Annotated in this window: 228 protein-coding genes, 6 pseudogenes and 2 riboswitches (2 of these 236 running past the window's edge); of the genes and pseudogenes, 135 read left to right on the top strand and 99 right to left on the bottom strand. The window is 54.4% G+C overall.

All coding sequences use genetic code 11. The features are described 5' to 3' along the window. The 10 genes and pseudogenes from PGR29_RS02285 to PGR29_RS02240 all read left to right on the top strand — a co-directional run. Positions 1-981 (top strand): annotated as a pseudogene (locus PGR29_RS02285) (NtaA/DmoA family FMN-dependent monooxygenase) (it extends 1283 nt beyond the left edge of the window). A gap of 11 nt (positions 982-992) precedes the next feature. After that, on the top strand, positions 993-1502 hold the full coding sequence (locus PGR29_RS02280) for a GNAT family N-acetyltransferase (protein WP_316423979.1): 510 nt from the start codon (positions 993-995) through the stop codon (positions 1500-1502). A gap of 9 nt (positions 1503-1511) precedes the next feature. Continuing rightward, a complete protein-coding gene (locus PGR29_RS02275) occupies positions 1512-2432 on the top strand; it encodes an amino acid ABC transporter permease (RefSeq protein ID WP_316423978.1) in 921 nt (306 codons plus the stop codon). Beyond that, positions 2416-3192 carry an amino acid ABC transporter ATP-binding protein gene (locus tag PGR29_RS02270; RefSeq protein ID WP_113373290.1) on the top strand — a complete coding sequence of 259 codons (777 nt, stop codon included), beginning with the start codon at positions 2416-2418 and terminating at the stop codon, positions 3190-3192. The genes PGR29_RS02275 and PGR29_RS02270 overlap by 17 nt, the downstream gene beginning before the upstream one ends. Positions 3193-3212: 20 nt before the next feature. Further along, positions 3213-4082, top strand: a complete 870-nt coding sequence (locus PGR29_RS02265; protein WP_113373291.1) for an ABC transporter substrate-binding protein — start codon at positions 3213-3215, stop codon at positions 4080-4082. 74 nt (positions 4083-4156) lie between these two features. Next, on the top strand, positions 4157-4855 hold the full coding sequence (locus tag PGR29_RS02260) for a YoaK family protein (protein WP_047080862.1): 699 nt from the start codon (positions 4157-4159) through the stop codon (positions 4853-4855). 35 nt (positions 4856-4890) lie between these two features. After that, a complete protein-coding gene (locus tag PGR29_RS02255) occupies positions 4891-5508 on the top strand; it encodes a glutathione S-transferase family protein (RefSeq protein WP_087859559.1) in 618 nt (205 codons plus the stop codon). 68 nt (positions 5509-5576) lie between these two features. Next, the gene (gene pptA / locus PGR29_RS02250) at positions 5577-5804 is read left to right on the top strand and encodes a tautomerase PptA (protein WP_015366439.1); all 228 of its coding nucleotides are present in this window, start codon (positions 5577-5579) and stop codon (positions 5802-5804) included. A 355-nt stretch (positions 5805-6159) separates the two neighbouring features. Then, entirely contained in the window at positions 6160-6594 is a 435-nt protein-coding gene (locus PGR29_RS02245; RefSeq protein ID WP_316423977.1) for a winged helix-turn-helix domain-containing protein, read from the top strand. A 66-nt stretch (positions 6595-6660) separates the two neighbouring features. Next, the gene (locus tag PGR29_RS02240; RefSeq protein ID WP_271032727.1) at positions 6661-7254 is read left to right on the top strand and encodes a helix-turn-helix transcriptional regulator; all 594 of its coding nucleotides are present in this window, start codon (positions 6661-6663) and stop codon (positions 7252-7254) included. Positions 7255-7296: 42 nt separating this feature from the next. Here PGR29_RS02240 and PGR29_RS02235 read toward each other — a convergent pair whose 3' ends face one another. Continuing rightward, positions 7297-7878: a flavin reductase family protein gene (locus PGR29_RS02235; protein WP_213316149.1), complete on the bottom strand. Its 582-nt coding sequence runs from the start codon at positions 7876-7878 to the stop codon at positions 7297-7299. Between the two features lie 174 nt (positions 7879-8052). On the opposite strand from PGR29_RS02235, the gene nhoA reads away from it, so the two are divergent. Beyond that, positions 8053-8898 carry an N-hydroxyarylamine O-acetyltransferase gene (gene nhoA, locus PGR29_RS02230; protein ID WP_213316148.1) on the top strand — a complete coding sequence of 282 codons (846 nt, stop codon included), beginning with the start codon at positions 8053-8055 and terminating at the stop codon, positions 8896-8898. Between the two features lie 278 nt (positions 8899-9176). Here the strand turns inward: nhoA and narI are convergent, their stop codons facing one another. From narI to PGR29_RS02200, 6 genes are all read right to left on the bottom strand, one after another. After that, the gene (narI, locus tag PGR29_RS02225) at positions 9177-9857 is read right to left on the bottom strand and encodes a respiratory nitrate reductase subunit gamma (RefSeq protein WP_015366445.1); all 681 of its coding nucleotides are present in this window, start codon (positions 9855-9857) and stop codon (positions 9177-9179) included. Further along, a complete protein-coding gene (narW, locus tag PGR29_RS02220; protein ID WP_316423976.1) occupies positions 9854-10549 on the bottom strand; it encodes a nitrate reductase molybdenum cofactor assembly chaperone in 696 nt (231 codons plus the stop codon). The genes narI and narW overlap by 4 nt, the downstream gene beginning before the upstream one ends. Further along, complete coding sequence (narH, locus tag PGR29_RS02215; RefSeq protein WP_316423975.1) at positions 10549-12093, bottom strand: nitrate reductase subunit beta; 1545 nt, start codon at positions 12091-12093, stop codon at positions 10549-10551. Before narH ends, narW begins: the two co-directional genes overlap by 1 nt. After that, positions 12090-15830: a nitrate reductase subunit alpha gene (locus PGR29_RS02210; protein WP_316423974.1), complete on the bottom strand. Its 3741-nt coding sequence runs from the start codon at positions 15828-15830 to the stop codon at positions 12090-12092. The genes narH and PGR29_RS02210 overlap by 4 nt, the downstream gene beginning before the upstream one ends. A 55-nt stretch (positions 15831-15885) precedes the next feature. Beyond that, positions 15886-17274 carry a NarK family nitrate/nitrite MFS transporter gene (locus PGR29_RS02205; protein WP_213793974.1) on the bottom strand — a complete coding sequence of 463 codons (1389 nt, stop codon included), beginning with the start codon at positions 17272-17274 and terminating at the stop codon, positions 15886-15888. Positions 17275-17454: 180 nt separating this feature from the next. Further along, entirely contained in the window at positions 17455-18036 is a 582-nt protein-coding gene (locus PGR29_RS02200; RefSeq protein ID WP_087859567.1) for a TetR family transcriptional regulator, read from the bottom strand. Between the two features lie 121 nt (positions 18037-18157). Between PGR29_RS02200 and PGR29_RS02195 the strand changes: the two genes are divergently transcribed. Next, positions 18158-19648, top strand: a complete 1491-nt coding sequence (locus PGR29_RS02195; protein WP_316423973.1) for an MFS transporter — start codon at positions 18158-18160, stop codon at positions 19646-19648. Between the two features lie 2 nt (positions 19649-19650). On the opposite strand, the gene PGR29_RS02190 is transcribed toward PGR29_RS02195, so the two are convergent. Beyond that, positions 19651-20487, bottom strand: coding sequence for an IclR family transcriptional regulator domain-containing protein (locus PGR29_RS02190; protein WP_271032587.1), 837 nt, complete (start codon positions 20485-20487; stop codon positions 19651-19653). Positions 20488-20657: 170 nt separating this feature from the next. On the opposite strand from PGR29_RS02190, the pseudogene PGR29_RS02185 reads away from it, so the two are divergent. From PGR29_RS02185 to PGR29_RS02155, 7 genes and pseudogenes are all read left to right on the top strand, one after another. Further along, positions 20658-21820 (top strand): annotated as a pseudogene (locus tag PGR29_RS02185) (muconate cycloisomerase family protein). Positions 21821-21832: 12 nt separating this feature from the next. Continuing rightward, on the top strand, positions 21833-22123 hold the full coding sequence (gene catC, locus PGR29_RS02180) for a muconolactone Delta-isomerase (protein WP_015366454.1): 291 nt from the start codon (positions 21833-21835) through the stop codon (positions 22121-22123). Between the two features lie 69 nt (positions 22124-22192). Then, on the top strand, positions 22193-23119 hold the full coding sequence (catA, locus tag PGR29_RS02175; RefSeq protein ID WP_087859571.1) for a catechol 1,2-dioxygenase: 927 nt from the start codon (positions 22193-22195) through the stop codon (positions 23117-23119). A 111-nt stretch (positions 23120-23230) separates the two neighbouring features. Continuing rightward, positions 23231-24613: a Rieske 2Fe-2S domain-containing protein gene (locus tag PGR29_RS02170; RefSeq protein WP_271032586.1), complete on the top strand. Its 1383-nt coding sequence runs from the start codon at positions 23231-23233 to the stop codon at positions 24611-24613. Next, entirely contained in the window at positions 24613-25098 is a 486-nt protein-coding gene (gene benB, locus PGR29_RS02165; RefSeq protein WP_087859573.1) for a benzoate 1,2-dioxygenase small subunit, read from the top strand. The genes PGR29_RS02170 and benB overlap by 1 nt, the downstream gene beginning before the upstream one ends. A gap of 9 nt (positions 25099-25107) precedes the next feature. After that, complete coding sequence (gene benC, locus PGR29_RS02160; RefSeq protein ID WP_271032585.1) at positions 25108-26124, top strand: benzoate 1,2-dioxygenase electron transfer component BenC; 1017 nt, start codon at positions 25108-25110, stop codon at positions 26122-26124. Between the two features lie 9 nt (positions 26125-26133). Next, entirely contained in the window at positions 26134-26907 is a 774-nt protein-coding gene (locus PGR29_RS02155; protein WP_271032596.1) for a 1,6-dihydroxycyclohexa-2,4-diene-1-carboxylate dehydrogenase, read from the top strand. Here the strand turns inward: PGR29_RS02155 and yddG are convergent. Further along, complete coding sequence (yddG, locus tag PGR29_RS02150) at positions 26904-27782, bottom strand: aromatic amino acid DMT transporter YddG (protein ID WP_271032584.1); 879 nt, start codon at positions 27780-27782, stop codon at positions 26904-26906. The two genes, PGR29_RS02155 and yddG, sit on opposite strands and share 4 nt — an antisense overlap. Before the next feature lie 224 nt (positions 27783-28006). Here yddG and fdnG point away from each other — a divergent pair, with 224 nt between their 5' ends. Genes fdnG through fdnI form a run of 3 tightly spaced genes read left to right on the top strand, consistent with a single transcriptional unit; the run spans position 28007 to position 32599 of the window. Next, on the top strand, positions 28007-31054 hold the full coding sequence (fdnG, locus tag PGR29_RS02145; RefSeq protein WP_316423972.1) for a formate dehydrogenase-N subunit alpha: 3048 nt from the start codon (positions 28007-28009) through the stop codon (positions 31052-31054). A gap of 11 nt (positions 31055-31065) precedes the next feature. Next, complete coding sequence (gene fdxH, locus PGR29_RS02140) at positions 31066-31950, top strand: formate dehydrogenase subunit beta (RefSeq protein ID WP_316423971.1); 885 nt, start codon at positions 31066-31068, stop codon at positions 31948-31950. Beyond that, positions 31943-32599 (top strand): formate dehydrogenase-N subunit gamma, encoded by a 657-nt coding sequence (fdnI, locus tag PGR29_RS02135; protein WP_316423970.1) that lies wholly within the window; start codon positions 31943-31945, stop codon positions 32597-32599. The genes fdxH and fdnI overlap by 8 nt, the downstream gene beginning before the upstream one ends. 51 nt (positions 32600-32650) lie before the next feature. Here fdnI and PGR29_RS02130 read toward each other — a convergent pair whose 3' ends face one another. The 3 genes from PGR29_RS02130 to ppk2 form a co-directional block, all read right to left on the bottom strand. Continuing rightward, positions 32651-32977, bottom strand: coding sequence for a CcdB family protein (locus PGR29_RS02130; protein WP_015705519.1), 327 nt, complete (start codon positions 32975-32977; stop codon positions 32651-32653). Further along, positions 32974-33159, bottom strand: a complete 186-nt coding sequence (locus PGR29_RS02125) for a hypothetical protein (RefSeq protein WP_113373308.1) — start codon at positions 33157-33159, stop codon at positions 32974-32976. Before PGR29_RS02125 ends, PGR29_RS02130 begins: the two co-directional genes overlap by 4 nt. Before the next feature lie 187 nt (positions 33160-33346). After that, positions 33347-34165, bottom strand: coding sequence for a polyphosphate kinase 2 (gene ppk2, locus PGR29_RS02120; RefSeq protein ID WP_213793986.1), 819 nt, complete (start codon positions 34163-34165; stop codon positions 33347-33349). Positions 34166-34358: 193 nt separating this feature from the next. Here ppk2 and PGR29_RS02115 point away from each other — a divergent pair, with 193 nt between their 5' ends. Next, positions 34359-34667 carry a monooxygenase gene (locus tag PGR29_RS02115; protein ID WP_308958442.1) on the top strand — a complete coding sequence of 103 codons (309 nt, stop codon included), beginning with the start codon at positions 34359-34361 and terminating at the stop codon, positions 34665-34667. A 13-nt stretch (positions 34668-34680) separates the two neighbouring features. Here PGR29_RS02115 and PGR29_RS02110 read toward each other — a convergent pair whose 3' ends face one another. Next, complete coding sequence (locus PGR29_RS02110; protein WP_045382390.1) at positions 34681-34866, bottom strand: hypothetical protein; 186 nt, start codon at positions 34864-34866, stop codon at positions 34681-34683. Between the two features lie 53 nt (positions 34867-34919). Then, positions 34920-35198, bottom strand: coding sequence for a hypothetical protein (locus tag PGR29_RS02105; protein WP_087859583.1), 279 nt, complete (start codon positions 35196-35198; stop codon positions 34920-34922). A 561-nt stretch (positions 35199-35759) separates the two neighbouring features. Between PGR29_RS02105 and PGR29_RS02100 the strand changes: the two genes are divergently transcribed. From PGR29_RS02100 to araJ, 6 genes are all read left to right on the top strand, one after another. Then, a complete protein-coding gene (locus PGR29_RS02100) occupies positions 35760-36875 on the top strand; it encodes a branched-chain amino acid ABC transporter substrate-binding protein (protein ID WP_015366474.1) in 1116 nt (371 codons plus the stop codon). A 111-nt stretch (positions 36876-36986) separates the two neighbouring features. After that, on the top strand, positions 36987-37901 hold the full coding sequence (locus PGR29_RS02095) for an ABC transporter permease subunit (RefSeq protein ID WP_032711708.1): 915 nt from the start codon (positions 36987-36989) through the stop codon (positions 37899-37901). A gap of 9 nt (positions 37902-37910) precedes the next feature. Beyond that, a complete protein-coding gene (gene livM, locus PGR29_RS02090; RefSeq protein WP_316423969.1) occupies positions 37911-39197 on the top strand; it encodes a high-affinity branched-chain amino acid ABC transporter permease LivM in 1287 nt (428 codons plus the stop codon). Further along, positions 39194-40066, top strand: a complete 873-nt coding sequence (locus PGR29_RS02085; protein ID WP_087859586.1) for an ABC transporter ATP-binding protein — start codon at positions 39194-39196, stop codon at positions 40064-40066. Before livM ends, PGR29_RS02085 begins: the two co-directional genes overlap by 4 nt. After that, positions 40066-40782, top strand: coding sequence for an ABC transporter ATP-binding protein (locus tag PGR29_RS02080; protein ID WP_087859587.1), 717 nt, complete (start codon positions 40066-40068; stop codon positions 40780-40782). Before PGR29_RS02085 ends, PGR29_RS02080 begins: the two co-directional genes overlap by 1 nt. A gap of 84 nt (positions 40783-40866) precedes the next feature. Beyond that, positions 40867-42048, top strand: a complete 1182-nt coding sequence (gene araJ, locus PGR29_RS02075) for an MFS transporter AraJ (protein ID WP_316423968.1) — start codon at positions 40867-40869, stop codon at positions 42046-42048. Here the strand turns inward: araJ and PGR29_RS02070 are convergent, their stop codons facing one another. The 7 genes from PGR29_RS02070 to adhP form a co-directional block, all read right to left on the bottom strand. Next, a complete protein-coding gene (locus PGR29_RS02070) occupies positions 42049-43140 on the bottom strand; it encodes an alkylhydroperoxidase domain protein (RefSeq protein WP_316423967.1) in 1092 nt (363 codons plus the stop codon). A 9-nt stretch (positions 43141-43149) separates the two neighbouring features. Continuing rightward, entirely contained in the window at positions 43150-44136 is a 987-nt protein-coding gene (locus tag PGR29_RS02065; RefSeq protein ID WP_183269077.1) for a putative FMN-dependent luciferase-like monooxygenase, read from the bottom strand. Then, positions 44136-45737 carry an ABC transporter ATP-binding protein gene (locus PGR29_RS02060; protein WP_316423966.1) on the bottom strand — a complete coding sequence of 534 codons (1602 nt, stop codon included), beginning with the start codon at positions 45735-45737 and terminating at the stop codon, positions 44136-44138. Before PGR29_RS02060 ends, PGR29_RS02065 begins: the two co-directional genes overlap by 1 nt. Further along, positions 45734-46585, bottom strand: a complete 852-nt coding sequence (locus PGR29_RS02055; RefSeq protein WP_113373316.1) for an ABC transporter permease — start codon at positions 46583-46585, stop codon at positions 45734-45736. The genes PGR29_RS02060 and PGR29_RS02055 overlap by 4 nt, the downstream gene beginning before the upstream one ends. Further along, a complete protein-coding gene (locus PGR29_RS02050) occupies positions 46582-47526 on the bottom strand; it encodes an ABC transporter permease (RefSeq protein ID WP_316423964.1) in 945 nt (314 codons plus the stop codon). The genes PGR29_RS02055 and PGR29_RS02050 overlap by 4 nt, the downstream gene beginning before the upstream one ends. A gap of 9 nt (positions 47527-47535) precedes the next feature. Continuing rightward, positions 47536-49158, bottom strand: a complete 1623-nt coding sequence (locus tag PGR29_RS02045) for a TIGR04028 family ABC transporter substrate-binding protein (protein WP_316423963.1) — start codon at positions 49156-49158, stop codon at positions 47536-47538. Between the two features lie 158 nt (positions 49159-49316). Further along, positions 49317-50327: an alcohol dehydrogenase AdhP gene (adhP, locus tag PGR29_RS02040; protein WP_015366486.1), complete on the bottom strand. Its 1011-nt coding sequence runs from the start codon at positions 50325-50327 to the stop codon at positions 49317-49319. A 254-nt stretch (positions 50328-50581) separates the two neighbouring features. On the opposite strand from adhP, the gene PGR29_RS02035 reads away from it, so the two are divergent. After that, entirely contained in the window at positions 50582-51523 is a 942-nt protein-coding gene (locus PGR29_RS02035; RefSeq protein WP_316423962.1) for a bifunctional helix-turn-helix transcriptional regulator/GNAT family N-acetyltransferase, read from the top strand. A gap of 45 nt (positions 51524-51568) precedes the next feature. On the opposite strand, the gene PGR29_RS02030 is transcribed toward PGR29_RS02035, so the two are convergent. The 20 genes from PGR29_RS02030 to PGR29_RS01935 form a co-directional block, all read right to left on the bottom strand. Continuing rightward, positions 51569-53272 carry an ABC-F family ATP-binding cassette domain-containing protein gene (locus tag PGR29_RS02030; protein WP_316423961.1) on the bottom strand — a complete coding sequence of 568 codons (1704 nt, stop codon included), beginning with the start codon at positions 53270-53272 and terminating at the stop codon, positions 51569-51571. Between the two features lie 322 nt (positions 53273-53594). Further along, positions 53595-54008, bottom strand: a complete 414-nt coding sequence (locus PGR29_RS02025) for an RbsD/FucU domain-containing protein (protein WP_316423960.1) — start codon at positions 54006-54008, stop codon at positions 53595-53597. 45 nt (positions 54009-54053) lie between these two features. Next, positions 54054-54818 carry an SDR family NAD(P)-dependent oxidoreductase gene (locus PGR29_RS02020; RefSeq protein ID WP_087859597.1) on the bottom strand — a complete coding sequence of 255 codons (765 nt, stop codon included), beginning with the start codon at positions 54816-54818 and terminating at the stop codon, positions 54054-54056. Positions 54819-54835: 17 nt separating this feature from the next. Then, complete coding sequence (locus tag PGR29_RS02015) at positions 54836-56143, bottom strand: MFS transporter (protein ID WP_015705501.1); 1308 nt, start codon at positions 56141-56143, stop codon at positions 54836-54838. A gap of 142 nt (positions 56144-56285) precedes the next feature. After that, positions 56286-57332, bottom strand: a complete 1047-nt coding sequence (locus PGR29_RS02010) for a LacI family DNA-binding transcriptional regulator (protein WP_316423959.1) — start codon at positions 57330-57332, stop codon at positions 56286-56288. Between the two features lie 238 nt (positions 57333-57570). Further along, positions 57571-59268 carry an NAD-dependent malic enzyme gene (locus tag PGR29_RS02005; RefSeq protein WP_015366493.1) on the bottom strand — a complete coding sequence of 566 codons (1698 nt, stop codon included), beginning with the start codon at positions 59266-59268 and terminating at the stop codon, positions 57571-57573. 260 nt (positions 59269-59528) lie between these two features. Then, positions 59529-59771 (bottom strand): helix-turn-helix domain-containing protein, encoded by a 243-nt coding sequence (locus PGR29_RS02000; protein ID WP_316423958.1) that lies wholly within the window; start codon positions 59769-59771, stop codon positions 59529-59531. Positions 59772-60740: 969 nt separating this feature from the next. Beyond that, the gene (locus tag PGR29_RS01995) at positions 60741-61016 is read right to left on the bottom strand and encodes a hypothetical protein (RefSeq protein ID WP_316423957.1); all 276 of its coding nucleotides are present in this window, start codon (positions 61014-61016) and stop codon (positions 60741-60743) included. Beyond that, entirely contained in the window at positions 60995-61387 is a 393-nt protein-coding gene (locus tag PGR29_RS01990) for a hypothetical protein (protein ID WP_316423956.1), read from the bottom strand. The genes PGR29_RS01995 and PGR29_RS01990 overlap by 22 nt, the downstream gene beginning before the upstream one ends. Next, positions 61387-61635: a hypothetical protein gene (locus tag PGR29_RS01985; RefSeq protein ID WP_316423955.1), complete on the bottom strand. Its 249-nt coding sequence runs from the start codon at positions 61633-61635 to the stop codon at positions 61387-61389. Before PGR29_RS01985 ends, PGR29_RS01990 begins: the two co-directional genes overlap by 1 nt. A gap of 2 nt (positions 61636-61637) precedes the next feature. After that, positions 61638-62099 carry a hypothetical protein gene (locus tag PGR29_RS01980; RefSeq protein ID WP_316423954.1) on the bottom strand — a complete coding sequence of 154 codons (462 nt, stop codon included), beginning with the start codon at positions 62097-62099 and terminating at the stop codon, positions 61638-61640. After that, positions 62096-62308: a hypothetical protein gene (locus tag PGR29_RS01975; RefSeq protein ID WP_316423953.1), complete on the bottom strand. Its 213-nt coding sequence runs from the start codon at positions 62306-62308 to the stop codon at positions 62096-62098. Before PGR29_RS01975 ends, PGR29_RS01980 begins: the two co-directional genes overlap by 4 nt. After that, a complete protein-coding gene (locus tag PGR29_RS01970) occupies positions 62305-62694 on the bottom strand; it encodes a hypothetical protein (protein WP_316423952.1) in 390 nt (129 codons plus the stop codon). The genes PGR29_RS01975 and PGR29_RS01970 overlap by 4 nt, the downstream gene beginning before the upstream one ends. Positions 62695-62771: 77 nt before the next feature. Then, on the bottom strand, positions 62772-63068 hold the full coding sequence (locus PGR29_RS01965; protein WP_316423951.1) for a hypothetical protein: 297 nt from the start codon (positions 63066-63068) through the stop codon (positions 62772-62774). Next, the gene (locus PGR29_RS01960; RefSeq protein ID WP_316423950.1) at positions 63068-63271 is read right to left on the bottom strand and encodes a hypothetical protein; all 204 of its coding nucleotides are present in this window, start codon (positions 63269-63271) and stop codon (positions 63068-63070) included. Before PGR29_RS01960 ends, PGR29_RS01965 begins: the two co-directional genes overlap by 1 nt. Positions 63272-63471: 200 nt before the next feature. Then, complete coding sequence (locus PGR29_RS01955; protein ID WP_316423949.1) at positions 63472-64242, bottom strand: hypothetical protein; 771 nt, start codon at positions 64240-64242, stop codon at positions 63472-63474. Positions 64243-64302: 60 nt separating this feature from the next. Continuing rightward, positions 64303-64902: a hypothetical protein gene (locus tag PGR29_RS01950; protein WP_316423948.1), complete on the bottom strand. Its 600-nt coding sequence runs from the start codon at positions 64900-64902 to the stop codon at positions 64303-64305. A gap of 620 nt (positions 64903-65522) precedes the next feature. After that, positions 65523-66296, bottom strand: coding sequence for a hypothetical protein (locus PGR29_RS01945; RefSeq protein WP_316423947.1), 774 nt, complete (start codon positions 66294-66296; stop codon positions 65523-65525). 206 nt (positions 66297-66502) lie between these two features. Beyond that, the gene (sra, locus tag PGR29_RS01940) at positions 66503-66643 is read right to left on the bottom strand and encodes a stationary-phase-induced ribosome-associated protein (protein ID WP_015366494.1); all 141 of its coding nucleotides are present in this window, start codon (positions 66641-66643) and stop codon (positions 66503-66505) included. A gap of 174 nt (positions 66644-66817) precedes the next feature. Beyond that, positions 66818-67669, bottom strand: a complete 852-nt coding sequence (locus PGR29_RS01935; RefSeq protein ID WP_087859600.1) for a Vmh family MBL fold metallo-hydrolase — start codon at positions 67667-67669, stop codon at positions 66818-66820. A gap of 112 nt (positions 67670-67781) precedes the next feature. On the opposite strand from PGR29_RS01935, the gene PGR29_RS01930 reads away from it, so the two are divergent. From PGR29_RS01930 to PGR29_RS01905, 6 genes are all read left to right on the top strand, one after another. Then, a complete protein-coding gene (locus PGR29_RS01930; protein ID WP_316423946.1) occupies positions 67782-68666 on the top strand; it encodes a LysR family transcriptional regulator in 885 nt (294 codons plus the stop codon). Positions 68667-68710: 44 nt separating this feature from the next. Further along, complete coding sequence (locus PGR29_RS01925) at positions 68711-69142, top strand: OsmC family protein (RefSeq protein ID WP_015366497.1); 432 nt, start codon at positions 68711-68713, stop codon at positions 69140-69142. A gap of 117 nt (positions 69143-69259) precedes the next feature. Then, on the top strand, positions 69260-70129 hold the full coding sequence (locus PGR29_RS01920; RefSeq protein ID WP_213316125.1) for an oxygenase MpaB family protein: 870 nt from the start codon (positions 69260-69262) through the stop codon (positions 70127-70129). Between the two features lie 166 nt (positions 70130-70295). Then, positions 70296-71222 (top strand): cation diffusion facilitator family transporter, encoded by a 927-nt coding sequence (locus tag PGR29_RS01915; RefSeq protein ID WP_316423945.1) that lies wholly within the window; start codon positions 70296-70298, stop codon positions 71220-71222. 70 nt (positions 71223-71292) lie between these two features. Next, a complete protein-coding gene (locus PGR29_RS01910) occupies positions 71293-72237 on the top strand; it encodes a Dyp-type peroxidase (RefSeq protein ID WP_015366501.1) in 945 nt (314 codons plus the stop codon). A gap of 458 nt (positions 72238-72695) precedes the next feature. Then, on the top strand, positions 72696-73613 hold the full coding sequence (locus PGR29_RS01905) for a bestrophin family protein (protein WP_113373325.1): 918 nt from the start codon (positions 72696-72698) through the stop codon (positions 73611-73613). Positions 73614-73651: 38 nt separating this feature from the next. Here the strand turns inward: PGR29_RS01905 and PGR29_RS01900 are convergent, their stop codons facing one another. Genes PGR29_RS01900 through PGR29_RS01890 form a run of 3 tightly spaced genes read right to left on the bottom strand, consistent with a single transcriptional unit; the run spans position 73652 to position 76234 of the window. Then, complete coding sequence (locus tag PGR29_RS01900) at positions 73652-73813, bottom strand: DUF2474 domain-containing protein (RefSeq protein ID WP_064568862.1); 162 nt, start codon at positions 73811-73813, stop codon at positions 73652-73654. Further along, on the bottom strand, positions 73813-74823 hold the full coding sequence (cydB, locus tag PGR29_RS01895; RefSeq protein ID WP_271032569.1) for a cytochrome d ubiquinol oxidase subunit II: 1011 nt from the start codon (positions 74821-74823) through the stop codon (positions 73813-73815). Before cydB ends, PGR29_RS01900 begins: the two co-directional genes overlap by 1 nt. A gap of 1 nt (position 74824) precedes the next feature. After that, positions 74825-76234, bottom strand: a complete 1410-nt coding sequence (locus PGR29_RS01890) for a cytochrome ubiquinol oxidase subunit I (protein ID WP_015366505.1) — start codon at positions 76232-76234, stop codon at positions 74825-74827. Between the two features lie 453 nt (positions 76235-76687). On the opposite strand from PGR29_RS01890, the gene PGR29_RS01885 reads away from it, so the two are divergent. Both PGR29_RS01885 and PGR29_RS01880 read left to right on the top strand, forming a co-directional pair. Continuing rightward, a complete protein-coding gene (locus PGR29_RS01885) occupies positions 76688-78988 on the top strand; it encodes an FdhF/YdeP family oxidoreductase (RefSeq protein ID WP_113373326.1) in 2301 nt (766 codons plus the stop codon). Between the two features lie 161 nt (positions 78989-79149). Beyond that, positions 79150-80046, top strand: a complete 897-nt coding sequence (locus PGR29_RS01880; protein ID WP_087859606.1) for a LysR family transcriptional regulator — start codon at positions 79150-79152, stop codon at positions 80044-80046. On the opposite strand, the pseudogene PGR29_RS01875 reads toward PGR29_RS01880, so the two are convergent. Continuing rightward, positions 80043-80670, bottom strand: a pseudogene (locus PGR29_RS01875) (substrate binding domain-containing protein); the annotation flags it as partial. The gene PGR29_RS01880 and the pseudogene PGR29_RS01875 overlap by 4 nt on opposite strands. On the opposite strand from PGR29_RS01875, the gene PGR29_RS01870 reads away from it, so the two are divergent. Further along, complete coding sequence (locus tag PGR29_RS01870; protein WP_316423944.1) at positions 80603-80803, top strand: hypothetical protein; 201 nt, start codon at positions 80603-80605, stop codon at positions 80801-80803. The pseudogene PGR29_RS01875 and the gene PGR29_RS01870 sit on opposite strands and share 68 nt — an antisense overlap. Here PGR29_RS01870 and PGR29_RS01865 read toward each other — a convergent pair. Next, the gene (locus PGR29_RS01865; RefSeq protein WP_316423943.1) at positions 80800-82206 is read right to left on the bottom strand and encodes an MFS transporter; all 1407 of its coding nucleotides are present in this window, start codon (positions 82204-82206) and stop codon (positions 80800-80802) included. The two genes, PGR29_RS01870 and PGR29_RS01865, sit on opposite strands and share 4 nt — an antisense overlap. Before the next feature lie 272 nt (positions 82207-82478). On the opposite strand from PGR29_RS01865, the gene PGR29_RS01860 reads away from it, so the two are divergent. Further along, a complete protein-coding gene (locus PGR29_RS01860) occupies positions 82479-83006 on the top strand; it encodes an anti-virulence regulator CigR family protein (RefSeq protein WP_316423942.1) in 528 nt (175 codons plus the stop codon). 39 nt (positions 83007-83045) lie between these two features. Here PGR29_RS01860 and PGR29_RS01855 read toward each other — a convergent pair whose 3' ends face one another. Beyond that, a complete protein-coding gene (locus PGR29_RS01855) occupies positions 83046-84167 on the bottom strand; it encodes a polysaccharide pyruvyl transferase family protein (RefSeq protein ID WP_316423941.1) in 1122 nt (373 codons plus the stop codon). Positions 84168-84853: 686 nt separating this feature from the next. Between PGR29_RS01855 and mgtA the strand changes: the two genes are divergently transcribed. From mgtA to mgtU, 3 genes are read left to right on the top strand one after another with little or no spacing between them, the layout of a single operon-like run. Next, positions 84854-87586 (top strand): magnesium-translocating P-type ATPase, encoded by a 2733-nt coding sequence (mgtA, locus tag PGR29_RS01850; protein ID WP_213794005.1) that lies wholly within the window; start codon positions 84854-84856, stop codon positions 87584-87586. Between the two features lie 21 nt (positions 87587-87607). Further along, on the top strand, positions 87608-87700 hold the full coding sequence (mgtR, locus tag PGR29_RS01845) for a protein MgtR (RefSeq protein WP_020078726.1): 93 nt from the start codon (positions 87608-87610) through the stop codon (positions 87698-87700). Between the two features lie 11 nt (positions 87701-87711). Next, positions 87712-87798 (top strand): magnesium transporter protection protein MgtU, encoded by an 87-nt coding sequence (gene mgtU / locus PGR29_RS01840; protein WP_257880777.1) that lies wholly within the window; start codon positions 87712-87714, stop codon positions 87796-87798. Positions 87799-87896: 98 nt separating this feature from the next. Here mgtU and PGR29_RS01835 read toward each other — a convergent pair whose 3' ends face one another. After that, the gene (locus PGR29_RS01835; RefSeq protein WP_316423940.1) at positions 87897-88766 is read right to left on the bottom strand and encodes an arginase family protein; all 870 of its coding nucleotides are present in this window, start codon (positions 88764-88766) and stop codon (positions 87897-87899) included. A 168-nt stretch (positions 88767-88934) separates the two neighbouring features. Between PGR29_RS01835 and PGR29_RS01830 the strand changes: the two genes are divergently transcribed. Both PGR29_RS01830 and zapE read left to right on the top strand, forming a co-directional pair. Next, on the top strand, positions 88935-89543 hold the full coding sequence (locus PGR29_RS01830) for a TetR/AcrR family transcriptional regulator (protein WP_087859612.1): 609 nt from the start codon (positions 88935-88937) through the stop codon (positions 89541-89543). Beyond that, positions 89527-90549, top strand: coding sequence for a cell division protein ZapE (gene zapE / locus PGR29_RS01825; RefSeq protein ID WP_213316118.1), 1023 nt, complete (start codon positions 89527-89529; stop codon positions 90547-90549). The genes PGR29_RS01830 and zapE overlap by 17 nt, the downstream gene beginning before the upstream one ends. A gap of 76 nt (positions 90550-90625) precedes the next feature. Here the strand turns inward: zapE and katG are convergent, their stop codons facing one another. Continuing rightward, the gene (katG, locus tag PGR29_RS01820) at positions 90626-92803 is read right to left on the bottom strand and encodes a catalase/peroxidase HPI (RefSeq protein ID WP_087859614.1); all 2178 of its coding nucleotides are present in this window, start codon (positions 92801-92803) and stop codon (positions 90626-90628) included. A 363-nt stretch (positions 92804-93166) separates the two neighbouring features. Then, positions 93167-93246, top strand: a riboswitch (ZMP/ZTP riboswitch). Positions 93247-93263: 17 nt separating this feature from the next. Between katG and PGR29_RS01815 the strand changes: the two genes are divergently transcribed. Together PGR29_RS01815 and mrdA are read left to right on the top strand one after the other, a co-directional pair. Further along, positions 93264-93896: a LysE family translocator gene (locus tag PGR29_RS01815; RefSeq protein ID WP_087859615.1), complete on the top strand. Its 633-nt coding sequence runs from the start codon at positions 93264-93266 to the stop codon at positions 93894-93896. A 186-nt stretch (positions 93897-94082) separates the two neighbouring features. Then, a pseudogene (mrdA, locus tag PGR29_RS01810) lies at positions 94083-96002 on the top strand (penicillin-binding protein 2). A 5-nt stretch (positions 96003-96007) separates the two neighbouring features. Here mrdA and pqqF read toward each other — a convergent pair. From pqqF to PGR29_RS01775, 7 genes are all read right to left on the bottom strand, one after another. After that, positions 96008-98305, bottom strand: a complete 2298-nt coding sequence (gene pqqF, locus PGR29_RS01805) for a pyrroloquinoline quinone biosynthesis protein PqqF (protein WP_316423939.1) — start codon at positions 98303-98305, stop codon at positions 96008-96010. Further along, positions 98305-99447, bottom strand: coding sequence for a pyrroloquinoline quinone biosynthesis protein PqqE (gene pqqE, locus PGR29_RS01800; RefSeq protein ID WP_020078732.1), 1143 nt, complete (start codon positions 99445-99447; stop codon positions 98305-98307). Before pqqE ends, pqqF begins: the two co-directional genes overlap by 1 nt. Then, entirely contained in the window at positions 99434-99712 is a 279-nt protein-coding gene (pqqD, locus tag PGR29_RS01795) for a pyrroloquinoline quinone biosynthesis peptide chaperone PqqD (protein ID WP_316423938.1), read from the bottom strand. The genes pqqE and pqqD overlap by 14 nt, the downstream gene beginning before the upstream one ends. Before the next feature lie 2 nt (positions 99713-99714). After that, positions 99715-100470 carry a pyrroloquinoline-quinone synthase PqqC gene (gene pqqC / locus PGR29_RS01790; protein WP_316423937.1) on the bottom strand — a complete coding sequence of 252 codons (756 nt, stop codon included), beginning with the start codon at positions 100468-100470 and terminating at the stop codon, positions 99715-99717. Positions 100471-100472: 2 nt separating this feature from the next. Next, a complete protein-coding gene (pqqB, locus tag PGR29_RS01785) occupies positions 100473-101390 on the bottom strand; it encodes a pyrroloquinoline quinone biosynthesis protein PqqB (RefSeq protein ID WP_213316115.1) in 918 nt (305 codons plus the stop codon). Positions 101391-101444: 54 nt separating this feature from the next. Next, complete coding sequence (gene pqqA / locus PGR29_RS01780; protein ID WP_002905689.1) at positions 101445-101516, bottom strand: pyrroloquinoline quinone precursor peptide PqqA; 72 nt, start codon at positions 101514-101516, stop codon at positions 101445-101447. A gap of 138 nt (positions 101517-101654) precedes the next feature. Beyond that, complete coding sequence (locus PGR29_RS01775) at positions 101655-102674, bottom strand: dipeptidase (RefSeq protein ID WP_316423936.1); 1020 nt, start codon at positions 102672-102674, stop codon at positions 101655-101657. 247 nt (positions 102675-102921) lie between these two features. Between PGR29_RS01775 and PGR29_RS01770 the strand changes: the two genes are divergently transcribed. The 4 genes from PGR29_RS01770 (at position 102922) to PGR29_RS01755 (ending at position 107369) form a co-directional block, all read left to right on the top strand. Further along, complete coding sequence (locus tag PGR29_RS01770) at positions 102922-103914, top strand: alpha/beta fold hydrolase (RefSeq protein ID WP_316423935.1); 993 nt, start codon at positions 102922-102924, stop codon at positions 103912-103914. Between the two features lie 86 nt (positions 103915-104000). Then, positions 104001-104738, top strand: a complete 738-nt coding sequence (locus tag PGR29_RS01765; protein ID WP_271032557.1) for a response regulator — start codon at positions 104001-104003, stop codon at positions 104736-104738. After that, complete coding sequence (locus PGR29_RS01760) at positions 104738-106090, top strand: ATP-binding protein (RefSeq protein ID WP_316423934.1); 1353 nt, start codon at positions 104738-104740, stop codon at positions 106088-106090. Before PGR29_RS01765 ends, PGR29_RS01760 begins: the two co-directional genes overlap by 1 nt. Before the next feature lie 88 nt (positions 106091-106178). Continuing rightward, positions 106179-107369, top strand: coding sequence for a cytochrome c biogenesis protein DipZ (locus tag PGR29_RS01755; protein WP_316423933.1), 1191 nt, complete (start codon positions 106179-106181; stop codon positions 107367-107369). Positions 107370-107436: 67 nt separating this feature from the next. Here the strand turns inward: PGR29_RS01755 and PGR29_RS01750 are convergent, their stop codons facing one another. The 6 genes from PGR29_RS01750 to PGR29_RS01725 form a co-directional block, all read right to left on the bottom strand. After that, positions 107437-108918, bottom strand: coding sequence for a pyridoxal phosphate-dependent decarboxylase family protein (locus tag PGR29_RS01750; RefSeq protein WP_271032554.1), 1482 nt, complete (start codon positions 108916-108918; stop codon positions 107437-107439). 9 nt (positions 108919-108927) lie between these two features. Continuing rightward, the gene (locus PGR29_RS01745) at positions 108928-110313 is read right to left on the bottom strand and encodes a diaminobutyrate--2-oxoglutarate transaminase (RefSeq protein ID WP_015366536.1); all 1386 of its coding nucleotides are present in this window, start codon (positions 110311-110313) and stop codon (positions 108928-108930) included. A 307-nt stretch (positions 110314-110620) separates the two neighbouring features. Continuing rightward, entirely contained in the window at positions 110621-111550 is a 930-nt protein-coding gene (locus PGR29_RS01740; RefSeq protein ID WP_316423932.1) for an ABC transporter substrate-binding protein, read from the bottom strand. 27 nt (positions 111551-111577) lie between these two features. Next, positions 111578-112318: an ABC transporter permease gene (locus tag PGR29_RS01735; RefSeq protein ID WP_316423931.1), complete on the bottom strand. Its 741-nt coding sequence runs from the start codon at positions 112316-112318 to the stop codon at positions 111578-111580. Continuing rightward, positions 112315-113040, bottom strand: coding sequence for an ABC transporter ATP-binding protein (locus PGR29_RS01730; RefSeq protein ID WP_316423930.1), 726 nt, complete (start codon positions 113038-113040; stop codon positions 112315-112317). Before PGR29_RS01730 ends, PGR29_RS01735 begins: the two co-directional genes overlap by 4 nt. Beyond that, entirely contained in the window at positions 113037-113732 is a 696-nt protein-coding gene (locus PGR29_RS01725; protein ID WP_316423929.1) for a TenA family protein, read from the bottom strand. Before PGR29_RS01725 ends, PGR29_RS01730 begins: the two co-directional genes overlap by 4 nt. 66 nt (positions 113733-113798) lie before the next feature. Then, positions 113799-113902, bottom strand: a riboswitch (TPP riboswitch). A 257-nt stretch (positions 113903-114159) separates the two neighbouring features. On the opposite strand from PGR29_RS01725, the gene PGR29_RS01720 reads away from it, so the two are divergent. The 6 genes from PGR29_RS01720 to PGR29_RS01695 all read left to right on the top strand — a co-directional run bounded on the left by PGR29_RS01720 (position 114160) and on the right by PGR29_RS01695 (position 119548). Next, entirely contained in the window at positions 114160-115284 is a 1125-nt protein-coding gene (locus tag PGR29_RS01720; protein ID WP_316423928.1) for a BamA/TamA family outer membrane protein, read from the top strand. A gap of 14 nt (positions 115285-115298) precedes the next feature. Then, a complete protein-coding gene (locus tag PGR29_RS01715; protein ID WP_045382251.1) occupies positions 115299-116252 on the top strand; it encodes a hypothetical protein in 954 nt (317 codons plus the stop codon). Between the two features lie 66 nt (positions 116253-116318). Further along, a complete protein-coding gene (locus PGR29_RS01710; RefSeq protein ID WP_059443892.1) occupies positions 116319-117425 on the top strand; it encodes a DUF4056 domain-containing protein in 1107 nt (368 codons plus the stop codon). 72 nt (positions 117426-117497) lie between these two features. Then, positions 117498-118451, top strand: coding sequence for a hypothetical protein (locus tag PGR29_RS01705; protein ID WP_316423927.1), 954 nt, complete (start codon positions 117498-117500; stop codon positions 118449-118451). Between the two features lie 108 nt (positions 118452-118559). Then, positions 118560-118982, top strand: coding sequence for a hypothetical protein (locus PGR29_RS01700; RefSeq protein WP_026612304.1), 423 nt, complete (start codon positions 118560-118562; stop codon positions 118980-118982). Between the two features lie 17 nt (positions 118983-118999). Beyond that, on the top strand, positions 119000-119548 hold the full coding sequence (locus PGR29_RS01695) for an RNA polymerase sigma factor (protein WP_015366547.1): 549 nt from the start codon (positions 119000-119002) through the stop codon (positions 119546-119548). A 47-nt stretch (positions 119549-119595) separates the two neighbouring features. On the opposite strand, the gene PGR29_RS01690 is transcribed toward PGR29_RS01695, so the two are convergent. Further along, on the bottom strand, positions 119596-120480 hold the full coding sequence (locus tag PGR29_RS01690; protein ID WP_316423926.1) for a LysR family transcriptional regulator: 885 nt from the start codon (positions 120478-120480) through the stop codon (positions 119596-119598). 162 nt (positions 120481-120642) lie between these two features. On the opposite strand from PGR29_RS01690, the gene PGR29_RS01685 reads away from it, so the two are divergent. After that, entirely contained in the window at positions 120643-121620 is a 978-nt protein-coding gene (locus PGR29_RS01685; protein ID WP_015705465.1) for an NAD(P)H-dependent flavin oxidoreductase, read from the top strand. Positions 121621-121694: 74 nt separating this feature from the next. On the opposite strand, the gene PGR29_RS01680 is transcribed toward PGR29_RS01685, so the two are convergent. Beyond that, complete coding sequence (locus PGR29_RS01680) at positions 121695-122978, bottom strand: glycoside hydrolase family 10 protein (protein ID WP_316424334.1); 1284 nt, start codon at positions 122976-122978, stop codon at positions 121695-121697. 280 nt (positions 122979-123258) lie between these two features. Between PGR29_RS01680 and PGR29_RS01675 the strand changes: the two genes are divergently transcribed. The 37 genes from PGR29_RS01675 (at position 123259) to PGR29_RS01495 (ending at position 160769) form a co-directional block, all read left to right on the top strand. After that, the gene (locus tag PGR29_RS01675) at positions 123259-123573 is read left to right on the top strand and encodes a DUF2502 domain-containing protein (RefSeq protein ID WP_087860815.1); all 315 of its coding nucleotides are present in this window, start codon (positions 123259-123261) and stop codon (positions 123571-123573) included. A 647-nt stretch (positions 123574-124220) separates the two neighbouring features. Further along, the gene (locus PGR29_RS01670) at positions 124221-124715 is read left to right on the top strand and encodes a hypothetical protein (RefSeq protein ID WP_015366552.1); all 495 of its coding nucleotides are present in this window, start codon (positions 124221-124223) and stop codon (positions 124713-124715) included. Between the two features lie 24 nt (positions 124716-124739). Then, entirely contained in the window at positions 124740-125246 is a 507-nt protein-coding gene (tssJ, locus tag PGR29_RS01665; RefSeq protein ID WP_101704605.1) for a type VI secretion system lipoprotein TssJ, read from the top strand. Between the two features lie 24 nt (positions 125247-125270). Continuing rightward, positions 125271-126614 carry a type VI secretion system baseplate subunit TssK gene (gene tssK, locus PGR29_RS01660; RefSeq protein ID WP_316423925.1) on the top strand — a complete coding sequence of 448 codons (1344 nt, stop codon included), beginning with the start codon at positions 125271-125273 and terminating at the stop codon, positions 126612-126614. Positions 126615-126628: 14 nt separating this feature from the next. Continuing rightward, positions 126629-127858 (top strand): DotU family type VI secretion system protein, encoded by a 1230-nt coding sequence (locus tag PGR29_RS01655; RefSeq protein WP_032714535.1) that lies wholly within the window; start codon positions 126629-126631, stop codon positions 127856-127858. A gap of 2 nt (positions 127859-127860) precedes the next feature. Then, positions 127861-131472 (top strand): type VI secretion system membrane subunit TssM, encoded by a 3612-nt coding sequence (tssM, locus tag PGR29_RS01650; RefSeq protein WP_316423924.1) that lies wholly within the window; start codon positions 127861-127863, stop codon positions 131470-131472. Between the two features lie 16 nt (positions 131473-131488). Continuing rightward, on the top strand, positions 131489-132196 hold the full coding sequence (gene tagF, locus PGR29_RS01645; RefSeq protein ID WP_015366557.1) for a type VI secretion system-associated protein TagF: 708 nt from the start codon (positions 131489-131491) through the stop codon (positions 132194-132196). Between the two features lie 11 nt (positions 132197-132207). Beyond that, positions 132208-133218 carry a type VI secretion system protein TssA gene (gene tssA / locus PGR29_RS01640; RefSeq protein ID WP_316423923.1) on the top strand — a complete coding sequence of 337 codons (1011 nt, stop codon included), beginning with the start codon at positions 132208-132210 and terminating at the stop codon, positions 133216-133218. 75 nt (positions 133219-133293) lie between these two features. Next, positions 133294-133818, top strand: coding sequence for a type VI secretion system contractile sheath small subunit (tssB, locus tag PGR29_RS01635; RefSeq protein ID WP_015366559.1), 525 nt, complete (start codon positions 133294-133296; stop codon positions 133816-133818). Between the two features lie 3 nt (positions 133819-133821). Next, positions 133822-135321, top strand: coding sequence for a type VI secretion system contractile sheath large subunit (gene tssC, locus PGR29_RS01630; protein ID WP_015705459.1), 1500 nt, complete (start codon positions 133822-133824; stop codon positions 135319-135321). 59 nt (positions 135322-135380) lie between these two features. After that, complete coding sequence (locus tag PGR29_RS01625; protein WP_228302251.1) at positions 135381-135767, top strand: Rap1a/Tai family immunity protein; 387 nt, start codon at positions 135381-135383, stop codon at positions 135765-135767. A gap of 16 nt (positions 135768-135783) precedes the next feature. Continuing rightward, on the top strand, positions 135784-136290 hold the full coding sequence (locus PGR29_RS01620; protein WP_182941316.1) for a type VI secretion system amidase effector protein Tae4: 507 nt from the start codon (positions 135784-135786) through the stop codon (positions 136288-136290). Further along, positions 136287-136709, top strand: coding sequence for a T6SS amidase immunity protein Tai4 family protein (locus PGR29_RS01615; RefSeq protein ID WP_113373351.1), 423 nt, complete (start codon positions 136287-136289; stop codon positions 136707-136709). Before PGR29_RS01620 ends, PGR29_RS01615 begins: the two co-directional genes overlap by 4 nt. 179 nt (positions 136710-136888) lie before the next feature. Next, on the top strand, positions 136889-137371 hold the full coding sequence (locus PGR29_RS01610) for an Hcp family type VI secretion system effector (protein ID WP_015366565.1): 483 nt from the start codon (positions 136889-136891) through the stop codon (positions 137369-137371). 55 nt (positions 137372-137426) lie between these two features. Continuing rightward, entirely contained in the window at positions 137427-137606 is a 180-nt protein-coding gene (locus PGR29_RS01605) for a hypothetical protein (protein ID WP_316423922.1), read from the top strand. A gap of 9 nt (positions 137607-137615) precedes the next feature. Then, positions 137616-138023, top strand: a complete 408-nt coding sequence (locus tag PGR29_RS01600) for a putative T6SS immunity periplasmic lipoprotein (RefSeq protein WP_213794026.1) — start codon at positions 137616-137618, stop codon at positions 138021-138023. Positions 138024-138103: 80 nt separating this feature from the next. Further along, positions 138104-139831, top strand: a complete 1728-nt coding sequence (gene tagH / locus PGR29_RS01595; protein ID WP_087860809.1) for a type VI secretion system-associated FHA domain protein TagH — start codon at positions 138104-138106, stop codon at positions 139829-139831. Beyond that, positions 139831-140625: a PP2C family protein-serine/threonine phosphatase gene (locus PGR29_RS01590; protein WP_015705455.1), complete on the top strand. Its 795-nt coding sequence runs from the start codon at positions 139831-139833 to the stop codon at positions 140623-140625. Before tagH ends, PGR29_RS01590 begins: the two co-directional genes overlap by 1 nt. A 21-nt stretch (positions 140626-140646) precedes the next feature. Beyond that, the gene (locus tag PGR29_RS01585; RefSeq protein WP_087860808.1) at positions 140647-141627 is read left to right on the top strand and encodes a hypothetical protein; all 981 of its coding nucleotides are present in this window, start codon (positions 140647-140649) and stop codon (positions 141625-141627) included. A 9-nt stretch (positions 141628-141636) separates the two neighbouring features. After that, a complete protein-coding gene (locus PGR29_RS01580) occupies positions 141637-142431 on the top strand; it encodes a type VI secretion system accessory protein TagJ (RefSeq protein ID WP_316423921.1) in 795 nt (264 codons plus the stop codon). Beyond that, complete coding sequence (gene tssE, locus PGR29_RS01575) at positions 142428-142991, top strand: type VI secretion system baseplate subunit TssE (RefSeq protein WP_015705452.1); 564 nt, start codon at positions 142428-142430, stop codon at positions 142989-142991. The genes PGR29_RS01580 and tssE overlap by 4 nt, the downstream gene beginning before the upstream one ends. A gap of 2 nt (positions 142992-142993) precedes the next feature. Then, positions 142994-144865, top strand: coding sequence for a type VI secretion system baseplate subunit TssF (gene tssF, locus PGR29_RS01570; RefSeq protein ID WP_015705451.1), 1872 nt, complete (start codon positions 142994-142996; stop codon positions 144863-144865). Further along, positions 144862-145905 carry a type VI secretion system baseplate subunit TssG gene (gene tssG, locus PGR29_RS01565; RefSeq protein ID WP_087860805.1) on the top strand — a complete coding sequence of 348 codons (1044 nt, stop codon included), beginning with the start codon at positions 144862-144864 and terminating at the stop codon, positions 145903-145905. Before tssF ends, tssG begins: the two co-directional genes overlap by 4 nt. A 49-nt stretch (positions 145906-145954) precedes the next feature. Continuing rightward, entirely contained in the window at positions 145955-148567 is a 2613-nt protein-coding gene (gene tssH / locus PGR29_RS01560; protein ID WP_271032537.1) for a type VI secretion system ATPase TssH, read from the top strand. A 24-nt stretch (positions 148568-148591) separates the two neighbouring features. Next, positions 148592-150016 (top strand): serine/threonine protein kinase, encoded by a 1425-nt coding sequence (locus PGR29_RS01555; RefSeq protein ID WP_316423920.1) that lies wholly within the window; start codon positions 148592-148594, stop codon positions 150014-150016. 94 nt (positions 150017-150110) lie between these two features. After that, positions 150111-150500 carry a hypothetical protein gene (locus PGR29_RS01550; RefSeq protein WP_020078763.1) on the top strand — a complete coding sequence of 130 codons (390 nt, stop codon included), beginning with the start codon at positions 150111-150113 and terminating at the stop codon, positions 150498-150500. Continuing rightward, complete coding sequence (locus tag PGR29_RS01545) at positions 150497-150871, top strand: DUF3592 domain-containing protein (RefSeq protein WP_045394304.1); 375 nt, start codon at positions 150497-150499, stop codon at positions 150869-150871. The genes PGR29_RS01550 and PGR29_RS01545 overlap by 4 nt, the downstream gene beginning before the upstream one ends. Before the next feature lie 38 nt (positions 150872-150909). Beyond that, a complete protein-coding gene (locus PGR29_RS01540) occupies positions 150910-153183 on the top strand; it encodes a type VI secretion system Vgr family protein (RefSeq protein ID WP_316423919.1) in 2274 nt (757 codons plus the stop codon). An 8-nt stretch (positions 153184-153191) separates the two neighbouring features. Continuing rightward, positions 153192-153566 (top strand): DUF3592 domain-containing protein, encoded by a 375-nt coding sequence (locus tag PGR29_RS01535; protein ID WP_045382186.1) that lies wholly within the window; start codon positions 153192-153194, stop codon positions 153564-153566. Between the two features lie 724 nt (positions 153567-154290). After that, the gene (locus PGR29_RS01530) at positions 154291-154668 is read left to right on the top strand and encodes a hypothetical protein (protein ID WP_316423918.1); all 378 of its coding nucleotides are present in this window, start codon (positions 154291-154293) and stop codon (positions 154666-154668) included. Positions 154669-154701: 33 nt separating this feature from the next. Continuing rightward, a complete protein-coding gene (locus PGR29_RS01525; protein ID WP_316423917.1) occupies positions 154702-155082 on the top strand; it encodes a DUF3592 domain-containing protein in 381 nt (126 codons plus the stop codon). A gap of 65 nt (positions 155083-155147) precedes the next feature. Further along, positions 155148-157688 carry a DUF2169 family type VI secretion system accessory protein gene (locus PGR29_RS01520; protein ID WP_316423916.1) on the top strand — a complete coding sequence of 847 codons (2541 nt, stop codon included), beginning with the start codon at positions 155148-155150 and terminating at the stop codon, positions 157686-157688. Then, the gene (locus tag PGR29_RS01515; protein ID WP_316423914.1) at positions 157685-158755 is read left to right on the top strand and encodes a pentapeptide repeat-containing protein; all 1071 of its coding nucleotides are present in this window, start codon (positions 157685-157687) and stop codon (positions 158753-158755) included. Before PGR29_RS01520 ends, PGR29_RS01515 begins: the two co-directional genes overlap by 4 nt. Positions 158756-158766: 11 nt before the next feature. Continuing rightward, entirely contained in the window at positions 158767-159372 is a 606-nt protein-coding gene (locus PGR29_RS01510; protein WP_316423913.1) for a DUF3540 domain-containing protein, read from the top strand. 10 nt (positions 159373-159382) lie between these two features. After that, positions 159383-159775, top strand: a complete 393-nt coding sequence (locus PGR29_RS01505) for a DUF4150 domain-containing protein (protein ID WP_015366584.1) — start codon at positions 159383-159385, stop codon at positions 159773-159775. Positions 159776-159849: 74 nt separating this feature from the next. Further along, positions 159850-160182: a thioredoxin family protein gene (locus PGR29_RS01500; RefSeq protein WP_045394330.1), complete on the top strand. Its 333-nt coding sequence runs from the start codon at positions 159850-159852 to the stop codon at positions 160180-160182. After that, on the top strand, positions 160182-160769 hold the full coding sequence (locus tag PGR29_RS01495; RefSeq protein WP_316423912.1) for a hypothetical protein: 588 nt from the start codon (positions 160182-160184) through the stop codon (positions 160767-160769). The genes PGR29_RS01500 and PGR29_RS01495 overlap by 1 nt, the downstream gene beginning before the upstream one ends. A gap of 57 nt (positions 160770-160826) precedes the next feature. Here PGR29_RS01495 and ivy read toward each other — a convergent pair whose 3' ends face one another. Then, positions 160827-161276: an Ivy family C-type lysozyme inhibitor gene (ivy, locus tag PGR29_RS01490; protein ID WP_316423911.1), complete on the bottom strand. Its 450-nt coding sequence runs from the start codon at positions 161274-161276 to the stop codon at positions 160827-160829. A gap of 224 nt (positions 161277-161500) precedes the next feature. On the opposite strand from ivy, the gene PGR29_RS01480 reads away from it, so the two are divergent. Both PGR29_RS01480 and PGR29_RS01475 read left to right on the top strand, forming a co-directional pair. Then, the gene (locus PGR29_RS01480; RefSeq protein ID WP_410477019.1) at positions 161501-162760 is read left to right on the top strand and encodes a mechanosensitive ion channel family protein; all 1260 of its coding nucleotides are present in this window, start codon (positions 161501-161503) and stop codon (positions 162758-162760) included. Positions 162761-162800: 40 nt separating this feature from the next. Beyond that, positions 162801-163406 carry a hypothetical protein gene (locus PGR29_RS01475; RefSeq protein ID WP_316423909.1) on the top strand — a complete coding sequence of 202 codons (606 nt, stop codon included), beginning with the start codon at positions 162801-162803 and terminating at the stop codon, positions 163404-163406. 39 nt (positions 163407-163445) lie between these two features. On the opposite strand, the gene PGR29_RS01470 is transcribed toward PGR29_RS01475, so the two are convergent. Together PGR29_RS01470 and hpxD are read right to left on the bottom strand one after the other, a co-directional pair. Further along, a complete protein-coding gene (locus PGR29_RS01470) occupies positions 163446-164414 on the bottom strand; it encodes a PDR/VanB family oxidoreductase (RefSeq protein ID WP_316423908.1) in 969 nt (322 codons plus the stop codon). 15 nt (positions 164415-164429) lie between these two features. Further along, positions 164430-165467 carry a molybdenum cofactor-independent xanthine hydroxylase subunit HpxD gene (gene hpxD, locus PGR29_RS01465; RefSeq protein WP_271032525.1) on the bottom strand — a complete coding sequence of 346 codons (1038 nt, stop codon included), beginning with the start codon at positions 165465-165467 and terminating at the stop codon, positions 164430-164432. Positions 165468-165592: 125 nt separating this feature from the next. Here hpxD and hpxR point away from each other — a divergent pair, with 125 nt between their 5' ends. Next, positions 165593-166528, top strand: a complete 936-nt coding sequence (hpxR, locus tag PGR29_RS01460; RefSeq protein ID WP_316423907.1) for a LysR family hpxDE operon transcriptional regulator HpxR — start codon at positions 165593-165595, stop codon at positions 166526-166528. Here hpxR and hpxO read toward each other — a convergent pair. After that, positions 166507-167661, bottom strand: coding sequence for an FAD-dependent urate hydroxylase HpxO (hpxO, locus tag PGR29_RS01455; protein ID WP_046883854.1), 1155 nt, complete (start codon positions 167659-167661; stop codon positions 166507-166509). The two genes, hpxR and hpxO, sit on opposite strands and share 22 nt — an antisense overlap. Before the next feature lie 359 nt (positions 167662-168020). Between hpxO and PGR29_RS01450 the strand changes: the two genes are divergently transcribed. Genes PGR29_RS01450 through uraH form a run of 3 tightly spaced genes read left to right on the top strand, consistent with a single transcriptional unit; the run spans position 168021 to position 170204 of the window. Continuing rightward, positions 168021-169403: a nucleobase:cation symporter-2 family protein gene (locus PGR29_RS01450; protein WP_316423906.1), complete on the top strand. Its 1383-nt coding sequence runs from the start codon at positions 168021-168023 to the stop codon at positions 169401-169403. Then, positions 169381-169881 carry a 2-oxo-4-hydroxy-4-carboxy-5-ureidoimidazoline decarboxylase gene (gene uraD / locus PGR29_RS01445; RefSeq protein ID WP_316423905.1) on the top strand — a complete coding sequence of 167 codons (501 nt, stop codon included), beginning with the start codon at positions 169381-169383 and terminating at the stop codon, positions 169879-169881. Before PGR29_RS01450 ends, uraD begins: the two co-directional genes overlap by 23 nt. After that, on the top strand, positions 169878-170204 hold the full coding sequence (uraH, locus tag PGR29_RS01440; protein WP_316423904.1) for a hydroxyisourate hydrolase: 327 nt from the start codon (positions 169878-169880) through the stop codon (positions 170202-170204). The genes uraD and uraH overlap by 4 nt, the downstream gene beginning before the upstream one ends. 43 nt (positions 170205-170247) lie before the next feature. Here uraH and guaD read toward each other — a convergent pair whose 3' ends face one another. Continuing rightward, positions 170248-171561, bottom strand: coding sequence for a guanine deaminase (gene guaD / locus PGR29_RS01435; protein ID WP_316423903.1), 1314 nt, complete (start codon positions 171559-171561; stop codon positions 170248-170250). 84 nt (positions 171562-171645) lie between these two features. Then, positions 171646-173142 carry an NCS1 family nucleobase:cation symporter-1 gene (locus PGR29_RS01430; protein WP_316423902.1) on the bottom strand — a complete coding sequence of 499 codons (1497 nt, stop codon included), beginning with the start codon at positions 173140-173142 and terminating at the stop codon, positions 171646-171648. A gap of 143 nt (positions 173143-173285) precedes the next feature. Between PGR29_RS01430 and PGR29_RS01425 the strand changes: the two genes are divergently transcribed. Genes PGR29_RS01425 through puuE form a run of 3 tightly spaced genes read left to right on the top strand, consistent with a single transcriptional unit; the run spans position 173286 to position 175690 of the window. After that, positions 173286-174002: a GntR family transcriptional regulator gene (locus PGR29_RS01425; protein WP_316423901.1), complete on the top strand. Its 717-nt coding sequence runs from the start codon at positions 173286-173288 to the stop codon at positions 174000-174002. Then, the gene (hpxA, locus tag PGR29_RS01420; protein WP_015705420.1) at positions 174002-174742 is read left to right on the top strand and encodes an allantoin racemase; all 741 of its coding nucleotides are present in this window, start codon (positions 174002-174004) and stop codon (positions 174740-174742) included. The genes PGR29_RS01425 and hpxA overlap by 1 nt, the downstream gene beginning before the upstream one ends. Positions 174743-174757: 15 nt before the next feature. Continuing rightward, the gene (puuE, locus tag PGR29_RS01415; RefSeq protein ID WP_316423900.1) at positions 174758-175690 is read left to right on the top strand and encodes an allantoinase PuuE; all 933 of its coding nucleotides are present in this window, start codon (positions 174758-174760) and stop codon (positions 175688-175690) included. 309 nt (positions 175691-175999) lie between these two features. Here the strand turns inward: puuE and hpxZ are convergent, their stop codons facing one another. The 4 genes from hpxZ to hpxW are packed head-to-tail and all read right to left on the bottom strand — an operon-like array spanning position 176000 to position 179562. Next, complete coding sequence (gene hpxZ / locus PGR29_RS01410) at positions 176000-176389, bottom strand: oxalurate catabolism protein HpxZ (protein WP_316423899.1); 390 nt, start codon at positions 176387-176389, stop codon at positions 176000-176002. Then, a complete protein-coding gene (locus PGR29_RS01405; protein ID WP_316423898.1) occupies positions 176386-177783 on the bottom strand; it encodes an AtzE family amidohydrolase in 1398 nt (465 codons plus the stop codon). Before PGR29_RS01405 ends, hpxZ begins: the two co-directional genes overlap by 4 nt. After that, positions 177780-177968, bottom strand: a complete 189-nt coding sequence (gene hpxX / locus PGR29_RS01400; RefSeq protein WP_015366605.1) for an oxalurate catabolism protein HpxX — start codon at positions 177966-177968, stop codon at positions 177780-177782. The genes PGR29_RS01405 and hpxX overlap by 4 nt, the downstream gene beginning before the upstream one ends. Positions 177969-177978: 10 nt before the next feature. Next, on the bottom strand, positions 177979-179562 hold the full coding sequence (hpxW, locus tag PGR29_RS01395; protein ID WP_316423897.1) for an oxamate amidohydrolase: 1584 nt from the start codon (positions 179560-179562) through the stop codon (positions 177979-177981). A gap of 162 nt (positions 179563-179724) precedes the next feature. Here hpxW and hpxU point away from each other — a divergent pair, with 162 nt between their 5' ends. The 7 genes from hpxU (at position 179725) to hpxK (ending at position 186090) form a co-directional block, all read left to right on the top strand. Continuing rightward, positions 179725-180564 carry a MurR/RpiR family transcriptional regulator HpxU gene (gene hpxU / locus PGR29_RS01390; protein WP_015366608.1) on the top strand — a complete coding sequence of 280 codons (840 nt, stop codon included), beginning with the start codon at positions 179725-179727 and terminating at the stop codon, positions 180562-180564. Between the two features lie 212 nt (positions 180565-180776). After that, a complete protein-coding gene (locus tag PGR29_RS01385; RefSeq protein WP_271032592.1) occupies positions 180777-181562 on the top strand; it encodes a transporter substrate-binding domain-containing protein in 786 nt (261 codons plus the stop codon). Positions 181563-181571: 9 nt separating this feature from the next. Next, positions 181572-182237 carry an amino acid ABC transporter permease gene (locus PGR29_RS01380; RefSeq protein WP_087860779.1) on the top strand — a complete coding sequence of 222 codons (666 nt, stop codon included), beginning with the start codon at positions 181572-181574 and terminating at the stop codon, positions 182235-182237. After that, the gene (locus PGR29_RS01375; RefSeq protein ID WP_162750154.1) at positions 182237-182893 is read left to right on the top strand and encodes an amino acid ABC transporter permease; all 657 of its coding nucleotides are present in this window, start codon (positions 182237-182239) and stop codon (positions 182891-182893) included. Before PGR29_RS01380 ends, PGR29_RS01375 begins: the two co-directional genes overlap by 1 nt. Further along, entirely contained in the window at positions 182874-183611 is a 738-nt protein-coding gene (locus PGR29_RS01370; RefSeq protein ID WP_015705410.1) for an amino acid ABC transporter ATP-binding protein, read from the top strand. The genes PGR29_RS01375 and PGR29_RS01370 overlap by 20 nt, the downstream gene beginning before the upstream one ends. 14 nt (positions 183612-183625) lie before the next feature. Beyond that, positions 183626-184867, top strand: coding sequence for a pyridoxal-phosphate-dependent aminotransferase family protein (locus PGR29_RS01365; protein WP_316423896.1), 1242 nt, complete (start codon positions 183626-183628; stop codon positions 184865-184867). Then, complete coding sequence (gene hpxK / locus PGR29_RS01360) at positions 184864-186090, top strand: allantoate amidohydrolase (protein ID WP_316423895.1); 1227 nt, start codon at positions 184864-184866, stop codon at positions 186088-186090. Before PGR29_RS01365 ends, hpxK begins: the two co-directional genes overlap by 4 nt. Positions 186091-186133: 43 nt before the next feature. Here the strand turns inward: hpxK and PGR29_RS01355 are convergent, their stop codons facing one another. After that, positions 186134-187522 (bottom strand): MFS transporter, encoded by a 1389-nt coding sequence (locus PGR29_RS01355; protein ID WP_316423894.1) that lies wholly within the window; start codon positions 187520-187522, stop codon positions 186134-186136. 130 nt (positions 187523-187652) lie between these two features. Here PGR29_RS01355 and PGR29_RS01350 point away from each other — a divergent pair, with 130 nt between their 5' ends. After that, a complete protein-coding gene (locus PGR29_RS01350) occupies positions 187653-188576 on the top strand; it encodes a LysR family transcriptional regulator (protein ID WP_316423893.1) in 924 nt (307 codons plus the stop codon). Here PGR29_RS01350 and PGR29_RS01345 read toward each other — a convergent pair. The 5 genes from PGR29_RS01345 to PGR29_RS01325 all read right to left on the bottom strand — a co-directional run bounded on the left by PGR29_RS01345 (position 188559) and on the right by PGR29_RS01325 (position 194404). After that, complete coding sequence (locus PGR29_RS01345) at positions 188559-189110, bottom strand: LuxR C-terminal-related transcriptional regulator (RefSeq protein ID WP_087860773.1); 552 nt, start codon at positions 189108-189110, stop codon at positions 188559-188561. The two genes, PGR29_RS01350 and PGR29_RS01345, sit on opposite strands and share 18 nt — an antisense overlap. Before the next feature lie 10 nt (positions 189111-189120). Further along, complete coding sequence (locus PGR29_RS01340; RefSeq protein ID WP_316423892.1) at positions 189121-190278, bottom strand: CfaE/CblD family pilus tip adhesin; 1158 nt, start codon at positions 190276-190278, stop codon at positions 189121-189123. Between the two features lies 1 nt (position 190279). After that, on the bottom strand, positions 190280-192997 hold the full coding sequence (locus PGR29_RS01335) for a TcfC E-set like domain-containing protein (RefSeq protein ID WP_316423891.1): 2718 nt from the start codon (positions 192995-192997) through the stop codon (positions 190280-190282). A gap of 74 nt (positions 192998-193071) precedes the next feature. Then, positions 193072-193578, bottom strand: a complete 507-nt coding sequence (locus PGR29_RS01330) for a CS1 type fimbrial major subunit (RefSeq protein WP_087860770.1) — start codon at positions 193576-193578, stop codon at positions 193072-193074. Positions 193579-193654: 76 nt separating this feature from the next. Next, positions 193655-194404 carry a fimbrial protein gene (locus tag PGR29_RS01325; protein ID WP_316423890.1) on the bottom strand — a complete coding sequence of 250 codons (750 nt, stop codon included), beginning with the start codon at positions 194402-194404 and terminating at the stop codon, positions 193655-193657. Positions 194405-194706: 302 nt separating this feature from the next. On the opposite strand from PGR29_RS01325, the gene PGR29_RS01320 reads away from it, so the two are divergent. Both PGR29_RS01320 and PGR29_RS01315 read left to right on the top strand, forming a co-directional pair. Next, entirely contained in the window at positions 194707-195462 is a 756-nt protein-coding gene (locus PGR29_RS01320; RefSeq protein WP_271032507.1) for a winged helix-turn-helix domain-containing protein, read from the top strand. Then, on the top strand, positions 195459-195935 hold the full coding sequence (locus tag PGR29_RS01315) for a hypothetical protein (RefSeq protein WP_271032506.1): 477 nt from the start codon (positions 195459-195461) through the stop codon (positions 195933-195935). The genes PGR29_RS01320 and PGR29_RS01315 overlap by 4 nt, the downstream gene beginning before the upstream one ends. 119 nt (positions 195936-196054) lie before the next feature. On the opposite strand, the gene PGR29_RS01310 is transcribed toward PGR29_RS01315, so the two are convergent. The 4 genes and pseudogenes from PGR29_RS01310 to PGR29_RS01300 all read right to left on the bottom strand — a co-directional run bounded on the left by PGR29_RS01310 (position 196055) and on the right by PGR29_RS01300 (position 199264). Further along, complete coding sequence (locus PGR29_RS01310) at positions 196055-196507, bottom strand: nuclear transport factor 2 family protein (protein ID WP_316424333.1); 453 nt, start codon at positions 196505-196507, stop codon at positions 196055-196057. A 48-nt stretch (positions 196508-196555) separates the two neighbouring features. Then, a pseudogene (locus tag PGR29_RS24890) lies at positions 196556-196672 on the bottom strand (hypothetical protein); the annotation flags it as partial. Positions 196673-197100: 428 nt separating this feature from the next. Continuing rightward, positions 197101-198408 (bottom strand): OprD family outer membrane porin, encoded by a 1308-nt coding sequence (locus PGR29_RS01305; RefSeq protein ID WP_316423888.1) that lies wholly within the window; start codon positions 198406-198408, stop codon positions 197101-197103. 61 nt (positions 198409-198469) lie between these two features. After that, complete coding sequence (locus PGR29_RS01300) at positions 198470-199264, bottom strand: histidine phosphatase family protein (RefSeq protein ID WP_316423887.1); 795 nt, start codon at positions 199262-199264, stop codon at positions 198470-198472. 362 nt (positions 199265-199626) lie between these two features. Here PGR29_RS01300 and surE point away from each other — a divergent pair, with 362 nt between their 5' ends. From surE to PGR29_RS01270, 6 genes are all read left to right on the top strand, one after another. Further along, positions 199627-200496, top strand: coding sequence for a 5'/3'-nucleotidase SurE (surE, locus tag PGR29_RS01295; RefSeq protein WP_316423886.1), 870 nt, complete (start codon positions 199627-199629; stop codon positions 200494-200496). A gap of 276 nt (positions 200497-200772) precedes the next feature. Further along, positions 200773-201726, top strand: coding sequence for a hypothetical protein (locus tag PGR29_RS01290; protein WP_087860752.1), 954 nt, complete (start codon positions 200773-200775; stop codon positions 201724-201726). A gap of 21 nt (positions 201727-201747) precedes the next feature. Beyond that, the gene (locus PGR29_RS01285; protein ID WP_316423885.1) at positions 201748-202335 is read left to right on the top strand and encodes a hypothetical protein; all 588 of its coding nucleotides are present in this window, start codon (positions 201748-201750) and stop codon (positions 202333-202335) included. Further along, positions 202332-203651, top strand: coding sequence for a sensor histidine kinase (locus tag PGR29_RS01280; RefSeq protein WP_316423884.1), 1320 nt, complete (start codon positions 202332-202334; stop codon positions 203649-203651). The genes PGR29_RS01285 and PGR29_RS01280 overlap by 4 nt, the downstream gene beginning before the upstream one ends. After that, entirely contained in the window at positions 203651-204268 is a 618-nt protein-coding gene (locus tag PGR29_RS01275) for a response regulator transcription factor (RefSeq protein ID WP_316423883.1), read from the top strand. The genes PGR29_RS01280 and PGR29_RS01275 overlap by 1 nt, the downstream gene beginning before the upstream one ends. 95 nt (positions 204269-204363) lie before the next feature. Further along, entirely contained in the window at positions 204364-204861 is a 498-nt protein-coding gene (locus PGR29_RS01270) for a GlcG/HbpS family heme-binding protein (RefSeq protein ID WP_087860748.1), read from the top strand. Positions 204862-204904: 43 nt separating this feature from the next. Here the strand turns inward: PGR29_RS01270 and PGR29_RS01265 are convergent, their stop codons facing one another. After that, a complete protein-coding gene (locus PGR29_RS01265; protein ID WP_047067471.1) occupies positions 204905-206140 on the bottom strand; it encodes an MFS transporter in 1236 nt (411 codons plus the stop codon). 272 nt (positions 206141-206412) lie between these two features. Between PGR29_RS01265 and PGR29_RS01260 the strand changes: the two genes are divergently transcribed. From PGR29_RS01260 to PGR29_RS01245, 4 genes are all read left to right on the top strand, one after another. After that, positions 206413-206679 (top strand): DUF1778 domain-containing protein, encoded by a 267-nt coding sequence (locus PGR29_RS01260; RefSeq protein WP_015705366.1) that lies wholly within the window; start codon positions 206413-206415, stop codon positions 206677-206679. Continuing rightward, positions 206667-207152 (top strand): GNAT family N-acetyltransferase, encoded by a 486-nt coding sequence (locus PGR29_RS01255; protein WP_087860747.1) that lies wholly within the window; start codon positions 206667-206669, stop codon positions 207150-207152. Before PGR29_RS01260 ends, PGR29_RS01255 begins: the two co-directional genes overlap by 13 nt. Positions 207153-207223: 71 nt before the next feature. Continuing rightward, positions 207224-208837, top strand: a complete 1614-nt coding sequence (locus PGR29_RS01250; RefSeq protein WP_316423882.1) for an FAD-NAD(P)-binding protein — start codon at positions 207224-207226, stop codon at positions 208835-208837. 118 nt (positions 208838-208955) lie between these two features. Further along, the gene (locus PGR29_RS01245) at positions 208956-210056 is read left to right on the top strand and encodes an NADH:flavin oxidoreductase/NADH oxidase (protein WP_316423881.1); all 1101 of its coding nucleotides are present in this window, start codon (positions 208956-208958) and stop codon (positions 210054-210056) included. Positions 210057-210110: 54 nt separating this feature from the next. Here PGR29_RS01245 and PGR29_RS01240 read toward each other — a convergent pair whose 3' ends face one another. Then, positions 210111-210269, bottom strand: coding sequence for a YqaE/Pmp3 family membrane protein (locus PGR29_RS01240; protein ID WP_002903230.1), 159 nt, complete (start codon positions 210267-210269; stop codon positions 210111-210113). Positions 210270-210531: 262 nt separating this feature from the next. On the opposite strand from PGR29_RS01240, the gene uxuA reads away from it, so the two are divergent. After that, on the top strand, positions 210532-211602 hold the full coding sequence (gene uxuA, locus PGR29_RS01235; RefSeq protein ID WP_316423880.1) for a mannonate dehydratase: 1071 nt from the start codon (positions 210532-210534) through the stop codon (positions 211600-211602). Positions 211603-211671: 69 nt separating this feature from the next. After that, positions 211672-213006: a gluconate:H+ symporter gene (locus PGR29_RS01230; protein ID WP_316423879.1), complete on the top strand. Its 1335-nt coding sequence runs from the start codon at positions 211672-211674 to the stop codon at positions 213004-213006. 49 nt (positions 213007-213055) lie between these two features. Here PGR29_RS01230 and PGR29_RS01225 read toward each other — a convergent pair whose 3' ends face one another. Both PGR29_RS01225 and PGR29_RS01220 read right to left on the bottom strand, forming a co-directional pair. Next, positions 213056-213541: a hypothetical protein gene (locus PGR29_RS01225; RefSeq protein ID WP_045366309.1), complete on the bottom strand. Its 486-nt coding sequence runs from the start codon at positions 213539-213541 to the stop codon at positions 213056-213058. Between the two features lie 83 nt (positions 213542-213624). Next, positions 213625-213798 (bottom strand): hypothetical protein, encoded by a 174-nt coding sequence (locus PGR29_RS01220; protein ID WP_113373404.1) that lies wholly within the window; start codon positions 213796-213798, stop codon positions 213625-213627. Between the two features lie 95 nt (positions 213799-213893). Here PGR29_RS01220 and PGR29_RS01215 point away from each other — a divergent pair, with 95 nt between their 5' ends. Then, complete coding sequence (locus tag PGR29_RS01215) at positions 213894-215270, top strand: pyridoxal-phosphate dependent enzyme (protein WP_213316044.1); 1377 nt, start codon at positions 213894-213896, stop codon at positions 215268-215270. A gap of 9 nt (positions 215271-215279) precedes the next feature. Next, entirely contained in the window at positions 215280-216425 is a 1146-nt protein-coding gene (locus PGR29_RS01210; RefSeq protein WP_316423878.1) for a trans-sulfuration enzyme family protein, read from the top strand. Positions 216426-216462: 37 nt separating this feature from the next. Here PGR29_RS01210 and PGR29_RS01205 read toward each other — a convergent pair whose 3' ends face one another. Continuing rightward, the gene (locus PGR29_RS01205; RefSeq protein WP_015705356.1) at positions 216463-216627 is read right to left on the bottom strand and encodes a hypothetical protein; all 165 of its coding nucleotides are present in this window, start codon (positions 216625-216627) and stop codon (positions 216463-216465) included. Positions 216628-216642: 15 nt separating this feature from the next. Next, on the bottom strand, positions 216643-217047 hold the full coding sequence (locus PGR29_RS01200) for a YdeI family stress tolerance OB fold protein (protein ID WP_087860740.1): 405 nt from the start codon (positions 217045-217047) through the stop codon (positions 216643-216645). A 144-nt stretch (positions 217048-217191) separates the two neighbouring features. Between PGR29_RS01200 and PGR29_RS01195 the strand changes: the two genes are divergently transcribed. Together PGR29_RS01195 and PGR29_RS01190 are read left to right on the top strand one after the other, a co-directional pair. Further along, positions 217192-217695 (top strand): hypothetical protein, encoded by a 504-nt coding sequence (locus PGR29_RS01195; protein WP_316423877.1) that lies wholly within the window; start codon positions 217192-217194, stop codon positions 217693-217695. Between the two features lie 11 nt (positions 217696-217706). Next, the gene (locus tag PGR29_RS01190) at positions 217707-218153 is read left to right on the top strand and encodes a DUF421 domain-containing protein (RefSeq protein WP_316423876.1); all 447 of its coding nucleotides are present in this window, start codon (positions 217707-217709) and stop codon (positions 218151-218153) included. Between the two features lie 5 nt (positions 218154-218158). On the opposite strand, the gene PGR29_RS01185 is transcribed toward PGR29_RS01190, so the two are convergent. The 6 genes and pseudogenes from PGR29_RS01185 to PGR29_RS01160 all read right to left on the bottom strand — a co-directional run bounded on the left by PGR29_RS01185 (position 218159) and on the right by PGR29_RS01160 (position 220595). Then, positions 218159-218398, bottom strand: a complete 240-nt coding sequence (locus PGR29_RS01185) for a hypothetical protein (RefSeq protein WP_316423875.1) — start codon at positions 218396-218398, stop codon at positions 218159-218161. Positions 218399-218455: 57 nt separating this feature from the next. Continuing rightward, a pseudogene (locus tag PGR29_RS01180) lies at positions 218456-218782 on the bottom strand (alpha-amylase family glycosyl hydrolase); the annotation flags it as partial. Between the two features lie 264 nt (positions 218783-219046). Further along, the gene (locus PGR29_RS01175; protein ID WP_015366679.1) at positions 219047-219553 is read right to left on the bottom strand and encodes a ferritin-like domain-containing protein; all 507 of its coding nucleotides are present in this window, start codon (positions 219551-219553) and stop codon (positions 219047-219049) included. Positions 219554-219577: 24 nt separating this feature from the next. Then, positions 219578-219793, bottom strand: coding sequence for a hypothetical protein (locus PGR29_RS01170; protein ID WP_032705768.1), 216 nt, complete (start codon positions 219791-219793; stop codon positions 219578-219580). A 26-nt stretch (positions 219794-219819) separates the two neighbouring features. Further along, positions 219820-220320 (bottom strand): ferritin-like domain-containing protein, encoded by a 501-nt coding sequence (locus PGR29_RS01165; protein ID WP_316423874.1) that lies wholly within the window; start codon positions 220318-220320, stop codon positions 219820-219822. Between the two features lie 89 nt (positions 220321-220409). Then, positions 220410-220595 (bottom strand): general stress protein, encoded by a 186-nt coding sequence (locus tag PGR29_RS01160; protein WP_004143718.1) that lies wholly within the window; start codon positions 220593-220595, stop codon positions 220410-220412. A gap of 458 nt (positions 220596-221053) precedes the next feature. Between PGR29_RS01160 and PGR29_RS01155 the strand changes: the two genes are divergently transcribed. After that, on the top strand, positions 221054-221938 hold the full coding sequence (locus PGR29_RS01155) for an SDR family oxidoreductase (RefSeq protein ID WP_015366683.1): 885 nt from the start codon (positions 221054-221056) through the stop codon (positions 221936-221938). Here PGR29_RS01155 and PGR29_RS01150 read toward each other — a convergent pair. Next, positions 221935-222849: a TIGR03571 family LLM class oxidoreductase gene (locus tag PGR29_RS01150; RefSeq protein ID WP_063443474.1), complete on the bottom strand. Its 915-nt coding sequence runs from the start codon at positions 222847-222849 to the stop codon at positions 221935-221937. The two genes, PGR29_RS01155 and PGR29_RS01150, sit on opposite strands and share 4 nt — an antisense overlap. Before the next feature lie 174 nt (positions 222850-223023). Between PGR29_RS01150 and PGR29_RS01145 the strand changes: the two genes are divergently transcribed. Both PGR29_RS01145 and PGR29_RS01140 read left to right on the top strand, forming a co-directional pair. Then, positions 223024-224007: a zinc-binding dehydrogenase gene (locus tag PGR29_RS01145; RefSeq protein WP_316423873.1), complete on the top strand. Its 984-nt coding sequence runs from the start codon at positions 223024-223026 to the stop codon at positions 224005-224007. A gap of 275 nt (positions 224008-224282) precedes the next feature. Then, positions 224283-224531: a hypothetical protein gene (locus tag PGR29_RS01140; protein ID WP_015366686.1), complete on the top strand. Its 249-nt coding sequence runs from the start codon at positions 224283-224285 to the stop codon at positions 224529-224531. 193 nt (positions 224532-224724) lie between these two features. Here PGR29_RS01140 and PGR29_RS01135 read toward each other — a convergent pair whose 3' ends face one another. Continuing rightward, complete coding sequence (locus PGR29_RS01135) at positions 224725-225924, bottom strand: MFS transporter (RefSeq protein WP_047079209.1); 1200 nt, start codon at positions 225922-225924, stop codon at positions 224725-224727. Positions 225925-226029: 105 nt separating this feature from the next. Here PGR29_RS01135 and PGR29_RS01130 point away from each other — a divergent pair, with 105 nt between their 5' ends. Continuing rightward, entirely contained in the window at positions 226030-226989 is a 960-nt protein-coding gene (locus tag PGR29_RS01130; protein WP_047048213.1) for an AraC family transcriptional regulator, read from the top strand. Between the two features lie 6 nt (positions 226990-226995). Here the strand turns inward: PGR29_RS01130 and PGR29_RS01125 are convergent, their stop codons facing one another. Further along, entirely contained in the window at positions 226996-227271 is a 276-nt protein-coding gene (locus tag PGR29_RS01125) for a VF530 family DNA-binding protein (RefSeq protein WP_047048980.1), read from the bottom strand. A gap of 296 nt (positions 227272-227567) precedes the next feature. On the opposite strand from PGR29_RS01125, the gene PGR29_RS01120 reads away from it, so the two are divergent. After that, positions 227568-228361, top strand: partial view of an isopenicillin N synthase family dioxygenase gene (locus tag PGR29_RS01120; protein WP_316423872.1) — the 5' portion only. The gene runs 235 nt beyond the window's last position; 794 of the gene's 1029 nt are visible here — the first part of the coding sequence; the start codon lies at positions 227568-227570; the stop codon falls past the right edge of the window.

Genomic DNA, 228361 nt, shown 5'->3' with positions numbered 1-228361 from the left:
GGATCTGCCCATTAACCAATTCGAAAAATAATAAAAGAGAATCGCGCTATGCAGAAACCAACATTATTGCTGGCCTTCGCGTTGGCATTTAGCGCCTCGTCGTGGGCGCAGGACGTCAATATCAATGGCACCGGGGTTAGCCTGGAAGCCAATAAAACCCCGATTCATACGGCAAAAAATCCGCAGGCAATTGCGCTGTTGCCGAAAGATCTGCACCTGGCGGTTCCCGGCAAATTCACCGTCGCGGTTGCGGCGCTGAACTCGCCGCCGCTGACGGTGTTTTCTGATGACAATAAAACGTTGCTAGGCAGCGAGGCGGATATTGCGCGGCTGGTGGCGGATAGCCTCGGCCTCGAAGTCAACGTTGTTCCAACCTCATGGGAAGACTGGCCGCTTGGCGTCGCCTCCGGCAAATATGATGCCGCGATCAGCAATATTACCGTCACCAAAGAGCGCAAAGAGAAGTTCGATTTCGCCACTTATCGTAAAGATTCGCTGGGTTTTTACGTTAAAAGCACCAGCCCACTGAACAAGATCGACCACGCGGAAGATATTGCCGGGCTGAAGATTATCGTCGGCTCCGGCACCAATCAGGAGGCAATCTTACTCGCATGGAATGCGGAAAACGTTAAGCGCGGGCTTAAACCGTTTATACCGGTCTATACCAAGGATGACGCCGCGCAGACCCTGGCTCTGCAAACGGGCCGCGCCGACGCGTTCTTCGGCCCTAACGTCATAGGCGCCTGGAAAGCGGCCCTTACTGGCAAAACCAAGCTGGTGGGCAGCGTGGACGGCGGGTGGCCGAAGGCGGCGCATATCGCGGTGACGCTCAAGAAAGGCAGCGGGCTGGTTAATGCCGTACAGGCGGCGCTCAACGGCGCTATCGCCAGCGGTGACTACGCCAAAGTGCTCAACCGCTGGGGTGAGGGAGTGGAGAGTATCCCACAATCGGAAATCAACCCCGCCGGGCTGGGCGATTAACAGGAGGCGCTATGAGCGAAGCATTTCGTGATATTTCTCCGGACGCGCCGGAACTACAGCCGATTATTAGCGGCCTGTTTGCCGAGTACGCCGCCCGTTACGGCGACTATTTTTCTCGTGATGCGGAAGTGGAATTAACCGAATGGTATCTGCCGCCGCAGGGGCTGTTTATTGTGCTGGAGCGTGACGGTGAAATCATCGCCACCGGCGCTTACAAGCCGAAAGATCCGCACACCGCGGAAATTAAGCGGATCTGGACGCATCGACGCCTGCGTCAACAGGGGCTGGCAGCAAGGGTTGTACAGGAACTCGAGCGCCGGGCGGTGCTGGCAGGCTATAGCCATATTTTTCTCACCACCGGTTTTCGCCAGCCGGAAGCGGTAAAGCTCTATTTAAGCCAGGGGTATGAGGCGCAGTTTGACCTCACTCGCGACCCGGAAGAGTACAGCCGCCCGCCCTATGATGGGCGGTTGCGGTTCAGTAAAGCGCTGGCGGTTAGCGCCCTCAGCCACAGCGCTTAAGGAGGCGTCATGCAATCATCTGAAACGATTAAAGTGGTTCCGGCTCGCTATCCGCTGCGCGTCGCCGGGGCGGTATTGGCCCTGTTGGTGCTGGCGGTCGTCGTGCAGTCGGTCGCGTTCAATCCGCGCTGGGAGTGGGGGGTGTTCGCACACTGGTTCTTCGACCCGGTGATCCTTGAGGGGTTGGGGCAAACGCTGCTGCTCACGCTACTTGGTACCTTTTTAAGCGTCATCTTCGGCGGCCTGTTAGCGCTGGCCCGCTTGTCGTCGTCGTGGCTGCTCAGCAGCCTGGCATGGGGGTATATCTGGCTGTTTCGTTCGCTGCCGCTAATCGTGGTGTTGATCATTCTGTATAACTTCTCTTATCTGTACGACAGCTTATCGCTGGGGATCCCCTTCACCGGCGTAACCTGGGCGAGCTACCAGACTATCAACGTACTGGGGCAGTTCTCCACGGCAGTGGTTGGCCTGACGCTGGTGCAGAGCGCCTATACCGCTGAAATTATCCGCGGAGGCTTTTTGGGCGTGGATCACGGGCAGTATGAGGCCGCCGCCGCGCTGGGACTCCCGGCCTGGCGACGCACGCTGCGGATCATTTTGCCGCAAGCGCTGCGCACCATTTTGCCTGCGGGGTTCAATGAAATCATCAGCCTGGCAAAAGGGACGGCGATGGTTTACGTGCTGGCGATGCCGGAATTGTTCTACACCATTCAGATGATCTATAACCGTACCCAGGAAGTGATCCCGCTACTGATGGTGGGCGCCGCGTGGTACCTCGTAATTACCAGCGTGCTCTCCGCAATTCAATACCTGGTAGAACGCGCGCTGGCGCGCAGTGAACGACGCTCGGCGGTAAATAGCGTGCGTAATAATCGCGTGACCCAGCCGGATCGTCAGCCGCAGGAGGCCGTCCATGCTCAACTCTCGTAATGGTCATATTTCGATAACCGGGGTCAGTAAATACTTTGGCCGTCATAAAGCGCTGGATGATGTTTCGCTGGAAATAGCGCCGGGGACGGTGACGGTTATCCTGGGGCCGTCCGGTTCGGGAAAATCGACATTGCTGCGCACAATTAACCATCTTGAACGGGTCGATGAAGGGTTTATCCAGATTGATGGCGACTATATCGGCTATCGCCGTAAAGGCGACAAGCTGTACGAGCTGAAAGAAAAAGAGATTCTCCGCCAGCGGGTCAACGTGGGCTACGTATTTCAGAACTTCAATTTGTTCCCGCATCTGACGGTGCTGGAGAATCTGATTGAAGCGCCGATTGCCCATAAACAGGCCAGTCGGAAAGAGGCGATTGCTCGTGCTTATGAATTGTTGGACATTGTCGGTTTGCGCAACAAAGCCGATGCCTGGTCGCGGCATCTTTCCGGCGGCCAGCAGCAGCGCATCGCCATCGCCCGCGCGCTGGCGCTCAATCCGCGCGTGATCTTGTTTGATGAACCCACTTCCGCGCTGGATCCGGAACTGGTTGGCGAAGTGCTTGATGTTATCAAGAAACTTGCCCGCTCCGGGACGACGCTTGTGGTGGTAACACACGAGATCGGCTTCGCCCGCGAGGTCGCCGACCAGGTGGTGTTTATGGTCGATGGCAAAATCGTTGAACAGGGCAGCAGCGATGAAGTTTTAAATAATCCGCAACATCAGCGCACCAGGCAATTTTTATCGCGGGTGCTGGCATGAGGAAATTAGCTGCAGCGCTCATGCTGCTCCTGAGCATCGGCGAGGCGCGCGCCGAACTCGATTTGCGCGCCAATGAACGGCCATTGCCGGTAACGCGAGATGATAACGCGGTGAGTAAAATCCCGCCGAACTACCGTTTTGTGGAGCCTGGTGTGCTAACGGTGGCGATTTCGGCGTTAAATTCTCCGCCGCTGGCGCTGTTGGCCAGCGACAACCGCACGCGTATCGGCAGCGACCCGGACATTGCCCGTTTGCTGGCGGGTAGTCTGGGGTTGAAACTGAAACTGGTGCCAACGGCCTGGGAGGACTGGCCTTTGGGGATCGCGTCAGGGCGTTACGATGTGGCGTTGATTAACATCGCGGTGACCGAGAAGCGTAAAGAAAAGTTCGATTTCGCCACCTACCGCGTTGACTCGCTGGCCTTCTCGGTGAAATCAACCAGTGAGATTACCCATATCGCTAATGCAGAGGATCTGTCAGGACGTAAAGTCATTGTCGGTTCTGGCACCAACCAGGAGCGGATCCTGCTGGGGTGGAATGCGGAAAACGAAGCCGCGGGAAGGCGACCGGCATTACCGGTATATCTTACCGACGATGCCTCCGGCAATTTGTATATTCAGTCGGGCAGGGCGGACGTCTTTTTTGGCCCGCAGTCGGTGGCCTCTTACAAGGCTGCATTAAACGGGAAAACCAAAGTTGTCGGGCTCGGTCCCAAAAAAGCCTGGGTGGCAACCACCACTAAAAAAGGCAATGGGCTGGTATACGCGCTGCAGGCGGCGCTGAATGGCGCGATCGCTCGCGGCGAATATCAGCAGGTGCTCGCGCGCTGGGGGGAACAGGGGGAGGAAGTCAGGCAATCGGAGGTCAATCCGCCGGGGATAACCTATTGATGCAATGATTATTCATAGCCAGAGATTGCTATACTCATGGCTACATCGTGTGTCTTTTTAATGGATTAATCACTGTGGCCGAAAACCAACTCTTACTGGAGCAACGCTGGCAGCATCATCGTGAGCCCGCGTTGCTCGCCGCTTCCGGCGGCGCTATCGACACCATCAGCTTCATCACCTTGTTTGGCCTGTTTACCGCCCACGTCACGGGAAACCTGGTGGTGGCGGGGGCGGCCCTGGCCACCAACAGCGAAGGTATTTTATCGAAACTGCTCGCCATACCTGTTTTTATGCTGGCGGTGGCGATCGTTACGCTGGTTATCAAACGTCGAAAAATTATCACGCCGCGCTTCCTTGGCGGCTTGTTCGTTGTCGAGATCCTGCTGTTGCTGCTTTTTGGCCTGTTGGGGCTGCTGTGGCAGCCCTTTGTCGGCGCGGATAGCGCGACCGCGTTAATTACCGGGATGGCAGGCGTAATGGCGATGGGGGTGAGGAATGCAACCACCCGTTTATTATTACCCACCACCAGCCCGAGTACGATGATGACCGGCAACGTTACGCAGTTAACCATCGATGTGGTGAACTGGTGTCAGGCGCCCAACCGCGAGAATAGAGAGAAAATCAAAAAATCGGGGGCTTCGGTGCTCGGTTTTTTGCTGGGCGCAGGGCTCGGAGCGCTGGGTTACATCCTGGCGGGCTTTTACTCGGTACTTATTCCGGTGGTACTGGTGGCCATCGTCGCCTGGCGTGAATTCAGCGCCGCGCGGAATTAGTGCTACGCTAAAAGTTTTCTGCCTGGGAGCTGACGATGATGAAATTGTATGGTGTGCCGGGGTGGGGCTCGGCAATAAGCGAGATGATGTTGACCTTGGCCAACATCCCTTATCAATTTATCAATGTCGATGGCTTTGACCAGCCAGGCGCGCAGCGAGAGAAACTGCTGGCTATCAACCCCTTGTGTCAGGTGCCTACTTTGCTGCTGGCTGATGGCAGCGTAATGACGGAGTCGGCGGCGATCGCGCTGATGATCCTTGACGAGCGCCCGGATCTGGCGCCGCCAGCCGGTACGCCACGGCGCCGGCAGTTTCAACGTTTGCTGATCTGGCTGGTGGCTAACGTTTATCCTACCTTCACCTATGCCGACTATCCCGAACGCTGGACAGCCTCAGCGCCTGACGAACTGCGTGAGAGCTGTCAGCAATACCGCAAATCACTCTATCTATGGCTGGAACAACAGCTGGCTGCCGAGCCATACGCCTTAGGCGGAGATATTACGTTGTTGGATTGCTATATTGCCGCGATGTACAGCTGGGGTCCGCGGCGCGAGTGGTTTGTAGCGCATACGCCAAAGTTTGCCGCTGTTGCCCAGGCGGTTTATCGCCGTACGGAACTGCAGCAGGTACTGCGTGACAACAATCTTCTTTAAAGCACTAATTGTGACTTGTATCAGGAAACCTGTGATAGTTTTAAATTCCCAATAATAAGGAGCCTGCTATGCCACATGTTGATATTAAATGTTTTCCCCGTGAACTGAGCGAAGAGCAAAAAAATGCGCTGGCTGCGGAAATCACTGAAGTTCTGATCCGCCATCTTAGTACAAAAGACAGTTCAGTTAGCGTTGCGCTCAATCAGGTGCAACAGAGCGACTGGCAGCAGGTATGGGATAATGAAATCGCGCCGCAGATGGATTCTTTGATTAAGAAACCGGGATACCGAATGTAAAAGACCGGCCGCCGTTAGCGCATTTTCGTCACGCTAAATAGACTACCATCGGCCGAGGTCAATTTTACTTGAGCGAAAGATATGCCACTTTATTGATCCAGATCAATAAAAGTGGCTTTTTTTTGATTTCCATACCTTTCATTAATTTACCTTTTGTAAAGTAATCGGCCATTTAAGAATAATCCTAATCAACATAAATAACTGATAATATTAAACTATATAGTGTATTGCGCTTTGTATGTATTTAAATGTAGTTTTATGTTTTGATTATTATGCATATCAAAATTGTTTAGGCGATTGCTGATTTGCCATGTAACCTGCCTTTGAAATGATGATTTTTATCATGGAGAGATGAATGATAATAGGTAGTGCGTTACTTGGTTACCAATTAGAGGATGATTTTTTTTACTTCTTGAAGTACCGGGAAATAGCTACTGTAAGTGGTAATAGAAAAAACATCCGTCTACGAAAAACGATGGCCTGTTTAATTGAGTATTTATTTGAACATGGTCTTGAAAGAATGGTTAGTGATGAAGAGTTGATGGTACATGTCTGGGAGAAAAATGATTTAAGGCCTTCATCACAACGTTTATGGCAAGTGATGCAAAATTTACGTCGGATCCTGAAGGATATCGGCATCGAACAAGATATTATATTACGCGTTAAGACTCAGGGTTATTATATCAATAGTCTTTACGTTACGAGTGTTTATTCGGTAAGAACTCATAAACCATTCTGCCAGAATAATGATGCGACCGTTCAGCTTTGTGAGCTATCCGAGCTAAATTAATAGCCATAGGGTCTGCCGTATTCAAGGTATGCCTGTCGTTTTCATGTTAAGGTTATAAAATTGAAGGTGATAATTAATAGTAAGGATATCTGGTTCCGACTGGGCGTGGAACACTGTCTGCAACAGATAGCTTCTGACGATAATGAGATCGATTACGCTGAGTTGGATTTTTGTAATCATTCTATACAGCAAGCGGATCTCATTATATTGCCGTTACATGGCTATCAAGATTACAAGCATATTTATGCGCTATCTCAATTTTATCAGGGCATGATTCTGGGTGTGAGCACCTCCAGAAACGTTCACTCACGGCGGCTTTTATTTCGCCAAAATATATTATGGGTAAGCAGTCGTGAAACCATAGACAATGTTCAAAAATTATTGTTAACGATCAAGCATCGGCAATTATATCATCATGATGGTCAACCGGATTTTAGTGTAATGAAGGCAAAAGATGGGGCTCCGCTCAGCGAAAGAGAAATGATGATTATTGATCATGTCGCCAAAGGCACTCCGGTGAACGCCATTGCCAGAGCGTTGGGACTGCGGGTAAAAACCATTTATGCGCATTTAGATAAAATTAAAGCAAACTTTAACCTTAAAGGTGGAAGTCACTTTCATCGCTTCATGATAAGCCCGCCGTCTTATCACTTGCTCTAAAAGATGGTGAAAGGGAATGACGGCAGAGTTGCCGTCGTTCTGTTAATTATGTGGCGTATTCGCCTGCACGTGACGGCCGCTGGCGACAAAATTGCCGGTACCGAGGTGGTGAATAGTGTTGAGTTTGTCATCATCAAACTGCCAGCGCCCGCTGGTGAAGGCTCGCTCATCGGCCGCGGCGGCAACCACTTCGCCAAACAGCGTATCGTATTGCTCTTGTGCCGCGGTGGCGGGGAGCAAACGGCATTCCATCCACGCCAGGCATTTCTCTTCAATTAACGGTAGCCCCAGTTCGGGCCCATTCACCACCGGGATACCGTAAGCATTGAACTTATCTTCATCACGCCCGCTCACGCTGCCGACCGCATAGACCCAACTGGCGGCGGCCACGCCAGGCACTACTATGCCAAAGGCGCCGTTACGCTCAATGATCTCGCGCGTCCAGGTACTTTTATCCACCACGATAGCCACTCGCGGCGGGGCAAATTCAACCGGCATCGACCAGGCGGCGGACATCACGTTGCGGCGTCCGGATTGCGCATCATAACTGGTGATCATAATGGTCGGGCCGTGGTTGAGCAGGCGGCTGGCGTACTGAAGTTCCACGTGGCGAAAACGGCTCATAAGCGTTCCTTGGTGAGTGGGCGAATGCCTGTAAGTAGTTTATTCACAATACAAAAGTAATCAATACGTCAACCGCGACGTAAATGAGATCTCAGCGGGCGCGATCGCACAAAATACGCCGTGGCGTGGCAAAAATACGCTATAAATGTCGGACACCAAAAGCTGGAGGCGTTGATGACCCCATTTTTAAGCGCGTATTTTACTCGTCTGGCCTGGACGGGAACCCCCGATGTTTCCATAGACACCCTGCGGGAGTTGCATAGCCATCACAATAGCGCGATCCCGTTTGAGAACCTGGATGTATTGTTGCCGCGTGAAATCCATCTTGATGATCGCGCGCTGGAAGAGAAGTTAATCACCGCCCGCCGCGGCGGCTACTGCTTTGAACAGAACGGGCTTTTGCAGCGGGCGTTAAGCGAGATCGGTTTTTCGGTTCGCAGCCTGCTGGGGCGCGTGGTGTTGGCTAATCCGCCGCAAATGCCGCCGCGTACCCATCGCTTGCTGCTGGTAGAGGTCGAAGGCGAACGCTGGATTGCCGACGTCGGCTTCGGCGGCCAGACGCTGACCGCGCCGATTAAGCTACTGGCCGATATTCCGCAGCATACACCGCATGGTGTATATCGACTGGTGCACGAAGGCGATGAGTGGACACTGCAGTTCAATCATCATGAACACTGGCAGTCGATGTACCATTTTGATCTGGGGCGGCAGTATGCTTCTGATTATGTGATGGGCAACTTCTGGTCGGCGCACTGGCCGCAGTCCCATTTTCGTCACCATCTGCTGATGTGTCGTCATCTGCCGGACGGCGGGAAAATGACGCTGACCAATTTCCATTTTACCCACTGGGACAAGAACCACGTGGTGGAGAAGGTGGATCTTGCGGACGTGTCGGCGCTGTATGAAGCGCTGCAAACCCGCTTCGGATTAGGTGTAGACGACCCAAAACACGGGTTCAGCGAAGCCGCGCTGGCAGCGGTAATGGCGGCATTCGATACCCATCCCGAAGCTGGGAAATAACGTTTATAACGGGACGAGGAAAGCGCATTGTCGTCGTAGGCCGGATAAGGCGTAGCCGCCATCCGGCGTAAAGGCTGGGGCCCTGGTCGATGAATATGACCCGGAGTCGGCGCAGGCGCCTCGTCCGGGCTACCCCGTAGGCAGCAGTCGTTGTAGGCCGGATAAGGCGTAGCCGCCATCCGGCATAAAGGCTGGAGCCGGACCGATGAATATGACCCGGAGTTGGCGCAGGCGCCTCGTCCGGGCTACCGGTAAACGGGCATGTCTGCCGCCAACTCTCAGCGCCGGGAGCGCACCACCTGGTAGCGGCGGGTGAAATACTCTATCGGTGCGCTCCAGACGTGAACAAGTCGAGTGAACGGGAAGATAAGGAAGATAGTCATTCCCAGCACCAGATGGACGCGATACACCCACGCGACGCCGTCCAGATGCGCCGATGCGCCGCCGTGGAAGGTGACTACCGCCTGCGCCCAATCCACCAGTTTCAGCATTTCGCTGCCGTCCGGATGCTGGGCGGAGAACGGGATGGTCGTCAGCCCCAGCGCGCACTGAATCAGCAGAATGCACAGGATCAGGATATCCGCAGTGGTGGAGGTGGCGCGAATGCGCGGGTTGGTCAGGCGGCGCGCCAGCAGGCCAATACCGCCGACCAGAGTCAGTACGCCGCAGACACCGCCCAGCACCATCGCCATCACCTGTTTCTGCGACATCGGCAGGAACCATGAATAGACCCAGTGCGGCGTCAGCATCCCGAAGAAGTGTCCGAAGAAAATGCCGAGGATGCCGATATGGAATAAGTTCGACCACAGCACCATGCCCCGTTTATCGAGCATCTGGCTGGATGACGCGCGCCAGGTATACTGCCCGTAATCGTAGCGCAGCCAACTGCCCACCAGGAACACGGTACCGCAGAGGTAAGGGTAGATATCGTAAAAGAAGACGTTTAAGTACTGTATCATTTCGGGCCTCCGGCGCGGATGTCGACGTACTGCGGCGCCACATCCTGGCTAAAGCGTCGTTGATAAGCTTGCATTGGCGAGCTATCGCAAGCGGTTGCATTATCTTCAATAAACTTCACCTGTTCCTCTTCCCACACCGCATCCAGCGCCTGGCGGGTGTCGTCACGCTTCTCACTCGCTACCTGCCTGGTGACACTGTCACTATTGAGTGGGCTATCCGCCAGCGCAAGAAGGGTGTCAAAGAGTTGATAGTAATCGCATTCGCGCTGCTTTAAGCGTCCACCAAGCAACGCCAGAATAGGCGCGACGTTCTGCAGTCCTTCACGGGCATCGGCCAATGGGAGAGTGCTGAGATATTCAAGATATAAAGGCAGGTGGTCTGGTAGTTCGCGACAATCGATCTGCAGGCCCGCCTGTTCATACTGGTTCATCAGATCGACCATCGCCTGGCCGCGGTCGCGCGATTCGGCGTGTACGTGTTCAAACAGAAGCAGCGAGGTGGCGCGACCACGCTCAAACACCTCACACCATTCGGCCTGACGGTCGAGCAGCGGCGCCGCCAGTAATCGCCTAACAAACGGCGTCAGGACGGGCGCATCGGCGCTGACCAGCGCCAGCGCCTCCTCGCGGTTATCCCACAGCGCGTCGTCGGGATACTCCAGCAACAGAGCAATGACTTTGAGGATCCGCATTACTCGCCCTCCCCATGTCGACGTACGTCTCCTACATCAATCGCGTCGATGCGCCGACTGTTGAACAGATTGAATTTAGTATCAGAACCATGGCAACCATCGGCAAAAGTAAAGCCGCAGCCGTTGCGTTCGGGGAAGGCGTCCTCCGCCAGTTCGCGGTGGCTGGTGGGAATCACGAAGCGGTCTTCGTAATTAGCGATCGCCAGGTAGCGATACATCTCTTCCACCTGCTCGACGCTAAGACCCACTTCTTCAATGGCGCGTGTATCGGTCACGCCTTCAACGCTTTGCGAGCGTTTGTAATGGCGCATCGCCATCATGCGTTTTAACGCTCGCAGGACCGGGCCGGTATCGCCGGCGCTCAGCAGGTTCGCCAGATACTGTACCGGTATACGCAGGCTTTCTACCGCCGGCAGAATGTTGCCGTTGCTCGGCAGGCCGCCGGCGTCCGCGACTGACTGAATCGGCGACAGCGGCGGCACGTACCAGACCATCGGTAAGGTGCGATATTCCGGGTGCAGAGGTAGCGCCAGCTTCCAGTCCATCGCCAGTTTATACACCGGTGATTTCTGCGCCGCTTCAATAACGTTATGCGGAATACCCTGTTTCAAGGCCTCTTCGATGACCGCCGGATCGTTCGGATTAAGGAACACATCGCACTGGCGCTCGTAGAGGTCGGTTTCATGCTCGGTGCTGGCCGCTTCTTCGATGCGGTCCGCATCGTACAGCAGCACGCCGAGATAGCGGATACGGCCGACGCAGGTTTCGGAGCACACCGTCGGTTGCCCGGACTCAATGCGCGGATAGCAGAAGATGCATTTTTCCGATTTGCCGCTCTTCCAGTTAAAGTAGATTTTTTTGTACGGACAACCGCTGATGCACATCCGCCAGCCGCGGCATTTATCCTGGTCGATCAGCACGATACCGTCTTCTTCGCGCTTGTAGATGGCGCCGCTTGGGCAGGTCGCCACGCAGCTCGGATTGAGGCAATGTTCGCAAAGACGCGGCAGATACATCATGAAGGTGTTTTCAAACTGGCCGTACATCTCCTTTTGCATCGCTTCGAAGTTACGGTCTTTGGCGCGTTTTTCAAACTCGCCGCCGAGTAACTCCTCCCAGTTTGGCCCCCAGGTGATCTTATCCATCCGTTCGCCGCTAATCAGCGAACGCGGGCGGGCGGTAGGCAAGTATTTGCCCTCCGGCGCGTTGTGCAGGTGCTGATAATCGTAGGTAAAGGGTTCGTAATAATCGTCAATCTGCGGCAGTACCGGGTTGGCGAAAATCTTCGACAACACGCTGACGCGGTTGCCCAGACGCGGAGTGAGCTTGCCGCTGATACCGCGGATCCAGCCGCCTTGCCACTCGTCCTGATCTTCCCAGTTTTTGGGGTAACCGATACCAGGCTTGGTTTCCACGTTGTTGAACCACGCATATTCCATCCCTTCGCGGCTGCTCCACACGTTTTTACAGGTGACGGAGCAGGTATGGCAGCCGATGCATTTATCCAGATTCAGCACCATTCCGACTTGTGAACGTATTTTCATTTCTTCGCCTCCTGTACCTGGTCGCGACCTTCGCCATCCAGCCAGTCAATGTTTTTCATTTTGCGGATCATAATGAACTCGTCGCGGTTGGAACCGACGGTGCCGTAGTAGTTAAAGCCGTAAGCCAGTTGGGCGTAGCCGCCAATCATATGCGTGGGTTTTGGACAGACGCGGGTGACGGAGTTGTGGATACCGCCGCGACGACCGGTCACTTCCGAACCTGGGATATTCATAATGCGTTCCTGGGCGTGATACATCATGGTCATGCCCGGCGGCACGCGCTGGCTTACCACCGCACGCGCGGTGAGGGCGCCGTTGGCGTTGAAGGCTTCAATCCAGTCGTTATCTTCAATCCCCAGTTCTTTTGCGTCGGTTTCGCTTAGCCAGACGATAGGCCCGCCGCGCGACAACGTCAGCATCAGCAGGTTTTCGCTATAGGTAGAGTGGATACCCCATTTCTGATGCGGGGTCAGGAAGTTGAGCGCTTTTTCCGGGAAGCCGTTTGGCGGCACTTCTTTCATCTGGCTGACGCTGCGCGTATCGATCGGTGGGCGATAGGCCACCAGACTTTCGCCGAAGGCGCGCATCCAGGGATGATCCTGATACAGCTGTTGCCGCCCGGAGAGGGTGCGCCACGGGATCAGTTCGTGAACGTTGGTATAACCGGCGTTATAGGAGACATGTTCGCTCTCCAGACCAGACCACGTTGGGCTAGAGATGATCTTGCGCGGCTGCGCTTGAATATCGCGGAAGCGGATTTTCTCATCCTCTTTATTCAGCGCCAGATGAGTGTGGTCGCGGCCGGTAAATTCTCCCAGCGCTTGCCAGGCTTTCACCGCCACCTGGCCGTTGGTTTCCGGCGCCAAACTTAAGATGACTTCACTGGCGTCGATAGCGCTGTCGATACGCGGACGACCTTTAGCCGGACCGTCGGGCTTGACATAGTTAAGTTTGCCGAGGAAGTCGACCTCGCTTTGCGTATTCCACGAAATGCCTTTACCGCCGTTGCCGAGCTTATCGAGTAATGGCCCCAGCGAGGTGAAGCGTTCCCAGGTGGCAGGGTAGTCACGTTCAACCAGCGCAATTGACGGCGCGGTTTTGCCTGGAATGAGATCGCATTCGCCCTTGCGCCAGTCGAGGACATCGAACGGCTGTGACAGCTCAGCCGGAGAGTCATGCTGCAGCGGCACCAGTACTACATCGGTCTCTTTATCAAGGTGGCCGATGCACACTTCAGAGAAACTTTTTGCAATGTCCTTATAGATTTCCCAATCGCTTTTCGCCTCCCAGGCCGGATCGACGGCGGCGGAAAGCGGGTGGATAAACGGGTGCATATCCGAGGTGTTCATATCGTCTTTTTCATACCAGGTAGCGGTCGGCAAGACGATATCGGAGAACAGGCAGGTACTGGACATACGGAAATCGAGGGTCACCAGCAGATCGAGCTTGCCCTCAATCGCCGCGGTCTGCCAGTCGACTTCCTCCGGCTTCACGTCAGAGGAGGAGCCAAACTCCTCGCCCTGAATACCGTTATCGGTACCGAGCAGATACTTGAGCATGTACTCATGGCCCTTACCGGACGATCCCAACAGGTTCGAACGCCAGATAAACAGGTTGCGCGGGTGGTTGTTGCCGCTATCCGGCTGCTCGGCGGCAAAGCGAATATCGCCTGTTTTTAACGACTGGACGGTGAAATCGGCCGGGGATAGCCCGGCGGCGTCGGCCTGCTGCTTGATGCTCAGCGGGTTAACGTTAAGCTGCGGCGCGGAGGGCAGCCATCCCATGCGTTCGGCGCGAACGTTGAAGTCAATCATATGGCCGCTGAATTTGCTGGTGTCGGCCAGCGGCGACAGCAGCTCCTGAGCGGTTAGTTTTTCGTAGCGCCACTGGCTGGCATGGTTGTAGAAATAGGAGGTACTGTTCATCTGCCGCGGCGGACGAGTCCAGTCCAGCGCGAACGCCAGCGGCAGCCAGCCGGTCTGCGGGCGCAGTTTCTCCTGGCCGACATAGTGCGACCAGCCGCCGCCGCTCTGGCCGACGCAGCCGCAGAACACCAGCATGTTGATCATCCCGCGGTAGTTCATATCCATGTGGTACCAGTGGTTCACACCGGCGCCGAGGATAATCATCGAACGGCCATGGGTTTTATGCGCCGTATCGGCGAACTCGCGGGCGATTTGTTCGATATGTTGACGCGGTACGTCGGTGATCTGCTCGGCCCATGCCGGGGTATAGGCTTTGACATCCGCGAAGTCACGCGCGGTGTTGGCATCGTCAAGGCCGCGATCCAGACCGTAGTTAGCCAGCACCAGGTCATACACGCTCACTACCAGAGCGTTTTCTCCACTGGCTAGCGGCAGTTGTTTAGCAGGCAGTTGATGAAGCGTTATCGGCTCCTGCTTCACGCTGCGGAAATGCGGGTTTTCGTTGCCGCCGAAATAGGGGAAGCCCACCGACACCACGCTATCGTGCATATCCAACAGCGATAGTTTTAATTCGACGTCCCGGCCGTTAGCCCGTTGTTCGAGATTCCATTTGCCTTTTTCGCCCCAACGAAAGCCGATGGAGCCGTTCGGCGCGACCAGTTCGCCGTCAGCGTTATAGGCGACGGTTTTCCATTCCGGGTTATTACTTTCTCCCAATCCGTCAAGCAGGTCGGCGGCGCGTAGCATACGGCCCGGCGCATAGCTGCCGTCATCTCGACGGTCGAGCATCACCAGCATCGGCATATCGGTATAGGTACGGCAGTAGTTGAGAAAGTAATCGCTCGGATTATCGAGATGGAAAGTTTTGAGGATGACGTGGCCCATCGCCATCGCCAGCGCGCTGTCGGTACCTTGCTTCGGCGCCAGCCACTGGTCGCAGAGCTTGGCGACTTCCGAATAATCCGGAGTAATGGCGATGGTTTTGGTGCCCTTGTAGCGCACTTCGGTGAAGAAGTGGGCGTCCGGGGTTCGGGTCTGCGGGACGTTCGACCCCCAGGCAATAATGTAGCTGGAGTTGTACCAGTCGGCGGATTCCGGCACGTCGGTCTGTTCACCCCAGGTCATCGGCGAAGCGGGCGGTAAATCGCAGTACCAGTCATAGAAGCTCAGGCAGGTACCGCCGATCAACGATAAATAGCGGGTACCCGCGGCGTAGGAAACCATCGACATCGCCGGGATCGGCGAAAAACCCGCGACGCGATCCGGACCGTAGTTTTTAATGGTCCAGACGTTGGCCGCGGCGATCAGTTGATTTAACTCTTTCCAACTGGAGCGAACAAAGCCGCCTTTACCGCGAATTTCTTTGTAGCTGCGGGTTTTCAGCGGGTCCTGCATGATGCTATCCCAGGCCAGTACCGGGTCGGGATGCTGCGCCAGGGCTTCGCGCCACAGCTCAATTAGCCGTTTACGCGCCAGCGGGTACTTAAGGCGGTTGGCGCTGTAGAGATACCAGGAGTAACTGGCGCCGCGCGGGCAGCCGCGCGGTTCGTGGTTTGGCAGGTCCGGCCGGGTGCGCGGATAATCGGTCTGCTGGGTTTCCCAGGTGACCAGGCCGTTTTTGACATAAATTTTCCAGCTGCAGGAGCCGGTACAGTTCACCCCATGCGTGGAGCGGACAATTTTGTCGAATTGCCAGCGTTGCCGGTAGCTATCTTCCCAGTCACGGTTATTGTCGTAGACCTGACCGTGGCCGTTGGCGAAGGTTTCGCGTTTCTGCTTAAAGTAGCGAAAGCGATCCAGTAATTTACTCATGACATTTCTCCTGCTCCGCTAATGTCCGGCATCGTGCCATCCGGTAAATAGGTCGTTATGGTTGTGCTGGTTTACGGCGGCCGTAGACCAGCCAGGTCACCAGCACGCAAACCACATAGAAGACAAAAAAGACTTTCATCGCGCCTACCGGCGAGCCGGTCATGGCCAGAGAGGTACCGAAGGCTTTTGGAATAAAGAAGCCGCCGATGGCGCCGATAGCGGCGATAAAACCGAGCGCGGCGGCGGTATCGGTCACCGCTTCGTGCTGGGCCTGTTCGTCGCTGCCGCCGCGCTTTTTCACACTGTCGATGGTGAGCTGGCGGAAGATCACGGCGATCATCTGGAAGGTGGATCCGCTACCGAGACCGGCGGTTAGGAACAGGCCCATAAACACCACGTAGAAAGCGAGGAAGCTGCCGGAACCGGAGCCCGGCAGGGTGAGGAAAAGCAGGCCGGTAAAGACCGCCATCAGAACGAAGTTGACCAGCGTCACCCGCACGCCGCCCAGACGGTCGGAAATGATGCCGCCGAAGGAGCGCGCCAGCGCGCCGATAAACGGGCCGAAGAAGGCCAGTTTCAGGATATCGACATCCGGAAACTGGGTTTTCGCCAGCATCGCGAAGCCGGCGGAGAAGCCAATAAACGAGCCGAAGGTGGCCAGATACAGCAGACTTAGCAGCCACATATGCGGGCGCTTCAACACCGGTAGCTGATCGCGAATCGAGGCTTTAGAACTGGCAATATCGTTCATGCCGAACCACGCGAAAACGGTGGCGATGACCAGTAGCGGCACCCAAAGCAGCGGTGAGTTGCCGAGCCACAGCATGGCGCCGCCCGGTTGCTCAACGCCGCGGACGCCCAGAAAGGTAAAAATCGGCAGAAAGATAAAAATGGGGGAGACCAGTTGCATCACGCTGACCCCGAGATTGCCGAGCCCGCCGTTAATCCCTAACGCGCTGCCTTGTTTGGCTTTGGGGAAGAAGAAGCTGATATTGCCCATACTGGAGGCGAAGTTAGCGCCGGCAAAACCGCAAAGTAACGAAATAGCGATAAATACCCAGTACGGGGTAGTTGGATTTTGTACTGCCAACCCCAGCCATAAACAGGGAATCACCAGAATAACCGTGCTAATAACCGTCCAGTAGCGCCCACCCATTATAGGTACCATAAAGGAGTAGGGTACGCGTAATATTGCGCCAGAAAGCGAAGGTAGCGCCGTTAATAAAAAAAGCTGGTCGGTAGTGAAATTAAAACCCACTTTATTGAGATTGACCGCAACCGCGCTAAATAACATCCAGACGCAGAAGGCGAGTAACAGACAAAATACGGAAATCCATAAGTTCCTGCGTGCAATGGCTTTCCCTTTATTTTCCCAGAAGGCGTCATTTTCTGGTCGCCAATCCTTTAAAAGATAATGATTCTTTTTATCACCTTCTATCGACATAACACCCTCACTAAAGCGTACGAGATCAAAAGGATAAATAAAAAAACAGCTGAAGCTGTGCAGGCTGGAATTAAGGCTCAGCTGTTTTTAATAATTGTATTGTTTGAGAATAGATAAGATTCGAGACGTGAAAGAATTCACACCGGCAATGAAGGGTGGTCAATTGTTACTAAATGTAACCTAAGCTTGAGGCAGCTCTAGCGCTATGTAATGTGTTAAATAACGAGTAAACGCTGCATCGTCAATCGCTTGCATCCCCAGCGCGTAAATGCCATCCAGCCCGCAAACCAGGGCAATCAGACGCCAGGCGATATTTTCTGCTGTATCCTGCGGCTTAAATTCACCGGCGTCGGCGCCGCGATTAATCGCCGTTACCGTTTCGTCATGCCACATGCTCATGGTAAGCAGATACGCGGCCTTAATTTCCTCATCGCTATCGGACAAAATCTGCGCTTCCCGCCACAAGCGGATATAGGGCTCTAGACGGCCATCTTCGCTGCCGAGTAATGAAAACAGGCGTTCGCTCCAGGAGGCGTCATCGGTCAACAACTGGATATCGAGCATTTCGCGGATCAAGCGGACAAAGGCCTGCGCTTTTAGCTCGCCGGTCGAGGCAAAATGATGATGTAACTGACCTGCGGCGACGCCGGCCTCGCTGGCTATCTGGCGCACGGTCATGGCGCTGAATCCGCCGTTTAGCGCCACCCGCATGGCGGCCTGCATGATAACTTCCCGACGCGCTTCCCGATTTAAGTAGTGCATAGCGACCCGTGACAAAAAGGTGATAGGGCGATGGTAACAAAAAGTTGGACAGACGTTCAACAATCCGGCAGGATCGCAATCCTGGACGCGTGTCCAATTTCGAAAATTGAGGAAAAGTAGTATGTCTCGGCAATGGTTAACGCTGATGGCGATTTTGCTGGTTTATATCCCGGTAGCAATTGACGCAACGGTGCTGCATGTGGCCGCCCCGACGCTCAGCGTCGCGCTTGGCACCAGCGGCAATGAGCTACTGTGGATCATTGATATCTATTCGTTGGTGATGGCCGGTATGGTGCTGCCGATGGGCGCATTAGGCGATAAAATCGGCTTTAAGCGCTTGCTGCTGCTCGGTAGCGCCATTTTCGGCATCGCTTCGCTGTGCGCCGCGCTGTCGCCGTCGGCGATAATGCTGATTATCTCCCGGGCGCTGCTGGCGGTTGGCGCGGCGATGATCGTGCCGGCGACGCTTGCCGGGATCCGCGGCACTTTCGCCGAAGCCAGCCAACGTAACATGGCGCTGGGATTATGGGCCGCCGTGGGCTCCGGCGGCGCGGCATTTGGCCCGCTGGTGGGCGGCATGCTGCTGGAACACTTCTATTGGGGATCTGTTTTCCTGATCAACGTGCCAATCGTGCTGCTGGTCATCGCCATCAACGCTAAGGTCGTGCCCCGTCAGCCCGCACGCCGCGAGCAGCCGCTGAATCTGCCGCAGGCGCTGATCCTGATTGCGGCCATTCTGATGCTGGTATTTAGCGCTAAGTCAGCGTTAAAGGGGCAACTGGCGCTGTGGTTGATTGCGCTGGTGGCCATCGGCGGCGCGGCTATGCTGACCTGGTTTGTCCGCAAGCAGCTGTCGATGCCCACGCCGATGGTGGATATGCGTCTCTTCACCCACCGCATTATTTTGAGCGGGGTGATGATGGCGATGACCGCGCTCATTACGCTGGTCGGTTTTGAATTGCTGATGGCGCAGGAGCTGCAGTTCGTACATCAGAAAACGCCGTTTGAGGCCGGGCTGTTTATGCTACCGGTGATGGTCGCCAGCGGCTTTAGCGGGCCGATTGCCGGAATGCTGGTGTCGAAACTGGGGCTGCGGCAGGTGGCGACCGGCGGTATGTTGCTGAGCGCGTTGAGTTTCCTGGGTCTGTCGATGACCGACTTCAGCACCCAACAGTGGCAGGCGTGGGGGTTAATGACGCTGCTGGGCTTTAGCGCCGCCAGCGCGCTGCTGGCGTCAACGTCGGCGATCATGGCGGCGGCGCCGAAAGAAAAGGCTTCGGCGGCAGGCGCCATTGAGACCATGGCCTATGAACTGGGCGCGGGGCTCGGTATTGCGCTGTTCGGCCTGATCCTGACCCGCAGCTACAGTTCGGCGATTGAACTGCCTGCCGGGATTGGCGGTGAAGCAGCGGTACAGGCCTCATCGTCCATCGGCGAGGCGATGAAGGTAGCGCAATCCCTACCTGCGATACCGGCGGATTCACTAATCGCGGCGGCGAAAACCGCATTCATCAGCGCTCACAGCATTTCTCTGGCAACGGCTGGCGTTCTGCTGTTGTTACTGGCGCTGGGGATCTGGCGCGGGCTGGCCAATACGCCGGCGCCACGGTAATGTCATAGCTGAAGAGAAAGCTCCATCGCCGCGCGACGCAGCGGCGCCAGGGCTTTCTCCTTCAGCGCCGCGGCGCTCATCGAAGAGGCGGGAACGCCAACGTTTAGCGCTGCCACCACCTGGCCGCTGCGCGACAGCAGCGGTACCGCGAGCGAGCATAATCCAACTTCAATTTGTCGGTCCGCCAGCGCATAGCCCTGCATGCGAACTTTGGCGATTTCCACGCGCAATGCCGTGGGGTCGCACAGGGTATACGGGGTATAGCGCATAAGATGTGCTCGTGACAGTGTCACTTCAAGTTGTTCTTCTGGCAGCGCGCTCAGCAATACCCGTCCCATTGAAGTCGTCCATGCCGGGAGGCGGCTGCCGCGCCCCAGATCGACGCTCAGTAAGTTATTGACCGCCGCGCGGGCGATATACAGCACGTTGTCGCCATCAAGGGTGGCGGCGGAGCAGCTTTCACCTAACGTCTTACCAAGATTGTCCAGCGCCGTCTGCGCCACCTTCGCCAGCGGGGTTCCCGCCAGATAGGCATGGCCCACTGCCAGCACGCGCGGCAGCAGTTCATAGCTGCGGCCGTCCGGGCTGTGCACCATCCCCAGCGCCGCCAGGGTATACAGGCAGCGGCGCACCGCCGCGCGGGAAATTTGCGTTTTTTGACTTAACTGCGAAATGGTCAGCCGCTGGCGCTGCGGAGTAAAAGCATTGAGCACTTCCAGCCCGCGGGCGAGAGACAGCATAAAATTGGGGTCGTGCTCGGCCTGCCTGGCGCTCAGCGTAGTGTGGGTATTGTCGCTCATTGCATCTTTCTCCGTTGCAACTAAAAGCTCACGGGGCATCACTATACCGCGCGCAAACCAGGGCGCGCCGAATTGTGCCTGTTTTACCACCTCGATCACATTATTAACCGCAATTTAACAAGCGTACCGATAATCGCACAACATTTCGATTATCGCCGTTGACCATCCGCCAGGCTGGACCCTATTGTCAAAGCACAGACATCCCCGTTATGGATGTGGGTACAAAAAGTTATGCATCTTTCAGGAACAAAAAATGACTGCGACCGTAGAACGCATTGAGAGCTGGTTAGTGGATGTACCGACTATCCGGCCACATAAATTATCGATGACCACCATGGGCTGCCAGACGCTGGTCATCGTGCGCATTACCCGTTCCGATGGCGTATGCGGTATCGGTGAAGCGACGACCATCGGCGGACTGAGCTACGGCGTCGAGAGCCCGGAGGCTATCTCATCGGCCTTGACCCACTATCTAACGCCGCTGCTGAAAGGGCAGCCGGCGGATAACCTGAATGCGCTTACGGCGCGGATGAATAGCGCCATTAAAGGCAATACCTTTGCAAAGTCTGCCATTGAAACCGCCCTCCTTGATGCCCAGGGCAAAGCTTTAGGGCTACCGGTTTCGGCGCTGCTCGGCGGCGCGTTGCAAACGTCGTTGCCGGTGTTGTGGACGTTAGCCAGCGGCGATACCGCAAAAGATATTGCCGAAGGGGAAAAGCTGTTAGCCGAGCGCCGTCATCAGGCATTCAAGCTGAAGATTGGCGCACGGGAATTAGCCACCGACCTCCGCCATACCCGCGCCATTGTCGAAGCCTTAGGCGATCGCGCCAGCATTCGCGTTGACGTTAACCAGGCCTGGGATGCCGCAACCGGCGCGAAAGGCTGCCGCGAGCTGGCGGCGATGGGGGTCGATCTCATCGAACAGCCGGTGAGCGCACAGGATAATGCCGCACTGGTGCGCCTGAGCCAGCAAATCGAGACCGCAATTCTGGCGGATGAAGCGGTCGCGACCGCTTACGATGGTTACCAACTGGCGCAGCAGGGCTTTACCGGCGCTTACGCGCTGAAAATCGCCAAGGCGGGCGGGCCGAATAGCGTGCTGGCGCTGGCCCGCGTCGCGCAGGCAGCGGGGGTTGGCCTGTATGGCGGCACGATGCTGGAAGGGACCGTGGGTACCGTTGCTTCTCTGCATGCCTGGTCGACATTGCCGCTGCAGTGGGGAACCGAGATGTTCGGCCCGCTGCTACTCAAAGACGATATCGTCAGCGTACCGCTGACCTTTGCCGACGGTCAGGTGGTGTTGCCGCAAACGCCAGGGCTAGGTGTGGAGCTGGATGAAGACAAGCTGCGCTTCTATTCCCGTAAAGCATAACAGGAGAAAATAATGCTATTTAAAGTTGATATGACCGTTAATATTCCGATCGGTTTTCCCGCCGCCGAGGCGGATGAAATTAAACAACGCGAAAAAGCTTATTCGCAACAATTACAACGTGAAGGCAAATGGCGACATATCTGGCGCGTCGCCGGTCTTTACGCCAATGTCAGCATTTTCGATGTAAAAGATGCCGAAGAGTTGCATCAAATTTTAATGGGATTGCCGTTATATCCATTTATGGATATTCGCGTAGAGGCGCTGTGCCGTCATCCCTCGTCTATTCGTGAAGACGATAGCTAATAATAATAACCCATGACCTCATGCCGGGGTCACCCGGCAAATATCCTACAACGATAAGAGAGAATAATTATGAGTAATGCTTTCGTACAACAAGAAGCCGTGCAGAAATTATTACGTGAAGGCGCGGGGTTAAATGTTCCTGGCGGCAACGAACGCTTTAAAGCCATTGTCCACCGTTTGCTGGAAAATATCTGCACGCTGATCGATGACTATAACGTCACAGAAGAAGAGTTCTGGCACGCGGTAAACTATTTGCACGAGCTGGGTGGGCGCCAGGAAGCGGCGCTGCTGGCGGCAGGGCTAGGCCTTGAGCATTTCCTCGACCTGCGTCAGGACGCTATCGACGCGGCGGCACATCGTGAAACCGGCACCCCGCGCACCATCGAAGGGCCGCTGTATGTAGCCAATGCGCCGCTGGCCGACAGCCATGCCCGCATGGATGATGGCACCGATGCCGGCGAAGTGATGTGGCTGCACGGCCAGGTTAAAGATAGCCAGGGCCAGCCGATCGCTAATGCCATCGTTGATATCTGGCATGCCAATACTCTGGGTAATTATTCGTTCTTCGATCAGAGTCAGAGCGATTACAACCTGCGTCGTCGTATCCGCACCGGTGCCGATGGCCGTTACAGCGTACGCAGCATCATGCCGTCAGGCTACGGTTGTCCGCCGGATGGACCGACGCAGAAACTGCTGGACCAACTGGGTCGCCACGGCAACCGTCCGGCGCATATTCACTTCTTCGTCTCCGCGCCGGGCCATAAACATCTGACCAGCCAGATCAACCTCAGCGGCGACAAATACCTGTGGGATGATTTTGCCTTTGCCACCCGCGATGGTCTGATTGCCGACCCGGTGAAAGTGAGCGACCGCCAGACGATTGCACAGCGTGAACTGGACGGAGAACACACCGAAGTGCGCTTTGATTTCACCCTCTGTAAAGCGCTGAGCCCCGACGAAGAGCACCGCGGCACCCGTCTGCGCGCCAAAGAGTAATCTGCTTTAGCGGCCCCGGCTACGCTGCTGGCCCGGGCCGCGCTCTGCACCCGATAGTCACCACATTCGCCAAATATCTTTAATCCTGAATCCTGCAGGAGGAGTTAACTCATGCAAAAAACGCTATCAGCGCTTAAAGACAAAATTAACAACGCGTTAATTGTCGACCGTGAAAATCATATTTACCGTTGCCACCGTTCTATATTTACCGATCAGCAGTTATTTGATTTTGAAATGAAACATATCTTCGAAGGTAATTGGGTTTTTCTTGCCCATGAAAGTCAAATTGCCGAACCGGGAGACTATTATACCCTGACGCTGGGACGGCAGCCGGTTATTATTACTCGCGATAAAAAGAATGAATTAAATGCATTAATTAATAGCTGTGCCCACCGCGGCGCCATGTTATGCCGACGCAAAACCGGGAATAAAAATTCGTTCACCTGTCCGTTCCACGGCTGGACCTTCAGCAATAACGGTAAATTATTAAAAGCCAAAGATGAGAACACCGGCGCCTATCCCGATACCTTCAAACATGAAGGGTCTCACGATTTGCAAAAACTGCCGCGTTTTCAGTCTTACCGCGGCTTCTTATTCGGTAGCCTCAATGCGGACGTGCAGCCGCTGGAGGAGTATCTCGGCGAAACCCGCAAAATCATCGATCTGATCGTCGATCAGGCGCCGGAAGGGCTGGAAGTGCTGAAGGGCTCGTCGAGCTATGTTTACGAAGGCAACTGGAAGCTGGGCGCGGAGAACGGCGCCGATGGTTATCATGTCAGCGTGGTGCACTGGAACTACGCCTCTACCATGTCACGCCGCAACTATGAAGCGGAAGGGACGCATGCGGTTGACGCCAACGGTTGGTCAAAGAGCGTCGGCGGCGGCTACGGTTTTGACAATGGTCACATGTTGCTGTGGACCCGGGCGCTGAACCCGGAAGTGCGCCCGGTCTATGCCCACCGCGAGCGTCTGCAGGCGGAGTTCGGTGAACTGCGCGCCGACCAGATGGTTAACGAAACCCGCAACCTGTGCCTTTATCCCAACGTCTACCTGATGGATCAGTTCTCTACCCAGATCCGCGTGATCCGCCCGATTGCGGTCGATAAAACCGAAGTCACTATCTGGTGTTTTGCGCCGAAAGGGGAATCCGACCAGGCGCGGGCGTTACGCATCCGCCAGTACGAGGATTTCTTTAACGTCAGCGGAATGGGGACGCCGGACGATCTGGAAGAGTTCAGCGCCTGTCAGCGCGGCTATCTTGGCGAAAATCTGCCATGGAGCGACCTCAGCCGCGGCGCGCTACGTTGGGTCGAGGGCCCGGATGAACACGCCAGGCACGCGGGCTTTACGCCGCGGCTAAGCGGGGTGAAATCGGAAGATGAAGCGCTGTATATCGCTCATCACCACCACTGGCAAACGGTCATGCTGGCGGCGCTGGAACAGGAACAGCAGCGTTACGACCAGTCCATTACCCAGCGCGTGGAGGTGGCCTGATGTTGAATATCGAACAAGTTCGCCAGTTTCTCTATTACGAAGCCCGTCTGTTAGATGACCGTCAGTGGGATGAGTGGCTGAGCTGTTACAGCCCGCAGGTGGTCTACTGGATGCCGGCATGGGGCGACGATGACCAGCTGACGCGCGACCCGCAAAAAGAGATTTCCCTTATCTACTACCCCAACCGGGAAGGACTGGAGGATCGTGTCTACCGTATTAAAACCGAACGTTCCGGCGCCAGCACACCGGAGCCGCGTACCACGCACATTATCAGCAATGTCGAGCTGATGGGCGAGAGCGATGAGGGGCTTGCGGTGCGCTACAACTGGGTCACCTGGAGCCATCGCTATCAACACACGGATGCCTATTTTGGCTCTACCTGCTGCACGCTAATTGAGCAGGACGGCAGGCCGCAGATCGTACGTAAAACGGTACGCCTGAATAACGACTATATCCGTCAGGTTATCGACGTGTACCACATTTAAGAGGCGCTTATGACTTTTAATATTGCTCTTAATTTTGAGGACGGCATTACCCGCTTTATTCAATGCAATGCTGGGGAGAAAGTACTGGATGCGGCCTATCGCCAGAAGGTAAACCTGCCGATGGACTGTTCGGACGGCGTTTGCGGCACCTGCAAATGCCATTGCGCCAGCGGTGAATACGATCTGGGTGAAGATTATCTCGACGAGGCGTTAAGCGATGACGAAGCGCAGGCTCGCCAGGTGCTGACCTGCCAGATGGTACCGACCAGCGATTGTGTGATCGATGTGCCGGTGGCCGCCGCGCAGTGTAAAACCGCGTTGACCAACACCGGGGCGCAGGTGCGACAGGTGAATTTACTGTCCGATACCGCCATCGAACTGGTGGTCGCGCTGGATGAGCCGCTGGCTTTTCTACCGGGGCAGTACATCAACATTCAGGTACCGGGCACGCCTCATGTGCGCGCCTACTCATTCAGCTCGCTACCGGGTTCTGTCGAAGGGCGCTTCCTGATCCGTAACGTGCCTGGCGGCATGATGAGCCAGTGGTTAACCCAGCAGGCGCAGCCCGGAGATCGTCTGACTCTCAGCGGCCCCATGGGCAGCTTCTATTTACGCAGCGGCGAACGCCCGCTGCTCATGCTGGCGGGCGGCACCGGGCTGGCGCCGCTGCTGTCCATGTTACACACCCTGCAGACACAGGGTAGCCCGCGTTCGGTGACATTACTGTACGGGGTGACCCGTGACGACGATCTGGTGAAAACCGACGCGCTGGATGCGTTTAACCAGCAACTGACGGGATATCGCTGGCTGCCGGTGGTGGCGGATGAAAGCAGTTCCTGCCCGCAGCGCGGCTTTGTGACTGAACATCTTGACGATGCCATGCTGAATAACGGCGACGTCGACATCTATCTTTGCGGACCGCCGCCGATGGTGAATGCGGTCGCCACGGCGCTGCGCGAAAGAGGAATTTCCCCGGCAGGGTTCTGGTATGAGAAATTTATCGCCAGCCAGAGCGCGGCGGCATAAGGAGGCATGATGCGTTTTACCGATAAAGTCGTCGCTATTACCGGCGCGGCGCAGGGCATTGGTCGCCAGACCGCGGAACAGGCGGCAACTGAAGGCGCCGCCCTATTGCTGATTGACCGCTCGCCTTACGTGCACGAACTGGCTGCCGTTTTAGCCCAGGCCGGAAGCCAGGTACTGGCGCTGGAGGCTGACCTTGAGCAGTGGCAGAGTACCGAACAGGCGTTTGCCGCCGGGGTCGCGCATTTCGGCCGGCTCGACGTGCTCATCAACAACGTCGGCGGCACCATCTGGGCGCGACCTTTCGCCGAGTATCAGCCAGAACAAATTGAGAAAGAGATCCGCCGTTCGCTGTTCCCTACCTTGTGGGGCTGCCGCGCGGCGCTCCCCTGGATGCTGAAGCAGGGGAAAGGCAGCATCGTCAATATCTCGTCGGTGGCGACGGCAGGGGTGAACCGGGTGCCATACTCGGCGGCGAAAGGCGGCGTTAACGCGCTGACCCGGTCGATTGCTATGGAGTACAGCGGCAGCGGCATTCGGATTAACGCCGTCGCGCCGGGCGGCACGGAGGCGCCGCCGCGCCTGACGCCGCGCAACGATGAGCAGCCGAGCGAGCAGGAAAAGGCGTGGTATCAGCAGGTTGTCGATCAGACGGTGGAGAGCAGCCTGATGCATCGTTACGGCACGCTGGCGGAACAGGCGAATGCGATCCTGTTTCTCGCCAGCGATGAGGCCAGCTATATCACCGGCGTAACGATACCGGTGGCGGGCGGCGATCTCGGCTAGCGGCGGGTGGCATACCAGCAGAGCAGGGAGCCGAGACACACCATCCCGGCTCCCTGCCAGAAGGACCATGAGAGCGTGGCGCTGAGCAGTACTGCCGCCAGTGCGGAGGAGAGTACCGGCGTGAAGTACGAGGCCGCCGCCAGCAGGCTGACGTTGCCGTGCAGGATGCCAACGTTCCACGCCGCGTAGGCCAGCCCCAGCGCCACGGAGACCGTAATCAGCTTAATGACTACCGGCCAGCTAAACTGCATCGGCGGCTGCGTGCTGGCCAAAAACTTCAGCCACAGGGTCAGCGCCGTTAATAAGACGAAGAGGGTAATGCCATTTTTGCCTTTGGCATACTTCGCGGTCACCGTGCAGTAGGCTGCCCAGATAAATGCGCCGATAAATGCCAGAAAGTAGCTCAGCGGGCTCGAAATGACGTTATTGATAATTTCACTGAGGTTGAGTCCGTGCTCGCCGCCGAGCACCCAGCTCACGCCGAACAGCGCCAGTAGTAAGCCGGGGATCACCAGCCAGCTGCTTTTCTGACCGTTAAAAAGAATGGCGAACAAAATGGTCAGGCTGGGCCACAGGTAGTTGACCATCCCCACTTCGATAGCCTGCTGGCGGGTGGCGGCGAAACCCAGCGACAGGGCGAGGCAGATCTCGTAGCTGACAAACAGCACGCTGCCGGCCAACAGATAGCGGCGCGGGATTTGGCGCAGGTTGGGAAAGCCGACGGTGAAAATGAGCAGCAGGCCGCTCAGGCTATAAATCATCGCCGCGCCGCCGACAGGGCCAAGCCCTTCGCTAACGCCGCGGATCAAACCGACCATCGTGCTCCATAAGATAATGGCGGCGAAGCCGATTGACGTCGCTCTCTTTTTTTCCATGTTTAACCTGATAATGACTCAAACGCAGCCGGAATTTATAACATCTTTTGCCTCCCGGCGGTCGAACTTTTCCGCTTCGCATAACTCTTTGGGGTTAGTCAAATTCGTCGCCACTGACTCTTAAGGGGGCGAGCGTTGGCGACCTTGATTTGACGCAATAAAAAAAGGGATATTGCTGTTAGTTTCCTCCGCGCGATGAACAAACATCCTGCATGGAGGAATCAATGGACGTCAGCCGCAGAAAGTTTTTTAAAATCTGCGCAGGCGGTATGGCCGGAACAACAGCTGCTGCACTGGGCTTTGCCCCTAAAATGGCGCTGGCTCAGGCACGCAATTTCAAATTGCTGCGCGCAAAAGAGATCCGCAACACCTGCACTTACTGCTCCGTGGGCTGCGGGCTATTAATGTATAGCCTGGGCGACGGCGCGAAAAACGCCAAAGAAGCGATTTATCATATCGAAGGGGATCCGGATCATCCGGTAAGCCGCGGCGCGCTGTGCCCGAAAGGCGCCGGTCTGCTGGACTACGTCCACAGCGAAAATCGCCTGCGTTATCCGCAATACCGCGCTCCGGGCTCGGATAAATGGCAGCGCATCTCCTGGGATGAAGCTTTTAACCGCATCGCCAAACTGATGAAAGCCGACCGCGACGCCAACTTTATTGAAAAGAACGAGCAGGGCGTGACGGTTAACCGCTGGCTTTCCACCGGGATGCTGTGCGCCTCGGCGGCGAGTAATGAGACCGGCATGCTGACGCAAAAATTTGTGCGCTCGCTCGGCATGCTGGCGGTAGACAACCAGGCGCGCGTCTGACACGGACCAACGGTAGCAAGTCTTGCTCCAACATTTGGTCGCGGTGCGATGACCAACCACTGGGTTGATATCAAAAACGCTAACGTCGTGATGGTGATGGGCGGCAACGCCGCGGAAGCGCATCCGGTGGGATTCCGCTGGGCGATGGAAGCGAAGAACAATAACGATGCCACGCTTATCGTTGTCGACCCACGCTTTACGCGTACCGCGTCGGTGGCCGATATCTATGCGCCGATTCGCTCCGGTACCGACATTACGTTCCTGTCGGGCGTGCTGCGCTACCTGATCGAAAATAATAAGATCAATGCCGAGTACGTAAAGCATTACACCAATGCCAGCCTGCTGGTACGGGATGATTTTACCTTCGAAGATGGCCTGTTCAGCGGCTACGATGCGGAAAAGCGCCAGTATGATAAATCGTCCTGGAACTACCAGTTCGATGAAAATGGCTACGCGAAACGCGATGAAACGCTCTCCCATCCGCGCTGCGTGTGGAATCTGCTCAAGCAGCACGTTTCCCGCTACACGCCGGAAGTGGTCGAAAATATCTGCGGTACGCCGAAAGAAGACTTCCTCAAAGTGTGCGAGGTACTGGCTTCAACCAGCGTCGCGGATCGCACCACCACCTTCCTGTATGCGCTCGGCTGGACGCAGCACACCGTCGGCGCGCAGAACATCCGCACCATGGCGATGATCCAGCTGCTGCTCGGCAATATGGGTATGGCAGGCGGCGGCGTCAACGCGCTGCGCGGACACTCCAATATTCAGGGGCTGACCGATTTGGGCCTGTTGTCGACCAGCCTGCCGGGTTATTTGACGCTGCCGTCCGATAAACAGAGCGATCTGCAAAGTTATCTTAGCGCCAACACGCCGAAAGCGACGCTGGCCGAACAGGTGAACTACTGGAGCAACTACCCGAAATTCTTCGTCAGCCTGATGAAATCGTTCTACGGCGATGCGGCGCAGAAAGAGAACGACTGGGGCTTCAACTGGTTGCCGAAATGGGATCAGGCTTACGACGTTATCAAGTACTTCAATATGATGGATAACGGCAAAGTCACCGGCTATATCTGCCAGGGCTTCAACCCGGTTGCGTCCTTCCCGGACAAAAACAAAGTGGTTCGTAGCCTCAGTAAGCTGAAATATATGGTGGTTATCGACCCGCTGGTGACCGAAACTTCGACCTTCTGGCAGAACCACGGCGAGTCCAATGATGTCGACCCGTCGGCTATTCAGACCGAAGTCTTCCGTCTGCCGTCGACCTGCTTTGCCGAAGAGGATGGCTCGATCGCCAACTCCGGTCGCTGGCTGCAGTGGCACTGGAAAGGCCAGGACGCGCCGGGCGAAGCACGCAACGATGGCGAAATTCTTGCCGGGATCTATCACCGTCTACGTGAGCTGTACCGTCGCGAAGGCGGTAAGGGCGCGGAACCGCTGCTGAAAATGAGCTGGAGCTATAAGCAGCCAGATCATCCGGAATCGGAAGAAGTAGCAAAAGAGAACAACGGCTACGCGCTGGCGGATCTCTACGATGGCAATGGGGTGCTGCTGGCGAAAAAAGGACAGTTGCTGAATAGCTTCGCGTTACTGCGCGATGACGGCAGCACCGCGTCATCTTGCTGGATCTACACCGGCTGCTGGACCGAGCAGGGTAACCAGATGGCGAATCGCGATAACGCCGATCCTTCTGGGCTTGGCAATACGCTGGGATGGGCCTGGGCCTGGCCGCTCAATCGCCGCGTGTTGTATAACCGCGCATCAGCTGACATTAACGGCAGGCCGTGGGATGCGAAGCGGATGCTGATCCAGTGGAACGGCAGTAAGTGGGTCGGTAATGATATTCCGGACTTCAATACCGCGCCGCCGGGGAGCAACACCGGGCCGTTTATTATGCAGCAAGAGGGGCTTGGGCGCCTGTTTGCGCTCGATAAACTGGCGGAAGGGCCGTTCCCGGAACACTACGAGCCGATGGAAACGCCGCTTGGCACCAACCCGCTGCACCCCAATGTGGTCTCAAGCCCGGTGGTGCGTTTGTATGAAGATGATGCCCTTCGCCTGGGTAAGAAGGATAAGTTCCCGTATGTCGGTACTACCTATCGTCTGACCGAACACTTCCATACCTGGACCAAACATGCGCTGCTTAACGCAATTGCGCAGCCGGAACAGTTTGTCGAAATCAGCGAAGGGTTGGCGAAAAGCAAAGGTATCGTTAACGGCGATTGGGTGAAAGTCAGCAGCAAGCGCGGGTTTATTCGCGCGGTTGCCGTGGTGACCCGCCGACTGCGCACGCTGAACGTCAACGGGCAGCAGGTAGAAACCGTCGGTATCCCGCTGCACTGGGGCTTTGAAGGCGTGGCCCGTAAAGGCTATATCGCCAACACCCTGACGCCTAATGTCGGCGATTCCAACTCGCAAACGCCGGAGTATAAGGCGTTTCTGGTCAACATCGAGAAAGCGTAAGGAGCGATTAAATGACGATGGAAACACAAGACATTATTAAACGCTCCGCGACCAACCCGATAACTCCCGCGCCACGCGCGCGGGACTATAAGGCGGAAGTCGCCAAGCTTATCGATGTCTCCTCCTGCGTAGGCTGTAAAGCCTGCCAGGTGGCCTGTTCCGAGTGGAATGACATTCGTGATGAAGTGGGGCACTGCGTCGGCGTGTACGACAACCCGGCGGACCTCAGCGCTAAATCCTGGACGGTAATGCGCTTTAGCGAGACCGAACAGAACGGCAAGCTGGAGTGGCTTATCCGCAAAGATGGCTGCATGCACTGCGAAGAGCCGGGCTGCCTGAAAGCCTGCCCGTCCGCCGGGGCGATCATTCAGTACGCCAACGGCATTGTCGATTTTCAGCAGGAAAACTGCATCGGCTGCGGTTACTGCATAGCAGGGTGCCCGTTTAATATCCCGCGCCTCAATAAAGAGGATAACCGGGTCTATAAATGCACGCTGTGCGTGGATCGGGTCAGCGTTGGTCAGGAACCGGCCTGCGTGAAAACCTGTCCTACCGGCGCTATCCACTTCGGCACGAAAAAAGAGATGCTGGAAGTGGCGCAGGAGCGGGTGGATAAGCTTAAAAAACGCGGTTATGCCAATGCCGGGATTTACAACCCGCAGGGCGTTGGCGGCACCCATGTGATGTACGTACTGCATCATGCCGACCAGCCGGAGCTGTATCATAAGCTGCCGAAGGAGCCGCAGATCGACACCAGTATCAATCTATGGAAGGGGGCGCTGAAACCGCTGTCGGCGGCGGGCTTTATCGCTACCTTTGCTGGGCTGATTTATCACTACATTGGTATCGGGCCGAACAAGGAAGTTGATGATGACGAGGAGGAACACGATGAGTAAATCGAAAATGATAGTGCGCACCAAATTCATCGACCGCGCCTGTCACTGGACGGTGGTTATCTGTTTCTTCCTGGTGGCGCTGTCGGGGATTTCGTTTTTCTTCCCGACGCTACAATGGTTGACGGAAACCTTCGGCACCCCGCAGATGGGGCGTATCCTGCATCCGTTTTTCGGCGTGCTGATTTTTGTCGCGCTGATGTTTATGTTTGTGCGTTTTGTCCACCACAATATCCCTGATAAACAGGATATCCCCTGGCTGAAAGGCATCGTGGAGGTTCTGAAAGGCAACGAACATAAGGTTGCGCGCGTCGGGAAATATAACGCCGGGCAGAAGATGATGTTCTGGACCATTATGAGCATGATTTTTGTGCTGCTGGTGACCGGGATGATTATCTGGCGCCCGTATTTTGCGGAATATTTTCCGATTCCGGTTATCCGTTACAGCCTGCTGATACACGCCACTTCGGCAATTATCCTGATCCATGCGATCCTCATCCATATGTATATGGCATTCTGGGTTAAAGGGTCGATTAAAGGCATGATTGAAGGTAAGGTCAGCCGCCGTTGGGCGAAGAAACATCACCCGCGTTGGTATCGCGATGTCGAACGTCTGGAAGCGCAAAAAGAGAGCCGTGAGGGAATGAAGTAAGCCTTTACGGGGGAAACCCGCTCCGAAGATATTGGGGCGGGCTCCCGGCATTCAGCAGTTAGTGATAAGTGTATCGATTGAATCAATGACCCCCTGACGTGCACAACTCAGATTACAGACGAAATCCTGTGGCTGGATTCGTTTATTATTTAAATTACTGATCATCGGCGTACAAAGTAAAAAGCTGTCAAACTCTATATTTATCCTTGGGGCGACATGCTGATGCCAACGAGGTAACTGTCGCGCCCGCATTAAAGGAATAATGACTCTAGTGGCCAGGTCAGCATAGTAATCATTCTGCACTATCATATAATACGGCAGGGTGTTATTTGTTTGTGCAGAACAATTTCGATAGACATTGAATTGTTCAAGCATCATAGCACCCTGAAAAATTCATCATCTGTGAGAGTACCTGCTTTTGCAATAAATTCATTCATTGCGGCAATGAATTCCTTATGCTGTTGCTGTTTATCGGCTTCACGTAAATCCTTTCCTGCCTGCGCTGACTCCTTCTGGGCTGGCACGTCAATACATCTTTTACGTAGCGTATTACTTTTCATCGTTGGCTCCTTACTGGTGGTTCAGTGATTATTCTCTTTACTCACATAAAAATAAACCTCAGCAGTAAGTTTAATATTTATTTTGCGAGCCGGATTCCAGCGCAACGCAACAGATGAAATATTAACGTTTGTTGTAATAACCCTTTGCGCAGGGGGAATACTGCGCAAAGGTGATAAAACCATTCCATTAAAATTTCTCAGGAATAAACCGGAAAGGAAAATGAGTCGGTTTCACTTTGCCAATTTTACGTTTCGGTAGGGTAATGTGTTCCGTTGGTAGCGACTCGTAGGGGATCTGCGAAAGCAGGTGGGTAATAATATTCAGGCGCACGCGTTTTTTATCTTCCGAGCGGGCGACAAACCACGGCGCCCATGCAGTATCGGTGGCGGCAAACATCGCATCGCGCGCTGCGGTGTAATCATCCCAGCGGTTGAAAGATTTAATATCCATCGGCGATAGTTTCCAGATTTTGCGTCCGTCATCAATACGGTCGCGCAGGCGCCGTTCTTGTTCCTGCGGCGTCACCTCCAGCCAGTATTTCAGTAAAATAATGCCGGAATCGACCATCCCACGCTCCACCATTGGCGCGCCGTCGAGGAATTTTTGCACCTCCTCCTCGGTACAAAATCCCATCACCCGTTCAACGCCGGCCCGGTTGTACCAGCTGCGATCGAAAATCACTATCTCCCCGGCGGCGGGAAGATGTTTGATATAACGCTGAAAATAGAGCTGGCTGCGTTCGCGCTCGGTTGGGGCGGGCAGGGCGACAACACGGAAAACCCGCGGGCTGACGCGTTCGGTTATCGCTTTGATGGTGCCGCCTTTGCCGGCGCCATCGCGTCCCTCGAATACGATGCATACCTTAAGCCCTTTATGCACGACCCACCGCTGTAGCTTGACCAACTCAACGTGCAGTTTACGCAATGCCTGCTGATATTCTTTCTCGCTTAACGGCTCCGTTTTGGCGGGTATGACGGGCGCAACGGCTTTCTTCTTGTTTCCCATGGCTGTCCTCATGCGTGGTGGCCTGAAAGGCAGGTCGCTGTTTAAAGTGTAATCAGAGCCAGACAAAGCGGCGGAAAACTTCTCATCTGCCTGAGAGAAAAGATAAGCATTAAGCGCGCCATCTCACTGCTGCTTAATCAGGAATCGGGTAGGATAGGCTGGTTAATTAACTGAAATCATTCAGGGAGAGAGTATGTCGAATAAACTTTTGCAAGTGCACTTTGCTTTTAGCGGCCCGTTTGGCGATGAAATGTCGACGCAATTAGCCGAACTCGCGCAATCTATTAACCACGAGCCCGGTTTTATCTGGAAGATCTGGACGGAGAATAGCGTTACGCAGGAAGCCGGTGGCATATATCTGTTTGAAGATGAACAAAGCGCGCAGGCTTATGCGAAAAAACACGCCGCCCGCCTGCGGCAATTTGGCGTGCAGGAGATGTTCTACAAAATTTTCGACGTCAATTTAGCGCTAAGCCAGATTAACCACGGGCCGCTCAATTAAAATGAGACCGTGGTTACATATAGCGTTCAAACTGCCAGGCCGCCACGGCTTCGAGGATAAACAGCCCGGATACCACGATTCCCGCCACGCGATGGCGGGAATAGAAAAGTATTCCCGCGACCACGGCTAACACCGGTAACGTAATGGGCCAGCAGGCGACAATAGTAATCCAGGCGATGATCAGATAATCCTTCATCATGGCGAATACTCCGTGGTCAATGTTTACCGGCGCGAACGCTGCGCCGGTATAAATCAGAATTCAACGACGCCGCCTTGTTCAATACGGTCAATATCATTGGTGACAGGATTCACCTTTTCGTTGTAATAGGTGTAGGCATTAACGTCGGGAGTCATCGTTAATTTTGGTTGTTCCGTTTTCGATTCAGGCGATTCTGTCTGTGGATTAGCGGCAAGGTCTGCCGGTTCCGGCGGCGTATAGTGTAACTGGTCGGCGAGACTGCCCGCCGCGAAGGCGCTAGCGTTAATAGAAAGCGCGCTGATGGCGATAATAATTAATTTTTTTAAAGTCATAAATTTCATCCATGAGACGAAACCCGCCACGGCGGCAGGTAAAAAGAGCAAGGTTTAAGATAATACGTAAAAGAAGTTAATGTTTCAAAGCGTAATCGCCCTCTGCTAGTATAAAGTTGCTACTCCTCGGTAATTCTTTATGGTAGCTACTTGTATTACCGAGCATTCCCCATGTCCTTGTCTTTAATTTCACATTAATGCAGCAAAATTTTCACTAGTTTTGATCATCTCCGCACTTTTGCACCAGCCCGGTGCGCAAGGTTGCTAAAGTCGTTCTATGTTTAGCTCACTGTCGGTATGGACACCAGCGTTCCCGGCAGGCCACGTGACGGCAACAGACCTCCTGACCTGTAAAGACTGGCGCATTGCCGGGTGGTACCGATTGCGGTCACGCTACGCGACTATTAGTAATCGATCTGGCGATACCTCTCTTCCTGGCGGGTTTTTTGCTTTATCTACCGAAGCCGCTACGGCTTATTCCAGCATTGGCACGTTACGCTGTAAGTGGTTTTTACTGCGCCAGTTTATGGCGTCTGTTCGATATCGCTGAGGACTATCCGAATGTCTTTAAAACTTAAAAAGTTGACTCTGCATTTTGCAATAGCAGGTTGTTTGAGCGCGGCATTTTACGCACAGGCGGATGTGAAGATTGGCGTGGCCGGCCCCTTTACCGGGCCGAATGCGACCTATGGCGCCCAATACTGGAAAGGGGCATCGCAGGCGGCGGCTGATATTAATGCCGCTGGGGGAATTAAAGGCGAAAAAATTGTGCTGGTGCAGGGCGATGATGCCTGTGAACCCAAGCAGGCGGTGGCGGTGGCTAACCGCCTGGTTGACGACTCCGGCGTCTCGGCGGTGGTAGGCCACTTCTGCTCTTCCTCGACAATGCCCGCCTCCGAGGTCTATGACGAAGCCGGGATCCTGACCATCACGCCGGGTTCCACCAATCCGCAAATCACCGAACGCGGAATGAAAGATATGTTCCGCATGTGCGGGCGCGATGACCAGCAAGGGGTGATTGCCGCCAACTACATGCTGGATGTGCTGAAGGCGAAGAAAATCGCCGTCATTCACGATAAAGACACCTACGGTCAGGGATTAGCCGACGCGACGCGCGCGGCGCTGGCTAAACGCGGGACGAAAGAGGTGTTGTATGAAGGCCTATCCCGCGGGGAAAAAGACTTTAATGCCCTGGTAACCAAAATCGGCGCCCTGAAACCGGATGTGGTTTATTTCGGCGGCTGCCATCCGGAAGCCGGCCCGCTGGTGCGCCAGATGCGCGAGCAGGGCGTCCAGGCTAAGTTCTTCTCCGGCGACTGCGTGGTGACCGAAGAGTTGGTTACCGCCGCGGGCGGGCCGCAGTTTACCAATGGCGTGTTAATGACCTTCGGTAAAGATCCGCGCACCATTCCTGAAGGTAAAGCGGTGATCGACAAATTCCGCGCCAGCGGTTTTGAACCGGAGGGCTATACCCTTTACGCCTATGCTTCAATCCAGGCTATCGCCGCGGCCTATAACGCTGCCGGTACCGATAATGCCAAAGCCAGCGAATGGTTGAAAAACCACAGCGTCGATACCGTGATGGGTAAAAAAGCCTGGGACGGCAAAGGCGACCTGAAAGTATCGGATTACGTGGTTTATCAATGGGATGATAAAGGCAAATATCATCAGCTGTAACCCAGGATTGTAGTGCGCATAACGCCCTCATCAGAGGGGCGTCGTACCACCGTAAGCAGCAGACGTTAAGGCCTCTGCGTCTGCTGCACCTTGACTGGCAGGATGGTTCCTATGGCGGCATTCTTTCTGCAACAACTGATCAATGGCTTAACGCTTGGCGCGGTATATGGGCTTATCGCCATTGGCTACACCATGGTTTATGGCATCATCGGTATGATTAACTTCGCCCACGGCGAGGTATATATGGTCTCAGCCTACCTGTGCGCTATCGGGCTGGCGCTGCTGGCCTACTTCGGTATTCACTCTTTCCCGCTGCTTATTTTCGGCACGCTGGTGTTTACGATTATCGTCACCGGGGTGTACGGCTGGGCCATCGAACGCATTGCTTATCGGCCGCTACGGAATTCAACGCGTCTGGCGCCGCTGATTTCGGCAATCGGCATGTCGCTGATTTTACAAAACTACGTGCAACTGAGTCAGGGCCCTAATCAACAGGGGATCCCGACGTTGATGCACGGCGTATTGCGGATTACGGTAGGTGATGGCGTGGTGCAAATCACCTGGACCAAAATCTTCATCCTGCTCGCCGCTTTCGTCGGCATGGTGGTGCTGAGCTGGATAATCAACCATACGCAGCTTGGGCGGGTATGCCGCGCGACCCAGCAGGACCGGCGGATGGCGGCCATTCTCGGCATTAACACCGATCGGGTGATCTCGCTGGTATTTATGATTGGCGCGGCCATGGCGGGACTCGCCGGGGTACTGGTGACCATGAATTACGGCACGTTTGATTTTTATATCGGTTTTATTATCGGCATTAAGGCCTTCACCGCCGCGGTACTGGGCGGGATCGGTTCGCTGCCGGGGGCGATGCTTGGCGGCCTGCTGCTGGGCGTCGCCGAGGCGCAGTTCGCCGGGTTAGTAAACTCGGATTATAAGGATGTCTTCTCGTTCGCATTGCTGGTGGCGATTCTGATTTTCCGTCCGCAAGGGCTGTTAGGCCGTCCTGTTGTGGCCAAGGTCTAAGGGGGGCATATGAACGATATTTCCCGTTTAGACGGCATCGACGTCAAGCGCAGCCTTATCGATAGCGTGCTGGCCGGTTTATGCGCGCTGATAGTCTTTGGCCCGATCGTGGGGATCGTGCTGAAGGGGTACAGTTTTACGCTTTCCCCGCAGCGTGTCATCGTGCTGGTAGCGGTGGTAATGGTGGGGCGTCTGCTGCTCAGCCTGCTTTTGCAAACCCGCAGGGGAAAGCGGTTTGTCGGACGTTTTGAAGGCAACGACCAGGGGGTATTCGTCCGCCCCCCTGGCTATCGTAGTCGGCTACGTTTTGTCCTGCCGCTGCTGGCGATTGCGGCTATCGCTTTCCCGTTAATGGCCAGTAAGTATCTGCTCACCGTGGCGATCCTCGGGCTTATCTACGTCCTGCTGGGGCTGGGATTAAACATCGTGGTGGGTCTCGCGGGGTTACTTGATTTGGGGTACGTCGCCTTTTACGCCATTGGCGCCTACGGTCTGGCGCTCGGCTATCAATACCTTGGCCTGGGGTTCTGGGCAATGCTGCCGCTGGGGGCGGTGATGGCGGCGCTGGCGGGGGCGTTATTGGGTTTTCCGGTTTTACGAATGCATGGCGACTACCTGGCTATTGTTACCCTCGGATTCGGCGAAATCATCCGTCTGGTGCTCAACAACTGGGTAAGTTTCACCGGCGGCCCCAACGGCGTTTCGGTGCCGTCGCCAACGCTCTTCGGCCTCGAGTTTGCCCGGCGAGCCAAAGAGGGCGGTACCCCGATTCATGAATTTCTGCATATTGCCTACAACCCCAACCTTAAATTTATTTTTATCTATGCCGTGTTGTTTATCGTGGTACTGATGGTGCTGCTGATAAAGCACCGCCTGACCCGAATGCCGATTGGACGTGCCTGGGAGGCGCTGCGGGAAGATGAAATCGCCTGCCGGGCGATGGGGCTGAATCACGTGCTGGTTAAGCTGTCCGCGTTTATGCTCGGCGCCTCGACGGCCGGCATCGCCGGGGTCTTTTTCGCCACTTATCAGGGCTTCGTGAACCCGACGTCGTTTACCTTTTTCGAGTCGGCGCTGATTCTCGCTATCGTGGTATTAGGCGGCATGGGCTCGACATTAGGTGTTGTGCTGGCGGCTTTCGTGCTGACTGTCACGCCGGAGCTGCTGCGTGGCTTTGACGAATACCGGGTTCTGCTCTTTGGCGTGCTGATGGTCCTGATGATGATCTGGCGGCCGCGCGGGCTGGTGCGTACCGGGCGTACCGGGGTGGAAATCCGCAAAGGAGTCGCGCCATGAGCGATGCAATATTGCAGGTCGAGCATCTGATGATGCATTTTGGCGGGATTAAAGCGCTGAATGATGTCAATCTCGAGGTTGAACGCGGATCGATCACCGCCCTGATTGGCCCGAACGGCGCGGGCAAGACCACGGTGTTCAATTGCCTGACCGGATTTTACCGCGCCAGCGGCGGCGCCATTCGTCTTAATGCCCGGCAACGAATAACCGATGTGATTCAGGTTCTCGGGCAGAAGCTGCATGCCGATGATTTTTTCCATCCCGCGCGCCTGGGACGGCGGATGTACTACAAAATGTTCGGCGGCGCGCATCTGGTCAACCGCGCCGGGCTGGCGCGTACCTTCCAGAACATCCGCTTGTTTCGCGAAATGACGGTGATTGAAAATCTGATGGTGGCCCAGCATATGCAGGTCAACCGCCATCTGATCGCCGGGATCCTGAATACCCGAGGCTATCGGCAGGCGGAGAACCGCGCATTAGAGCGGGCCTTTTACTGGCTGGAAGTGGTGGAGATGGTCGACTGCGCCAATCGACTGGCGGGAACGCTCTCTTATGGCCAGCAGCGGCGACTGGAGATCGCCCGCGCGATGTGTACCGGGCCGGAAATACTGTGTCTTGACGAACCCGCAGCCGGACTGAATCCGGCGGAAACGCGCGCCCTGAGCCGGATTATTCGTTTTCTGCGAGAACATCATGGCGTCACCATACTGCTGATCGAACATGATATGAGCATGGTGATGGAAATCTCCGATCGTGTGATTGTACTCGACCACGGCGATGTTATTGCTCATGGCACCCCGGCTGAGATCCAATCCAACCTGAGCGTGATCGCCGCATACCTTGGTACCGATGAACAGGAGATCGCATGATGAGCCAACCGTTGCTGGAATTTCGCGAGGTTAATGTTTTTTACGGGCAAATTCAGGCGCTGAAGTCGGTATCGCTAACGGTCAATGAAGGCGAAACGGTGGCGTTAATCGGCGCTAACGGCGCCGGAAAATCCACGCTGCTGATGTCCATTTTCGGCCAGCCGCGGATTACCGATGGCAGTATTATCTATCGCGGACATGATATTAGCCGCCAGTCGACGCACTATATCGCCACCAACGGTATTGCCCAGGCGCCGGAGGGACGGCGCATTTTTGCCGATATGACGGTGGAAGAGAACCTGCTGATGGGCACTATTCCCATTGGTAATCGTTATCAGAATGAAGATAAAGCGCGGATGTATCAGCTGTTTCCACGGCTGGAAGAGCGTCGCGCGCAGCGGGCGATGACGCTCTCCGGCGGCGAGCAGCAAATGCTGGCGATCGCCCGCGCGCTGATGAGTCGGCCAAAGCTATTACTATTAGATGAACCGAGCCTGGGTCTGGCGCCGCTGGTGGTGAAGCAGATTTTCAGCATCTTGCGCGAGTTGACCGCCCAGGGTATGACGCTGCTACTGGTGGAGCAAAATGCGTACCACGCGCTAAAACTGGCTAACCGCGCGTATGTGCTGGTCAACGGCGAAATACGTCTGAGCGGTAGCGGCGCAGAGTTGCTGGATAACCCGGAAGTCAGAAATGCTTACCTGGGGATGGGTTAAGTTTTCGTCAGTCGTAGGGGGAGAAAACAGGGTGTGAAATCGGTTACACTAACGTCGTGAATGCACATTAAAGTGACCGACTAGATGAAGAAAACGATTTTTTCCTTAGCGCTGGGAACCTTTGGCCTCGGAATGGCGGAGTTTGGCATCATGGGGGTATTGCCGGAAATTGCCCATGATGTCGGTATTACCATCCCCACGGCCGGCAACATGATCTCCTGGTACGCCTTTGGCGTGGTGTTTGGCGCGCCTGTCATGGCGTTGTTTTCCAGCCGTTTTTCGCTGAAATCGGTGATGCTGTTTCTGGTGGCGCTATGTGTGGCAGGCAACGCGTTATTTACCTGCTCCTCAAGTTATCCCATGCTGGCGCTCGGTCGCTTTATTTCAGGTTTTCCTCACGGCGCTTATTTTGGCGTCGGGGCGATTATTTTGTCGAAAATCGCCTCGCCGGGCAGGGTTACCGCGGCGGTCGCCGGGATGATAGCGGGAATGACGGTGGCAAACCTGCTTGGCGTACCGGCTGGCACCTGGCTTGGCCATCAGTTCAGCTGGCGCTATACCTTCACGGCCATCGCGCTATTTGATGTGCTGGTGCTATTGGCGATACTGCGCTGGGTGCCGACGCTATATGACAAATCCGCCTCCCGGCTCAGCGAACAATTCCATTTCCTTAAATCCCCGGCGCCGTGGTTTATTTTCGCCGCCACGATGTTCGGCAATGCCGGCGTTTTTGCCTGGTTTAGCTATATCAAGCCCTTCATGATGAATGTCTCCGGCTTTAGCGAGTCGGCGATGATGTTCATTATGATGCTGGTCGGATTGGGGATGGTTTTAGGTAATCTCTTTAGCGGCAGGATCTCTGGGCGCTACAGTCCGCTGCGTATTGCGGCGATGACCAACGGCGTCATTGTTGCGGCGTTACTGCTCATCTTTGCCTTTGGCATGCAACCGCTGGCTTCGCTGGCGCTGGCGTTTATCTGCTGTGCGGGGCTTTTCGCGCTAGCCGCGCCGCTGCAAATATTACTGCTACAAAATGCCAGAGGCGGCGAAATGCTCGGAGCGGCGGGCGGGCAGATAGCGTTTAACCTCGGTAGCGCGATTGGCGCCTACTGCGGCGGGATGATGATTACCTTTGGCGCGGGTTGGCGTTCGGTTGCGCTGCCGGCGGCAGCGCTGTCGTTTCTGGCGATGAGTTCATTGCTGCTGTATGCGCGATATCAGCGGCGGGTAACGCGTCATCGCGTTACTCAGGCAGAGCAGGCCTGATTAATCTCGCCACGGTTCGCCAAGGGTTAGCATCAGGCGGTTAGCCCAGGCGAAGAATGCCGCCGATTGCAGCAGGTCCAGCTGTTCGACGATATCCAGCCCTTGCTTCTCCAGCGCGCTGAGATGCGCTGGGGTTATCGCGGGCGGGGTAACGGAAAGCGCGGCGGCGGCGTCAATCTCCGCCTGCCAGCGCGGCCCTTGACCATCGCTGAGATTCTCCCCAGGCGTTACCGCCAGCAGGGTCTCCACCGCTCGCTCATCTTTGGACAACTGCGCCGCCTTGCGCGCGTGTACCGACGCGCAGTAGATGCAGCCGTTGATTTTGCTTGCCACCGTTGCCGCCAGTTCACGTTCGGCGCGCGGCAACCCCCCCGGCGTATAGAAGATCCCTTTATCGGTTAGCGTGCGCTGTTCAAGCACCGGTTGGTTGCGCGCCAGCAGGCGGAAGTAGGGGGAGTCACTGTGGCCGAACTGCGCCAGTAGCGCCTGCTCGACGGGATTAAATTCAGCGAGCGGCTTATCGGCAATCCACGGTTCCCAGTGTAATTCATCGCGCGTAAAGGCCACCGGCGCAGGTTTACCGCTGGCCGTCCTGGGATGAGTGTGCCAGTAGCCGGCAACCACCGGGGTCTCGGCTTCGGAAATTGATTTACCATTTAACAAACGCAAGCCGCTCAGTAATCGGCTTTGAAAACTGACAAACGCAATAAGCTGTGCCAGCGTCACAATGCCGCGCAGGCTCCAGCCCGCGTCGCTAAGCGTTTGTATCGCCGCTGGCGTCGCTTCCACCGGAGTAAAGGTCAGCAGGCGGGCAAATCCCAGCGCGGCGGCAAGCCGTGGGGTTGTCGGGTCGGCAAGGCCGAAACCGGCGTAATGCGCCGCCAGCGCATCTGCCTGATGAAGTCTGGCCACTTTTGCGGCGATGGCGAAACGTTCCTCGAGCGGAAAATCCTCATCCTGTTGGCTAAATAGCACCTCGTAACTTCCCTGGGCGTGGCGGGTCGCAGCGTCGCGCAACGCGCGGGCCTTGCCCAGCGGTGAATCGGCGGCGATCTCCGCCAGTTCAGCCAAAATATCCTGACTTAAGCTCATAGCGACTCCTTATCTGAATTGCGGGGCAATGTGTTTAGCGATGAGTTCGATAGAACGCAGCGTGTCCTGATGCGATGGCTCCACCGAATGGACCTGAAACGAAATGTCAGTCACGCGGGTTAGCACGCTATCTTTGGCAAGCGATGCAAGCACATGTGGCGCATCGCCAATATGGGCATCAAGCTGGCGAGCATAATCCGTGACGTTGTCACCAATGATCTCATGACCGGCAGCGCGATGGGCTGCCGCCTGTTTACTTAATCCTGGCTCCGCGGTCTGTAGCGCGTACGCCTGGCTGTCGGCAATAAACGCGGTACGGGAGGCCAGAATTCGCGGCGACACGCCGGCAGGCAGCGCGGCGAGGTAGGCATCGATAATCGGGTTCTGAATCGCATCCAGCGGCAGCTCGCTTTGACCTGGCGGGCGCGGCTGCGTGCGCGATAGCATCAACCCATGGCCGGATTTAGCGGCCCGAATAGCGCCTTCAATCGAAAAGGTGGCGATCCAAATTCGCTCCGCCAGCTGCGGCGCGGGCGGATAAAGATGATTGTCAGGATGAGCCAACGTATCGCCGCGCCAGGCGCTTTCAATCAAATGCAGATGATCGGCGAAGACCGCGCCGCGTTGTTCGCAGGCCAGGCCAAAGGGGAGAAAGGAGGTTGGCGTCCCGCCGGAACCAAAACCCACTTCCAGGCGACCATCAGCGAGTAAATCCAACACTGCCGCGTCTTCCGCGACGCGCAGTGGGTTTTCCATCGGCAGCGTAATGATGGCGGTACCGAGACGGATCCGTTGCGTATGGGCCGCCGCGTGGGCAAGAAACACCAGCGGCGACGGTAAACCGCCTTCATTTTCATGGAAATGGTGTTGCGCCACCCAGGCGCTATCAAAGCCCAGCCGTTCCGCGTGGCGGATCTGCTCTGTCGCCAGGCGATAGCGCTCTTGCGGCGTGGCGCGGTCAAGTAGGCGGGTGAAAAATCCGAGGCGTTTAGGCATCATGCAATCTCCGTGCTGGGTGCGTGATAATGAGGAATGGCGGCGAGCAGCTCGCGGGTATAGTCGTGCTGCGGCGCGGCGAACAACTGCTTAACCTCGCCCTGTTCGATGACTTGCCCGGTGCGTAGCACCGTCACGCTATGGGCGATGCGGCGTACCGTCGCCAGATCGTGGGTGATAAACAGATAGCTCAACCCGAGCTGTTGCTGTAATTGCAGCAACAGGGCGAGAATTTGCGCCTGCACCGTGACATCCAGCGCTGAGGTGGCCTCATCAAGCACCAGAATCGTGGGGTCGAGGATCAACGCCCTGGCGATAGCGACCCGCTGACGCTGGCCGCCGGAGAGCTCGCGAGCGGTTCGGTTGAGTAGCTCCGGCGCCAGCGCGACGCGGGCGGCGACGGACTCTACCCGTCGACGCCGCGCATCTTTGGTCAGGCGCTGAAAATTCTTCAACGGCTCTTCGATGATGTCGAACAGGGTCTGGCGGGGATCGAGAGAGGCGAAAGGGTTTTGATAAACAAACTGAATTTTGCGCCGCAGCTGGCGCTGGGCCTCGCGGCTCAATTGTCCGCTGGCAATACCATCGATGGTCACCTGTCCGCTATCGGCCTGCTCAAAACCAAGCAAGATGCGGGCGAGGGTGGTTTTTCCTGAACCCGATTCGCCGACCAGCGCATGGGTACTGCCACGCGGTAAAATAAAGCTTACGTTATCCAGCGCCTGGAGATGACTCCCCCCTAACGCAAAGCGTTTGCTCAGGCCTTCAACCCGTATTGCCGGCGTAACAAACGGGCGAATGTCGGTGGTTAAGTGCAGGTTCTGTCCCTGCAGATCGCACAGCAACTGGCGGGTATAGCCGTGCTGCGGGGTGCGAATCACATCACCCGTATTGCCCTGCTCCTGAATTTCACCGTGACGAAAGACTACCAGCCGGTCGGCACGCTGCGCCGCCAGCGCGAGGTCATGAGTGACAAATAGCACCGCGGTGCCGGATTCACGGCGCAAATGATCGAGCAGATCGAGGATTCTTTTTTGGACCGTCACGTCGAGCGCGCTGGTGGGTTCGTCGGCAATAATCAAATCCGGCTTCAGGGCGATGGCAATGGCGATCAGCACCCGCTGTTTCATACCGCCGGAGAGCTGGTGCGGATATTGGTCTACGCGCAGCTCAGGATGGCTTAAGCCGACTTTTTCCAGCAGGGCGATAACTTGCTGTCGACGCTCCGTTTTACTGCTTTTTTGATGCAGGCGGAGTATTTCGCCGACCTGTGCGCCAATGGTTTGCACCGGGTTCAGCGAGTTGCCGGGATCCTGCGGCACCAGGCTGATTCTGGCCCCGCGCAGGCTATCCAGCCGCTTGCCAGACCAGCGGCTAATCTCTTCACCGTTGAGGCGAACCGCCCCGGCATCGAGGCGGGCGTTTTCCGCCAGCAGGCCGATAATCGCCTGAGCGGTTGTCGTTTTACCCGAACCGGATTCGCCGACGAACGCCAGCATCTCGCCGCGTTTAACCTTAAAACTCACCCGATGAACCACTTCGCGCCACTGCCCGCCCGAACGGTAGCTGATGGTCAGATTTTCTACGTTAAGCACGTTCATCGGCGATCCCTATTGAGTTGTTGGCTGATACGATTGGCTGCCAGTACCACGGCAATGACCGCGATCCCTGGGAAAGTGGTGAGCCACCAGGCGGTGGAAAGATAGTTACGTCCCTCGGCGATGAGTAATCCCCATTCCGGAACCGGCGGCGGAGTGCCGTAGCCGAGGAAACTCAGGGTTGAAAGGGCGAGAATAGCCTGGCCGAATTGTAGGGTGGCGAAAGCCAGCACCGGCGAAAGCGAGTTAGGCAGAATATGCCGCCAGAATACGGCTAAAAAAGTGCCTCCACTTCCGTAGGCCGCTTCGACATAGTCGCTGTGACGAATGCGGACGACTTCGGCGCGCGACAGACGGGCGAAACTGGCGATAGCGGCAACCCCGACCGCCATGGCGGCGTTCAGGGTGCCAAAACCGAGCAGTATGATTACCGTTAGCGAAAGCAGGAGCGAGGGGATAGCCAGCAGAATATCGACAATCCGCATGACGACCGCTTCGACCCGTCCGCCCAACGCGCCGGCAACGGTGCCCAACGCGGTGCCGACAACCAGTCCCATGGCGACGGCGGCCAGGGCCGCGGAAAGCGAATGCCCAGCGCCGTAGACGATGCGGCTCCACACATCGCGCCCGAGCTGGTCGGTACCCAACCAGTGTCCGGCCTGCGGCGCCAGACGCTGAGCGCCGGCGATGCCGTCGAGCGGATTAAACGCGGTGAACCATTGCGGCGCGCAAGCCATTAGTACCGCAACCGTCATCACCGACCATGCCAGCCACAGCCCCGGCTGGAAGGAAAAACGGCGCCAGTTGACCGGACGGCGTCGCACCGCCGAGGCGTAATCGACCAGACTCATAGCGCACCTCCGCGCAGGGGTTTTAAGCGCGGGTCGAGCATCGGCATCAGCAGATCGACCAGCAGATTGATCGCGACAAAGCCCAGCGCTGAAATCATCACCACGGCCTGAAGAATGGCACTATCCTGATTATTCACCGCCTGTTGCGTCAGTTGGCCGAGCCCGCTGCGGCCAAAAACGGTTTCGGTAATTAAGGCCCCGGCGATCAGTTCTCCCAACAGCAGGCCGGCAATGTTTAATGTCGGCAACAGGGCATTACCGATGACATGCCGCCATAACACCCGCGTTTCGCTCATTCCCTTGGCACGAGCAACGGCAACGAAGGGTTGTGCGGCGCTGTGATCCATGGTGCGTAACAGAATTTGCGCCAGCGGCGCGGAAATCGGTATCGCCACCGCGATAACCGGCAGCACCAGCCCTTGCAGTGGTCCGGGATTGATAACCGGGACCCAGTGCAATTGGAATGAAAAGATCTGGATTAAGGCGATGCCGAGCCAAAAGGTCGGCAGTGAAATAAACAGCACCGGCAACGACTGTAGCAAATTGCTGATACCGCGTAGCCCCGGCAAACGCGAAGCGATAGCGATCGCAAAGGCCAGCAGAACCGCCAGCGCAAAGGCCGGCAACGCCAGCGCCAGCGTGTCGGGTAAATTGCTGGCAATCAGGGAACTGACAGGCAGTCCCGCTTGCAGTGAATAGCCGAAATCTCCCCGCAGCATGGCCAATAAAGTGTGGAAATATTGCCGCCACAGCGGACTGTCAGCACCATAGGCCACGCGCATTTCGGCGATCTGTTGCGGACTCAGCCCCAGATCGGGGTTCTGAAACTTAATCAAAATCGCGTCGCCGGGCAGGACCTGCAGCAGAAAAAAGGTCAGGGTGAAGGCCGCCCACAGCACCAGTACGCCTTGTGCCAACCGTCGCCAAAGATAGTGGCTCATGGCGCCCCCTTAGTGTTTATCCAGCCATGCGCCGTAAAACGACGGACGGCCCACGGCTTCAAAACGTACGCCTTTTACCCATGGCGCGCCGGCAAAGACCTGCGGTTCTTCAAAGATGGGAATGACGTAGGCGTTATCCAGCAGATAACGCTGCGCATCGCCAGTTAACTGCAGACGCTTTTGCGCATCCACTTCGGCAGAGATTGCGGTTAACAGGGCGTTGAGCTTATCGTCACGGAAGGTTTTTACTTTGTCGCTCGAACCGCCCTGTTGCAGTAGGGCATCGCGGTTGGCGGGGAAGAACATACTCTTCACCACATCCGGGTCGGCGCGGCCGACTTCAGAAACGGTCAATGGCGTTTTCAGCGGGTCGAGATTATCCAGTACCCGGCTGCCGGCGTCGCCGGCTTTCACGCTTAAGGCCACGCCAACCTGACGCCACTGCTGCGCGACCAGCTGTAGCACCTCTTTGTTCTGCGGCTGCGGTAGGGATTCATAGACGGTTAGCGCCAGCCGTTGTCCCGCTTTTTGTCGGATACCATCCGCGCCCGCTGTCCAGCCCGCCTCATCCAGCAGCTGTTTAGCTTTCTGCTGATCGAAGGCCAGTTTGTCGCTCAAATCGACGTATCCCGCCGCGGTGCGGGCGATAACGGAACTTGCCTGCGGATAGTTTGGCGAGAAAAGGGTCTCAACAATCTGTTTGGCGTTGGTCGCATGCAGTAATGCCTGGCGTACTCGCTGGTCGGCAACCAGCGGGTTATCCGGACGGAAGCTCAGGCTATCGTTAACGCCGCGCGTCGGCGCGGCATAAATATTAAAGCCCTGGTCGGTTGCCTGTTTTTCATCATAGGCCTGCACCTGGCGAATAAATCCGGCCTGTCCCGCCAGCAGCGCGCCAATACGTACGCTATCTTCCGGCGTTACGATATAGGTAATGCCGTCGAGGTTCGCCGGGCCTTGCTGAGCAAGATTTTTCGGCCCCCATTGATAATCTTTACGCGCCACCAGCGTTAATTCGCGTCCCGGTTTTTCATCTTTTACCGTAAAGGGGCCTGAACCGATGATATTGCGGGCATCGCCCAGCGCCTCAAAGCTCCGCGCCAGGGTGCTGAGGGAAACCAGCCCGGAGCCAATCGTTGCGGTCCCTTGCAGGAATCCCGGTGAGGGCTTTTTGAAATAGAATTTGACGGTCAACGGATCGATGACTTCACTACGATCGTAATTGTTGATCACTTCGGAAACCGGCAGGCGCAGTGCTTTATTGCCCAAACCGTAGGTATCAAAATTCTTTGCGACCGCATTGGCATCGAGCGGGGTACCGTCAGAGAAGGTGACCCCAGGCCGCAGCTTAAAGGTATATTCGGTCTTCTCGTCGTTGCTTCTCCAGCTTTCGGCGATCCACGGCTCGATAGCTAGCGTTTCCGGGTTTTGCCAGGTTAGCTTGTCGGTTATCTGATTGAGGATCCCGCCGTTAGGGTAAAAACCGCCGGCCGGCGGATAGAGATTGGTGTGCGGCTGTTGTTCCAGATAAATTAAGGTGCCGCCTTTGATCGGCGTTTGCGCAGCCGAAACCGAAAACGCGCCTGCGATAAAAAGGGCGGCAAGCGTAGGCAGGCGAAAGCGATTTTGCATGGTGAATTCCTTTGTTATCTATTGTCTTGCCATCATCGGGCGCGACGGAATACAAAGGAACCAACGATTTGCGCTAAGCATTTGCGAAATCTGACTATTCCCAAGATGCGGGAATAGTCAGCAGGTTAGACTTTTTCGTCTGGCAGAGTCAGACAGAATTAACGGCGGAAATCGATAACCATGCGGCCGCGGATTTGCCCCTGTTCCATCTCCTTAAAGATGGCGTTGATATCACCAAGCGGTCGCAGAGTGACTTTCGGCACCACTTTGCCTTCGGCGGCAAACTGGAAGGCTTCAATCAGATCCTGACGGGTACCTACCAGCGAACCTACTACTTCAATTCCGTCCAGCACCAGGCGCGGAATATCGAGGCTCATCGCTTCTGGCGGTAGGCCAACGGCGACGACGCGGCCACCGGCGCGAACCGCATCCACGGCGGAGTTAAATGCCGCTTTGGCAACGGCGGTAACCACGGCCGCGTGGGCGCCGCCGGTTTTCTCCTGAATGATTTTGGCGGCGTCTTCATTGCGTGAATTCACGGTCAGATCGGCGCCCATAGAGGCGGCAAGCTCCAACTGCCCGTCGTTGACATCAACGGCGATCACTTTGGCATTAAAGACGTTTTTGGCATACTGCAGCGCCAGGTTGCCCAGGCCGCCGAGGCCATAAATGGCAATCCACTGGCCGGGTTTGATATGCGAGACCTTCACCGCTTTATAAGTGGTAACGCCGGCGCAGGTGATGCTGCTGGCGGCGGCTGAATCCAGCCCATCCGGTACTTTGACCGCGTAATCAGCGGTGACGATGCACTCTTCGGCCATCCCGCCATCGACGGTATAACCGGCATTTTTCACCGAGCGGCACAGGGTTTCGTTGCCGCTATTACAGTATTCGCAGTGGCCGCAGCCTTCGAAGAACCAGGCCACGCTCGCGCGATCGCCCGGCTTCAGCGACGTCACGCCAGGGCCGACTTTTTCCACGATGCCGATGCCCTCATGGCCGAGAATGACGCCGGTTTTATCGCCGAAATCGCCGTTTTTCACGTGCAGGTCTGTGTGGCAGACCCCGCAGCATTCCATTTTCAGCAGCGCTTCGCCATGCTCCAGCGGGCGTAACTTTTTATCGGTTACATCAATCTGGTGGTCGTGGGTGACTACAGCAGCTTTCATGCGTTTCTCCTTGTTAATGATACGAAGGTGCTAGCAGCGAAAATAATACTCATTAAGGATTAGATCTTATGTCGCTAATTACAAGCGGTATGGTTGGGAATGGGGGGATTTGCCGCATATTTGGCACAATATTCATCCGTTTATACCAATTTTAGGGGGTTTGATCGGCATTGCTCTGCGTGCGTCAGATTTATTGACAGGGGGGAGTGAATGATGGTTGTATTGTGCAACTATCTTTATTCATGGATATCACCATGCCTGACACTTTACTTATCAATCAAATTCGTTCCGCATCACGATTGATGGTGCGCGAGCTCGGTTTTATGAACAGCACGCTGGCGGCGACCGACTATTCGCCTTCCGCGGTGCATGCGCTGCTGGAGATTTCTACTCATGGCGCGATGACCGCCGCGCAACTTGTGCAGGTATTGGGGCTGGACAAATCGAGCGTCAGCCGCATGCTTTCGCGCCTGCAGGCCGCTAACGAGATAGAGGAAAATGGTTGTGTTGATGACGGGCGTTTTAAACAACTGTCATTGACAACCAAAGGGCAGGCGACGGTCACCCGCATTCATGAGTACGGCGCCATGCGGGTGATTGAGGCGCTGGCGCATTTGGATAGCGCACAGCAGCAGATCGTTGCCGAGGGGTTGACGGCCTATTCGTGGGCGCTTGAGCGCTGTCGTCAGCAGCCGGTTACGAGCAGACCAAACGACATCACGATAGTTACCGGCTATCAGCCGGGAATGATTGGCCGCATTGCGCAAATGCACGGTGAGTATTATGCCCATCATTACGGTTTTGGCCATTTTTTTGAAGGTAAAGTCGCCAGCGGTCTGGCTGAGTTTTCTGGCCGTCTGAACAACCAACGTAACCAGATTTGGCTGGCTGTCAAAAATGGCGTCGTCGTCGGCTCTGTCGCCATTGATGGCGAAGATCTTGGTAATAATGAAGCGCATCTGCGCTGGTTTATTCTCGGCGATGGCTGTCGGGGCAGCGGCGTGGGGCGGCGCATGCTGACTGAAGCCATCAACTTTTGTGATGATCAGCGCTTCGATGCGGTTCAGCTATGGACATTTAGCGGCTTGCAGGCGGCGCGTAAATTATATGAATCCTTTGGGTTTACGCTGAGTAAAGAGTGGCAGGGCGATCAATGGGGGAAGACCATGCTTGAGCAGCAGTTTACCCGCCGCTAAAGCCGTCATGCCACCGGGGCGCTGACGCTCCGGTGGCATAGGCATTTAACTCAACTGTATATTTATCTCCTCAATCTCCTGACGCCACAGCGCCTGTAGCTGCGGCTTCTGATGTTTCGGCTTGCGCTGCAGGTCGTCCGCCAACAACTGCTCCAGCATCACCAGACGTTCCAGCAAATCCTCTTGCAGCTCGTCGACGGGCGGCGTTTGCGTCGCCGGGCTCGGAAGGCGCTCGTAGCCGCGCAGACGGGCGTACACCTCGTCGACGTCGTGCCACTCGCTTAACCCGTCTTCATCAATTAGCCAGAAGCGGTTACAGCTCTGGCTGATGAGCTGTCGATCGTGGCTAACCAGCAGCAGGCCGCCGGGATAATCCCGCAACGTCGCCGCCAGCGCCTCTTTACCCTCCATATCCAGATGGTTGGTGGGTTCATCGAGCAGCAGCAGGCTATAGCTCGCCAGCGACAGGCCGACAAATAGCAGCCGCGAACGTTCGCCGCCGCTGAGAGTGCTGACCTTCTGTCCATGTCGCGCCCAGCCGAAGCCGGCGGAAATCAGCGCGCGCTTGCGCGTTTCCGGCGAAGGCTCAAAGGGCTCCAGCGCCTCCAGCAGGCTGGCCTCATCCGCCAGTTGATGCAGGGTTTGATCGTAATAACCCGGATGTAGCCGCGGATGTAAACGCAGCCCGGCTTCGGTAGCCGGTTGCTGCATTTGCCGCCATAACAGGCGCAGCAGCGACGATTTCCCGCCGCCGTTGCGCCCCATTATCGCTACCCGGTCGCCGCTTTGCAGCCGCGCCAGACCGGTGGTGAACAGGGCGGGGAGACCGGGCGCCGGCGGCACGGGGAGATTTTCCATCTCCAGCAGACGATCGGCGCGAACGGCGTCGCCATGCACCTCCAGACGCCACGGCGTGCCGGCGGTGAGCTCCGTCTGGCTATCCTTCAAGCGTGAAACCTGTTTTTCCATCTGCTTGGCTTTACGCGCCAGATCTTCGTTATCGTAAACCCGGCCCCAGATGGCCAGCCGTTTAGCGCTGGCAGCGACGCGGTCGATCTCCTTTTGTTCCGCTTTGTGGCGCAGAGCATCGCTTGCATCTTGCTCCTCCAACGCCCGACGGGCGGCGCTGCAGGGTAGCGAGAAAGCGTGCAGCGTTTTATCGCGTAAAATCCAACTGGTATTAGTTACAGCATCCAGTAAGAGGTTATCGTGCGACACCACCACGAAGCTCCCCTGCCAGGTTTGCAAGAAGCTTTCCAGCCACAGCAGGGTCGGCAGATCGAGATGGTTTCCTGGCTCATCCAGCAACAGCAAATCGGGTTGTTGGATCAAGGCGCGGGCAAGCAACAGACGGGTATGTTGCCCGCCGCTCAGGGTGGCGGCTTGCTGTTGGGTCTGTTGAACGGTAAAACCCATTTCAGCGAGCAGCCGCTCCGCTTGCCAGCGCAGCGAATCCCGTTCGCCAGGCGCCAGTTTTTCCAGTACCACCTGCAATAGCGGTTGGCTGAGTAGGGCGTCAGGCAGATGTTGTTCCACGCGCGCCAGCAGGCAGTGATTAGCCCGCGATACGCTGCCTGAATTCGGCGTGAGAGTGCCGTCCAGCACCTGCAATAGCGTGCTTTTCCCGCAACCGTTATAGCCGATAAGGCCAATTCGGTCGCCTTTTTTCAGGGTAAAGGAGAGGTCGTTGAAAAGTGGGCCAAAGGCCGTATCAACGTGGAGAGATTGTGCGCTTAAAAGTGTGCTCATTGTGAACTTACTCAAGAGTTACAGGCATGAGAATGCCTCGTCAAACATCGCTGACGATAACCCGGTAAGCCCGAGGAAGGGATTTAGACGTTGGCTTCTTCGCTCAAGCTAAAGTTATCGCAGCACGATACCGATAACGCTTGAGCTGGTGCGATCGCCAAATGTATGTGAAACATTAAACAGTTCACAGTACAGCATGGGGATCCTCCTTATTTTTTCAGTAGGTTGATGGATGCAGGGAGTGTAGTGGCTAAATTGTCTTTTGACCAGATACCAGCATTGAGGATCGCGCCGCCGGTCTCATCGGCGGCGGGTATGACGGTTAGGCCGGGGCCACGGTGAGAAGTAGGTTGGCAAAACGACTCTGTTCGCCGGAAGCAATGACCAGTTGGGTCAATGGCAACCGAGACTTTGCGTAGAAAGCTTCGCGTACGACATATTCAAGCGGGCAGTTTGTCGGTAGAAGTTCCCGGTATTCACTGGCGATGGTGTTAGTGAATTCCGCTGGCGATGCCATCAGCGTCGCGTGTTCGACATTAACGCAGGTAAGCAGTTTTTCGACGATATAAGTTGCCGGAACCATGCCTGGCGCGAGGTTGAGCTGAATCAACGTGGCATCGGCATTGGCATTAACGCGACAGGCAAAATTGCTATCCGCGATGAGAATTTGTGATTTATGGCCGCAGCACGCCAGAGCAGCCAGCAGTTGTGGATGGATAATTTCGAATTTGATCATCAGGAACTCCCTGGCGGGCGGCGATTTCTGGCCGCCCGGTTTGCATTACATGCGATAAATTCCGCCGTTAATGTCGATAGTGGCGCCGGAGATAAATCCGTCATACTCGCCGGCAAGGAAAGTGATAGCGCGGGCGACGTCATCGGGCGTTCCCGCGCGCTTAAGCGGAATTTGCCGGATGGTTTCGTCAGCCGAAGCCTGTGTGGTGTGGCGGTTATGAAAACGGGTGCCGAGGATAAGTCCTGGCGCAACCGCATTGACGCGCACGCCGTGCTCGCCCAACTCAGCCGCCAGCGAGCGTGTCCAGGTCAGAATTGCCCCTTTTGTGGTTGAGTAGGCGAGAGAACCGGCATGCCCCCCGGAGCGCCCCGCCAGCGAGGCGAGGTTAATAATGCTGGCGCCATCCGTTGCCGATTTAAGCCAGGGAAGCGCCGCCTGGGTGACGTTAAGCATGGTGGTCATATTGACGTCTAACACCGTTTGCCAGAACTGACGATCAATTTCGCCAAGCCACTTACGCCCGACGATCCCGCCAACGTTATTCACCAGGATGTCGATACCGCCGAGGAATTCCGCGGCGGCCTGCACGCAGGCGGTCGCGTCCTCAGTGTCAATCAAATCCGCATAGCGCCAGGCCGCTTTTTGCCCTCGCGCGCTGGCGATAGCCGCCAATTTTTGCGGGCCTTCTTCTCCGCTGTGATAGTGCAAAAAGACATCGCATCCCGCCAGAATCAGTTTTTCCGCCGTAGCCCAGCCGATACCTTGTTCAGAGCCGGTGATAAATGCTTTTTTTCCAATAAGAGTTCCCATGATGTTTCCTTAAATTTTCAGGATTGAATGACGCCTTCGCGCTGTCTGGCGCAGTAGAAAATGCAAATCAGGCCGGTGATCAGCAGGCACATAGCGAGGAATATCAGGCCCGGCGTGCTGCTGTGGCTGAAATCGTTAAGGAGGCCGACCACGTAGGGAGCGACGAAGCCGCCCAGGTTGCCGATGCAGCTCACCACGGCGAGACCCGCGGCCGTCGCTGCGCCTGCCGAGACGTTGGCAGGCATCGATAAGAAACACGGTACCGCGGTATAGATACCAATGGCGGCAATGGTCAGGAATGAGAGTGAAATCGCGACGTTGAACTTAAAGAACACCACCGCGCCGGCGAGTCCTAATGCGGCAACGACCATACTGATACCGGCAAAAACGGCGATTTTTCGCGTTTTACTGGCCAGCATACTCCATGGATAAACCAGTAGCGCCGCCAGGCCGTAGGGGATGAGGGCAATCAGGCTAACGCGCAGAATATCATCGCCGGAAATGGCGGTAATAATCGACGGTAGCCACATCCCGAAGCCGTAAATCCCGCAAACCATCCCGAAGTTCAGCAGCGCATAAAGCAGATATTTGGGATTTTTAATACCGCTGGCAAACTCAGCCAGCGAGACTTTGCTACCTGATTTTGAACGGTTTGTACTACTCATTAACCACGCCTTTTCTTCAGCGTTGAGGTAGCCGACTTCTTGCGGTGAATTCTTAATAATAAAAGGGATGAACAGGCCGATAACGATCGGCGGAATACCTTCGAGGATAAATAACCACTGCCAGGATTCAAGGCCAAACCAGCCGTTATCGATATGCAGAATTAAGCCTGAAATCGGTGAGCCGACGGCATTGGATAGCGGCTGAACAATAATGAACATGCCGAGAATTTTGGTCCGCCAGGCGGGCGGAAAAAAGATCGTGAAGTAGTACACCACCGAAGGGAAGAAACCGGCTTCGCACACGCCGAGCATAAAACGACAGATATAGAGTTCGGTCGGCGTTCTGACGAAACCCATCAAAGTGGCAAAGATTCCCCAGGTTATCAGAATACGCGCAAACCACAGCCGCGGACCGAACTTAATCGTGCCGGCGTTGCTGGGGATTTCAAACATAAAATAACCGATGAAAAATATTCCCGAAGCAAAGCCAAAGGCGGTGGCCGTCAGGCCAAGGCTATCTTCCAGCGCCATTGCGGCGTAGGCCATATTATTACGATCAAGAAAAGCCAGAAAATAAAGCAATATCATTAATGGAACAATGTGCCATGTCAATTTCTTAATGGCGCTCTTTTCTATATCTTGCGCAGATTGTAGGTTCATCATTATTTCCGGTTATACTCGTTAAAGTACAAAAGAATGGGATAGGAATCCCGTCATTAATATGCGTTTTAAATGTGATGGGGTGTAAGCCTCCCTGCAGATAATAAATATTATCTGCATCATGCTATTTTTATAAAAACAACTATGGTTGCTTTATTTTTACCGACTGCCGCTGAATAACTTCCGGAGCAAAGATAAATTCGTCGGTTTGTAATCCCGGCTCAGCAATTCTCTGGACGAGCCGCTCAACCATCATCGACGCCATTGCCGAAAGCGGGGCCATTACCGAAGTGAGGCCCGGTGACGATAACGCCGACAGGGAGATGTTATCGATGCCAATCACCGAAATATCTTGCGCTATTTTCAGGCCCTGCGCGCGTAGCCCAACCATCAGACCGATGGCTAGAGCATCGTTAATCGCTACTACGCCATCCACTCGCGGCGTTAGGGCGCTAATTTTTTGCGCCAGGCTTACGCCCAGTTCGAACATTTCGGCGTCCCCGAACTCCCGATTGCCTTTGCCTTCTATCACCACGCCCCTGGCCGCTGTATCACTTTGGGCAAGCGCGGACTGAAAGCCGAGGATTTTATGGCTGCGTCCCAGCGTTAACCCGCTTTCGGTGGCGAAGACGATATTACGGCAACCGTTGTCCAGCAGATGTTGCGCCGCCAAACGTCCCGCTTCAACGTTGTCCATTGAGACACTATCGAAGTAGCGTGCCCGAGGCGGGACGCTTTCGGCCAACCGGTTATCATAGCTAATAATGGTCATGCCTTGTTCCGCTGCACGCACAAAGTGGGTTTTGCGTACGTCGCTGGCGGCGACAATCAACCCGCGTACGCCGTGGGAGAACATATCCGCGATAAAGGCTGACTCCTCGGCGGCATCGCGGCAGCAAATGCCTAATAACAGCCGGTGGCGAAACGCGCGTGCCGCAGTATCCAGTTCATGTGCCAGCGCTGAAAAGCTGGGATTGACGATAGACGGTACCATCAGGCCGAGTATTTTGGTTGCTGAGTCGGCGACCGGCGGGGCGCAACGCGCAGGGCGGTAATTTAGCTCAGCCATCGTTTTGACTATCCGCTGTCGGGTCTCTTCGCGCATCTGTTGCGTGCGATTATTAAGTACGTTGGACACGCTACTAATTGAAACTCCGGCCCGCCGGGCGACATCACGAATATTCGCCATACCAAAACCTTCTCTTTTTGCTGCGCGCTTATTTCAGCGCCGCGGTATCTGATTGCTAATTTATCGATGAGCGAACAGGCGGGCAAGGTATTTACCACCCGCCAAGCGAGTGAAATAAAACATCTGTGAAGCGCCTCGTAAGGATGGGCAGGTGTTTAGTAAACAAAGTGGAATAAATAACGGCAAAGGGCGGGGATAAAAAAATGGGCCCGGAGTTCGGGCCCGTAGAAATAAAGCGTTAAATCGAGGTTCGGCGATAGTTGCGATATTCCGGTTGCCAGAAATTATCGCTAATGGCCTGCAGCAGCGCTTCGGCCGATGTTTTCACCGCCACGCCCTGTTCCTGAGCCACTTTACCGACCGCAAACGCAATAGCGCGCGACACGGCCTGAATATCTTTCAGTTCCGGCAGTACCGGACCTTCGCCGTTATTCACCAGCGGCGAGTGGTTGGCTAAGGTTTCGCTTGCCGCCATCAGCATCTCGTCGGTGACGCGCGATGCCCCCGCGGCGATCACGCCAAGGCCGATGCCCGGGAAGATATAGGAGTTGTTGCACTGCGCGATGGCGTACTGTTTTCCCTTAACCGTCACCGGGGTGAACGGACTGCCGGTGGCCACCAGCGCTTCGCCGTCGGTCCAGGTCAGGATATTCTGCGGCGTGGCTTCGACGCGGGAGGTCGGGTTCGACAGCGGCATGACGATCGGCCGTGGGCAGTGCTTGTGCATTTCACGAATAATTTCTTCCGTGAACAGCCCCGGCTGGCCGGAGACGCCGATCAGAATATTTGGCTTCACATTACGCACCACGTCGAGCAGCGAAAGCGCTTCGTTGGTCGTATCCCAACCTTGCAGGTTTTCGCGCTTCTGCACCAGCTTGCTCTGGAACGACAGCAGATTCGGCATACCGTCGGTCAACAGGCCGAAGCGGTCCACCATAAATACGCGCTGGCGGGCTTCTTCTTCGCTTAGCCCTTCGCGCATGATTTGCGCGATGATCTGTTCAGCAATACCGCAACCGGCGGAGCCCGCGCCGAGGAAGACAATTTTTTGCTCGCTGAGTTGGCTGCCCGCGCCACGGCTGGCGGCGATCAATGTGCCGACGGTGACCGCCGCGGTGCCCTGAATATCATCGTTAAACGAGCAAATCTCGTTACGGTAGCGGTTAAGCAGCGGCATGGCGTTTTTCTGCGCGAAATCTTCAAACTGCAGCAGCACGTCCGGCCAACGGTTTTTGATAGCCTGGATAACGTCGTCAACGAATTGATAATACTCGTCGTCGGTAACGCGCGGATGACGCCAGCCCATATACAGCGGGTCGTCGAGCAGTTGCTGGTTGTTGGTGCCGACATCCAGCACGATAGGCAGGGTGTAGGCCGGGCTGATACCGCCGCAGGTAGTATAGAGCGACAGCTTACCGATAGGAATGCCCATACCGCCGATACCCTGGTCGCCGAGACCGAGAATACGCTCGCCGTCTGTCACAACGATCACTTTGACGTTATGGTTCGGTACGTTTTGCAGGATATCGTCGAGGTTGTGCCGATTCTGGTAGGAGATGAACACGCCGCGCGCGCGACGGTAGATTTCCGAGAAACGCTCACAGGCGGCGCCGACGGTGGGGGTATAGATAACCGGCATCATCTCATCGAGATGATTGCCAATCAGACGATAAAACAGGGTTTCGTTGGTGTCCTGGATGTTGCGCAGATAAATGTGCTTATCGATCTCGGTTTTAAATCCCTGATACTGGATCCACGCGCGTTCAGCTTGTTCTTCGATGGTTTCGACCACTTCCGGCAGCAGGCCCAGCAGGTTGAAGCTGCTACGCTCTTCCATGCTGAAGGCGCTTCCTTTGTTGAGTAACGGAAACTCAAGCAGAACCGGGCCAGCGTAGGGGATATAAAGAGAACGGTTTTTTTTATAGATGAATTGCATCGCACTAACTCCTTGATGTTCACTTCAGACCCGGGCGCGGCGATAAGCGATCGGGCTGGCAGGAAATGCAGCGGGCAGAGTATAGAGCAAACAATTCACATCACTACAAAACAAGGACTTAACTCACCGTGTGAGGGGTTATTGTGTAGTAATGTGAGGGTGTTTGCAAGGGTATCCCCCACACAGGGGAATGAGGATAGCATTGATTGCTTAGAGGGGAGAAGCGGGAAACATAGCCCCCACAGGAAGGGGCTAATGAATCACATTAGTTTCTGAAAGGCTTTGATGATGGGCTTACCGTCTTCATCGTAGTAGCGGCTATGCCATATCTCTTGCGGTGTTCGTCCTAAAGACTTAGCAATGATTCTTTCACCTTTAGGCCAATGCTTTGTTAAAGCGTTAGCTAGCGTTGAATCTGCTAATCCGTTCTCTCTACTTAGGGCGGCTAGTGAAATACCTTTCTTGTGAAGTGCTGCAATGATGTCTGCTTTGTGCCAATCCATACCAACATTCCTTTTGGTGGTGAACGTAACAGGGTTTGCAGACCGCATAGACACGGCAAGCCGTTAGGCTTCCCCGCTACGTTCACCATAATTAGGATGAACGACAGCGCCCCAAATGTTGATTAACATGCAGGTAAGGAAGGGCGGTATTGCTTTTGTTTACGGTGCTGAATCTGAAAATATTCATCTGAATGCAGGAAGCAATAAATAACGACATCAGCACATTTTAAATCTAAAGTCTTTTGCTCTGCTAGTTCCCGGCTGAATGCAAACCAGTTAATCCAATCAATACTATAATTTCCATTATTCAGCCCCTTTATTAAAAAGAACAGGCTTCAATACTTTAAATTTCGTAGTGTTTGAGCCTAACCCTTTTTCTAATACGACAATAAAACCATTTCGAACTAAGTTATTAATGCATTTACGTACTGTAGCCTTACTTGAAAACTATATTTAGATAAATAAGAGAAACTAGCCTCAGCATAACCTTCATTGTATTTTTGCTGAATCTGGTTGAGCAGACTAAAAACAAATAATTCATTGTTCCCCAAAGCGCCAATCAGTGAACGGGGGGTATAAAATTTATTTTCTAAATCAAAGTTTATATTTAAATATCCTTGTAGTTAAATTAAAGAATCTCCCGAAATTAACTAATTCAATTTGGGGCACTCCATAAGTACACCACATAGGCTATATGCATTCCGACCTGACAAAAGGTTAGCCCTGACCTGACCTAAAGTAATGTCTAGACCTGACAAAAGGTTATACGTGTAATACAAGTAAGAACATTTAATAATAAAAGAACAAAGAGAAAGGGCACTCTGAAGAAAAAGAGAGAGAAATATAATAATCATTACCATACATACAAACAAAAAAGGCTTCCACAAATGGGAAGCCTTTCACATATCAAAGTACAATAATATACTTCGTTCTCTCAGCGTGAATATACAGCGTCACATAGCATGCGGCCTACATAACGCTCTCTATTTCGTACTGTCCTGTTTTCGGATTCCCTATAATCGTATAAGTTGTATAGACAGTGACGTTATACATATTCTTTCCTTTCACCATCCCTTGACACATGAGCATGCCATTACCCATCTTCTGATTAGAGGACATACGATACAGCTTGCCCGCATTATCCTTGTTTGCTGCATCCTGCACAAAAGCTTTGCAGTTGTAGCCAGCGAAGCAGGGAGCAGACAGGGCCAGAGCCAGAAGGGCTACAGAGAATTTAATTTGCATGTGTAATCGCCTTGCATTGTAATCAGCTTAGTTGAATCGCCTGAATCATGGCCGTCAGCACCAATAAAGCTCATATCCATCACCAGCATATAGGACTGACCATTATCTGAATCAAATTCATAGTTAATGATGGTCTGACCGTTTAAGCCGTATGCATACAGCATCGTGTTCTGAAGGGCACCACGGAATAATTCTTTATCACCCCGATATAGAGCAATGCTTCCCGTATCAATCTCAAACAGAGCATGCCCGGTGCTCATAGAGCCTGTCACGTTCCTATCAATGGCATATCCTCCACCACATACGATATCGTGAGCAAAGGCCGTACAGCTGCACAGAGCTAATGCCCCTGCAATAATTAATTTTTTCATTAGTTCATCGCCGCTAGTGATTCACGCTGCATCATCTGTGCAGCAGTGGAGGCTGTGGTTAGTTCTTTCTGTGATATCTTACCTTCCTTAATGCGCTTAGATAATTCAGGCTTGCAAGGCTGCTGATAAGGGCTATTAAGAAAAGCACATTCAGCGAAATCTATATTCCCCATCTGAGCAGCATCATTAGATGTAACACATCCAGAAAGCAGGGAGGCTAATGCACCTACAGTAATTAATTTTTTCACTTTCAAATCTTCCTGAATGCCTTAATACCATCAACGATAAAGCCAATAATCAGAGCAACGAATACAGCAAGGATAGCAAAGGCTACATTTTCATCTAATGGTGTATTACTTATCTTTATTACTTCACAATAAAGTTCAGCAAATACATAAACCACCATCATTACTTCTGTGAACTTGCTGAAGTAACCCAGGAATTTACGCTGAACAATAAGCCACGCAAGACAAGCCGCCCCCATAAGGTAAACGCCGTAGTTAATCACCAGTCCCGGCAAGAGCAAGCCCCATACAGATTGCCCCGTGGCTTGTCCGTAGAGAGTCCAGAGCAGGGCGATACTGAATACAGTGCAAACAATCACTTTACTCTTAGGGGTGTCTTTGCTGGATGTAAGGCTCTTGCCTTTCACAGCGTCTTTAAAACCATAGCCAACTATCAGGGCATGAATCATTAAAACTGAATTAGTCATTTTCCAACCTTCCAAAGTTTAACAGCACTACCAATTAAAATAATTAAAGCCGCCAGAATACCTACAACAAAAGCCAGTGCAGCACATGCAGCCTGTATAGCGTCTGCTGCTTCATCCTCAATATATGGGTTATCGAACAAGTGAGCGACTAAAGCCACAGCACCTAAAACCAAAGCAATAGCTAAGCAACGTGCTAGATATTTTTTCATTCCTTAATTCCTGCTTTAAATTCTTTGGTTACGTCCGTAATGTTTTTAAATTTAGCTTCAGGAATGGCTTTATGAAGAGGCTTAAGATGTACAAAGCCACTTTCATCTTCTTCATTGTCTACATCAAAAACAGTGAAATATACTTTATTTCCGCCCATGACATTACGTAGGGTGATGGTTCTTCCATCTGTTACGGTTCCTTTAATGGAAATGTCATAATCTAAGGCTTCAATAACAATTGCCCGTTTTCCGTCAATAGTGAAGCGTTTAGCATCTTCATCAAAATCAACTACAGGCACAGGTTTTAAAGCTGATTCACGGTCTTTAAAATACCACCACGCAGCAACACCCAAAGCGATTGCCAATAACCACGCTGGAATAAACATAATATTAACCTATATATTACTTAGAGAATTAAAGGGCTATACACTGCACTCTGAACAATACAGTGCTTAACCCTCTTTTAATTGGTGCCACCAAAGGCGACAAATAAACTAACAACAATCAAGAGCCACATGCACCACCAAGACAAAGTGAGTTGTGCTCTGTAGCTATAATTCTTTTCTTCATTAAGCTGTTTACGGAATCTCATAAGCTCCCACGGCATCAGGAAGCGTACCAGCTTAATTAGTGGATTAGCAGCAGTGGCTGCTACAGCACCTGCACCAACAAATAATAACCAGCAAGCAGTTAATAATATGGCAATCCCTGAAAGGGTAATAAACAGCTTCCAGCCCATTAACCCTAATTCGTATAACATTACCCTCTCCACGCGCTAACTAATGAATGCTGAATCATCACACTATGAACGTGCTTCTTCAGTGCTCCCTGCATCGCTGCATAAGCAATACGCTCACCCATAAAGTAAACCCACATAGGCAGCTCAGGAGCCACCACAACCCATCCGGTAGCGCCATTAAGCTGGAAGTGTACGTGATGTATTACAGGAAGTTCTTTAGCCATATAAAAATTCTTCCAAAATTAAAAAGTACAATCACCCATAAAATGATGATTGCAGGAATAGCTTTAAACACATCATCCCTACACCATCTAATTAAACCAGTTGCCATAAACAAAATGATAATTAATAGCCCTGCACCCTTAAGGATAGCCATTTAACTATACACCCTCATTAAGCTACTTCAACGGCTCTGTGAGGCCAACTACCCCCACAGTAAGCCCAACGCCGCTGAAGCCTCTGAAGGGCTTGCACTACCATCTGTAGCCTGTTCTTCAGCAGGCGCAAACGGATTGCTAGCTTTAGTTGCACGTTCAGTATCTGCATCTAAATCCCTGCACCATTGTTGCACCTCTTCATTGTCAGGTTGTGCTTCTCGCATATCCGCTAAGCGGCGTCTATCTGCTGGCTTAAGTTCAGCCCACCCACCATGTTTATAATCTTCACTGCAAATGAATTGCTTTAGCTCTCTGAAAAATACAGCATCAGGTTTACGACCTGTAAGGGCTTGCATAGCTAGTGCTGCTTCAGCCTCAATAGCTTTCATTCGGTCAGCAACTAATGTTTCATGCACTTGATTGTATGCAGCGTTCAATTGTTCCTCTGTCATGAGGTTTTTAGCTGCACTAATGAATAACCATTCAGCATGTGTAATCAGGTGCTTCTGTGGCTCTGCGCTACTTCCTGCAAGTGCATTAGTCCACTGCTTAACAGTGGTGGTTTTAACTGGCTTAGGGCTTACCGTGGTGTTTTCCTTGTCCATCCAGTTCTTAATGGTTACGGCAGATAAACTAATGCCATTATCTTTACACCACTTCATAAGATTGTTGGCGTTGAAGTCCACATTGAATGCAGGACGCAGCTTAAGCACCTCAGATTTACGATGTGCATCACTTTCTAACAGGTCTACATTCACAGCATACTTTTTGAAAAGAGGCAGCATAATTTTGTTTACGTCTACAATTGGTTTAGCCATTTTATAAATCCTCATTAATAAGATAGAGAAGGGCGGCATACACCGCCCACAGTTAATTAGTTAAGCATTAGGGTAGATATCATTTCTGAATCCACCAGAAACAGCTTCAGGAGAAGGTGCTCCGGTTGCCTCGCTAACCTCATGGAAAATTACTGCGCATTGGGCTAAGCATCCACATACTGAATTTTGTTGCTCTAGTGTAATTCCCTGAGTGTTTAGAATGTTTCTGCATTCACCTACAGCATTATGCATAGCCATAAAACCATCCATATAGCTACCCACTACGAAAACGTTAGCCAATTGGTTAACCTGCTGCTGTACACGCTGGATACGGTTATTAATCACGTTTACTTCCTCATTAATTAAAACATCAGTTGTTTGAACTTCATTATTAGAAGCCCTCACAGTTAATGTTTCAGTAGCAAAAGCCAATTTTTCAAGCTGAGCGGCACAGCGTTCTAAGTCTGCAATTACCTGTGCTTTACGTGTCCGGCCTTCAACCGGGAAATCAAAAGTGGTTGTGTAACCTGATTGCTCTACGCAAATGTTCCACTCTGTTACAACCTTGCTAATAGTTGCTTTCTTATTGTTACGCAGCATTTCAATTAAGCTCTTAGTGATATTGATAAGTGCATGTGCATTCAGGTTGGTAATATTCATTTCCACTTCCCCAATATGTATTCGTTGCCCACTTAGCGGGGAAGGGAATAATGCTCTTACGCACGATTACCTACAATTAATATCTGTAGCTATTGCTGTAGATAAGCACTAATAGCTTAGTCCTGAATGATGAATAGCCGATTAAATTCATACGGTGAATATACGGGTGAAAATACGGCGTGATTAATAAACTATTTATATGCCTTTGCATCAGCGTACGCAGTGAGAATAGCTATCTAATTCATAGTGTTATCCTCCTTATTTACGGGTGCAGGTTGCATTCATAATTAATATAATATATCAAGAAAACATGAAAAAGAGCTTACCCGTCAAGTGTTTACAGTACGCTGAAAAATAAAAGGCAAAGAAAAGAACAAACCATAACTCTACGTATAAGGATATGACGCACAATACACAGCCCACAGGCAATAGCACACAAAGTCTAAAGCGCGTCAACATCACCAACCGTTAACCTGAAACAGCAGCACATGAGCACGAATAGTTAATTGTTGTAGCGTATGAGCCAATGAATATCTTCACTAACCCCTCACAGGATGTGCAGGGATATACAAGCAAAGCCAGATATAGCAGGGCATGTGAGAGTCTGTCATAGACTTTGTCTATTCCTCTACCTGCTCAAACTGTTCTTTGGTGATATCTTCTTTCTTGTTTACTGTAGCTGTATTCTTATATTCCATTCCACTAAATGGGTTTTTAACATCCACATCTAGTACATCAATACAGAATTTGAACATACCCCCGTTAATGGTAAGTAGCTTATTTTTATATTGTGGGGTGCGTTCTTCTCCATCCATCCACGCTTTAAAATCAGTGATGTGAGTTTTCTTGATTGCTTCCACTGTAGAAAGGCCTTTAGTGATAGCCCATGTGATAAATTTATCTACAGCGGCTGTATTGCCCTTAAGTGTCTTCAATTTCCATTCAGTGTTAGCTTTAATCCACTGTGCTTTAACATCTAGCAGGGAATGAGATATATCACTTTCTAAATGCTGCTGTATCGCCGTAGCAGCCATTTGTTCAGCAAAGGTAACAGGTTGCACAGCTTCAATCACTGGAGCGCTTACAGGCTGTTCTACGTTGAATGAGAAGGTGGAAGTGTTCCCCATGTTGTGTACACGCTGAAGCAGGGCTATCTGCTCGTTACGTACAGCTTCATCCCGGTACTGTTTCAAACTGAGATACACGGCCTCATAGGGGAGGTTAAGCGCTTCTAGTTCAAAATACCGTATTGAGACTGCTGCACCACGTTGCATTGCTTGCTGTTCTTCTTTGGTACGTAGAGCAAGGTAGAATGTCCCGTCTTGATAGCGTTTACGGAAAACGTAGCCGTCTTTTTTGGTTAGGGAAATGTGAGGGATTTTTGCAGTATTCATAACATCATCACCTGTAAGGAAATTTTCTGAGAAATATCTTAAAGCCTTGTGTGACGGGCTTCTTAGGTGAGGGTGCTAGTCTTGTGAGTGAGGGAAACTAATCTAGAGCAGATGGTAACAAAAGAAGGATGCGAAGCGTGGGATTGTCTTAAAAAAACACCATCCTGTTTAGCGGATGGTGTTTTTATCATCACTCAGCTGAAAAATTAACCACCGCGGCGTTTGCGGCCTGTAGCATGGATATGGTTAACGGTAGTTTCTTCGTCGCCTTCCAGCACCACTTTTTTCTGGCGGGAAAGCTTGTAGTTCAGACCGAGAAGATGACGTGCCTGATGGTTCGATTTCATTCTTACTCCTTAATCCTGTTCTGGTTTCAAGGACAAGCCCGACGCAGGCCGGACGAAACGTAACCCTAAGTACGCCGCGCTTTTTAACGCGACGGGATTATCGTGGTCCATTTTTTTGCGAATAGCAACCTTGCGTCGGTAGATTAAGAGCGTTCTCGATTCAGGCGCGGGCGATTACCACTTCATTTCGCCGGTGTTCACTTTCGCGCTCAGCTCCAGCGAACTTTCTTCAGCGAGACCCGGATACTGCGCCTGCATGGCTTTAATGACGCTGGCGGAATCTTTATGCGCTTTCAGCGCCTGCTCGAATTTCTCCAGGTAGTCGCGGGTGAAGACGATAGCCTTGTCGCCCGCCGGCGGCGTGCCGAGGTAGTGGCCCGGGATCACCTGTTGCGGATGCAGCGCAGCCATATCGTTAAGGGTCTGGCGCCACTGCTGACGGCTCGCCGCGCTTTGGGTATCGGCGGTCCAGACGTGCATGCCCCAGGCGATGCCGGTGCCGCCAAGAATCGCTTTATTCGCCGGGATCCAGACGAATGCGCCGTAGTTCTGCGGCTGACGAATTTCCACTTTCTCGCCGTCGATGGTGAAGCTATCTGCGGCTAATACCTGCGGAACATAGACCTGCTTCGGCGCGCCGTCTTTCATCTGCGGGCCCCAGTATGCCAGCTTCGCCGCTTTGGTCTCTTCAATATGCTTAACCACTTGAGGGGTCGCTACCACTTTGGCCTGCGGGAAGGCTTTCACCAGCGGCTCAAGGCCAAAATAGAAATCCGGATCGCCAGAGGTGATCACAATGTGCGTGAGCTTCTTACCGCTTTTGTTGATCATCTCAACCAGCTTTTCGCCATCTTTAACGCTGAACTGGGCGTCAAACAATACCGCCTCGTGCGGGCCGGAGGCCAGCGTGGAGTTCACCGCGAAAATCGCGTTCTCCTGCGGGTTGTAGGTTTGCAGGGTCAACGGCGCGGCAAAAGCGGTGGTGCTGAACAGGGCGGTGGCGATGGCCAGGGCAGATACTTTCATGTTGGTTTTCTCTCTTTCAGGTGAATAGGTTTATTTTACGTCATTCTCGATTTGCGAAAATTCCTGAAAAAAGAGATGCTGAGTTTCATAAAACGTGCAGATGGATACGGATATGGATCGAGTTATCGCCGCCCAGGTATACATGCGGATATGCGAGCTGGGCAGTTTGAGCGCGGCGGCCAGGGCGCTTGGAATGTCGCGGCCGATGGTGAGTCGCTATCTGGAGCAGATGGAACATTGGGCCGGTACCCGGCTCATTCATCGTTCGACGCGCAAACTGACCTTAACCAGCGCTGGTGAAAAGGTATTGCAGAAAACGCGTAGCCTCACGCAATTGGCGGATGAGATAGCGGGGCAGACGGAACGCGCGGTGCCGAGCGGCACGTTGCGGGTCGCCTGCGCGCACTTTACCGCCATGCAGTTGCTCTCACCGCAGCTACCGGAATTTTTGGCCCGTTACCCCCAACTGCGTCTCGAACTGGATATCAACAACCATCCGGTGAGCCTGATTGGCGAGCGTATCGATGTCGCCATCCGGATCACCGATAATCCGGAGCCGGGGGCAATAGCCCGGCGGCTCGGCATTTGCCGATCGGTACTCTGCGCATCGCCGCGATGGCTACAGCAGCATGGCCAGATAAATTCGCCGGAGGAGCTCAGTCAACATAACTGTTTGCACTATAGCCATTTCGCCACCCCAACATGGCAGTTTACCGATCCGCAGGGCGAACCCGTGTCGGTGGCCGTCTCCGGCAACCTGAGCGCCGGGATCTCCTCTCTGCTGATGGAAGCGGCGGTGGCGGGGTGCGGCATCGCCATGCTGCCGGAACTGGAAGCCCGGCGCGCGCTTAACAGCGGCGCGCTAAAACAGGTGCTGCCTGGCTATACGCCAAAATCCCTGGCCGTCTATGGTATCTATCTGTCACGAGATTATCAGCCCAGCGCGCTGCCGCTGTTTCTGGAGGCCATTCAGCAACAGTTGTCCCAGGTCAGCTAGAGCTGTCTATACTTACTCCTTTAACGTCAAAAAGGAGTGAAACGATGGCAATTCATAAGAAAGGTCAGGCGCATTGGGAAGGGGATTTGAAAAGCGGTAAAGGCACCGTCTCGACGGAAAGCGGTGCGCTGAACCAACAACCTTATGGTTTTAATACCCGCTTTGAAGGCGTTAAAGGGACTAACCCGGAAGAGCTTATCGGCGCGGCCCATGCTGCCTGCTTCTCAATGGCGCTGTCATTAATGCTCAGCGAAGAGGGCTATACGGCGACCTCTATCGATACCGTTGCGGTGGTCACGCTGGATAAGAGCGGCGGCGGCTTCGCCATCACGAAGATCGCGCTGCAGAGCAATATTGTCCTGCCGGGTATCGATAAAGCCGCCTTTGATCCGATTATCCAAAAAGCCAAAGCTGGCTGCCCGGTTTCGCAGGTGCTGAAAGCCGACATCTCCCTCGATTATCAGCTCAACGCTTAATCCGTGGCGCGCCCGCGGTAGCGCGGGCGCGTTGGCGTTTAAAGTCACCGTCGGCAAATGCCTGCCGCCGCGAATGGTGATATGTTGGTGGCGTTACGGATAGCGACGGATAACGCAATGACCAGCATACGCGGCATGATTGAATCGCAGGTCCTGGGTTTAACCGGGATGGCGCTAAAAGAGATTGATTTTGAAAACCCGAAGGGCGAGCCGGGTTTATTTGGCCCGCAGTCGGCTATCTGGCAGGTGCACGGCGACTTTACCTCAATGCTCTGCGGCGGCATTAGCGCGCTACTGTTACAGATGCTGCATCCGCTGGCGCTGGCCGGTGTGTGGGATCATTCGCGTTTTCGTGAAGATATCTTTGGCCGCCTGCGCCGAACCAGTCAATTTATCTCAGCCACCACGTTTGGCACTACCGACGATGCCGAAAGATTAATCGCTAAAGTACAGGGGATCCATCAGCGTATCAGCGGCGTTGCGCCGGACGGTACGCCTTATCGCGCCAGCGATCCGGCGCTCTTAACCTGGGTTCACGTGGCCGAATGCAGCAGCTTTATGGCCTCTCATCTGCGTTATAAGCGCACCATCGTCACTGCCGCGCGGCAGGAGCAATACTACCGCGAAGCGGCGGAAGTCGCCCGGCGACTTGGCGCCGAAGACATCCCCGAAACGCCACGTCAGGTGGCGGAGTATTTGCAGGATATGCGCCCTCAGTTACGTTGTGATGAACGAACGCGGGAGGTGGCGCAGGTGCTGCTCACCACCCGTCTGCCGGGCCGGCTAAGCCAGCCGGTAGGACGCTGGATGATGGTCGCCGGAATCGATCTGCTCCCCGATTGGGCGCAGCAGATGCTGGCGATCCCCATCAATCCGTTGCAGCGGCGAACAGCCAGAGTGGCGGTCAATGGCGTGGCGCGGGTGCTCCGCGCTTCGGTGCGCAATGGGGCTTATCACTGCGCTATGCGTCGAATGGCAACGTCATAAAAATAAAAAATAGCCGCTCAATGTCGGCTATTTTTAAAGCGCAATCATTCGCATTTATATATTATAACTCAGGCTATTTATTTTAAATTTATTATCAACAAGCTATTAATATTGAATATCGCTGATTCATATCAGGCTATCATCCACACTTTATTCGGGAGGGATGATGGAAAATAAAAAACAGCAGAGTGATAATAAATATCATCAGCGTTCACAGGCTGCGCGAAAAAGCACCCTGGTCAGCGTAGTCGTTAATCTGTTTTTATCGACCGGGCAAATTATCGCCGGCCTGTTTTCAGGGTCACAAGGGCTTATTGCCGATGGCATCCACTCACTTTCCGATTTAATTGCTGATTTTGTAGTTCTGATTGCCAATAAGAAAAGCCGTAAACCTTCCGACAGCGATCATCATTATGGCCACTGGCGCTACGAAAATGGCGCGTCGCTGATATTGGGCGCGATTTTAATGGTTGTCGGCGTGGGCATGTTGTGGTCGGCGGTGGATAAACTACTCCATCCGGAAACCATTCAATCCGTGCATATTACGGCACTTTGGGTGGCCCTGACGGCGCTGATCGCAAAAGAGACGCTGTTCCGTTACATGCTGGCGGTAGCAAAGCGCATTCAATCGTCATTATTAATTGCGAACGCCTGGCATGCGCGCTCGGATGCAGCATCGTCGGTAGTGGTGGCGGTGGGGATCGTTGGCAATCTCGCGGGGATGGTCTGGTTGGATCCTGTAGCGGCATTGTTAGTAGGGGTATTGATTTCCCGAATGGGTTACACTTTTGCCGGCGATGCTTTACATGATTTAATGGATCGATCGGTCGACGCGCAAACCCAGAATGCGATACGCGACACCATCGCCGCAACCGGCGGCGTAGTGGGTCTGCATGATCTAAAAACTCGTAAGGCGGGCGACCTGATCCTCGTCGATGTCCATATAGAAGTTCCGGGCGAGCTGTCGGTTCGCGCAGGCCATGCTATCGCGCTGGCGGTGCGGGAAAATGTGCTCGCGCGCCATGAGGTGCTACAGGTGATGATTCACATTGATCCATATGAAGCGCCCGGCGGCGAACCGGCTCACGCGTAAACAACATTTCGACTCCTGCCTGCAGGAGCCAACGCTACCTTGCCGTTAATTGGCAATAACAGAGGATGATATGAAAATTAACGAACCTCAGGCGATTACTTTACCCCTGCCGCGAACGGCGATATTTATCGTCGCGACCGTAGCGCGCAGCGCAGAGAGCCTGAGCCGCGTGCGCGACTGGTGCGATGATTTCGCCGCGGTGGTGCGTTCCGTTGGTACCCGCATGCCGGAGGCGGGGATTTCCTGCATCTGCGGATTTGGCGCTGAAATCTGGCCGCAGTTGTTTGGCCAGCCCACCCCGCAGCAGCTGCATCCTTTTCGCCGCGTGGGCAGCGGAGAGCGCGTGGCGGTCTCTACGCCGGGCGATCTGCTGCTGCATATCCGTTCCGATGATATGGGGCTTAGCTTCGAACTGGCGACGCAGTTGATGGACAAGTTGGGGGATGCCGTAACGGTTGTCGATGAAGTGCACGGCTTCCGCTATTTCGACCGTCGGGCGATGATCGGTTTTGTGGACGGCAGTGAAAATCCGCAGGGGCGCGCGGCGGCGGATTTCACCATTATCGGCGATGAAGACCCGGATTTCGCCGGTGGTAGCTACGTGATTGTGCAGAAATATCTGCACGATATGGCGGGCTGGAATGCGTTAACCGTCGAGCAGCAGGAGCGTATTATCGGGCGTAAAAAAATGACCAACATCGAACTGGATGCCGACGTCAAACCAAGCTGTTCGCACAGTTCGCTCACCACCCTTGAAGAGAACGGCGAGGAGATTAAAATCCTGCGCGACAACATGCCGTTCGGCAAACCCGGCATGGGCGAGTTTGGTACCTATTTTATCGGTTATGCGCGCAGCCCGGCGCCCATCGAACAGATGCTGGAAAACATGTTTGTCGGTCGCCCAGCCGGTAATTACGATCGACTGCTCGATTATAGCCGCCCGGTTACCGGCAGTCTGTTCTTTGTACCTTCTGCGACGCTACTTGAAGAATTATCCAGTCGTCAGGCTGAATAACCCTGCATAATATCCGCCATTACGCAGCCGCTGATGGTTTATTTCTCCGGCCTGCTTTGCAGGCCGAATATTGCGTGAAAAATAAAAACAGCCCATAATTAAACCACCATTAATTCATCGCTAATTAATGGCGGTTATCAACGCGATGTCGTGTTTGTGTACAATAAAATTAACCAATGGCTTAATAGATAATATCTATACCCTAAATAATTCGAGTTGCAGGAAGGCGGCGACGCAGGGAATCCCCAGGAGCTTACTCCAGTAAGTGACTGGGGTGAGCGAGGACAAATTCGTCAGGAACGAATTTGAACGCAGTTCACTGCGCCCGTAAGGGCGAGGCCCAGGGATGGGCCGAGTTATTGCCAACGCACATGCAACTTGAAGTATGACGGGTATATACCCATCATTTTTCATTAGGGTATGTACTGAGCATCATTGGGTCTTCAGGAAGTAATACAATGATCATCCGGCCAGAACAACACTGGTTTTTTCGTCTGTTTGACTGGCACGGTTCCGTGCTGTCAAAAATTGTTTTCCGCCTGCTATTGAACGTCCTGATGTCGGTCATCGCCATCATCAGCTATCAATGGTATGAACAACTTGGCATTCACTTAACCGTTGCGCCATTTAGCCTGTTGGGGATCGCGATTGCGATTTTTCTCGGCTTTCGTAATAGCGCGAGCTACAGCCGCTTCGTTGAGGCGCGTAATTTATGGGGAACCGTGCTGATTGCCGAACGAACGCTGGTGCGGCAGCTGAAAAATATCCTTCCAGCCGAGGCGGAAACGCATAAAACGTTAGTCAGTTACCTGGTGGCGTTCAGTTGGAGCCTTAAGCATCAGTTGCGTAAAACCGACCCGGCGGTCGACCTGTATCGCCTGTTGCCGAAAGAGAAAGTGGCGGAAATTCTCGCCAGCTCAATGCCGACTAACCGAATTTTATTATTGATTGGTAATGAGTTAGGGAAGCTGCGCGAGCAGGGTATGCTCAGCGATATTACCTACGGCTTGATGGATAATAAACTCGACGAGTTAGCCCATGTCCTGGGCGGCTGCGAGCGTCTGGCGAGTACGCCGGTGCCGTTTGCTTACACCTTGATTTTACAGCGCACGGTGTATCTTTTTTGTACGTTGCTGCCGTTCGCGCTGGTGGGCGATTTGCATTATATGACGCCGTTTGTTTCGGTATTTATTTCCTACACCTTCCTGTCATGGGATTCCCTGGCGGAAGAGCTGGAGGATCCGTTTGGCACTTCGGCAAACGATCTACCGCTCAATGCAATGTGCAATACCATTGAACGTAATTTGATGGATATGACCGGGCAACATCCGTTGCCGGAAAAAATGCAGCCTGACCGTTATTACAACCTTACATAAAAAAACGCCGGGCGGGTCAGCCCGTCCGGCGTTTAGTATTAGTGAGTGCGCATTCCTGCCGCCGTCATCAATAACTTAAAGAAGGTGGCGACCACGCCGAGCGCCAGCACGCTGGCCCCCCAGATAATCACCAGCCACATCAGTTTGTGCCAGAACGGACGATGATGCGTCGTTAACGTTTTATCAGATTGAGTCGCCATCAATGATACCCCTCATCGGGTTTGATTTTGCCGCGGAACACGTAGTAGCTCCAGCAGGTGTACATCAAAATAACCGGAATGATCAGCAGCCCGCCGACCAGCATAAAGCCCTGGCTCTGCGGCGGCGAAGCGGCCTGCCAGATAGAGATTGCCGGTGGAATAATATTCGGCCAGATGCTGATCCCAAGGCCGCTGAACCCGAGGAACACCAGCGCCAGGGTGAGTAAAAACGGCCCATAGCTGGCCTGACGATTATAGGCGCTACGGACAATCCCCCAGCAGCAAACCAGCACCAGCAACGGCACCGGTATAAACCAGATGATATTGGGGAACGTAAACCAGCGGTGAGCGATTTCCGGGTGAGTCAGCGGCGTCCAGATGCTGATAATGGCGACCACTGCCAGCAACGCCAGCGTCAGCGGGATCGCCAGCTCGGACATTTTGCGATGCAGAGCGCCTTCGGTTTTCATTATCAGCCAGGTACAGCCCAACAGCGCGTAGGCAATCACCAGCCCGACGCCGCAAAACAGCGGGAAGGGCGCCAGCCAGTCGAGGGTTGAGCCGCTAAATTCACGGCCCGTGACGCTGAGGCCGTTGAGCAGGGTGCCAACGGCGATCCCCTGACTAAACGTCGCCAATAGCGAACCGCCGATAAACGCTTTATCCCACAACGGACGATGTTCCGGCGTCGCCTTAAAGCGAAACTCAAACGCCACGCCGCGGAAAATCAGCCCCAGTAACATAGCGGTTAACGGGATGCTGAGCGCATCGATGATCACCGCGTAGGCCAGCGGAAACGCGCCATACAGCGCCGCGCCGCCCAGCACCATCCAGGTTTCGTTGCCGTCCCACACCGGCGCGACGCTATTCATCATCATGTCGCGGTCGGTTTCATTTTTATTAAACGGGAACAGAATGCCGATCCCGAGATCGAAACCGTCCATCACGATATACATCAAGGTGGCAAAAACGATGATCGTGAACCAGATAATTGACAGGTCGATACCCATATTATTTTCTCCCTGAGGTATTCATAGGTTCGCGCACTGCGGACAGCGGGCGGGCAGGGGTTTGGTTCTGAGTCGGGTCTTCCGGCGTGTGCGCACTTTCCGGCCCTTTCTTTATCAGGCGAATCAGATACACGTAGCCGACGCCAAACACCGAGGCGTAGACCACGATAAAGGCCAGCAGGCTGAGGGACATATGCAGATCGCCATGGGCGGAGACCGCATCCCGGGTGCGCTGAACGCCATAGACTACCCACGGCTGACGGCCAATCTCAGTAGTAAACCAGCCTGCCAGTAGCGCGACCAGCCCGGAAGGGCCCATCAACAGGGCAAAACGCAGGAACGGTTTTGACGTGTAAAGCCGGCCACGCCAGCGTAGCCAGGCGCTGACCACGCCGAGCAGTACCATTAACATACCGAGCCCGGCCATCACCCTGAACGACCAGAAGATAATGGTGGAATTTGGTCGGTCTTCTTTCGGGAAACTTTTTAAGGCCGGGACCTGTTTATCGAGGCTATGGGTCAGGATGATGCTGCCAAGATAGGGAACCTCAATTTTATATTTGGTGCGCTCCTCATCCATATCCGGCAGACCAAACAGCACTAATGGCGTGGCTTCACCCGGTTTATTCTCCCAGTGCCCTTCAATCGCGGCGATTTTTGCCGGTTGATGTTCGAGCGTATTCAGGCCGTGCGCATCGCCAATCATCGCCTGAATGGGGGCGACGATCAGCGCCATCCACAGCGCCATCGAGAACATCTTGCGGATTGCCGGCGTATCATTGCCTTTCAGCAGATGCCAGGCCGCCGAAGCGCCGACGAAAAAGGCGCTGGCAAGGAAGGCGGCGGTAGACATGTGCAGCAGGCGATACGGGAATGAAGGGTTAAAAACGACCTTCAGCCAGTCTACCGGCACCACGATGCCATTCTCGATAATGTAGCCCTGGGGCGTGTGCATCCAGCTATTGGACGCGAGGATCCAGAAGGTGGAAAACAGCGTGCCCAGCGCCACCATACAGGTCGCGAAGAAGTGCAGGCCGCGGCCGACGCGATGCCAGCCGAACAGCATGACGCCAAGAAAGCCGGCTTCGAGGAAGAAGGCGGTCAGGACTTCATAGGTCAATAGCGGTCCGGTAATACTACCGGCGAACTGCGAGAACCCGCTCCAGTTGGTGCCGAACTGATAGGCCATCACCAGGCCGGAAACGACGCCCATGCCAAAATTAACGGCAAATATTTTTGACCAGAAATGATAGAGCTGGCGGTAGGTATCCTCTTTTGTTTTTAACCACAGGCCTTCCAGTACCGCAAGGTAGCTGGCGAGACCAATGGTAATAGCGGGGAAAATGATGTGGAAAGATACAGTAAATGCAAACTGTATCCGGGCTAAATAAAAGGCATCTAATCCGAACATGGCTCACCCCTGTACGACATTACTTCATTGTATTTATGGAATATTTTCTGCATAGCGGATACGGCTTTACCTGCGCAAAGCCTCCTGTTAATGACAATTAAATTACGGCGTTGCCGGGCATTGAAATATGTTAATGCCCTTGATAATAAAGTTTAAAATTAATTCTTTAATTATCAAATAGGTTAAATTTAACACCCGATAGATAACATCTATTATACAACACGAAATGACATGTTATTATTTAGTTAACGAGTAAATTTGCTCATTTCATTTTAACCAGACATTTAGTTAAAGATTAAAAACAACGAGTTAACCCTGTCATTTGCTATTCATTGCAAAATGGAATGTGGTATTTCCCGCTTAATTACTGTGGTTATTTAACATCGCCGCAAAAAACCGTGACCAATGTTGTTAATAACATCCGTTAGCTGAAGAGAGTATTCAGGAGTTCATATGAATAAGAAAAAACGCGCTGTCCCCGGTGTTCATCCCTATGATGGCCCAGCGGGTGGATGGGGGGCGTTAAAAGCGACCGCCATCGCCGTGCGTACGCAAATGGACGCGCTTGACGCCCCGGTCACGCTGCTGCGTACCAACCAGCCTGACGGTTTTGACTGCCCCGGCTGCGCCTGGCCGGATAAAGAACATAAATCAACCTTCCAGTTTTGTGAGAACGGCGCGAAGGCGGTCACCTGGGAAGCCACCAGCAAACGCGTGACGCCAGAGTTCCTGGCCGCCAATACCGTGACCTCGCTGCTGGCGAAAAGCGACTTTGAACTGGAAGGTTACGGACGTATTACCCATCCCTTGTCTTACGATCGTGAAAGCGACACGCTGCGCCCGGTCTCCTGGGAAAGCGCGTTTGCCCGCATTGGCGAAGTATTACAGGGCATGCAGCCCGATGAAGTTGAGTTCTATACCTCCGGGCGCGCCTCTAACGAAGCGGCATATCTGTTCCAGCTTTACGCCCGCGAGTTCGGCACCAATAACTTCCCGGACTGCTCCAATATGTGCCACGAGGCGACCAGCGTCGGTCTACCACAATCAATCGGTATCGGTAAAGGCACGGTGTCTTTGGACGACTTTGACAAAACGGAACTGGTTATTTCCATCGGTCACAACCCCGGAACCAACCATCCGCGCATGATGGGCACGTTGCATGAACTGTCTCGCCGCGGTGTGCCGATTATCGTCTTTAATCCGCTACGTGAAAGGGCGCTGGAACGTTTTGCCGACCCACAGAACGTTATTGAAATGGCGACCTACAGCTCGACTAATATCGCCTCAACCTATTTCCAGGTGAGAGCGGGCGGCGATGCCGCGGCGCTGAAAGGGATCGCTAAGGCGTTACTGGAGATTGAAGCGGACCAGGGCCAGGTGCTGGACCAGACGTTTATTAACGAGCACACCCTCGGCTTCGACGCTTTTGCCGAAGATTTACGTCAGACTAGTTGGCCGGAAATTGAGCGTGAGTCCGGATTAACTCGTGACGATCTGCAGCGCGTTGCCGTTGCCTACGCCAAATCCAACGCCACTATCGTGACCTATGGCATGGGGATCACCCAGCATAACAAAGGCACCTCTAACGTCCGATTGATCGCCGACCTTCTGCTGATGCGCGGCAATATCGGCAAACCGGGGGCCGGCATCTGCCCGCTGCGCGGTCACTCTAACGTTCAGGGCAACCGTACCGTTGGTATTACCGAAAAACCGAGTGCCGATTTTCTGAATAATCTTGAAAGCGTGTTCGGCTTTGTCGCACCGCGCGGACATGGCCATGATGCGGTAAAAGCCCTGCAGGCGATGGTTGCCGGTGAAGCGAAAGCGCTGATCTGCCTTGGCGGTAATTTTGCGGTGGCGATGCCGGATCATGAGCGGGCGTTCCCGGCGATGCGTGGGCTGGATCTTAGCGTGCACATCGGCACCAAACTGAACCGTTCGCATCTGCTGGTAGCCAAAGAGACCTTTATTCTGCCTTGTCTGGGCCGCACCGAACTCGATATGCAGGAGAGCGGACGCCAGTCAATCACCGTAGAAGACTCGATGTCGATGGTCCACGCCTCATCAGGTAAACTGAAACCGGCCTCTGACCGACTGCGCTCGGAACCGGCTATTGTCGCCGGGATGGCGTCGGCGACGCTGCCGAACAGCAAGATCGACTGGTTATCGCTGGTGGCGGATTATGACCGCATTCGCGATCTCATCGAGCAGACTATCCCCGGGTTCGAGGATTATAACGAACGTATTCGTCATCCGGGCGGTTTTCGTATGCCGCTGCCGCCAACCGAGCGGATCTGGCCGACGCCGACCGGCAAAGCGATGTTCTCGGTGTTCAAAGGCGTCCACGAGAACACCCGCGTTGATGGCGACGACGTGATGCGCCTGGTTACGCTGCGCAGTCACGATCAGTACAACACCACGATTTACGCGATGGACGATCGCTATCGCGGGGTGTTTGGCCGCCGCGATGTGCTGTTTATGAATGAGCAGGATATGGCCGAGCAGGGGCTGGAGCATGGCGACCGTGTCGACATTTTCACCGCGCTCCCGAATAGCGACCTGCGCCTTGAGGATATCACCGTGGTTGCTTATAGCATCGCGCCGGGCACCGTGGGCGCTTATTATCCGGAAGCCAACGTGTTGGTGCCGCTGGATTACATCGATGAAGAGAGCGGAACGCCGTCGTACAAGTCAGTTCCTATCCGCCTGACGCTGCGTTCTAAAGAGGTGCGCGCCGTCCCCGGTCTGCGTTAATTTGCTGAATGTTGCCAGTGGCCTAAGACCGGGCCACTGGCAAATGGCATCTTGAAATAAGCCCCTACCGCAAGTAACATTTAAATAACATATCTTATCGCAGCTGTGTTCTGCATCGCGTCCACGAATGACCAGCGGACGTCACTATTCTGGAAGTTAAGATGGACATTAAACAGCTGAAATATCTGATCGCGCTCGATCAGACGCGCCATTTCGGCCAGGCCGCGGCGGCCTGCCATATCACCCAACCGACGCTTTCAATGCGCATTCGCAACCTGGAAGACGAACTTAATCTCACGCTGATTCAGCGCGGCCAACGCTTCGAAGGCTTCACTCCTGAAGGGGAACGCATCCTCGCCTGGGCGCGGGCGCTACTGGCTGCGCACGACGGCCTGGCGGCTGAAGCGGCGATTTGTCGCGGCCAGATGGTGGGCCAGTTACGCGTAGGCATGGTGCCGTTAGCCAGCCTGAACCCGATGCAATTGATCAAACCGCTGGCGGAAAAATACCCAGAACTGCAGTTCAGTCTGCTGTCGATGACCTCTGAGCAAATTATTGACGGCGTCAGCCGTAACCAGCTCGATCTTGGCATCTGCTATTTGCACCACGTCGATAGCGAATTATTTAACGTCACCTGGCTGCCGAAAACGCGAATGGGCCTGCTGCATGACAGTCGCCATTTCCAGTTTGACGCAGGCATACCCGAGTGGGAGACATTAGCGGGGCTACCGCTCGGTTTCCTTACCAAGGGAATGTATTATCGTGAATCGATCGAAATGAGCTTCAAAGCCAAAGGGCTAACGCCGAAATATGTCTTTGAAAGCGATTCGACATTTCAGATAATCCAGGCGGTACAGGCCGGGATCTGTTGCGCCATCATGCCGCTCAATAACGGCCTGGAAGCGCTGAGCGACAATCTGGCGATTATTCCCATCGCGGAAACCGAAGTAGATTCCACGCTTGCCCTCATCATGCGCAATCAGGAGCCGGTGTCGTCGCTGGCGGAAAAATGTTTCGCCGATGCACAGGCGATCTTTAGCGAAACGCCGCACACTTAATCGGCGGCAAAATGTTGTTGCATGAAATCGAGCCAGACGCGAGATCGGGCGGCAAGCCTGTTCAGCAAGGATGGCGAAACCCACGCCAGCGACGGCGGCATGAAGGGCGATCTCTCCGCTATTCACCCGAAAGTGGGCCTGGACGTTCACTTTTTTAAACACGTTCCGTGCGGTGATGAATTGCCAGGCTTGCCCCTTCAGCGCGCTGACTGTGGTGATACAGGGAAGCGAGGCAAGCTGCTCGCAACGTACTGGTTGGCCGTATTTTTCTAACAGAGAAGGTGCTGCGACAACACAGCAGGGAAATGTCGCTAACGGCCTGGCGATATAGCTGGCATCATCCATCTTGCCACGAACGATGGCGACGGCAATGTCAATATCCTCTTTAAGCGCGTCGGCTCCGGCAAGGCTGACCACACAGCTCACTTCAATGTTGGGATAACGCATGGCGAACTGCGCCAGCAGGGGGCCAAAAATCGTCGGTCCTATCTCGTTGGGCAGACATAAGCGCAACAGTCCTTCAGGATCGGCCTGCTGTTGACTGCAAGGCGGTTTCATGTCATTCAGTACCGCGCTTGCTTTTATGCTCTGCTCACTGTGGCTGGCCGATGGCGAGATGAGTCGGCAGGCGTCTACTGGCTTGATTGCATCTAGCGGAGTTAGCGCCTTGCTGCTGCCATGTTTACTGCGCTATCAAGAAAAAATACTCGTACGCAACGCCGCCGAACGGGCGCCCGGCGGCGTTAGTGAGGTTTAAATATTCTCCAGGCGAATTCCCCGGGTTCTTGGCCCAAACACGCCTACCGACAACATGACCATCAACATACTGGCGACGATAAAGCTAATTACTCCCGGGGTACCGGCATATTGCAGGATCACACCAATCATAATACTGGTGACCGCGGTAGACAGACGGCTAAAGGAGTAGCAAAAACCTACCGCCCGAGCGCGGATGTGGGTCGGGAACACTTCGGCCTGATACGCGTGATAACTGATGGTGAGCCAGGCATTAGACCAGGTGATCATAAAGCCGCAGATAACCAGCAGTACTGGGTTATTTTGTAAAGCGAACAGTGTGCCGAAGATCACCGTCATCAGCGCTGACAGGACAATTTGCCATTTGTTTTCAAAACGATGGACAAAACGAGTGCAGAACAGGCAACCAAGCGGATAGGCAAGGGTGATAAAGAAGGCGTACAGCAGGCTGTGGGTAATGCTGGCGCCCTGGCCGGAAAGCAGCGCGGGCAGCCAGTTACCGAAACCAAAGAAGCCGATGGCCTGGAAAAAGTTCATCACCATTAACATGAGGGTACGTTGCCGGTACTGCGGCGCCCAAATTTCTTTAAAATTACCGCGCTGCGGCGGCGCTACCGCCGACGTGGCATGGCGTCGGGAAGGCGATAAACCACAGCGCTTTTCCATTTCACACATCACCCGGTGCGCGTCATCGTGGCGGCCTTTGCTTTCCAGCCAGCGGGCGGATTCCGGCAGCTTTTTACGGATGACCCAAATGACCAATGAACACAGGGCGCCAAGAATAATCACCCAACGCCAGCCGCTCAGGCCGAGGATGGTCATTGGCACCAGTAGCCAGGACATCAGCGCGACCGTCGGGACCGAGAGAAACTGAATAAAGAAGGCGTAGGCGAAGGCTTTATTACGTAAATGCGTCGGCATCCACTCGCTGAGATAAGTATCAATTGTTACCAGTTCAATCCCCAGGCCGACCCCGACCAGGAAACGAAAGAAAATGACCCCTTCAGCGCTATTTTGTAGCGCCATAATCAGCGAAAAGATGCCATACCATGCCAGCGCGAACATAAAGGTCAGGCGGCGTCCGAGCCTGTCCGCGAGCGGCGCGAGCAGACTGGCGCCGATAAACAACCCCATAAAGGTCGAGGAAGCGAAGGCTGCCTGATCGGCAATACCGAATACCCCGTCTTTTCCGGTATGAAAAATATTCTCGGCGAGCAGGCCAGTGCTGATATAACCGGTCTGGAACAGGTCGTAGAGTTCGAAAAAACCGCCTAATGCCAGCAGGGTGATAAAAGACCAAAGACCGGGCGAGGAGGGCAAAGCGTCGATACGCGCGGTTAAGCTGTCGGGATGTTGTCCTGGCGGGCTAAAGGAGGCCTCGCCGAGAACCTGGGTGGTAGACATATTATTATTTTCCTCAGGAGAAATGTTTGCCTGCTAATGTTAATTGGTTGTTAATGGTTTTAAATTTTTAATTGTTAGCGGCATCACGATTTAACAGTCAGAAATCATGCTTAATGCGTTTATGGATGGCGAATATGCTAGTTTTTTGCCTGGAGTCACGGCGGAATTGAAGTAAACGACCGGCGATAGAAATCAGAATAAGTGAAATGGTATCGTTGGCGAATATCACCTACATTTGCAGCGTGTACTCTGTGCATTTAAAGGAAAAGATCATGTTAAAGCGTCAGGTAGTGAAAGCGACATTGGCTATGGTGCTGTCGCTAACAATGGCCGCGGCACCGGCGCTTGCTAATCCCGGAAATGGTAATGGCAACGGTGGTCATGGTAATAGCGGCAACCATGGTAATAGTGGTAATAGTGGTAATAACGGCAACCATGGAGACAAAGGCAACAATGGCCATAGCGCCAGCCAAAGCGATAACGCCGCAGGCAAGGGACAGCGTAAGAACTACGGCAAACCGGATCACGTCAACAGTGATATCAGCTATACCACTGCTCGCGCGCTGGCGGTGAACTATGGTTTAACCGGCTATCAGGCGCTGCCTCCGGGGATTGCGAAAAATCTTGCACGAGGAAAACCATTACCTCCGGGCATCGCTAAAAAAGCGGTGCCCGCCTCGATGCTCAACCAATTACCTTATTATCCTGGCTATGAGTGGCGGGTCGTCGGTGACGATCTGGTACTGATTGCGCTGAGTACCGCTGTGGTCACCGCGATTATTAATAGCGTATTTGATTAAACCTGAAGCCCCCGGCGTTGCCGGGGGACTGGAGTGCCGTTATTCCTGATACAGCGCCAAAGCCTTTTTTGACTTGGCAGAGGCAATATTACTGAGTTGCGCTTGAAAATCGTCATTGATGGTTGAGTGTAAATTACCAGCAAGGGTGTCTGCCGATTGCACATTCCAGCCGGTCCCCAGCAGGCTCAACGATTCGTGCTTGTTCTTATAATATTCACTATCAATATTAAGAGCGGTGCCTTTAATCCCAAGGCAAGCGCCTACCAGATGGTGATGAAAACGGGTACTAATCATCTCCCCATCAGCCTGAACCGGGATACCTCCATGCCAGACATGCGAGAAAGGATAAAAATCAATATCAGGGATGGCCTTCTGCAGTTCGACAAATGCCGTGTTGTCGGCGCCTGGAATAGCTTCTATATAACCTATTTTCTTGCCGCATTGATGCTGTTGCTGAAGGTAATCGGCAACCTGGGAAACAAGTTTTCGAAATATATCGTCTTCAGAGAGTTCATTCTGAATGCAGCATAAAATATCCGGCAGATCGGGGCTATCGTTTTTGTATACCACATCCAGGTCATAACCCAGGAACACATCGTCCTGAGTATTTTCAACCGCAAATCGACTGGCAGTAGCAGGATCGCGAACGGAAAAGTAATCAAAAGAGGTTATCGCATCGTTAAAAATTTCAGCGGCAAGGAACTCTTCGTGCGGGTAAATGCTGATGCCGGTAGCAATCGTTTTAGCATGAGAGACCTGTTTTAACGCCTGGCAAGCGAACAGGATGGCATAGTTTTCCTTCCAGTTGGCATTGATATAGCCGCCGCCGAGAATGTGAACAATATCAGCCGAGCGTAAAATATCGATATTCAGGTCAATATCAGGAGAACCATAATCCTTAATAAGACTGGCGGTTTTATGATTTATATCCTTAAGATCGTTGACGGAACGCCAGCATATTTTCCACAGAGTATTAATGGCTTTGAAATTTGGGTGATATTTCATAAACAACGATTGCACGTTACCCGGTTCAGGGGTATCAAGCCAAACTTCATACTGTGGATAATTTTTATAAAGGAAAGATAGCCAAGTGGCGGTGATTAATTCATCGCCATAATTTGGTCTTCCGGAACATGAAACCAAATAAACTCTCTTGCTCATACCGTTTCCTTTATGTAGTTGTGTAAATTTGCTTAAATTATGATGGTATTTCGTACAGATAAATAAATAATGCGAATATTTAAGATGTTAATATAAATAATGTTTATCGTATAGGTATGTAGTCTGATTTGGTGATGTGTGTGGCACAATGTTCACAATGACTGCAGCATGCTGGCGGCCGGGCGTGTGAGGCGTCGGCTGAATGCGCGCTGTGCCCCCTCCAACGAGAGGCTTTGAACGAACTCGAATCTAAACCAAACCTCACTGACGGGCTTGCGGCACTTTACTCCTTGCAAGTCACGTCTATACTAAGCACAACTTTACACAGGAGAGATATGTTGGACAGTCACCCTTATTTAAACATCAAGGCAAACTGACGCTATCTACTCTGCGCTGTTTGCCAACCGGCAGGCAGCAATCCTTTCCCGACCCTGATTGCCTCCTGAGAACTGGAATTCGCTTTTTTGCGAGGTAATTCACCATGCTATTATTTTTCTACGCGCTGTTCCCTCCGCCTTTGACGCGGTAATACACGCTCACACAGGCCCTTAAGGCTATCTCACTGCGGTTTAGCAAACTACGTAGGGATATTTACTGCGCGGAATTGGTGAGTGTGAAAAAATAATATCTAGCTATGCATGATTTATTTATGCAGGGACAACCACATCTAAATTTGGGGATGAATCATGACTGACATGAAATTAGAAAACCGGAATACCAACCGGTCTGCGTCAGAAAATGATAAGCAGCATAAAAAGTGCTTTGCGATTGAAACGGAGGCCTTTAATAGCCCGGATCACACGTTGGCGCGTTTAAATAGCAGTCGGCAGGGGCTGACGACCGCCGATGCGCTGGAGCGGCTGGAAGACTATGGCCGTAACGAAGTGGCACGAGAAACCGCGCCGCCGTTTTTTATTCAATTACTGCAGGCATTTAATAACCCGTTTATTTACGTGCTGATGGCGCTGGCTGCGGTCAGTTTTATTACCGATTACTGGCTACCGCTGCGTAACGGTGAAGAGACCGATCTTACCGGCGTCATTATTATCCTGACGATGGTAAGTTTGAGCGGTTTATTACGCTTCTGGCAGGAGTTCAGGACCAACAAAGCCGCGCAGGCGCTGAAATCCATGGTCCGTACCACCGCAACGGTACTGCGCCGCGGGCCGGGCAATATTGGCCCCAGCCAGGAGGAAATACCCATAGAAGAGCTGGTGCCGGGAGATATTATATTTCTTGCCGCAGGCGATCTGGTGCCGGCAGATGTTCGTCTGCTGGAATCACGGGACCTCTTTGTCAGTCAGTCTATTCTTAGCGGTGAATCACTACCGGTAGAAAAATATGATCTCATGGCCAGCGTGTCGGGTAAATGCAGCGATCGTTTACCGACGCCGGATAAAAATAACAGTCTGTTAGAGATGGGTAATATCTGTCTGATGGGGACGAACGTTACCAGCGGTAGAGCGCAGGCGGTAGTGGTGGCGACAGGCGACCGAACCTGGTTTGGCTCACTGGCAAAATCGATCGTCGGCACCCGTACGCAGACCGCCTTCGATCGCGGCGTGAATAGCGTCAGCTGGTTGTTAATTCGCTTCATGCTGATCATGGTACCGATCGTGTTGTTGATTAACGGCTTCAGTAAAGGTGATTGGGTGGAAGCCTCGCTTTTCGCCCTGGCGGTGGCGGTCGGTTTAACGCCGGAAATGTTACCCATGATCGTCAGTTCGAATCTGGCGAAGGGCGCGATCGCCATGTCGCGACGCAAAGTGATCGTTAAGCGTCTCAATGCCATTCAAAACTTCGGCGCAATGGATGTGCTGTGTACGGATAAAACCGGCACCCTGACCCAGGATAATATCATCCTTGAGCATCATCTCGACGTCGGCGGCGCGGAAAGCAATCGGGTATTAATGCTGGCGTGGCTGAATAGCAGTAGCCAAAGCGGGGCGCGCAATCTGATGGATAGAGCCGTGCTTCGTTATGGAGAAGGACGGCTGGCGCCGACAGAAAAAGAGCGCTTTGTGAAGCTCGATGAACTGCCGTTCGATTTTGTTCGCCGCCGCGTATCGGTCTCGGTGGAAGATAGCCGCTATGGCGATAAGAGCCTGATTTGCAAAGGGGCGGTTGAAGAGATGCTCGAAGCCGCGACCCATATCCGTGAGGGCGACAAGGTCGTTGAACTGGACGCGCTGCGCCGGGAACTACTGCTGACGAAAACCGAAGATTATAACGCTCAGGGCTTCCGGGTATTGCTGGTCGCTACCCGCAAGCTGGATGATGCCGCGCTAAGCGTACCGCTCACTGCCGCCGATGAACAGGGGCTCACTGTCGAAGGCATGTTGACGTTCCTCGACCCGCCGAAGGAAAGCGCGGGCAAAGCCATTACCGCACTGCGTGATAACGGTGTCGCGGTTAAGGTGCTTACCGGTGATAACCCGGTCGTAACGGCGCGGATTTGTCTTGAAGTGGGTATTGATGCGCACGACATTCTCACCGGCCAACAGGTTGAGTCAATGACTGACCGTCAGCTTCAGCAGGAGGTGGAGAAACGCGCGGTGTTCGCCAAACTGACGCCGCTGCAGAAGTCGCGCATTCTGCAGATGCTACAGAAAAATGGCCATACCGTTGGTTTTCTGGGCGATGGCATTAACGACGCTCCGGCGCTGCGCGATGCTGATGTGGGTATTTCCGTCGATAGCGCGGCGGATATCGCGAAGGAGTCATCGGATATTATTCTGCTGGAAAAAGACCTGATGGTGCTGGAAGAGGGCGTTATTAAAGGACGTGAGACCTTTGGCAACATTATTAAATACCTGAACATGACCGCCAGCTCCAACTTCGGCAACGTGTTTTCGGTGTTAGTCGCCAGCGCCTTTATCCCGTTCCTGCCGATGCTGGCTATTCATCTGCTGATCCAGAATCTGATGTACGACATCTCACAGCTGTCGCTGCCGTGGGACAAAATGGATAAGGAGTTTTTGCGTAAACCGCGTAAGTGGGATGCGAAGAACATTGGCCGCTTTATGCTGTGGATTGGCCCCACATCGTCGATATTCGATATCACCACCTTTGCTCTGATGTGGTACGTCTTCGCCGCCAATCATGTTGAGGCGCAGGCGCTGTTCCAGTCCGGCTGGTTTATCGAAGGGCTGCTGTCGCAGACGCTGGTGGTGCATATGTTGAGGACGCAGAAAATACCGTTCATCCAAAGCCGCGCGACGCTCCCTGTATTGCTCACCACCGCCGCTATTATGGCCATCGGCATTTATATCCCATTCTCGCCGCTTGGCGCCATGGTGGGGCTTGAGCCGCTGCCGCTAAGTTATTTCCCGTGGCTCGTTGCCACGCTGCTGAGCTACTGCCTGGTGGCGCAGGGTATGAAACGTTTCTATATCAAGCGCTTCGGCCAGTGGTTCTGATGACAAAAAGGAGGGATGACGATGAATCGTTCACCGGAGGATCTCATCGCCTGGATGTTTTTACTGGCCGGTTTGCTGGTACTGGCGCTGGCGATACGGCAAATCTTTGAATAGCGGAGGGGACTATGCGCAAAACGTCGTTAGACCCAATCTTTATCCAGGCTGTGTTGATGATGGTGGTGATAGTCTTACTCACCGTCTGGATTAGGTAGTTTAAGGCCCGGGGCATTATTGCTCCGGGCATGATGTAACGTCCCTGCGGTATTCGCTCTGGCGCCTGCAACATGGCAAACGACACTTCCCACGACGATTAGCTCAATAATGGTAGAGCTTCGAGCATATTCTTCAGGTTTAAGGCATCCCAGGGCAAGTGTTCGGCGACGGTGAGCCCCACCGGTTTGGCCTGCACGGCGGCCTTGTGGATAAGGTTAACCACTTCGTCAATTGTTAGTTTCCCTTCTGCGACGTCGCCAAAATCGTGTACGCCGCGCCCCGGTCGGGCAAACAGCACCGCGCGAAACAGGGCCGGGTCGAGGACATCCAGATCGAGATGGACGGCAAGGTACTCAATACCTTCCCGCGCAATCCACTCGTCTATTGCTTGAGGATGTTGGCGTAGTTCTGCCGGGCTCAAGGTCGTAATACCGTGTTCGCTGATAAACTGCCTTTCAACATCCAGCGGGCTATGGATCCCGGCAATAAGGACTTTGCCAGGCGATAATGGCTTTCTGACCACCTGGGTTAGTTCCACGTCGCCATTGCCCATCAAGGCTCCAAGTACGTGGGCATGGGCATGTGGGTACTGCTGGGGCGTCATGACGTCAGGATGAGAATCAATCCATAACACCCCCAATTTATCGCCATATTTTTCCGCAAGCCAGGCAAAAGGAGCCAGAGAGACCAGGCAATCGCCCCCTAAGGTGACGATGGTCTCGGGCTGATTTCGCGTGATTTTGTCTTGTGCCTCAAGCAACTGTTCAACGATCGCCCGGCGGCCGACAATACCTTCTTCATTTGCCAGTTCAGCGTCTGTGGGTTCAGGTACGCTGATTTCCAGAACGACGCCTTGCGCTGGGGGCGCCAGCCAGGCCAGTAGCTGCGAACCGAAAAAGTAGGGCGGATTGTTACCGCCTTGCCACTGCGGGAAAAGTAAACGCAGACTGGCTTGGGTATTTGGCATCATGGTTCTCCTCGTATTTATCATGGTAAATGAACGAACGTTCATTCATTTATAATGAAGCGCACTGTCGGTGATGGCAAGTAAAAATGGTTATTTACCCTAACATTAGGTTGCTAGCCAAAAAGCGGTTGAAGCAGGTAGAATTGCCCATCGCCGGAGGTAGTTGAAATGTTAAATAATTCAGAAACGTACCATAAGCTGATTGTCGCCGCGGCGGCGTGCTTTGCCGAAAAAGGATTTAATGGAACCAGCGTGCGCGAAATTGCACTGCGCGCAGGTATTAGCCTCGGCGCGATGTACACCTACTTCAAAGGCAAAGATGAACTCATTGAGGCGATTATCCTTGAAGAGCAAAAATCGGCATTAGCTAAGCATCAGGAGCGCTTCGAAGGTTCCCATTTTGCGCAGATTTGCGCCTTAGCCGTTTCCTGTATAGAAGAAGTGGGGTATCCCTCTTCGCATCAGCTGTGGGTGGAAATTATTGCGGAATCGGCAAGAAAGCCGGCGCTGCGGCAGATTTTCGTCAAAAGCGACAGGGTTATGCGCGACGGAATGGCACAGATTATTGCTCAAGGAATTGCCGCAGGCGAGCTCAGCCCACACGTTAATGTCGAAGAAGCAACGCTCACCATCTTTGCGTTCATCGATGGCCTGATTGGCCGTAAAGCGATGAATCCCGCATTTAGCGTGGCTACGGATCTGCCGCATTTTGACAACGTCATGGCGGCCATTCTCGATAAAAATAGCGCCAGTGAATCGCATGCCACAGTACGCTGATTTCTGTTTTAGCGCCGTGATGGCCCAACGGGCGGCAAAAGAAAATCTCACCCTTGATGCCGACCAGCTCGCGTTGGTCGCCAACTTGCAAACGCTGAGCCAGCAGTTATTCCGGCAGCAAACGGCAATACAAGGATTGTACGTCTGGGGGCGAACCGGGCGCGGGAAGAGCTTTATTCTCGATAGTTTCTTTGCCAGCCTGCCGCTGCGTGAAAAGCGGCGGGTGCATTTTCATCACTTTTTCCGCGAGCTCCATCAGCGGCTGAACGCCCCTTCGGCGCCGCGATTGCCGCAAGTCGTCGCGCAAATGACCGACAACTGTCGTCTGCTCTGTTTTGATGAGTTTCATCTTCATGACCCGGCTGATGCGATGTTGATAAAGGTGCTACTGGAGCATTTGTTCGCGCGAAATATCGTCTTATTAGCGACTTCCAATTATCCGCCCGACCGTTTGCTGGCGAATCCGCTTTATCACGAACGCTTTTTGCCTTCCATTAACCTCATTAAACACCATATGAGGGTAACGGCGCTAAACGGCGAACAGGATTATCGCGAGCGACATACCTCGCTGGAGAATGATTTCTGCCGGGGGAAGCTGCTGGAACAGCCAACTCTCAGCACCCGCGCGGCGCTCGGATTGCCGGATATTGCCCAGCAGGCGCAGACTCTGGAGGTGGGTTACCGGACCTTGCAAACGGCATCGCAAGGCAGCGCTTTTTTACATTTCACTTTCGACCAGCTCTGCCTTGCGCCTACCTCGGTCATGGATTACCTGACGCTATGTGAGCAGCATAAGAACTGGCTCGTCGAGAATGTTCCACCGTTGGGGCGAGTTAGCCCTGCGGCGCAGCAGCGTTTTATCAACGTGGTGGATATCTTGTATGAAAAGCAGTGCCGCTTAATATTAATTACCGATTGCGGGCTGGAAACACTGGTGGCGGATGTGGAGCTGGATGATATTCAACGCACCTTTAGTCGGTTACAGCAGCTCGCGCGGGAAGCATAAAAAAAGCGCCTCTCGATAATGAGCGGCGCTTTAACCGAGTAACCTGCCGCTGGTTATTCACCGGCGGGCAGGGGAATTACAGATCGAAGCGGTCCAGATTCATCACTTTCGTCCACGCGGCAACGAAATCCGTGACGAATTTCTGTTGCGCATCGGCGCAGGCATAGACTTCGGCCAACGCGCGCAGGACCGAGTTAGAACCGAACACCAGATCGACGCGAGTGGCGGTATATTTCTCTTCGCCGCTCTTACGGTCGCGACCGGTAAACAGCTCCGCCTGATCATCAGCGGCTTTCCAGACCGTGCCCATATCCAGCAGGTTGACGAAGAAATCAGTGCTGAGGACGCCGACGCGATCGGTGAAGACGCCATGTTGGCTGCCATCGAAGTTAGCGCCCAACACGCGCAGGCCGCCGACCAGCGCCGTCATTTCCGGCGCCGTCAGGGTGAGCTGCTGCGCCTTATCGATCAGCAGCGTTTCCGTCGACACTCCGCCTTCGATGCGACGGTAATTACGGAAACCGTCGGCCAGCGGCTGCAGCAGATCCATTGCTTCAACATCGGTCTGATCCTGGCGCGCATCAACGCGACCCGGCGCGAATGGCACGTTTACGCGAACGCCGGCAGCGGCAGCGGCTTGCTCAACTCCCACGACGCCCGCCAGAACAATGATATCCGCCAACGAAGCTTTACCGGATGCTTTCTGGATGGCCTGTAGCGTTGGCAGCACTTTGCTGGCAATGGCATTTACCGGCCATTCTCTCTGTGGCAGCAGGGCCAGACGCGCGCCGTTAGCGCCGCCGCGCTTGTCACCGCCGCGGAAGGTTGAGGCGGAAGCCCAGGCAACGGAGACCAGTTCGCTAACCGACAGGCCTGAATCCGCAATGGCCGTTTTCAATGTGGCGATATCGGAGGCGGTTGGGTTATGTGTCGGTGCCGGTAATGGATCCTGCCAAATCAGATCTTCTTTTGGCACTTCCGGGCCGAGATAACGGGATTTTGGCCCCATATCACGGTGAATCAGCTTAAACCAGGCACGTGCGAAGGCTTCGTTGAAGGCCTGCGGATCGTTCAGGAAACGGCGTGAGATTTTGCCGAATTCCGGGTCGAAGCGCAGCGTCAGGTCCGTTACCAGCATCGTCGGTTTACGTTTTTTATTCGGATCAAACGGATCGGGAATAATCTCCGGCGCATCTTTCGCTTCAAACTGAATTGCGCCCGCCGGGCTGCGCGTCTGCACCCATTCATATTTGAACAGGTTCTCGAAGAAGTAGTTGCTCCATTGGGTCGGGGTTTGCGTCCATACCACTTCCAGACCCGAAGTGATAGCGTCCGCGCCTACACCGCTGCCGTAAGTACTGCTCCAGCCGAGACCCTGAGATTCCAGCGGGGCGGCTTCTGGTTCTGGGCCAACGTGGCTTGCCGGTGCGGCGCCGTGCGTTTTACCCAGCGTATGGCCGCCGGCGATCAGCGCGACGATTTCTTCATCGTCCATCGCCATATTGCCGAAGGTGGCACGAATGGCTGCCGCGGCGGAAAGCGGATCGCCGCTGGCGTTAGGGCCTTCCGGGTTGACATAGATCAGACCCATTTCGGTGGCGCCCAGCGCTTGTTTTTCCAGGCTTTCCGGGTGGCGGTGCTTCAACCACTCTTTTTCATCGCCCCAGTCAACGTCGAGGTCTGGTTCCCACACGTCTTCGCGGCCTGCGCCGAAACCGAAGGTACGGAAGCCGGCGTTTTCTAATGCGACGTTACCCGCCAGCATATACAGGTCGGCCCAGGAAATTTTCTGACCGTATTTTTGTTTTACCGGCCACAGCAGGCGACGGGCTTTATCAAGGCTGACGTTATCCGGCCAGGAGTTAAGCGGAGCGAAACGCTGCTGCCCGCGACCCGCGCCGCCGCGGCCATCAACGGTACGGTAGGTCCCCGCGCCGTGCCACGCCATGCGAATAAACAGGCCAATGTAGCTACCCCAATCGGCAGGCCACCACTCCTGGGAGTCGGTCAGCAGTGCGCGAAGGTCGGCTTTTAATGCGGAGTAGTCGAGCTTTTTAAACTCTTCCCGATAGTTGAAGTTTTCACCCAGCGGGTTAGAACGGTTGGAGTGCTGATTCAGCAGGTCAACACGAAGTTGGTTGGGCCACCAATCACGGTTAGCGGTACCGCTGCCGGCGCTTTGCTTCGGCGTCTCGGCGTGGAAAGGGCATTTCCCTGCGGATGGGTTGTTAGTGGGATCATTTGACGTGCTCATATCAGGCTCCGTTTGCTTTTGTGAATGCCATTACGATATACACTGCTACCAATAAGCGATATTTGAATGAGTCTACGGATTTAATAGCTTTTACCGTTCAACAAACATAAATAAAACCAGCGTTTTATTGTGTGTAATCGGCGAAATTCAAAACCACACCTTTAAACATAGTCGTAACGCAGCGGTAAAGGAAACGTTATGATGCGTTAACCGCTACGGATCGCTAATTGTTTGAGATATGACAATTTTACTGCGATGAAAGGATTAGCGTTGCCAGTCAAGCGGCGTGCCGAAAACGCCGGTAAACCCAAACGGTCGGGAAGGGCGAAATGGTTGTCGACCGAACGGGAATAAGCTAATACTTAGACACCATGTGACTGGCGCTAAAGACAGAATACTGTTGGGGAGCATGGTCAAGTACGCCGCGCGCCTGGGCATTACCCCTATCTGGAGATAAGTTATGCCTGAATTAGCTTCATTATCGGCTTTTGCCGCGGTGGCGTTGGGGTTGGTGTTAACGCCTGGCCCCAACATGATGTACCTCACTTCACGGTCGATTTGCCAGGGAAAACGCGCCGGCTTTATATCTCTTGCTGGCGTTGCGGTGGGATTTTTCTGTTATATGCTGTGCGCCGCTTTTGGCATAACCGCGCTGGTTTTCGCCGTACCCTATGCCTACGATGCGTTGCGAATTTGCGGAGTGGCTTATTTACTCTATTTAGCGTGGCAGGCGATTAAACCCGGCGGGCGGCCGATTTTCGCGGTACGCGACTTACCGGCAGATAGCGGGCGTAAGCTGTTTCTGATGGGCTTTCTTACCAGCCTGGCGAATCCTAAAGTGGCTATTATGTATTTGTCTTTGCTGCCGCAGTTTATCACCCCCGGACTCGGCAGCGTGCTGAGTCAGTCGCTCATACTAGGCTGCACCCAAGCGCTAATAAGCGTGGCGGTAAACGGACTTATTATTATGCTGGCCGGGCAGGTGGCGCTTTTTCTTGGGCGGCGGCCGGGCTGGCAACAATTTCAACGTTGGCTGATGGCGACGGTACTTGCCGGAATGGCCGTGAAAATAGCTTTTGAGGCCAGAAAATAACCGTTGCTGGCAAACCCCGCATGCTTATGCCTTTCTCAACCGGAGAAAGGCATCTCACGTTCTAACATACTGATACATTTCTGCCAGTTCATTAGCAACCTTTCTGTAGGGCTAATGCGTCAATAAAGCTATTCTTCCCCGCCTTTATTTTTTGTGCTTTCCAGTGACGCAGGTAAATTGCCGCCAATGCCCCTATTGAGAGATGAGATCCGCGACCACTCGGCAGAAGAGATGCTGTTTATCCGCCGCGCCGTTATTGCTTTCCTGTTGGTGGTGGTTTGCTTTGGCGTGTTGATTTTCAATCTCTACCATCTCCAGGTAGAGCAGCACGATTTTTATCAGACTCGTTCCAATCAAAACGACATTAAAATGCTGCCGATCGCGCCAAGCCGGGGGCTGATTTTCGACCGCAACGGTATTCCGCTGGTGCAAAATATCACCCTGTATCGCCTGCAGGTGATCCCCAGCAAGATTGCCGATATGTCGGCGCTGCTCCAGGCGTTAAGCCCGATTGTCGACCTGACGGCGGATGATATCGCCAGTTTCCGCGACGATATGCACCACAATAGCCGCTATAAAGAAGTGACGCTGAAATCCGATCTTACCGATGTGGAAGTGGCGCGCTTCGCGGTCAACGAATTCCGTTTTCCTGGCGTCACCGTCGAGAGCTACCAGCAGCGAAGTTATCCTTATGGCGCGGAACTGGCGCACGTCGTCGGTTACGTTTCTAAAATTAACGATAACGATTTGCAACGGCTGGCGAAAAACGGCGAAGCAGAAAACTACGCGGCTGACCGCAATATCGGCAAACAGGGAATTGAAGGCTATTACGAAAAAGAACTACACGGCACCACTGGTTATCAGGAAGTCGAGGTAGACAATCATGGCCGCGTTGTTCGCCTGTTGAAAGAAGTCCCGCCGGTCGCCGGCAAAAATATCTATCTGACGCTCGACCTGCATTTGCAGCAGTATATTGAGTCGGTCCTGAAGGGCCAGCGCGCCGCGGTCGTGGCCGTCGATCCGCGCGATGGCGGCGTACTGGCGATGGTCTCCAGCCCCAGCTATGACCCTAATCCCTTCGTTAAGGGGATTGGTTACCAGGCTTACAAATCACTGCTCGATAACTAGGATCGCCCGCTCATTAACCGCGTCACTCAGGGCTTGTATCCCCCGGCTTCTACGGTCAAGCCGTATATGGCGCTCTCAGCCCTTTCTGCCGGGGTGATCACGCCAAATACCACCTTCTTTGGCGCACCGACCTGGACGTTACCCGGTACTCAGCGCCGCTATCGCGACTGGTTAAAAACGGGGCACGGCATGTTGAACGTGACCAAAGCGATTGAAGAGTCGGCGGATACGTTCTTCTACCAGGTCGCTTTTGAAATGGGCATCGATCGCATACACGAGTGGTTGAGTAAGTTCGGCTACGGGCAATCGACCGGCATCGATCTCAATGAAGAATACGCCGGGGTTTTGCCGAGCCGCGAATGGAAACAGCGGGTCCATAAAAAACCGTGGTATCAGGGCGATACGATTTCCGTCGGTATCGGCCAGGGCTACTGGATCGCCACTCCTATTCAAATGGTGAAAGCGCTGACCACCCTAATCAACAACGGCAAGGTACAAAACCCGCATCTTTTGTATTCAATGAAGCAGGGGAATAAGGTCGAACGCTTCCAGCAGCCGGCCAATTTACCGCAGGTCGGCGACCCGAAATCGCCATACTGGGGGATTGTCCGCAATGGTATGTATGGGATGGCGAACCTGCCGAACGGAACGGGATATAAGCTGTTCCATACCGCGCCGTACCAGATTGCGGCGAAATCGGGGACCTCGCAGGTATTTAGCCTGAAGGAGAATCAAACCTACAATGCCAAAATGATCCCGGTGCGTCTGCGCGACCACATTTTTTATACCCTGTTTGCGCCGTATCAGCATCCGAAAGTGGCGATGGCGCTCATTCTCGAAAATGGCGGCGGCGATGGCGTTGTCGCTGGCCCGACGGCGCGCGCGATTCTCGACCATATCTTCGACCCGGCGAATGCGCCAGCTGCGGATAGCGCGCAAAGCAACGTTCCGCAGGTCGAAAGCGCTGATGCGCAGTAACGACCTTAAGTGGTGGACGTCGTCGGCGCGCTATATAAGATTTGCCAACTACGGCGACGGCGAGTTATCTCACGCCATAGCGCGATGACCTCGCCCAACTGCAGCTCGTTAACGTCCTGCGGCGTGGCTAACGGTAGATGATAGCGCTGGCGCAGGGCGGCGAGCGCGGTTGCGCTGGCGTCCCGCGCCTGACCGTTCTGCTCAGCCAGCTGGTGTTGTAACTGGCTGAACTCGGCTTGCCCACACAGCGTTAACTGGCGGAGAAAGATTTTACAGCAGCGTAGTAGATTACTGATAGAACGATCTGGCGACTGCAGCGCCAGCAGCAGGCCATCGCGATCGGCAATCCGCTGATAACGGCAGCTCACCACGTAGCCAATCTGCTGTTCGACCCGCAGACGCTGGAAGCATTGCGGCTCGCAAAGTAGCGCCAGCAGTTGCAGCGCGGCCAGCGATGCCCCCTCGGGCAATGGAATAAAAACCAGAAGCGCGCTATCAGAGCTGGCGTGAGGAATACGCTGAATACCGCGGCGACAACCCGCCGAAGAGCGAAGCTCGGCGTTGACCGGGGCGTTGAGCAGCGTCAACTGACGGGCAACCTGCTGCGCCAGATTGCCGCTGCCGCCCACCATCACCGCCAGCCAACCCTCTTGCGCCGGGGTGGTAGTCCGATGTTCAGGTAATTGTTGCAGTAGCTGGCGAATCGCAATGGTTTCAGACGCGAATGTCGTCCCCGGCGCGGGTTGAGATAATCGGCGCATGAGCGCGGTGACGACGCGCTCCGCTACGCCGTCGGATTCCGGTAGCTGTAGAGTAAGCTGCCAGTTGCCGTCCACCGTTTGCCACTCGCCGCTGCCGCCTGTATGGCAAAGTTGCGCGAGCAAGGGACGGATCTGCTGGCTTATCGCCATCCCTTGCGCCTGGCTAAGCACGCTATAGAAAGGTTTGCGAACGATCAGCGTTGGCGTTTGATTATCTGCAATGACGTGCAACAGCGGGCTGGTCGTTGGCGGCAGGTCAGATGTAGCAACGGTCGCCGCCTGCGGATAAAAGCTAAATGCCAGCGGATCAATCACGATTGTCCGTGGCTGCCAGCGGCTGAGCGGTAAGGTAAAGCCCTGGGTTGCCACGCCATCGCCAGCCGCTATTTTGCGGCAAACCAGCGAAGAGGCCGGTGCCGACAGCAAGCTGGCGCAGAAGCCAGCAAAATCGACGGGCGGGGAATCGGGCGCAAAACCCAATGCCCGCTGGCGGAGCTGTTCGAGCGGGGTCAGTGCGTCAAAACGCCGCTGCGCCAGCCTGTAATAGTGCAGCTGCTGTTCAGGCGAGGTGTGGCGCAATGCCTGCAGCCATCGCTCGACATGCTGATAGATGGCGTCGGGATGGTCGCTGCTAAATACCAGCGCCAGCCAGCCGACACGTTCATCCTGGTAAAGCCAGTTCAGCGCGACATCGTCCGCGAGCCCGCATTCACGTAGCCCGGCCAGCAGGCTGCCGGGCGCTTCATCCAGTAAGAATTCGCGAAAAGTAGTGACGTTGTCACTTACTGCAAGGAGCGGACAACGCCATACCGCCGGTTTGTCTTCAACGGCCAGTTGAAGATCCACATTTTTGCTAAAATACGTAGACGGCGGGCTTTCCGGCGGCAGGCCGCCAGGGAACCCCGCGGCAAAAAAATGAGCCAATGCGGCTAATTCATCAAGCGACTGCGGCCCCTGAAGCCATAGCTGCAGATGGCTGGCGACATAATAGCGCTGATGAAACTCGCCGAGCGCAACCTGCAGCGCAGGCAAGTTTCCGCCCAGCGAATCCATGCTACCGACCTGAAAACGGCGAAAAGCCGCGGGCGCCGCCATCGCGTGACGGGCCGCGGCTTCACGGCGGGAGGGATCGTGCTGCTGGATAAGCCGATTTTCCGCATCAATGACCGCCAGCTCCTGACGGATATCTTCAGGCGACAGCAGCGGCGCCTGGAGCGTATCCCGTAGACGGGTGATGCCCTCGGCCAGACTACTGGCGGCGACCTCGAAGAAATAGGCGCTGTGGCGGGCAAGGGTGGTGGCGTTGACGCTGCCGCCCTGGCGTTGGATCCACGCCATTAATCGCTCATCATCGTGATAGCGCTGGCTGCCGCGAAACAGCAAATGTTCCAGTAAATGGGCCAGACCCGGCAGGGCATCGGTTTCGTGATGGCTTCCGGCGCCCACCTTAACCAACGCCGCCGCACGCGTCGTCTGCGGCTGATGAATCAGCGTTGCGCGAATCCCGCCTGCCAGTTCCACGATGCGGGTGGCGGTGGTCATCACAATTCCCGGGTTTTATAAATCAGCTGTGAACGGGTGCGGTTACGGAACTGCAGCTGGCTGATTTTGATGTCGCTACAGGCCGCTTCGCGCCGCGCTTCGAGGATTTTATGATGGTGCGGCGATTTGCTGCACACCGGGTCAGCGTTATCGGCATTGCCGGTCAGCATAAAGGCCTGACAGCGGCAGCCGCCGAAATCTTTCTCTTTTTCATCACAGGAACGGCACGGCTCCGGCATCCAGTCAAAGCCGCGGTAGCGGTTGAAGCCAAATGAGTCATACCAGATCGATTCCAGACTCTGTTCCAGCACCGACGGGAACTCGACCGGTAACTGGCGAGCGCTGTGGCACGGCAGTGCGGTGCCTTCCGGGGTTACGCTGAGGAATATCGAGCCCCAGCCGCCCATACAGCCTTTGGGTCGTTCTTCGTAGTAGTCCGGGGTGACAAAAAGCAGATTGGTCAGATTACCGTTAGCCGCCATTTTGTGTCGGTAATCAGCAACGACCTGTTCAGCACGGGCGATCTGTTCGCGGGTCGGCAGTAACCCTTGACGATTGAGGAACGCCCAGCCGTAAAACTGGCAGGTGGCGAGCTCAACGTCATCCGCTTCCAGCTCGATACACAGCTCGATGATTTTATCGATCTGGTCGATGTTGTGGCGATGCAGGACAAAGTTCAGCACCATCGGGTAGTCGCGTGCTTTTACCGCTTTCGCCATCGCCAGCTTCTGCTGGAACGCTTTTTTGTTGCCCGCCAGCGCCGCGTTAAGCACTTCATCGCTGGCCTGGAAGCTAATCTGGATATGATCCAGCCCGGCCTCGCTGAAGGCGTCGAGTTTGCTCTCGGTGAGCCCAATGCCTGACGTAATCAGATTGGTGTAAAAACCGAGGTCGCGCGCGGCGCGGATAAGCTCCGGCAGATCTTTGCGCGTCAGCGGTTCGCCGCCGGAGAACCCCATCTGCACGCTACCCATGGCCCGCGCCTGGCGAAAGACCTCAATCCACTGTTCGGTGGTGAGTTCTTTCTCCTGCTGAGCAAAGTCCAGCGGGTTAGAGCAGTAGGGGCACTGCAACGGACAGCGATAGGTCAGCTCCGCCAGTAGCCACAGCGGCGGATTAACGGCGGGTTTATTCTGGCTCACGGAAGATAATCCACTTCTGTTGGTAAGCTATCTGCAGGAATTCGATGACGTCGTCATCGACGCCGCCCGCTTCCGGGAAACGGGCGTTGAGTTCGGCGATTATTTTTGCCGCGTCGCGTTGACCATCGACCAGTTCGAGGATCGCGGCGGCGGTTTCATTCAGTTTCGCCATTCCTTCCGGATAGAGGATCACGTGGCTATCCTGAGCGGCTTCCCACTGCAGGCGGTAGCCGCGACGAAAGGCAATGATTGCGCTATTTTGCATAGTTATACCAGTCGGGTTGTGTGCCAGGCCGCCTTGTCGGTGACCGTATGATAGGGAGGGCGCTGCAACGCGTAAGCCATGGTCATGGCATCCAGCATCGACCACAGAATGTCGAGCTTAAATTGCAGGATCTCCAGCATCCGGTTCTGCTTTTCCGCGCTATCGCAGTAGATCTTCGCCAGTTCCAGTCCATGTTCAACGTCGCGATTGGCCTGGCTTAAGCGGCTGCGGAAGTAGAAATAGCCTTCTTCTTTGATCCATGGATAGTGCTGCGGCCAGCTATCGAGGCGCGACTGATGGATTTGCGGGGCAAACAGTTCGGTCAGTGAACTGCATGCCGCCTCCTGCCAGTTGGCCCGGCGGGAGAAGTTGACGTAGGCGTCGACGGCAAAACGCACGGCGGGCAGCACGTGGCGCTCGCTGAGTAACTCATCGCGGCTTAGACCCACGGCTTCGCCTAACTGCAGCCAGGCTTCAATACCGCCTTCCTGGCCATTACTGCCATCGTGGTCGAGGATCCGCTGCACCCATTTGCGTCGGGTATGTGGATCGGGGCAGTTCGCCATAATCGCCGCGTCTTTTAGCGGGATATTGGTCTGGTAGTAAAAACGGTTCGCCACCCAGCCCTGGATTTGTTCGCGGCTGGCCTCGCCGTTATGCATCGCAATATGGTACGGATGATGGATATGGTAGTAGGCGCCTTTTTCCCGTAGCGCTTGTTCAAACGCCTGTGGCGATAGGGTTTCGCGTATCTGCATAGTTAGTCCTGAAGCGTGATAGGCATCCCGTCCCAGCTCACCTCAATTCCCTGTTGCGTCAGGGCCTTGCGCTGCGGCGATTGCTCGTTAAGGATCGGATTAGTGTTATTGATATGAATCAGAATTTTGCGCTTTGCCGGGAGTGAGGCCAGCAGCGCCATCATGCCGTGTTCATCGCCAAGCGCCAGGTGGCCCATATCACGACCGGTATTGCGCCCGACGCCGGCAGCCTGCAGTTCGTCATCCTGCCAGACGGTGCCGTCAATCAGCAGGCAGTCCGCTTTTTTCAGCCACGGCAGGAGCGCTTCGTCCGGTTCGCCAAGCCCCGGCGCATAGAACACCGTCTGGCCGTTACGGCGGTTTTCGATAAACAGCGCCACGTTATGGCCCGGCAGCGGCCTATCGCGAAACGGCGAGTAGGGCGGCGCATTGCTGGCGATGGGGACGGCGGTAAACTGCAGGTCGGGACAGGCGTCAACGGTAAAGCGATTCAACGGGGTCACAGGATGGTGAATCAGGCCGCCGTTCCAGTGCCGTAACATGGTAAAAATGGGAAAACCCGTGCTGAGATCCTCATGTACCTCCGGCGTGCACCAGACCTGATGGGGGCAGCCTTCGCGCAGGCTCAGTAGTCCAGTAGTATGGTCAATCTGGCTATCGGTAAGGATAATGCCGCCAATATGCGTGCCGCGCAGAACGCCTTGTTTATTTAACTCTGGCGTATGGGCAATCTGCTGGCTGATATCGGGAGAGGCGTTACACAGCACCCACTCTTTACCGTTATCACTCACGATAATGGAAGATTGAGTACGGGCGGTGGCCTGAATCGTGCCATTGCGCAGACCCTGACAGTTGGCGCAGTTACAATTCCACTGGGGAAAGCCTCCGCCAGCGGCGGAACCGAGGACTTTTATAAACATGAAGACGGACCAGATAAAAAAACAAAATGCCCGCACGGACGGCGGGCGGAGCGATTAGCGGTTGGAAATGTACAGCGTAACTTCCAGACCCAGACGTAAATCAATAAAAGCAGGTTTCTTCCACATTGTTTTTTCCTCTATAAAAATGCGACATCAACATCGTCGGTTGTGTCGGTTTTGTGATGGCAATCAAATATTGCCCCTCAGGGGGATAAAGGTCAACCGGCAACATGTAAGTATTTAACCTTATGTTTACAATATAACCTATTGTTGCCAAACATTTTTTAATACTCTTTGCCAGTTACCCCACAGCAGTTTATCCAGCACCAATTGTTCATAACCGCTATCGCGCAATGCGTTGATTAGCCGTGGTAAACCGCTGACGTCGCCCAATTCGTCCGGTAGCGTAATGCCGTCAAAATCGGAACCCAGCGCCACGTGATCGACGCCCATGATGTTAATAAGATAGTCGATATGGTGAACGATGGTACGTAATGGAGTATCGCTGTCGCGTTTGCCGTCGGCGCGCAGGAAGGCGTTGCCAAAATTGACGCCGACCACGCCGCCGCTGTCGCGAATCGCCATCAGTTGTTCATCGGTAAGATTACGCGGCTGCGGGCATAGCGCATGGGCATTAGAGTGGGTGGCGACCAGCGGAGACGTCGAGTGATGGGCGGTATCCCAGAACGCTTTTTCATTCATATGAGACACGTCAATCTGCATCTTCAAGGCATTGGCCTGCTTAATCAGAAAGATACCTGCCGCTGTCAGTCCAGGTCCAGTGTCCGGGCTACCGGGAAACGAACCGTTAACGCCGCTGCCAAAGCGGTTAGCAATATTCCAGAACGGACCAATGCTGCGTACCCCGGCGGCATAAAAGGCCTGCAGGTCGCGGCCCTCGCCATCAAAACCCCCGGCGCCCTCAATATGCGCCACCATCGCCAGTACATTATCCTGGCGGCAGCGTTCGATATCCGCCGCGCTCAGACACAATCTCACGCGTCCAGCGGAGTGCGCGACAAGTTGTTTCAGGATGGCCAGTTGCTGCCAGAGGATAGCGATCGGATCCCAGCGTTGGCTGGCGTATTGCGGCGCCATACGGGCAATATATTCCTGCGGTGGCACGAATAGTGCGAATAGCCCGCCGGCAAATTCGCCATGCAGCATGCGCGGATAGTCGAGATGACCGTTCTCAATCCCGGCAAAGAAAGCGGTTGCAGGATCCTCGCGATGGTGAAGCCATAAATTGAGCAGCAGGTCATTGTGACCATCAAAAATCGCCATAGCGCGCTCCATCTGCTGGTTGTACTGGAAATGCCTGACACGGTAACTGATTTGTTCGCTGCGGCAAGTGGAAATTCACAACTTAGCAACAATCGCCAAAGCTGGCGTTTGTATCACACTGTATCAATCGGCAAACCTCATACATGGCGATGCAAAAACACGATAAATCCCACACATGCTGGATACACAGGCCTGATTAACTGTTCACGTACTTGCTTAACACTTCCAGATAAAAGGTGAAATGAGGATGAACAGATTATCCGCAATCCGTCATGTCAGCGCGGCGGCGCTGTGTCTCTCCACGCTATGGTCTGCCAGCGTGTGCGCTGCTGAAGACGCAGGCGCTTTCGACAAGGTGCAACAAATCAACGCCGGCGATTTGAATATCGGTTATGTCGATATGGGGCCACGCGATGGCCAGGCGGTAATTTTGCTGCACGGCTGGCCGTATGATATTCAAAGCTACGCGCAGGTGGCCCCGGCGCTGGCGCAGAAGGGTTACCGGGTCATCGTGCCGTATCTGCGCGGCTACGGCTCCACCCGTTTCCTGTCGGCTAAAACGCCGCGTAACGGTCAGCCATCGGCGATGGCGGCGGATATTGTGCATCTAATGGATGCGCTAAATATTAAGCAAGCGGATTTCGCCGGCTTTGACTGGGGCGCGCGTACAGCGGATATCGTCGCGGCGCTCTGGCCGCAGCGGGTTAAGTCGCTGGTATCGGTGAGCGGATATCTGATTAGCAGCCAGCAAATTGGCGAGAAGCCGTTACCGCCGCAGGCGGAACTGTCGTGGTGGTATCAATTCTACTTTGCCACCCCGCGCGGCGAGGCGGGCTACCGGCAAAATACCCATGACTTTGCCAAATTTATCTGGCATCAGGCTTCGCCGCGGTGGACATTCACGGATGCCACGTTCGCCAATAGTGCGAAAGCGCTGGATAACCCGGATCACGTTGCCGTCACCATCAGCAACTACCGCTGGCGCCTGGGGTTGGAGCAGGGCGAAGCGAAATATGCGGCCTACGAACAGCGACTCGCGAAACTGCCGGCGATTATCGTACCCACGATTACCATCGAGGGGGAAAACAATGGCGCGCCGCATCCGGCGCCGGATAGCTACCGGGCGAAATTCACCGGTAAATATGAGCATCGGGATTTCAAAGGCGCAGTGGGACATAACCCGTCGCAGGAGGCGCCAGCGGAATTTGTTCAGGCGGTTATTGATGCCGATCGCTTATAAGCCTCACCGCGCCGTAAGCGCAGAGTTGCGCTTACGGAGAAGCCGCATATGCTTTTCATGAGCTTATTTTTCCGCAGGAGACGCCTTTGGAACGTATTGACCACATCCTGGTTGTTGATGACGATCGCGATATCCGCGAACTGATCGTGGGTTATCTGGAGAAATCGGGCTATCGCGCCAGCGGTGCAGCGAATGGCAAAGCGATGTGGTCTGTACTTAAAAACCATCAAATCGATCTGATTGTCCTCGATATCATGCTGCCCGGCGATGATGGTTTAACCCTTTGTCGCCAGTTGCGCAATGATGACCAACAGGATATCCCGGTGCTGATGTTGACCGCGCGTAGCGAAGATAGCGACCGTATACTTGGTCTCGAGATGGGGGCCGACGATTATCTGGTGAAACCCTTCGTGGCGCGGGAGCTACTGGCGCGGATCAAAGCCATCTTACGCCGCGCCCGCACGCTTCCTCCCAATTTACAAATCAGCGAAGCCGGCAGGCTTATCGCCTTTGGCGACTGGCTGCTCGATACCTCGGCGCGGCATCTACTGGACGAGAGTGGCACAATTGTGGCGCTAAGCGGGGCGGAATATCGCCTGCTGCGGGTGTTTCTTGATCATCCTCAACGGGTGCTTAACCGCGATCAGTTGTTGAATCTTACCCAGGGGCGTGATGCCGAACTGTTTGAACGGTCTATCGATCTGTTGGTGAGCCGCCTGCGTCAGCGCCTGCGGGAGGACGCGCGTGAGCCCGCTTATATCAAAACTGTGCGCAGCGAGGGTTACGTGCTGTCAGTGCCGGTGTCGATCCGCGAGGCGCGATAATGAAAGTGTGGCCGGCGTCACTGCAGTCGCGCTTAATGATAATGATTTTTCTCGCTCTGCTGCTCGCTAATGCCCTGACGCTATCGCTTCTGCTCTACGAGCGCATGAGCAGCGCCCGTAGCGTCATGCTGGGCAACCTTGAATACGATGTCGCCACCAGCGTGGCTATCCTTGATCGTCTTCCTGTGCAAGAACGGCCGCATTGGTTGGCGCGTCTGGCGCGCGGTAACTACCGCTATCAGCTTTCTGCCGGACAAACTGGCGATTATCCCACCAGCTGGCGTACCCGCGATGCGGTACGCTCGTTACAGGAAGCCCTGAGCGGTCGCTATCCTGTGAGTATTATCGCCGTCCCTGGACCGCGCGAACATATTCAGGCCCACGTCACCCTGCGCGACGGCGCGCCGCTAAGCATTGACCTGTGGCCAAAGCTGCCGGCCATCGCACGTTGGCTACCGCTGGTGCTGGTCGCGCAGTTTCTGTTACTGCTATTTTGCGCCTGGCACGCCGTCCGCCAGGTGGTCGCGCCGATGACCCGCTTTACCCGCGCCATTGATACGCTGCAACCAGCGACTCCGGCTGCAGGGCCGCTGGCCGAGAAGGGACCACAAGAGGTGCAGCGCGCGGCGCGCGCCTTCAACGCGATGCAAAAGCGAATACAGGACCATTTGCAGGAGCGCGCGCGGATCCTGGCGGCGATCTCCCACGATTTGCAGACGCCGATTACCCGTATGAAGCTAAGAGTCGAGATGGCCGACCAACCGGCACTCCGCAATAAGCTGTTACAGGATCTCGATAGCATGACCCGACTGGTTCGCGAAGGCATCGCGCTGGCACGATCGGCCGAACCGCTGGCAGAAGCGCCGCAGCGGATGAGTCTCAATGCGTTACTGGATAGCATCGCCTGTGATTATGCCGATATCGGTAAAGCGGTCAGTTTTCGTGCCGGTAAAGGGGCGGACGTCATGACGCTTCAGCCGCAGGCGCTGCGGCGGATCATGAGTAACTTAATCGATAATGGGCTGAAATACGCCGAAAAGGTGGAAATCAGCCTGAGTTACCCGCCGAATGGCGATGTTATCATTCACGTTGTTGATGACGGCCCCGGCATCCCGGAAGAAGAGCTCACCGCCGTACTGCAGCCGTTCTATCGCCTCGAGCAGTCACGTAATCGCGATACCGGCGGTACCGGTTTGGGGCTGGCAATCGCCGCCCAGCTCGCCGGGCAGATGCAGGGAAGTTTGACCCTGCACAATCTGCAACAGGGCGGTCTTGAGGCGCGGGTACGTCTCAATGCCGCCGTCTTGTATCCTTCTGTATCCATTCCAACTGCAGATAAATCCATATACTAAACCGCCGTTTCATGGACATATCCGCCATACAGTCGCCTGTTGTAATGCTGACGTTGCCACTTCGGCAACGTTGCGAAGGAGAATGATCATGGCTGTTGTGATTGCATTTTTGGCCGGTATGTTGACGCTGCTCAGCCCCTGCACCTTACCGGTGATCCCGCTGGTGTTTGCCAGCGTAAGCGGGCGTAAGGGACAACTCATCCTGTTGTTGTTCGGTATGGGGTTGATGTTTACCGCTGTATCGCTGCTGGCCACGGCGGCAGGGGGATGGTTAGTCAATCTGACTATCGTCGGGCGTTGGCTGGCGCTGGGCTTTTTGGTCGTTGTGGCTATCAGTTTGCTGTCAACACGCGTTGCAGGCTGGCTCGGATCGCCAGCGGTTGCGTTGGGTAATCAACTTAACCAACAGAGCTATCGTTATGGCAGTGGGCTCGCTTCAGTATTCGCCGGACTGGCGATTGGACTACTTTGGGCGCCGTGCGCGGGACCGGTGCTGGGGGCGATATTTAGCCTGGCGTTGTTGCAAGGAAATTCAGTGACTACCGGCATCTTGCTGCTTTCCTATGCCAGCGGATGCGCGCTGATGTTGCTGCTATTGGGGTGGTTCGGCGCGCGGCTGATTTCCCGTTTGCGCGGTGGTCAGGTGATAAGTGGGCGGTTACGCCAACTGGCTGGCGTGGCAATGTTGGCCGCAGTGGCATTAATCGCCAGCGGTAGCGATCGTTATCTGCAGGGCGCCAGCGGTTTAACCCATCGTCTGGAGCAGCGGCTCAGCGCGTTTATGCCCCAGGATCAACAACGAGTTCGGCTGGAGCCGATCGTTGCGCCGCGGCCAACCAGCGCTATGCCAGAATTGCAAGGCGGTACCGCATGGATTAATAGCCCACCGCTTACCAATACGGCGTTAAAGGGTAAGGTGGTGCTGATTGATTTTTGGACCCGCGATTGCATCAACTGTCAGCATACGCTGCCTTATGTACGGGCGTGGGCCAATAAGTATCGCGATGCGGGGCTGGTGGTGATTGGCGTACATACGCCGGAATATCCGTGGGAACGGTCGTTGCCGCAGCTTCGTGAAGCGGTCAGCCAGTGGCAGCTAAACTATCCGGTTGTCGCAGATAACAACTACGCCATCTGGAATGCGTTTGGTAATCAGTACTGGCCGGCGCATTATATCTTCGACGCGCGGGGACAACTGCGTTATACCGCCTTTGGCGAAGGTGATTATGCCCGTCAGGAGCAGGTGATCCAACAACTGCTGCGCGAAGCGCGGACGTGAGGAGGAAATAAAAAAGCCGATAACGACAGTTATCGGCTTTGGAGAACACTCGCTAATCGGCAGCGTCTTATTTCGCCAGCAGCTCCTGGGCGGTGCGTTCAACGAGGCTCAGCAAGACCTTCACATCGTCCAGCGTCACCACCGGGTTGAGTAGCGTCAGCTTCAGGCAGGTTACGCCGTTATGCTCGGTCACGCCGACGTTGGCGCGGCCGGATTCCAGCAGGGCGTCGCCCACGCGCTGGTTGAGCAGGGCGATCGCGGCGGTATCACTACCAGCCATTTGCGCCGGACGTGAGCGGAACAGCACGCTTGCCAGCTGCGGCTGCATGACCAGCTCCAGCGTTGGCTGAGACTTCACGAATTCCGCGACGTTTTTCGCCATCGTCACGCCATGATCGATGATTGAAGCGTACTGTTTCTTGCCCAGTGCCTCAAGCCCCATCCACAGCTTCAGCGCATCGAAGCGGCGGGTGGTCTGCAGCGATTTGGAGACCAGGTTCGGAACGCCGTGTTCTTCATCAAACTCGGAGTTCAGATAGGCCGCCTGATAGCGCATCAGCTCGTAGTGGCGAGCCTCTTTCAGCAGGAAGGCGCCGCAGCTAATGGTCTGGAAGAACTGCTTATGGAAGTCCAGGGTAACGGAATCCACTAACTCCAGGCCGTCAAGGTAATCGCGATACTGCTCGGACAGCAGCAGCGCGCCGCCCCATGCGGCATCAACGTGCAGCCAGATCTGGTGCTCCGCCGCGATACCGGCAATATCACGCAGCGGGTCAATCGCGCCCGCGTCGGTGGTACCGGCGGTGGCGACGATGGCCATGATCTGCTCGCCGTTGGCCTGCGCTTGCGCAATCTTCGCCTTCAGGTCGGTGACGTCCATACGGGCGAATTCATCGGTTTTCACCAACGTGACCGAGCGATAGCCAAGCCCCATCAGCGCCATGTTCTTCTGCACCGAGAAGTGGGCGTTTTCCGAGCACAGCACTTTGTACTGACGAATATCGCCCGGAATACCATCCTGTTGGATGGAATGCCCCTGACGGGCGAAGAAGGCGTCGCGTGCCAGCATCAGGCCCATCAGATTGCTCTGGGTGCCGCCGCTGGTGAAGACGCCGGCATCGCCAGCCGGATAACCGACCTGCGCACGCAACCACTCGATCAGCTTCATCTCAATGATGGTGGCTGAAGGGCTCTGATCCCAGGAGTCCATGCTCTGGTTGGTGGCGTTGATCAGCACTTCCGCCGCCTGGCTGATAACCAGGCTTGGGCAGTGCAGGTGCGCCACGCACTGCGGATGGTGCACCGACAGGCTGTCTTTCAGGAAGTACTCGATCGCACGTTCAATCGCCGCCTGGTTGCCCAGACCCTGTTCGTTAAAATCAAGGGTGATGCGCTCACGGAGTTCATCAACGCTTTTCCCCTGATACATTTCAGGTTGTTGCAGCCACTGCGCAACCGCCTGGCTGGTCTGGGAAATGACCTGCTGGTAAGCGTCAATGCTTGCCGCGGACCCAGCCAGAATCGGATTCAATTTGGACATTGCGGTCACTTACTCCACTCAGACCGGTTTTACGCCGGCGGCCAGCAGGGCCTGTTCAAACTTATCGAGGAACACTTCCAGCTCCGCGTCGCTAATCAGCAGGGACGGCAGCAGACGCAGTACGCAACCGTGACGGCCACCGCGTTCCAGGATCAGGCCCGCTTCGAAGCATTTCTTCTGCAGTAGCGCGGAGAGTTCGCCGTCAGCCGGGTAGCAACCCATATGATCCTGCGCCTCGTTCGGCTTCACGATTTCGATACCGATCATCAGACCGAGGCCGCGCACGTGACCGATAACCGGATAGCGTTTCTGCATTTCCGCCAGTTTGCCTTTCAGCCACTCGCCCTGGGCGGCGACTTTGTCGGCAATCTTGTTATCACGCAGGTGGCGCAGGGTGGTCAGGCCGGTGGCCATCGCCAGCTGGTTGCCGCGGAAGGTGCCGGTATGATGGCCAGGTTCCCAGGCATCGAACTCTTTCTTAATGCCCAGAACCGCCATTGGCAGACCACCGCCGACGGCTTTCGACATCACGATAATGTCCGGCTCGATGCCGGCGTGTTCGAAGGCGAAGAATTTACCGGTACGGGCGAAGCCTGCCTGAACTTCATCGATGATCAGCAGAATGCCGTGCTCTTTGGTGACTTTGCGGATGCGTTGCAGCCACTCAACCGGAGCCGGGTTCACGCCGCCTTCACCCTGCACGGCTTCAAGGATAACCGCTGCAGGTTTGCGAACGCCGCTTTCCACGTCGTTGATCAGGTTTTCGAAGTAATAGGTCAATGCCTTCACGCCCGCTTCGCCGCCGATGCCCAGCGGACAACGATACAGGTGCGGATAAGGCATAAACTGGACTTCCGGCATCATGCCGTTGACCGCCGCTTTTGGCGACAGATTACCGGTCACGGACAGCGCGCCGTGGGTCATCCCGTGATAACCGCCGGAGAAGCTGATCACCGCCGTACGGCCGGTGTATTTTTTCGCCAGCTTCAGCGCGGCTTCAACGGCGTCAGCGCCGGAAGGTCCGGTGAACTGCAGGCAATACTCTTTCCCTTCGCCTGGCAGGCAGGAGAGCAGGTATTCAGAAAAGCGATCTTTTAACGGTGTTGTCAGATCGAGGGTATGTAACGGCAAGCCGCTGGTAATGACACTTTGGATGCTCTGCAGTACTTCAGGATGGTTATGGCCCAGAGCGAGGGTCCCGGCGCCGGCGAGGCAGTCCAGGTACTGTTTGTTATCCGCATCGGTCAGCCAAACGCCTTCGGCTTTGGTGATGGCGAGCGGTAACTTGCGAGGGTAACTCCTGACATTCGATTCGAATTCAGCCTGACGAGCCAAAAAGGTTTCGTTGTTCGCGTCCAATAAATCTGCACTTAAAGTATCAATACGGACTTTATCCGTCATCATATCACTCCCACAACCAGCGTTACGTTTGAACTCTGGTTGAATAAAAAGGTTTAGAAAATTGAATCGGCATTCATAAAGCGCGCACAATATATGGCTTTTTAAATCCGCATTCAATCTTTAATTTAAGGCGCTATTTTGACGCGATTATTACATACAGGAATGTCAATATAATTGGCTGATTTAAAAGCTAAATTTCGATTGTTTTTAAAACCATGGAAAGTGTAATTATTAGTGAGAAAGTCTATATATTTTTATTACCGCTTCGCTGAATGACTGACGGAAATACTTCCGTCAGTTTTATGGTTACTTAACGCAGTTCGATCGCATAATTTGCTAAAGGTGTTACTTTTTTCACCAACTTATTGTTATATAAAAATTGTTCATACGCGTCGTAGCGCGGCTTATCTAACGCTGCCGGATCGGTGGCGAACAGCGGCACGCTCTGCAACCACGCCTGCTGGTTCAGTTCGGTATTGAGTTCCGGATGCGCTTTGGCAAACCGCTGCCAGGTTTGCTGCGGATGCGCGCGCAAATAACTCACTCCCTGCTGTAAGGCGTCGAGGAATTTTTTGATTTTAGGGGCGTTGACCTCGGCTTTGTTTGCCACGATCACCAGTTCGTCATAAGCGGGCACGCCATAGTCTTCCACGTTCATAACCACCGGTTTTTTGCCCTGCAGTTTGAGTTCCAGCGCTTCGATATTGCGATAACCGCCGATAACAGCATCGACCTGGCCGGCCAGCAGAGCGCTGGTGAGCTGGAAATTAACGTTGATCAATTTGATGCTTTCAGGGTCGATGTTGGCGTGCTGCGCCATGGTGGCCAGTGTCGCCTGTTCAATACCGCTCACCGAATATCCCACTTTTTTCCCTTGTAGATCGGCCGGAGATTTGATGCGCGGATCCAGTGCAATCACGGTATTTAGCGGCGAGTGGATCAGCGTCCCGACGCGGACCAGCGGCAGTCCTTCATCGGCGAAGAAGTGGACCTGCGGTTGATAGGTGATCGCTAAATCCGCCTGGCGTGCGGCAACCAGACGCGGAGGGAGCGCCGGATCGGAAGGGGGGATGATGTTGACATCCAGCCCGGCATCCCGAAAGGCGCCAATCTGTTGCGCCACCATAATGGGCGCATGATCCGGGTTGATGTACCAGTCCAGTACCAGGGTCAGCTTTTCATTGGCTGATGCCTGGCCGCAGACCAGTAGAGTAAGGCCGGCTAACAGAGGTATACGCATATCTCTTCCTTATTATCTGTTGATAAGTTATTCCGGCGACCAGTTGATCAGCCGGTGTAAAAAGGCGTCGACCGCCAACCACAGCGCGATGGTCAGCAGCACTAAAATGAACAGGGCGGCGAAGCAGATATCGGTTTGCAGGCGGGCATTGGCATTCAGCATTACGTAGCCGAGCCCCTCGGCGGAGCCGACCCATTCACCGATAATCGCGCCAATGGGGGCGACGGCGGCGGCCATCCGCAGGCCGGAACCTAGCGCGGGTAGCGCCGCCATGAGCCGGACATGACGCAACTGAGCGCTAAAGGAGGCGCCCATGGTGCGGGCCAGATCGAGATAGTCGCGATTGACCCGTTGCAGACCGTCAAAGAAAGCTGAGGTAACGGGGAAGAAGATAACCAGCACCGCCATCATGACCTTGGCGCTCATACCAAAACCAAACCACAGTACCAATAGCGGGGCGAGGGCGAATACCGGAATGGCCTGGCTGGTCAGTACCAGCGGCATCAACCAGCGTTGTAATCGCGGCGACATGGTCATACAGAGCGCCAGCACCATACCGAGCGCGACGCCGAGCGCCATTCCGCTGAGAATTTCGCTCAGGGTGACAAGGGTATGGCTGACCAGATAGCTACGGTTATTCCACAGCGCTTCAGCGACCGCCGCAGGAGAAGGCAACAAAAAGGCGGGAATGCCGCTGTTGCTCGCCAGTTGCCAGAGCAACAGTAGACCACAAAAGACGCTGCTCCCGCGCAGTAACTTGCCCCTCATCCGTTCGCCCTTATCAATTGCTGCAGCAGCTGCGCCTGGCTTGCCAACAGCGCGCCATCATCCGGGGCGCGAGGCGGGATTCCGCTTAAATGATGGCTATCATCAATTTCACCATCAGGCGAGAGTACCAGCAGACGATGGCTGAGGCGGCAGGCTTCCATCGGGTCATGAGTGATGAGCACCACGGTACGTCCGGTCAGTAAGCGCGCGGCCAGGGTCTGAATGCGTGTGCGGGTGAGGGTATCGAGAGCGGAAAACGGTTCATCCATCAGCACAATGGGGCGATCTTCATAAAGGGTGCGCGCCAACGCCGCGCGCTGGCGCATCCCGCCAGACAGCGCGGCCGGGCGTTCATCAGCGCAGGAGGCCAGCCCGACCAGCTCAAGAAGCTCGTTTACCCGCGCGTTGTCGACCTTCTCACCGCGCAGCCTGGCGCCGAGGGCGACATTTTCCCGCACGTTAAGCCACGGATAGAGCAGATCTTTTTGCCCCATCCACGCCAGTCGCGTAGTGACGGGAAGGCCATCGCTGGCGACGACGGTTCCGCGGGTTGGCGCCGCCAGCCCGGCGATAATACGCAACAGGCTGGTTTTTCCCGCGCCGCTGGCGCCAAGGAGCGACACCCATTGCCCGGCGGCAATATCGAAAGAGAGATCGTGAAAGATCTCCCGCGAGCCAAAACGCAGACATAAATCGCGAACGTGAATACCTGGCGCCATCACGCCTTGTCCTGCCCGGCGGCATTCAGTCCCATTTGCCAGAAATTGCCCTCCAGCCGGGTAGCGGTAGTAAATATGTCGCTCAGCCCGGTGAACCGTGATTCCGCGCCGCGCTGTTGCCAGAGCGTTTCCAGCAGGCCGATCGCTGCATTGACGCCCTGTAGATAGCTCTCGTCGCCGTAGTTGCGGATCCATGAAGCATAGGGATTATCGTGCAAGTTGGTTTGTGGGTTGTGCAACAGACCGAGCCCGATTTCCGCATAACCCGCAACGCAGGGCAGCAGCGCCGCCAGCAGATCCAACGCGTCGCCGGAGTGACCGATATCCAGAACGTAACGGGTGTAGTTGACGGTTTCCATCGCTTCGCTTTGCAGGGCCATAGCGTCTTCATTTAATCCCCATTGCTCGCAATAGCCTACATGTAGCGGTAGCTCAGCAAGGATGGCATTCATCGAGGCGGCGGCGGCGCGCATCTCTGGTAATGTGCGAAGTTTGCTGACCAGCAGGGCGTAGCTGCGAGCGAAATGGATCAGGAACAGATAATCCTGGGTCAAATAACGACGAAAGGCTGCCTGCGGTAGCGTGCCTGCGGCTAATTGCTGGAGGAAAGGGTGCGACACGTAGCGTTGCCATTCGCCACCGGCCTGCTCGCGCAGTCGGCCGTAAAGACCTTGGGTAAAAGCGGGAATCATCATGGGACCTCCTGAAAATAGGGGGAGATCCGGGCGTGCAGAAGTGTGAACAGGCAAAACTGAAAACTGGCGAACATGCCGACCCGTCCCTTCGCTGGCATGACCCAGATCAGGTTCAAAGGGTTCGGCTTTTACGCCATCTCAGCCCTCACGGGACACCCCTCGGTTGCGACATGTTATACGTCATTCACTTTTTGATTACAACGGCGGCAAGGTAAAAAACGGCGATATCTGTGACGCTGTCACTTTTAAGGAGCGATGGGACGGATCGATAAATAACATTTATCAATTTGTGTGATTAACCACGCTTTTTTATCCAAAAATAAGCAAAGTAAGAAGAGGGTAAGTTGGCGTAGAACAAGGGCTTACGATATATTTTTAGCACATTACATTAATATCCTCTTATGAATGCGTCAGTGCTGGAGACCGCATGAAGCTGGCAGGCCTTACTCTTTTACTGATGCTTGCCCTCGCGCCTGGCGCGTCTATCGCAGCGCAATTATTCGACCCTGAAGACGGCATGCTCGATATGAGCCAGTATCTGCAGGATAACCCGTACGGTTTTCTGCCGGTACCTGTGATGATTACCGAGCCGGCTATCGGCTACGGCGGCGGTCTGTTTGGTTTATTTCTGCACGGTAAAGGCTCCCGCGAGGGCGATCGCTTTATTCCACCGGCACTGACCGGGTTCGGCGGCGGCGGGACGCAAAATGGGACCTGGTTCATCGGCGCCGCGCATCGTCAAACCTGGAATCACGACAGCATTCGTTATCTGGTTGGCGCGGGCTACGCCAATGTCAATCTCGATATCTATTCGGGTGACATTGCCGGGTTTAACAAAAATGTGGCAGTGCAAACCCATACCAAAGGCTTTGGCGGTTTACAAAAGCTGTTATTCCGCGTGGGGGATTCACCGGTTTTTCTTGGCGCCTCGCAATTCTATGCGCACACCGATGTAACCGCGGACAATCAGCTGATCAACAAGGTGTGGCAACGGGTGCTGGGGGAAAACAGCACCTCTTCGGCCTTGGGCGTGGTGGCGGAATATGACACCACTGATAATTTTTTCTACCCTAAGAAAGGGTTATCACTGCAGGGCGAGTACCGTTTTTACCGCGCTCTTCTCGGCGGCGACTATCATTACAATCAGTTGTCGCTGGATGGTAAATACTTTATCCCGCTGGCGCCGACCTTAACCCTGGCGCTGGCGGCAAATTATCAGTCGCTGACTCATCATGACAAGCATCTAACGCCTATGGCCCGGCCTTACATCGAACTGCGCGGCATCTCGCGTTTTCGCTATCAGGGCGATTATGTCGCTGTCGCCCAGACGCAACTGGCCTGGCAATTTGCGCCGCGCTGGATCCTGCAAGGTTTTGTCGGTATCGGCAGCGCGAGCGATGAGGCGAGGTCGCTGTGGCAGCAAACCGAAGTGGCGTGGGGCTCCGGGTTTCGTTATCTGGTCGCCCGTCAGTATGGTTTATTTACCGGCGTCGATGTCGCATTTAGCGAACACGAACAGGCGGTCTATTTTAACGTGGGTTCCGGACTGTAAAGGTACGAATAAAAATGAGATGGAAAACAACCGTCATCACGCTGCTGTTGACCTCTGGCGCCGTGTGGAATGCCTGTGCGGCGGAAAGTGACGACAGCGATAGCTACTTTCCCATCTGGGGCGACGAAGCGCGCGCTCGCGGTTATTCCATCCCGCTGCCGTTTGGCGTCAATCTCAGCTATATGAATATGCGCCAGGATATTATGGTCGACAGCATCACCTTTTCCGGACTGAAGCTGGGTAACCATCCGATCCCCAGCGACATGTTCGCCATCGATGCCGGACACACGCGAGAGAAGAGCAAAACCGAGAATCTTCGTCTCGATATGTGGGTGTTTCCTTTCCTTAATGTCTACGGGATTTTAGGCCACACCCGCGGTTCGTCGGTGTCGAATGTGTCGGTCGATGCCGACCCAACGCAATACCGCGGTCTGGATCGCATCATCGCCGGCGCAGTGCATAACCTTAATCAAAGTGGCGAGTTGCAAAATATCGATTTTGTTCTCGATTTCAAAGGTACCACCTGGGGAGGCGGGTTCACGCTGGCTGGCGGCTATGAGAACTGGTTTGCCCTCGTCGATACAAACTACACCCGCACCGATTTCGATATTCTCGACGGCAGTATTTCTGCCGTGACAGTGTCACCTCGCGTTGGCTATCGCTTCAACCTTCAGGGGATTTCTGGCCCTTCGCATCTCAGCGTGTGGGTCGGCAGTATGTATCAGGATGTGCAGCAGGAATTTAAAGGCAACCTGGCCGATTTGCATATGCCGCCACAGCTGCAGCCATTGATTGCCGCGGTCAATAAAGACGGCGACGGCAAGTTTGATGTCAAACAGAAACTCACTTCACCATGGAATATGCTGATCGGCGCCCAGTACGAAATCACGCGTAACTTCAACGTTCTGACCGAATTTGGCTTTAACGATCGCAATAGTTTCTTTGTCGCCGGTGAATACCGTTTTTGACTTAACGGCGCGTAGCCATCGGCGAGTATGATGCGCGCTGTTTTTGTGTCATGGAGAACGCTTTTGATGCGTAAGAGTTTGTGGTGGTTATTGGCGGCTGCTTTTTCGGTATTTGCCCAGGACCCGGTATTACCGACGATTCCCGTTAACCATGTCAGCCCGGTAGTGGGTGAATTATCGCCGCCAGAATCGCTGCGCCCATGCTGCGCCTTCGGTTTCGATCTGCGGGTGCGCGCCATTGGCGTGCCAATCCCGGTTTATCAGATTGGTAATGTGCTGACGCTCGATACCTTAGGCGAGCATCATTACAACGATAGCGCGCTCGGCGCGGTCAAAAATCTGGTTGGCTTAAGCGATGAGCACAATGGCCTTATTTATACCCGCCGCGGCGGTTTTATTGATATTGCCCATGTGCGTGATACCGCTGATTACACCTTTTATTTATTCAGCCGAATTTACCCGACGCTCGGGCAGCCAGGACGCATCTTTTATAGCGAGGAGCTGGGCGTACGCCGCGTCCAGTTAAATGCCTTTACGCCGCCGGCTTCAATGCCGCAGCGATATACCATTGCCGCCTGGCTTGCCGGCCATCTGGCCTTCGAAATCGCGCAATGGCATGAGATCGCCCAATGGTATGGTTTCCAGTCGGTTCCGGGTTTTTCAGAAGAAATTTCCGCCTTTTCGCCGGAGGATCTCTATTCCAATCTGCTAGGCGCACGTCTGGCGATCAACGTTATATTGCAAGGGCAAGCCGGTTCAGTCGATGCCTACAACCGGGCGATGGAAGCGGCGTTAAAACAGGCGTTGGTCAAACTGCTGGTCGCGCCGCAAAGTGAGACCGAGAGGATGTTCCGTGAAGTCGACGGCGACTGGTGGAACAGTAAACGGCGAGTGCCGGATAAATTTCTGGTGCTGAAGCGGAATTACGATCTCAGCGAAAATCGCCTACCAACGCCGGTTCCTTTTGAACGCACGCCGCCGTATCGCCTGACGATGCCAAAGGAAGTTGCCGGGTTTACGCTCGCGGAACTGGGTCAACTGCAAATCCATCCGGGGCAGGATATGCAGTCGCTGCCAGCGCCGCATAATTTTTATTCTCCGCAACAGTTCCAGCAGCTTGCTGATAAAGCGCAGCAGGCGGATGCCATTCAGCTGCAGCGTATTGAAAAATAACTAACGTTTGGACGCTGCTGGCTATACTCAATCAAACGAATTCCCCCGTTATTGATGAGGTAGCATCAGGCTATGGTATTTGGTGTTCCGCGTGCGTGCTGGCTGCTACTGACGGTGCTTTTAGTTAGTCAGGAATGCTATGCCCTTGACGGCAGTCGGCTAAAGCAGCGCGCGGATGCGGTGCTCACCTTAATGAGTTACACCGTGGTACCTGACGTTACCGCCAGCGATCTGAATATTGGCTCCGGCGCGAATGAGAAAAACGAACTAACCCTCACGCAATTTGGCGGCGGCGCCACCTTGAGTGAGGATTTTCCGCTCTATCTGGAAGGCACCCTCGGTTATAGTCGCTACGATCCGCAATTTGTGGTCAGCGATGGTGCCCAGAGCCGTACCATTCCCACCAAATGGAACAGTCTGACCGCTACTGGCGGCGTCGGCTGGGACTTTCCATTGTATCAGGACCGATGGGGCGGAAAACTGGTGCTACGGCCTATCTTCAATATGATGCTGGGCACCATGGCCAGCGATGCACGCCTCGGTCGCTGGGCGCTCGAACGTAAAACGGATGCCGATATTCGCTTCCTCGATGGTGGGCGACTGAACGCTTATGGGTTGGGCGGTTCGTTAATGCTTGATTATGAACTGTTTTCCAACACGCAGGATATTGACATAGAAGCGCGCTATTCCGCGATGAATTTGCAAACCTTCGGTAGCACATCAGAAGCGGTCCAGGGGCAGGCCAGCGCCGAAAATCTGGGTATCTACCTTCGTCGACGCGCGCCGATAGCCGACTGGACGCTGCTGAAAAGCCCGGTACGCTATGTGCTGGAAGGCGCTCATACTATCTATCTTGGCGACCAGCGCGGTGAACTCGGTTTTGATAGCCTGAGTTCGCTCGGCATTGGCCTGGAGCTCGACAGCAGCCAGTATCCGGTATTCATCACCCGCACCCGACTGGTGGCCCGCTATATGTTCGGTAATAACACCGAAGGGTATGGCCTCGGTTTAGCGATGAGTTTCTGAGTGATTTACCCGTTTTCATGATTGCGCTATTTTTTTCATTTTTATTGGCAATATTTTCTTCGCTGATTCGTCTACCTCGATACATACATTTTTATGAGGTAATTGACGATGAGAGATTTTGAACGACACGGGCATCATCACCAGGGTTTTGGACGTCACAGAATGGCGCGGCCGCTGATTATCGGCGCGGTGATTGTTGTGGTGCTGAGTCTGGTCGTGATGTCGCTATGGAACGCATTGCTGCCGGCTATCTTCGGGGTGAAAAGCATCGGTTTCTGGCAGGCTTTGGGATTACTGGCGCTGTGCCGTATCTTGTTTGGCGGTTTAGGTTTTCATCGCGGTATGTTTGGTATGGCTCAGGCGCGTCGACGCATGCATGAACGCTGGATGACCATGACCCCGGAGCAGCGAGAGGAGTTTGCCCAACGTTTCGGCCGCCACGGACATCGCGGCCGTTGCGGCTGGCATGAACGTCGCGGTGGGCAACCGACTGACGATAACCCATCGGCGAAAGCGCCGGATGCCGAGTGAACGAGGTAAACAACGCGATGGCGGGGGAATCACGGCTGCTGTCTGCGCTTGCCGCCTGTCGTGCGCGTTTAAGCGCGTTTATTCGCGGTAGAACCGCCGTACGTGACGATGCCGATGACATCCTGCAGGAAGTCACCCTGCAACTGATGAAAGTCGAGCAACCGGTGGAGAACGTGGCGGCATGGTTATTCCGGGCGGCGCGTAATGAAATGACCGACCGGTCGCGTAAGAAGCGCGAGTTGCCATTAACATTCGATACTGATGAAGATGGCGATGGCGGCTTTGCCGAGGATGAGCTGGCGGAAACGCTGTTTGGCGTCGCGCAGACGCCGGAGGAAGCATACCTTAAAGAACTGTTGTGGGAGGCATTAACCGAAGCGCTGGCGGAACTGCCGCCGCTGCAACGTGAAGCCTTCGAAAAAACCGAACTGCAGGGCTATAGCTACAGGGAGCTGGCGGCAGAGAGCGGCGCCAGCGAACAGGCGTGGCTGTCGCGTAAACACAAAGCAGTGCTGTTTCTGCGCAGCCGTTTGCGAACGCTTTACGATGAACTTACCGCGCCTTAATTCATGCCCGGCAGCAGATAGCGCCGGGCTTTATTTTATCCGTACTCCTATAACATTGTCGCTAGCCACTCGGCGAAGACGCGCACCTTGCGCGATACATGACGATGGGGATAAATAAGCGATAACTTCCTGGAGGGTACCGGATTATTTGGCAGGACTTCAACCAGCTCGCCGCTTTTCAACCAGGGTTGAAGGAAAAGATCCAAACCCTGCATAATGCCGAGTCCAGCAAGGCCAGCGGCGATGTAAGTCTCTGAATTATCGACCACCAGTTTACCCGCTAGCGAAATGTCCTGCTGCCCGGCGTCAGTCTGAAACACCCAGCGCATGGTCTGATGATTACTGTTATTCAGCCAGTTGATCGCCTGATGATGCCGCAGGTCGTCAAGGGTTGCGGGAACGCCGTATTTCGCCAGATAGGCCGGGCTGGCGCAGGTTTTCATACCGACGGTACCGAGATGACGTGCGATATAGTCACCGTCTTCAAGCTCGCCAATGCGCAGGACGCAATCGAGGCCCTCGCGAAGCATATCCCGCCGCCGGTCGGAGCTGCTCAGCACAATTTCAATCTCCGGATGTTGCTGATAAAAGGCGGGGAGATTCGGCACGACCACTAACTTCGCCAGAGCGATAGGCATATCTATGCGCAGTTGACCACGTAGCGGACGCTGCGGGGCGAAAGACTCCATAAGATCATCGGCCTGCGCCAGCAGAGGTTTACTACGACGATAAAACGCCTCGCCATCAGGGGTGAGGTGGATCTGTCGGGTGGTACGCTGCAGAAGCCGAACGCCGCAGTGCTGCTCAAGCTGCTGTAGCGCTTTCGTGACCGCCGGGCGATGGATCTGCAGATTCTCGGCGGCGCGCGTAAAGCTGCCAGACTCGATAATCTCGATAAAAATCTTAATAGATTCAAACAGATTTAAGTTCATTTGTGCCAATGTGCTCCGATGACAACATCGTATTTCACTTTGATTATTACTTATTTAATAACAGTGAAGGATAACTTTTACTATTTTTCCCAACAATAAAGCGGCCTACAGTGGCGTCATCCCAGCGCTAAGCGCCAGAAAACACACTAAGGAAGCCGCATCATGCAAAACCATTCTGTTAGCCATATTCTCGGTATTGAAAAACCTGTCATTCAGGGGCCGCTATCCTGGCTAACCGACGCCCGGTTAGTCGCCGCAGTCAGTAATGCCGGCGGGCTGGGCGTATTAGGGCCGAACGCAGGTTTAACCGCGCAAACCGCCGTCTCGACGCCGCAGGAGACGGCAGAAAAGATGCGTGAAGAGATCCGTAAAACGAAACGACTCACCGAGAAACCTTTCGCTGTAAATCTCATTCCGACGGTTGAAAACGATATCTGGACGCCGCCGATTGTAGAGGTAGTCAAGGAAGAGGGGGTTAAAGCGGTGGTTTATACCGGCTATGGTCAAGGAGCTATCATTCCCTCGCTGTTTGCCACGCTTAAGCAGGCCGGGATCAGCATTATTTATCGTGATATTAACCCAACACCGGAAAACAGCCGCGAGGCGGAGGAGATGGGCGCTGATGTTATTGTCGCCACCGGCTTCGACGAAGGCGGAACGCTTCCGGGAACGGCGCTAGGTACGTTTTCAATCGTGCCATTGATTGTTGATGCGGTGAAGCGTGTGCCGGTGCTGGCGGCTGGCGGGATTACCGACCGGCGCACCGCCAGGGCCGCCCACGCGCTGGGCGCGCAGGGGGTATTTGCCGGCTCCGTGTTTATCAGCACCACCGAGAGCCGCGTGCCGCCATCGGTGAAAGAGATGATCGTGCAAGCTAACGGTCTGGATTTGCAGCTATTTCGCACATTGCCAGATTACTATCGTTCGCTGCCGGGTAAATTAGCCGCCAGGCTGGTGGCGTTAGATAAATCCGGCGCCAGTAATGAAACCATAGCCGCGGAAATGGGCGGTTTACGCGGCCTGCGAATTGGTATGCTGGAGGGCAACACTGACGAAGGCTACATTTCACTGGGAACCGGCATCGGCAGTATTCAGCGGATCAAGAGCGTAGCGGAAGTGGTGGAGGAACTGACGGTTTAATCTCTACCGCTGCGCTCTCACGCGGAAAACAGAAACTCCCCGTATGCGACAACGGGGAGGGTGATTAGCCGGAATTAGCTACCCCAGCGCTGCTGCAGATACTGAACCGCCTGCTGGGTTTGCGGCTGGTTAAGGTTGTTTTCACGAAACAGAATCGTCCCCTGAATACCCGGTGTGGTTTCATTGAGGTCGATCTGTTTTTTCAGCTCCGGCACGCCGCCGTCGACCATCCAGTCTGGTTCATTTTTTGACGGCTCGCCGACTTTATACAGCGCCACGCCGATATAGAGCCGGGTGTGAGTGGGTTTCACGACATCGGCCCACCACTTAGCCAGCACATCATAGCGCGCGGCGTCGCGGGCGAACGGCCAGTACAACTGCGGCGCGATATAATCCAACAGCCCTTGTTGAACCCAACTGCGGGTATCGGCATAGGACTCATCATAAGCCGCCGCGCCGCGGGTGTCAGAGCCGGCCGGATCGTGGGAGCGGTTGCGCCATACCCCCGCCGGGCTGACGCCAAACTCAACCTGCGGATTGAGTTTCTTGATGGTCTGTGAGACCTGCGCTATCAACTGTTGGGTGTTATGACGCCGCCAGTCGGCTTTTGAGGCATAACCCTGACCATATCGCTGATAGGTTTGATTATCGTTCAGCGTCGATCCCGGCGTCTCAGTATAGAAATAGTCATCAAACTGCACGCCGTCGATGGGATAGTTTTGCACCACTTCCGCCACGATACTGGTTATCCAGTCACGGACTTCCGGGATCCCAGGGTCGAGCACAAAGCGATCGCTGGCGGTGCGTATCCAGTTGCGGTGCAGGACAAATACGCTGGCGGGGACCTGAGCCAGGGTGTGGTTAAGCTCGGCGATGGTAGCGGGTTTTGTATTAACCGATACCCGATACGGGTTGAACCACGCGTGAACTTTCATCCCGCGTTTATGCGCTTCATCGAGCATAAACTGCAGCGGATCGTAGCCGGGATTTTCGCCAATTTTGCCGGTCAACATGTCTGACCACGGCAAGATGTGGGAATCCCACAGCGCGGTGCCGTCCGGTTTAACCTGGAAGAAGACGGTATTGATGCCCAGGCGTTGTAGATTGTCGAGTTTGGCGATCAGGGCCAGCTTTTGCTGGCTGATACGGCTTTCCGGGCTACTGGCGATAATTGAACCCACCGGCGGCCAGTCGAGACGAGAAACCGTGGTGATCCAGACGCCGCGTACTGGCTGCTGATTTTTTGCCGATTTTTGCGTAACGGGCGGTTTACTGGCGGTCACCAGAGATTTTGGCGCTTTACTGGTGCAAGTCACGAGCAGCAGTACGGCGGCGGCAACCGCGCCGAGCCGGGTCATGCAGGTGACGGAGAGAAGGCGACGAGAAGCGATAATTATTACTCCCGTAGGCATGTAGACGCTTGAAAAATCACATTGTCTTATGATTCCCCCACCAGGGCAAGCCGCGCTCCGATGCAAAGAAAAATAAAATGCCTTTTGTCTGGTATCTGTACGCGTAACGTGCAGAACTAACGACAACCTTTCACAGCAGTTAGCTGAAAAAGCAGAATTAACCTGGATAATTAGCTGGTCAGTTGTGTTACAACATATTACGAGACGCACAGCTAAGGAGAATCCGATGCGAAAAATATTATTGCTGGCCGCCGTTTTGCTGGCATCCGCACCGATCGTCACCCAAGCCGAAGAGATTACGCTTTTGCCGGCTATTAAACTGCAGATAGGCGACCGGGATTCCTACGGTCATTACTGGGACGGCGGCCGTTGGCGTGATAAAGACTACTGGCATCGTCATTATGAATATCGCGACAAGCACTGGCGAAAGCTAGAGAAAAAACAGCGTAAAGCCTACGAGAAGGGCTACCACGACGGTCGTAAAGACGCGAAGAAGCGTGAGAAAGAATACTATAAACATCACAAGAAGCATCATCACTAAAACATTAACGGGGCCATCAGGCTCCGTTTTTTAGCTACTGCAATTCACCCCTCAAGATTCAACTCATTATTCGCTGCTGTCGATGGTTTGCGTAAACTGTCTTTAGAAGCCTCCCGCAATAATGTCAAATATCACTTTGATTTTTTACAGCATCAGTATTACCTGATGAAAATAAAAATAGCCTACCAAGATTGGTGGGCAAATTTACCGCGAAATATTTTTTAAGACTATTCCATATTCACAGCGAATGAAAAATCCGATTTGCAAAATAATTAAATATATCTTTTAAATCACATGGTTAAATTACACTTTCTTTTGTATGGTCTCTGGTATTACACTTTTTCGGCGATTGTTCGACTTTCTGCGCTAAAAGAGCGAGTGAGATTAATCCTAAAATTTTAAATACGCTAACCACCCATAACTACGAGCCGAAATTGCGTGTTGAATTGACACAATCGATCTGTAAAATTGTGTGGTGATAGTTAATGAAATGTAATAAAGGGATCCACTGCGGTGAAGATTCGTGCGGTAGCTATGCCCATACCACAGCTGGAACCCTTTTACGCACAGTGATTAAGGATATTCAGACTTGTTATTCAAGCAGGAATAACCCTTGAGAAAATAATAGCATTGCAATGGAAAAGCATATGAAAACGCGAGTGTTTTTAGCCGCTATGATTGCGGTTTCACTGGCAGGGTGCGAAGCGCCGCCGAAGCCGCAAATTACCGATGACACCATTGAAACCACGCAGGTTAACGGCGTCAATTTGACCCATCGCCATATTGTTGTTCCTCCAACGGAATTTACCCCGATTAACGCAGAATATCGCGCGCTGTATTCCGCCGCGGTAATGAGCCAGGCCGGGTATGGCGGCAAAGTGATTGTGCAATTAGTTCCAGGTGCTAATTATATTGCATTGGGACAGGCCCAGGACGGCTGGATAGCGTTAGCCAATGAAGGTCAGGAAAATTTAATTGGCTATGCTCCGGCCAATGCCGTTGTCAAAAGTGAGCTGTATGATAAAACGGTTCGCGAACAGTCGAAGCGCCCGAAGGCGCGTAAGAAAGCGACCTGCGTGAGCGTCGACGGAAATACCAAAGCCTGCAAAAACGGCAATAACGGTACCTGGATTCTGGATTAATCCCGCCTTTACGAGCGACACCGTATGAATAATAACTCTCTTTTACGCCAGGTCATGCTGGCGTTTTATTTGTTTCTTTTTACGTTGGTTAGTGGATGTGGTTCGTCTTCACACAGCGACCCTGCCCGATACAATCTTCAGTTCCAGGCCCACCCGCAAATTAACAGCTCTGCGCCATTAAAGGTCAGAGTGTTAGTGCTGAAATCCGATGCGGAATTCATGTCCGCCGATTTCTACTCCTTACAAAATAACGCGCAAAAAGTTCTCGCCGGCAACTTGCTGAACAGCGATGAATTTTTCCTGATGCCGGGGCAACTGGCAAAAAAACTCAGCGGGCAGTCCTCGCCGGAGGCGCGTTATATCGGAGTGATGGCGGAATACCAATCTCTCGATGGTAAAAAGTGGCGCATTTCTCTTCCTCTGCCAACGCCTGGCGAAACCCCTTTCTGGCAGTTCTGGAAACTGTCAGCAGATCAGCTGCAAGCCAATTTATATCTTGACGTTAACGGGATCCGCGTCGTGCAGCAATAGCGCGAGCCCTAACAGGAAATTTGTATGAATAAAGCAGAAAAGGTGGTCTGGACCGAAGGCATGTTTTTGCGTCCGCATCACTTTCAGCGGGCAGAAAGCTACCTGCAAACGCAAATTCGCGAATGGGGCGGATTACAGCGCTCCTGGCTGTGGGGTTTTCTTGAGATTGAACTTGATGATGCGATGCTGCGTCAGGGGTGCATAGCTCTGAGCTATGCCAGCGGCCTGCTGCCGGATGGGACTTTCTTCCAGTTTCGCGATGCTCGTCAGGGCCCGGCGCCGTTGCAAATCCCGGATAACGTCACGGGCGAAAAAGTCGTATTGGCCTTGCCGGTTCGTCGCGGCGGTCGGGAAGAGGTTATCTTCAGCGAGGAAAAAGACTCGCTGGCGCGATTTACCGCGTTTGAACAGGATGTGGAAGATGACAATGCGCTGTCGGTCGGCGATGCCACCGTGCAGTTTGCCCGCCCGCGGCTCACCCTGATGCTGGAAAAGGATTTGACCGCCGAGTGGACGGCTATCGGCGTGGCGTTCATCGCCGAAAAGCGCAACGATAACGCCGTAAAACTCGATAATGGCTACATCCCGCCGATGCTCAACGGCATCAATCATCCTTTGATTTACTCGATGATCAACGACTTGCATGGTCTGCTGGCGCAGCGTAGCCAGCAAATCGGCAGCCGGCTGCGACAGCCGGGGCGTTTTAATACTTCTGAATTAATTGAGTTCACTCTACTTGCGCTGGTCAATCGCCATCTCGGCCATCTCTCACATCTCAAAACGTTGCCGTTAGTTCATCCCGAGTCATTGTGGAATAGCTGGCTGCCGTTCGCCGCCGAGCTGACGACCTGGATGGCGCAGCGCGGTCCGGATGCCGCGCTGCCGATTTATGACCATGACGATCTCGCTAGCTGCTTCGGCAAACTGATGTTGTTGCTGCGCCAGGGGTTATCACAGGTAATGGAAGACAACGCCATTCAGCTGCCGCTGATAGAACGGTCGCATGGGTTGAACATCGCGACGGTACCTGAGAGCAGCATGGTGCGTGATTTCGGATTCGTATTGGCAGTTAAAGCCAGCGTACCAGGTGATGTTCTGCAAACGCACTTCCCGGCGCAGATGAAAGTTGCGCCGGTGAGCAAAATTCGCGATCTGGTGCAACTACAGCTACCGGGTTTGATCCTGCGCGCTATGCCCGCCGCGCCGCCGCAAATTCCGTGGCATGCCGGTTACAACTACTTTGCAGTCGAGAAGGGCGGCGAGCTGTGGAACGACATGGAGAAATCTGGCGCCTTCGCCCTGCATCTGGCAGGCGAGTTCCCCGGCCTGGATATGGAATTTTGGGCTATCCGTAGCCCGTCGGAATAAGAAAGCGAGCGTTGATGATGCAGGAACAACAGGCCGCTGCCAGCCATGGCGTAAGCGGCAATAATCCCCTGGTGACGGCCGCCAACCCATTGCTAAATGCGATCCCCCAGATCCGTCATTCGGTATCTCACGATGACCAGGCCGGTTTGCGCCAGCGTTTGATTGATGAAATCCGCCGTTTTGAAGTGCGCGGTCAGCAGGCGGGGTTACCCTACGAAGTGATAGTCGGCGCTCGTTACTGCCTGTGTACCGCACTGGACGAGGCGGCGGCCTTGACGCCATGGGGGAGTAGCGGCGTCTGGTCGGGCAGTGGTCTTTTAGTGACCTTTCATAACGAAACCTGGGGCGGGGAGAAGTTCTTCCAGCTATTGGCGCGCCTTTCGCAGAATCCACGCGAACACATCAATCTTTTGGAACTGATCAACTACTGTTTGTTGCTCGGTTTTGAAGGGCGCTACCGGGTAATGGATAACGGCCGCACGCAGTTGGAAACCATCAAACAGCGCCTGTGGCAGATGATTTGCGGCGTACGCGGCGGCTATGCGCCGCCGTTATCGGTTCACGGCGAGGATCGCCCGGTGTTGCGTAAACTGTGGCGTCCGGTGGTGCCGCTATGGGCCTGCGTCGCGCTGGCGGGGTTCGCCGCCTGTCTGTTCTATATCATTCTTAACTGGCGGCTTGGCGATGCCACCAACCCGGTGTTGGCGAAAATTTACCAGACGCCGTTGCCGGAAGCGTCGATTGCTCAGCCGGCGGAAAAATTGCCGGCGGTACTTAACCTGCGAGGTTTTCTGCGCCCGGAAATTGCCGAAGGGCTGGTTGCGGTCCGTGACGAAGCGGACCGCAGCGTGGTGATCCTCAAAGGCGACGGGCTCTTTGCTTCGGCCTCAACGGTGGTGCGCGATCGCTACGACCCGGTCATTGACCGTATTGCGCAAGCGATGAACAACGTCAGCGGCCGCATTCTGGTGGTCGGCTATAGCGATAACGTGCCTATCCGCAGCGCGCGCTTTGCCTCGAACTACGAGCTGTCCCTGGAACGCGCGCGTTCGGTACAAAAACAGCTGCAAAATCATCTGACGCAGCCCGAACGCGTAAAAGCCGAAGGGCGAGGGGAAATGAACCCCATCGCGCCGAATACCACTCCTGAGAACCGTGCCCGTAACCGCCGTGTGGAAATTACTCTGCTGGTGTCGCCCGATAATACCCGGGCTGAGCTGAACGGATTGCCCCAAGGAAATTAAGGATGCTGACACTTCTGCTTTCCATACTGACCAACCGGCTGCTATGGGGTTTTCTCGGCGCCACGGCGGTGGCGGCCGTCATCTGGATGATTGGCCCGCTATTGTCGATTGTCGATACCCGGCCGCTGGAGTCGGAACAAAACCGCGTTATATCTATTGCGCTGGTGTACCTCATCTGGGCGCAAAGCCACATTCTGCCGCGTCTGTACAACGCCTGGCTCAACCGCAAGCTGATGGATAACCTGAAGGAAGACACGCCGAAGGGCAACGATCCGCAGCAGCGCCTCAATAGCGAAGACCAGATCCTCGCCGATCGCTTTGATGAAGCCGCGCAAATGTTGAAAAAAGCGCACTTCAGCAAAACCGGTAATGGTCAGTGGACCCAGCGGTTTAGCACCCACTATCTGTATCAGCTGCCGTGGTATGTGATTATTGGCGCATCCGGCTCCGGTAAAACCACAGCCTTAGCCAACTCCGGGCTGCAGTTTCCGCTGGCCGACCGCTTCGGTAAAACGGCGTTACGCGGCATCGGCGGCACGCGCAACTGTGACTGGTGGTTTACCAACGAAGCCGTGCTGCTGGACACCGCCGGGCGCTATACCACCCAGGAGAGCGAGCAGGCGCAGGACGCCAGCGAGTGGCTGAAGTTTATGGGGTTATTGCGGAAATACCGCCGCCGCCAGCCAATTAACGGCGTTATCGTCACGGTAAGTATCTCCGATCTGTTAACGCAATCGACGGAGGCCTCGCGGCAGCAGGCGGTTAATCTGCGCCAGCGTCTCTCTGAACTACATGAACAGTTGGGTATTCGTTTCCCGGTGTACGTACTGGTGACGAAGGCCGACCTGCTTAAAGGCTTCCGCGCCTGGTTTGCCGATTACGACAAGGCGCAGCGCGATCAAATCTGGGGCTTCACTTTCCCGTGGGAGCAGGCAAGCGTTGCTGACTTCGACCTGATGGGCCGCTTTACCCAGGAGTTTGCGTTACTGCAACAGCGGCTTGAAGCCGGGCTGCCGGATACAATGCTGCAAGAGCATGACGCCAAAACCCGCGCCGAAGCCTGGCTGTTCCCGCAAGAGTTTGCGGCGTTGCGGCCGCTGTTAGCGGACTATCTTAGTACCGTCTTTGCCCGCTCTAACTTTGAAACCGAGTTTTCGCCGCGCGGCATTTATTTCGCCAGCGGCACCCAGGAAGGGTTACCGTTCGACCGCGTGATGGGTGAACTCAATCGCGCGCTGTCTTTGCCGCAGGGAAATGAAAACGACAACTGGGACTCGGTCAGTAAAGAAGCGCCGATCCCCGGCGCCAAAGGCCAGAGTTATTTCATTAAAAACCTGCTGCAAAACGTGATTTTCCAGGAAGCCGGCATCGCCGGGCAGAACCGTTGGTGGGAACTGCGTAACCGCGCAGCGATCTGGTCAGGCTATGCGGCGCTCGCGGCGCTGTTAATCATTTCATGCGTACTGTGGCTGACCAGCTACGGCAAAAATAAGGCCTACCTGGAAGAAGTCTCGGCGAAGGTGCCGCAGGTTGAGCAGCAGAGCAAAGCGCTGCAAAACCCCGAGCAGCGCGATCTGTTCGCCATGCTGCCGCTACTCAACGGCCTGCTGGAATTGCCGAAGAGCGCCGACTTTGACGTCAACGACCCGCCGGTTAGCCGCCGGATGGGACTCTACCGCGGTAATGATGTCAGCGACGCCTCGCAGACGCTGTATCAAAAAGCGCTACAGCAAATGCTGCTACCGGATGTCGCCATGCGTATCACTACCTGGTTGCGTAACGACAATGGCAGTGACGCCGAATATAGCTACGAGGCGTTGAAAGCCTATCAAATGCTCTATCAGCCCAAGCAGTATGACGGCAAGTTTTTACTCTCCTGGGTGATGCTTAACCTGCAGCGTAACCTGCCGCAAAACGTGACGCAGACGCAGCTTCAGCAGCTGGAAGGGCATCTGGTCCAGCTACTGGAACCGCAAATCCAGTCATCGCCGTATGCCAAAGACGATGCGCTGATCGCCCGCGAACGGGCGTTGATTAACCAGCAGCCGCTCTCCTCAAGAGTGTATGGTCGGCTGAAACGTCTGCTTGAGCATGACGACAATCTGAAAGCGGTCTCGCTGGCGACGCTCGGCGGGCCGCAGAGCGAACTGGTGTTCTCGCGTAAAAGCGGTACGCCGATCGCGGAAGGCGTGCCCGGTCTGTACACGCCAGATGGCTACTGGAAGGTGTTCAATAAACAGATCGATAACGTCACCAGCGCGCTGCATGAAGATGATATCTGGGTGCTGGGCGCCGCCAGCGCGTCGGAAGATAAACAGCAAACCGATAACGCCGTCCGTCAGCTCTATATGCGTGATTTTATCGCCAACTGGGATCGCTTCCTTGCCGATATTCAGCTCAACAATAGCGCCGATCTGTCATCGCGGATCAACACCGCGCGTCTGCTTTCAGCCAGTAACTCGCCGCTGCGCCGTCTGGTTATCAACCTGAGTCAGGTGCTGAACCTGGCGCGCGCCGAGCCGGATACGGTTAAAAGCGAAAGTTCAGCCGAGCAGGGCAACCGTGCGACCCGAACGCTGGAAGCGCTTTTCCGCCATGATGAGGGCGGCGCAACCCAGGGCGCGGCGCTTAGCCAGACGCCGGAACAGCTGGTAACCGAACACTACGCGCCGCTGATCGAGCTGGCGCAGCCGTTGGAAAAGGGCGGCAAAACGATTGTGTTCGATGATTTCCTCAAACAGATCGACGAACTTTATCGCTACCTGACCGCGGTACAGGATGCCGCCAACAGCGGTATGCAACCGCCGGGCGGCGATGCCATTAGCCGTCTGCAGGCCAGCGCCGGGCGCTTACCGGGCGGCCTGCAAACCATGTTCAGCAAAATGGCGGTCGGCGCCAGTAGTGATACCCAGCGCCGCGATCTCGAAAACGTACGTAAACGGATTAGCGTGGAGGTCGGCGGTTTCTGCCGCCAGGCTATCGCCGGGCGCTATCCGCTGGTTCGCAGCGCCAGTAGCGAAGTCACGCCGGACGATCTGGCGCGTATGTTCGCGCCGGGCACCGGCATGATGGATACCTTCTTCCGTGACAACCTGACCAATAAAGTCGATACCACGCAGTCCAGCTGGCGTTTTATGCCCGGCATCGATGGCAAAACGTTGCCGGGTAGTGAAGGGTTATTAAGGCCTTTCCAGCAGGCGCAATCGATCCGCGACGCGTTCTTTGCCAATGGCGCGACCACGCCGTCATTTAAAGTGACGGTGCGCACCATCAGTATGGACAACCGGATCCTCAATCTGACGCTGGATGTTGATGGCCAGCAGTTGCGCTACAGCCACGGTCCGCAGGCGGTGCAAATGATGAGCTGGCCAGGGCCGGGCGGCACCAATCAGGTGCGTATGCAACTCGGTCTGGCCGATGGTACCACCTCGACGCTGGTGACCAGCGGCTCATGGGCGCTGAACCGCTTCTTTGATAAAGCGCGCACCGCGCCCGGCAGCAGCAGTTTGAGCCGTCAGGCAACGTTTAACGTCGATGGTTATCAGGTCACGCTGGAGTTTGCGCCGAACAGTATTCGCAATCCGTTCCAGCTTCCCCGTTTCTCATGTCCATAACCGCAAGGAAAGCCGAATGACTCACGCCCCTGCGATGAGCTGGTACGGGAAACTCCCCAGTACCGGCGATTTTTTACAACGTCGATTTCCGGACATGCTGGTTCGCCAGTGGTCGCAATGGTTTCAGGTGGGGCTGTTGGCCTGGCAACAGGAGCAACAGCGTAGCGGCGAACGCCAGTTCAGCAACGCGCCGGTGTGGAATTTTATCGTCCCGCCGATGTTGAGCGGCCAGATGGTGCAGATGGGGTGTCTGATCCCCGGACGCGACCGGGTAGGCCGCCAGTATCCTATCTGCGCGCAAATGGCCTTCAACCCGCTGGAGTGGTCGCCTTCTATCCTCACTCAGGCCGGAGAGTGGTATCAGCAAGTGGGCAGAACGCTGCTGCATGCGGTACGTAATGGCTTTTCCGCTGAACAACTTGACCAGGCGCTACTCGCCATTCCGGCGCCAAAGCTGGTAGAGGCGGAAAAGCGTTCGGAAATACTCGACGTGATTGGCTATCAGCAAGATGGGCAAAGCTCCCTTGGTTGGCAGCAGGCGGCGGACTGTTTTGATCCGCAGCGTCAGACCAGTTTTTGGTGGACCAACCGCGCCGATGGTTATCCGCTCTATACCCACGTCCATAGCGGTAATTTGACCGGCCAGCTGTTCACGCTGCTGTTTGATCCCGCCGGTGGCGCGAGACCGGGCCGTCACGGTCTGTATCCGCCGATGTTTGAATAAGCAGGTAGGCCATGAATATTGATGAATTCCTTGCTCCGGTTAGCGCGGAGCAGCCCTGCGGTGAAAACCTCGAATATGACGCCGATTTCCAGGCAATGGAACAAGCGATGCAGGGTAAAGCCGAGCAGCAGTTTGGCGACACCATTATCCCGGCGGAACCCGCTGACTGGACGACGGTAGAAAAGCTGGCGGCTGGGCTACTTAGCCGCACCAAAGATTTACGCGTCATGCTGGCGCTGACTCAGGCGTGGACAAAACGCCGCGGCCTGAGTGGTTACGCAGATGGCCTGCTGCTGGTGCAACAGGCGCTGTCGCTTTACTGGCAGCCTATCTATCCGCTGCTGGAAGAGTATGGCGAAACTGATCCGTTTTACCGCATCAATGCGCTCGCGGGGCTGAGTGATAAATCAGCGCTGACCAGCGCGTTACGCAATGCCGTGTTGTTACGCAGTAATGGCGATGAACTGCTATTGCGCGATGCGCAGGCGCTGCTCGATGGCAGTAAAACCGAATGCGCGGATTATCCCGGCGGCCGTTCGCGATTGATTGATGAACTGGCCCGCGGCGGACAGCCGGGGATTGACGCCATCCTCGCCATTCACCAGCGCTTGCAGACCATCCGCGAACTATTAAGCGATTGTCTGGGTGAAAGCGGCGTGCCGGAAATGGAACAGTTGCAGAAGACCGTCGGTATCGTCGCCGGCGCCTGCCAGATAACCGATATTTCGTCCTTTCACGGGGCCCGCGAGGAGAGTGCCGTGAGTGAACATCAAGCGATTCCCGACGTGCCGCCGCCGTCTGCCGTTGACTGGCGCAGCGCGCAAATCAGCAGCCGCGCCGAGGCGCAGCAGATGCTGGAAAAAGTAAAACAGTACTTCGCTCAGCACGAACCGAGTCACCCCGCGCCGCTGATGATTGAACGGGTACAGCGGCTGATTGAGCTGGATTTTATGGACATCATCCGCGATTTAGCGCCGGACGGCGTTCATCAACTGGAAAACATTTTTGGACGTCGCGACTGACGCGTCCGGACATTATGGCGACAGGCATAAGGTCTGGCGCTCAACCTTTACCGCGCATCTTCGATGGAGAACATCATGGCAATAAGTAAAAGTGGGCAGAAATTTATCGCACGCAACCGTGCGCCCCGCGTACAGATCGAGTACGACGTAGAGATTTATGGTGCGGAACGCAAAATCCAGCTTCCGTTTGTAATGGGGGTGATGGCGGATCTGGTGGGTAAACCGGTCGACAATCAACCGGCGGTCGATGAACGTAAGTTCCTCGACATCGACATTGATAACTTCGACGAACGTATGAAAGCGCTGAAACCGCGCGTCGCTTTCCAGGTCGACAATACGCTGACCAACGAAGGCAAACTGAACGTCGACTTAACCTTCGACAGCATGGACGACTTCCTGCCGGATGCCGTGGCCCGCAAAGTGGAGCCGCTGAACAAACTGCTGGAAGCCCGTACCCAGCTTTCAAATCTGCTCACCTACATGGACGGTAAAAACGGCGCGGAAGAGCTGATTGCCAAAATTTTGCAGGATCCGACGCTGCTCAAATCGTTGAGCCAGATGCCGAAACAAGACGACAGTGCGAAAGGTAGCGAGGAGTAATCGATGAGCAACCCGACTCAACAACATGAGCAGCAGTCCAGCCAGGCCTTTAGCCAGGATGAATTCAGCGCGCTGCTGAACAAAGAGTTTCGCCCGAAAACCGACCAGGCGCGTTCCGCCGTTGAGAGCGCGGTAAAAACCCTCGCGCAGCAGGCGCTGGAAAACACCGTCACGTTCTCCAACGACACCTATCGCACCATTCAAAACCTGATTGCCGGTATCGATGAGCAGCTGTCGCGCCAGGTGAATCAGATCCTGCATCATGACGAGTTCCAGAAACTGGAAAGCGCATGGCGCGGCCTGAGCTACCTGGTCAACAACAGCGAAACCGACGAGATGCTGAAAATCCGCTTTATGAGCATCTCCAAGCAGGAGCTTGGGCGTACCCTGAAGCGCTACAAAGGCGTGGGCTGGGACCAGAGCCCGATCTTTAAGAAAATTTATGAACAGGAGTACGGCCAGTTTGGCGGCGAGCCATTCGGCTGCATCGTCGGCGATTACTATTTCGACCATAGTCCGCAGGATGTGGAATTACTGGGTGAAATGGCGCGTATCGGATCGGCTGCGCACTGTCCGTTTATTACCGGTACCGCACCGGAAGTGATGCAGATGGAGTCCTGGCAGGAGCTGGCGAACCCGCGCGACCTCACCAAAATCTTCCAGAATACCGAATACGCCGCCTGGCGTTCGCTGCGCGAGTCGGAAGACGCGCGTTATCTGGGGCTGGTGATGCCGCGCTTCCTGTCGCGCCTGCCTTACGGGATTCGAACCAACCCGGTGGACAGTTTTGATTTTGAAGAGCAGACCGACGGCGCGGATCACAACAATTACGCGTGGGCCAACTCGGCGTATGCGATGGCGGCGAACATTAACCGCTCTTTCAAAGAGTTTGGCTGGTGCACCTCCATTCGCGGCGTGGAATCCGGCGGCGCGGTGGAAAATCTGCCTTGCCACACCTTCCCGAGCGACGATGGCGGCGTGGACATGAAATGCCCGACCGAGATCGCCATCAGCGATCGCCGCGAGGCGGAGCTGGCGAAAAACGGCTTTATGCCGCTGATCCATCGCAAAAACTCCGACTTTGCCGCCTTTATCGGCGCGCAGTCGTTGCAGAAACCGGCGGAATATCATGATGCCGACGCCACGGCCAACGCCCGTCTGGCTGCGCGTCTGCCGTACTTGTTCGCCTGCTGCCGTTTTGCTCACTACCTGAAGTGCATTGTGCGCGACAAAATCGGCTCCTTCCGCGAGCGCGATGACATGGAACGCTGGCTGAACGACTGGGTGATGAACTATGTCGATGGCGATCCGGCTAACTCGTCGCAGGAGACCAAAGCGCGCAAACCGCTGGCGGCCGCTGAAGTGCAGGTAGCGGAGATCGAAGACAACCCGGGTTACTACACCGCGAAGTTCTTCCTGCGTCCGCACTACCAGCTGGAAGGGCTTACCGTGTCGCTGCGTCTGGTTTCCAAGCTGCCGTCGCTGAAAACCAAGGAAGCGTAATATGATGCCGCCGGGAGGCGACTCCCGGCAGGTACAACGCCATGGAAGGAGGTAAAGAAATGAAATTATTACCACTCTGCACGCTGGGACTGCTCACGGTGCTGACGCCATTTACTGTCGTCCAGGCGGCTGATGATTCCGCCAATTTACTACGCGATCCCAATCAACTATCACGTAATGATGTGCGGTTGAGCGGCGAAAAGTTTCTCAAGGCCTGGCTGGCGCAAGACAATACCCAGCAGCAGTTAAAGGCCAATATGTATCTGCTTGGCGTGATGGATGCAACAGAAGGTAAAGCCTGGTGCGGTTATCAGCAGGCACTGCCGGGATCGCTTCGAGAAAGCGTCTACAGCTATTTCAAAAAGCTGCCCGACGAGCGAATAAAACAGCCTGCGGCGATGCTGATTACCGAAGCGTTGGCGAAGGAGTTGCCTTGTCATGGATAACCACTGGAGAATAAAAATGAACGCCAGACCTTCTTTTGTTGCCGCATGGGCGGCGGCAACGCGCATTTACGACGCTAACGATCCTATTGGTAAAGTTAAGCGAGTCATCGGTGGAAAAGTGAAACACAACTTTGAAATACCGGAACAGCAGGGTGGCTGGTCAAATAGCTGTGCCGTACGCATGAGCTATGTGTTGAACTATACCGGGCATCCAGTGCCGCGTATTGCCGGACTGACAGTATCTGGCGCAGATAACAAATGGTATTTCTTCCGGGTTAAAGATGTTATCGCCTGGCTGACCCGCCAGTGGGGTAACCCCGATATGATCGTTAGTTATCCTTCTTTACCCGTTCAGCAGTTGGCTAATACAAAAGGCGTGATTTTGTTCGAAGTACAGGGCTGGAGCGATGCCGCTGGCCATGCCACTTTTTGGAATGGCTTAACCTGTTCGGATCACTGTTATTTCAATGCCCAGGACACTAATTACACGACGACCAAAGCCAATTTTTGGGAGTTGCCATGAACAGAATCATTATCAGTCTGCTGCTTGCTAGCAGTGCGTCGGCTTATGCCTGGGACGACCCGGTATTGTTTGTTAAACAGCTACCCTATAAGCAGGTTGTTAAAGACGTGGTTTTATCCCGCTGTCTGGCGCAGGTAGCCGATGATAAAAGTCAGTTTTCTGTGGATGCTGCGCGCAGTAGCAATGCGTTGCTGGAGTGGGTGCCTTTCGATATTGAAAACGGTAATGACAAAATTAACGCCATTATTACTAAATACAAAAGTGCCACCAATGACTTTCATTCCGAGAGACAACCCGCAATTCAGGGCGTCACTTTGAATTGTTTGCGCCTTTATCATAGTACGGAACTGGATCAATTAACTTCGCAGATAATCATCGGTGATCCTAATAAAACCTGGAATCAGGATAACCCGCATTAATTTCAACTTTGCATTCCTGCTATTTCACAGCATGAGTGTTAAGACCAGCAATGGGCTTAAGCCTGTTGCTCTGAGGCAGAGGTAAAATATGGATGGTTTTATTCAGCCCCATGCTTTCCTGTTTGCCATATAAGTGCTTTTTCGAAAGCAATAATTTTCATTAACGAAGAGTAGATATTATGGCTATTGATATGTTTCTGAAGGTCGAGGGTGTAACCGGTGAATCAAAAGATTCTAATCACACCGGTTGGACTGATATTACCTCTTTTTCCTGGGGCGCATCCCAGCCGGGTAATATGAGCGTGGGCGGCGGTGGCGGTGCGGGTAAAGTGAATTTCAACGACCTGCACGTAAATGCGCTGATCGACAAATCCACCACCGCGATTCTGAAGCACTGCTCCAGCGGCAAGCACCTGACCAAAGTTGAACTTTCGGTCTGCAAAGCCGGTGGTCAGCAGGTTGAATATGCGCGAATCACCCTCGAAGATGTACTGGTGACTTCCGTGCAGTACACCGGCGCCGATAACGGCGACACCGTTGGCGTAACCTATGCCTTCCAGGCGGCGAAAGTGAAACAGCAGTACTGGGAGCAGACTTCCGCTGGCGGTAAAGGGGCAGAAAGCAGCGCCGGCTGGAATATCAAAGAAAATAAAGAAGCATAATTGCCTACGTGCCGGGGATTTTCCCCGGCCATTCTCAATCAAGGAGGAAGGATACATGGCAAATTTGCAGGAAGGGGGTTATCGTTCTCTTACTATCGGCGAGATAGCATTAGCACGTTTGGTTTTTGGCGACGCAATAAAATATTCTGAAGTTAAAGAACATAATAAAATTTACTTACCATTTAACATGCAATCAAATAATGTTGTAATGACGCCTAATGGTGAAATGTATTGATCGGCGGGCATGGTTATGAGTAAATTTTTTATTATATTGGCGTTCACAATCATGATAAACGCCTGTGTACCTCACCCGGCACAATATCAGACGTTTTCAGTAACACTAAAAAACAATGAACCTTGTTTTGCTCTCCCCGTTAACTCAGGGCTGGATGCGCCTATCACTAGTTCTTCGCCCACCATTATGAAAAAAACGGCCAATGAATGGAAACCAATATCACCGCCAGCGACGTTCAGCCCTACCGCGATGTTAAATAGCCAGCAGTGCCACCAATGGAGTGGTATTACATGGCAAGCTGGAGAATATGATGTTGCACTAAAAGTGTCTGGTAAAAACGATTCCGTTCGTTATGGTGCTCGATTCTCCTTAGTAGAAAGTGCTTCAGGGCAATTTAAGCTTACACAAACTGAATAAAATGTGTCCCCGCAAACGCCGCCGTTCTTATTTCGAGAGCGGCAGCGTTTGTGCGCCAATCATATCAGCAGGAATAGGCTATGCGATTCACGATTATTTCGACCAAAGCCGGTCATCAGCCCCCGCAGGGCAGCTGTGACTTTTACGCGCCGGGCGGTACCATTGGGCGCGGCACGGACAATAACCTGGTGCTGCCGGATGACGACCGCGCCATTTCTCGCCTGCAGGCCATCGTTCACGTGGCGGCAGACGGCGAGTGCAAAATTACCAATCGCGGCAACGTGACGCGGGTGGTACTCAACGAGATCCCGCTGGAGCGGGGGCGTCAGGTTGAACTCCAGGATGGCGATATCCTCGCCATTGACGACTATCGTATCGAAGTCAGCGATCTGCTGCAGGATAGCCAACCGATAAGCCGAATGGCGGCGAGCGGTCAGCCGCCTGTCACTGCGAAACCGTCAACACCTGCGCCATCCGCAGCGCCCACCGTGGCGGAAGCCGCGCCAACCGCGGTGCCGTCAGAAATCTGGGATAGCCTGATGCAGGAATTCTCGATTGCCGACAGTATTTCCAGCAGCCGGGCTAAGCCGCAGGCCGATAATGCGCCGAATCCCTTCGCTGAGCCGAAGCCTGCCGAACGTAATCCGGAAGATCCGCTGGCGATGTTCGCTGATAGCGAACCGCTGTTTGAGCGCCCGCCGGTGGCGACGGACGACCTGTTTGCCGATGACACCCCATTTGATCGCGACAGTATTTTTGCCGACGTTACGCCAACGACGCTGGTGCCGCCAGTTGAAAAACCGGCTCAGCCTGTCGCCGATGAGCCGCAGGCAGAATTGGATCCGCTGGCGCTCTTCGGCGGCGACGCGAGCGCTAAAACCGCGCGTCATGACGATCCGCTGGGGCTAATGGGCGGCGCGCCGCTGACATCGGTAGATGCCTTCAGCAACGATGAGCCTGCTAAAACGGTTGCCGACGAGCCTGATGCCGCTTTTGATTCGCCATTATTAATGACCCAGCCGCCGCAGGAGCCGCCCGCGGCAGCGCGCGAAGAAGCGCCGGAAATAACCTTACCGACGCCGCAGGCCGTGGCGCGGCAAGCCGCCCAGACGCCAAAAGGGCGCTTGCGTATCGATCCCGTACGTCATGAACATCAGGCGACCAGCACGCCGCAGCCGGGTAACGGCGAAGTGCTGCAGGGAGAGCTACTGGAAGCCTTACTGGAAGGCATGGGGCTCGGCGATATGCAGCCGGTGCCGCAGTTCGACAAAGAGAATATGCGTCAGCTTGGTCAAATGCTGAGCATGTTCTCGCAGGGCACCGTCGCGCTGCTCTCTTCGCGTTCGATCCTCAAACGCGGCGTCAAAGCCGATATGACCATGGTACTGGACGACGCCAATAACCCGTTCAAGCTGTTGCCTTCGGGCAAAACCGTGCTGATGCAGATGTTCGGCGCGCGGATGCCGGGCTTTATGCCGCCGAAAAAATCGGTACGCGATGCGTTGATTGACCTGCAGGCCCATCAGTTAGGGATGATCTCGGGGATCCGCGCCATTATTGCCGCGATGCTGCAGTCCTTTAATCCCGAGCAGCTGGAAGAAGAGGCTAAGCGCGATGGCCATACTTCGCGCCTGGCGCTTCCGGCCAGCCGCAAAGCGGCGTTATGGGACTATTTTGTCCGTACCTACGGCGAAACCGCCGGGGAAATTGAAGACGATTTCCACACCCTGTTTGGCGAAGCGTTCCTCTATGCCTATGACATGGAAGTGAATCAGTACAAAGACTCACAGAGCGGATCGGAAGAATAATGGACATTACCACGGCTTCTCTTTCCCGCCAGGGAACGCGCGCCAGCAATCAGGATCAGACCGGCGAATGCGTGGGTGAGCGCTCCGCCTGCTTTGTGGTCTGCGACGGTATTGCCGGGTTGCCCGGCGGCGAGGTGGCGGCGGAACTGGCGCGCAACGCGATTCTGGATCGGTTTGACGGCGATAATCATCTGAACGCCCAGACCATTCGCCAGTATGTACAGCAGGCCAACGGCGCCATTCTCCAGCAACAGCAGGCGACGCCGGATTATCGGCGAATGGGCACCACGCTGGTGAGCCTGTTTATCGATCGCGATTATAAGCTGGCCTATTGGGCCCACGCCGGTGATAGCCGGTTATACCTGTTTCGCCGCGGCTGGCTGTACCACGTCACCACTGACCACAGTCTGGTCCAACAGATGAAAGATGCCGGACATCAGACCGACGATATTAACAGCAACCTACTGTACCGAGCGTTAGGCATGGCCAGCGACGGTGCGGAAGCCAGCTATAGCGATGTGGTGCCGGTCGAAGATGGCGATGCCTTTTTGCTCTGTACCGATGGTTTCTGGCACGGCGTTGGCGAAGAGCAGATGAAATCCTCCCTGCAGATGGTCAACACCCCGCAGGAGTGGTTAACCCTGATGAATCAGTATCTTCAGAGAAACAATGACGGCGACCAGGCCTCGCAGGACAACTACAGCGCCGTCGCGGTATGGATGGGCAGTCCGGAAGAGGCGACGCTGCTGCACTCGCTGGCCGATGCCGCGCAATTTTTCCCCCTGCGGGATTGAGACAGGCTAAGAAGGATTTTTATGAAACATTGGATATTGGGTGCGGCACTATTTGCCGCCACCGGCGTCGCGCAGGCGGAAAACTACCGTATCGTGCAATCGCCTTCGCAAAAACTGGATGTCTGGATCGATAACATCAAGGGCAATACCGCGCAGAGCTGGTGCGCTAATGAAGTGGCGCTACGCATCGTCGCCAACGGCAACAAGAACGTCAAGATACTGGATAACTTCCTGCCGCGCGTCGGCGCGTTAATGGAGCATCAGTGTTCGCGTTTGCAGCAGCTGAACTGGACGCTGGTTGATGCTAACAACGGGCATATCGCCCAGGGTAGCGCGGCGAAAAACAAAAAATGGGCGGTAAAAGTCGCGCCGGCCGATACCGCGGCGGCGGAAAAGCCCGTCGCGCCAGCCTGGCTGCCGCCGGAAGAGAAGGCGGAAAAACTGTCTCCCGCCGCCGACCGTACGCCGTGGCAGGAGTTCACATTGCAGGGCGGCTGTCGACTGCGCACCTTCTGGCAGGAAAGCGCCGCCGCCTTATTCATTCCCGCTGTTGAATCCGGTAGTTGCGAAAAGGGCGGCTGGCTGAGCGGTCGCACCGTCATCACTCAATCCGTTAACGGTAAAGAAAAGCAGAGCACCGTGACGTTTGTGCACGGCTTCCCGGTGGTGGGTCTCAATGCCGCCGCTGACCCCAACAAACTTCTGATCACCGCGGTCAATAACCAACGCATGGTAGTCAGCAATGAAAACGCTCAACAAAGCTGGATGATCCTGCCTTATGACCCCGGGCAAAATGGTTGGCAGATGACCGGCACGCTGGCTATCGAAATGTCTCGCGAACTGGCCAACGATCCGTCGCGTCTACAGGCGCGGATAGAGGCGGCGCGTAGCGTCTGGACGCCGTGGCTGGCGCCGGATATCAAACTCAACGTTGTGCTGATCGACGGCCTGCACCCGCTGCTGCGTAACCCGGCGGCAGGCGCATGGCGCGCGGCGAACTAAGGAGCAACGATGAACACGCTATATCAACAGCTGGCTGGCGAAAGCGTCGGCGCGGCGCTGCAGCGCCTGGAAAGCGAGATCAAAAGCCGTCCCGCCGATGCCGATTTACGTGCGGCGTTCGTCCAGTTTCTATGCCTGAGCGGTAACTGGACGCGCGCGTTGGCGCAGCTAAAAAGCTGGCTGGCGCTGAAGCCGCATGCCAGGCCAACGGTCACCCTGCTGGAACAGAGCATTCAGGGCGAGCAGCAGCGCGATGCGGTATTTGCCGGCAGCGCCCGCCCGCAGATGCCGGACAGCCAGTGGCCGTGGCTGTCTGCGCTGGCCTCCGCGCTTTGTGCTGATTCAGAAACCGCCCAGCGACAGCGGCTGGCCGCCTTTGAACAGGCGCCCCTTAATCCTGGTAATCTCAATCAGGCGGATACCCCCGCGGTCGCTTTTCACTGGTTGATGGACGGCGACGCGCGTCTGGGCCCGGTTTGCGAACTTATCTTCAATGGACGGTATTGCTGGCTGCCTTTTACCGCTATCGCCGAAATTCGTTTTCAGGCCCCGGCGAGCGTCACCGATCTGGTGTGGCGCCATGCGCTGGTACGCCTGACCGATGGTAGCGAGCAAGTGTGTCAGATCCCAGCGCGTTACCCTGTCACGCCGCAGGCGGAGGCGCGCTTCCAGCTGGGCCGCGCCACCGAGTGGCAGCCGCTGGACGACGAAGGCGCGCTGTATCAGGGCCACGGGCAGAAAGTGTGGCTTAACGATAACGATGAATTCCCGATTCTCTCTCTCGACGTGGTGAGTTTTGCATGAACAAACCGGTACGCGACGGTGACGCGCTGCGCAGCGGCTGGCAGGCGCGTAGTAAGCAAGAGACCATTGGCGCCCGCGATAAGATGCAGCCGTCGCTGCTCGACCGCCTGACCGATAATCAGCCGCAGAAAAAATCGGAGCCGCTTAACAGCAACCTGATCACCCACAGTACGCTGCGCCGTCACGTGCTGCGCGATCTGCAGTGGCTGTTTAATACCATCAATCATGACGATCCGCAGGCGTTGGCCGCGTTGGCGCACGTGCGCCGTTCGGTGGTTAATTTCGGCGTCGCGCCGCTGGCCGGGAAACGGATGTCGGATATTGAATGGCAGGATATACAACGCAAACTTACCGAGGCGATTATTAGCTTCGAACCGCGCATTCTGCCGCAGGGGCTGCAGGTCCGCTGTATTTCTGATACCCAGTCACTGGATTTACATAACGTCCTGTCGATTGAAATTAAAGGGCGGCTGTGGTGCGTACCGTATCCATTAGAGTTTCTGTTCCGTACCGATGTGGATCTTGAAAATGGCCACTTTGAATTGAAAGACGCGGGGTAACGATGGAAGGCAAACTGCTTGAATATTACAACCGCGAGCTGGCCTATCTGCGTGAGATGGGCGCTGAATTCGCCGAACGCTATCCGAAGGTTGCCGGCAGGTTGGGCATGCGCGGTATTGAGGTCGCCGATCCTTACGTTGAGCGGATGATGGAGGGGTTTGCCTTTCTGACTTCCCGCGTGCAGCTAAAAATGGACGCCGAATTCCCGCGCTTTTCACAACGTCTGCTGGAGATGATCGCGCCCAATTATCTGGCGCCTACGCCGTCGATGGCGATAGCCGAACTGCAGCCGGACATCAATAAAGGCGATCTGAGTAAAGGTTTCGTGGTGCCGCGCGGTACGATGATGGACAGCCAGGTACTGAAGAAAAACGGCGTCACCTGTAGCTACACCACCGCGCACGATGTCACGCTGTTGCCGCTGCGTATTGAGAAAGCCGAACTTGGCGGGATCCCCGCCGATGTGCCGCTGGCCGCGCTTGGGCTCAGCCAGCGCGGCGCCGTCAGCGCTTTGCGCCTGCGTATAAGCTGTGAAGGGGCTCAACATCTTGGCCATCTGACCTTTGACCGGCTGGCGTTTTTCTTAAGCGGCCCGGATATTGAGGCGCTGCGCCTGCTGGAGCTGATTCTTGCCCACCAGGTCGGCGTGGTGTGCCAGACCACCGGGCGCGATCCGCTGCGTTTTTCGCTGAGCGAAGAGGCTATACAACAAGAGGGTTTCGCAGCCAATCAGGCGCTGTTACCGGAAGATCTTCGCAATTTTGACGGTTACCGGTTGCTGCACGAATACTTTGCCTTCCCGGCGCGCTTCCGCTTTATCAGTATTAACGGCCTCAGCAAGTTAATCGGCCAGTGCAAGGAAGAAAAATCCTTCGATATCATTATTCTGCTGGATAAAACCGACGACCGGCTGGAACAAGTGGTGGAAGCTAACCACTTCGCGTTGCACTGCACGCCGGTGATTAACCTGTTTCCGAAAATCGCCGCCCGCCAGTCGTTGAGCGACAGCCAACATGAATACCATCTGGTGGTCGATAACATCCGCCCGCTGGACTACGAAATCTATTCGGTGAGTAAAATTCACGGCAGCGCCGATGGCCACCGCGACGATCGCGAGTTCCGTCCATTCTGGAGTTCATGGAGCAAGGATGCCGGAGATTACGGCGCTTATTTTTCACTGCGCCGCGAACAGCGGGTGCTTTCCGAACACGCGCTGCGCTATGGCACGCGCACCGGCTATACCGGCTCTGAGACCTTTGTCTCACTGGTCGATGAGCAGCATGCGCCGTGGCAGGAAGATCTGCGTTACATCACCGCCGAGGTGCTGTGCACCAGCCGCGACCTGCCGTTGATGCTACAACAGGAGCTGGGGCAATTCGTGCTGGCGGATTCGCTACCGGTAAAAACATTGAAAATGCGGAGCGGCCCGACGCCGCCGCGACCGGCGCTGGCGGAAGGGCTCAGCACCTGGCGGCTGATAAGCCAGCTGCAGATGAACTATCTCAGCCTGATGGACGGTGAAAATGGCGAAGGCGCCGCGGCGCTGCGCCAGTTGCTTGGGCTGTATGCCGGGCTGGCGGAGACCGCCGTGGCCCGCCAAATCGAAGGGGTACGCCACTGCGTGCTGGAGCCGGTTCATCGCCGGGTGCCGGAGCCGGGGCCGATCGTCTTCGCCCGCGGTATCGGCATTACCTTAACCGTAGATGAGCGCGCTTTTTCCGGCGCCAGCCCGTGGCTGTTTGGCAGCGTACTGGAACGGGTCTTTGCCCGGCTGGTGTCGCTCAACAGCTTTACCGAATTCACCTTATGTAGCCAGCAGCGCGGCGAAATCGGTTACTGGGCGCCGCGAATGGGGAAAAGGGCGCTGATATGAGTGAGACGTTGGCTACCATTCATCGCCTGACGCCGCTGGCGGACGTTTTCTGGCGCGAGGTTACCGCCGCGCCCTGGCGCTACGATCTTTTTCATCTGCTGCGCCGCATTGACGCGCAAGGGGGCGAACGTTATCCGCTTGGGCGCGCGCCGCTGCCGAAATTTGAATCGCTGCGCATCGGGCAAACGCCATCAATGGGGTTTGCGCCCGCGACGCTGGCCAGCGCGCAAAAACGGGAAAATAGCGCGGTGCATGAGATATCGATTCTCAGCTTCGGTCTGTTCGGCCCCAATGGCCCGCTGCCGGTTCATATGACCGAATACGCCCGCGAGCGTATTCATCATCATCAGGACGACAGCCTGAGCGCTTTTGCCGATCTCTTTCACCACCGCCTGACACTACTGTTCTACCGCGCCTGGGCCGACGCGCAGCCAACGGTATCGTTAGACCGTGCGGATAACCGCCGCTTTGAGCGCTATCTCGCCTCACTCATCGGCATGGGTCAGCCGGGGCAACTGGAGAAGGGCGACCTGAGCCCGCATGCGCGTTTCACCCACGCAGGCCATCTCAGCCGCCATGGTCGGGATCCGGAAGGGCTGGAGAAGATCCTGCGAAATTACTTCAAAGTCCCGGTCAACATTATCAGCAACGTGCCGCAGTGGATGCCGCTGACCTCGCGAGAACAAGCGCAACTGGGGGCGGGAAGGCGTTTACCTCGCCTGGGCGTCTCGGCGTTTCTCGGCGTCGCGGTACGCGATGTTCAGCATAAATTCCGCCTTGAAATCGGCCCGCTTAGCGCCGCCGAATACGCCCGTTTTTTGCCGGGCGAAAACGCGGTGAACGAATTACACGATTGGGTCCGCCAGTATCTCGGGATCGAATATGCATGGGACGTCAGGGTACTTATCCGCGGCGATGAAGTACCCGGTACGGTCCTCAGCGGCGACGGCAAACTGGGTTACAGCACCTGGCTTGGCCGCCAGCCAGCCCCCGCGCCGCGTGGCGATTTAGTGTTTAGCGTGGAGCAGAGCGACGCCTGATGTCGTCTGCTCTCTGACACCTTTATTAATGTTATCAATGGAACCGAACATGTCAGAAATCAGCCGTGCCGTACTCTTCGGCAAACTGGATACGCTGTTGTTTACCTCGCTGGAAAGCGCAACCGCCTTTTGTAAACTGCGCGGCAACCCTTACGTTGAGCTGGTGCACTGGCTGCATCAGCTGATGCAGCAGCAGGACGGCGACCTGCAACACATTATCCGCCATTTCGCCCTTGATGAGCAGGCGCTGACCCGCGATATCATCGCGGCCCTGGATGCGCTGCCGCGCGGCGCCAGCTCGGTCTCCGACCTTTCTGAGCATATCGATAGCGCCGTCGAACGCGCGTGGGTTTATGGCTCGCTGAAATATGGCGTCAACCGCATCCGCGGCGGCCATTTGTTAATAGGGCTGCTGAAAACCTGGAATCTGGCTAACGTTCTGAAAGGCATTTCGCCGCAGTTTAGCAAAATCAATGTCGATGCCTTGAGCGAGAGCTTTGAGACGCTGCTGGCCGCCAGTAAAGAGAGCCAGCAGGCGGCGGTGGAGACGGCCAATACGGGCGCGACGCCGACGGCGCAGGGTACGCTGGCCCAGTACGGACAGAACCTGACGCTGCGGGCGCAGGAGGGCAAGATCGATCCGGTGGTTGGCCGCGATGAAGAGATCCGCCAGATGGTGGATATCCTGATGCGGCGCAGGCAGAACAACCCGCTGCTGACCGGGGAAGCCGGCGTCGGTAAAACCGCGGTAGTGGAAGGGCTGGCGCGGCGGATCGCCGCAGGCGATGTCCCGCAGCCGTTGCGTAATATTGAGCTGTGGCTGCTGGACATCGGCATGCTGCAGGCCGGTGCGGGCATGAAAGGCGAATTTGAAGCCCGTCTTCAGGCGTTAATTAACGAAGTGCAATCCAGTCCGACGCCGATCGTGCTGTTTATCGACGAGATCCACACTCTAATAGGCGCAGGCGGCCAGCAGGGCACCGGCGATGCGGCGAACCTGCTGAAGCCGGCGCTGGCGCGCGGACAGCTACGTACCATCGGCGCGACCACTTGGGCGGAGTACAAAAAATATATTGAAAAAGATCCGGCGTTGACCCGCCGTTTTCAGACGGTGCAAATCCACGAGCCGGATGAAGAGAAAGCGTTGCTGATGCTGCGCAGTACCGTATCGCCGCTGGAGAAACACCATCGGGTGCTGCTGCTTGATGAAGCAGTCAACGCGGCGGTGAAGCTGTCGCATCGTTATATTCCCGCGCGGCAGTTGCCGGATAAAGCGGTCGCGTTGCTGGATACCGCCTGCGCCCGCGTCGCCGTCAGCCAAAGCGCGCCGCCGCCGCAGTTGGAAGATTGCCTGCAGCGCATTGCCGCCCTGGATGTGGAACTGGAGATTGCCCAACGCGAGAGCCGGGTGGCGATTGGCGATGCTCAGCGCATTGAGCAACTCAAGCAGGCGCGTCAGCAGCAGGAAACCGAACGCGATACCTTGAGTCGTCGCTGGGAGCAGGAACGCGCGTTGGTTGATGAAGTCATCGCGTTGCGCGCGCAATTGCAGGAGGCTGATGACGACGCCCAGCCGGCGCTGCGCCAGACGCTTAATGAAAAACAGCTGGCGCTAAAAACCCTGCAGGGTGAGATGCCGCTGCTGTTCGCGGCGGTAGATGAGAACGTAGTGGCGGCGGTGGTCGCTGACTGGACCGGCATTCCGCTGGGGCGGATGGTCAAAAATGAAATTGACGCCGTACTGAGCCTGGCCGACACGCTCAACCAGCGAGTGATTGGCCAACGCCACGGTCTGGATCTGATCGCCAAACGTGTGCGCACTTCACGCGCGCGGCTCGACGATCCCAATAAGCCGGTCGGGGTCTTTATGCTTTGCGGGCCATCCGGCGTAGGTAAGACCGAAACCGCGCTGGCGCTGGCGGAAGCGCTGTACGGCGGCGAACAGAACGTTATCACCATCAACATGAGTGAGTTCCAGGAGGCGCATACCGTCTCGACCCTGAAGGGCGCGCCGCCGGGTTACGTGGGTTACGGCGAAGGAGGGGTGCTGACTGAAGCGGTGCGTCGCCGCCCGTATAGCGTGGTGCTGCTGGATGAAATCGAGAAGGCGCATCCGGACGTGCACGAAATCTTTTTCCAGGTGTTTGATAAAGGCTGGATGGAAGACGGTGAAGGCCGCCATATCGATTTCCGCAATACAATCATTATTTTAACGTCTAACGTCGGTACCGAGCTGATTAGCGCTATGTGTGCCGACCCGGATCTGATACCCGAGCCGGAAGCGCTGAGCGGCGCGCTGCGTCAGCCGCTGTTACAGGTCTTCCCGCCAGCGCTGCTCGGCCGCCTGCTGGTGGTGCCGTACTACCCGCTGAGCGATGCGATGCTGGGGCAAATCGTGCGCCTGCAGCTGGCGCGTATTCAGCGCCGTCTGCAGGACAATCACAACATTGTCTGCGAGATTGACGACAGCGTCGTCGAGCAGGTGGTTCAACGTTGTACCGAAGTGGAATCCGGCGGGCGTATGGTCGATGCGATTCTGACCAACACGCTGCTGCCGCAGATGAGCCAAATTCTGTTAACCGCCAACCGTAACGATGAGCAGTTTACGCAACTGCGCATCAGCTATGCGCAAGGCGAGTTTCATTGTCAGTTTGCCGCGTAACACCATCAGAAAGTGAGTCTTAAGATGACGGATCACGAAAACAATCGGACTGTCCTGAACGCGCTGCCGGTCGGGTATCGTTTTAACGAATTTGAAATAAAGGAAGTGATTGGCGGCGGCGGTTTCGGCATTGTGTATCGCGCCTGGGACCATCAGCTGGAACGTACCATCGCGATTAAAGAGTTTATGCCTTCGTCGCTGGCGGTACGTAACGAAGATATGACCCTGGTACTGCGTAGCGAGCGCTTCAGCAAAGCGTTCTCCGCCGGATTAAATAGCTTTATCCAGGAGGCGCGGCTGCTGGCGCGCTTTAATCATCCTAACTTGCTGCACGTGCTGCGCTTTTGGGTTCAGAACGACACCGCCTATATGGGCACGCTGTTTTATAGCGGCACCACCTTGAGCCGGCTGCGCGAACAGCAGCCAAACCTCATCGATGAGGCATGGATCCGCCGGATGCTGCCGATGCTATTCGGCGCCATTAAAACCATTCACGACGCCGGATATTTGCACCGTGATATCTCACCGGAAAATATCCAGATCCAGGATAACGGACTGCCGGTGCTACTCGATTTCGGTTCGGCGCGCCGGACCATCGGTAATCTCTCCGACGAAACCGAAACCATGCTGCGCCCGGGTTATGCGCCTATCGAGCAGTATACCGACGATAATGACAGCGAACAGGGCGCCTGGACCGATATTTATGCCGTCGGCGCGGTGCTGCATACGCTGATCGTGGGTTCACCGCCGCCGGTGAGCGTGGTGCGGAGTATTCAGGACAACTATCAGCCGCTGGCGGAACTGAAGCCGGCGGGTTACTCGCTGCCGCTGCTACAGGCGGTCGATAAAGCTCTGGCGCTGCGGGTGGAAGATCGTCCCCAGTCAATCGACGCGTTTGCCGAGCTGATTGAAATGCCGGTGTCCAGTATCGATGACGTCTTGTCGGTCAAAAAAACCGGCACCATGCTGGCGCTGGTCGAAGAGGAAGAACAGGCGCCGGCCGTGACAGACTGGCGGCGCTATAAGGTTCCGGGGATGGTCGCCGCAGGCGTACTGGTCGGCATTATTGCCGGCGGTATGCTGTTCAGCGGCGGCGGCAGCGAGGCGCAACCAGCACAGAGCGCCAGCACCCAGCCGCCAGCGGCGGTTACGCCGCCGGTAACAACGCAGACCGCTAACGCGCAGACCGCTCCGCCCGTTGCCGTTCAAGAGAGCAAACCTGCCGCCGCGGCGGCGCCTGTTGCTCAGGTTTACGTGCGCATGCGGGAAGGGGAAAAGCTTAAACTCAATGGCGAACCTCATAATACGCAACCGGCCACAAACGGCTTCGCCTCGCTGAAACTGGCGCCGGGACATTATGAAATTATCCTGCAGGGTAATGGACAAACCCGCGAGCAGACGCTGGAGATCGCCAAACCGGGAACCTGGCTTATTAATCCATCGAGCTAGATGGCGCAATTGAGAGCGAAATCCACCCGCCAGCAATGCACGGCGGGTGGGATAATCATTTAGCGAGATATCACTGATCAACAAGGAGTGTTTAATGACCCCAGGCTGGATTATCAACGCAGTATTGACGTTTGTTATTATTTTCATCGGCTTTTACCTTGCCAACCGCATAGTAAAAAACTCGCAACGGCGAGAGCAGCGGATTATCGAAAACGGGAACGATATCCAGGTTACGATACTCGCAATGCGGCAAACCGGATTATTTATCAACAACAATCCTGTCATTGATATGGATCTGCGGGTACAGGATTTAAATAATGGAAAAACGTGGCTTGTGGAAAAGCACCAGGAAACGGTTTTGCTAATTACCCTCGATGCCTGGCAGGTCGGAGTGACTTATGAGGCAAAACTCGAGCCAAAAGATAACGCCATTGTGTTTGTAAGAGATATTAACGATAAGCCAAAACTGACGAGTGGAAGATGAATATTTTTACTAACGTAATCGTTCTGGCCGTGGTCCTACTGTTTATTTATATTTTTGCGTCATTACTGATTCGCGATGCGAAAAATAAAAAAATCAAAGCGGCTATCCACAATGATGGCGTTGCGGTGTCTGGCACCATCACAAATGTGAGAAGCCGCTCGGGCGGTAATTCCGGGTTTATTAATATTAGCGTCGATTTTAATTACGTTAACGAAAAAGGTGAATTGCTGACCGGTCAGCGGGATATCGTTATTGATATTACGCGTATCCAAAACTTTCAACCGGGAAAGCCGATTCCGTTACGCTACTTGCGCCTTGACCCGCAACAGGTGCTGGTCGATCTGCCGAACCCACTGTTAACGCGCAGCTAGCGCTGCACAAACTGTATCCCCCTGAATGGAATAATATTATGTCTAACAGGATCACCGTTCAGCTCCCCGTTGAGGGGCTGCTTTTCTGGAAACTCAGCGGACATGAAGCCATGTCGGAAATGTTCGAGCTCAGCTTAACGCTGCTTGGCAGCGATGCGCGTCTGGATCGCAGCAAGCTGCTTGGCCAGCCGGTCACCGTGACCATCCCGACGCAAAACGCGCTGAGTTCGCGTTATTTCAACGGTAAAATTACCCGCGTGGCGGTCAGCGCCGTTGAACTGAGCGGTATCCGCTACGCCGCTTACCAACTGACCGTTGAACCCGACTTATGGCCGATGAAACGCGACCGCAACCTGCGTATATTCCAGGGGCAGACGGTACCGCAGATCATCAATACGTTGCTGAGTGAATACCAGGTCAACGTTGAGGATAAGCTGAACGGCAGTTACCGCGTCTGGGATTACTGCGTCCAGTATCAGGAAAGTAGTTTCGCCTTTATCAGCCGCCTGATGGAGCTGGAGGGGATTGCCTACCATTTCCGCCACGAGGCGGGTAAACATACGATGGTTCTGACCGATTCAGCCACCCAGCATCAACCGGTAAGCGGCTATGAAACCATTCCCTACCACCAGACGGCATCGGGCGGTATTACCACTGAAGAGGGGATCGGTCAGTGGGCGCTGGAAGATAGCGTGACGCCGGGGATTTACAGCCTCGATGACTATGATTTCCGTAAACCTAACGCCTGGCTGTTTCAGGCGCGGCAGAACCCGGCATCGCCCTCGCCGGGCAGTATCGACGTGTACGACTGGCCGGGGCGGTTTGTCGATCACGGACACGGTGAATTCTACGCCCGTATCCGCCAGGAGCGCTGGCAGGTAGAACATCAGCAGATCCAGGCGTCCGCCACCGCGGTAGGCATCGCTCCCGGCGCAACATTTACCCTAACCAATGCGCCATTCTTTAGCGATAACGGCGAATATTTGACGACTGCCGCAGATTACTATTTTGAAGAGAACAGCTACGCCAGCGGCGGTAATAGCGACATCTCGCACCAAATCCATTTTAGAGTGATCCCCTCTTCGGTAGTCTATCGCCCGGCGCAGGTAACCGACTGGCCGCGCACCTATGGCCCGCAGACGGCGAAAGTTGTCGGGCCTGAAGGGGAAAGCATCTGGACCGACAGGTATGGCCGCATCAAAGTGAAGTTTCACTGGGACCGCCATGCCAAAGGCGATGATACCAGCTCCTGCTGGGTTCGCGTGTCGAGCGCCTGGGCAGGCCAGGGCTTTGGCGGCGTGCAAATTCCCCGCGTCGGCGATGAAGTGGTCATTGATTTTATCAACGGCGATCCTGACCGCCCGATCGTCACCGGACGTGTGTATAATGAAGCCAGCATGCCGCCATGGGATCTCCCCGGCGACGCCACCCGGATGGGATTTATGACGCGGAGTAAGGATGGGAATATTGATAACAGCAGTTTCTTGTTCTTCGAAGATAATCCGGGCAATGAATCCGTCGAGATGCATTCAGAGAAAGATATGAAGATCTCGGTAGAGAATGATAAACATGTCAATATTGATGGTTGCCGTACTACCACAATAGGTAAAGAGCAAAGCGATACTGTCGTTGGTGATTCATCCTTTCATTATCAGAAGAAAAGAACAACTACAGTTGATGACGTTGAACAAATAAACCTCAATAAAACAGAAATTATAAATATTAAAGAAGGCCGAGAACTGACCATCTCTGCTGGTGGGGAAATTAATAATATTACCGGTACTCAGAAAACCAAAATAGACAAAGGTGATCAATCCACTACGATCGTTACGGGTAAGCAGGAGCTTTTTATAAATGCCGGGGGCAGGAACGCGGAAATAAAAAATGGCGATCGCTTGATAGTCAATTCAGGAGGACAACATACAGAAATTACAGGTGACGTTAATACAACGATTAACGGCAAATGGACACAAACCGTCACCGGCGGTGAAGTTTTAATCACCTCACCAAATAAAATCACCATACACAGCGACACCGAAGTTAACCTTGATACACCATACTGGGTCACCAATGCACATGGTCACCAGGAAAGTTATGTAGGTATATCGTTGGGATTAACAGGTACAGGTATTGATATGAAAGGCCTCAGCATATCGCTGACCCCATTAAGTTTCGGATTGACAGGGATGAAATTAGAAAATAACCCTGTTACTATACATTTTGATAACGGTATAAAAACCCGCGTGGCTGGTGTGGAATTTGATTCGCTTGCTATGAGTCTGCATGCGGCTGCAGTGTTTATGTTTATTTAGAGGGATATATGAGAATTGTCACAAACCTAATCGTATTAGCTGTTGTAATTCTTTTTATTTATATTTTTGCGTCTCTTCTCATTCGCGATTTCAAAAATAAGAAATTGAAAGAAGGCATTCAGACGGATGGTGTAAGTGTTCTGGGAACTATTACTGGTGTTCGTAGTCGCTCAGGTGGTAACTCAGGGTTTATTAACATTACAGTTAAGTTCAATTATGTTATCGAGAATGGTACAACATTAGAGGGAGAGGCTGATACCGTTATTGATGCAATGAAAATAAATGATTTTCAGCCCGGGGAAAAGATACCGTTGAGTTATTCGAAAAAAGAACCTCATAAATACATCCTGACTATCCCTAAACCCAATCTAAGACGTAAGTAATGCATTTCAGAATTCAATACAACATATAAGGTTATTGGTGGACACTTAGAGTCGGTTCTCTAAGTGTCAGTGATTACTTAGATGTATAACACAGTAAATCACTGTGAAGCACAACCATGATTTATGATACAGGGATTAGAATACTCAATCGAGAACCTGATATTCGCACTGTCCATATTTGATTGATAATAACAGAGCCAACATTGAACTTCATTTACCAACACTCATTATTAATTATAATAGCATCCGTTTTATTTAGTTTTTTCTTGATATTCAGTTAGTTACGTGGCATCAAAGGACAAGGGGGAGACCTCACTGAAATAAAGAACTGGTTAAGCCGTGAGCGCTGGTCCGGTGAGATCAAAAACGCATCTCTGGTAAGTTGGCGTCAAACTAACGCGACCAATAATTTCGATTATTATTTTGTATTTACCTTTGATGCGAACATTGAGGGTACGACAAAACAGTATAATGCTGCCGCCGTAGTACGTGCTTCAGAAATCCCAAAAAATTAAAGCCGGGGCTTCAATTAACTATAAAGCATGAGGGCGTTCCGCCAAAACGAATGGCTGTTATGGATGTGGATTATGAATAAATAGTCGGCTGGACTTACTATGTCTGTGGTCATTCATATGGCCACTTAGAAATACTCACAATATGTCTAATTGGAGATATGGAGTAAGCTATCGATGATGGTTTTTGTTAATAGCACGGATGCAACCCTATGAATGTTATCACGGAACCATCTTTTATCTTTGGCATTGTGATGACAATCATAGCATTAGGTATATCATTTGCTGCATTCAAACCGAATAAAACTGAAGTCTCAGCAATTAAAAACTGGTTGTCGAGAGATAAGTGGTCCGGTCAAACAATCCAGGTCCCGGTAGAATCATGGCGTCAGACAGAAACAAAATACGGCAATGATTATATTTATGATTTCTATTTTAGTGCAAACATAAACGGTTCTGTGAAAAAATACATTGCGAAAGGCATTGTGAGACCTAATGACATTCATAAATTAAAGAAAGGAATGTTATTATCAGTAAAGTACAGTAATCACACGCCTGTAAAGATCGCGGTTATTGCTGTCAATTATTAAATTGTAAGCCATGAGCAAATAAGGCTTGTCACGATGGATATACTCTTTTTTGTCGTCATGGGGTTGATTGCCCTGGTGTTTGGTGTCTATCCCATGGCCCGCTTTCTTTATCAGGATGTTTATCCGTATTTAAAGGATATTTTCACCCACAGTGAGGTCCTGCAATCAGGGATTGCGGTCAACGCGGATATCATTGCCGCACACCAGACCAGCGCCTGGAGCGGAAGTAAACCGGTCTATCGTCTCACCTTTAAATTTAAGACCCGCGAGCAGGTGGAAGTCCAGGCTAGCCTGAATCACACCCTGAATTTCAGCGACATTGAACGTTTTAAGCCGGGTAATGGCACAACGATTAAATACGATCCGGCGAACCCGCAGAGAATTGCGCTATACGACAGGCCGCTTTTTTTGTAATCCCGCTATTTTCCCATGCACGAGTCTCATTTCACTGATTACTCAGCAACGTACAAAGACCTCCTATGAAAATCATTAAACCCTTACGTCTGAGCGTACTGAACCGGCCATTCCGCTGGCAGGGCAAAAATTATCTTGGCGTTTCGGTGCTGGCGTTGGCGGATATGGGGCCAAACCCGCAGCTGCGCCCCGAGATGGAACTGTGGCAGCTTGCCGCCGACGAACTGCAAACCAGCGGCGGCGTGGTGGATATGGCCATCCCTAAAGTCCGCGCCGAATTTCTTGCCACCGGTTTTGCCTATACCCATCATCAGCAGGAAAAAAGCGCCTGCGTGGCGCGCATCGATATCGACAAACTGAGTAAGTCGTTGGTGGTGTTCGGCGATCGCGAGTGGACGGGGCAACGTATGACCCGACCGCAGCCGTTCAGCGAAATGCGCCTCGACTGGAGCCGCGCCTTTGGCGGCGGTGATTATGCCGACAACCCGCACGGTCTTGGTGTCGCGCCGGTAAAACAGCAGGGGCGCGAGCATCATCCTCTGCCGAATATTGAACCACTGGAGGGAAGAGTAAGCTCGCCGCAGCAGAAACCGCAGCCGGCAAGTTTTGGCCCGTTGGATATTCAGTGGCCGCGGCGCTTTAGCCGAATGGGCAAAAAATATGATGCCAGTTGGCTACAACAGGAGTTTCCCGGTTTTGCCCGCGATATTGACTGGAAAGTCTTTAACGCCGCCAGTTCGGATCAATGGTGGGAGGATCGGGATACCTTGCCGCCAGGGGCGAAATGGCGGATCTGGAATATGCATCCTGAGAAATCAATGCAGGAGGGCCAGTTGCCGCCGTGGCAGGCTCGCTGTTTTATTCATCGCCAGCGCGCGGATGAAACGCTATTCGAAGAAATTGCCTTACGCGCCACCACGGTATGGTTCTTTCCCCATCGGGAACAGATGATGCTTATCTGGCAGGGGCACATTCGTATCAATGAAGACGATGCCGCCGACGTCCTGCAGCTGATCCCGGCGCTGGAAAAAGAGGGTGCCGCCCGTTCGCTTAATCACTATCGCAAGGTACTGGCCCAGCGAATGGATAAAGAGAAGGGCGCGCTCTTCTCCTTTCGCGAAAAGGATCTCATACCGGAAGAGACCATCGGCCCGTGGATCGACAATGAAATTGAACAGTCGCCGAGTCCGCAGCAGGAGAATATGAAAAACCGCGCTCGTCTGCTGCGTGAACAGCACCGCGCCGCCATCGAAGCCAGCGGCGGTGATATCGATAGCCTGTTGGCGGATATCGACGAGCCCACGTTGCCTAAGCTTGAAGACCTGCCGGAGTTTATCGCCGACATGGAGCGTCAGGCGCAGGAAATGGAGAATGATGCACAACAGCGCAAGCGTGAGATGGAGGCGCACTATCCGCAGTTGAATAACGATGAAAACCAACCGCGCGGCCCCGAATCCATGCACCGGATGCAGGAGATGCTGCATCAGCACCAGCAGGAATTGAGCGAGAAAAAGCGCGCGCAAACGCGCGAGGCGCTACATCAGATGTACCGGGCCGCGGTACAGCATCAGCCGCCGGCGGTCCGGCTGAAGGGCGATCTGGCGATGATCCTGCGCCAACGCGCCGAGCGTACCATGGCGCAGGGCGGCAATTTTAGCGGGATGGATCTGACCGGCGTTGATTTTTCCGGCATGGATTTTCGCGGCGCCAATTTTGAAAAGGCGTTACTGGAATGCGCGGACCTCAGCCACTGTCAGCTGGATAACGCCTCTTTTCAGGGGGCCGTGCTGGCCAGAACGGAGCTACAGCATTCGTCGCTGCGTAACTGTGATTTTAGCGGCGCCAGCCTGGTACTGGCGGAGTGCCATCAAAGCGACTTCACCGGCGCTCGCTTTGAAGATAGTCAGCTACAGAACGCGCTGTTTGCGCAATGCATTTTCGATAACGCGACGCTAAAAACGCTGATCCTTCGGGAAATCAGCCTGATTGACTGCCGTTTTCAGCGCGCCGAGCTGGATGGCTGCGTCTTTATGGAACTGACGCTGGCACAACCTGATTTCAGCCACGCGCGGCTGCACAAATGCTCGTTTTTACAATCTGAACTGGAGCATGCCATTTTCCATCAGGCGACGCTGGAAAGCTGTTCGCTGGTGCAGACCATAGCGGAGCGCGCTGATTTTAGCGCTGCAACATGGCTAGCCAGCGCTGCGGTTTCGGAATGCTCACTTATCGGCGCCGACTTCAGCCACGCGACGCTGCAGCAGAGCAATTTGCGCCAGACGCCATTACAGGGCGCGCGCTTTGGGCTGGCAAAAATCGAAAACAGCGATCTGAGTGAGGCCGATTGCCGTGATGCCAGCTTTGTGCGCGCGAATCTGGTCGGCAGTCTGTTTGTTCGCACCGATTTTCGCGAGGCCGATTTTACCGACGCCAACCTGATGGGCGCGCTGCTGCAAAAAAGCCAGCTTGCCGGAGCCAATTTCGAAGGCGCCAATCTGTTCCGCGCCGATCTTTCACAATCCTTTACCAGTAAAACCACGCGGCTGGACGGCGCATGGACCAAACGCATTAAAATCTTGCCGAAGCGCGATGGAGTAGTGATATGACGATACTGAGCCCGGAGGAGATCGTTCAGCGCATCAAAAACGGCGAGCCACTCAATGAAATATCGCTGGATGGTATCAACCTGCAGGGCTGCGATCTTTCCGGCGGACTGTTTCAGGAGGTGTCGCTACGCGGCGCTAATCTGCAAAATGCCAATCTGCATGAAACCCTGTTTACCGAGTGCCAGCTGCAGAACCTGCAGCTGCAAGGCGCCCAACTTAAGCAGACGACCTTCAATCAGTGTGAAATGGTCCATCTTCAGGCCGCCGAAACCACGCTTGATAGTTGCGTGTTTAATCAGTGCGACCTACAAGAGAGCGATTTCTCGGCGACGACGCTGCAAAGCAGCCAGTTTATGCGTTGCCAGATGAGCAGGAGCCGTTTTCGCGGTTCAACGCTGGAACGCAGCGTGTTTTATGAGGCTGATCTGACTCACGCCAGCTTTGCGCAAAGCCGCGGTCTGTTGACCACCTTTTACCATATCGATTTGCGGGACACCGCGCTGGACGGAATGCAGTGCGACCGGCTGGTGTTTTTCCAGTGCGATCAGCGCGGCAAAGACTATTCAAGGCAGGGTTTTACCGGCTGCCAGTTCACCGATTGTCCGCTGGACGGCGCGAAGTTTAACGGCGCCCAGCTAACCCAGTGCAATTTCAAAGGCGCGTCATTGCGTGAAGCAGAGCTCAATCAGGTGAACGCCAGCCAGGCGCTGTTTATGGAGGCCGATCTGCGCGGCGCCCAGTGTCGCGGCAGCCTGTTCGACCAGGCGATATTTGTCGGCGCGATACTGGAGCAGGCCGACTTTAGCCAGAGCAGGTTGTTCCAGAGCGTTTTACAGCGGGTTCAGGCCGCCGGGGCGCGATTCGCGCTCTGCGATCTGACGTGGAGCGATTTTTCCGCCGCCGACCTGCGCCAGGCGGATCTGCGCGGTGCGACCTTTTCCCGCACCCGGCTGCATCGCGCCCGCCAGGACGAAGCGCTGTTTACCGGCCGCCAGGGGATCCTGGAATACGATGAAGAGTTATTAGCCGCTGAGGCGTGGAGCGCCCAGCGCCACAGCCGTTGTTAAGGAGACAACAGATGACAACCATTAATCACAAACTGGCCCAGGCGGTGATGCCGCCGGCGCAGGCTTCCGGCACGGTGACCCATTGCTTTGCCGACGGTAGCGTGACCGTCGAGAGCGAAGGGCGCGGCTGGCACTGTCGGCGAGCGGTCAGTTGTCTGATCGCGCCGCGGGCTGGGGATCGCGTACTCATCAGCAGCGTGGACAACCAGATCTGGCTGTTAGCGGTGCTGGAGCGTGATGAAAGCCGCCAGGCGGAGCTCAGCGTACCGGGTGACCTGCATATTCAAAGTCAGGGAGAACTCAGCCTCAGCGGTCAGCGCCTGTGCGTCAATGCCGCGCAGGGGGACTGCCATATCAGCGAGATGAACTACAGCGGCGATAAGCTCTCGGCATGGGTGACGCTGTCACGTATTGTAGGCAAACGTGCCGAATCGGTCTGGCAAACGGTGACGCAAATTAGCCACAATCTGCTGCGCACTACCCGGCAGACCGAGCAGGTTCGCGCTGGGCAGTTGGATATGAAAGCGGAAGATTACGCCCGCCTGCATGCGCACAATACGGTTATCACCTCAAAAGCGATCACCAAAGTCGATTCAGAACAGATCCACATGGGCTAAGGAGCTAATCATGTTTGCTAACTGCCAGCTATTCGGTGTCGATTTAGCCTTCCCCGACGTCTGTCTGACGCCGATGCCGGCGCCAACGCCGATTCCCTATCCGGACATCGCGCTGGGGCCGACGGCGATCCCTAACGCGCTCAATATTCTGTTTATGGGCATGCCCGCGCACAATATGGCGACGGTGACGCCGCTCACCAACGGCGATAACCCCGGCGTGGCGACCGGGGTGGCGTCAGGTACGGTGATGGGGCCGTCGCGTCATCTGACCGGCGCATTTACCGTGCTGCTGAAAGGCACGCCGGCGACGCGTCTAACCAGCGTTAGCCTGCAAAATTCGACAAATGCGGTCGGTATGCGCATCGTACCCAGCCAGTTCAAGGTATTGATGCTGGCGCCGTAAGCTGTCGGCTATGCGAGAAAACGATTACAATCGCCCAACTGAATCACTTTTTGTGCAGAGTTATAAGGATCAAGATGAATCCGAGCGTCATTCAGTGGAATGAAGACAATTTCTCGCAAGTTGAACGTTATCACGGCGTGGCTGTTGTGCGTTTTCATGCGCCGTGGTGCGGCCCTTGTCAAAGCAGCGAAAGTCTGTTTCTCCAGGCGGCAGACCGGCTACCGTCTGATGTATTAGTCGGTACAGTAAATGTCGTTCAGGCTCCGGTGCTGGCGGCGAAATATAGCGTCTGGGGGTTACCCAATACGCTTGTTTTCCGCGATGGTCAGGTGGTGGAGCGTCTCAGCGGCCCACAAACATTCAGCACTATTTTGGCAGCGATAATTCGCGCCCAGGCCCTCATCTGATGTCGATAGTTTCTCCGATAGTGGGGCCCGTCTTCTACGATCTCCTGCAGCATGGTCGGGAGATAGACAGCGCTATTGCACGCCGGGACGCCGGCTTGCTGAATCACTCTACGCCAGAACTTGAACGCTACTTTTCGCGACCACCTGGCGAACGTCCCCGGCAAAACCCATTTCCGGTCGCCGCGCTATTCCCACTGTTCTTAGTGGCTTTTGCATTCAATTTGCTACCATTTTTGCAGACGCTCCCGCCATTCTCTGCGCCGATACGGGTAGTGAGTTTCTTTGTACCAGCGCTTATGGTGGTTATTGTTCTGTTGACCAGCGGCGTGTTGCTGGCTCGCGGTTATACCCTCGGGCTGAAGGGATTTCTGGCGCTATTTCTTCTCCTCTCAGCGTCAACGGCGGCGCAAGCATTGCGAGCGATGGTTAGCGCAGGTGAAAGTCTCTGGCCGCTGGCGTTCGCCGCGCTGGCATTACTGTGTTGCCGGCTAATATTTAACCGCCAGGGATTCGTGCTGTTCGCGATTTATTGTCGTAGCCAGCGGTTGGCTCTTCTCGCGGACAAACTACGTCAGAAGCGCAGATAGAGAGCGGCGAAGACGGTGAGCAACCCCTGACTATCAACGGATAGCCAGGGATTTTGTTTATTGCGGGTAGTTAAACGCGTCAGGATGGTTTTCAAGGCTGCCGCTCAGCGCGGCAAACAGCACGGTTTTGCCATCAATCGACATCGCATCGCTGACGTTAAGCCAGGTCAGTTTTTCCTGCGATGTCTTCTCATCAACCACCGAGAAAACGCCCGACATCTGTTTGGATTTTTCCGACCAGATCACGGCGATACGTTCGCTTCCGCAATCGTGTGGTTTACAGGCGCTTAATACCTGCCAGGACTCAGAGCCCAGTTTCACGGTCTGTGCCGGAGAACCGGTACCGCCGCTGTTAACCCAGGCCGGGAGTTTATGGCCTTTCACCATCTGGCTGAACGACGCTTTGGTCGCATTATCTTTGGCAAGTGAAGTCAGCGTGACATCACTTTGCGCCATAACGCTGGCGGATGCGGTGAGTGCGACGATGGCGGCAAGTGCTTTGAACATGTTTCCTCCTGGAGTTGATATGTCCTCATTTCGGGCCCCTTAATAGTGGGCGCAGAGCATCATTAATGCAAATGAACATATTTATACAATGAATGTCATCGCCCGCGCAAAGCGTGGACTTATCCGGCTTTGACATGTCATGATGCACATTGGTTAAATTTTTGTATTAATAGCCGAGAGTGAAGGGCTAATACAAAAGGGCATATTTATTCAGGCGATAACGCATGGCGTATTTGAATCATCTGTTGACGTTTATTGAAAGTAATCCGGCATTAGCGATCGGCTTTAACCTTATTCTGCTGGTCGTCTCCGGCATCTTTGCCCATCTTTTGTGCAAGTTTTTGCTGATTAAAGTGATACGCAAGGTGTTCTTCGCCAGCCATAAGCAGGACGTACCGCTGGAAAAAGACCGCCGTATCGCCGAGAAACTGTCAAACTTCATTCCGGTTATTATCGTCTACTACGTTCTGCAGTTTATGCCCAATATGCCGGCATCGCTGGTAACGGCGATTAATACCATCTGCGGAATTTTGTTTTTTATTTTTCTGTCGATCTTCTTCAACGAAATGCTGGATATCGTCAATAGCTCTTATCTGCGTAAGACCAAGCGCAAAAACCACTCCATCAAAGGCTATATCCAGATAGGCAAAATCTTAGTTCACATTCTGGCCGCAATTATGATCCTCGCCGTGATGTCGAATAAATCACCGGTGATTATCATTTCCAGCCTCGGCGCCGTCGCGGCGGTGCTGATGTTAGTGTTTCAACATACCTTGCTGTCGCTGGTGGCCAACGTCCAGCTATCGTCCAACGATGTCCTGCAACTGGGCGACTGGATCGAAATGCCCGACAAGAACCTGAGCGGGGAAGTGACGGATATCGCGCTGCATACCATTACTATCCGTAACTGGGACAACACCATTTCGCGTATTCCGACCAAGAATTTCCTTACAGAAACGTATACCAACTGGCAGGCGATGTTCTCGTCCGGCGCACGGCGGATCATGCGTAGTATTAATATCGATCAGCACTCGGTGACCTTCCTGAATCAGGAGATGTTAACCCCGATGCTGGCAATCCGCGGGGTGAGTGAACCGCTCAGTAAATTACTGGATGGCCGGGATCCGGGCGGCGTCGCGGATCGCTGGTTTATTGATAACGGGTTGACTAACCTGACGCTGTTTCGCCATTACCTGATGAGCTATCTCGCCGAACGGCCAGATATCGTTAAAGATATGTACATCGTGGCGCGAACGTTAAAACCGTCGCCGTCCGGGCTGCCGCTGGAAATCTACTGCTTTACCTCCTCGACGTTATGGATGGATTACGAGAACACTCAGTCCGCTATTTTTGAATACATTACCGCCGTGGCCGGGCAGTTTTCACTGCGTCTTTACCAGTATCCCGCCGGGCATGATTTCTGGCGCTTATCGCAGGAAAACAGTTCACGGACTACGACACCGTCTTCAACGGAAGGGCCATAATTGGCGCGTATATCCATCTCGGCAACAGGATGTTCAGAGGATGCTGAAGTTCATTAAATACAGTTTGCTGCTCAGTGCGGCCGTCAGGGACAGAATAAAAACCAACGATCCGCAGCTGCTTGAAAAGCTTAAAGACAGATTAAAAGACCGGATGGGTATTCCGGTCGGCTGGCATATGTCAGGAATACCGCTGGTAGGGGCTATGATTCTGAGTATGTTCGCTTTTGCCCTAGCTCAACCTTATCTCTGGTTGGCGGTGTTCGAGCTATTTGGGCTGCCGCAGTATGCCGTGATGGCGGCGATTGTGCCTGTATCGCTAATTTATAGTCTGATAATGGTTCTGACGATGTACTTCGTTGCCAGAGGCAATTTTCTGGCGCTTAAATTATCACTGGCTTTGATGGCTTTTAGCGGTCTGCTTGCGATTGTTTATTTTCTTTCTGTTTGCCTGGGGGCATTATTCGGCGCCGGACTAAAACCAGGATTTCTCATTAGCGCCGTGCTGGGGCTAGTATTCATTTTAGGCGGTATCCGATGCATTAATAGCCAGACTTTTTACCGTGCAAACGCCCTTTATCTACATAACAGGGTCTGGCGAAAACAGCTTAATATTCAGCGCCAGACGCTGCGCCGCGCTTCACGTTAGAAAAGGGCGGCAACAGGCCAGTTTTAGCCTGGCCTTATTTTATAAATCAATAAGCAGATTCGTGCTGCGGCTGCGGGAGCAGCACAGCGCGACATGCTGCACGATGGCGCATTTTTCTGCTGCTGACTGCACCGTATCACGATGATCCACCTCTCCCTCAACCACCCTGGTCAGACAGGCGCCGCAAATCCCCATCTCACAGGAGAGCGGCACTGCCACACCATTTTCCTGCAATACCTGCGCAATGGTTTGATTGGCGGCGACAGGCCAGCACTGGCCAGAAGAGGCGAGCGTCACCGTAAACGACTCTTCCTGCCGAACGTCGTTGGCGGGCATTGACGCCTGAAACGCCTCCTCATGGATCTGCTCAGCATGCCAGCCTTGTATCGCCGCCGCCTGGCGCGCGGCGGCCATAAATCCCGCCGGCCCACACACGTAAAGCCGATCTTCACGATGAGGAACGCTCAACCTTCCAGGCAAATTTTCTCGCGGGCTCTCGCCTTTAGCTGAGCTATAAATCCTCACGTTTTCAGGTGCCAGCTTGCGGGTAATCGCGGCTACCAGGGCGCCGTTTTCAAGGCGGTTGAGGTAATACTGCAAGGTAAATGGCTTTCCTTGCGCCGCTAACGCCCGCGCCATGCTATACAGCGGCGTAATGCCAATCCCGGCGGCCAGCAGGGTGACATGTCGCGCCGTCTGCAGGGCAAACTGGTTTCGTGGTAGCGAAATCATCAGCCTCTGACCCGGTCGCAGCGTCTCATGGATGTAGCGCGAACCGCCGCGCGACTCTGCCGATCGCGCCACGCAAATCAGATAACGTTCCAGCCTGCGATGGCTCCCGGTGAGTGAGTACTGACGGGTCACGCTGTTCGCCAGATGCAGATCGATATGGGCGCCGGGCTGCCATGCGGGTAATGGACCGCCGTCAGTCGTCACCAACGTGACCGCCAGATTATGTTCGCCTTCACGCCAGAGACCATCGACAACCACCTCAATCAGATTACTCATCTTATAACTCCTTGCTCAGACCAGGAAAAACTCACCGAAACCCAGCCGCTTCAAGCCGCGACGGTAGGCAATTGAGCTACGGTCGGCTGGAATATGTGCTTCCAGGGTAAGATCCAGAGGTAGCGTCTCCGGGCGCTGGCTTTCAACCATCAGCCGGTCTTCTTCGAACACGCGAAGGTTGAAAGCGTAGATTTCCTCCACCGGCACATGCAGGTCGAAATTGCGGGCGATAGGGGCAAACATTCGCGTGACCCGTGATGAGACGGGCGAGGCGGCATTCATAATAACCAGCCGGGCTTCGCCGGGAAAATGAATCGTCAGGGTGGCGGTAAAGGGCAGATGCATCTCAAAGCGACGCAGCCATTGAAAACCCTCCGGAGCGCGGTAGCCGGCGCTTGCCGGATAATTGCCGACCGTGCTCCAGTAGTCGACGACAAACCCGTTCTCCGTTTCCTCAGGCAGGTAGTCAGGAACCTGTTGATTCTCCGCATCGGCGAAGGTGTCGGTATGGATCCACGCAAAATGCGCCACATCAAGAAACCCTTCAACCTGACGGCCTGCAAAGCCATTGACCTCAAACGCCGGACAGGTCAGTTGCTGGAATCCGTCGTCTGCCCAGTGTGGCATGGTCGGTAACCGCGGGGGATTGTCAGCATCATAATCGAGACACACCCACACCAGACCATAGCGTTCTTCCGCCGCGTAGCAGGTCAGATTTAATTTTGCCGGTATTGGCTGATTTGGGCTGGAGGGGATTCGGTTACAGCGGCCATCTTCCCCAAAGCGCAGGCCGTGATAAGGGCAAATAATGCCTTCTGCGTCATGAAAACCTAACGTCAATGGTACCCCGCGGTGGGGACAGACATCGCGGGCGACCACGACTCGTTCGTGCAGGCGATAGATAACCAGTTTTTCATCCAGCAGGGTGGCTTTCACCGGTTGCGGGCCGATATCAGCGCTGCGCGCCACCGGATGCCAGCATTTTGCCAGCCGCAGCCAGTCCTGGGGTTCAAAGGTGCAATGCGCGGGGGGCGCGAGCGGTTGTCTGTTCATCGTCTTGCTTCCTGATGGCTAAGTTGATTGTTTAATTGTTGTGAGTTTATTGTTGCCATAGTAGGGTGTTGACATCCATCAGCATTAATTCAGCTATCCGTTGCAAAAATCAGTACAGGTAACCGATGAGTCCTTTCTCGCGCTTTGCGAATTATTTTATGGAAGTGGCCCGCAGCGGCAGCCTGCGCCGGGCGGCGGAAAAACTGCATATTTCGGCTTCGGCGATTAACCGCCAGATACTGCAGGCTGAAGCGTCCTTCGGCACGCCGCTGTTTGAACGGCTGCCGGAAGGTTTGCGGATGACCACCGCAGGCGAGCTGTTGTATGACAATCTGCTGCGCTGGCAAAAAGAGTTTCGCGTGACCCAACAGAAATTTGATGAACTGCAGGGGCTAAAACGCGGAACGGTGAATGTCGGTATGGTGCAGGCGCTGGCCGAAGGGAGTTTTGCCGCGGCGCTGGCAGAGATTATCAACCAGTACGAGTGGCTGGAACTGATGTTGCAGGTCGCCGATAGCCAGAGCATCAGCGACAGAGTACGTCAGTCCGATGTCGATTTTGGTCTGATCCTCGATCCTGAAGGTCAGGCGGGTCTCAACGTACTGGCGTTTATTGAAATGGAAGTCGGAGTAGTACTGCATCCGCACCATCCTTTTGCCGCCGCGCCCGCGATCTCGCTGGGGGAACTTAGCGATGAACGGCATATTATTCCCGGCGCGCCGTTAATAGTGCATGACCGGGTGGCAATGCTCTATCACCATTATGATTTTTCGCCACCCAACACCGTTAGCTGCAATGATATTCGTCTGATTAAATCGCTGGTGCTTAAAGGCGGCGGGGTGACGGTCCTGAGCCTGCTGGATGTGCAGGACGAGGTAAACAACGGTTCGCTGGCGTTTGTGCCGCTGCGTAATAAGCTGCTGCGGCCTTTGACTCTGGCGCTATGCACCGCGCCATCGCGCCAGCTATCTCGTCCGGCGCAAATGGCGATTCAAAAACTAACGCTGGTGATGGAGGAGATGCGTAGCGCTGCTCACTCTCAGCCTAATGGCCCGCCCTGAATGGTTTCGCACAAGCCGTTGATAATACGCTCGCCGGTTTCCGTTTTCAGTTCCTGATACCAGGCTTTGGTTAACGCCATATCCTTACCGTGGGTGATATCACAGCGTTTACGCGCTTTGAGCACCAGGTCACGCACCCGTTCACAACGCAATGCTTCGTACTGGCGCAGCGCGGTGACAATATCGCTATTGTCGCGCAGTACATTACCCAGCACGACCGCGTCCTCCATCGCCGCGCAGCCGCCCTGGCCGATATCCGGCGTGGTGCTGTGCCCGGCATCGCCCAGTAGCGCCACCTTGCCACGCACCAGCTTATCAAAAGGTTCAATATCGTGAATTTCTATCCGGTTGGTGGTCTGCGGGTCGAGTACGGCGATAAGCTTTTGCACCGGCGGCGCCCAGCCGGCGAAGTAGCGGGTTAAATCGTCGCGCAGGGTGAGGCGATCTTCCGCTAACCCGGCCGGCAACGGCACATCGAAGAAGAAGTAGAAACGTCCGCCCGCCACCGGCATCAGCGACACGCGTTTCCCTTCGCCGACAAACGTCGTCCACTGATCGGCGGGAGCAATGGACTCATCAATATCGACCAGACCATTCCAGTTAACGTAACCGGCATAGCGGCGTTCCGGCGTATAGCCGAGCACATATGGCCGCAGCGCCGAATGGCTGCCGTCGGCGGCGATGACCATATCGCCGTGCGCCTCGCTACCATCGGTAAACCAGACGGTGACGCCGTCGGTATGTTCTTCCACGCGGGTGACCCGCTTGCCGAACTGCACCTGCTCACGCCCCCAGAAATCGAGCATCTCGCGCTGCAGTTCAGTTCGCGACACTGGCGAAGGGCGGCCCTGCGTACGTTCTACCAGCGGCGCGAGGCTGAAGCGTGTGAGCGTTTCCCCGCGTTGATACTCCTTATACGCCAGATAATGCATCGGGCCGCCATAAGCGTCGATGATCTCGCCCATCCCCAGGCGGTTCATACACTTGACGCCGTTGGGCCAGATAGAGATCGCGGCGCCAACCGGCTTAATCTCTTTTACCGCTTCGAACACTTCGCAGGCGATGCCTGCGTTACGGAGCGCCACCGCGGCGCTCAACCCGCCGATTCCCGCGCCAATCACGATTGCTTTCATTGTCTTCCCCTTAGGTGTGTTGTTTAAGGGGTTCAGCAATTTGCGTACCAGGTACCAGAACCTGCGAAATCAGCGGTAAACGGACGGGTGATGGCGGAGAGGTGCACTAAAGAAGGGCAAAGTTGCGATTATGTTGCCTTTTTATGAATCAAAGATTTCTTTTAGTGAATTAAGGAATCAAAAGTTTCAACGCCCCGCGCCAACGTTCGTTACAGAACACCCGCTCTTTAATTTAGCTATTTCACTGATAAATAAAAGATAAAACGATTTTTACGTGGATAAAGATAGAGGGAATAAGCAATGTGGCCTGCTTTGTGCACTACATCGTCAACGCTTATCCACGACGAGACGGTGACCCCATGTCTGATGAAAAGAACAGCAGCCTGCTTTATGGCCTGGAGCAGCGCATCCTGCCGCTGCCGGCCTTTTTTAGCGCCTTACAGCACGTGCTGGCGGGGCTGGTCGGCATTATTACGCCGCCGCTGATTATTGGCGCCGCGCTGGGACTTGGCGAATGGCTGCCATATTTAATTAGTATGTCGCTAATGGCTTCCGGGATTGGCACCTTTCTTCAGGCTAACCGCGTCTGGGGGATCGGTGCGGGGATGATCTGTATGCAGGGTACCAGCTTCGCTTTTCTCGGCGTAGCGATTGCCGGCGGCATGTGGGTAAAAGCACAGGGTGGCGGCCCGCAGGACATTATGGCCATGCTGTTCGGTGTTAACGTTGTTGCCGCGCTGGTACCGGTCGTCGTCAGCCGCTTTATCGAACCGCTGAAAAAACTCTTTACCCCGATTATTACCGGCAGCGTCATTGCGCTGATCGGCATTAGCCTGATAAAGGTCAGTATTATTAACTGGAGCGGCGGCGAGCACGCGAAGGATTTCGCCAGCCCGGGCAATATCGCATTGGGCGGCATAACGTTAGGGATTATCGTGGTGCTGAGCTGCGCGAAAAACCGCTGGCTGCGTTTATCGTCGGTGGTCATCGGCATGGCGGTGGGCTGTATCGCCGCCGCGCTAAGCGGGAAATTTCATCTGGCGCCGATCGGCGATAGCTGGTTTCGTCTGCCGGCGATATTTCCTTTTGGCTTTCAGTTTAATAGCGCCATATTTTTACCGGTCGCGCTGGTATCGCTGGTTTGCATTCTTGAAGCAGTCGGCGATTTAACCGCCAACTGCCTGATCTCAAAACAGTCCATTGATGACGGCGCGTTTCGCTCACGCCTGAAAGGCGGGATCCTCGCGGATGGCATTAGCTGCCTGATCGCCGCGGCGATCTGCGCGTTTCCCAATACCACCTTCGCGCAGAATAACGGCGTCATCCAGATGACCGGCGTCGCCAGCCGCTATGTCGGGCGTTATATTGGCATATTGCTGATTCTGCTTGGGCTGTTTCCTCCCTTTGGCGAGATCCTGCGCCAGATCCCCACGCCGGTGTTAGGCGGCGCGACGATGGTCATGTTTGGCTGTGTCGTGGCGGCCGGGATCCGCATCATCACCCAGAACCCGCTAACCCGCCGCGATATGCTGATTGTTGGCCTGGCATTTGGTTTTGGCCTCGGCATTGAGGCGGTTCCCGCTTTCCTTGCCCATTTCCCGCCTATCATCGGCAACCTGTTTGGATCTGCGGCCACCAGCGGTGGGCTGGTGGCGATTGTACTGAATCTGATTATTCCGCAAGAGAAAGCCGCCATGACGGCAGCGGCAAGGAGCAATGATGATAACACTCAACCACTTTAATCAGCTGCCGCAGGCGGAAGCCATTCGCCAGCTTGAACCCTGCGTGGCGCTCCCCGCCTGGCGCGAAGCGCTGGCGCTGGAGCGGCCCTATGCCACACTGGCGGCCTTAACGGATCGCGCGCAACAACTGACGCAGCACTGGGGAGAGGCAGAACTGGCGCGGGCGCTCTGCGCCCACCCGCGGATCGGGGAAAAGCCGACGGGCGGGGAAGCGCATGCCGCGCTGTCTCGCCAGGAGCAGGCGGAGGTTAATGCCGACGATGCCGCTATCGCCCGGGCGCTGAAAGAAGGGAACGCCCGTTACGAAGCCCGCTTTGACCGCGTGTTTCTAATCCGCGCCAAAGGGCGCAGCGCCGCCGAAATCCTGCAGGCGCTGACCCAACGGCTGACCCATAATGACGCGCAGGAAATTGAAGCGGCGCTGGAACAATTACGTGAAATCACCTTACTCAGACTGGCGGGAGTTATTAGCGAATGATCACCCTGAGCACCCATATTCTTGATATTTCTACCGGCAAGCCCGCACAAGGCGTGGCGGTCACCCTGTTATGCGAAGGGCGCAGCCTGGCATCAGGCGTGACAGACAGCCATGGCCGCCTGGGCGAGCTGGCGACGGGACAACTGCGTCCCGGAAACTATCAGCTGGTGGCCGAACTGCAATCGTGGTTTGCGCGCGATGGCCGCCAGACCCTGTACCGGCAGGCGCAGATCGATTTTATGATTACCATTGATGACAAAGACCATTTTCATCTGCCATTTTTAATTGCCCCCGGCGGCTGGTCGACCTATCGCGGAAGTTAAGTTGAGTCCGCCGCCCGGCCAGAATGAAGCGCCGGGCAGCGGTTCAGCCTTCGTTACACCATACCTGTTGGCCATTGACCCAGGTTTCACTAATGTTCCGTTCATCGCCTAAGGTCATCAATACAAACAGCTGCTCATAGACATCATGACAGCGTGCGCCGCGCAGCTTTTGTAGCGGCGTTACCGCCGGGTCGATAACCACCAAATCGGCCTCTTTTCCCGACTGGAAATTACCAATTTTGTCATCCAGGCGTAACGCATGCGCGCCGCCCAACGTCGCATGATAAAACGCTTCGCTAGCGCGCAGGCGATAGCTCTGTAGCTGCGCCACTTTATAGGCCTCGCCGAGGGTGCGCAGCAGGCTGAAGGTGGTTCCGGCGCCAACATCGCTGCCGATGCCAATCCGGACTTGATGTTGCCAGCTGGCGGGCAGGCGAAATAGCCCGCTACCCAGAAACAGGTTTGACGTCGGGCAAAAGGCGATTGCCGAACCGGTCTCATGCAGACACCGCCACTCTTTCTCCGCCAGATGGATCCCGTGGGCGAAGACGCTGCGCGCACCGGTCAATTGATAGTGATGATAAACATCAAGATAGTGCTCATGCTCCGGCCATAACTGCTTTACCCACGCGATTTCATTAAGGTTTTCACTCAGATGGGTATGCAGCCAGGTATCAGGAAACTCCTCCCGCAGCCGCTGAACTGCTTGTAGCAGCTCCGGTGTGGAAGTGGGAGCGAAACGCGGCGTAATGGCGTAGCCCAGACGGCCTCGCCGGTGCCAGCGCTGGATCAGTTCGCGGGTCTGGCAATAGCTTTGTTCGGCGGTTTCGGTTAAATACTCCGGCGTATGGCGATCCATCATCACCTTACCGGCCAGCAGGCGCATATTCAGGCGCAACGCCTCGGTAAACAGAGCCTCCACGGACGCCGGATGAAGCGTACAAAATACCAGCGCGGTGGTGGTGCCATGGCTGAGCAACTGGTTGACAAAAAAACGGGCGATATCTGCCGCGTACCGTTCATCGGCAAACTGGCTTTCCACCGGAAAGGTATAAGTGGTCAGCCATTCCAGCAGCTGTTCGCCAAAGGCGCCGATCATTTCGGTTTGAGGATAATGAATATGGGCGTCGACAAACCCCGGCAGTAGCAGTTTGCCGCGCAGATCGCGATAGCCTTTATGTGGATCGAGTAATGCTTCGCCTTCCTGCCATGGCAGTAGCGCCTGAATCTTCCCAGCGTAAATAAACAGCACGCCATCATCAATATATCGCGCGTAGCGGGCGATATCGTCAGCGTTGGCGGCGGGTTGGCTAATATCAAAAAACGCACCGCGTAGCGCGGTGTGGTATTCCAGCATGGTGCCGCCTTATTTGAGTGGTGATGTATCCGTTGTGCAAATTTAATGCCAGGAAGCCGCGGCAGGCGCCGCGGCCGGTTGGGATTATTCTTTCTGCGCCAACGCGCCGGGGGTGAAGCGGGCGGAGGAAGCAGCCTGCCGCTCGTCGCGGGCAATCCAGCGATACAGGCTGCCGCTTAGCAGTACGCCGATGAACCAGCTAAAATTGGCCTCCTCATGCAGAGCGGGAATAAAGCTGATAATCAGGCCGACCGCCACCGAGGGCAGCAGCGCGGCGATGGCCTTCGGGTTAAAGCCGTTGCGGTACCAGTATTTGCCTTTCGGGGTATCATCGAAAAGATCGTCGATCGATACCTGTCCGCGTTTAATCAAATAGAAATCAACCAGCAGAATGCCAAACAACGGCCCGATAAACGCTCCCAATACATCCAGGGTGTAGTGGATAAGTTCTGGGGAGTTAAACAGATTCCACGGGGTGAGCAGTATCGAGCCGACGGCGGCAATCATCCCGCCGGTGCGGAAGCTGATTTTTTGCGGCGCGCAGTTGGAAAAATCAAATGCCGGCGAGACGAAGTTGGCGACAATATTGATGCCGATAGTGGCGGTGATCATGGTCAGCAGGCCGATGGCCACCGCCAGATCGTTACCCACATGGCTCACCGTTTCAATCGGGTCGGTGATCATCCGGCCAAATAAAGATTGCGTCCCGGAGACGATTACTACGGTCACCACCGAGAACAGCAGGAAATTAAACGGCAGCCCCCAGCGGTTGCCGCGGCGAATTTCGCCCATGCTTCTGGCATAACGGGAGAAATCGCCAAAATTAAGCAGCGGACCGGAGAAGTAGGAGACCACCAGCGCGGTGGCGGTGATCATCTGCCAGCTTTGCTCACCGGCGGTCAGCGTCTTACTGGCGAGGGTAAAGGAGATACCATCGAGGCCTGTCTTGTATACAATCCAGCCCGCTAGCGCCAGCATCACCACATATACCGCCGGGCCGGCGATATCAATAAAGCGCTTAATCGCGCTCATGCCGTGCCAGAACACCATCGCCTGCAACAGCCACATGGTGGCGAAACAGATCCAGCCAAGCGATGAAAGACCCAGCAATGACGTTTGCGTCATTGCCGCCAGCGAGGGCCAGAACTTCAGCAGCACCAGCATTAAGGCGTTCGCAGCCAGATAGGTTTGGATCCCGTACCAGGCGAAAGCAATCAGCCCGCGTATCACCGCTGGAATATTGGCGCCGAAGACGCCGAACGCCTGACGGCAGATGACCGCATAGGGCACGCCGGCAATCTGGCTGGGCTTGGCCACCAGATTGGCGCAAAGCTGGACGATAACAATTCCGGCCAACAGGCAGATAAGTACCTGCCAGCTCGCCAGACCCAGCGTAAAGAAACTCGCCGCCACCACATAGCCGCCCATGCTATGCACGTCCGACATCCAGAAAGAAAAAATGTTGTACCAGTTCCAGTTTTGCTCGCGCGTCGGCGCCAGATCCTCGTTGCAAAGACGCGGGCTGTAGCCTGATGCCGGGTCTCCGGCGTTGAGCTGATGCGTGTTTTGTGTATTTGGCATGGATCCTGCTCCTCTGAAGACAAACGTTTTGCCGTTGATAGCGGAAGGCGTTGCAGGATCCAGGCCAGAATAGTTAATTTTGTATACAAAATATTTATTTTATGTATACGATTTGATATCGAAATGGAAAGTGGAGTGGACCAATGGGCAATGAAAATCCGCTGCAGGCCGCAGCCGGACTGCATGACAAGGATGAGTCTATCTACGAAGCCTTGCTGACTGCGATTGTCGAGCAACAACTGCTGCCGGGCAGCAAATTGCCGGAAGAGGCGCTGGCGGAGGTGTTCGGCATCAGCCGCACAGGAGTACGCAAAGCGCTGCAACGACTCGCCGCTGTGCAAATGGTGACATTAACGCCCAAACGTGGTGCACAGGTCGCCAGTCCGACGGTTGACGAGGCACGGGAAATATTCCGCACCCGTGCGCTACTGGAAGTAGCGAATCTGCCGGATGTACTTCAACGCTGCCAGCCTCCGCATCTGGCGGCGCTGGAAGCCATTATTCAGCAGGAGCAACTGGCGCATGAGGCCTATGATGGTCCGGCCGCTATCCGCCATTCCGCTAATTTTCATATTCAGTTACAGGCCATTTCCGGCAACCAGGTGCTAACGGAGATGGTCACCCGGCTCAGTCAACGCTCATCGCTGGTGATTGCCGCCTGGGGCGCGCCGTGGCGGCAAGGGTGCCGCTGCGATGACCACGAGCGCCTTGTCGGCCTGTTACGCGAAAAAGCGCTGACCGCGCTGACCGAGGCGCTAAATCATCACTTTGAACACATCGTCGCCAGTTTATGTTTTTCCCGCACGGGGGAGTCAGTCCCCGATTTCGCCCTGCTGTTTGCCGGTTATAAGGAGCGGTAATGTCCACCATCTGTATACAAGTCATCAATCCCAATACCGATCCCGGTATGACGCAAACTATCGCCGAGGCGGCCCGCGCCGCGGCGTCGCCAGGAACCGATATTGTCGCGGTCTGTCCACCAGACGGCGTGCCGTCGATTGAAGGGCATTTTGACGAAGCTATCGCCGCCGTCGGCGTGCTGGAGCAAATAAAAGCCGGGCGGCAGCAGGGCGTTTCCGGGCACGTTATCGCCTGTTTTGGCGATCCGGGGTTACTTGCCGCCCGTGAACTGGCCCAGGGGCCGGTTATTGGTATTGCCGAAGCGGCGATGCATATGGCGACGCTGGTCGCTACCCGCTTCTCGGTGGTCACTACCTTGCCGCGCACGCTGATTATCGCTCGCCACCTGCTACATCAGTATGGTTTCCATGAGCATTGCGCCGGTCTGCATGCGATCGATCTACCGGTGCTGGCGCTGGAAGATGGCAGCGGCGTGGCGCAGGAAAAAGTACGCGCCCGCTGTATTCAGGCGCTACAGGAAGATGGCTGCGGCGCTATCGTGCTGGGCTGCGGCGGCATGGCGACCCTGGCGCAGCAACTGACCCGGGAACTTCAGGTACCCGTTATTGATGGCGTCAGCGCGGCGGTGAAGATGGTGGAATCTCTGGTGTCGCTAGGCCTGACAACCAGCAAGCACGGCGATTTAGCTTATCCGGAACGTAAAACTCTTAGCGGTAAATTTGCCGTGTTTAATGATTAAATGAAGGGGTGGGAGATGATACCAGCAGCAGAATTATATCCGCGCGATTTGCGCGGCTACGCGGGAAAGCCGCCGCACGCGCAGTGGCCAAACCAGGCGCGTATCGCGGTGCAGTTTGTGCTTAATTACGAAGAAGGCGCCGAGAATCACGTCCTGCACGGCGATGCGGGTTCTGAACAGTTTCTCTCCGATATCATCGGCGCTGCCAGCTATCCCGACCGCCATATGTCGATGGACTCATTGTATGAATATGGCAGCCGCGCGGGTTTCTGGCGTATCCATCATGACTTTCAGGAGCGGGGGTTACCGCTGACGGTGTTTGGCGTGGCAATGGCGCTGGCGCGTCATCCGGATATCGTCGCGGCGATCAAAGCGGCCAACTACGATGTGGTCAGCCACGGGTGGCGTTGGATCCACTATCAGCATATGGCGATTGAACAGGAGCGCGACCATCTGCATAAAGCGGTGCAGGTGCTGACCGACCTGTTTGGCAAACCGCCCACCGGCTGGTACACAGGGCGCGATAGCCCTAACACCCGGCAACTGGTGGTCGAACATGGCGGATTTGATTACGACAGCGACTATTATGGCGATGATTTGCCGTTCTGGACGGAAGTGCCTTGCGCCGACGGGCAGCGTAAACCGCATCTCATCGTGCCTTACACGCTCGATGCCAACGATATGCGCTTTGCCACCGCTCAGGGGTTTAATACCGCTGAACAGTTTTATACCTATCTGAAAGACAGCTTTGATGTGCTGTACGCGGAAGGTGAAACGTCGCCGAAAATGATGTCTATCGGCATGCACTGCCGGTTGCTGGGCCGCCCCGGACGCTTCCGCGCTCTGCAACGTTTTCTCGATTACGTGCAGCAGCATGAGCGCGTGTGGATTTGTACCCGCCAGCAGATTGCCGACCACTGGCGGCGGGTGCATCCGTACCAGCCATAGCGGCAGACCCATTGCGCCGTTATTTGTCGGGTGGCGGCTAACGCCTTACCCGACCTACGGTCCGTGCGGCCTGCCTTTAATTTATTCACCATGATGACTGACACTACTGGTGCTAGCGATCTCAAAATCCCCGGTGGCGCTGCCGCTTACCGGGGCTACAGCACAATGCGATTTGGTAGCCCGGAGAAGGCGCAACGCGCCGCGTCCGGGAAAACCTCTTAAAAAAGTTGCAAATCGATAACAGTATCTACGCCGGCATGTGATCTGTAGGCCTGCTAAGCGCAGCGCAAGCAGGGGGCGACAACGGCATCAATGTCCCATCAAACTAACCTGTGCGGCAACGATACGCCAGCCGCAGGCAAACCGAACCCAGGTTTGTTGCTGACGGCCGATACGTTCGCTGCCTTCACGGCTGAACTCGGTACTGCATACCGCATAATCCTCCCCATAGGTGGTGATCACCGTATGGCGTAACTCCCGCGCAAGCCCTGCGGCGGGGCGCGCGGCGCGGAAGGCGCGGATCTCATCAATACCATACAGATTCTCCCCGGCGCCGAGGCGAACCGTGCGCGTATCGTGCCAGAACAACGCATCAAGCAACGCGATATCGTTACTCACCAGTGCCTGTTCATAGCGATAAAAAGCCGCCGTTACTTCGGCGACCACCTGCGGAATATTGATTTCTTGCGACGCGATCATGCGGCTACCTCCACCGGGCGGGAATCGGTCATTCCCATCGCTTCCAGCGCATAGGCGGCGCGCAGACAGGCCTGTTCATTAAACGGTGCGGCAATTAACTGCACCCCGACAGGCAGCCCTGTCGCGGTACGTAGCGGGACGGTTACCACCGGCAGACCGATAAAGGAGATTGGTTGAGTGAGCATGCCCATGCTGGCGCGTATCGGTAAAGACTCGCCGTTGATCTCCATCGTCTGCTCGCCAATAAGCGTGGCGCTGCATGGTGTTGCTGGGGCGATGAGCACGTCGGCATGGGTGAATAGCGACGCGACTTGCTGCTGAGCGTGGCGACGAAAGCGCTGCGCCTGCAGGTACCAGGCGGAAGGGATCATCGCGCCCGCCAGCAGACGTTCGCGCGAGTGCGGTTCAAAGCGCTCCGGCTCACGCCGTAAGGCTGGCAGGTACTGGTTTCCGCCTTCAGAAGCGCTAATGATAAAAGCAGAAGCGCGCGCCAGCTCCGCCTCGGGGAAGAGATACTCTTCAGAGGCTTCGAGATAGCGGGCGACGCGAGCCACCGCCGCGCGGGCATCGTCATCGCACCAGCGGCTGAAATAGCCGCCTAAAACCGCGCAACGCAGCCCCTGGAGGCCATATCGCAGATGCGGCGTAGCAGGGGTGACGCCGCGTTCGGCCTGAAAACCGTCATTAACGTCTCGCCCCTGAAGAACATCGTAGACTGTGGCTAAATCCTCTACCGTACGGGCAAACGGACCAATATGATCGAGGCTGGGAACAAAAGGGTGGCTGCCGGTACGCGACAGACGGCCGAAGGTTGGCTTGAGACCAAAAATCCCGCTCAGGGATGCCGGAACGCGGATTGAACCATTGGTGTCGCTACCGAGCGAGAAATTAACCAGCCCGGCGGCGACCGCCGCCGCTGAGCCGCCGGAGGATCCGCCGGCAATGCGGTTAAGATCGTGCGGATTGCGCGTCGCGCCATAGTGGCTGTTTTCCGTAGTAAAACCGTAAGCATAGGCGTCCATATTCAGCATCCCGCTGAGCAGGCCGCCTGCGGTATGGATTTGACTTACCGCCCAGCTATCGACGCGGGCAGGCGGGTTATTGCTGAACAGTTGCGCGCCGGCGAGGGTGGTTTCTCCCGCGACATCAAACAGATTTTTGACCGCGTAGGGAATGCCTGCCAGCGCAGGTAGCGGCTGATTCGTGCGCCGTAGGGCATCAATGGCGTCCGCTTCGTCGAGCATCCGTTTCCCGGTGACAGTCGTCCAGGCATTGAGCAGTGGGTTACTTTGCGCAATATCATCAAGCGTCTGGCGAGCCAGCTCTCTGGCGCTAAATTCACCGCGACTCAGCGACTGCTGAATGTCGGCAATGGTCATCTGATGTAGCTTCATGCTTTATACACTCCGGCGATTTCCAGACGCTGATCGAGCGGATAGGCCATCAGCGGTTCAGCCATATCGGCAATGCGGCGAAATTGCGCCAGCAGCTCAGCGCGGCGCGATTCATCCAGTTCAAGGGCGAGGATCTGTTCCATCTGTAGAAGCCAGTCGCGCCACTCTTTTTCGGTTTGTTTCATGCTTCTCCCCCTAATAGCCAGCGGCGGTGCCGTTACTGCGCGGGTCAGACGCGCCTTCAAACAGGCCGTCAGGATGGCGGACAATGGCCCCGGCATGTCCCATGGCCTCGCTGAAGTCGGCCAGTACCTCAACCTCATGCCCCAGGTCCCTGAGCCGGGCGAGGGTTTGCGGCGCAAAGCGGCCTTCTACTTTTAGTGAGTCCGAGGTCTGTCCCCAGGTGCGTCCAAGCAGCCAGCGCGGACGAGAAATACTCTCCTGAAGCGGGACATTCTGCAGGATATAGCGGGTGAAAAGCGCCGCCTGCGTCTGCGGCTGCCCGTCGCCGCCCATTGAGCCATAAACCATCACCCGGCCATCGTTCAGGCGCGCGGCGGCGGGATTAAGGGTATGGAAGGGTTGCTTGCCCGGCGCCAGGGCCAGCAAATGCGCCGGGTCCAGGCTGAACGACGCACCGCGGTTTTGCCAGACAATACCGCTGTCCGGAAGTACCACGCCGCTGCCAAACTCATGGTAGAGACTCTGGATAAAGGAAACCGCCAGCCCGCTACTATCCATCACGCCCATCCAGACGGTATCGCCGGGGCCTTTGCCTGCGCCCCATGGCGCGGCGCGCTGGTCGTCGATCTTCTCCGCCAGCGGTTGTAACGCCTGCGGGGACAGCAGGCTTTGAATATCCACGTCCAGATGCTGCGGGTCGGTAATATGTTTATCTCGCAGGCTAAAGGCCTGTTTTGTCGCTTCCACGATACGGTGGATGGTCTGCGCATCGTCGGCCTGTTCCATCGCCAGCCGGTCAGTGATGCCGAGGATGGCCAGCGATACCAGCCCCTGCGTCGGCGGCGCCAGGTTCCATAACTCACCGTGTTGATGCTGTAGCCGCAGTGGTTGCGGACGGCGCGCGCGATGCTGGCGCAGATCGTCAAGCGTAATAGGCAGGCCATAACGGGCCATGCCGGCCGCCAGTTGTTCCGCCAGAGAGCCGCGATAGAAACTATCAAGCCCTTCCGCAACCAGCCGTTTTAGCGTGGAGGCCAGCGCAGGCTGACAAAAGCGGCTGCCGCTTTGCGGAGGGCGGCCATTGACCAGAAAGGTCTCAGCGAAGCCCGGCTGGCGCTGAAGTTCATCTAATTTTCCGGCGGTGGCGCTGGCTTGCGAGGCGGTCACCGGAATACCGTTATCGGCATAGCCAATCGCGTCCTGTAACAGGCGCGAAAGCGGTAGTGATTTACCGGTCAGCGAGTGTGAAACTTTCAGCGCCTCATCCCAGCCGCTGACGGTGCCGGCGACGGTCAGGGCGGATTGTGGGCCGCGATGCGGGATGTGCGTTAGTCCGGCATAGGCTTCCGGCGTCGCCAGTGAACCCGCGGCGCCGCTGGCGTCAATGGCGATCGGATCGCCCTGCGGCGGTACGATCAGCCAGAACCCATCGCCGCCTAAACCATTCATATGCGGATAGACGACCGCGATGGTCGCGGCGGCGGCGACCATCGCTTCTATTGCGCTTCCGCCTTCGCGCAGCACGGACAGCGCGCTTTGGCTAGCCAGATGATGGGGGGCGACCGCCATCCCCTGGGTCGAGAAATGACTCTGCATAACTTATCCTCGTAACGAATCGTGCAGCCACTGCTGCAAAAGCTGTTCCACTTTGAAAAGAAAGTTTCAATGTTGCGGCTGGCGTTGTCTTTTCTCATTGTGGCATGCATTGTGAAGGGGGTTAGCGGTATAGTTCAGTGAAACAAAAGTTACAGAGGCGCTATGGAACAACTCGATGAACGGCTGAAAGCGCAATATGCGTCGTTGTCACCCCAGGAGCAGCGGGTGGCGGATTTCATTGTCGACCACTTTGACGACCTGATTAGCTACAACAGCGCCGAGCTGGCCCAACTGAGCGGGGTATCAAAAGCGACGGTAAGCCGTCTGTTTAAACGGCTGGGATATGAAAAGTATCGCGATATGCGCGATGAGCTGCGCACGTTACGCCAGAGCGGGATGCCGTTGACCGATCATCGCGAGGCGGTGCAGGGTAATACGCTGCTGGCGCGGCATTATAAACAGGAGATGGCAAACCTGACGCAGTGGGTAAACGCGCTGGATGCCCGGCAGTTTGCCGAAGCCATTAACGCGCTGGTCAAGGCCAGGCGCGTCGTCATTATTGGCATGCGAAACTCCTGGCCGCTGGCGCTGCATTTGCGCCAGCAGTTGCTTCAGGCGCGCGGGCAAGTGGTGGTGCTGCCGCAACCGGGGCAAAGCCTAAGTGAAGAGCTGGTCGATATAAGCGCGGAAGATATCGTGGTGGTGATGGCGTTTCGCCGTAGGCCGCGAATTATTCGTCCTCTGATGCAGCAACTGCAACAGCGGGGAGTTCCGCAGCTGCTAATCTGCGAGCCGCAGGCGCATAGCCTGTTTCCGCTGGCGTGCTGGCGGTTATGCGCCCCGCTGGATAGCGTTTCGGCTTTCGACAGCTACGCGTCGGCCAATAGTCTTATCAACCTGCTGGCGAACGCCTTGCTACATGAAATTCTCGATAGCGGTCGCCCGCGCATTCATGACATCGCCACGTTATACCAGCAGTTGGATGAGCTTGAACAACGATAATGGGGAGCCAGTCTGGTGCTTTGCACCTTTTTGGTGCCAAAGTGCGGTAAGGAGAAGGGCGACTCTTCTTACCGCCATGGTTAATATTCGCGTCATTTCTCGCTAAAAGCCGATTAGGCAGCGCAAATTTCTTTTGTCCGTATCTGGCACATTAGTTGCAGAAGTTTATTTAAAGAATCTTTTGTTTCATACTAACGTAACGGGTAATGATGATGAAAAAACTGCTGATTGCGCTGACCGGGGCCGCTTGTCTGTTGACACAAATCACCGCCGCACACGCGGACCAACTCCAGGATATTGAAAAACGCGGGGTGATCCGCATCGCCGTTCCCCAGGATTTCCCGCCGTTTGGTTCTGTCGGCACCGATCTCCAGCCACAGGGGTATGACATTGATATGGCCCGCTATCTGGCAAAGCAGATGAAGCTAAAACTGCAGCTGGTTCCGGTGAGCAGCGCCAACCGGGTACCGTATCTGCAGACCGATAAAGTGGATCTGGTGATCTCAAGCCTGGGTAAGAACGCCGAGCGGGAAAAGGTCATTGATTTCAGCCAACCCTACGCGCCGTTTTTCCTTGGCGTCTTCGGCCCGCAGGGAGCTGCCCTGAAAGACGCAGCCGAACTGAGCGGTAAGAGCATCGGCGTGACCCGCGGCGCGGTGGAAGATATGGTCCTGACCAGCATTGCGCCGAAAGCGGCGCAGATTAAGCGTTACGAAGATAACAACACCACGCTGTCGGCCTGGCTTTCTGGTCAGGTGCAATACGTGGCGACGGGTAATCTGGTGGTGGCGGCTATCTCGCGGCAAAACCCGGCGAAAGCCCCGGTCGCCAACTTTATGCTTAAGGATTCACCGTGCGTGATTGGCCTGAAAAAAAATGAACCGGCGCTGAAGGAAAAGGTGAATGCCTTAATCGCGCAGGGCATTAAAGACGGCACCCTCAATACGTTATCGCAGCAGTGGCTGAAAGCGCCGTTGCCCAGCGACTTTGCCGCTTAAGGTACGGCGATGACGGAGCAATTACATTTTTCCGCGCTTTGGCCTTATTGGCCGGAGCTCGTTGCGGGACTCTGGGTTACTATCCAACTCACTGTACTCGCCACGCTCGGCGGCCTGGCCATCGGGATTATCGGTGCGGCTCTGCGTAGCGGACGGACAAGCTGGCTGAGTCGGATATGGGGGGCTTACGTTGAGGTTATCCGTAATACGCCGTTCGTGGTTCAACTGTTCTTTATTGTCTTCGGCCTGCCGAATCTGGGATTGAAGATGACGGCGGGCGAAGCGGCGCTGCTGGCGATGATCGTCAACCTGGGCGCCTACAGTACGGAGATCGTCCGCGCCGGGATCCAGGTGACGCCAAAAGGGCAGTGGGAGGCCGGCCGGGTACTGGGGCTAAGCCGGAGTCAGACCTTTATTCAGGTGGTTTTACCGCCGGCGTTGCAGCGTATTTACCCGGCGCTGGTGAGCCAGTGCATTATCGTAATGCTCGGATCGTCGGTGGTATCGCAGGTCTCTTATGAAGAGCTGACCTTTGCCGCCAACTTAATTCAATCGCGAACGTTTTTGAGCTTCGAGGTGTATCTGGTGACGACCGGTCTCTATTTAGCGTTATCGATAGCGATGCGCCAGCTGCTAATGGCGGCTGGACGTAGATGGCTGAGGGTACAGGCATGATGACAACCTTTACCGACTGGGACATCGTACGCAACCTGCTGCTGGCCGGACGCTGGACCGTGCTGCTATCGCTGACGGCCTTTATTGGCGGCGCGCTGGTGACATTACCGCTGTTGCTGCTGCGCCTGCGGGGTAAATTGTGGCTGCAGCGCCTCATTCGCGGCTATATCGAGCTTTTTCAGGGGACGCCATTGCTGATGCAGCTGTTTCTCGCCTTTTTCGGCGTGGCGTTATTCGGGATCGATGTGTCGCCGTGGACCGCCGCCGCCCTGGCGCTGACCCTCTATACCAGCGCCTTTTTGCTGGATATCTGGTACGGCAGTATCCGGGCCTTGCCGAAAGGACAGTGGGAGGCATCGCGTTGTCTGGGGTTAAATTTCACCCAGACGTTGTGTCGCGTGGTGGCGCCGCAGGCGGTGCGTATTGCCATCGCCCCCACCGTGGGTTTCGCCGTACAGGTAATAAAGGGCACCGCGCTGGCGTCGATTATCGGTTTCGTCGAGCTCACCAAGGCTGGCACCATGCTCACCAACGTGACATATCAGCCGTTTAAAGTTTTCGCGCTGGTCGCGCTGGGCTACTTCATCTTGTGTTATCCGCTGTCCCGTTACAGCCGCTATCTGGAGAATAAATTCAATGCCGCTCATCACCATTAATCAGGTGCAGAAATTCTACGGCGATAATCACGTGCTGAAGGGAGTTGATCTCGATATCAATATGGGTGAGGTGATCTCCATCATCGGCCGAAGCGGCTCGGGGAAAAGCACTTTATTGCGCTGCATTAACGGGCTGGAGGGGTACCAGGAAGGCAGTATTAAGCTCGGCGGCATGACCATTACCGACAGCGATTCGCAGGCGCGGGAGATTAGCCGCTCCGTTGGCATGGTATTCCAGAACTTCAATTTATTTCCGCATATGACGGCGCTGGAAAACGTGATGCTGGCGCCGCGGCGGGTATTGAAAAAAAAGCCTGCCGAATGCCGCGAACTGGCGCAGCAAATGCTGGTTAAAGTCGGGCTTGGCGATCGGCTGGATTTCTATCCCTCCAGCCTCTCCGGCGGGCAACAGCAGCGGGTAGCTATCGCCCGCGCGCTGGCGATGTCGCCAAAAGTTTTACTCTGCGACGAAATCACCTCCGCGCTGGATCCGGAACTGGTGGGCGAGGTGCTCAAAGTGCTGGAACAGCTGGCCGCGGAAGGAATGACGCTGATTCTGGTTACCCATGAAATGAATTTTGCCCGTGAAGTCGGCGACCGGGTGGTGTTTATGCACCAGGGGCGAGTCTGGGAGCAGGGCGACAGCAAAACGCTGTTCAGCCAGCCGCAAACCAATGAACTCAAACAATTTATCTCCTCCGTGCGCGGACTGAATTAATAAAGGAATCTACGATGGATATCGCTCAATTTTCACCAATCAATCCTCCGCATCGTCTGCTGATGGGGCCGGGGCCGATCAACGCCGACCCGCGCGTCCTGCGCGCGATGTCCAGCCAGCTTATCGGCCAATACGATCCGGCAATGACGCACTATATGAACGAAGTCATGGCGTTATACCGCGGGGTATTCCGCACCAGCAACCGCTGGACCATGCTGGTGGATGGCACGTCACGGGCGGGGATTGAAGCCATTCTGATCTCCGCGATCCGCCCCGGCGACAAAGTACTGGTGCCGGTATTTGGCCGCTTTGGCCATCTGTTATGTGAAATTGCTCGCCGCTGCCGGGCGGAAGTGCATACCATTGAGGTGCCGTGGGGTGAAGTGTTCTCTCCCGAGCAGATTGAAGATGCGATCAAACGGGTGCGTCCACGTATGCTGCTGACGGTGCAGGGAGACACCTCGACCACCATGCTGCAGCCGCTGGCGGAGCTGGGCGAGATCTGCCGTCGTTATGATGTGCTGTTTTATACCGACGCCACCGCCTCATTGGGCGGCAATGCGCTTGAGACCGATGCCTGGGGGCTGGATGCGGTATCGGCGGGAATGCAAAAGTGCCTCGGCGGCCCCTCCGGCACCTCGCCCATTACCCTGAGTCCGCGGATGGAAGAGACTATTCGTCGACGTAAATGCGTTGAGCAGGGGATCCGCACCGCCGAGCACCTTGATGGCGTCGATGAGATGGTTTACTCCAACTATTTCGATCTCGGGATGGTGATGGATTACTGGGGGCCAGAACGCCTTAACCATCATACTGAAGCGACATCCGCACTGTTCGCCGCCCGAGAATGCGCGCGCCTGATGCTTGAAGAAGGGCTCGATAACGGCATTGCCCGCCACAAACTACACGGCGACGCGCTGGTGAAAGGGATTCAGGCGATGGGGCTGGAAATTTTTGGCGACCTGCAACACAAAATGAATAACGTACTGGGCGTGATCATCCCGCAGGGCATTAATGGCGACCAGGTACGCCAACTGATGCTGGAAGATTTCGCCATTGAGATTGGCACCTCATTCGGCCCGCTGCACGGCAAAGTGTGGCGTATAGGCACAATGGGTTACAACGCGCGCAAAGATTGCGTCATGACCACCCTCAGCGCGCTGGAATCAGTACTCAATTACCTGAAATTCCCCACCACGCAAGGGGCAGCCATGCAGGCGGCGTGGGATCATTATCGCAGCGAGAAACCGCTATGAACCTGGCCGCAGAGCGAGTGATGGCGCGGGCAGAGAGATTAGCGGCGATAAGCGAAACGCCGGAAGGCCTGACGCGGGTTTACCTTTCGCCACAACATCTTGAAGCTAATCAGCAGGTTGCACACTGGATGCGTCAGGCAGGCATGATTGTCAGGCAGGACAGCGTCGGCAATATTTGCGGGCGCTATGAAGGCAGAGAAGAAGGGGCGCCGGCGATTTTGCTCGGATCGCATCTCGATACGGTACGCAACGCCGGGCGATATGATGGCATGTTGGGGGTGTTAGCCGCCATTGAAGTGGTGCAGAGCTTACATAATCAGGCGCGCCGCCTGGCGCAGGCCATCGAAATCGTCGGCTTCTGCGATGAAGAAGGAACGCGCTTTGGTATCACGCTATTGGGCAGCAAGGGGCTGACGGGAAGCTGGCCGCAAACCTGGCTGGACCAGCGCGATGCCGAAGGCATTAGCCTGGCGCAGGCGATGGTCAGCGCCGGGTTGGATCCATCACGCGTCCATTCAGCCTCGCGCCCGGCGGAAGATTTTTCCGCCTATCTGGAACTGCATATCGAGCAGGGGCCCAGGCTGGAACAGGCCGGTTCGGCACTCGGCGTGGTCGAGGCGATCAACGGCGCGCGGCGGCTCAATTGCTGTTTTACCGGCGAGGCAGGTCATGCAGGCACGGTGCCGATGGACCAGCGCCGGGACGCGCTTGCCGCCGCCGCGGAGTGGATGCTGTATATTGAGAGCACGACGCGCCAGCAGGGAGGCAACCTGGTCGCCACCGTCGGGACATTGCGCTGCTCGCCGGCGGCGGTCAACGTCATTCCCGGCGAGGCCGCGTTGACTCTGGATATCCGCGGTCCGCAGGATCAACCGCTCGATGCATTACTGGAGTCATTGCTGGCGGCCGCCGCAGAGATTGCCGGGCGTCGCGGCCTGCAGTTTGCCGCTGAGGAGTTCTATCGCATAGCGGCAACCGCCTGCGATCCGCGATTACAGGCGGTGATTGCCGAAGCGTTATGCGAGGTACAGGGCACGGCGTTGACGCTGCCAAGCGGCGCCGGACATGATGCGATTGCTATCGCGGAGCGCTGGCCGGTGGGGATGCTGTTTGTGCGCTGCAAAGGGGGAATTAGTCACCATCCGGCGGAATCGGTCAGCGAAGCCGATGTCGAACTGGCGATTGATGCCTTCAGCCGGGCGGTGATAAAACTTGCCGGGTAAATCACTAACGGGCGCATCCTCTTTTCGGGGATGCGCCGCAAACTTATTCCGCTCCCGCAGGAAAAGCTATTCTCCGCAGTCGGCTGGCGCTGACGGCCACCGACAACGCCGAGGCCGCGGCGGCGATCCACAGCGCAAGATGAACGGCGCTTTCGTCTTTTGCCAACAGTACGCCCATCACGGCGGCGCCCAGACACTGCCCGAACGTGCGCATGATGGATAAAACGCCCGAGGCATAGCTCGCCTGTTCGCGACTCACGTTTGACAGCATTTCCCGGTTATTCGGGCTCTGGAAGCAGCCAAAGCCAATACCGCATACCAGGCTCCGCAGGCAGATATCCCACGCGGCGGGCGTAGCGGGGAGCATCGCCAGCAGGATCAAACCCGCGACAAAAATCATCAGTCCCAGCGTCGAAATGAGCGGAGCAGAGATTGAGTCCGCCCAGCGGCCGGCGTGCGGTGCGATCAACACTATCCCTAATGGCCACGGAGTAAACAGCAGCGCCGAGAGCACCGGACTATAGCCATACTCGTTCTGGAACAGGAACGGCAGCGCAATAAAAGTGATCCCCTGGCTTACGAAGGCGATCAGCGACGTAAAGGCCGAAAGGGTAAAGCGTTCATTCTTAAACATCGCAGGCGGCAGCAGCGGGTTGTCCGTCTGCCGGATGCGCCAGATAAAGGCGGTGCCGCTTATTGCCGCAAGTAACGTCCAGTACAGACTATCGATATGCTGCGAAGCGCTCTGCATGCTATTCGCCGCCATGATCGTTGAACCCAATAGCAGCGCCGACAATATCGCTCCGGGAGTATCGAAAGCGGCTTGCCTGTCAACTGTCGGCCGCGGGAGCGCTCTGACCGCCAGCAGTAAGGCGACGGTACCGGGGAGCACGTTTATTGCAAACAGCCATTGCCAGCTCAAAGTATGCAGGATCGTGCCGCCCAGAACCGGCCCGATGGCGGAGCTTGAAGCGATAAGCAGGGCGTGTATCCCGAGAATACGCCCCAGCAGTCGCGCCGGAAAAACGGAGCGCAATATGGCGGGTGCGATACTGAGCGTTGCCGCGCCGCCGATCCCCTGCAGCACCCGCATGCCGATGAGCAGCTCAGGCGTCGTCGCCAGCGCGCAACCTGCTGATGCCACAATAAATGTCGTCAGTCCGGCCAGAAACACCGGGCGGTAGCCGAAACGCGCCGCCAGCGCGGCGAATATCGCCAGCGTCATCGCCGCCGCCAGCAGATACCCGTTGGAGAACCAGACGGCGGTACTGGCTGACGCCTGCAGTTCCTGCGCCATCGACGGCAGAGCAATGTTTACCATAGTGCCATCAAAGACGCCCATTAAGGTGGTGGTCATTATCGCGGCCATAACCCGCGCTCGCGCCGGGCCTGGTAGGCCGTCATCGCCAGGTTGGCTGGAAAATAGTGTCATCGTGTTGTCTCCTGCAGAGGATATCTGGATGACGAAACTATAAAGATGGCTTTTACCGGGCGGAAGGCGCACCATTTACACTCTATAGTTGCATGAAACGCCTTATCTGAATGTTCCAGGAGTTGTGGTCATGTCAGACCCCGATTTTAATTTATTGATTGCACTCGATGTATTACTGAACGAAGCCAGCGTGGCGGGCGCGGCACGTCGTTTGAATCTCAGTACGTCAGCCATGAGCCGCACGCTAAGCCGGTTACGCGACGTCACCGGGGATCAGATACTGGTTCGCGCCGGGCGTAACATGGTGCTGACACCGTGGGCGGAGGCGACCCGCGATCGCGCCCGTCGCGCGGTCTTCGAGGCGAAGGCGGTGCTGCAGCCAGCGGCCGAAGCGCTCAACGTACAAAATCTGGAGCGTCTTTTTACCATCAGGGCAAACGATGGTTTTGTGGTGGCGTTTGGCCCTTCGCTCATTGCGGCAGTAGCCGAAGCCGCGCCCAATGTTTGTCTACGCTTTGCGCCTAAGCCCGAAAAAACGTCACGCTATCTACGGGAAGGGCTGGTCGATCTGGAGATTGGCGTCCAGAGCAATATGGGGCCTGAAATACGACTGCAACGGCTATTTGAAGATCGGTTTGTGGGGGTGGTGCGTAAGGGGCACCCGCTGGCCGCCCTGAGAGAGATAACCGTGGCGGATTATGTCGCCTGGGGGCATGTGGTGGCTTCACCTGAAGGTACACTGCACGGTTCGGTTGATGATGTGCTGGCCGAGCTCGGCATGAAACGCAAAATCGCCAGCGTCGTCCCCGGATTCCCGACCGCGCTGTCCGTGGCGCTGCAATCGGATCTTATCGCCATGATCCCCGCTCTCTATATAGTCAATCAGCAGGTCATGGAGCAGGTACATCTTTTTGAGCTGCCGTTTAAAAGCCGGCGGATTACCGTCTCGCAGATGTGGCACCCGAGAATGGAACGCGATCCCGCTCACCGCTGGCTCAGAGAGAAAATTGTGGCGATATGCCGCGTGGACAAGTCGTTACACCAGAAGCTGTAGAAGATTATTCGCATTGAGTTTCTTCAGGGCATTACATTTATAGGTCGAGACCTGTTTTTCACTCATCTTCGTCATATGCGCGACATATCTTACCGACTGCCCCTTAACCAGCCTGTCGAGGACGTTAAATTCCATCTCAGTCAGGCAACAGCGCAGGGTGCGGATCCGCCTTGGCTCTTTAGATAACAGCCAGGCAGCATCCGCCACGGAGATGCGGTCATCAATGATATGCAACGTTAACGTTTCAAAACGCTTGCGCAGATAGGTGGCCAGCCCCCAGCTTTTTTCATTACACACCAGGTAGCCCGTTCCCTGCCAGCCATGGGCTTCGAGGGTAAGTAAAATATCAACCAGCGACTGATGCGTACCGGTAATGGAGAAACGGCAGCGAATAACAAGGGTGGTGCTCTCTAACAGTAAGGGCTGCCACTGCACCGTGCCGCTATGCACTTTCGTCTTAACGTTACGACGGAGAAGGGCGTAGCGCAGCCCCTCCGCATAAAAGCGATTATTATCAAGAACAACGTAGCTCACAGTAGCCTCTTTATAACGTACTGGGGGTATAGATAACGCGTAACGTACCGGTATAGTCACCCGCGTTTTTGCTGCTGGCGGCAAAGGCGGGGGTCTTCAGGGTAATGGGGGCCGGGATGCATAACACGCTTTCGCGGCCGCCCGGCAATACCACCTGGCGCAAATAGCGGCGATTATTGGTGCCCTCCCAGACCAACGTCTTACCGTTAGCGGCAACTTCAGTTGCGCCGGTGGTCGGGTTGGTCACCAGCACCTGATAATCGAGACGATCTCTTGGGTCTGTCTGGCTGCCCCCTCGCCGCCGGATGGAGAATGCCCCTTCGGTACGCCCGGTCGCGTCAAGCTCATCGTCTTCAAAGCGTAGAAACGCCCGCGAACTGGTGCTGTTGTTGCCATCATAGAGGCACATATCCAACGAGTTTTCGCCCTTAATTTCACTGCCGCCGGGTCTGCCGGGGAAATTGGTGAGGTTGAGGTTCACCACCGGCGTGGAGTGCGGAAATGCCGGTAAATAAATCTGCTGATTGCCCGGGTCGACCACCTCAATACGCAGGTTAGCCTGCCATTTAGCGATGGTGAGATAACCCGGACAACCAATATTGACGTTATTGAAGTCGCCGCCGCAGCTGGCGCTTCCCCATTCGCGCAAATCCTGCTTCAGCGTCGCCGTCCAGATACCGGCCTGATCGAGTTTATTTAATTCGCTACGAACGATGTAAAAATCGAAGTACGGCGCACTGTTCCAGGCTGACGCATCTACTGTTCCGCCCGTTACGTAGCTGGCGAAAACAAAGGTTTTGTTATTAATGAACATGTGGTGTTCACCATAGACTTTTACATCCACCGTCTTGTTGGTTATTGCGTGGGTAAAGCGCAGATTTATCGGATACGGCGCGGCCGGGTTCGCAGGAAACCATACCGGCGCGGTCATGCAGGCGCCATAGGTTGTATCGGTACGTGACTGACAGGTCAGGGTATTTCGTCCCCATTTTTGCGGATCGCTCGTATCATAACCGCCGGATTCGTGCAGCCAGATATCCATCCGGGCAGGCGGAGACTGGCGATCGAAAGCAAACGCCACGCTGGTATTTCTGCCGGCAGGACTACCGGCCTGAGCCTCGGCAAAACAGATGCTGGCGAGCAGTAAAATCAAAAGACGCGTTATCACATCATTTTCCTGTAGAGAGAGTAGAGTTATTCATCGCCGTTGGGCTGACCGCCGGCGTACGGCCAGCCAGTAACAATTGCGCCTGCTGCTGCACGGTTTCCGGTAACGCGGAATAAGTCAGTTCTTCGCAGGTCACCGTGCCGACATAGCGCACGACGTCTCGCATGGTCTTCACCTTCAGCGCACACTGGTAAAACTGCTGCTGTTTTACCAGGTAGAGCGACTGGATCAGGCTGTCGCTTTCCGCGCTAAAGCCGCCGTTACCCAAATCGCTCCAGCCGCTGACGTTAAGCGGCATACCGCCGATAAACGGCGTATGTTGTTCATCGGTCAACTGGCCAAGCCAGGTGTAACGCGTGGTGGTTTGCACCTCTCTGTGCAGCATTTTTCCTGGCACCATAAATACCGTTCTGCTTCCTGAGCCCTGCGTGATTTCACTGTTGGCGCCGTGGGAAATGTCCGTCGACTCATTAATAGTCAGCGTGGTTTGCTGATAGCCGGGCAGGGCGAACAACGCACGGGCGTTTGCCGGGATATCGGCGCTACCGCTGTTATCAAGCGATACAGCTATGCGAGAATCAGGAGTCGCTTCCGGTGTGGCGACGTTGACCGCAATGGCTGACGCCGGGCGTCCGTCACCCCAGCGGCCAAACCACAGGCCGGAACGAGATAACGCCAGCGTAGAACTGTAGTTTCCGCTGCTGCTGAACCGGTGGCGATGATCCTGGCGATCCCACGAATCACTGACGGTCAAACTTCCGTTACCAAATCGGCCGCCCTGACGGGTATAGGCTGAAGTATTCAGCGAGTCGCTATTAATCCCGGATGCGTTGAGACCATACTCATTTTCACCGCGCGCATCGGTGTACCAGTTGTGCGCGACGTTATAGTTGAGCTGATTTTTTTCATGCTTCTGCTGTTGCCACGTGGCTCCCACCGAGGTGTAGCTGGAGGCATCGCCCTGACGATTATGTGCCAGCGACAGGCTTACGCTGAGGAAGCCGCCTTTATCCTTACCATCACCAGAATGATCGTTACGCATAAACAGGTTTATGCTGCTGTTGATATTCAATCCGCGGGTGCTGAACGCGTTGCTGAGTCCGGCCTGCCATGCCTGCGAACGGGAACGGGTCATATACACCGATTCCCAGGGCAAACCGTCGTCGCGCCGATCGTCACTATTCGGTAATTCACGCCGCGAGACATAACGGCCTTCATTGCGGTTATCGGAATAACCCAGGTTGGCATACCACGAGCCGACAGGAACGGAGAACATCACCGAAAGGCTTCGGTAGCAACCATTCACCGCGTCAAATCCGGTACTGTTGGAATTACAGTTGTCGGCCGATAAGGCATTGCGATAAAAGCTCAGTGAAAAGCCATCGTTATAGCTGATTTGCTGGATATTGCCGCGTTGGCCCTGGCTGCCATAAAGGTAGCTAAAGCGTGTGCTGAGTACCCCATCAATGGGGCCGGTATTGAATCCGCGGCTCCAGTCGACGGCGCTTTCCACAAAACGCTGGTTCTTTTTCACCGTTGCGCCGCTGGTGACCGCAAGCGTAGAAGTCACCGGCAGGCGAATGCCCGCTTGCGCCACGGCGCTGCGTTCGTCGCTCATATCGTCGTTATCGGTTTCACCGGCCTGCATAAACCACTCGACGCGGTCGAATGGCGTGATGCCGGTGCGGGTAAACGGAACCTGCTCGGTGCGGGTCAGGCGGTTGTTTTCATAAATCGCCAGCGTCACGGTATAGCTCCCGTCCGGAAACGAACGGGTGTCCAGGGTTTGCGCCCCGGCATTAAGATAAAAACTGGCCAGCAGTTGATTGCCTCGGCGGGCGTCGATACGCGCGTCATGGGAAAGCAGCACCGTAATGGGCGTTCCACTGGACTGCTGAACGGGGTTGATCCACGCTCGCGTCGAGCCGGTACGCAGCCCGCGAATTTTTCCAAGCGGTAACTGGCTGAGGTTGATATTTCCGCCCGCCGCGCTGAAGAGATCGCGCGTATCCATTTCCCCTAACTGCACGTAATATTCATGCCACAGATCCTGACGGAACCAGGCGTTGTTGACCGTGATCTCCTGCTGCTGTTGATGGCGAGAGCGCTGCCCAAGCCAGGTCCAGTCGAGGTTAAAATACCCGTCCTCAGTCATGGCCAGCGCGCCATTTCCCTGCACGGTCATCGACTGATAGTTTTCGTCGGCCACGAAATTGATATTTTGCTGGTGGATCAACGCATTTTCAGTATTGCGCGTAGGCTGATACCACTGATTTTCCGCCGTTTGTTTGGGTAGATACTGCCTGTCGAAAAACAGGTTTATGCGCGCGTTGTTCTCGTCATAAATCAGGGCCACGCTTTTGGTGTCGATAAAATCGCAACCCGGCGCGGAACCATTGCTGCTGCAGGCGAGATTGCCGTTACGCGCAAGCGGAGAGGAAAGGGCGCCGGTCACAGAGGCGATCAAGGCAGGATCATCGTTGAACTGACGTTTAATTGCCGCGACAAGCGTTTCCGGCGCCACAAAGGTGACCGTTTCAAGCGTAATATCGGCTTCAAACAGTCCGAGCGACGCGCCATACAGACTGACTTCCGTCCACAGGCGCTGCGTTTTCGCCAGATCTTCAAAACCCGCAGGTACGACGATACTGGCGCTGGCTAATTGAACGGAAGCGGGTAACAAAACGACAAAAAGAAGAGCATTTCTGTGAAAAGCCATGAACGAGCCTCGACGTCATCCTGACATCAGAGGGCAGGCGCCCTCTGATGTACTTCCTTATACGTATTATGGAGTTACGCGCCGCCTTCCGCGGTAGTCGCCTGAGTCAGCATCAGGCTAACCACGCCGCTGTACTGACCAGTTTTCAGAATGCCTTTGGTGGTCTGAGAGATGGTCAGCGGCAGGACCGCAGAACCGTTTTCAACGCTGCCCGGGAACAGTTCGCTGCCGGTAAATTCTGCATCGGTGGTGTTCAGGGTCTTATCGCCCAGTTTTACGGTCATCGGTACCGTCTCGGCGCCCTCGGCATTGGTCAGATTCGCGGCGCTAACCAGACGGACTTTGACGTTGCTGGTGGCTGAGTTCGACCAGATTTTGGTATTGAGACGGTAGCTTTCCAGCCCACGGCCCGGCAGATATTGCATATCGATGCTGGCTGGTAACGGCGTATTATCGGCTTGGGTCATATCCAACTGGGAATCGACGTTGGCATTAACCGTAATATCCTTCTGAATAGCCATTGCGCTGAACGCAGTAGACATCGCAGCAACGATCATCAGAGGTTTAATATACTTCTTCATTGATATCTCCATATTTATAAACGAGCTCCATTAGCTCTTTAAACAAACCACTCGTGGTTTTGACAGTGATGTCGTGTTATTGCACGACGGGTAAGTCTGCTTCTTCAGCTGTTTTATTAATCCAGTTGAAATAGCGGAATTTATATTTTTGGCCGCGAGCCTTAGCGAGCACTTTTAACTTTCGCTCAGTGTCAGGATAAATGGTCGCGTCTTCTTTAAACCATTGGCATTTATCATTAACATCGCATGCGCCAATTTCTTTCAACGGTACCCGCAACGTGCCATCATTTTTTAATGTTCCTGACGCGGGATTTATTCGCAGGGAAACCAGCGGCTTTTCCGGCGCCAAATGTACCAATGCTCCCCAGATAACGTTAACGCCGAGTTTGGCCGAAGCCGGCGTCCCCGAAGATTGTACTGGCAGAATGCTATCCGGCTGTTTTACACCTTCAAAATAAACGCGCCAGGTACTCTCTTTTTCTGGCGGCGTCAGAGAAACCAGCCTTACGATACGTAAAGCGCCTGCCGCTAAAGCAAATTTTTCAGGGGTGACGACAACGCCTCCGTCTTTCCAGGCTGCCATCTCAACTTCTTTTTCCTGTGGCGTACCCGGATTAAGAATTTTCTTTTGCCTCACCCGAATGAACTGAATATCATCGCTTTTAGAGGCCACTCTGATTTGGGCCGTCCCGGAACTGTCGACGTTAAGTTCCATCGGGTAGACGCTCATATTGGCCTGTGTCATTTCTGCGAAAAATGACATCGACAGGGCGGCGAGATAAAGCGCAGTGGATTTGTTTACTCTGTTTTTTACTTTCACATTCATTCTGCCTGCTCTGAGTTCATGTACAACGTTTTGACACCACGACACCGTCTGCTTTCGTATCGCTTCAGGACAGGGAAACTTTAACCGGAACAGCAGGTTGTGAAAATTTGTATTAGTTAACTCAAAAAATACAGTTCTTTATCCTGCAATCCAGGCTTTAAAGTTGTATAGTTAAAAGAAAATGCCGCAACCCAGGATGGGGAGAAAATTCCTACTGATGAAAAAACAAGCTAATTCAGGAGGGGCTTTCTTGCCTGCAGTTACAGGGATAAAAAGCAAGCGGCAACAGCCGAGAATATAATATGTTTTTTATATGCAACAATTCGTTGTTATTTGATCCTGAAGCTCACACAGTTAGTGTTGTTGGACAACCTGAATCCGTATTAACGCTTTCGGCACCGGCCGTGCGTCTGTTACAGGAATTTATTCGTCATAAAGGAAGCGAACTCAGCCGTGAGGAGTTGATTACCCGCGTATGGCAAGAGTTTGGTTTTACGCCCTCGGGAAATAATCTCAACAAAGCGATAAGTGAGTTACGCAAAAGTTTCCAGGCGTTGGGAGAACATCATGAATTGATTGTGACCATACCGCGATATGGTTTCCGGTTTGATGCGGATGTTATTTTTCAACCTGCGCAAAACAATTACGTCAGCGAACCTCAACCGAAGACACAAAAAACTGAAAAGTGGCAGCAGCGACCACGTCTGAAATGGTGGCTGGTATTTACGGCATTATTAGCGTCGGTATTCGGCATTGGTATAATTATTCGCCAGCAGCAGAATATAACGACTCCGCTAAAGCTAAAGCCCGTTGAGCAAAAAATTGCAAAATGTAGCATCTGGCTTATTAACGATCATGGGCGACCGCTGGTGCTATCTAAATTAGCCGCGTTGCTGGATAAAAACAACGTGGCGTGCCAGCGAGAGGAGTACAGCGTCTATTATTTCAGCGCTCGTTTTTCCCTTGTCGCGGCGGATGAAGTGTTTATCGGCGCATGCCCGGTCAATAAAGACAGTTTGTGTAAAACCATTCGTTATAAAAGCGGGGCTGAGAAATGAAAATTAAACTCATCGGCGGCCTCAGCATTTTTCTGTTAGGTGGCGCACTGGCGCTTTATTATTGTTCCACCGGTGTTGGTAAGCAGGATGTACTGGCCTGCAGTACAGTGTTTAATTTTACGCGCAACGAAGGTAAGGCCAGTGAAGTGCGGGTTAATACCGTTGCTCAGTTCTATTTTCACCGCGACGGCACTGGCCTGACAGCCTATAAAGGAGCAGCCTGGGCAAATGGCCAGAGCATGATCGTCGACAGAGACGTCGATTTTGTCTGGTCGCGGCGGGAGGATGATAAAGTGGTGGTATTGAGCTACACCAAAACCTGGCGCAGGCACAATGACAACACGCCGGATGAGCAATGGGGAAGCTTCGCCAATCCAACCGCGCGTTACTATCTGACCATCTCCGAGGTTTCGCCATCGGTGTGGCTGATCCAGGACCGACATTATCCCACTTATATATGCCGGGGTGATTAACGCATAAACGAAGGAGAATACCGGTGGTATTCTCCTTTTACGCACAGAGAATCTGCCGACAAGGGAAGGGCGAGAATAAGGGAAAGCGAGAGCGTTAGCAGAAGGATTCAGCCCGGATTTTAGAACATGCCGTTGCCGCTGGCGGTTTTTGGCGGGACGTTTTGGGTAACATCCCAATGTTCAACGATTTTGTGCTGTTCGTTAAGGCGGAAGATATCCACGATAGCCCGCGTAACGCCAGGTTCACGACCGGTCACTTCAACGTGCAAGATCACGTTATCTCCGTCGACAAACGCCTGCTTAATTTCGCTGTGCGAGTCGGGATATTTACTCTTCAGAAAAGCGATAAACTGCTCGAAGCCTTCCACGCCATCTTTTGCCATCGGGTTATGCTGTACATAACGATCCCCGAAATATGGCCTGGCGGCGGAGAAGTCTTTATCGTTCAAAGCTTTATTATAAAAATCAATTACATTCTTTTTATTCAACAGTTCACTTTCACTATTGCCCGCAAAAACGGCGGGCGTCAGAGCGAAAAACAATGAAAGGGCAACGATAGGTTTTTTCAGCATTGATCCTCCTGCGATGGTTTTGATGTCAGGTGCCAGGCCTGACAGGTGACTCCCAACGAACTTAACAGCCAGTTGGGTTGGTAGTTGATTGAGGTAATTCTTTCTGAACAAAATGGCATCTTGAATTTGCGGCATCGACTCGTTTAGATCAAGTTGCTTGTTCAATTAAGAAGGGGTGGTTCAAATCGTTAGGTCATAGGCTGATGAGGACATCGGTACGTGTGATTAAATTAATTTAACATAATATACATTATGCGCACTTACATGACGTGTGGCGGATAACGGTGTTTAACGTTGTGCATTACTGTGGTTCTTGCTGGCCTGTGCTTGTTCCGTTCTCGTAGCTATCCAATCAAACTGGTCATCTATCGTTGCTCCGTCTGCGACGAGTGCCTTTCAGCCTTCATGATATCCGCAATCAGACATGTCGCTTTCTTTCTCCAACAATCATCTCCGGCTGTCAGATTACATCGCGGACAACAACATCATTATGTCGTTGTCCGCGTCTACAATATCATTCTCAACATGGCGTTTTCACGGCACATCGTTCGCCATCGCTCCTGGGCGGCTTCGTCCTCGCCATGTCATCTCGATCAGAACACCTTGAATCGATATTCCATGATCACTTCCGACGACAGCGTGTTTGTACGTGTGTAATGGCCGTCCGTAAGGACTGGCGTTTTTCCCTGCGTCTTGTATGACCATCCTGGTCCGAACATCGCCCAAAAAGTGAAGTTTTTAAACATGGACTGCGTTGGAACCCAACGGCTAAAGGCATTGATTTCCCCGGTGCGCACATGATTCCCTTTATAGTTAAATTGCCCGATGTTTCCCGCCAGGCCCACGGCTAATTCAGGCGTTAACCGATATTCGGTGATGTTCGCCAGCACCAGTTCCCCATCACGCATGTAATCGTCGCCAGCGTAGGCCATGGAAATAAATGTTCCCCGGGAATTTTTACTCATGTGGCGTGGATAAAACCCGACTTCACCTGTTTTTTTAGCATTGGTGTAGCCAATGCCCATTTTGCTATTCCAGCGTTCACCTTTCCAGGTCGCATCCAGCGCAAAATGCCAGGCATTATTGTCAAAATCCCGTTTACTCGCGGGCATTGCGCGGTAACTTTCCAACGCGTGGGTGCCGTAGACTTGCGTTCCAATCGTTAGCTGCGAATCCGCCCGAAACTGAGTAAACAGCAGGTGCCGTTGCAGGTAGTTTTTACTCTCACCATAAGCATACTGTGCATCAAAATTTTTCCCCCGCCAAAGAATTTCTCCGCTTGCCAGGTGGCTAATATATTCACCGGTATTAGTCTGAAATCGCTTTTTATCTGGTGAGTTTCTGTCCATGGAATTTTCAAGCCAGGCCCCTCTTATGGTAAATGGGCCGTAGCTTACAGCACTGCTTACGCCGGAATACGTTGTTGGAGAAAGCCGGTTGGACGTTGAAATAACGCCATAATTTTTCAGCATCTGCCATCCCCAGCGCGCGTTTAACTGAGCCCCAGAAAGCGTGTAGTTAAGCTTCACGTTACGTTGGCCGAACTTTGAATACCCTTCGGCGTTGCTTTTTTTGTTACCTGTACCATTATTATAAAGCACGCCGCGGGAGTTGAAATAGTCGCTAGCACCCAACTTTATCGCGCTATAATATGATACATCGAAGCCGATAATATCGGCTAAATAACCAGACTGGTATTCTGCTGAAAATCCCTGCCCCCAGGCGTTGTGTACATGTTTAGGATTGGCATTTTCCTCTTTAAGATACTTCCAGTAATTCTTTGCAGAGACAGTGAGCTGTGAGTCAGTAAAAAAAGGATCATCAAAAATAGCGTCTGTAGCGGCCCATACAGGCGTAACCAGCCCGCACGCTATTAACGCGGCAGTTATATTTTTAAACATTTTTATTTCCTGAGAAAAGATCCGCCATAGCATATTTATGGCGGAAAACTAAACTGTTAGATTATTTATGGTTTAGTGAAACCTTGCCTGCTTCAACGTATTTCATGGTGCCAATTTCTGGCACACTGTATTTACCATCGTGATAAGTGATTTTCACCACCGCAGCATTCGACAATGGCAGATTTTTGGCCGGGTCGTCCGTCAGATCGGAAATCATTATCTGAATCGCGGTACCTGAAGAAATGGCCAGAATATTTTTATCACCCTCTTTTTGGGCATTTTCTACCATAGTTGCCAGCGCAGCTTGTGTCCGCACTTTTACTTGCTCATAGTCTTCCGCTAGCTGTTTTGGATCGGACTTGGCCAGCGCGTTCTGGCTTTCGCTTACCGAAAGTGTGCCAGCTTTCATCGCCTTAAAAAGCGCTTTACTGTCCGACATTCCTAGCGCGTGTGCGCCTGCATTGGCCATATCGACATTATAACCGCCTTCAAAACCGCCAAAAAACGCCTCTCGCAGGCCTGTCATTTCGGTTAAATGATAATCCGTTACGCCAGCCTGTTTAAGAATCACTGCCATGGTTTCGCGCTGCCGTCCCGCATCACTGGAATAAAAACGGTCAAATTTTATCTCTTTGAGTCCCTCACCTAAATATTGAGCAACCTGCACCCCATCCTTGGTCAATGGGGAATCAATCCAACCTTGCACGCGGTCAAACGAATTAAGCAGCGTTTTCCCATGGCGCGCAAAATAAATATTGATGACCTCCTGGTCATTTTTATCGTTACTTTTCGCCATCAGCAGTGGACTGGTAACGGCGGTAACAGCCATTAAGGCCCCCAGAAATAATTTTTTCATTTTATAAGAATCCTTTTCTATAGCCCAAAAAAAAACCTACGTACTCTTCAGCGCCCTGGCATGCAGGTGGAGAAGAAAACGTAGGTTTTGCCTGTTGATACAGTAACAATCCAGCTATTACGGACCCTATCACTAATGCTTTTGAATTGCACTTAATCTATAACGATGATTTATGTAATTGTGATCCTCCTCATATCAACCGTATTCCCATCTGGACGTTAATATCTGCAGTACGTATTTTAAATTCTCTTGGGATTGTTACTGTTTCAGGCAAAACCTAAGGCCGTTTCTGTACTCGTTGCAGGAGCGGCCTTAGGTTTTTTTTTGCATTTTAGTTACCCTCATGAATAACAGGAGTTACGATGAACAAGTCATGTATTGCCGTTGCGCTGGTCTCTGCATTCGCCTTTACCGCAAGCGCCGCGCCGCTAAAAATTTTGATTGTCAACGACGATGGTTGCGAATCCCCGGGCAGTATTTCGCTTCAGGGAAAACTCATGCAAAAAGGTTTTGAGGTATGGATGGTCGCTCCAGCCACCAATCAGAGCGGCATCGGTTCGGCCATTACCTTCAAAACGGGTAAAATCTTTGATGTAAAGAAGGCTGCTGATAAACGCTACTGTTTCCCGGGCACACCCGCCGATGCGGTTGATTTTGGCTTACGGGGACTACTCACTAATAATCAGCCGGACCTGGTTATCTCTGGTGTCAACGATGGCCCTAATACCGGAATGGCTCAGGTCAATTCAGGGACGGTAAGTGCGGCAGCCAGGGCTGTACGTTATGGTTTGCCGGCGATTGCGGCCAGCATTGGGTATATCTTTACCGAAGATGAAATGAAGAATAAATGGCCAAGCACACATAAATATTGGCCTGATGCGGTGGATTATGTTGTTGAGGTTGTTGAGACGCTGAATCGTAATCATGTTCCTGGTTCACCTTTAGTGCCTAAAGGATCGGGCTTAAGCATTAACTATCCGCCGCTGCCAAAATCAAAAATTAAAGGTGTACACTATATCGAAAATGAGATGTTCCCTACCCCACAGATTGGTTATGATATTTTACCTGATGGACGCGCTAAACAAACCATCAATCCGGAATCATTAAAGACAGTAGAGAATGACACCGATTCCGGCTGGCTTAATAAAGGTTATATCACCTATAGCCTCTTTGATGGGGCAATGAACGCGCCGCAATTTCAGGCGCAATATGAAGAACTGCTGAATAAATAATTCACCAGTTTATTTCACAACTTTGTACCATCTACTTCGTTCCTGCCGGCGACACACTAAATCGCTGGCAGGCGATGTTTTCAATTTTTCATCACCGCCTAATTATATTGCTTAAGCCCTCATCCGTACTGTACGACGCGTACCGCTTCAATATCAGGTAAATACTTGATTGAGTTCAAAAGTTAGTCTGTTTCGGACTATTCCTGGTTGTTTATGTTTTTTTTAACATCTAACCTCATTTTTCTATAATTCCACAATTCACGTAGCGAGCAGCTCATGACCTTCCCCGCACATTCTTCAAATCTGCCCGACTATGGGTTTGCTCGTAGCCTGGGACTAGCCTCTGGGAGTGATTTTGATTTTACCGCGCTGGCCGCACAACTGGACTGCTCCCGTGATTTCTCTCAAGCCGGGATAATCTATTCCGACGGAATGAATCGCTGGCTTGTGCGCCCTTCACGTAGAATCGCCACACCAAACCAAAGTAGCGTTAGCCATGTTATCGTGACAAAAATTGCATCTTCGACGCCGCACAATGCCGCAAAAGCCACGATCAAAACGCTACAAGCACCGTCGCTAGCTAATGAAATTACCTCCACGGCTATAGCCTGCGGCGCTGCCGTGGTCACTGTCTTTTTAGCGCTTGGAGCTGGCGCGGCCATCCCCCTCACCGCCGGAGCCTCAGGCGTGGTGGCAGCAATGATCACTGCAGGTGGTGTGGCTACCGGTTTACAGTGTTTTATCGGTAGCGGACGTCTGTTAGCTATCGGTATCGGCCATGAGGAGGATATTGCCTGGCTTGACAGCCAGGACTGGTATACCGCAACCTCAACAGCCTTGGATATCGTTTCTTTAGCTGGCGCTGGGGCGGGTTTAAAAAGTACCATTGCAACATATAAATTAATGAAAGCCAGTTCCTCCTCCGGGGCGATAAACTGGCTCAAAAGTCTGAGCCGGGCCGAACGTAAGCGTATTACAGAAGAAATCATCCGCGCCCAAAATCCAGGAATTTCTAACGGTGGAATTAAGGCGGCCATGCAGGCGCAGCTTTACCCTAAGCGTTTCCCGTCTGAGGCAATACAGCGTTCTTTGCAGCGCGAATTAACGAATGCGGTTATTAATACCTCAGCCTTCGCGGGGAGCGCGCTCACCGGAACAATACGCCATCCGCAAAATGTGTCGCAATCCGGTAAGTACGTCATCGGCGTTATACAGTCGTTCTCATTTTAGATAGTTAAAGCACTCGGCATAATGAAATATATTAATGACAGTCTCAAACTGGGCACCATCGTTGAGCAAAGGATAAAGGAGCAGGATCCTAAGCAGTTAGAGTCCGCGAAAATGTACTTGATGGAGCGTATGGAAACGCCTGTCGGTTTGCATACGGCTGGCGTGCCTTTTATTTTAAGCGCGCTGTTAAGCGTAATAAGTTTTGCTATGCCGCAGCTAACGCTTTGGGGAGCCATCTTTCAGTGGTTTTCCTGGCCCGCGCATGCTGTTTTTACTGGTATCATCCCCACAGGTTTACTCTACTGTCTGCTGATCTTCCCGTCGATGACGCTGTTCTCTCGAGGTTTTCTGGCGGCGCTTAAGTTCTATCTAGGTCTGATTTTCCTGACCGCCGCGCTCGCCGCGGGAAATCTCATTTACGCATTCATTTCGGTATTCATATTTGGTGGGCATGCCGGTTTGCTTATAAGCGCTTTGGTTGGTGTATTGTTTAGCGCTGGGAGCATCAAACTCATTAACAGCGCTATGTTTGTAAAAACCTCAGCATTTTATTTACATAATCGAGTTTGGCGCTGGCAATTAAAACATCATGCACAAAATGCGATATGATAAAAATCCTCTGCTGGCTCATGCTGACGTTGTTAAGCTCGACGGGGCTTGGCGCCTGGTTTCTTCAACAGCAATATGACGCGCGCTCCGCCGACTTCCGCATCCTGTATCGCGAAATCACGGTAAAGGTGTCGCAGCACGATGCCATCATTCCCCTGCTTCCGGCCGGTCAAAATGCCGCCGAAGTCCAGCAGATCCTGCCGCAGATCGTGCAATGGCGCCGCTACGATTCCCTTGAACCGCGACGCCCTATCGTCGCGCAAAGCCCCGCACGCTACTGGCTGAATCTTCCGGGCATCTCCCTGCTGATTGATTTGAACACCCTACTTAACAGTCTCAATGAGAAAAAGACATTCAAACATCTTGCCATTCGTTGGGACGGTACCACGTTGTTTGAGGAAGGTACCGCCTCTGCCAACACCTGGTGGCGCTGGGAGAAAACTGTCGCCAGCCCAACACAACCTCTGCTCATTAGCGCAGGTGATAACCCGCAGTGGCATCAACTGCCGTGGTGGCTGATACTTTCACCAGCACTGTTCTGGGCGGTGATTATCTATCTTGTTAATCAGTATCGAACCAATAAACACCGAAGGGATATCGCCGATTTACGCTCTCGCTATGGCGAACTCACTCGTCTTAATACCATGGGCGAACTGGCCGCCGGCATCGTACATGAACTTAATCAACCGTTGACCGCCATCATGAGCTATAACCAGGCGGCTGTGCGCCTGATTAAAAAAAATGATCCCGTGCGGATCCCCGAACTACTTGAGGCCTCAGTGTTGCAGATAAAACGCATTGACGCCCTGCTCAGCCAGTTTCGTCTCAAGCTCACTAGTAAGCGCGCCGAATATCAACCGGTGGACCTTCCGTCGCTGTGGCTACGCGTGTGCGAATTGCTGGATAACGAGATCAGCGCGGGGAAAGTTCGCGTCTCCAGCCATTTTCCGTCGGACCTACCCGCGCTTCCAGCGCCGCCGCTATGGGTAGAGCAAATTCTGCATAATATCGTGAGCAATGCCATTCAGGCGCAAAGCGCAAATGTTCCAGGTAGCGCGTGGATCCATCTGCAAGCCGAGCGGGTCAATAACGGTATCGCCTTAACTCTTACTGATGGCGGACCAGGGTTATCATCTGAAGCGCTGGAGCAGGTTTTTATACCGTTTTATACCACCCGTACTGATGGTGTGGGACTCGGCATGGCCCTTGCGGATACCCTTGTTCAGCGTCTTAATGGCACGATAGAAGCGAGCAATATCACCGGACAAGGCGCCTGCTTCCGGTTATGGTTTCCGCTGCGCAATGAGGAGAAGTGATGGAGCAGTATATCTGGTTAATTGATGACGATGCGGCAATACGCGATTCATTAAGTCTGCTGCTCTCAACCGTTGGCTGGCAGACGCAGGCGTTTGATAGCGCACACGCTTTTCAACATCAGGCAGGGAATCTCGCCGAATTAACCGGTTGTATGCTGCTGGATATTCGCATGCCGGGGAAAACCGGGCTGACGCTGCTCGATGAGTGGCGCCAGTTAGGTCTAACCTTACCGGTTATTATTATGACCGGGCACGGTAATATTGATTTATGCCGTCGCGCCTTCAAAAATGGCGCATTTGAATTTTTAACCAAACCCATTGATGCCGACCTGTTATTCGAAGTGGTTGGCGAAGCGATGGCGCAGCAAAGCGCGCACCTCGAACAACAACAGAAATTACTGCCGCTGCAGGGAAAACTCGCCACCCTAACCGCACGCGAGCATGAAATGCTCCAGCAGCTGCTCCAGGGCTACTCCAGTAAAGAAATCGCCCGTATATGTTCCCTCTCGCCGCGTACCGTCGAAGCGCATCGCGCCAATATTTTTAGCAAGCTTGAAGTTAACTCGCTGCCCAAACTGTTGAAGATTTACGCTGATGTCGCCAGCGCGTCTAAGTAAAAATACCTGGTACGTTCCGTATTCGCGGCAATAGTCGCCATGCTCCCTGCCCCCTAGTATTGCCCTATCGCCACTCAACACGACGGAGCATCACTATGAAACGTATCCTTCTAAGCGCCATCCTGCTCGGCAGCCTGGTCACTACCGCAAGCGCCGCCACGGGCGTTCTCAGCCAGAAAAATTTGTCAGTGGAGCTCGCGGATAAAATCGCGCAAAGCACGCTACAGTCCTGCGCCAAAGACAGCTACAACGTCGCCGTTACTGTGGTCGACCGTGCCGGTACGCCGCTATTAATGAAGAGAATGGATAATGCCGGCCCGCACACCGTCGAAGCCAGCCGTATGAAAGCGTTCACCGCGCTAACCACTAAAAATGCCACCAGCAATGTCATGAAAGGTTCTCAGTCTAACGCTGGGGCCGCGAACCTGCGTGATATACCAGACTTCCTGCTGTTAGCTGGAGGAGTGCCGGTTAAGATGGGAGATCAGGTCATTGGCGCGGTTGGCGTCGGCGGCGCGCCGGGGGGAAATTTCGACGAAGCTTGCGCGATGGCCGGGTTGAAATCTATCGAAGGCGAACTTAACCAGGGCTAATCCAAAGCGGGTAGACTATTGCTACCCGCTTTGCCATAGCGTGTTACCGACTCACATGCTGCATGGCGTTTTGCTCAACCGCCCCGCTTATCTTCTTCGCCCGACTTTCTTGACCAAAGAAGGTCAGTATCGCGATAATGATCGCCACCGTACCGGCAACGATTGCCATCGCCAGCCCATAGTTCTGTCCATGGTGTTCCGCAATCGTCGCCTGTAAAGTCGCATTAACCGAAGCGATGAGATTACCCAGTTGATACACAAAGCCCGGCAGCACCGCCCGGGTATTCGCGGGAACCAGTTCATTTAGATAGGTCGGGACCACGCCCCAGGCGCCCTGAACCATAAACTGCATCAGGAATGCGCCGATTCCCAGCATCAGTGAACCGCTAGCGAATGCCCACAGCGGGATAACCGGTAGCGCCAGCAGCGAGGCGGTAATAATGGCCTTTTTACGGCCAATCTTCTCGGAAAGCGAACCGAACAGCACCCCGCCGATGATCGACGCAATATTGTAAGTGACCGCAATAATACTGATCGTTTTCGGATCAAAGCCATGCTGCACTTTCAAAAATACCGGATACAGGTCCTGGGTGCCGTGGGAGAAGAAGTTGAACGCCGCCATCAGTACCACCAGATAACAGCACAATTTCCAGTGCGTTTTCAGTACCGGCAGTAGCGCCGTGCTCTCCTTTTTCGCCCGTGACGCGAGCCATACCGGTGACTCCTGCACGCAAAACCAGATAAACGGCAGCAGCAAAATAGGCGCTGCGCCGATAACAAACATCCCGCGCCAGCCGAGTAAATCAAATAGCAGCCCATAAGCGACGGCGGCAATCAGATAGCCAAACGGATAACCGGCCTGGAAAATTCCCGACATTAGCCCACGGGAACGGTCCGGGATAGTTTCCATTGACAGCGACGACGCCACGCCCCAAATACCGCCCATCGCCACGCCATATAGCACTCTTAAAACCAGAAAAATTGTTAATGAGGGCGCCGCGGCAGACAGCAGCTCGAATATCGAAAAGAAGATGATATTCAACATCAGGATCGGCTTACGGCCATATTTCTCGGCGAGCCGTCCAAAAATGAGCGCGCCGATAGGCCGTACGGCAAGCGTCAGTAATATCGCCAGCGTGACCTTTTCCAGCCCAACGTGAAACGTCTGGGCAATGTCACTCAGTAAGAAAACAAGGAGGAAAAAATCGAAGGCATCAAGTGTCCAGCTTAAGAAGCTGGCAATGGCGGCATTGCGCTGTAGTGAAGTCCAGCCTAACATCGTGTTATCCCTATCCTGGCACAGCGGCCTGGAGATGTAGCAGCTACCCGAATGAACATGCAGGGCCAACTGCATATGTAAATGTAAAGTTTCTTAAGTTACCCATATGTTAAATACACCCAATAATCGTATGGCTGCAAGTTAATTAGCATGCTAATTTGTTTCAAATTAAGTATATGTCCCCTGATATTCCGCGCTGGCAGAATGTATAGCATTTGATATACGGCTGTTCTACAATGAGCTGTATACCAATTGCTATACAGGAAAAGAAGATGAAATCAGATATCCAACTCAACATCCGGGCGAAGGAGTCCCAGCGGGCGCTGATTGATGCGGCCGCTGAAATTCTGCACAAATCGCGGACCGACTTTATCCTTGAGATGGCCTGCCAGGCGGCAGAAAACGTTATTCTCGACCGTCGGGTGTTTAACTTAAGCGATGAGCAATACGCCGAATTTATCGACATGCTGGATGCGCCGGTTGAAGCTAACCCCGCTCTCGATAAATTGCTGGCGAGAAAGCCGCAATGGGAAAAGTAAGCGCGCCTGCACCGCTATCCTCATACCATCAGATTGCGGAATTTTGTTGCGGAGAAACGGTTCTCGATCAATGGCTAAAACAGCGAGGAATGAAAAACCAGGCTCAGGGCGCCGCGAGAACCTTCGTGGTCTGCAAGGAAGATAGCCACCAGGTGGTGGGGTTTTATTCGTTGGCAACCGGCAGCGTTAATCACACGGAAGCCACTGGCGGCCTGCGGCGTAATATGCCCGATCCTATCCCGGTCATCATTCTCGCCCGCCTGGCGATCGACTGCGCTTTTCACGGACAGGGGCTGGGGGCTGATCTACTCCATGATGCGCTGTTACGCAGTTATCGCGTTGCCGAAAATGTTGGCGTACGTGCCCTGATGGTCCATGCCCTGACCGATAGCGCGAAACGATTCTATCTACACCACGGATTTAAAGCCTCAACCACCCAGGAACGCACTCTTTTCCTCGCGTTGCCTAAATAACTCCACCTTTCGTCATTTTCTCTACCACACTTATCTTTCAGTTCGGGAATCACACCAAAGGAAGGATAACGATGAAGAAAGTGGCGATTGTCGGCATTGGACCGACCGGGATCTATACTTTTCATTCCCTGGTTGAACGGGGTGAGCCGCTGGAGATAGTGCTCTACGAGCAGGGTGAAGAGGCTGGCGTCGGAATGCCTTATAACGATGAGCATAACTCAGCGCAAATGCTGGCGAATATCGCCAGTATCGAAATTCCCCCCATCTATATTACCTATCTGACGTGGCTACAAAATCAGAGCGAAGACTGGCTCACCCGGCATGGCATTGAGCGTGAGGCCTTACATGAGCGGCAATTTTTACCGCGCGTGATCCTCGGCGACTATTATCGCGATCGGTTCCTGGCGGTGTTGGAGAAAGCAAGGTTAGCGGGTTTCAACGTTAGCGTGCGCGAGTCCTGCGAGGTGACCGATCTCCAGGCGGAACAGGATGGCGTCAAACTGTGGGTTAACCATGCGCCCACAGCGGAACGCGCGGATTTTGCCGTTATCGCCACCGGACATCTCTGGCCGCAGGACGATGATTCCCCCCGCGAATATTATCCCAGCCCCTGGAGCGGTCTGATGCAGGCGCAGATCGCGCCGTGTCGGGTCGGTATCATGGGAACTTCACTCAGCGGTATTGATGCCGCCGTCGCCGTCGTCATTCAGCATGGCCATTTTTCGGCTGACGCCGATGAGAGCGTCCATTTTCGGCTGAATGACGCAAGCCATAAACTCCACATCACACTGATGTCGCGAAATGGCATTCTGCCCGAGGCCGATTTCTACTGCCCCATCCCCTATGAACCGCTGGAGATAGTCACCCATCAGGCGCTGGAAGCGGCCATCGCTGAGGGGTGCGAGGGATTGCTGGATCGCGTATTCCAGCTTATCGTCAAAGAGCTGGAGCTCGCCGCGCCGCAATGGTGCAGGCAGATAGGCTTGCGCCAGTTGACCGCGGATACGTTCAGCGACGCCTGGTTTATCGATAGAAAACGACACGATCCCTTCGCCTGGGCACACGTCAATTTGCAGGAAGTGGAACGTAATAAACAGCAACAGCATACCGTGCCGTGGCGGTATACCATTCTTCGTCTGCATGAAGTCATTGAGACGATTACGCCGCATCTTGATAAACGCGACCGCGAACGCTTTAAAACAGGGCTCGCCCGGATATTTATCGATAATTACGCGGCCATTCCGTCGGAATCGATTCGCCGTCTGCTGGCGTTACGGGAGGCCGGGGTTATTAGTATTTTGCCGCTGGGGTCCGATTATCAACTGGAGGTTCAACCACAGCTGACGGTCATCCACCACCATAACCAACGCAGCGAATTTGACGTCTTTATTGACGCCAGAGGCCAAAAGGCGCTGAAGAGTAAAGACATCCCTTTCCCGACGCTGCGCCAGCAGCTTCTCGCCTGCGGTGATGAAATCCCGGATATCGGTGATGACTACACCCTGCAGGCGCCAGCGTGCGCTCGCGGCCGCATTGCCTTCGGCGCGCTGCCTTGGCTGATGCATGACCGTCCTTTCGTTCAGGGGCTCGTCGCCAGCGCGGAGATCGGCGCCGCAATGGCCAGAGCGGTTTCACAGCAGGCCAGCGGACATCGGCGTAAGCTGTGGTTCAGTCATGATTGGTGATCCATTAGCATGCGATTAACAACTAACAGCCTCTTAAGCGCAACAACGGAAAAGAGGCCGTCATTCAGGCATGTTACAACTAAAGGTTATCAGGCAGCACAACTCTTACGAGGTACATATGAGTCAACTATTTAGCCCTGCGCGCATTGGTAAACTGGAGCTGGAAAACCGTATTGTCATCGCCCCGATGTGTCAGTATTCCGCCGAAAACGGCAAGGCGACCGCCTGGCACCGCATTCATCTTGGACAGCTGGCTTTTTCCGGCGCCGGTTTGGTGATTATTGAAGCCAGCGCCGTCGAGCCTGCGGGCCGCATTTCCCCGGCGGACGTCGGCTTGTGGGACGATGAAACCGAAGCCGCCCTGTACCGAGTTCTGGAAGATGTTCGCGCCTATTCAACAACCCGCATCGGTATCCAGCTGGGACATGCCGGGCGCAAAGCCTCCGTCGCTGCACCCTGGCTTGGCGGCGGTCAGTTGACGCTGGATAACGGCGGCTGGCAAACCGTCGCCCCATCCGCGCTGGCATTTCATGACGGCGACCGGACGCCAAAAGCGCTGAGCCATGACGATCTGGCGCGGCTTAAGCAAGCCTTTGTTGATAGCGCGCGGCGCGCCGAACGCCTGGGAATTGAACTGATAGAGCTGCATGCCGCGCACGGCTACCTGCTGCATCAGTTCCTCTCTCCGTTGAGCAACCAGCGTACAGATGAATACGGCGGTTCACTGGAAAACCGCTTACGTTTCCCGCTGGAGGTTTTCCAGGCAATACGGGAGGCGGTCAGCGAAAATATCGCCGTCGGCGTGCGACTTTCGGCGACAGACTGGGTAGACGGCGGTTGGGATACCGCGCAATCCATCGTCTTTAGTCAGCAGCTTGAAGCACTGGGTTGCGACTATATTCACGTCTCCAGCGGCGGGTTGTCGCCGCAGCAGGCGATTCAGGTCGGTCCTGGCTATCAATTACCGTTCGCCCATGAAATCCGCCAGCAGGTTAACGTTCCGGTCATTGGCGTAGGGTTAATTACCGAACCGCAGCAGGCTGAAGATGCACTGCAAAACGGCGACGCCGATCTGATTGCCATCGCCCGCGCAGCGCTCTACAACCCACACTGGCCGTGGCAGGCTGCGGCGGCTCTGGGGGCCCAGGTTAGCGTGCCGCCGCAATACCTGCGTTCAGAACCGCATGGGCTGAAAGGCACATTAAAAGCTAATCGCTGAAGCTTAACGATATGAATGATAGCGGCGCATCAGCGCCGCTAGATTACGGCAGGGTTAATCGCGGGTTTGTACCCAGAACGCGTGGATGAGACCAGGAATGTAGCCCAGCAAGGTCAGAATTATATTCAGAATGAATGCCCAGCCGAAACCTTTACCCAGCAGTACGCCAAGCGGCGGCAGGATGATAGTAAATACGATTCTCCAGAAACCCATACACTCTCCATACAAACAAAATTAACGACTTAAAAAAGAGACCTCGTCTCTAAGCATAGTTATTCTACCTGATGCCGCCACGTTAGCCGCCCCTTTTACCCGATTTTACGCATCTTGTAATGAGTATTCCTTCAGTGAGTGTGCAATTCAGCCGATGTATGGTTTTGTGAGTTCGATCATGTCCCCCTCACCGCATTGTCGTTATCCTTAATCTAACTTGTATGGTAGTAGACTATAAACAACGCGGTAAGGAAAAGTTTTCATGCAAATGACGATGCGCTGGTTTGGACCAGACGAAGATAAAGTCACTCTTGAGCAGATCCGTCAGGTTCCGGGGGTGGAAGGTGTGGTCGGCGCGCTGTACGACGTTCCGGTTGGCGAAGTCTGGCCACGGGAGAAAATTAAGGCGTTAGTCGAGCAGGCCCACGCTAACGGCCTGACGATGGAAGTTATCGAAAGCGTGAATATTCACGACGCGATTAAAATCGGGCTGCCGGAGCGCGATCGCTATATCGCCAACTATCAGCAAACTATCCGTAACCTCGCCGCCTTTGGCGTTAAGGTCATTTGCTACAACTTTATGCCGGTTTTCGACTGGATGAAAACCGACATGAACTACCGGCTGGCGGACGGGTCGCTAACGATGGCTTTTGAAAAAGCCGGCATCGATAAAACGCTGGAACAGGTCGTTACGGAAGTGCTCAGCAACGCCAACGGCTATGCCCTGCCGGGCTGGGAGCCCGAACGTTTAGCGCAGGTACAGACGCTATTCGACAGCTATAAAGCGGTCGATGACGACAAACTGCGAGAAAATCTGCTCTATTTCCTGGAGAAAATTATCCCGGTCTGCGAAGAGGTCGGCGTGAAAATGGCCATTCATCCTGACGATCCGCCGTACTCCATTTTTGGTCTGCCGCGCATTATTAAAAACCGCGACGATCTCGACTGGTTGTGTCGCGCGGTGGATTCACCGGCAAACGGTATTACCTTATGTACCGGCTCTATTGCCGAGGAGCCGCAAAATAACGTTTATCAAATCCTCGCGGAATTCAGCCAGCGCGGGCGCATTCATTTCGCTCATGTCAGAAATATTAAAATCATAAAAGACAAAGATTTCTACGAATCGGCGCACCCTACCCGCTACGGCTCGCTCGATATGTACCGGGTGATGCAGGCGCTGCACGACAACGGCTTCGACGGCTATATTCGTCCCGATCATGGCCGTTTTATCTGGGGAGAAACCGGCCGTCCGGGATACGGTTTATACGATCGCGCGCTCGGCGCCACTTACCTACTGGGATTATGGGAAGCGCTGGAAAACCAGCACGCCTGATCCGCTCGTCACCCTGGTGCCGGAGCTCTCCGGCACTGAAAATAATAAAATCTCTGTTGGGAGGATGCCATGTCTCCAGCCCTGGCACTGCTATGGGTGGTGGTCGGTATTGCGCTACTGGTCATCATGAATCTGAAATACAAAGTACACAATATTTTCGCCTTATTAATTGCCGGCCTGTTTGTCGCCATTATGGAAGGTGTGCCCCTCGATAAAATCGTCTCGATGGTTCAGCAAGGACTGGGCGGAATAATGGGACACCTGGCGCTGATCATTATATTCGGCGCTATCATCGGCAAATTTATGACCGAATCCGGCGCCAGCCAGCAGATTGCCGATACGGTAATCAGACGTTGCGGTACCCGTTATCTGGCGGTCGGCTTGATGTTTATCGGCGTCATCTTCGGTATTGCCATGTTTTATGAAGTGGCGTTTTTGATTGCCATGCCGCTGGTTCTCAACATCGCCAGCAAAGCCAATATCCCGTGGATGAAACTGGTTATTCCGACGGTCGTCGGCGCCACCATGGGCCATAGTTTATTTCCGCCACAGCCGGGGCCGGTTGCATTAGTCAGTGCCTTCCAGGCGGATATTGTTCAGGTTTATCTGTACGGCATTATCGTGATAGTCCCGGCGCTGTTCTGTGCGGGGATCCTGTTACCCGCCTGGCTTCCAGGTATCCGCGAGATGAAGCTGAATGCCATGATTAAACCGCAGGAGGAGAAACCTGCCGAGGCGCTGCCGTCGTTTGCGGTCAGCATTGCCATTCCGCTGATCCCCGCGATATTAATGATTGCGTCTTCGCTGATTCAGTCGCTGTTTGGCGCGGCCTCTTCTGCGGCAAAATTCTTCCAGTTCCTCGGTAGCGCGGAAATTAGCATGCTGCTGGCGACCGGCGCCGCAATCTGGCTGCTTGGCTGCCGCCGCGGCATGAACGCCGTTCAGGTTAACCACTGCGTGACGGATTCGGTCGCCAGAATTGCCAACGTCCTGTTCGTCATCAGCGCCGGCGGCATTCTTAAACAGGTTATTATCGATTCTGGCGTCGGCGACCATATCGTCACGATGATGAGCCATGTCCCGCTGTCGCCGTTTATTATCGCCTGGCTGATTACCGCTATTATTCGTATTCTTACCGGCCAGGGCGCCGTGGCGGCAATTACTTCAGCAGGGATTGTTTCGCCAATGGTTACCGCATTTCATCTTAATCCAGCGCTGATGTGCCTGGCGGTGGCCTGTGGTAGCAATACCATTACTTTGATGTATGACGGCGGCTTTTTACTCTTTAAGGAAACGTTTGGCATCTCGATGCGCGATACCTTTAAGACCTGGGGCTTACTGGAGCTAATCAACTCGGTGGTGGGTCTGTTGATGGTGTTATTACTGAGTCTGTTTATTTCCTGAGAAACGCACCGCGGCGGCGATAATACCGCCGCGGTAAGCACTCTAATATTTACTGTTGGCCGGCCGGCGCCTGCTGCGCTGGCGCTTGCTCCGGCGCGATACTCTCTTTTATTTCTTTGGTTTTATTGGCGGCATCGGCGGAAAGCTGGTTGGCTTCAACGATAGCGTTATCTTTAATTTTTCCCGCCTCTTTCATGATCGCATCGCTTTTTTGCTGCGCATCCTGTTTTACCGCATCCGCTTTATTTTTCGCATCCTGGGCAATCGCGTCGGCCTTCTTGTCGGCTTCAGATTTAATACTGCTGGCCTGGTTTTTCAGGCTATCCGCTTCATTATTGGCCTGCGTTTTGATGTCGTCGATCTGCTTATCCGCTTCTTGCTTAATGGCCCGCGCTTTATCGGCGGCCGCATCTTTAATTTGTTCCGCGTTATCTTTGGCCTGATCCAGTTTATTGTCGACTTTCGATGAGTCATCGCAGCCAAACAACGCCAGGCACAATGCAGAGGTAATCAGCGTTTTATTCCACAGTTTCATCAGTATTCCCTTATCGGTCCAGGTGGTAATCCAGTGACGGTCATAGCCTTGCCGTATCGGCACAGTCAATTTATTTATAATCGCTATGCCTGGAGAGTCAAGCTATCGATAATTTTCAGTAATGCTTTGCCGAAAAATGCATAGACCAGCCAACGACGGCGGCTAATTTGCTTAAAAACAAGACAAAAAACCACTATTCCAGCAATCAATACGCCCGGGCGGATAACCTGCTTTCCTTCTGGATGGCTAAAAAGCATCTTATATTCCATTTTGCGCTAAACAGCAGATTTATGTTCTTTAAAATGCCGTTTTTACAGTTCTACCATTCAGCTATCTCGATACGAATGGGTAAATGGTTATGTCACTCTTTCACTCTGTAAGCGACCTGATTGGTCATACCCCGCTGTTACAACTGCATAAACTGGATACCGGCCCGTGCAGCCTGTTCCTGAAACTGGAAAACCAAAATCCCGGCGGTTCGATAAAGGATCGCGTGGCGTTGTCGATGATTAATGAAGCCGAGCGCCAGGGAAAACTGCGCCCCGGCGGCACCATCATTGAAGCCACCGCCGGTAATACCGGGCTGGGGCTGGCGCTGATTGCCGCGCAGAAAGGCTACAAACTGATCCTGGTGGTGCCGGACAAAATGAGCCGCGAGAAAATTTTCCATCTGCGTGCGCTCGGCGCCACCGTGCAGTTAACCCGCTCGGACGTCAACAAAGGTCATCCAGCCTATTATCAGGACTACGCCCGCCGTCTGGCGGAGGAAACGCCGGGCGCGTTTTATATTGACCAGTTCAACAATGAAGCCAACCCGTTAGCTCATGCCACCACTACCGCGCCGGAGCTGTTTGAGCAGCTTGATGGCGATATTGACGCCGTGGTGGTCGGTGTCGGCTCAGGCGGTACCCTGGGCGGTTTGCAGGCGTGGTTTGCGCAACATTCGCCGAAAACCGAATTTATTCTTGCCGATCCAGCCGGTTCAATTCTGGCGGACCAGGTAGAGACCGGGCAATACGGTGAAACCGGCTCCTGGCTGGTGGAGGGGATCGGCGAAGATTTTATTCCCCCGCTCGCCCATCTGGAGAAAGTACGCAAAGCGTGGCGTGTGACCGATCGTGAAGCGTTCGCCACCGCCCGGCAGCTGCTGCAAGTGGAAGGCATCCTCGCCGGATCGTCAACGGGCACCCTGCTGACAGCAGCCCTGCGCTACTGCCAGGCGCAGTCCACCGCTAAACGGGTGGTGACCTTTGCCTGCGATAGCGGCAACAAATACCTGTCGAAAATGTTCAACGACGACTGGATGCGCCAGCAAGGTCTGCTAAGCCGCCCGACGCGCGGCGATCTTAGCGATTTTATCGCCCTGCGTCATGACGAAGGCGCAACCGTCACCGCCGCGCCCGACGATACGCTGGCTGCCGTCCTTGCGCGTATGCGCCTGTACGATTTCTCACAATTGCCGGTGCTTGAAAACGGCCACGTGGTTGGCATCGTCGATGAATGGGATCTGATAAGCCACGTCCAGGGCGACAGCCAGCGTTTCGCGCTGCCGGTCAGAGAGGCGATGACCCGCCATGTCGAAACCCTGGATAAGCACGCCCCGGAAAGCGCGCTTAAAGATATCTTCGACCGTGGACATGTCGTGGTTGTCACCGATAACGATCGGTTTATCGGCCTGATCACCCGTAGCGACGTCCTGACCACCTGGCGTAACCGACTGGAACAATAAGGAACGAACATGAAAAACTTACAGACGCTCAGCGTCCATAGCGGCATTTTTAACGACCAGCATGGCGCGGTGATGCCACCAATTTACGCCACCTCCACCTTTGCCCAGCCCGCGCCGGGCCAGCATACCGGCTATGAATATTCACGTAGTGGTAATCCAACTCGCCACGCGCTGGAAACGGCCATCGCGGAGCTGGAAAGCGGTAGCCGGGGGTTTGCTTTCGCTTCAGGCCTCGCGGCCATTTCCACGGTACTGGAACTGCTGGATAAGGACAGCCACCTGGTAGCGGTAGATGATGTTTATGGCGGCACATACCGGCTGATTGAAAATGTTCGCCGCCGTAGCGCCGGTCTGCAGGTGACCTGGGTCAAACCTGACGATCTGGCAGGCATCGAAGCCGCGATCCGCCCTGATACGCGGATGATTTGGGTGGAAACGCCGACCAATCCGTTACTCAAGCTGGCGGATCTTGCGGCCATTGCCGCGATTGCCCGTCGACATAACATTATCAGCGTCACCGATAATACCTTTGCCTCACCGATCATCCATCGCCCTATCGAACTGGGCTTTGATATCGTGGTGCATTCAGCGACCAAATATCTCAACGGTCATTCGGATGTCGTCGCCGGGTTGGCGGTGGTTGGCGACAACCCCGCGCTGGCGGAGAAGCTGGGCTATCTGCAAAACGCCGTCGGCGGCGTACTTGACCCATTCAGCAGCTTCCTGACCCTGCGCGGCATTCGCACTCTGGCTTTGCGGGTAGAACGTCATAGCAGCAACGCTCTGCTGCTGGCGGAATGGCTGGAGCAACAGCCGCAGGTCGAGAAAGTCTGGTTCCCCTGGCTCGCCAGCCATCCTCATCACACTCTGGCCCGCCGACAGATGGCTCTGCCAGGCGGAATGATTTCCATTGTGGTCAAGGGAGATAATGACTACGCCGGGCGCATCATCAAGAAGCTACGGTTATTTACCCTGGCGGAAAGCCTGGGGGGCGTGGAAAGCCTGGTGAGCCAGCCTTTTAGCATGACGCACGCCTCCATTCCGCTGGAACAGCGGCTGGCGAATGGCATTACGCCGCAGTTGATCCGACTCTCGGTAGGTATTGAAGATCCGCAGGACCTGATCGCTGACTGGCGAAACGCGTTACGTGAGTAAACGCTAACCCCGCACGCCACGTGGGGTTTTATTACCCTCAGCAGAAACATACCGCTTTGGCGTTTTCCGTCGGATGATAGGGATCGCTTCGGTGATCGTCGCTATCATCCCGTTTACGCGGGATCTCGCCGTGTTTACCCGGCTCTTCGCGCGCCGGGTGTTTACCGCGTTTGTCGAGTTCATGGTGATGCGCTCTGCTCATACTCGGGTTCTCCGGTTAATTGGGCGCTTGTTTACGCAGCTTATCAACCCGCACCAGCGGCGGCGTCATTTTGCTATCCAGGCTTCCGTTAATACTCACCAGTTTGTCCGGCTTGATTTCCTGGCCATCGAAAACGGCTGCCGGAATTATGGCCGCAATGGTTCCGGTCTTATCACGGAACAGATAGCGGTCGTCGCCTTCATGCTTAATCACATTGCCGCGCAGGGAGATAGTCGCGCCGTCGTGCATGGTTTTCGCCTGCTCAATGGTCATGATCCGGCCATCCTCCATACCGCGATAGCCGTCATCCAGCTGGTGCGGCGGCGGCGGTGCGGCATCGTTTTTAAAACCGCCCTTTTCTTCAGCCCAGACGCCAGCGGTGAGTAACAAACAGAGTGTTGCGATTAGCTTTTTCCTCATTATTTCACCTTTCATGTCAGCATGACTGTTATTAAAGTCTGGCCGTGGATAGCGATTTTAACAACGTCAATAATTCTGATATCAGCTAAAATAACAACGTCGCTATCGTAGCGTTAAATATAAACATCATGCTGGAGCCGAAAGATGGACAATAATCAACAGGATCCGCCAGAGATAAACGAGAATCTACAGGCGTTACGCTTCGAGTATAACTTCCGGCGCTATGGGGTGGTTTTTCTCGCCATTATTATCATTGCTGCATTATGCGGTTTATTTTCATCTGGCTTCCTGAGCTCCGCCCATCATGAGAATTCAGCTTCATCATTAACGGTAGACTATGACCGTTTTGCCAGGCTAATGAGCGAAACCGAAGTCAATGTTCAGGTAAAAAACAGTGGCCTCGCTCATACCTCAGTGGATTTTTCACCCACGTTATTAAGCCATTACCAAATTGGTGATATTCGACCGCAGCCCGATAAAATGTACAGCGCTAACGGTCATCTGATACTGGTTTACAATGAAAATAGCAGTGGCGCGCCGCATTCGCTGTGGTTATCTATCACGCCAAAAACATTTGGCAACCTTTCCACGACACTGCAGGCGAATCAGCAACCTGCCGTCACCTTTAGCCAATTTGTCTTCCCTTAGGAGTCACAACGATGGAAATGGTGCTCAGAGCCGTCGCAATCTATCTTATCTTATTGATTATTTTTAAAGTTGCTGGTAGAAGAACGCTTATGCAACTCACCAGTTTTGATCTGATTTTACTGTTGATTATCAGTGAGGCCACCCAGCAGGCCATGCTCAGTACCGACTATTCTGTTACCGGTTCAATGCTGACTATCGTCACGCTGGTCAGCGTGGATATTTTTTTTGGCTATATAAAGAAGCGCTTTTCACAGGCTGAGAATTACCTTGATGGTTCGCCGACGATCGTCGTAGAAAATGGTGTTGTCGCTGACGATAAAATGAAAATGGTCAATATCTCTGTGGATGACATATTGCTCGCCGCGCGACAGCACCATGGTATATATCAACTTGAGAAGATTAAATTTGCGATCCTCGAACGTAACGGCCAGATTTCAATCATTCCGACCGAAGCGTAGAGACGTTACTTATCGCGTTCCGGTTGTTTATCGCCTGACTCAGGTGCCCGTGTCGGGTCGTCCTCTTCTTTTTCAGTAACATAATTAATATACATACCACCTCCAACTTTGCGGCATTGAATGATAAATTGTAGCGTTGTCATGAAATTTGGCCATTGCCATAATAAATAATGTCGTTTGTTAGCCATAATAAGTACTCTCGGATATTTCCGACCATCAACCAGCAATGAATCAATAATACTCAAGTACTCATGACCAATACACCATGGCGAAATGCCATGTTCAGATCAATTGAGGCGACTATGGCGGTAAGAGGTATGCTGGATAACCAACTCAATGATAACGCGTATCCCCAGTTCCCGCGCCTCATCAATCAGTTGAATAACGTCACTGATTTGCCCAAAACGCGGATCGGGCTGCAGATGATCCTGCACGTCGTAACCGTCATCAAGAAATGGCGTCAGATAAAAGGGGGTTAACCACAATACCGTCACCCCAAAGCTACGTAAGTAATAGAGTTTTTGCCTTATCCCGGCCAGATCGCCACAGCCATCACCATTGGCATCATAAAACAGCGAGGTATCAACCTGATAAATTACAGCGTTTTGAAACCACGGTTGGCGAGGCATTATTCCCCCTCGTATCAGCAGAACATCACGAGCGCCCGAAGCATACCCGAGGTATAAGCTCTTATTTTCTCTGCGCGGGCTTCGAGCGTCTGGCCAGTTTATCTACCAGAATTTGCTGCCTCGGGGTTAACGACGGGCACTGACAGTGCGCGTCAAAATTTATCTCTAACGTAATTTGCCGCCCTGCTGCCGTTAGCGGCGGCGCGCTATCGTTAATACGCGACAAGATAGCAAGGAGACGAATCATTTACAGACCTTTTACCGCTAACGCTTGGCATCAAAACCCGGCGTTTCGGAGCGAATAATATATTGCTCGGTAATATCCGGAATATGTTGCAGCAACCATTCGGCCATGCCTCTCTCTTCCGCCAGAATACTTTCTAAATCCGCAATCGAATCATGATCGTTGACCTTTTGCGCGGCGGTTAATAAGGAGGTATAACAGGCGACCTCAAACTGCTCGAAAACGTAACCGCTGATCACCCCTTTCACCACTTCATCTTGTGGAAACATTCCTCCAATAGATTGTCCCATTGCGGCGATTTTACTCATTGAGTCTTTAAGAACCGAGCGGGAAATATTATTGCGCGCAATAATATCATCCAGCACGGTAATTTGCCGACGGGTTTCAAAAAGATGCTGCTCAAGGCGGGTGCATAATTCCGGGTAGCTGTCGATGCGTTTGACCATCGATTCAAGCATCGATTCGGCCTGCTTTTCCATAGCGTGCGCGTCACGCAACCAATCGTGATAATTTTCAATATCAGTCATAACAACCTCTTTATAACAAGATAATTACTCTTCAGCCTTATCTTCATTTTCTTCTGCGGCCTGGTCGGCTCGCGCTGCGCTATACCCGGATAAGTGGCCGACAATATTTGCATAAATACTAATAATGATGACCCACAGGACACTGTCTTTCCACCATATTACCGACGGTATAGCCAGTACAAACCACATTATCGCCGCGACGAGATGACACCTTTTTATTACAACCGGACTAAGACTCATTTTTTTGCCTGATGCCTTAGATAGGATTAAGCGGACTGTTGGGCATCCTGATTGACGTGTCCAACGGCGATGTCCGTTAATTTCATATCAGCGTCTTTTTCTTCTTCCAGCGTTTCCGCCAGCAGTTTCACCGCGGCTTTATAGCCGAGCTGCTCTGCCAGCGTACACAGCGTACCGTAGGCCGCAATTTCATAGTGTTCAACTTTCTGCGCGGCGGCTATCAGCGCAGCATCGCGGATCTCGTTCTTTTCCGTCGCTTCGATCACTTCGTTGGCCTCTTCGATAAGCCCTTCCATCGCCACACACTTCATCCGTTTCAGGCGAATTTGATCATTCTGTTGCAGAAGTTTATCGATACGTTCTATATGACCCTGCGTTTCCTCGAGGTGAGCGCTGAATGCCGTTTGTAGCTCTTCACATGCGCTGGCGCGGGATAGCTTAGCCAGCGCGCGGGTTAACTGTTTTTCCGCGCTGTAGGTATCCGATAATAAATGGATAAAAATATCTTCAATGGTTTGTATTTTCATAAGTCACACCTTTTAAAAAACTGCGGGCCGGATGACCCGCAGGGTATTTTTAACAGCAGCTACCAGATCAAATTACTTATATTCACAAGCTAGCTATCACCGGATTTACGGCCGCCGCCATGGCTGTTTTTACCGCCTTTTTTACCGGCTTCGGATGCACGTTCCGGGTCATTTTTAAAATTCCCGCCGCTGTGCTGTCCGCCTTTACGTCCGGCTTCAGATGCTTTTTCCCGGTCTTCTGCAAAATTACCTGAACCACCTCTGTGTTCTGCCATAACGTTTACCTTTTAGCTTGGTTAGTAAAAGATGATTTAACGATCTAAATCATCGCCGTCGAGAGTTAAGTCTGGAGCAATAAGTGAAATATGCAACTCAAATAAAATATATTAACAGTCGTTACATAATTAATACAAAAATAAATAACGGAACGACAAAAATAACCAATATCTCGCTAAGATCATATTAATCAGATGAAATAAACGTGACGGCAAAGCCAGAATTTTTAGTGCCTAACGAATGAGCAAAAAGAACTGTAAATAAGATTAAATATTCTATTTTTAAATATTTCATTGAATAATCCGAAAAATAATAAAATGAATAATCACATATAAATCGCCTTATATCAGTATGTTGGCTAAAGAAAATCTGGAATATACCCATTGGGCAAAGATTTACATTTATCGCAACAACCGCATACCTTCTATCATTACTCTTTTCTGTGAAGGAGATTGCTATGGATAATGACAAACTGCGTACCAACCATTGGCCACAACCCCCTTTCCCCGATCAACCGCAAACGCCTCCCGGCCTGGCCGCCGAAATGGAACCCACACCGGATCATGGTGAAGTCAGCTACAGCGGGTCAGGACGGCTACAGGGTAAGAAAGCGCTGATTACCGGCGGAGACTCCGGTATTGGTCGCGCCGTGGCCATCGCCTTTGCCCGCGAAGGCGCGGATGTTGCCATTAACTATCTTCCGGAAGAACAGAGCGATGCGGACGCCGTCATCGCGCTTATTAAAGCGGAAGGCCGTACAGCGGTGGCGATACCGGGCGATATTCGCGTGGAATCCTTCTGTGAAACGCTGGTGGAAAAAGCGGTAAGCGGTCTTGGCGGTTTGGATATTGTTGTGAATAATGCAGGACGTCAGCAATACTGTGAAAAAATTGAGCAACTCACCACCGCCGATTTCGATGCTACCTTCAAAACCAACGTCTATGCGCCGTTCTGGATAACCAAAGCCGCGCTGCCGCACCTCAAAGCCCAAAGCGTGATTATCAACACATCTTCAGTACAGGCTTTTAAACCGAGCCCTATTTTGCTGGATTATGCCCAGACCAAGGCCTGCCTGGTGGCATTCACCAAATCGCTGGCCAAGCAGTTAGGGCCGCGTGGGATCCGGGTCAATGCGGTCGCTCCCGGCCCGTACTGGACGGTGCTGCAGTCAAGCGGCGGACAGCCGGCGGAAAAAGTGCAAAACTTTGGCGGCGATACGCCACTTGGGCGGCCAGGGCAACCCGTTGAGATCGCCCCGCTGTATGTGACTCTCGCCTCTGATGCCTGCTCGTATGCCTCCGGTCAGGTCTGGTGTTCAGACGGCGGTGACGGCGTACTTTAATAATGGAATGCCGGCAGCACCAGTTCGCCAATCTCCTGCATCGTCTCGGCCAGCGGGCGCTGGTTGCGACGAAAATGCAGGCCGATATGGTTCACGCCGGCATCGCGCATCGCATTTAATTCCTGAATGAGACCATGGCGGCCGCTGCTGATGCCGAAACGATGGCGTTGAATCGGCGCATTGGCGTCATCTTGCAGATCCAGATGGATAAAGCTGATATAGGGTTTCTCGCCCGCTACCCGGCGCCACAGCCTGACGCGGCTAACGTGCTCGTCAGGCTGGCCAGGATAGGCAAGCCAGCCATCCATATTACTACCTACCCATTGCGCCGTTTGTTGCGCCAAACCAGCAACCAGCAGCGGCGGGGTCGGTTTGGCTGGCAGCAACTCCAGGCCCGGCGCCAGCTGACGATCGGTCTCGCCCTTCAGCACGCTCACGCCGTGACGGAAACGCTCACCGCGGCTGGCGTAGTCCTCGCCAAATAGCGGGTATTCGACCGGCCTGTCGCCGCTGGCGATGCCCAATAGCAGCCGGTCGCCGCTGAGCGCCTGCACCGTGGCGGCGGCTTTACGTACCAGCCATGGCTGACGTAGCGGCAGCACAACCGCCGCCGTGCCCAGCAAAATATTTTGCGTCAGGCTCGATAAATAGCCGAGGTAGGTAAAGGCTTCAAAGACGTTAGCCGCATCGCCAAACTGCGGATCATACAGCGGAACATCGCGGATCCAGGCGGCGCGAAACCCGAGCGTATCCGCCAGTTTAATGCGCTGCGCGTGCTCGCTCATATCCGGCACGCCAAACGGTCGCCCGTCGCGCTGCCGTTTTAGCTGTCCGCTTGTCGACCAGTCATTGTCCAGCGGCAGTTCCACGCCAATCGTTAGCGGCTGCTGGGTTAATTTTTCGATGCTCATGAGTCACTCCGTCAACCGCCGGGCGGTATCACGTTGAAAATATGAGCAAAGTGTTTCATGGAATGCTATTGCAATAAACAGCACTAATCGCAATAGATAATTGCTATTTATGGAATTATCTTTAGTTCTGATTTTGTTTTAATGGACCGCTCACCAACACCAGAGGAAGAAACAATGATAAAAACCGACGCCTGGCTGTGGAAAAAGCACGCATCCCCGCTTCTGCTTGAACGCCATGAGAAAACGTTAGTCACGCCCGCAGACGATCAGGTGCTGATCGAGAACCGCGCTATTGGCCTTAATCCGGTCGACTGGAAGCTGATGGCTGGTCTCTCCGACGCCTGGCAGGAGGATCAGATCCCCGGCGTCGACGGCATGGGGGTGATTACCGCCGTTGGCCACAACGCCCACCACCTTCGCCCCGGCACGCGTGTGATGTATCACACCGACCTGCGTTTTGACGGTAGCTTTGCCCGCCATACGTTAGTCAGCGCCCAGGCGGTGATTGCGGTTCCCGACCACATCAGCGACCTCACCGCTGCGGCGCTGCCGTGCCCTGGTCTGACGGCGTGGCAGGCAGCGCAGAAAATCCCCCATCCGGCTGGCGAGAATGTACTGGTCAGCGGCGCGGGCGGCGCTGCCGGCAGTCTGCTAAGTCAATTACTGATTGAGAGCGGCGCTAACGTCTACGTTACTGCCAGCGCCACGCATCACGCGAAACTGCTGGCTCGCGGGGTGATTCAGGCCTTTGATTATCACCATACCTCCTGGCCTCAGGAGCTAAAACGCGCGCTGGCGGGTAAATCGCTGTATGCCGCTTTCGATACCGTAAATCAGCAAAATGCTCTTTCGCTTGCTGGGTTGCTCGGCTACTACGGCCATCTGGTCTGTATACAGGACCGGCTCGAGCACGCGCCGCTACCGGCATTTACTACCAGTATCTCATTGCATGAAGTCGCACTGGCGGCAATCCATCCTTACGGTACCCAGAGACAGTGGAGTCGATTACGTCAGGCCGGGGAAAGCATGCTGCAGCAAATTGGCCGCGGCGAACTGATGATGCCGCCGATAGAAAGCGTCAGTTTCGATGAGATCCCACAAGCGCTGGAAAGGCTAAAACAGAACAATAACGGTATTAAGTACGTAGCGGTGCTGTAATATTCATCAGCACGATGAATAACCTCAATCCCAAAAACCGGGTAATCAATGCCACATCCAACGGACCTCTTTCCGCTGGATGAGGCATCCATCGCTTAGCTTCCGTAGGTCGGTGTGGTGCTGAATGGTTACAAGAGCCTGGGATTCAGCAGAGTATTACCGAAAATATAACAGCTAGATTGCTACCTAATAGTTACCACTGTCGATTAAAAATTCAGATTGAAAGAATCAAAAAAAGGAGTAACGTTAAAAAAACATTAACAAAGAGGTGCAAAATGTTACGCGATTATTTAAAACTGGATTCTGAAGACCAATTAGTTGAACAACAAAGCGGTCATCAACCTAGCCAGCAGTATACCGAAGTGACTGAGTGGGTGATCCTCAATAAAGAGGGTAAGAAAAAAGGCCGCGTCTCCCTGTTTGATAAATTTAATACTCGTCGCTCGTGGAATGTCAATTTTCGCATTACCCAGTTTGATAACAGCGGTAAAGTTATCGTTGACCAACTGACAGACGCTATTTAACAGAATAATTAATAACATAGCGCCCAATCTGTGATGGAAGCCACCTGACAAAACGCTGAGGCCAGCAACCGCATTCATGCGGGAAAGCATAAATAGTTTTCAACTCATCAATTACCCGCTCGTTTTATAAAAATAAAATGAGTACTCGCTGCGCCTGAAGAAAAATAAACGCGCCAGTCGGCGCGTTTAATAATTAATTGTTACTGACCGGCGGCGTCACCCTGACGCCAATAAAGACAATCAGCATGGCGCTTAATAATAACAGCCCGCTGCCGGTAAATACGCCGCTAGCGCCGCTGATATCAAATATTGCGCCACCGCCGGCAGCCCCGGCGCTAATGGCCAACTGGATCGCAGCGACTAATAATCCCCCTGCGCTTTCCGCTTCATCCGGTACCGTGGTGGCAAGCCAGGTTGACCAGGCCACCGGCACCAGACCGAATGCAAATCCCCACAGAGCGACCAACAGACCATCCAGTAGCGCAATATGACCATACAGCACCATCATCAGCGCCAGCACGCTCATCGCCAGTGGAACCAGCGCCAGCGTCATCCGCAAACTGCGCGCCAGCAGATGCCCGGCAAGCGAGGTGCCAATAAAGTTGGCCACGCCGAACCCCAGCAATATCAACGATACCCCTTCTACGCTTGCCAGCGCCACGGTTTCGAGAAATGGCCGCAGATAGGTAAAGAAAGCGAAGTGGCCGCCAAAAATCAAAATCGAAGCCAGCAGGCCGCCAACCATCCCTGGCCGGCGCAGCACTTTAAACAACGTACTGAAACTGCCTGCGCTCTCCGGACGCATCGACGGCAGTACCCATAGCTGCCACAGTAGCGCGACCAGGCTCGGTACGGCGCAGATGATAAAGACGTTACGCCAGCCAATGAGCGCGCCCAGGTAGCTACCCAGCGGCGCCGCCACTACGGTGGCAATCGACACCGCCGAGAAGATAATCGCCAGCGCTTTCGGCACCATCGCCGCCGGTACCAGCCGCATCGCCGTCGCCGTCGACATCGCCCAGAAGCCGCCGATAGCGATGCCAAGCAGCAGGCGTCCCAGCAGCAGGAACTCCAGTGAACCGGCAAAGGCCACAATCAGACTGGAGATGATTTGCAATACGGAAAAGAACATCAGCACCCAACGCCGGTCGATATTGCGGGTTGCAGAGGTAATCAACAACCCCGTCACCAGAGCGATTAACGCCGTGGCGGTCACCGCCTGTCCGGCCATCCCCTCACTCACGCCAAGGCTGCTGGCCATTGGCGTCAGTAAACTGGCTGGTAGAAATTCAGCGACGATCAGGCCGAAGACCCCCAGCGCCAGCGCATACACGGCGCGCCACGCCGGACGGGCGTTAACTGCGCTCTCTTCAGCGACAATGCAAGAACTCATATACATCTCTCCAGAATCATTAACATTCGCCAAGCTTAGTGGCTTCCGTTAAGACGATATATGATACATACTCTGCAATTATTGATTATTCGTCCGGAAAAAAAGATGAGCCTGCAAACGTTAGATCTGACCAGCGAGCTGTTACAGGGCATGCGGCTGTCGGGAGTGAAATACCGACGGATTGAAACCTCTCGTCCTTTTGGCGTGGAGTTTAATTCGGTTCCTGGCAAAGCGCAGTTTCATTTCGTCAGCCGCGGCCCGCTGCTGCTACAAATGAGCAACGGCAAACAGTTCTCGCTCGAGAGCGGTGATGCGGTGTTTATTCCCAATAGCGACGCGCATGCTCTGCTCTCAGATAGCAAAGCCGCGCGGGTTAACGTGATGGAACTCGACAGCAAACCGGTCTGCGGGACGGTTTCCTGCGTCAAAAACGCGGGCTGCGTTAATACCGAAGAAAATGCGGTGATCTTCAGCGCCTGTATGGATTTTGAATTAGGCGGAATGCAGCCCCTGGTTCGGGCCATGCCGGAGGTGATGCTGGTCAGTAGCCTGTTAAACGCCCGCCCGGAAATCCAGCCGCTGCTGGCGGCAATGGAGCGTGAATCCCTGACGCGTCAGGTGGGCTATGCCGGCATTCTGGCACGTCTCGCCGACGTCGTCGCGGCGCTGATCGTCCGCGCCTGGGTGGAATGCGGCTGCGGTAACGCCACCGGCTGGGTACAGGTACTGCGCGACCCGAAGCTATCGCGCGCGATATACGCTATGCATCAGCAGCCCGGCGTCAACTGGAAGGTAGAAGACTTAGCCCGCGAATCCGGCCTGTCGCGTTCGGTATTCGCCGAACGTTTTCTCACCGCCACCGGTACCACGCCGGCCCGCTACCTGACGGAATTACGCATGCGCCTGGCGGTACAATACATCAGCCATGAAGGCGAAGCGCTGGAAAAAGTCGCCTTCCGCCTCGGCTACAACTCGCTCGCCGCCTTTAGCCGCGCCTTTAAACGCATTACCGGCAAAGCGCCGGGAGCGCTACGCAATGGGGTCAATGAACAAGCGGTAACCTGATAAGCGTTATTTCTTCTGCCAGTTGGCCCACGGGCCAGCGTCGGCAGAGGCGGTAGATTTGTCGATAAGCCCTTCCAGCGAATCGAGATAAAAGTTTTCCACTTCTTTACGCGCCCACGGCGTGCGGCGCAGAAATTTCAGGCTCGACTTAATGCTCGGATCGCTTTTAAAACAGTTGATTTTGATGTGTCTGGCCAGTTCATCCCAGCCATATCTGGCCACAAGGTCAGTGAGTAACGCTTCGAGCGTCACGCCGTGAAGCGGATCTTTTGACGTGTGCATTGTTTTTCCTGCATGAAAAATTTCGCTCACCATACGGACCGCGGCGGCATCATGCAACATCCCGCCACTTTTTTACATCACATCCACGCGGTTTCCCCACTCCTTATCTGTTTTTCGCAAAAGCACTGAACCCACCGCGGTCATAAATTAGAAAAGAACGTTATTGGTCGAAAAAATTGCGCTAAGGCAAGCTGAGCGCATCTACCCGACAGAGGAAATCATCATGCGCCGTTGTTGTTGCCGAACCCAGAATCACTTTAAAGCCAATGACCCGTACCCCGTTTTCGGAGAAAACAATGAACGCCACAACTTTGCCGATTCTCGATCTGGCCCGCTATACCAATCCTGCTGAAAAGGCCGGTTTTCTTGCCGACCTCCGCCAGGCCGCTCGCGATATTGGTTTCTTTTATCTTATTAATCACGGCGTGGACGCCGGATTGCAAACTGAAGTTCAACGCCAGGCACGACGCTTTTTTGCCCTTGATGATAGCGAAAAGCAGCAGGTGGCGATGATTCACTCCCCGCACTTTCGCGGCTATAACCGCGCGGCTTCCGAGCTCACTCGCGGCCAGCCGGACTGGCGCGAACAGTTTGATATCGGCGCTGAACGCCCGGCTTTAACCCTCGCCGAAAACGCGCCACGTTGGCAGCGCCTGCAGGGACCGAATTTATGGCCCGGCGCGCTACCGTCGCTAAAACCCACTCTACTGGGCTGGCAGCAGGCGATGACCGGCGTCGGAATGACCTTGCTGCGCGCGTTTGCCGAAGCGCTACAGTTGCCTGCCGACGCCTTTGACGCGCTGTATGGCGATAAGCCGAATGAACATATCAAATTGATTCGCTACCCCGGCCAGCGTGAAACGAAAAGCGCCCAAGGCGTTGGGGCGCATAAAGATTCTGGATTCTTAAGCTTCCTGTTACAGGACGAGCAAAAAGGACTGCAGGTGGAAGTCGCGCCGGACCATTGGATCGATGCCACGCCGCTGGCGGGCAGCTTTGTGGTGAATATCGGCGAGCTACTTGAGCTGGCGACTAACGGTTACCTGCGCGCCACCGTTCATCGCGTGGTCTCGCCGCCGGCAGAACAGGA

Source organism: Klebsiella sp. 141203 (genome assembly GCF_032601985.1).
GTDB classification, from domain to species: Bacteria; Pseudomonadota; Gammaproteobacteria; order Enterobacterales; family Enterobacteriaceae; genus Klebsiella; species Klebsiella aerogenes.
The sequence above is the reverse complement of the archived record's forward strand: the minus strand, read 5'-3'. Positions and strand labels throughout refer to the sequence as shown.

Bases quoted from the DNA above. Each gene is read 5' to 3' on its own strand.
- PGR29_RS02070 (WP_316423967.1), bottom strand. From the start codon at position 43,140: ATGAGCTTAAGTCAGGATATTTTGGCTGAACTGGCGGAGATCGCCGCC.
- pqqF (WP_316423939.1), bottom strand. From the start codon at position 98,305: ATGACCACCGCCACCCGCATCGTGGAACTGGCAGGCGGGATTCGCGCA.
- PGR29_RS02050 (WP_316423964.1), bottom strand. From the start codon at position 47,526: ATGAGCCACTATCTTTGGCGACGGTTGGCACAAGGCGTACTGGTGCTG.
- PGR29_RS01245 (WP_316423881.1), top strand. From the start codon at position 208,956: ATGAGTCAACTATTTAGCCCTGCGCGCATTGGTAAACTGGAGCTGGAA.
- sra (WP_015366494.1), bottom strand. From the start codon at position 66,643: ATGAAATCGAACCATCAGGCACGTCATCTTCTCGGTCTGAACTACAAG.
- PGR29_RS01835 (WP_316423940.1), bottom strand. From the start codon at position 88,766: ATGCCAAATACCCAAGCCAGTCTGCGTTTACTTTTCCCGCAGTGGCAA.
- nhoA (WP_213316148.1), top strand. From the start codon at position 8,053: ATGACCCCATTTTTAAGCGCGTATTTTACTCGTCTGGCCTGGACGGGA.
- PGR29_RS01230 (WP_316423879.1), top strand. From the start codon at position 211,672: ATGTCTCCAGCCCTGGCACTGCTATGGGTGGTGGTCGGTATTGCGCTA.
- pqqC (WP_316423937.1), bottom strand. From the start codon at position 100,470: ATGCAGATACGCGAAACCCTATCGCCACAGGCGTTTGAACAAGCGCTA.
- PGR29_RS01300 (WP_316423887.1), bottom strand. From the start codon at position 199,264: ATGAAAAAATTATTTCTGGGGGCCTTAATGGCTGTTACCGCCGTTACC.
- PGR29_RS01590 (WP_015705455.1), top strand. From the start codon at position 139,831: ATGGACATTACCACGGCTTCTCTTTCCCGCCAGGGAACGCGCGCCAGC.
- PGR29_RS01470 (WP_316423908.1), bottom strand. From the start codon at position 164,414: ATGAGTAATCTGATTGAGGTGGTTGTCGATGGTCTCTGGCGTGAAGGC.
- tagF (WP_015366557.1), top strand. From the start codon at position 131,489: ATGACTCACGCCCCTGCGATGAGCTGGTACGGGAAACTCCCCAGTACC.
- pqqD (WP_316423938.1), bottom strand. From the start codon at position 99,712: ATGCAAAATAGCGCAATCATTGCCTTTCGTCGCGGCTACCGCCTGCAG.
- PGR29_RS01815 (WP_087859615.1), top strand. From the start codon at position 93,264: ATGCCTGAATTAGCTTCATTATCGGCTTTTGCCGCGGTGGCGTTGGGG.
- hpxR (WP_316423907.1), top strand. From the start codon at position 165,593: ATGAGTCCTTTCTCGCGCTTTGCGAATTATTTTATGGAAGTGGCCCGC.
- hpxA (WP_015705420.1), top strand. From the start codon at position 174,002: ATGTCCACCATCTGTATACAAGTCATCAATCCCAATACCGATCCCGGT.
- PGR29_RS02005 (WP_015366493.1), bottom strand. From the start codon at position 59,268: ATGCAATTCATCTATAAAAAAAACCGTTCTCTTTATATCCCCTACGCT.
- PGR29_RS01330 (WP_087860770.1), bottom strand. From the start codon at position 193,578: ATGAAGAAGTATATTAAACCTCTGATGATCGTTGCTGCGATGTCTACT.
- zapE (WP_213316118.1), top strand. From the start codon at position 89,527: ATGCCACAGTACGCTGATTTCTGTTTTAGCGCCGTGATGGCCCAACGG.
- PGR29_RS02020 (WP_087859597.1), bottom strand. From the start codon at position 54,818: ATGGGAACTCTTATTGGAAAAAAAGCATTTATCACCGGCTCTGAACAA.
- guaD (WP_316423903.1), bottom strand. From the start codon at position 171,561: ATGCTGGAATACCACACCGCGCTACGCGGTGCGTTTTTTGATATTAGC.
- PGR29_RS02125 (WP_113373308.1), bottom strand. From the start codon at position 33,159: ATGAAAAGTAATACGCTACGTAAAAGATGTATTGACGTGCCAGCCCAG.
- PGR29_RS01975 (WP_316423953.1), bottom strand. From the start codon at position 62,308: ATGAAAAAATATCTAGCACGTTGCTTAGCTATTGCTTTGGTTTTAGGT.
- PGR29_RS01500 (WP_045394330.1), top strand. From the start codon at position 159,850: ATGAATCCGAGCGTCATTCAGTGGAATGAAGACAATTTCTCGCAAGTT.
- PGR29_RS02100 (WP_015366474.1), top strand. From the start codon at position 35,760: ATGTCTTTAAAACTTAAAAAGTTGACTCTGCATTTTGCAATAGCAGGT.
- PGR29_RS01370 (WP_015705410.1), top strand. From the start codon at position 182,874: ATGCCGCTCATCACCATTAATCAGGTGCAGAAATTCTACGGCGATAAT.
- fdnI (WP_316423970.1), top strand. From the start codon at position 31,943: ATGAGTAAATCGAAAATGATAGTGCGCACCAAATTCATCGACCGCGCC.
- PGR29_RS01960 (WP_316423950.1), bottom strand. From the start codon at position 63,271: ATGGCTAAAGAACTTCCTGTAATACATCACGTACACTTCCAGCTTAAT.
- ivy (WP_316423911.1), bottom strand. From the start codon at position 161,276: ATGTTCAAAGCACTTGCCGCCATCGTCGCACTCACCGCATCCGCCAGC.
- PGR29_RS01680 (WP_316424334.1), bottom strand. From the start codon at position 122,978: ATGACCCGGCTCGGCGCGGTTGCCGCCGCCGTACTGCTGCTCGTGACT.
- PGR29_RS01830 (WP_087859612.1), top strand. From the start codon at position 88,935: ATGTTAAATAATTCAGAAACGTACCATAAGCTGATTGTCGCCGCGGCG.
- PGR29_RS01920 (WP_213316125.1), top strand. From the start codon at position 69,260: ATGACCAGCATACGCGGCATGATTGAATCGCAGGTCCTGGGTTTAACC.
- PGR29_RS01990 (WP_316423956.1), bottom strand. From the start codon at position 61,387: ATGAAAAAATTAATTATTGCAGGGGCATTAGCTCTGTGCAGCTGTACG.
- PGR29_RS01700 (WP_026612304.1), top strand. From the start codon at position 118,560: ATGAGAGATTTTGAACGACACGGGCATCATCACCAGGGTTTTGGACGT.
- tssM (WP_316423924.1), top strand. From the start codon at position 127,861: ATGCTGACACTTCTGCTTTCCATACTGACCAACCGGCTGCTATGGGGT.
- PGR29_RS02010 (WP_316423959.1), bottom strand. From the start codon at position 57,332: ATGGCGAATATTCGTGATGTCGCCCGGCGGGCCGGAGTTTCAATTAGT.
- PGR29_RS01215 (WP_213316044.1), top strand. From the start codon at position 213,894: ATGGTTATGTCACTCTTTCACTCTGTAAGCGACCTGATTGGTCATACC.
- benC (WP_271032585.1), top strand. From the start codon at position 25,108: ATGACTTTTAATATTGCTCTTAATTTTGAGGACGGCATTACCCGCTTT.
- PGR29_RS01170 (WP_032705768.1), bottom strand. From the start codon at position 219,793: ATGAGTCTTAGTCCGGTTGTAATAAAAAGGTGTCATCTCGTCGCGGCG.
- PGR29_RS01210 (WP_316423878.1), top strand. From the start codon at position 215,280: ATGAAAAACTTACAGACGCTCAGCGTCCATAGCGGCATTTTTAACGAC.
- mgtR (WP_020078726.1), top strand. From the start codon at position 87,608: ATGAATCGTTCACCGGAGGATCTCATCGCCTGGATGTTTTTACTGGCC.
- PGR29_RS02055 (WP_113373316.1), bottom strand. From the start codon at position 46,585: ATGAGTCTGGTCGATTACGCCTCGGCGGTGCGACGCCGTCCGGTCAAC.
- PGR29_RS01770 (WP_316423935.1), top strand. From the start codon at position 102,922: ATGAACAGATTATCCGCAATCCGTCATGTCAGCGCGGCGGCGCTGTGT.
- PGR29_RS01605 (WP_316423922.1), top strand. From the start codon at position 137,427: ATGGCAAATTTGCAGGAAGGGGGTTATCGTTCTCTTACTATCGGCGAG.
- PGR29_RS01200 (WP_087860740.1), bottom strand. From the start codon at position 217,047: ATGAGGAAAAAGCTAATCGCAACACTCTGTTTGTTACTCACCGCTGGC.
- mgtU (WP_257880777.1), top strand. From the start codon at position 87,712: ATGCGCAAAACGTCGTTAGACCCAATCTTTATCCAGGCTGTGTTGATG.
- PGR29_RS01505 (WP_015366584.1), top strand. From the start codon at position 159,383: ATGTTTGCTAACTGCCAGCTATTCGGTGTCGATTTAGCCTTCCCCGAC.
- tssA (WP_316423923.1), top strand. From the start codon at position 132,208: ATGAATATTGATGAATTCCTTGCTCCGGTTAGCGCGGAGCAGCCCTGC.
- PGR29_RS01900 (WP_064568862.1), bottom strand. From the start codon at position 73,813: ATGGCGACTCAATCTGATAAAACGTTAACGACGCATCATCGTCCGTTC.
- tssC (WP_015705459.1), top strand. From the start codon at position 133,822: ATGAGCAACCCGACTCAACAACATGAGCAGCAGTCCAGCCAGGCCTTT.
- tssH (WP_271032537.1), top strand. From the start codon at position 145,955: ATGTCAGAAATCAGCCGTGCCGTACTCTTCGGCAAACTGGATACGCTG.
- PGR29_RS01135 (WP_047079209.1), bottom strand. From the start codon at position 225,924: ATGAGTTCTTGCATTGTCGCTGAAGAGAGCGCAGTTAACGCCCGTCCG.
- PGR29_RS02255 (WP_087859559.1), top strand. From the start codon at position 4,891: ATGATGAAATTGTATGGTGTGCCGGGGTGGGGCTCGGCAATAAGCGAG.
- PGR29_RS01880 (WP_087859606.1), top strand. From the start codon at position 79,150: ATGGACATTAAACAGCTGAAATATCTGATCGCGCTCGATCAGACGCGC.
- PGR29_RS01280 (WP_316423884.1), top strand. From the start codon at position 202,332: ATGATAAAAATCCTCTGCTGGCTCATGCTGACGTTGTTAAGCTCGACG.
- PGR29_RS01285 (WP_316423885.1), top strand. From the start codon at position 201,748: ATGAAATATATTAATGACAGTCTCAAACTGGGCACCATCGTTGAGCAA.
- PGR29_RS01155 (WP_015366683.1), top strand. From the start codon at position 221,054: ATGGATAATGACAAACTGCGTACCAACCATTGGCCACAACCCCCTTTC.
- PGR29_RS01315 (WP_271032506.1), top strand. From the start codon at position 195,459: ATGAAAATTAAACTCATCGGCGGCCTCAGCATTTTTCTGTTAGGTGGC.
- PGR29_RS01165 (WP_316423874.1), bottom strand. From the start codon at position 220,320: ATGAAAATACAAACCATTGAAGATATTTTTATCCATTTATTATCGGAT.
- PGR29_RS02155 (WP_271032596.1), top strand. From the start codon at position 26,134: ATGCGTTTTACCGATAAAGTCGTCGCTATTACCGGCGCGGCGCAGGGC.
- PGR29_RS01760 (WP_316423934.1), top strand. From the start codon at position 104,738: ATGAAAGTGTGGCCGGCGTCACTGCAGTCGCGCTTAATGATAATGATT.
- PGR29_RS01670 (WP_015366552.1), top strand. From the start codon at position 124,221: ATGAAAACGCGAGTGTTTTTAGCCGCTATGATTGCGGTTTCACTGGCA.
- narI (WP_015366445.1), bottom strand. From the start codon at position 9,857: ATGATACAGTACTTAAACGTCTTCTTTTACGATATCTACCCTTACCTC.
- PGR29_RS02195 (WP_316423973.1), top strand. From the start codon at position 18,158: ATGTCTCGGCAATGGTTAACGCTGATGGCGATTTTGCTGGTTTATATC.
- PGR29_RS01480 (WP_410477019.1), top strand. From the start codon at position 161,501: ATGGCGTATTTGAATCATCTGTTGACGTTTATTGAAAGTAATCCGGCA.
- tssJ (WP_101704605.1), top strand. From the start codon at position 124,740: ATGAATAATAACTCTCTTTTACGCCAGGTCATGCTGGCGTTTTATTTG.
- PGR29_RS01540 (WP_316423919.1), top strand. From the start codon at position 150,910: ATGTCTAACAGGATCACCGTTCAGCTCCCCGTTGAGGGGCTGCTTTTC.
- PGR29_RS01365 (WP_316423896.1), top strand. From the start codon at position 183,626: ATGGATATCGCTCAATTTTCACCAATCAATCCTCCGCATCGTCTGCTG.
- PGR29_RS01260 (WP_015705366.1), top strand. From the start codon at position 206,413: ATGAAATCAGATATCCAACTCAACATCCGGGCGAAGGAGTCCCAGCGG.
- uraH (WP_316423904.1), top strand. From the start codon at position 169,878: ATGATCACCCTGAGCACCCATATTCTTGATATTTCTACCGGCAAGCCC.
- PGR29_RS01555 (WP_316423920.1), top strand. From the start codon at position 148,592: ATGACGGATCACGAAAACAATCGGACTGTCCTGAACGCGCTGCCGGTC.
- PGR29_RS01585 (WP_087860808.1), top strand. From the start codon at position 140,647: ATGAAACATTGGATATTGGGTGCGGCACTATTTGCCGCCACCGGCGTC.
- PGR29_RS01150 (WP_063443474.1), bottom strand. From the start codon at position 222,849: ATGAGCATCGAAAAATTAACCCAGCAGCCGCTAACGATTGGCGTGGAA.
- PGR29_RS02270 (WP_113373290.1), top strand. From the start codon at position 2,416: ATGCTCAACTCTCGTAATGGTCATATTTCGATAACCGGGGTCAGTAAA.
- PGR29_RS01655 (WP_032714535.1), top strand. From the start codon at position 126,629: ATGATGCAGGAACAACAGGCCGCTGCCAGCCATGGCGTAAGCGGCAAT.
- PGR29_RS02110 (WP_045382390.1), bottom strand. From the start codon at position 34,866: ATGATGAAGGATTATCTGATCATCGCCTGGATTACTATTGTCGCCTGC.
- PGR29_RS01140 (WP_015366686.1), top strand. From the start codon at position 224,283: ATGTTACGCGATTATTTAAAACTGGATTCTGAAGACCAATTAGTTGAA.
- PGR29_RS01270 (WP_087860748.1), top strand. From the start codon at position 204,364: ATGAAACGTATCCTTCTAAGCGCCATCCTGCTCGGCAGCCTGGTCACT.
- PGR29_RS01195 (WP_316423877.1), top strand. From the start codon at position 217,192: ATGGACAATAATCAACAGGATCCGCCAGAGATAAACGAGAATCTACAG.
- hpxZ (WP_316423899.1), bottom strand. From the start codon at position 176,389: ATGATCGCGTCGCAAGAAATCAATATTCCGCAGGTGGTCGCCGAAGTA.
- hpxU (WP_015366608.1), top strand. From the start codon at position 179,725: ATGGAACAACTCGATGAACGGCTGAAAGCGCAATATGCGTCGTTGTCA.
- PGR29_RS01950 (WP_316423948.1), bottom strand. From the start codon at position 64,902: ATGAATATTACCAACCTGAATGCACATGCACTTATCAATATCACTAAG.
- PGR29_RS01380 (WP_087860779.1), top strand. From the start codon at position 181,572: ATGACGGAGCAATTACATTTTTCCGCGCTTTGGCCTTATTGGCCGGAG.
- PGR29_RS02095 (WP_032711708.1), top strand. From the start codon at position 36,987: ATGGCGGCATTCTTTCTGCAACAACTGATCAATGGCTTAACGCTTGGC.
- fdxH (WP_316423971.1), top strand. From the start codon at position 31,066: ATGACGATGGAAACACAAGACATTATTAAACGCTCCGCGACCAACCCG.
- PGR29_RS01965 (WP_316423951.1), bottom strand. From the start codon at position 63,068: ATGTTATACGAATTAGGGTTAATGGGCTGGAAGCTGTTTATTACCCTT.
- PGR29_RS01520 (WP_316423916.1), top strand. From the start codon at position 155,148: ATGAAAATCATTAAACCCTTACGTCTGAGCGTACTGAACCGGCCATTC.
- PGR29_RS01515 (WP_316423914.1), top strand. From the start codon at position 157,685: ATGACGATACTGAGCCCGGAGGAGATCGTTCAGCGCATCAAAAACGGC.
- PGR29_RS02045 (WP_316423963.1), bottom strand. From the start codon at position 49,158: ATGCAAAATCGCTTTCGCCTGCCTACGCTTGCCGCCCTTTTTATCGCA.
- PGR29_RS01160 (WP_004143718.1), bottom strand. From the start codon at position 220,595: ATGGCAGAACACAGAGGTGGTTCAGGTAATTTTGCAGAAGACCGGGAA.
- PGR29_RS01735 (WP_316423931.1), bottom strand. From the start codon at position 112,318: ATGAGGGGCAAGTTACTGCGCGGGAGCAGCGTCTTTTGTGGTCTACTG.
- PGR29_RS02130 (WP_015705519.1), bottom strand. From the start codon at position 32,977: ATGATGCTTGAACAATTCAATGTCTATCGAAATTGTTCTGCACAAACA.
- uraD (WP_316423905.1), top strand. From the start codon at position 169,381: ATGATAACACTCAACCACTTTAATCAGCTGCCGCAGGCGGAAGCCATT.
- PGR29_RS01620 (WP_182941316.1), top strand. From the start codon at position 135,784: ATGAACGCCAGACCTTCTTTTGTTGCCGCATGGGCGGCGGCAACGCGC.
- PGR29_RS02115 (WP_308958442.1), top strand. From the start codon at position 34,359: ATGTCGAATAAACTTTTGCAAGTGCACTTTGCTTTTAGCGGCCCGTTT.
- PGR29_RS01695 (WP_015366547.1), top strand. From the start codon at position 119,000: ATGGCGGGGGAATCACGGCTGCTGTCTGCGCTTGCCGCCTGTCGTGCG.
- tssG (WP_087860805.1), top strand. From the start codon at position 144,862: ATGAGTGAGACGTTGGCTACCATTCATCGCCTGACGCCGCTGGCGGAC.
- PGR29_RS01405 (WP_316423898.1), bottom strand. From the start codon at position 177,783: ATGAAGCTACATCAGATGACCATTGCCGACATTCAGCAGTCGCTGAGT.
- PGR29_RS01255 (WP_087860747.1), top strand. From the start codon at position 206,667: ATGGGAAAAGTAAGCGCGCCTGCACCGCTATCCTCATACCATCAGATT.
- PGR29_RS01495 (WP_316423912.1), top strand. From the start codon at position 160,182: ATGTCGATAGTTTCTCCGATAGTGGGGCCCGTCTTCTACGATCTCCTG.
- PGR29_RS02000 (WP_316423958.1), bottom strand. From the start codon at position 59,771: ATGGATTGGCACAAAGCAGACATCATTGCAGCACTTCACAAGAAAGGT.
- PGR29_RS02030 (WP_316423961.1), bottom strand. From the start codon at position 53,272: ATGAGCACACTTTTAAGCGCACAATCTCTCCACGTTGATACGGCCTTT.
- PGR29_RS01610 (WP_015366565.1), top strand. From the start codon at position 136,889: ATGGCTATTGATATGTTTCTGAAGGTCGAGGGTGTAACCGGTGAATCA.
- PGR29_RS02235 (WP_213316149.1), bottom strand. From the start codon at position 7,878: ATGAGCCGTTTTCGCCACGTGGAACTTCAGTACGCCAGCCGCCTGCTC.
- PGR29_RS02210 (WP_316423974.1), bottom strand. From the start codon at position 15,830: ATGAGTAAATTACTGGATCGCTTTCGCTACTTTAAGCAGAAACGCGAA.
- PGR29_RS01855 (WP_316423941.1), bottom strand. From the start codon at position 84,167: ATGAGCAAGAGAGTTTATTTGGTTTCATGTTCCGGAAGACCAAATTAT.
- tagH (WP_087860809.1), top strand. From the start codon at position 138,104: ATGCGATTCACGATTATTTCGACCAAAGCCGGTCATCAGCCCCCGCAG.
- PGR29_RS01995 (WP_316423957.1), bottom strand. From the start codon at position 61,016: ATGCAAATTAAATTCTCTGTAGCCCTTCTGGCTCTGGCCCTGTCTGCT.
- PGR29_RS01275 (WP_316423883.1), top strand. From the start codon at position 203,651: ATGGAGCAGTATATCTGGTTAATTGATGACGATGCGGCAATACGCGAT.
- PGR29_RS01325 (WP_316423890.1), bottom strand. From the start codon at position 194,404: ATGAATGTGAAAGTAAAAAACAGAGTAAACAAATCCACTGCGCTTTAT.
- puuE (WP_316423900.1), top strand. From the start codon at position 174,758: ATGATACCAGCAGCAGAATTATATCCGCGCGATTTGCGCGGCTACGCG.
- PGR29_RS01525 (WP_316423917.1), top strand. From the start codon at position 154,702: ATGGATATACTCTTTTTTGTCGTCATGGGGTTGATTGCCCTGGTGTTT.
- PGR29_RS02200 (WP_087859567.1), bottom strand. From the start codon at position 18,036: ATGCACTACTTAAATCGGGAAGCGCGTCGGGAAGTTATCATGCAGGCC.
- PGR29_RS01970 (WP_316423952.1), bottom strand. From the start codon at position 62,694: ATGTTTATTCCAGCGTGGTTATTGGCAATCGCTTTGGGTGTTGCTGCG.
- PGR29_RS01225 (WP_045366309.1), bottom strand. From the start codon at position 213,541: ATGAAACTGTGGAATAAAACGCTGATTACCTCTGCATTGTGCCTGGCG.
- PGR29_RS01740 (WP_316423932.1), bottom strand. From the start codon at position 111,550: ATGCGTATACCTCTGTTAGCCGGCCTTACTCTACTGGTCTGCGGCCAG.
- PGR29_RS02080 (WP_087859587.1), top strand. From the start codon at position 40,066: ATGAGCCAACCGTTGCTGGAATTTCGCGAGGTTAATGTTTTTTACGGG.
- PGR29_RS01755 (WP_316423933.1), top strand. From the start codon at position 106,179: ATGGCTGTTGTGATTGCATTTTTGGCCGGTATGTTGACGCTGCTCAGC.
- PGR29_RS01925 (WP_015366497.1), top strand. From the start codon at position 68,711: ATGGCAATTCATAAGAAAGGTCAGGCGCATTGGGAAGGGGATTTGAAA.
- PGR29_RS01175 (WP_015366679.1), bottom strand. From the start codon at position 219,553: ATGACTGATATTGAAAATTATCACGATTGGTTGCGTGACGCGCACGCT.
- PGR29_RS02065 (WP_183269077.1), bottom strand. From the start codon at position 44,136: ATGCCTAAACGCCTCGGATTTTTCACCCGCCTACTTGACCGCGCCACG.
- PGR29_RS01615 (WP_113373351.1), top strand. From the start codon at position 136,287: ATGAACAGAATCATTATCAGTCTGCTGCTTGCTAGCAGTGCGTCGGCT.
- PGR29_RS01980 (WP_316423954.1), bottom strand. From the start codon at position 62,099: ATGACTAATTCAGTTTTAATGATTCATGCCCTGATAGTTGGCTATGGT.
- PGR29_RS02275 (WP_316423978.1), top strand. From the start codon at position 1,512: ATGCAATCATCTGAAACGATTAAAGTGGTTCCGGCTCGCTATCCGCTG.
- PGR29_RS01890 (WP_015366505.1), bottom strand. From the start codon at position 76,234: ATGTTCGGATTAGATGCCTTTTATTTAGCCCGGATACAGTTTGCATTT.
- PGR29_RS01915 (WP_316423945.1), top strand. From the start codon at position 70,296: ATGGAAAATAAAAAACAGCAGAGTGATAATAAATATCATCAGCGTTCA.
- tssE (WP_015705452.1), top strand. From the start codon at position 142,428: ATGAACAAACCGGTACGCGACGGTGACGCGCTGCGCAGCGGCTGGCAG.
- PGR29_RS01130 (WP_047048213.1), top strand. From the start codon at position 226,030: ATGAGCCTGCAAACGTTAGATCTGACCAGCGAGCTGTTACAGGGCATG.
- PGR29_RS02060 (WP_316423966.1), bottom strand. From the start codon at position 45,737: ATGAACGTGCTTAACGTAGAAAATCTGACCATCAGCTACCGTTCGGGC.
- catA (WP_087859571.1), top strand. From the start codon at position 22,193: ATGAGTAATGCTTTCGTACAACAAGAAGCCGTGCAGAAATTATTACGT.
- PGR29_RS01745 (WP_015366536.1), bottom strand. From the start codon at position 110,313: ATGATGACGGATAAAGTCCGTATTGATACTTTAAGTGCAGATTTATTG.
- livM (WP_316423969.1), top strand. From the start codon at position 37,911: ATGAACGATATTTCCCGTTTAGACGGCATCGACGTCAAGCGCAGCCTT.
- PGR29_RS01580 (WP_316423921.1), top strand. From the start codon at position 141,637: ATGAACACGCTATATCAACAGCTGGCTGGCGAAAGCGTCGGCGCGGCG.
- PGR29_RS02245 (WP_316423977.1), top strand. From the start codon at position 6,160: ATGATAATAGGTAGTGCGTTACTTGGTTACCAATTAGAGGATGATTTT.
- pqqB (WP_213316115.1), bottom strand. From the start codon at position 101,390: ATGTTTATAAAAGTCCTCGGTTCCGCCGCTGGCGGAGGCTTTCCCCAG.
- PGR29_RS01945 (WP_316423947.1), bottom strand. From the start codon at position 66,296: ATGAATACTGCAAAAATCCCTCACATTTCCCTAACCAAAAAAGACGGC.
- PGR29_RS01510 (WP_316423913.1), top strand. From the start codon at position 158,767: ATGACAACCATTAATCACAAACTGGCCCAGGCGGTGATGCCGCCGGCG.
- PGR29_RS01545 (WP_045394304.1), top strand. From the start codon at position 150,497: ATGAATATTTTTACTAACGTAATCGTTCTGGCCGTGGTCCTACTGTTT.
- adhP (WP_015366486.1), bottom strand. From the start codon at position 50,327: ATGAAAGCTGCTGTAGTCACCCACGACCACCAGATTGATGTAACCGAT.
- PGR29_RS01250 (WP_316423882.1), top strand. From the start codon at position 207,224: ATGAAGAAAGTGGCGATTGTCGGCATTGGACCGACCGGGATCTATACT.
- PGR29_RS01720 (WP_316423928.1), top strand. From the start codon at position 114,160: ATGAAGCTGGCAGGCCTTACTCTTTTACTGATGCTTGCCCTCGCGCCT.
- PGR29_RS01715 (WP_045382251.1), top strand. From the start codon at position 115,299: ATGAGATGGAAAACAACCGTCATCACGCTGCTGTTGACCTCTGGCGCC.
- tssF (WP_015705451.1), top strand. From the start codon at position 142,994: ATGGAAGGCAAACTGCTTGAATATTACAACCGCGAGCTGGCCTATCTG.
- hpxK (WP_316423895.1), top strand. From the start codon at position 184,864: ATGAACCTGGCCGCAGAGCGAGTGATGGCGCGGGCAGAGAGATTAGCG.
- PGR29_RS01425 (WP_316423901.1), top strand. From the start codon at position 173,286: ATGGGCAATGAAAATCCGCTGCAGGCCGCAGCCGGACTGCATGACAAG.
- PGR29_RS01625 (WP_228302251.1), top strand. From the start codon at position 135,381: ATGAAATTATTACCACTCTGCACGCTGGGACTGCTCACGGTGCTGACG.
- PGR29_RS01335 (WP_316423891.1), bottom strand. From the start codon at position 192,997: ATGGCTTTTCACAGAAATGCTCTTCTTTTTGTCGTTTTGTTACCCGCT.
- PGR29_RS01935 (WP_087859600.1), bottom strand. From the start codon at position 67,669: ATGAAAGTATCTGCCCTGGCCATCGCCACCGCCCTGTTCAGCACCACC.
- tssB (WP_015366559.1), top strand. From the start codon at position 133,294: ATGGCAATAAGTAAAAGTGGGCAGAAATTTATCGCACGCAACCGTGCG.
- PGR29_RS01685 (WP_015705465.1), top strand. From the start codon at position 120,643: ATGCAAAACCATTCTGTTAGCCATATTCTCGGTATTGAAAAACCTGTC.
- PGR29_RS01535 (WP_045382186.1), top strand. From the start codon at position 153,192: ATGAGAATTGTCACAAACCTAATCGTATTAGCTGTTGTAATTCTTTTT.
- yddG (WP_271032584.1), bottom strand. From the start codon at position 27,782: ATGGAAAAAAAGAGAGCGACGTCAATCGGCTTCGCCGCCATTATCTTA.
- ppk2 (WP_213793986.1), bottom strand. From the start codon at position 34,165: ATGGGAAACAAGAAGAAAGCCGTTGCGCCCGTCATACCCGCCAAAACG.
- PGR29_RS01885 (WP_113373326.1), top strand. From the start codon at position 76,688: ATGAATAAGAAAAAACGCGCTGTCCCCGGTGTTCATCCCTATGATGGC.
- PGR29_RS01870 (WP_316423944.1), top strand. From the start codon at position 80,603: ATGTCATTCAGTACCGCGCTTGCTTTTATGCTCTGCTCACTGTGGCTG.
- PGR29_RS01910 (WP_015366501.1), top strand. From the start codon at position 71,293: ATGAAAATTAACGAACCTCAGGCGATTACTTTACCCCTGCCGCGAACG.
- PGR29_RS01430 (WP_316423902.1), bottom strand. From the start codon at position 173,142: ATGCCAAATACACAAAACACGCATCAGCTCAACGCCGGAGACCCGGCA.
- PGR29_RS01125 (WP_047048980.1), bottom strand. From the start codon at position 227,271: ATGCACACGTCAAAAGATCCGCTTCACGGCGTGACGCTCGAAGCGTTA.
- PGR29_RS01550 (WP_020078763.1), top strand. From the start codon at position 150,111: ATGACCCCAGGCTGGATTATCAACGCAGTATTGACGTTTGTTATTATT.
- hpxO (WP_046883854.1), bottom strand. From the start codon at position 167,661: ATGAAAGCAATCGTGATTGGCGCGGGAATCGGCGGGTTGAGCGCCGCG.
- tssK (WP_316423925.1), top strand. From the start codon at position 125,271: ATGAATAAAGCAGAAAAGGTGGTCTGGACCGAAGGCATGTTTTTGCGT.
- PGR29_RS02085 (WP_087859586.1), top strand. From the start codon at position 39,194: ATGAGCGATGCAATATTGCAGGTCGAGCATCTGATGATGCATTTTGGC.
- narH (WP_316423975.1), bottom strand. From the start codon at position 12,093: ATGAAAATACGTTCACAAGTCGGAATGGTGCTGAATCTGGATAAATGC.
- PGR29_RS01475 (WP_316423909.1), top strand. From the start codon at position 162,801: ATGCTGAAGTTCATTAAATACAGTTTGCTGCTCAGTGCGGCCGTCAGG.
- benB (WP_087859573.1), top strand. From the start codon at position 24,613: ATGTTGAATATCGAACAAGTTCGCCAGTTTCTCTATTACGAAGCCCGT.
- PGR29_RS02025 (WP_316423960.1), bottom strand. From the start codon at position 54,008: ATGATCAAATTCGAAATTATCCATCCACAACTGCTGGCTGCTCTGGCG.
- PGR29_RS01675 (WP_087860815.1), top strand. From the start codon at position 123,259: ATGCGAAAAATATTATTGCTGGCCGCCGTTTTGCTGGCATCCGCACCG.
- PGR29_RS01305 (WP_316423888.1), bottom strand. From the start codon at position 198,408: ATGTTTAAAAATATAACTGCCGCGTTAATAGCGTGCGGGCTGGTTACG.
- PGR29_RS01530 (WP_316423918.1), top strand. From the start codon at position 154,291: ATGAATGTTATCACGGAACCATCTTTTATCTTTGGCATTGTGATGACA.
- hpxW (WP_316423897.1), bottom strand. From the start codon at position 179,562: ATGCAGAGTCATTTCTCGACCCAGGGGATGGCGGTCGCCCCCCATCAT.
- PGR29_RS01190 (WP_316423876.1), top strand. From the start codon at position 217,707: ATGGAAATGGTGCTCAGAGCCGTCGCAATCTATCTTATCTTATTGATT.
- PGR29_RS02265 (WP_113373291.1), top strand. From the start codon at position 3,213: ATGCTGCTCCTGAGCATCGGCGAGGCGCGCGCCGAACTCGATTTGCGC.
- PGR29_RS01865 (WP_316423943.1), bottom strand. From the start codon at position 82,206: ATGTCTACCACCCAGGTTCTCGGCGAGGCCTCCTTTAGCCCGCCAGGA.
- PGR29_RS01220 (WP_113373404.1), bottom strand. From the start codon at position 213,798: ATGCTTTTTAGCCATCCAGAAGGAAAGCAGGTTATCCGCCCGGGCGTA.
- PGR29_RS01320 (WP_271032507.1), top strand. From the start codon at position 194,707: ATGTTTTTTATATGCAACAATTCGTTGTTATTTGATCCTGAAGCTCAC.
- PGR29_RS01375 (WP_162750154.1), top strand. From the start codon at position 182,237: ATGACAACCTTTACCGACTGGGACATCGTACGCAACCTGCTGCTGGCC.
- PGR29_RS01905 (WP_113373325.1), top strand. From the start codon at position 72,696: ATGATCATCCGGCCAGAACAACACTGGTTTTTTCGTCTGTTTGACTGG.
- surE (WP_316423886.1), top strand. From the start codon at position 199,627: ATGAACAAGTCATGTATTGCCGTTGCGCTGGTCTCTGCATTCGCCTTT.
- hpxD (WP_271032525.1), bottom strand. From the start codon at position 165,467: ATGAACAGACAACCGCTCGCGCCCCCCGCGCATTGCACCTTTGAACCC.
- catC (WP_015366454.1), top strand. From the start codon at position 21,833: ATGCTATTTAAAGTTGATATGACCGTTAATATTCCGATCGGTTTTCCC.
- PGR29_RS02035 (WP_316423962.1), top strand. From the start codon at position 50,582: ATGCCTGACACTTTACTTATCAATCAAATTCGTTCCGCATCACGATTG.
- PGR29_RS01355 (WP_316423894.1), bottom strand. From the start codon at position 187,522: ATGACACTATTTTCCAGCCAACCTGGCGATGACGGCCTACCAGGCCCG.
- hpxX (WP_015366605.1), bottom strand. From the start codon at position 177,968: ATGAAACAAACCGAAAAAGAGTGGCGCGACTGGCTTCTACAGATGGAA.
- PGR29_RS02015 (WP_015705501.1), bottom strand. From the start codon at position 56,143: ATGAACCTACAATCTGCGCAAGATATAGAAAAGAGCGCCATTAAGAAA.
- PGR29_RS01265 (WP_047067471.1), bottom strand. From the start codon at position 206,140: ATGTTAGGCTGGACTTCACTACAGCGCAATGCCGCCATTGCCAGCTTC.
- PGR29_RS01705 (WP_316423927.1), top strand. From the start codon at position 117,498: ATGGTATTTGGTGTTCCGCGTGCGTGCTGGCTGCTACTGACGGTGCTT.
- uxuA (WP_316423880.1), top strand. From the start codon at position 210,532: ATGCAAATGACGATGCGCTGGTTTGGACCAGACGAAGATAAAGTCACT.
- PGR29_RS01450 (WP_316423906.1), top strand. From the start codon at position 168,021: ATGTCTGATGAAAAGAACAGCAGCCTGCTTTATGGCCTGGAGCAGCGC.
- mgtA (WP_213794005.1), top strand. From the start codon at position 84,854: ATGACTGACATGAAATTAGAAAACCGGAATACCAACCGGTCTGCGTCA.
- pptA (WP_015366439.1), top strand. From the start codon at position 5,577: ATGCCACATGTTGATATTAAATGTTTTCCCCGTGAACTGAGCGAAGAG.
- PGR29_RS01955 (WP_316423949.1), bottom strand. From the start codon at position 64,242: ATGGCTAAACCAATTGTAGACGTAAACAAAATTATGCTGCCTCTTTTC.
- PGR29_RS01205 (WP_015705356.1), bottom strand. From the start codon at position 216,627: ATGAGCAGAGCGCATCACCATGAACTCGACAAACGCGGTAAACACCCG.
- katG (WP_087859614.1), bottom strand. From the start codon at position 92,803: ATGAGCACGTCAAATGATCCCACTAACAACCCATCCGCAGGGAAATGC.
- PGR29_RS01145 (WP_316423873.1), top strand. From the start codon at position 223,024: ATGATAAAAACCGACGCCTGGCTGTGGAAAAAGCACGCATCCCCGCTT.
- PGR29_RS02170 (WP_271032586.1), top strand. From the start codon at position 23,231: ATGCAAAAAACGCTATCAGCGCTTAAAGACAAAATTAACAACGCGTTA.
- cydB (WP_271032569.1), bottom strand. From the start codon at position 74,823: ATGGGTATCGACCTGTCAATTATCTGGTTCACGATCATCGTTTTTGCC.
- PGR29_RS01725 (WP_316423929.1), bottom strand. From the start codon at position 113,732: ATGATGATTCCCGCTTTTACCCAAGGTCTTTACGGCCGACTGCGCGAG.
- PGR29_RS01860 (WP_316423942.1), top strand. From the start codon at position 82,479: ATGTTAAAGCGTCAGGTAGTGAAAGCGACATTGGCTATGGTGCTGTCG.
- PGR29_RS01690 (WP_316423926.1), bottom strand. From the start codon at position 120,480: ATGAACTTAAATCTGTTTGAATCTATTAAGATTTTTATCGAGATTATC.
- PGR29_RS01310 (WP_316424333.1), bottom strand. From the start codon at position 196,507: ATGCTGAAAAAACCTATCGTTGCCCTTTCATTGTTTTTCGCTCTGACG.
- PGR29_RS01350 (WP_316423893.1), top strand. From the start codon at position 187,653: ATGTCAGACCCCGATTTTAATTTATTGATTGCACTCGATGTATTACTG.
- PGR29_RS01775 (WP_316423936.1), bottom strand. From the start codon at position 102,674: ATGGCGATTTTTGATGGTCACAATGACCTGCTGCTCAATTTATGGCTT.
- PGR29_RS01930 (WP_316423946.1), top strand. From the start codon at position 67,782: ATGGATCGAGTTATCGCCGCCCAGGTATACATGCGGATATGCGAGCTG.
- PGR29_RS01710 (WP_059443892.1), top strand. From the start codon at position 116,319: ATGCGTAAGAGTTTGTGGTGGTTATTGGCGGCTGCTTTTTCGGTATTT.
- PGR29_RS02190 (WP_271032587.1), bottom strand. From the start codon at position 20,487: ATGCCCCGTGAGCTTTTAGTTGCAACGGAGAAAGATGCAATGAGCGAC.
- PGR29_RS02205 (WP_213793974.1), bottom strand. From the start codon at position 17,274: ATGTCGATAGAAGGTGATAAAAAGAATCATTATCTTTTAAAGGATTGG.
- PGR29_RS01240 (WP_002903230.1), bottom strand. From the start codon at position 210,269: ATGGGTTTCTGGAGAATCGTATTTACTATCATCCTGCCGCCGCTTGGC.
- narW (WP_316423976.1), bottom strand. From the start codon at position 10,549: ATGCGGATCCTCAAAGTCATTGCTCTGTTGCTGGAGTATCCCGACGAC.
- PGR29_RS01290 (WP_087860752.1), top strand. From the start codon at position 200,773: ATGACCTTCCCCGCACATTCTTCAAATCTGCCCGACTATGGGTTTGCT.
- PGR29_RS01385 (WP_271032592.1), top strand. From the start codon at position 180,777: ATGAAAAAACTGCTGATTGCGCTGACCGGGGCCGCTTGTCTGTTGACA.
- PGR29_RS02105 (WP_087859583.1), bottom strand. From the start codon at position 35,198: ATGACTTTAAAAAAATTAATTATTATCGCCATCAGCGCGCTTTCTATT.
- PGR29_RS02280 (WP_316423979.1), top strand. From the start codon at position 993: ATGAGCGAAGCATTTCGTGATATTTCTCCGGACGCGCCGGAACTACAG.
- araJ (WP_316423968.1), top strand. From the start codon at position 40,867: ATGAAGAAAACGATTTTTTCCTTAGCGCTGGGAACCTTTGGCCTCGGA.
- PGR29_RS01600 (WP_213794026.1), top strand. From the start codon at position 137,616: ATGGTTATGAGTAAATTTTTTATTATATTGGCGTTCACAATCATGATA.